153 protein-coding genes are annotated in these 203,191 nt (G+C 54.9%); 66 read left to right on the forward strand and 87 right to left on the reverse strand.

Going from position 1 to position 203,191, the window contains the following annotated elements; all coding sequences use genetic code 11:
• The first annotated feature begins 18 nt into the window (after positions 1-18).
• Positions 19-2,361 (forward strand): Fe(2+) transporter permease subunit FeoB, encoded by a 2,343-nt coding sequence (gene feoB, locus ACVBEJ_RS02105; RefSeq protein WP_447127941.1) that lies wholly within the window; start codon positions 19-21, stop codon positions 2,359-2,361.
• Positions 2,362-2,567: 206 nt separating this feature from the next.
• Positions 2,568-3,398 (forward strand): hypothetical protein, encoded by an 831-nt coding sequence (locus ACVBEJ_RS02110; RefSeq protein ID WP_447127942.1) that lies wholly within the window; start codon positions 2,568-2,570, stop codon positions 3,396-3,398.
• 109 nt (positions 3,399-3,507) lie between these two features.
• Here ACVBEJ_RS02110 and ACVBEJ_RS02115 read toward each other — a convergent pair whose 3' ends face one another.
• The 3 genes from ACVBEJ_RS02115 to ACVBEJ_RS02125 all read right to left on the reverse strand — a co-directional run bounded on the left by ACVBEJ_RS02115 (position 3,508) and on the right by ACVBEJ_RS02125 (position 6,409).
• Positions 3,508-4,386 (reverse strand): class I SAM-dependent methyltransferase, encoded by an 879-nt coding sequence (locus tag ACVBEJ_RS02115; RefSeq protein ID WP_447127943.1) that lies wholly within the window; start codon positions 4,384-4,386, stop codon positions 3,508-3,510.
• On the reverse strand, positions 4,379-5,725 hold the full coding sequence (locus ACVBEJ_RS02120) for an HD-GYP domain-containing protein (protein WP_447127944.1): 1,347 nt from the start codon (positions 5,723-5,725) through the stop codon (positions 4,379-4,381). Before ACVBEJ_RS02120 ends, ACVBEJ_RS02115 begins: the two co-directional genes overlap by 8 nt.
• A gap of 72 nt (positions 5,726-5,797) precedes the next feature.
• The gene (locus tag ACVBEJ_RS02125) at positions 5,798-6,409 is read right to left on the reverse strand and encodes a uracil-DNA glycosylase family protein (RefSeq protein WP_447127945.1); all 612 of its coding nucleotides are present in this window, start codon (positions 6,407-6,409) and stop codon (positions 5,798-5,800) included.
• A gap of 88 nt (positions 6,410-6,497) precedes the next feature.
• Between ACVBEJ_RS02125 and gcvP the strand changes: the two genes are divergently transcribed.
• Positions 6,498-9,356 carry an aminomethyl-transferring glycine dehydrogenase gene (gcvP, locus tag ACVBEJ_RS02130; RefSeq protein WP_447127946.1) on the forward strand — a complete coding sequence of 953 codons (2,859 nt, stop codon included), beginning with the start codon at positions 6,498-6,500 and terminating at the stop codon, positions 9,354-9,356.
• Positions 9,357-9,571: 215 nt separating this feature from the next.
• Here gcvP and ACVBEJ_RS02135 read toward each other — a convergent pair whose 3' ends face one another.
• The 4 genes from ACVBEJ_RS02135 to ACVBEJ_RS02150 form a co-directional block, all read right to left on the reverse strand.
• A complete protein-coding gene (locus ACVBEJ_RS02135; RefSeq protein ID WP_447127947.1) occupies positions 9,572-12,631 on the reverse strand; it encodes a TonB-dependent receptor plug domain-containing protein in 3,060 nt (1,019 codons plus the stop codon).
• Between the two features lie 122 nt (positions 12,632-12,753).
• Positions 12,754-13,812 carry a FecR family protein gene (locus tag ACVBEJ_RS02140; protein WP_447127948.1) on the reverse strand — a complete coding sequence of 353 codons (1,059 nt, stop codon included), beginning with the start codon at positions 13,810-13,812 and terminating at the stop codon, positions 12,754-12,756.
• Positions 13,809-14,396 carry an RNA polymerase sigma factor gene (locus ACVBEJ_RS02145; RefSeq protein ID WP_447127949.1) on the reverse strand — a complete coding sequence of 196 codons (588 nt, stop codon included), beginning with the start codon at positions 14,394-14,396 and terminating at the stop codon, positions 13,809-13,811. The genes ACVBEJ_RS02140 and ACVBEJ_RS02145 overlap by 4 nt, the downstream gene beginning before the upstream one ends.
• Positions 14,397-14,855: 459 nt before the next feature.
• Positions 14,856-15,140 carry a polyhydroxyalkanoic acid system family protein gene (locus ACVBEJ_RS02150; protein ID WP_447127950.1) on the reverse strand — a complete coding sequence of 95 codons (285 nt, stop codon included), beginning with the start codon at positions 15,138-15,140 and terminating at the stop codon, positions 14,856-14,858.
• Positions 15,141-15,392: 252 nt separating this feature from the next.
• On the opposite strand from ACVBEJ_RS02150, the gene ACVBEJ_RS02155 reads away from it, so the two are divergent.
• Positions 15,393-15,893, forward strand: a complete 501-nt coding sequence (locus tag ACVBEJ_RS02155; protein WP_447127951.1) for a hypothetical protein — start codon at positions 15,393-15,395, stop codon at positions 15,891-15,893.
• A 61-nt stretch (positions 15,894-15,954) separates the two neighbouring features.
• Positions 15,955-16,422 carry an RDD family protein gene (locus ACVBEJ_RS02160; protein ID WP_447127952.1) on the forward strand — a complete coding sequence of 156 codons (468 nt, stop codon included), beginning with the start codon at positions 15,955-15,957 and terminating at the stop codon, positions 16,420-16,422.
• A gap of 100 nt (positions 16,423-16,522) precedes the next feature.
• Here ACVBEJ_RS02160 and lptG read toward each other — a convergent pair whose 3' ends face one another.
• Both lptG and lptF read right to left on the reverse strand, forming a co-directional pair.
• Positions 16,523-17,593, reverse strand: coding sequence for an LPS export ABC transporter permease LptG (gene lptG / locus ACVBEJ_RS02165; protein ID WP_447127953.1), 1,071 nt, complete (start codon positions 17,591-17,593; stop codon positions 16,523-16,525).
• A complete protein-coding gene (gene lptF, locus ACVBEJ_RS02170) occupies positions 17,593-18,705 on the reverse strand; it encodes an LPS export ABC transporter permease LptF (RefSeq protein ID WP_447127954.1) in 1,113 nt (370 codons plus the stop codon). The genes lptG and lptF overlap by 1 nt, the downstream gene beginning before the upstream one ends.
• An 82-nt stretch (positions 18,706-18,787) precedes the next feature.
• Between lptF and ACVBEJ_RS02175 the strand changes: the two genes are divergently transcribed.
• From ACVBEJ_RS02175 to ACVBEJ_RS02200, 6 genes are all read left to right on the forward strand, one after another.
• Positions 18,788-20,266: a leucyl aminopeptidase gene (locus ACVBEJ_RS02175; RefSeq protein ID WP_447127955.1), complete on the forward strand. Its 1,479-nt coding sequence runs from the start codon at positions 18,788-18,790 to the stop codon at positions 20,264-20,266.
• Between the two features lie 166 nt (positions 20,267-20,432).
• Positions 20,433-20,855, forward strand: coding sequence for a DNA polymerase III subunit chi (locus ACVBEJ_RS02180; protein WP_447127956.1), 423 nt, complete (start codon positions 20,433-20,435; stop codon positions 20,853-20,855).
• 11 nt (positions 20,856-20,866) lie between these two features.
• The gene (locus tag ACVBEJ_RS02185; protein WP_447127957.1) at positions 20,867-21,031 is read left to right on the forward strand and encodes a hypothetical protein; all 165 of its coding nucleotides are present in this window, start codon (positions 20,867-20,869) and stop codon (positions 21,029-21,031) included.
• 64 nt (positions 21,032-21,095) lie between these two features.
• Positions 21,096-23,975 (forward strand): valine--tRNA ligase, encoded by a 2,880-nt coding sequence (locus tag ACVBEJ_RS02190; protein WP_447127958.1) that lies wholly within the window; start codon positions 21,096-21,098, stop codon positions 23,973-23,975.
• 222 nt (positions 23,976-24,197) lie between these two features.
• Positions 24,198-25,043, forward strand: coding sequence for a hypothetical protein (locus tag ACVBEJ_RS02195; protein ID WP_447127959.1), 846 nt, complete (start codon positions 24,198-24,200; stop codon positions 25,041-25,043).
• Positions 25,044-25,059: 16 nt separating this feature from the next.
• Complete coding sequence (locus ACVBEJ_RS02200) at positions 25,060-25,746, forward strand: response regulator transcription factor (protein WP_447127960.1); 687 nt, start codon at positions 25,060-25,062, stop codon at positions 25,744-25,746.
• 159 nt (positions 25,747-25,905) lie between these two features.
• Here the strand turns inward: ACVBEJ_RS02200 and ACVBEJ_RS02205 are convergent, their stop codons facing one another.
• Positions 25,906-26,796 (reverse strand): TraB/GumN family protein, encoded by an 891-nt coding sequence (locus ACVBEJ_RS02205; protein WP_447127961.1) that lies wholly within the window; start codon positions 26,794-26,796, stop codon positions 25,906-25,908.
• Between the two features lie 155 nt (positions 26,797-26,951).
• Here ACVBEJ_RS02205 and ACVBEJ_RS02210 point away from each other — a divergent pair, with 155 nt between their 5' ends.
• Entirely contained in the window at positions 26,952-27,509 is a 558-nt protein-coding gene (locus tag ACVBEJ_RS02210; protein WP_447127962.1) for an NAD/FAD-utilizing enzyme, read from the forward strand.
• Between the two features lie 17 nt (positions 27,510-27,526).
• Here ACVBEJ_RS02210 and dinB read toward each other — a convergent pair whose 3' ends face one another.
• The 5 genes from dinB to ACVBEJ_RS02235 form a co-directional block, all read right to left on the reverse strand.
• A complete protein-coding gene (gene dinB / locus ACVBEJ_RS02215) occupies positions 27,527-28,594 on the reverse strand; it encodes a DNA polymerase IV (protein WP_447127963.1) in 1,068 nt (355 codons plus the stop codon).
• Between the two features lie 299 nt (positions 28,595-28,893).
• Positions 28,894-29,226, reverse strand: a complete 333-nt coding sequence (locus tag ACVBEJ_RS02220) for a hypothetical protein (protein WP_447127964.1) — start codon at positions 29,224-29,226, stop codon at positions 28,894-28,896.
• A gap of 27 nt (positions 29,227-29,253) precedes the next feature.
• A complete protein-coding gene (locus tag ACVBEJ_RS02225; protein ID WP_447127965.1) occupies positions 29,254-32,445 on the reverse strand; it encodes an efflux RND transporter permease subunit in 3,192 nt (1,063 codons plus the stop codon).
• A complete protein-coding gene (locus ACVBEJ_RS02230) occupies positions 32,442-33,539 on the reverse strand; it encodes an efflux RND transporter periplasmic adaptor subunit (RefSeq protein ID WP_447127966.1) in 1,098 nt (365 codons plus the stop codon). The genes ACVBEJ_RS02225 and ACVBEJ_RS02230 overlap by 4 nt, the downstream gene beginning before the upstream one ends.
• Before the next feature lie 127 nt (positions 33,540-33,666).
• Complete coding sequence (locus ACVBEJ_RS02235; protein WP_447127967.1) at positions 33,667-34,335, reverse strand: cyclic nucleotide-binding domain-containing protein; 669 nt, start codon at positions 34,333-34,335, stop codon at positions 33,667-33,669.
• A gap of 453 nt (positions 34,336-34,788) precedes the next feature.
• On the opposite strand from ACVBEJ_RS02235, the gene ACVBEJ_RS02240 reads away from it, so the two are divergent.
• Both ACVBEJ_RS02240 and ACVBEJ_RS02245 read left to right on the forward strand, forming a co-directional pair.
• Positions 34,789-36,048: a TonB family protein gene (locus tag ACVBEJ_RS02240; protein ID WP_447127968.1), complete on the forward strand. Its 1,260-nt coding sequence runs from the start codon at positions 34,789-34,791 to the stop codon at positions 36,046-36,048.
• Between the two features lie 296 nt (positions 36,049-36,344).
• Positions 36,345-37,805 (forward strand): protein adenylyltransferase SelO, encoded by a 1,461-nt coding sequence (locus ACVBEJ_RS02245; protein WP_447127969.1) that lies wholly within the window; start codon positions 36,345-36,347, stop codon positions 37,803-37,805.
• Between the two features lie 33 nt (positions 37,806-37,838).
• On the opposite strand, the gene ACVBEJ_RS02250 is transcribed toward ACVBEJ_RS02245, so the two are convergent.
• The 5 genes from ACVBEJ_RS02250 to ACVBEJ_RS02270 all read right to left on the reverse strand — a co-directional run bounded on the left by ACVBEJ_RS02250 (position 37,839) and on the right by ACVBEJ_RS02270 (position 41,843).
• Positions 37,839-38,903: an AI-2E family transporter gene (locus ACVBEJ_RS02250; RefSeq protein WP_447127970.1), complete on the reverse strand. Its 1,065-nt coding sequence runs from the start codon at positions 38,901-38,903 to the stop codon at positions 37,839-37,841.
• A gap of 130 nt (positions 38,904-39,033) precedes the next feature.
• Positions 39,034-39,369 (reverse strand): hypothetical protein, encoded by a 336-nt coding sequence (locus ACVBEJ_RS02255; protein ID WP_447127971.1) that lies wholly within the window; start codon positions 39,367-39,369, stop codon positions 39,034-39,036.
• A 150-nt stretch (positions 39,370-39,519) separates the two neighbouring features.
• Positions 39,520-40,632 (reverse strand): lipid A deacylase LpxR family protein, encoded by a 1,113-nt coding sequence (locus ACVBEJ_RS02260; RefSeq protein ID WP_447127972.1) that lies wholly within the window; start codon positions 40,630-40,632, stop codon positions 39,520-39,522.
• Positions 40,633-40,723: 91 nt separating this feature from the next.
• Positions 40,724-41,308 carry a TetR family transcriptional regulator C-terminal domain-containing protein gene (locus tag ACVBEJ_RS02265; protein WP_447127973.1) on the reverse strand — a complete coding sequence of 195 codons (585 nt, stop codon included), beginning with the start codon at positions 41,306-41,308 and terminating at the stop codon, positions 40,724-40,726.
• A gap of 43 nt (positions 41,309-41,351) precedes the next feature.
• Positions 41,352-41,843, reverse strand: a complete 492-nt coding sequence (locus ACVBEJ_RS02270) for an MOSC domain-containing protein (protein WP_447127974.1) — start codon at positions 41,841-41,843, stop codon at positions 41,352-41,354.
• Positions 41,844-41,918: 75 nt separating this feature from the next.
• Between ACVBEJ_RS02270 and ACVBEJ_RS02275 the strand changes: the two genes are divergently transcribed.
• From ACVBEJ_RS02275 to ACVBEJ_RS02285, 3 genes are all read left to right on the forward strand, one after another.
• Complete coding sequence (locus ACVBEJ_RS02275) at positions 41,919-42,356, forward strand: YHS domain-containing (seleno)protein (protein WP_447127975.1); 438 nt, start codon at positions 41,919-41,921, stop codon at positions 42,354-42,356.
• 339 nt (positions 42,357-42,695) lie between these two features.
• The gene (locus tag ACVBEJ_RS02280) at positions 42,696-43,088 is read left to right on the forward strand and encodes a hypothetical protein (protein ID WP_447127976.1); all 393 of its coding nucleotides are present in this window, start codon (positions 42,696-42,698) and stop codon (positions 43,086-43,088) included.
• Positions 43,085-43,978, forward strand: coding sequence for a DUF6279 family lipoprotein (locus tag ACVBEJ_RS02285; RefSeq protein WP_447127977.1), 894 nt, complete (start codon positions 43,085-43,087; stop codon positions 43,976-43,978). The genes ACVBEJ_RS02280 and ACVBEJ_RS02285 overlap by 4 nt, the downstream gene beginning before the upstream one ends.
• Here ACVBEJ_RS02285 and ACVBEJ_RS02290 read toward each other — a convergent pair.
• Positions 43,919-44,344, reverse strand: coding sequence for an HIT domain-containing protein (locus ACVBEJ_RS02290; protein WP_447127978.1), 426 nt, complete (start codon positions 44,342-44,344; stop codon positions 43,919-43,921). The two genes, ACVBEJ_RS02285 and ACVBEJ_RS02290, sit on opposite strands and share 60 nt — an antisense overlap.
• An 84-nt stretch (positions 44,345-44,428) precedes the next feature.
• Here ACVBEJ_RS02290 and ACVBEJ_RS02295 point away from each other — a divergent pair, with 84 nt between their 5' ends.
• Positions 44,429-46,156: a proline--tRNA ligase gene (locus ACVBEJ_RS02295; protein ID WP_447127979.1), complete on the forward strand. Its 1,728-nt coding sequence runs from the start codon at positions 44,429-44,431 to the stop codon at positions 46,154-46,156.
• The gene (locus tag ACVBEJ_RS02300; RefSeq protein WP_447127980.1) at positions 46,143-46,718 is read left to right on the forward strand and encodes a lytic transglycosylase domain-containing protein; all 576 of its coding nucleotides are present in this window, start codon (positions 46,143-46,145) and stop codon (positions 46,716-46,718) included. The genes ACVBEJ_RS02295 and ACVBEJ_RS02300 overlap by 14 nt, the downstream gene beginning before the upstream one ends.
• 157 nt (positions 46,719-46,875) lie before the next feature.
• Here the strand turns inward: ACVBEJ_RS02300 and ACVBEJ_RS02305 are convergent, their stop codons facing one another.
• The 7 genes from ACVBEJ_RS02305 to queA all read right to left on the reverse strand — a co-directional run bounded on the left by ACVBEJ_RS02305 (position 46,876) and on the right by queA (position 55,911).
• Positions 46,876-47,163 carry a GIY-YIG nuclease family protein gene (locus ACVBEJ_RS02305; RefSeq protein ID WP_447127981.1) on the reverse strand — a complete coding sequence of 96 codons (288 nt, stop codon included), beginning with the start codon at positions 47,161-47,163 and terminating at the stop codon, positions 46,876-46,878.
• 204 nt (positions 47,164-47,367) lie between these two features.
• Entirely contained in the window at positions 47,368-47,733 is a 366-nt protein-coding gene (locus tag ACVBEJ_RS02310; protein WP_447127982.1) for a VOC family protein, read from the reverse strand.
• A gap of 52 nt (positions 47,734-47,785) precedes the next feature.
• Complete coding sequence (locus ACVBEJ_RS02315) at positions 47,786-49,960, reverse strand: DUF748 domain-containing protein (RefSeq protein WP_447127983.1); 2,175 nt, start codon at positions 49,958-49,960, stop codon at positions 47,786-47,788.
• A gap of 600 nt (positions 49,961-50,560) precedes the next feature.
• On the reverse strand, positions 50,561-51,547 hold the full coding sequence (gene secF / locus ACVBEJ_RS02320; protein ID WP_447127984.1) for a protein translocase subunit SecF: 987 nt from the start codon (positions 51,545-51,547) through the stop codon (positions 50,561-50,563).
• 9 nt (positions 51,548-51,556) lie between these two features.
• A complete protein-coding gene (gene secD / locus ACVBEJ_RS02325) occupies positions 51,557-53,410 on the reverse strand; it encodes a protein translocase subunit SecD (protein ID WP_447127985.1) in 1,854 nt (617 codons plus the stop codon).
• Between the two features lie 179 nt (positions 53,411-53,589).
• Positions 53,590-54,729 carry a tRNA guanosine(34) transglycosylase Tgt gene (gene tgt, locus ACVBEJ_RS02330; RefSeq protein ID WP_447128089.1) on the reverse strand — a complete coding sequence of 380 codons (1,140 nt, stop codon included), beginning with the start codon at positions 54,727-54,729 and terminating at the stop codon, positions 53,590-53,592.
• Positions 54,730-54,861: 132 nt separating this feature from the next.
• Positions 54,862-55,911 (reverse strand): tRNA preQ1(34) S-adenosylmethionine ribosyltransferase-isomerase QueA, encoded by a 1,050-nt coding sequence (queA, locus tag ACVBEJ_RS02335; RefSeq protein ID WP_447128090.1) that lies wholly within the window; start codon positions 55,909-55,911, stop codon positions 54,862-54,864.
• 515 nt (positions 55,912-56,426) lie between these two features.
• Here queA and ACVBEJ_RS02340 point away from each other — a divergent pair.
• Entirely contained in the window at positions 56,427-56,906 is a 480-nt protein-coding gene (locus ACVBEJ_RS02340; protein WP_447127986.1) for a hypothetical protein, read from the forward strand.
• A 123-nt stretch (positions 56,907-57,029) separates the two neighbouring features.
• On the opposite strand, the gene ACVBEJ_RS02345 is transcribed toward ACVBEJ_RS02340, so the two are convergent.
• Entirely contained in the window at positions 57,030-57,737 is a 708-nt protein-coding gene (locus ACVBEJ_RS02345) for a DUF3299 domain-containing protein (RefSeq protein ID WP_447127987.1), read from the reverse strand.
• 189 nt (positions 57,738-57,926) lie between these two features.
• Here ACVBEJ_RS02345 and folE2 point away from each other — a divergent pair, with 189 nt between their 5' ends.
• The 4 genes from folE2 to ACVBEJ_RS02365 all read left to right on the forward strand — a co-directional run bounded on the left by folE2 (position 57,927) and on the right by ACVBEJ_RS02365 (position 61,153).
• The gene (gene folE2, locus ACVBEJ_RS02350; protein WP_447127988.1) at positions 57,927-58,895 is read left to right on the forward strand and encodes a GTP cyclohydrolase FolE2; all 969 of its coding nucleotides are present in this window, start codon (positions 57,927-57,929) and stop codon (positions 58,893-58,895) included.
• A 14-nt stretch (positions 58,896-58,909) separates the two neighbouring features.
• Positions 58,910-59,440 (forward strand): MerC domain-containing protein, encoded by a 531-nt coding sequence (locus ACVBEJ_RS02355; RefSeq protein ID WP_447127989.1) that lies wholly within the window; start codon positions 58,910-58,912, stop codon positions 59,438-59,440.
• 85 nt (positions 59,441-59,525) lie between these two features.
• On the forward strand, positions 59,526-59,861 hold the full coding sequence (locus ACVBEJ_RS02360) for a helix-turn-helix domain-containing protein (protein ID WP_447127990.1): 336 nt from the start codon (positions 59,526-59,528) through the stop codon (positions 59,859-59,861).
• Complete coding sequence (locus tag ACVBEJ_RS02365; RefSeq protein WP_447127991.1) at positions 59,858-61,153, forward strand: type II toxin-antitoxin system HipA family toxin; 1,296 nt, start codon at positions 59,858-59,860, stop codon at positions 61,151-61,153. The genes ACVBEJ_RS02360 and ACVBEJ_RS02365 overlap by 4 nt, the downstream gene beginning before the upstream one ends.
• A 338-nt stretch (positions 61,154-61,491) precedes the next feature.
• Here the strand turns inward: ACVBEJ_RS02365 and ACVBEJ_RS02370 are convergent, their stop codons facing one another.
• The 5 genes from ACVBEJ_RS02370 to hemH form a co-directional block, all read right to left on the reverse strand.
• Complete coding sequence (locus ACVBEJ_RS02370; protein ID WP_447127992.1) at positions 61,492-63,525, reverse strand: PhoX family protein; 2,034 nt, start codon at positions 63,523-63,525, stop codon at positions 61,492-61,494.
• Between the two features lie 71 nt (positions 63,526-63,596).
• Positions 63,597-64,994: a deoxyribodipyrimidine photo-lyase gene (gene phrB / locus ACVBEJ_RS02375; protein WP_447127993.1), complete on the reverse strand. Its 1,398-nt coding sequence runs from the start codon at positions 64,992-64,994 to the stop codon at positions 63,597-63,599.
• A gap of 10 nt (positions 64,995-65,004) precedes the next feature.
• Positions 65,005-65,964 (reverse strand): DUF523 and DUF1722 domain-containing protein, encoded by a 960-nt coding sequence (locus tag ACVBEJ_RS02380; RefSeq protein WP_447127994.1) that lies wholly within the window; start codon positions 65,962-65,964, stop codon positions 65,005-65,007.
• A 122-nt stretch (positions 65,965-66,086) separates the two neighbouring features.
• Positions 66,087-68,396, reverse strand: a complete 2,310-nt coding sequence (locus tag ACVBEJ_RS02385) for a nitric-oxide reductase large subunit (protein WP_447127995.1) — start codon at positions 68,394-68,396, stop codon at positions 66,087-66,089.
• A 353-nt stretch (positions 68,397-68,749) separates the two neighbouring features.
• Positions 68,750-69,778 (reverse strand): ferrochelatase, encoded by a 1,029-nt coding sequence (gene hemH / locus ACVBEJ_RS02390; RefSeq protein ID WP_447127996.1) that lies wholly within the window; start codon positions 69,776-69,778, stop codon positions 68,750-68,752.
• Between the two features lie 171 nt (positions 69,779-69,949).
• Between hemH and nhaA the strand changes: the two genes are divergently transcribed.
• The gene (nhaA, locus tag ACVBEJ_RS02395; protein WP_447127997.1) at positions 69,950-71,371 is read left to right on the forward strand and encodes a Na+/H+ antiporter NhaA; all 1,422 of its coding nucleotides are present in this window, start codon (positions 69,950-69,952) and stop codon (positions 71,369-71,371) included.
• 103 nt (positions 71,372-71,474) lie between these two features.
• Here the strand turns inward: nhaA and nfuA are convergent, their stop codons facing one another.
• The 3 genes from nfuA to ACVBEJ_RS02410 form a co-directional block, all read right to left on the reverse strand.
• Positions 71,475-72,071 (reverse strand): Fe-S biogenesis protein NfuA, encoded by a 597-nt coding sequence (gene nfuA / locus ACVBEJ_RS02400; RefSeq protein ID WP_447127998.1) that lies wholly within the window; start codon positions 72,069-72,071, stop codon positions 71,475-71,477.
• An 83-nt stretch (positions 72,072-72,154) separates the two neighbouring features.
• On the reverse strand, positions 72,155-72,541 hold the full coding sequence (locus ACVBEJ_RS02405; protein ID WP_447127999.1) for a type II toxin-antitoxin system VapC family toxin: 387 nt from the start codon (positions 72,539-72,541) through the stop codon (positions 72,155-72,157).
• On the reverse strand, positions 72,538-72,783 hold the full coding sequence (locus ACVBEJ_RS02410) for a type II toxin-antitoxin system Phd/YefM family antitoxin (RefSeq protein WP_447128000.1): 246 nt from the start codon (positions 72,781-72,783) through the stop codon (positions 72,538-72,540). Before ACVBEJ_RS02410 ends, ACVBEJ_RS02405 begins: the two co-directional genes overlap by 4 nt.
• 245 nt (positions 72,784-73,028) lie before the next feature.
• On the opposite strand from ACVBEJ_RS02410, the gene metH reads away from it, so the two are divergent.
• Positions 73,029-76,748: a methionine synthase gene (gene metH, locus ACVBEJ_RS02415; RefSeq protein ID WP_447128001.1), complete on the forward strand. Its 3,720-nt coding sequence runs from the start codon at positions 73,029-73,031 to the stop codon at positions 76,746-76,748.
• A 161-nt stretch (positions 76,749-76,909) separates the two neighbouring features.
• Positions 76,910-77,140: a DUF2970 domain-containing protein gene (locus ACVBEJ_RS02420; protein WP_447128002.1), complete on the forward strand. Its 231-nt coding sequence runs from the start codon at positions 76,910-76,912 to the stop codon at positions 77,138-77,140.
• An 89-nt stretch (positions 77,141-77,229) separates the two neighbouring features.
• Here ACVBEJ_RS02420 and ACVBEJ_RS02425 read toward each other — a convergent pair whose 3' ends face one another.
• On the reverse strand, positions 77,230-77,358 hold the full coding sequence (locus ACVBEJ_RS02425; RefSeq protein ID WP_447128003.1) for a hypothetical protein: 129 nt from the start codon (positions 77,356-77,358) through the stop codon (positions 77,230-77,232).
• Positions 77,359-77,482: 124 nt separating this feature from the next.
• Between ACVBEJ_RS02425 and ACVBEJ_RS02430 the strand changes: the two genes are divergently transcribed.
• The 5 genes from ACVBEJ_RS02430 to ACVBEJ_RS02450 are packed head-to-tail and all read left to right on the forward strand — an operon-like array spanning position 77,483 to position 82,047.
• Entirely contained in the window at positions 77,483-78,649 is a 1,167-nt protein-coding gene (locus ACVBEJ_RS02430; protein ID WP_447128004.1) for a cation:proton antiporter, read from the forward strand.
• The gene (locus ACVBEJ_RS02435) at positions 78,649-79,761 is read left to right on the forward strand and encodes an MlaE family ABC transporter permease (RefSeq protein WP_447128005.1); all 1,113 of its coding nucleotides are present in this window, start codon (positions 78,649-78,651) and stop codon (positions 79,759-79,761) included. The genes ACVBEJ_RS02430 and ACVBEJ_RS02435 overlap by 1 nt, the downstream gene beginning before the upstream one ends.
• Positions 79,758-80,564, forward strand: coding sequence for an ABC transporter ATP-binding protein (locus ACVBEJ_RS02440; RefSeq protein ID WP_447128006.1), 807 nt, complete (start codon positions 79,758-79,760; stop codon positions 80,562-80,564). Before ACVBEJ_RS02435 ends, ACVBEJ_RS02440 begins: the two co-directional genes overlap by 4 nt.
• Positions 80,561-81,517 (forward strand): MlaD family protein, encoded by a 957-nt coding sequence (locus ACVBEJ_RS02445; protein ID WP_447128007.1) that lies wholly within the window; start codon positions 80,561-80,563, stop codon positions 81,515-81,517. Before ACVBEJ_RS02440 ends, ACVBEJ_RS02445 begins: the two co-directional genes overlap by 4 nt.
• The gene (locus tag ACVBEJ_RS02450; RefSeq protein WP_447128008.1) at positions 81,514-82,047 is read left to right on the forward strand and encodes a PqiC family protein; all 534 of its coding nucleotides are present in this window, start codon (positions 81,514-81,516) and stop codon (positions 82,045-82,047) included. The genes ACVBEJ_RS02445 and ACVBEJ_RS02450 overlap by 4 nt, the downstream gene beginning before the upstream one ends.
• Before the next feature lie 423 nt (positions 82,048-82,470).
• Here the strand turns inward: ACVBEJ_RS02450 and ald are convergent, their stop codons facing one another.
• Positions 82,471-83,589, reverse strand: coding sequence for an alanine dehydrogenase (ald, locus tag ACVBEJ_RS02455; RefSeq protein WP_447128009.1), 1,119 nt, complete (start codon positions 83,587-83,589; stop codon positions 82,471-82,473).
• A 133-nt stretch (positions 83,590-83,722) separates the two neighbouring features.
• Here ald and ACVBEJ_RS02460 point away from each other — a divergent pair, with 133 nt between their 5' ends.
• Positions 83,723-84,208, forward strand: coding sequence for an Lrp/AsnC ligand binding domain-containing protein (locus tag ACVBEJ_RS02460; protein WP_289151378.1), 486 nt, complete (start codon positions 83,723-83,725; stop codon positions 84,206-84,208).
• A 562-nt stretch (positions 84,209-84,770) separates the two neighbouring features.
• Here ACVBEJ_RS02460 and ACVBEJ_RS02465 read toward each other — a convergent pair.
• The 7 genes from ACVBEJ_RS02465 to zwf all read right to left on the reverse strand — a co-directional run bounded on the left by ACVBEJ_RS02465 (position 84,771) and on the right by zwf (position 98,730).
• Positions 84,771-86,225, reverse strand: coding sequence for an FAD-dependent oxidoreductase (locus ACVBEJ_RS02465; RefSeq protein ID WP_447128010.1), 1,455 nt, complete (start codon positions 86,223-86,225; stop codon positions 84,771-84,773).
• Positions 86,226-86,228: 3 nt separating this feature from the next.
• Entirely contained in the window at positions 86,229-90,680 is a 4,452-nt protein-coding gene (gltB, locus tag ACVBEJ_RS02470; protein ID WP_447128011.1) for a glutamate synthase large subunit, read from the reverse strand.
• A gap of 497 nt (positions 90,681-91,177) precedes the next feature.
• Entirely contained in the window at positions 91,178-93,796 is a 2,619-nt protein-coding gene (gene ppc, locus ACVBEJ_RS02475) for a phosphoenolpyruvate carboxylase (RefSeq protein ID WP_447128012.1), read from the reverse strand.
• Between the two features lie 17 nt (positions 93,797-93,813).
• Positions 93,814-94,440 (reverse strand): bifunctional 4-hydroxy-2-oxoglutarate aldolase/2-dehydro-3-deoxy-phosphogluconate aldolase, encoded by a 627-nt coding sequence (eda, locus tag ACVBEJ_RS02480; RefSeq protein ID WP_447128013.1) that lies wholly within the window; start codon positions 94,438-94,440, stop codon positions 93,814-93,816.
• Between the two features lie 21 nt (positions 94,441-94,461).
• Positions 94,462-96,270, reverse strand: coding sequence for a phosphogluconate dehydratase (gene edd / locus ACVBEJ_RS02485; RefSeq protein WP_447128014.1), 1,809 nt, complete (start codon positions 96,268-96,270; stop codon positions 94,462-94,464).
• A 282-nt stretch (positions 96,271-96,552) separates the two neighbouring features.
• Positions 96,553-97,284, reverse strand: coding sequence for a 6-phosphogluconolactonase (gene pgl / locus ACVBEJ_RS02490; RefSeq protein WP_447128015.1), 732 nt, complete (start codon positions 97,282-97,284; stop codon positions 96,553-96,555).
• Positions 97,285-98,730 (reverse strand): glucose-6-phosphate dehydrogenase, encoded by a 1,446-nt coding sequence (gene zwf, locus ACVBEJ_RS02495; RefSeq protein WP_447128016.1) that lies wholly within the window; start codon positions 98,728-98,730, stop codon positions 97,285-97,287.
• A 167-nt stretch (positions 98,731-98,897) separates the two neighbouring features.
• Between zwf and hexR the strand changes: the two genes are divergently transcribed.
• The 3 genes from hexR to pgi all read left to right on the forward strand — a co-directional run bounded on the left by hexR (position 98,898) and on the right by pgi (position 102,577).
• Complete coding sequence (gene hexR / locus ACVBEJ_RS02500) at positions 98,898-99,749, forward strand: transcriptional regulator HexR (RefSeq protein ID WP_447128017.1); 852 nt, start codon at positions 98,898-98,900, stop codon at positions 99,747-99,749.
• 115 nt (positions 99,750-99,864) lie between these two features.
• Complete coding sequence (gene gap, locus ACVBEJ_RS02505) at positions 99,865-100,866, forward strand: type I glyceraldehyde-3-phosphate dehydrogenase (RefSeq protein ID WP_447128018.1); 1,002 nt, start codon at positions 99,865-99,867, stop codon at positions 100,864-100,866.
• A gap of 118 nt (positions 100,867-100,984) precedes the next feature.
• Complete coding sequence (pgi, locus tag ACVBEJ_RS02510) at positions 100,985-102,577, forward strand: glucose-6-phosphate isomerase (RefSeq protein ID WP_447128019.1); 1,593 nt, start codon at positions 100,985-100,987, stop codon at positions 102,575-102,577.
• Positions 102,578-102,673: 96 nt separating this feature from the next.
• Here pgi and ACVBEJ_RS02515 read toward each other — a convergent pair whose 3' ends face one another.
• From ACVBEJ_RS02515 to phnA, 4 genes are all read right to left on the reverse strand, one after another.
• Positions 102,674-103,840 carry a formylglycine-generating enzyme family protein gene (locus tag ACVBEJ_RS02515; protein WP_447128020.1) on the reverse strand — a complete coding sequence of 389 codons (1,167 nt, stop codon included), beginning with the start codon at positions 103,838-103,840 and terminating at the stop codon, positions 102,674-102,676.
• A gap of 298 nt (positions 103,841-104,138) precedes the next feature.
• A complete protein-coding gene (gene phnW, locus ACVBEJ_RS02520) occupies positions 104,139-105,284 on the reverse strand; it encodes a 2-aminoethylphosphonate--pyruvate transaminase (protein ID WP_447128021.1) in 1,146 nt (381 codons plus the stop codon).
• A gap of 18 nt (positions 105,285-105,302) precedes the next feature.
• Positions 105,303-106,745, reverse strand: coding sequence for a phosphonoacetaldehyde dehydrogenase (gene phnY / locus ACVBEJ_RS02525; protein ID WP_447128022.1), 1,443 nt, complete (start codon positions 106,743-106,745; stop codon positions 105,303-105,305).
• A gap of 4 nt (positions 106,746-106,749) precedes the next feature.
• A complete protein-coding gene (gene phnA, locus ACVBEJ_RS02530) occupies positions 106,750-108,000 on the reverse strand; it encodes a phosphonoacetate hydrolase (RefSeq protein WP_447128023.1) in 1,251 nt (416 codons plus the stop codon).
• Positions 108,001-108,099: 99 nt separating this feature from the next.
• Here phnA and ACVBEJ_RS02535 point away from each other — a divergent pair, with 99 nt between their 5' ends.
• Positions 108,100-108,966, forward strand: a complete 867-nt coding sequence (locus ACVBEJ_RS02535; protein ID WP_447128024.1) for a LysR substrate-binding domain-containing protein — start codon at positions 108,100-108,102, stop codon at positions 108,964-108,966.
• 379 nt (positions 108,967-109,345) lie between these two features.
• On the opposite strand, the gene ACVBEJ_RS02540 is transcribed toward ACVBEJ_RS02535, so the two are convergent.
• From ACVBEJ_RS02540 to fucP, 15 genes are all read right to left on the reverse strand, one after another.
• Positions 109,346-110,179: a glycoside hydrolase family 16 protein gene (locus ACVBEJ_RS02540; RefSeq protein ID WP_447128025.1), complete on the reverse strand. Its 834-nt coding sequence runs from the start codon at positions 110,177-110,179 to the stop codon at positions 109,346-109,348.
• A gap of 2 nt (positions 110,180-110,181) precedes the next feature.
• Positions 110,182-111,591 carry a sulfatase-like hydrolase/transferase gene (locus ACVBEJ_RS02545; RefSeq protein WP_447128026.1) on the reverse strand — a complete coding sequence of 470 codons (1,410 nt, stop codon included), beginning with the start codon at positions 111,589-111,591 and terminating at the stop codon, positions 110,182-110,184.
• A gap of 181 nt (positions 111,592-111,772) precedes the next feature.
• Complete coding sequence (locus tag ACVBEJ_RS02550; protein ID WP_447128027.1) at positions 111,773-113,185, reverse strand: sulfatase-like hydrolase/transferase; 1,413 nt, start codon at positions 113,183-113,185, stop codon at positions 111,773-111,775.
• A gap of 155 nt (positions 113,186-113,340) precedes the next feature.
• Entirely contained in the window at positions 113,341-116,559 is a 3,219-nt protein-coding gene (locus ACVBEJ_RS02555; protein ID WP_447128028.1) for a glycoside hydrolase family 2 TIM barrel-domain containing protein, read from the reverse strand.
• Between the two features lie 250 nt (positions 116,560-116,809).
• A complete protein-coding gene (locus ACVBEJ_RS02560; RefSeq protein WP_447128029.1) occupies positions 116,810-120,160 on the reverse strand; it encodes a TonB-dependent receptor in 3,351 nt (1,116 codons plus the stop codon).
• 431 nt (positions 120,161-120,591) lie between these two features.
• On the reverse strand, positions 120,592-121,695 hold the full coding sequence (locus ACVBEJ_RS02565; protein WP_447128030.1) for a FecR family protein: 1,104 nt from the start codon (positions 121,693-121,695) through the stop codon (positions 120,592-120,594).
• On the reverse strand, positions 121,692-122,273 hold the full coding sequence (locus ACVBEJ_RS02570; protein WP_447128031.1) for an RNA polymerase sigma factor: 582 nt from the start codon (positions 122,271-122,273) through the stop codon (positions 121,692-121,694). Before ACVBEJ_RS02570 ends, ACVBEJ_RS02565 begins: the two co-directional genes overlap by 4 nt.
• Positions 122,274-122,390: 117 nt before the next feature.
• Positions 122,391-123,197: a glucosamine-6-phosphate deaminase gene (gene nagB / locus ACVBEJ_RS02575; protein WP_447128032.1), complete on the reverse strand. Its 807-nt coding sequence runs from the start codon at positions 123,195-123,197 to the stop codon at positions 122,391-122,393.
• Positions 123,198-123,342: 145 nt separating this feature from the next.
• Positions 123,343-124,479, reverse strand: coding sequence for an N-acetylglucosamine-6-phosphate deacetylase (gene nagA / locus ACVBEJ_RS02580; RefSeq protein WP_447128033.1), 1,137 nt, complete (start codon positions 124,477-124,479; stop codon positions 123,343-123,345).
• 2 nt (positions 124,480-124,481) lie between these two features.
• Entirely contained in the window at positions 124,482-125,399 is a 918-nt protein-coding gene (locus ACVBEJ_RS02585; protein ID WP_447128034.1) for an ROK family protein, read from the reverse strand.
• Positions 125,400-125,412: 13 nt separating this feature from the next.
• Positions 125,413-126,534 carry an SIS domain-containing protein gene (locus tag ACVBEJ_RS02590; RefSeq protein WP_447128035.1) on the reverse strand — a complete coding sequence of 374 codons (1,122 nt, stop codon included), beginning with the start codon at positions 126,532-126,534 and terminating at the stop codon, positions 125,413-125,415.
• A 119-nt stretch (positions 126,535-126,653) separates the two neighbouring features.
• The gene (locus ACVBEJ_RS02595; protein ID WP_447128036.1) at positions 126,654-127,928 is read right to left on the reverse strand and encodes a D-tagatose-bisphosphate aldolase, class II, non-catalytic subunit; all 1,275 of its coding nucleotides are present in this window, start codon (positions 127,926-127,928) and stop codon (positions 126,654-126,656) included.
• Positions 127,929-127,940: 12 nt separating this feature from the next.
• Positions 127,941-129,278, reverse strand: a complete 1,338-nt coding sequence (locus ACVBEJ_RS02600; RefSeq protein WP_447128037.1) for a sugar MFS transporter — start codon at positions 129,276-129,278, stop codon at positions 127,941-127,943.
• A gap of 162 nt (positions 129,279-129,440) precedes the next feature.
• On the reverse strand, positions 129,441-130,205 hold the full coding sequence (gene agaR, locus ACVBEJ_RS02605; RefSeq protein WP_447128038.1) for a transcriptional repressor AgaR: 765 nt from the start codon (positions 130,203-130,205) through the stop codon (positions 129,441-129,443).
• A gap of 299 nt (positions 130,206-130,504) precedes the next feature.
• Positions 130,505-131,911 (reverse strand): L-fucose:H+ symporter permease, encoded by a 1,407-nt coding sequence (fucP, locus tag ACVBEJ_RS02610; protein ID WP_447128039.1) that lies wholly within the window; start codon positions 131,909-131,911, stop codon positions 130,505-130,507.
• Positions 131,912-132,061: 150 nt separating this feature from the next.
• Between fucP and ACVBEJ_RS02615 the strand changes: the two genes are divergently transcribed.
• Positions 132,062-133,318: an ATP-binding protein gene (locus tag ACVBEJ_RS02615; protein WP_447128040.1), complete on the forward strand. Its 1,257-nt coding sequence runs from the start codon at positions 132,062-132,064 to the stop codon at positions 133,316-133,318.
• Positions 133,319-133,324: 6 nt separating this feature from the next.
• Here the strand turns inward: ACVBEJ_RS02615 and ACVBEJ_RS02620 are convergent, their stop codons facing one another.
• The 3 genes from ACVBEJ_RS02620 to ACVBEJ_RS02630 all read right to left on the reverse strand — a co-directional run bounded on the left by ACVBEJ_RS02620 (position 133,325) and on the right by ACVBEJ_RS02630 (position 139,723).
• Positions 133,325-134,728, reverse strand: a complete 1,404-nt coding sequence (locus ACVBEJ_RS02620) for a sulfatase (RefSeq protein WP_447128041.1) — start codon at positions 134,726-134,728, stop codon at positions 133,325-133,327.
• Positions 134,729-134,740: 12 nt separating this feature from the next.
• On the reverse strand, positions 134,741-137,974 hold the full coding sequence (locus ACVBEJ_RS02625) for a glycoside hydrolase family 2 TIM barrel-domain containing protein (RefSeq protein ID WP_447128042.1): 3,234 nt from the start codon (positions 137,972-137,974) through the stop codon (positions 134,741-134,743).
• A gap of 222 nt (positions 137,975-138,196) precedes the next feature.
• Entirely contained in the window at positions 138,197-139,723 is a 1,527-nt protein-coding gene (locus ACVBEJ_RS02630) for a sulfatase family protein (RefSeq protein ID WP_447128043.1), read from the reverse strand.
• Positions 139,724-140,073: 350 nt separating this feature from the next.
• Between ACVBEJ_RS02630 and ACVBEJ_RS02635 the strand changes: the two genes are divergently transcribed.
• The 5 genes from ACVBEJ_RS02635 (at position 140,074) to ACVBEJ_RS02655 (ending at position 146,311) form a co-directional block, all read left to right on the forward strand.
• On the forward strand, positions 140,074-141,735 hold the full coding sequence (locus ACVBEJ_RS02635; RefSeq protein WP_447128044.1) for a hypothetical protein: 1,662 nt from the start codon (positions 140,074-140,076) through the stop codon (positions 141,733-141,735).
• Entirely contained in the window at positions 141,736-142,884 is a 1,149-nt protein-coding gene (locus ACVBEJ_RS02640) for a glycoside hydrolase family 43 protein (RefSeq protein ID WP_447128045.1), read from the forward strand.
• 72 nt (positions 142,885-142,956) lie between these two features.
• Positions 142,957-143,220 (forward strand): type II toxin-antitoxin system Phd/YefM family antitoxin, encoded by a 264-nt coding sequence (locus tag ACVBEJ_RS02645; RefSeq protein ID WP_447128046.1) that lies wholly within the window; start codon positions 142,957-142,959, stop codon positions 143,218-143,220.
• Entirely contained in the window at positions 143,217-143,606 is a 390-nt protein-coding gene (locus ACVBEJ_RS02650; RefSeq protein ID WP_447128047.1) for a type II toxin-antitoxin system VapC family toxin, read from the forward strand. Before ACVBEJ_RS02645 ends, ACVBEJ_RS02650 begins: the two co-directional genes overlap by 4 nt.
• A 32-nt stretch (positions 143,607-143,638) precedes the next feature.
• Positions 143,639-146,311 (forward strand): glycoside hydrolase domain-containing protein, encoded by a 2,673-nt coding sequence (locus tag ACVBEJ_RS02655; RefSeq protein ID WP_447128048.1) that lies wholly within the window; start codon positions 143,639-143,641, stop codon positions 146,309-146,311.
• A 35-nt stretch (positions 146,312-146,346) separates the two neighbouring features.
• On the opposite strand, the gene ACVBEJ_RS02660 is transcribed toward ACVBEJ_RS02655, so the two are convergent.
• Together ACVBEJ_RS02660 and ACVBEJ_RS02665 are read right to left on the reverse strand one after the other, a co-directional pair.
• Positions 146,347-147,795, reverse strand: coding sequence for a sulfatase (locus ACVBEJ_RS02660; RefSeq protein ID WP_447128049.1), 1,449 nt, complete (start codon positions 147,793-147,795; stop codon positions 146,347-146,349).
• 15 nt (positions 147,796-147,810) lie between these two features.
• On the reverse strand, positions 147,811-149,355 hold the full coding sequence (locus tag ACVBEJ_RS02665) for a sulfatase family protein (RefSeq protein ID WP_447128050.1): 1,545 nt from the start codon (positions 149,353-149,355) through the stop codon (positions 147,811-147,813).
• Between the two features lie 115 nt (positions 149,356-149,470).
• Here ACVBEJ_RS02665 and ACVBEJ_RS02670 point away from each other — a divergent pair, with 115 nt between their 5' ends.
• A complete protein-coding gene (locus ACVBEJ_RS02670; protein WP_447128051.1) occupies positions 149,471-151,408 on the forward strand; it encodes a glycoside hydrolase family 97 catalytic domain-containing protein in 1,938 nt (645 codons plus the stop codon).
• 13 nt (positions 151,409-151,421) lie between these two features.
• Positions 151,422-152,513 carry a glycoside hydrolase family protein gene (locus ACVBEJ_RS02675; RefSeq protein WP_447128052.1) on the forward strand — a complete coding sequence of 364 codons (1,092 nt, stop codon included), beginning with the start codon at positions 151,422-151,424 and terminating at the stop codon, positions 152,511-152,513.
• Between the two features lie 198 nt (positions 152,514-152,711).
• Here ACVBEJ_RS02675 and ACVBEJ_RS02680 read toward each other — a convergent pair whose 3' ends face one another.
• The 12 genes from ACVBEJ_RS02680 to ACVBEJ_RS02735 form a co-directional block, all read right to left on the reverse strand.
• Positions 152,712-154,019 (reverse strand): alpha-L-fucosidase, encoded by a 1,308-nt coding sequence (locus ACVBEJ_RS02680; protein WP_447128091.1) that lies wholly within the window; start codon positions 154,017-154,019, stop codon positions 152,712-152,714.
• A 329-nt stretch (positions 154,020-154,348) separates the two neighbouring features.
• Positions 154,349-154,495 carry an AAA family ATPase gene (locus ACVBEJ_RS02685; RefSeq protein ID WP_447128092.1) on the reverse strand — a complete coding sequence of 49 codons (147 nt, stop codon included), beginning with the start codon at positions 154,493-154,495 and terminating at the stop codon, positions 154,349-154,351.
• A 214-nt stretch (positions 154,496-154,709) separates the two neighbouring features.
• Positions 154,710-156,974, reverse strand: coding sequence for a molybdopterin cofactor-binding domain-containing protein (locus ACVBEJ_RS02690; RefSeq protein ID WP_447128053.1), 2,265 nt, complete (start codon positions 156,972-156,974; stop codon positions 154,710-154,712).
• Positions 156,974-157,438, reverse strand: coding sequence for a (2Fe-2S)-binding protein (locus ACVBEJ_RS02695; RefSeq protein ID WP_447128054.1), 465 nt, complete (start codon positions 157,436-157,438; stop codon positions 156,974-156,976). Before ACVBEJ_RS02695 ends, ACVBEJ_RS02690 begins: the two co-directional genes overlap by 1 nt.
• 210 nt (positions 157,439-157,648) lie before the next feature.
• Positions 157,649-158,719 (reverse strand): XdhC family protein, encoded by a 1,071-nt coding sequence (locus ACVBEJ_RS02700; RefSeq protein WP_447128055.1) that lies wholly within the window; start codon positions 158,717-158,719, stop codon positions 157,649-157,651.
• A 28-nt stretch (positions 158,720-158,747) separates the two neighbouring features.
• Positions 158,748-160,346: an arylsulfatase gene (locus ACVBEJ_RS02705; RefSeq protein WP_447128056.1), complete on the reverse strand. Its 1,599-nt coding sequence runs from the start codon at positions 160,344-160,346 to the stop codon at positions 158,748-158,750.
• A gap of 4 nt (positions 160,347-160,350) precedes the next feature.
• Entirely contained in the window at positions 160,351-161,853 is a 1,503-nt protein-coding gene (locus tag ACVBEJ_RS02710; RefSeq protein WP_447128057.1) for a sulfatase, read from the reverse strand.
• Between the two features lie 220 nt (positions 161,854-162,073).
• Positions 162,074-163,192: a glycoside hydrolase family protein gene (locus ACVBEJ_RS02715; protein ID WP_447128058.1), complete on the reverse strand. Its 1,119-nt coding sequence runs from the start codon at positions 163,190-163,192 to the stop codon at positions 162,074-162,076.
• Between the two features lie 249 nt (positions 163,193-163,441).
• Positions 163,442-166,834: a TonB-dependent receptor gene (locus tag ACVBEJ_RS02720; RefSeq protein WP_447128059.1), complete on the reverse strand. Its 3,393-nt coding sequence runs from the start codon at positions 166,832-166,834 to the stop codon at positions 163,442-163,444.
• Positions 166,835-167,532: 698 nt separating this feature from the next.
• Positions 167,533-168,639, reverse strand: a complete 1,107-nt coding sequence (locus ACVBEJ_RS02725; RefSeq protein WP_447128060.1) for a FecR family protein — start codon at positions 168,637-168,639, stop codon at positions 167,533-167,535.
• Positions 168,639-169,232 (reverse strand): RNA polymerase sigma factor, encoded by a 594-nt coding sequence (locus ACVBEJ_RS02730; RefSeq protein WP_447128061.1) that lies wholly within the window; start codon positions 169,230-169,232, stop codon positions 168,639-168,641. The genes ACVBEJ_RS02725 and ACVBEJ_RS02730 overlap by 1 nt, the downstream gene beginning before the upstream one ends.
• 159 nt (positions 169,233-169,391) lie before the next feature.
• Positions 169,392-170,234 (reverse strand): IclR family transcriptional regulator, encoded by an 843-nt coding sequence (locus ACVBEJ_RS02735; protein ID WP_447128062.1) that lies wholly within the window; start codon positions 170,232-170,234, stop codon positions 169,392-169,394.
• 98 nt (positions 170,235-170,332) lie between these two features.
• Between ACVBEJ_RS02735 and ACVBEJ_RS02740 the strand changes: the two genes are divergently transcribed.
• The 11 genes from ACVBEJ_RS02740 to ACVBEJ_RS02790 all read left to right on the forward strand — a co-directional run bounded on the left by ACVBEJ_RS02740 (position 170,333) and on the right by ACVBEJ_RS02790 (position 181,504).
• Positions 170,333-171,490, forward strand: a complete 1,158-nt coding sequence (locus tag ACVBEJ_RS02740; RefSeq protein ID WP_447128063.1) for an alpha-hydroxy acid oxidase — start codon at positions 170,333-170,335, stop codon at positions 171,488-171,490.
• A 12-nt stretch (positions 171,491-171,502) separates the two neighbouring features.
• Entirely contained in the window at positions 171,503-173,080 is a 1,578-nt protein-coding gene (locus ACVBEJ_RS02745; protein ID WP_447128064.1) for an aldehyde dehydrogenase (NADP(+)), read from the forward strand.
• A gap of 3 nt (positions 173,081-173,083) precedes the next feature.
• Complete coding sequence (locus tag ACVBEJ_RS02750) at positions 173,084-174,334, forward strand: fumarylacetoacetate hydrolase family protein (protein WP_447128065.1); 1,251 nt, start codon at positions 173,084-173,086, stop codon at positions 174,332-174,334.
• Between the two features lie 107 nt (positions 174,335-174,441).
• On the forward strand, positions 174,442-175,458 hold the full coding sequence (locus ACVBEJ_RS02755; RefSeq protein WP_447128066.1) for an aldo/keto reductase: 1,017 nt from the start codon (positions 174,442-174,444) through the stop codon (positions 175,456-175,458).
• The gene (locus tag ACVBEJ_RS02760) at positions 175,458-176,297 is read left to right on the forward strand and encodes an amidohydrolase family protein (protein ID WP_447128067.1); all 840 of its coding nucleotides are present in this window, start codon (positions 175,458-175,460) and stop codon (positions 176,295-176,297) included. Before ACVBEJ_RS02755 ends, ACVBEJ_RS02760 begins: the two co-directional genes overlap by 1 nt.
• A gap of 10 nt (positions 176,298-176,307) precedes the next feature.
• The gene (locus tag ACVBEJ_RS02765) at positions 176,308-176,610 is read left to right on the forward strand and encodes a UxaA family hydrolase (RefSeq protein WP_447128068.1); all 303 of its coding nucleotides are present in this window, start codon (positions 176,308-176,310) and stop codon (positions 176,608-176,610) included.
• A 13-nt stretch (positions 176,611-176,623) separates the two neighbouring features.
• The gene (locus ACVBEJ_RS02770; protein WP_447128069.1) at positions 176,624-177,829 is read left to right on the forward strand and encodes a UxaA family hydrolase; all 1,206 of its coding nucleotides are present in this window, start codon (positions 176,624-176,626) and stop codon (positions 177,827-177,829) included.
• A 121-nt stretch (positions 177,830-177,950) separates the two neighbouring features.
• Positions 177,951-178,727 carry an SDR family NAD(P)-dependent oxidoreductase gene (locus tag ACVBEJ_RS02775; RefSeq protein ID WP_447128070.1) on the forward strand — a complete coding sequence of 259 codons (777 nt, stop codon included), beginning with the start codon at positions 177,951-177,953 and terminating at the stop codon, positions 178,725-178,727.
• Between the two features lie 122 nt (positions 178,728-178,849).
• Entirely contained in the window at positions 178,850-179,695 is an 846-nt protein-coding gene (locus ACVBEJ_RS02780) for a fumarylacetoacetate hydrolase family protein (RefSeq protein ID WP_447128071.1), read from the forward strand.
• Between the two features lie 284 nt (positions 179,696-179,979).
• The gene (locus ACVBEJ_RS02785; RefSeq protein WP_447128072.1) at positions 179,980-180,261 is read left to right on the forward strand and encodes a helix-turn-helix domain-containing protein; all 282 of its coding nucleotides are present in this window, start codon (positions 179,980-179,982) and stop codon (positions 180,259-180,261) included.
• Positions 180,254-181,504 carry a HipA domain-containing protein gene (locus ACVBEJ_RS02790; protein WP_447128073.1) on the forward strand — a complete coding sequence of 417 codons (1,251 nt, stop codon included), beginning with the start codon at positions 180,254-180,256 and terminating at the stop codon, positions 181,502-181,504. Before ACVBEJ_RS02785 ends, ACVBEJ_RS02790 begins: the two co-directional genes overlap by 8 nt.
• A 157-nt stretch (positions 181,505-181,661) precedes the next feature.
• Here ACVBEJ_RS02790 and ACVBEJ_RS02795 read toward each other — a convergent pair whose 3' ends face one another.
• From ACVBEJ_RS02795 to ACVBEJ_RS02805, 3 genes are all read right to left on the reverse strand, one after another.
• Positions 181,662-182,561: an aldo/keto reductase gene (locus ACVBEJ_RS02795; protein ID WP_447128074.1), complete on the reverse strand. Its 900-nt coding sequence runs from the start codon at positions 182,559-182,561 to the stop codon at positions 181,662-181,664.
• A gap of 271 nt (positions 182,562-182,832) precedes the next feature.
• Positions 182,833-184,185, reverse strand: coding sequence for a glycoside-pentoside-hexuronide (GPH):cation symporter (locus tag ACVBEJ_RS02800; RefSeq protein WP_447128075.1), 1,353 nt, complete (start codon positions 184,183-184,185; stop codon positions 182,833-182,835).
• A gap of 116 nt (positions 184,186-184,301) precedes the next feature.
• On the reverse strand, positions 184,302-187,520 hold the full coding sequence (locus tag ACVBEJ_RS02805) for a TonB-dependent receptor (RefSeq protein ID WP_447128076.1): 3,219 nt from the start codon (positions 187,518-187,520) through the stop codon (positions 184,302-184,304).
• A 275-nt stretch (positions 187,521-187,795) separates the two neighbouring features.
• Between ACVBEJ_RS02805 and ACVBEJ_RS02810 the strand changes: the two genes are divergently transcribed.
• The 4 genes from ACVBEJ_RS02810 (at position 187,796) to ACVBEJ_RS02825 (ending at position 191,106) form a co-directional block, all read left to right on the forward strand.
• Positions 187,796-188,401, forward strand: a complete 606-nt coding sequence (locus tag ACVBEJ_RS02810; protein WP_447128077.1) for an RNA polymerase sigma factor — start codon at positions 187,796-187,798, stop codon at positions 188,399-188,401.
• Complete coding sequence (locus ACVBEJ_RS02815) at positions 188,401-189,489, forward strand: FecR family protein (protein ID WP_447128078.1); 1,089 nt, start codon at positions 188,401-188,403, stop codon at positions 189,487-189,489. Before ACVBEJ_RS02810 ends, ACVBEJ_RS02815 begins: the two co-directional genes overlap by 1 nt.
• A gap of 170 nt (positions 189,490-189,659) precedes the next feature.
• The gene (gene abiEi, locus ACVBEJ_RS02820; RefSeq protein ID WP_447128079.1) at positions 189,660-190,202 is read left to right on the forward strand and encodes a type IV toxin-antitoxin system AbiEi family antitoxin; all 543 of its coding nucleotides are present in this window, start codon (positions 189,660-189,662) and stop codon (positions 190,200-190,202) included.
• On the forward strand, positions 190,195-191,106 hold the full coding sequence (locus tag ACVBEJ_RS02825) for a nucleotidyl transferase AbiEii/AbiGii toxin family protein (protein ID WP_447128080.1): 912 nt from the start codon (positions 190,195-190,197) through the stop codon (positions 191,104-191,106). The genes abiEi and ACVBEJ_RS02825 overlap by 8 nt, the downstream gene beginning before the upstream one ends.
• 440 nt (positions 191,107-191,546) lie before the next feature.
• Here ACVBEJ_RS02825 and mgrA read toward each other — a convergent pair whose 3' ends face one another.
• Positions 191,547-192,539, reverse strand: a complete 993-nt coding sequence (mgrA, locus tag ACVBEJ_RS02830; protein ID WP_447128081.1) for an L-glyceraldehyde 3-phosphate reductase — start codon at positions 192,537-192,539, stop codon at positions 191,547-191,549.
• Between the two features lie 346 nt (positions 192,540-192,885).
• A complete protein-coding gene (locus tag ACVBEJ_RS02835; RefSeq protein WP_447128082.1) occupies positions 192,886-193,713 on the reverse strand; it encodes an IclR family transcriptional regulator in 828 nt (275 codons plus the stop codon).
• A 250-nt stretch (positions 193,714-193,963) separates the two neighbouring features.
• Between ACVBEJ_RS02835 and ACVBEJ_RS02840 the strand changes: the two genes are divergently transcribed.
• The 6 genes from ACVBEJ_RS02840 to ACVBEJ_RS02865 all read left to right on the forward strand — a co-directional run bounded on the left by ACVBEJ_RS02840 (position 193,964) and on the right by ACVBEJ_RS02865 (position 202,883).
• On the forward strand, positions 193,964-196,684 hold the full coding sequence (locus tag ACVBEJ_RS02840) for a TonB-dependent receptor (RefSeq protein WP_447128083.1): 2,721 nt from the start codon (positions 193,964-193,966) through the stop codon (positions 196,682-196,684).
• A 97-nt stretch (positions 196,685-196,781) separates the two neighbouring features.
• On the forward strand, positions 196,782-197,924 hold the full coding sequence (locus ACVBEJ_RS02845) for a Gfo/Idh/MocA family protein (RefSeq protein ID WP_447128084.1): 1,143 nt from the start codon (positions 196,782-196,784) through the stop codon (positions 197,922-197,924).
• Between the two features lie 589 nt (positions 197,925-198,513).
• A complete protein-coding gene (locus ACVBEJ_RS02850; protein ID WP_447128085.1) occupies positions 198,514-200,292 on the forward strand; it encodes a sodium:solute symporter family protein in 1,779 nt (592 codons plus the stop codon).
• 3 nt (positions 200,293-200,295) lie between these two features.
• Complete coding sequence (locus ACVBEJ_RS02855) at positions 200,296-201,108, forward strand: alpha/beta hydrolase (RefSeq protein ID WP_447128086.1); 813 nt, start codon at positions 200,296-200,298, stop codon at positions 201,106-201,108.
• Positions 201,109-201,238: 130 nt separating this feature from the next.
• Positions 201,239-202,369 carry a glycoside hydrolase family 172 protein gene (locus ACVBEJ_RS02860; protein ID WP_447128087.1) on the forward strand — a complete coding sequence of 377 codons (1,131 nt, stop codon included), beginning with the start codon at positions 201,239-201,241 and terminating at the stop codon, positions 202,367-202,369.
• A gap of 73 nt (positions 202,370-202,442) precedes the next feature.
• On the forward strand, positions 202,443-202,883 hold the full coding sequence (locus tag ACVBEJ_RS02865; RefSeq protein ID WP_447128088.1) for an RbsD/FucU family protein: 441 nt from the start codon (positions 202,443-202,445) through the stop codon (positions 202,881-202,883).
• Positions 202,884-203,191 lie beyond the last annotated feature (308 nt).

Consider the following 203,191-nt stretch of genomic DNA (forward strand, 5'->3'; position numbering starts at 1 on the left):
TTGCAACCGATAAAATCCATGAAACGCGCTTTTACCCTGGCCCTGGTTGGCAACCCCAACTGCGGCAAAACCACTCTTTTCAACGCCCTGACCGGCACCCACCAAAAAGTGGGCAACTGGCCCGGGGTAACCGTTGAACAAAAGTCCGGCAGTTTTGACCACGGCGATACCAGTTTTGAGGTAGTAGACCTGCCCGGCACCTATTCCCTGCACGTCACTCACGACAGCGACTCCATTGACCAACAAATTGCCCAGCAATATGTGCTCGACAGCAGCGCCGATTTGTTGGTGAACATTATCGATGCCTCCAGCCTGGAGCGGGGCCTTTATCTGCATACGCAATTGCGCGACGCCAATGTTCCCTGCGTAATTGCCCTGAACATGATCGACGTGGCAGACCAGCAAGGGGTGCATATCGACCCTTACGCTCTGGCAGAAAAGCTGGGTGTTCCAGTGGTACCCATTGTTGCCAGCAAGCAGGAAGGCATTGGCACCCTTGTGGATGTAATCATCAATAAGCTGCGTACTGTGGAGCAGGAAGAAAACGCGCATTCCAATGACAGCCACATCACCCTGGAAACCGGCCTGGAAGTCACCATTGCCGCCATCGGGCAATTGCTTGAACAGCGCCAGCACAACAGCAATCGACTGCACATTAACGCACTGTTGGAACGGGACGCCCAGGCAACCGCCGCACTGTCCGAAGACCTTGCCACAGCGGTAGAAAAAGAAATCAACCGCCTTGAACAACAGCACGGCACCAGCGCCGCCGACCTGTTGATTCAGGCGCGCTATCAGTGGATTGGCGAACAGGTGGAAGGCGCACAACACCGGGACGATGGCACCAAACTCACCTTCAGCGACCGCCTGGATAAAGTTCTGCTCAATCGGGTACTGGCATTTCCGATTTTCCTCGCGGTGATGTACCTGATGTTCCTGTTCACCATTCACCTGGGCAGCGCGTTTATCGACTTTTTTGACATCGCCGCCGGCGCCATATTCGTGGACTTGCCGCGACAGCTGCTCACTTTTTTGCACCTGCCCGAGTTTATGGTGGCTCTGGTGGCCGACGGTGCCGGCGGTGGCGTGCAACTGGTGATGAGTTTTGTGCCGGTGATTGGCACCCTGTTCCTGTTCCAGTCGTTTCTGGAAAGCAGCGGCTACATGGCCCGGGCCGCCTTTATCCTCGACCGCATGATGCGCTCTATCGGCCTGCCGGGTAAGTCTTTTGTTCCCCTGGTGGTGGGTTTTGGCTGCAACGTGCCATCGGTGATGTCCGCCCGCACTCTGGACTCCCAGCAGGACCGCCTGCTCACCGCGTTAATGGCGCCATTTATGTCCTGCGGGGCGCGGCTTACAGTGTACGTGCTGTTTGCCGCCGCGTTTTTCCCGGTTCAGGGGCAGAATATTGTTTTCGCGCTGTATCTGATCGGTTTGGTGTTGGCAGTGCTCACCGGATTTCTGGTGCGCAAGCGGTTGATGAGCCGGGATATGACGCCATTTATTATGGAGTTACCCAACTACCACGTTCCCACGTTGCGCGGCTTGCTGACAAGCACCTGGCACCGCCTCAAGGGGTTTGTATTGCGGGCGGGCAAGGCCATTGTCGCGGTGGTGATTGTACTTAACTTCCTCAATTCCATCGGCACCGACGGCAGCTTTGGCAACCAGGATTCGGAAAAATCCGTACTCTCTGCCATCGGCATGAAAATCACTCCGGCGTTCGCCCCCATGGGCGTGAAAGAAGACAACTGGCCCGCCACCGTGGGTATTTTCAGCGGTATTTTTGCCAAAGAAGTGGTGGTCGGCACCCTGGATTCCCTGTACACCAGCATGGCGGGCGCAGACAACAGTGAAGATGATGCCGGCACTTTTGGCGAGAAGCTGGGCGAAGCCGTGGCCACCATTCCCGCCAATCTGTCAGAGTTGGGCGGCGCCTTTGGCGATCCGCTGGGCATTCAGGTGGATGACATGAGCGACCAGGCAACAGCGGCCGCTGAACAGGAGGTGGAACTGGGCACCCTGGCTCTGATGAATCAGTTATTCGATGGCCGTATTGGGGCGTTCGCCTATATTCTGTTTGTACTGCTGTATATGCCCTGTGTAGCCACTCTGGGCGCTATTTACAAAGAGGCCGGCGGCTTCTGGGCCGGGTTCTCCGCCATCTGGAACACCGCCATTGCCTACACCGCAGCGGTGCTCTGTTACCAGTTGGGCACTTTCAGCGCCCACCCCACCAGCTCGTTGATATGGAGCGGCGGCGCGGCCCTGTTTATGGTGGCCAGCTACCTGGTGCTGATGCACTACGCCCAAAAACAAACCCAAAACAACAACCTGATTCCGGTGGTTAACATACGTTGATGGGCTTCCAATTCAGGGTACTTCTAAAAATAGTGATATTTTCGCGAGAGCAAGGCGGTGGCGCACGCAGACCCGCAGTGTATAAGGCATACATGAGGACTCGCCTTTCCATAAACAAACAGGGACACCAACGCAGCTATCGCGGAAATAGTGCATTTTTAGAAGTGCCCTTCATTCTGCTTTTCACCCTTGCGACCTGTGGGACATTGAACGCCCTGGCCGATACTCGGTGCGCCCCTTTCCAGTGGATTACCGACACCGACGGCAGCGAAAAAGCCGCCATGGTGGTACAGGCTTTAATCAACGGCAACTCCGTTGATATGCAGTTTGATACCGGCTCCGATGTAAGTGTATTTTACGGCCCGCAACCGGCACTGGACTCCGGCCTTGCCATTGCTGAAAAAGTTGGCGGCCAACCTGCCAGCGCAGCCAGGCTGTCCATTGGCGAGATGGATTTTGGTGAGCAGGAATTTCATATCAGCGACTATCCTTCCGCTCAGGTAGCGGGACGAATTGGCTTGCGCACACTGTTGGACAAAATTGTCCAAATCGACTATCCGGGCCAACAGATCTGCTTGTTGAGCAAAGCCCAGTACCACCTTTCCCGCAACCAGATTCGCCAGGTCCCCGCCCGGATTCGCAGCAGCAAACTGTTTTTAACCACCGAGCTGAATGGCCACAAAGAACAGCGCTTTTTTTTCGACACCGGCGCCAGCATGTTTGACCTGTTGCTGGACAAACCTCAATGGCAACAGCTGACCCAGCGCAGTGGCAGTGAAAACAACAACATCAGAATAGAGGGTTGGGCCAACGACCAGTTGGTAACCACCATTGGCGCACCGTTAACTGGCAGCTTGAAAATTGGTGATATCGACATCCACAGCGCGCAGGTTTACTTCACACGGGAGCGCCCCAACTACTTTGCCAACTTGCCCATTGATGCCGATGGCCTGTTGGGAAATTCGCTGTTTTTTGACAAAAAAGTGATTCTCGATTTGCGCAACAAACGCACCTGGTTTGGGGTGTTCAAGAAATAACACCGTCATTGCGAGGAGCCAGCGGGCGACGCGGCAATCTCCATCAAGTCACTGCCAAATTGAACGAGATTGCCACACCGCCTGCGGCGGTTCGCAATGACAATAATGTTTAAGCAGGCATCTGATAAACCAATACCTTCAACCCCCTACCCCTGTCCGCTTCCGGAAAATCCGGGTGCTCCGCCAAACGCTCTATAAATTTGGCCTGTGGCAATTGTTCGTCAAAGGCGTTTTTCAAGAATTGTTCATCGAGATTGGGGTCGTTAAGGCAGGCCAGAATTTTGCTGCCCGGCGACAGCACTTTCACCAAATGCCGCAGTAAACGAGGGTAATCTTTTTGCGCCACAAAGCTGCCTTTCTGAAAACTCGGCGGATCGAGAACTACCCAATCGTAGGGGCCGTTAACCGCGAGTTTTTTCCAGCTTTTGAACACATCCATTTTTAAAAAACGTGCGCCGCGAATGTGGTTGAGCTGATGATTGCGCTGGCCAATGGCCAGCGCTGCCCGGCTCATGTCCACGTTCACCACTTCGCTGGCACCATTGGCCAGGGCCACACAGGACAGTGCGCAGGTGTAGGCGAACAGATTGAGGCCGCGGCCGGAGGCGTGTTGTTCCAGCCACTGACGGCCCGGCTCCATATCCACAAAATAACCCAGGTTCTGACGCTCCCCCAGGTTCAATTCAAAACACAGCCCGCTGCGATGGGCATAGAACGGTGGTTCCGCCACAGGCCCCAGCCATTCGCTGTGCAATTGCTGGCGGTAGCGGTATTGCACAAATACCGGTACCTGCAACTCAATCAAATGCTGCCGCAGGGAATCCAGAAGATGTTGTGGGGGTTGTTGATAAACCGTGGCCACCAGTACCGGCGGGTGCCAGTCCAGGGTTAACCATTCAAAGTCGGGGTAGCAGTGGCCGCGCCCGTGAAACAGGCGGCGGCTGTCGCCGCCATGGGCGTCAAACTGCGCTGTGATCTGTTCAATCACTGTCTTCCACTTGCTGACGCAGCAGTACGCGCACCGGATAATCTTCCAGCTTGATGCCGCGATCGCCGTTTTTCAACACCCGGCGCACCAGATAACCGGCGCCCAGGTCGCCGGTTTCTGTTTCCAGAAGGCTCACTTTATAGGGTTCTACCACTTCTTCGTGGTCGCGGATGATCTGTACCACCGGCAAGTGGCGTTTGTTCTTTTTAGAGTGCAGCACAATACCCACCAGGCCATTGTGCAGTTCAACAATGGTGCCTGCCGGATAGGGCCCGATAAGGCTGATAAATTCCAGTGCCAGTTCCGGGTCGAACTGGCTGCCGCGGCAACGGTAGATTTCTTTCAGGGCATCCAGGGTGGACCTGGCTTCTGAATAGCAACGGTCGCTGGTCATGGCGTCGAAGGCATCGACAATGGCGATAATGCGTGAATACTCGGTGAGTTCGTGGGCCCGCACCCGGCGCGGGTAACCTTTGCCGTCCATTTGTTCGTGGTGGCTGAAGGCCACGTCGATCACAAATTCATCCACGTTTTCGCTCTGGCGTAACAGGTCGCGGCCAACGGTGGTGTGGCTTTTCATCACCTCAAATTCCTGAGGGGTGAGTTTGCCGGGTTTGTTGAGAATTTCGTCGGCAATTTTCATTTTGCCCACATCGTGCAGCAAACCGCACAGCCCCAGCTTTTCCAGCTCTCCTTCTGCCAGGCGCAAATGGCGGCCAAAGGCAATGGCCAGGATACACACATTGAGGCAATGCTCTGCGGTGTATTTGTTCATGTGCTTGATTTTGCTCATCCAGCCCAGCGCCGCCGGGTTGCGCAGGATACTGTCCACACACAAACGCACAGTGGAACGCGCCGCACGGGTATCCACCATATTTTTCAGGCGCACCTGATCGAGAATGGAAGTTACGCTGCCCGTCGCCTCTGCATACAACTCACGGGCGGTTTGGTGCTCTTGCTCCGGCTCCACAGTCGCTGTGTACGCAGTGCGGGTATTGAGGGTATTGATCAGGGATTTGGGGTCGCGCCGGTTGTAGCTCGATGACGTGGAACGAGTGGTACTGTCGATACCGGAGCGGCTTTTGCCTTTGCTCACCGGCGCCGCAGCAAAGGGAGTGGTTTTGCCGCCCCAGCTGCGACCCTCTTTTTCGATATAGACAAAATCGCAATACTCAGACAGCTTGCGAATTTCCGCCGGATGACGAATCACAAACCCTTGCAGCAAAAAGGGTGTTTCCAGCCAGGACCGGTCCAGCTCGGCAACAAACATGCCGATGGCCAGTTGGGAAACGGGAACTTGCACCAGATTTTCTTGTTGCAGGAACGGATTTACAGGCATGGGTTTGATCTACCGAACAATAGGTCTCAAGTATATAGGAATGGCGGAACAGTAATCAGGCCAACGGCTCACTCAATTGAGCAGTTGATCGACTCTGACTCTTAATTGCGGCAGTAATTCCGTTTCAAACCAGGGGTTGCGCGCCATCCAGCGTCGATTGCGGGGGGATGGATGCACCAGTGGCCAGTAGCCAGGATGCCCTTCAGATAACTGAGTTGCCAGCACCTGCTGCCAGTGCTGTACCCGTTCCGTCAGGTTGCGGTAACCATCTTTTCCGCAATAACGGGCCTGGGCGTAATTGCCAATCAACAAGGTCAGCTCCACCTCTGGCATCTGCTGCCACAGAGCCGGGTGCCACTGGGGTTCACACTCTTTGCGGGGTGGCAAATCGCCAGACTTGCCTTTGCCGGGATAGCAAAACCCCATGGGCATAATGGCAATGCGCGGGTCGTCGTAAAACTGCTGCCGATCCACCCCCAACCAACTGCGCAGGTTATCGCCGCTGGGGTCGTTCCAGGGGATGCCCGTGTGGTGCACGCGGGTTCCGGGGGCCTGACCGATAATCAGTATTTTCGCTGCGGGGGAAACCTTTACCACCGGCCTTGGCCCCAGTGGTAAATCCTGACAAAGAGTGCAGCTTTCCACCTGAGCCAAAAGGTCCGTCAAAGGTATGTTTTCTGGCATTTGGGAATCCCCACAAGCAGCAAATTAGTTTAAAATGCGCGGCTTTCCTGCCAGCCTCTGGCAATGAACCCAACACTGAGAAACAACCATGCACCACGATCACTTTGGCCGCCGTCATATCGGCCCGGACGCCGCACAAACCGAGGCTATGTTGAACACGCTGGGCGTTGCCTCCCTGGATGAACTGATTGACCAGACCGTACCGGCCAATATTCGCAAAGCGGAACCACTTGATCTGGATACTGGCCTCACCGAACAGGAAGCACTGGCAGAAATCAAAGCCATCGCCAGCAAGAACCAGGTATTCACCTCACTGATCGGCACCGGCTATTACGACACCATTGTGCCGCCGGTAGTTCTGCGCAACGTGCTGGAAAACCCCGGTTGGTACACCGCCTACACCCCCTACCAGCCGGAAATTTCCCAGGGCCGTCTGGAAGCATTGCTGAATTACCAGCAGATGGTGATGGATCTGACTGGCATGGAAATCGCCAACGCCTCGCTGCTGGACGAAGGTACCGCCGCCGCCGAAGCCATGGCCATGAGCAAGCGCCACCTGCGCAAAAACAAAAGCACCACCTATTTTATCGATGCCGACTGCCATCCCCAGACCATCGCCGTGGTGCAAACCCGCGCCGAGCACTTTGGCTGGGATGTGGTACTGGGCGATCCGCAAACCGATCTGGCGGAACTGGACATTTTCGGTGCGCTGCTGCAATACCCCACCAGCACCGGCAAGGTAATCGATATTGCCCCCATCATTGAGCAAGTACAGGGCAAAGGCGCGCTGGCCACTGTTGCCGGCGACCTGATGAGCATGGTGCTGATGAAGCCGGCGGGCGAGATGGGTGCGGATATTGTGGTGGGCTCCAACCAACGCTTTGGCGTACCCATGGGCTTTGGCGGCCCCCACGCGGGTTTTTTTGCCTTCCGCGACGAATTCAAACGGGCCTCTCCGGGCCGCATTATCGGTGTCTCCATCGACAGCCACGGCAAACCTGCCCTGCGCATGGCCATGCAAACCCGCGAGCAACACATCCGCCGGGAGAAAGCCAACTCCAACGTCTGCACCGCCCAGGCGCTACTGGCGATTATGTCTCAGTTCTACGCCGCCTATCATGGCCCGGAAGGGCTGAAAGCCATCTCCCGCGAGATTCACAATCTCACCAACACCCTGGCCGCCGCCCTGCAAAGCCAGGGTTTTACTCTGCGCCACAACACCTGGTTCGACACCATCACCGTGGAAGTGGGCGACCAGCAAAACGCCATTGTGGAGCGCGCCCTGAGCCAGCATATCAACCTGCGCAGGGTCGGCACTGATGCCATCGCCATGAGTCTGGATGAAACCAGCACCGAAGGCCTGGTTGCTGACTTGCTTGTTGCGTTCTCTGGAAACGAGAGCGATTGTGAACAGCCAGACCTGCCGGACACTGCCCCATCGGGAATTCCCGCAGAACTGGTGCGCAGCAGCGACTTCCTCACTCACGATGTGTTTAACAGCTACCACAGCGAAACCGAAATGATGCGTTACATGCATCGCCTGGAAGCCAAAGACATCGCCTTGAACCTGTCGATGATTCCGCTGGGCTCCTGCACCATGAAGCTCAATGCCGCCGCCGAGATGATTCCGGTCACCTGGCCGGAATTTGGCGACATGCACCCCTTTGCACCCATCGAGCAAGCCGCCGGTTACGCCGAACTGTTTGCCAGCCTGCAACAACAACTGCAAGCCTGCACCGGTTATGACGCGGTATCCCTGCAACCCAACGCCGGTTCCCAGGGGGAATACGCGGGCCTGGTGGCGATCAAGAAATACCATGAAAGTCGCGGCGACCATCAGCGCACTATCTGCCTGATACCCAGCTCCGCCCACGGCACCAACCCCGCGTCCGCGCAGATGGTGGGCTACAAAGTGGTGGTGGTGAAGTGTGACGACAACGGCAACGTGGACATGGCCGACCTGCAGGACAAGTGTGAAAAGCACAGCGACCAGGTTGCCGCCATTATGATTACCTACCCGTCCACCCACGGTGTGTTTGAAGAATCCGTTACCGACATCTGCGCACTGGTGCACCAACACGGCGGCCAGGTGTACGTAGACGGCGCCAATATGAATGCCCTTGTTGGCCTGGCCGGTCCAGGCAAATTCGGCGGTGACGTGTCTCACCTCAACCTGCACAAAACCTTCTGCATTCCCCACGGCGGCGGCGGCCCTGGCATGGGCCCCATCGGTGTGGGTGCGCACCTCAAACCGTTCCTGCCCGCTCACCCTTTGCAGCCAGTACCGGAAACCGATATGGCCAACGGCACCGTATCCGCCGCGCCCTGGGGTTCCGCCTCTATCCTGCCGATCAGTTGGATGTACATTCGCATGATGGGCCGCGAAGGTATGAAAAAGGCCACTGAAATGGCGATTTTGAATGCCAACTACCTTGCCAAAAAGCTCAGCGATCACTACCCGGTGCTGTACACCGGCAAAAACGGCTTTATCGCCCACGAATGCATTATCGACATTCGCCCGCTGAAAGATGCCACCGGCATCAGTGAAGAAGATATCGCCAAGCGCCTGATGGACTTCGGCTTCCACGCCCCCACCATGTCGTTCCCGGTGGCAGGCACCCTGATGATCGAGCCCACCGAATCGGAAAACAAAGCCGAACTGGATCGCTTCGCGGAAGCCATGATCACCATTCGCAACGAAATGACCAAGGTGCAAAACGGCGACTGGCCCCTGGACAATAACCCGCTAGTGAACGCGCCGCACACTATGGACGACGTACTCAATGCCGAATGGAACCGCCCCTACTGCCGCGAAACCGCCGTGCGCCCGGCCAGCTGGTTAAAGGGTCATAAGTACTGGCCGACAGTGAACCGGATCGACAATGTGCACGGGGACCGGAATTTGATTTGCTCTTGTCCGACCATGGAAAGTTATGTGGATGAGTAACTATTCAGCATCTTTTGAAGTCACAATGGCCCTGGCGCTATTTGTGGTTTTTTGTCGCAAAACGTAAATCTGGGGTAGCTTGCTGTGACACACAGCAAGCCACCCCAGATTCACGCCTTCAAGTTTTTCAGAACGTGGTGAATAGCTATCTATTTCAACAATAAATTGAATCTCCCGGCCAAGGCCGGGAGGGATATAGGTATCTACCGGAAATTTTAAAACTGCTTGGTGAGCCCGAAATAAAGCATCCGGCCGCGGGGATCACTAAACGCGAGATTATAAAACCGCTCATTGGTTACCGGATTACCTGTGTCCGGATCAACCACCCTGTTCTCCGTGATATCGTCCAACAGGTTCAAAATCCTGAACGACACACTGGTACCGGATAACCACTCCGGTGTGGAAAACAGATCACCCTCGTCCATGTTATAGGACATGCTCAAGTTGACGTTCAAGGGCGTATCCGTGATGCGCAGATAAGGGGACACACTTCGATAGGTTTTACTGGTGGTGTTTGCGGTCACCGCTATGGACATGCCACGATTATTCCAGCCAAAGTCCGCACTGTAACGGCGAGTTGGTATCACTCGTGAAACCGTGGAACGCTCCAACTCACTGACCCTTGGCTCTCCCGCATTCCGAATACGCTCGAAATTACTGGTGACCGCCACATTGGTACTGGCGTAAAATTCGCCGAACTCGGTATCGCGCGAGTAGTACAACTGGTAGTCCACGCCGGACTGGTACAACAAGGCCGAATTGATCGCCCGACTATCAATAACCAACAAGCCGTTTTCATCCCGGGACAGTGCCGGGTTTTCCGCCACATAATCAACACCTGCAAGCAATCGGGGCTGGGGGTTCGCAGAAATCCGGTTGATGTATTCCGTTTCGTGCCAGCTGGCAGACAGCCGCAAGCCCGGTAAAACCTCGGGTGTAATTTCGACAATCGCTGTGGAGGTAGTGGCGTTTTCCGCCTCAAGATCCGGGTTGCCACCAAACACCAGGAGACTTTGAAAATCAAACCCCACGGTATTGCCAGCGGCATCCCTTATACGAAGGGGCAGCCCCCCCGGGAAAATGGCCGAAAAATCAACTTGCTGCCTGGGAATCAGTTTTTCCCTTGGAGTTGGCGCCACAAAGGAAGTAGACCGCCTCAGCTTAAAAGAAATCTGCTCAACCGGTCTCCACACCATACCCAGCGACCAGGTGGAATCGCTCCCCAGGTTGCTATAGCTGTCGTAGCGCCCCGCCCCGGTCAAGGTCAACTGCTGCATGCCGACAAATGCATTGTCGCTACTGACCAGTGGCACCAATACCTCGGCGTACCCCGCGCGCTGAATAGAGCTGACCGGGGCATCCAGATCCGCCGTGTCAAAATCGGAAACAGGAACACTCAAATTGAATACTGCAAGATCACTGACCGCTGACTCGGTGCGGGATTCCAGGGTTTCCTGACGCCACTCTCCACCTATAGCAATATTGACTGAGCCACCTGGCAGCTCAAACAGCGCTCCATTGGCCCGGAAGTCAGCAGTGCTCTCTTTATTAACGGATACCGTGGTTGCAGGTGGCGCTATCAACCGGGAAAGCACTTCCGGTGAATTGTCGGCCAGGATATCACCAGTGTATAAATTCAGGCCTGTGGGAACAGCAGCGGCGGCAGTGGCCGGGTTGCCAGAGAAATTCACGCTCTGGTTAACGTGCAGGCTGTCAATCTTGTCGCGGGATTGCCCAATGCTTGTTTCCCACTGCCAGCTGTTACCCAGCTCGCCATCCACGTACAGGCTCCAGCGGGTCACTGTTTGCTCGGTTTCATTGTGCTGATCGGCAAACCCTGGCAGCCGAAAGCGAATACGATGCGCACTTTCAAAAGGGCTGCCACTGCCGTTGGTTAACGGATTGGTGGGCACATTTGCCGTAAACCCTCCTCGCGCGGAATAGGTATTGCGATCTGAATAGTAAAGGTTTGCCCCAAAATTGATCTTTTCAGACAACTCCTGCTCTAACCGCAATTGCAGGTTATTGCGTTGCTGAGCTGGAATCAGGCTGATACCTTCAGAGGCCTCGGGGCTGGTGTCATTGAGCGTGGCTTCTGTGCGAATATTGGTAATGCTGGACAGTGGCACCGTACTGCCCTGCCCATCGGGGAGTACAAAGAACTGTACCGCCTCAACACCTGGATCTGTTGTGGGTACGGGCAATTGCGAAGGCAAAAAGTTCTCACCGTTGTACCTGAAAAATACGGGATTGTTAAAATCACTCACCAGGCCAGTGCGCCAAAAAGTAATATCCCGAACAGCTTCAGGCCGTTCACCGCCATCCAGGTTACTGCGCTGAAAGCGCTCAAAATCCACTGACAGGCGGCCGCTGCCCCATCCGGTGGATCCGGATAGCGTCAATACGTGTTCTTCAAAACCACTGGCTTCGGGCCTGCCGTACTCGTATCTGGCCGTGGCACCTTCATAGTCTTTCTTGAGGATGATATTGATAACGCCACCCACGGCGTCTGAGCCATAAATTGCCGAGGCACCATCCAGTAAAACTTCCACTCTGGCAACCGACTGCAGTGGAATACCACTGATGTCAGAAGCACCCCCAAAGACACCGGATTTGCCAATACGCCGACCATCGATCAAAACCAGCGTAGATTCACTGCCAAGTCCGCGCAGGTTAATGTTGGAGCCGCCGGTAATATTCAGCGCACCATTGAACGAATTGCCCAGCAAAGTGGAGCCCACCTCACTGGCACTGAAGACATTTTGTGGGAGCCGGCGCAGGGCACCTTCCAGGGTGGCCTCGCCGCTGTTTCTCAGGGTATCTATATCGAGTGTTATAACATTGGCCGCCAATTCACTGGCATTTCGAGCAATCCGCGAACCGGTAACCACCACTTCTTCGTCCGCTTCTTCAGTTCTGTTTTTTTCTTCTGCTTCCCCGGTTTGATCTTCAGGTTTAATAACAACCGAGCTGTCCGAAATAAACTTATAACCCAGCTTCGTTCCCTCAAGCATAATGGATAGTGCTTCAGCGACGGTATAATTGCCTTTCACCTGACTCAGACGAGTTCCCTCTCCCATCTCTTTCGAGATAACGATCTGCACGCCAGAGCTTTGGCTCAATGCCATTAATGCCGAGCCGATGTTTTGGCTTTCAATATCAATATTGAATTTATCTGTTTCAGCCTGGGCCAAGGGTGCCAGGCTCAGCGCACAAACTGACGCCACCCCCAACACCAGATTTTTGACCCTGTGTTTTTTATCAATAATTATCATGTATTGCCCCCCGTATGGATTTTTCGTGCTCTGCAATCAGAAGCCCATCAGTTATTTTTTCTGGACTCTGTAGAAACCACGCACAGGAAGATCAAATACCCTACTTTTTAGAACCTGAATCGTTATTTTTGGCTTTCGGAATCTTCTCCGACAATCACCACACGATCAAAGTGGCGAACCACTCTGATCGGCAGCGACTCCTCCAGCAAAGTCAAAGCCATATTAGCCTGGTCAACCCGAATACCGGCGTAGACCTCCATATCCATCACCGAACTGTCTTCGACAAGAATTTTCTTCGCCGAATAACGGTTTAACTCCTGAATCACTTTGTGCAGCGGCACCGCGTCAAATCGAACCAGGCCTGTGCGCCAACTGTGCAGGCGATCAATGTGGGCATCCCGGTAAGCGACCAATTGTTGGCTGTTTTCACTGTATTCAGCAACGGTGCCTGCCAGTACCTTTCTCTGCACCGACCCCCGGTACTGTTTACGCTCGCCATCATCAACGTTTACAGCCGGTGCAGAATCAGAAGCCTGTTCTTCATTGCCATGAATCGCAACCACACCTTCAACAACGGCCAATACAAAGCTGTCCGGCGATTTGCGAATATTGAACTCGGTACCCAATACACTGATGGCACGGGAACCCAGCGCGACCGCAAATGGCCGCAAGGGGTCTCTGGCAACATCAAAATAGGCCTCACCCCGTTCCAGGATGATCCGGCGGGATTGATCCGACATCTCCACCAGTATCTGTGTGCCGGTATTCAGGGTAATAGCACTGCCATCGGCAAGATTGACGGTTTTCTGCTCTCCTATGCGGGTGACATAACGCTGCACATCGCCATCTTTTGTGACAAGTGGCGTCCAGCCGATATAACCGGCTGTTACTGCCAACAGCAAACCCGCCGCTACTGCCCAGCCCCTCCAGTTGCGAGAGGGTTGCAAGCGGGGGGGCGAATCTTCCGCCACAACCCCCAGAATATCCGGATCAGCTGCCAGATCTTCCATATCTGACAAAGTCTGCATGGTGTCGATAAAGCTGTTGCGATAGCTATCATCCGATGACTGTCGGGACAGCATCTCAACCTGCTCCCGGTCAGACAATTCCCCGGAAAGCAGGCGAGCAATTCCGCTGGCCGCCTGCCGATCCGTAAAATTCTGTTTTATTGCCCTGATCATTCTTCCATTCCCTTTAATTCTGCCGACAATTTGCGAACCTTCACCAATGCCTGCTGCATATACTTTTCCACTTGCTTTACCGAAAGCCCCATATCCACAGCAACCTCCCGATAGCTCTTGTCCAGAAACCGGTTTCTGACAAACACTTCACGGCATTTTGGCTTTAACGTCATCACCATTTGCTTAAGGCGATGCAACTGTTGATCAGCCTGAACCTGCCGTTCCAACGTCATATTAGACACTTCCGCATCTTCCCCCAGCTCAACCTGACGCTGTTGCAGGTAGCGATTGCGCACCGACTGGTGCCTGAACAGATCGCGTACATAGTTATTGGCTGCACGAAAGATGTAAGAGCGATTGCGAGAACCTCCCACTGGCAACCGCTCCGGCAGGTTGTCCAGGCGCGAGAGACGTGTGAACACTTCCTGCACAATATCATCGCGCTCCTGAAATACCCCCAATCGCACACTCAGGAATTTCTTCAACGCCGAATAGTGTTCGCGATACAGTCGCTCAAGCGCCTGCTCCCGAGTCTCTGTGCGGCGATCCGACAATTCGATAACGTTGTTTTTGTTGGGTTTCATAATATGAGAAAGCGGTTTTCGCAACTCCACATAGAGACCACGCACAGGCGGGATAAAAGCCCTACCATTATTTTCTGTTATTCGGCGGTTTCGGTATTGAGGCCTTCGGCAACAACCGCCACTCGCAGCCAAGCATAAGGAATGGTTAACAAAGGTAAAGTTATGTTTACCAAACATAACCATTTGTTTTTTATTGTTTTTTCAAAAATCCAAAATATTGCACAGAGCGCCCGATGGCATATACAGTGACCCTGAAGTCGGCAGTCACCCCCATGACGCTATCCGGCTTCAAGAGGAGGGAGATGCGGATAAGAGCATCTCTTATTCGCTGTTACAGGCTGCTCCCCCATTCAGCAGCTCTGTAACTGGAGATACCCCCGCTGGCAACAGCGGGGGTTCTTTATTGGGCACGCCTGAAAATGCGATCTTCCTGTAATATCACAACTTTAGACGCATTCTTTATTGTTCAGTGGTCAGGTATTTATCGAGTACCGACTCCACCTCAGTTTTCACCATCGGTGCAAAGGCGGACATCATTAACCCCAGCTCCACCGTGACAACCACAGTTGTATCTCCCAACACCGCATGGGCCTTGGCGCCACTTTGCTGGTAGTGCAATTCATTGCCCTGCCAATCGACGCTGCCACCCAACTTGTCCGTCAATTTGGCGGCCAGCTGATCGCCCAACTCCTTTAATTGACCACTATTCAATTGATGGTCACGCTCTACACAGACTTTCGCCATTATCACCTCCTAAATGCAAAATTTTTCCACTATTCCTTCATATTTGAATCAGCATGACGGTGTTAGCATAAATACCAGTACAGATTCTCAGATGAACTGAGATCGTAAAACAGAATTTACCCAACCAGACTGCACAAATAATCGCTGATGGGTATTATCACCGGTACGCGGTTCAACTGCATCACAGTTTGTTGATCCGGGTTTGAAACAGCGCCATGAAGTTATCTAGACTGAGGGAATAGGAGCTTTTATATGGCAGATACAAGAACAGCAGTACGCATTCTACGACAGGTTGTTTCGGGGCGGTTTATGGTTCCGGTAGCCATCTGCGCCGTATTCTCTTGCAACGCCAGTGCCGACCGTGGCCTGTTCCTGCCCAGCGAGATCAAAAGCAGCAAGAAAGACGCCTCCCTCGCTCACGCCGAACTGCGCTCGCTGTGCAATGAAAAGCTGGTCGAACGCTCTGAACAAATACGCTCCAACCGCATGTCCGCCACCCACCGCGCCCTCAATTACGACTGGCTGTCCTCCTATTCAGACCAGGGTCGTCAGTATCATGGCGGGCGGGCATTTGGCCGTATGGCGCAAACAATGCTCAAGGAATACTGGGAATACAAACGCCAGAAGCTGGGGGACGGCGCCCTGCTGGACGCAGACGGCAACCTCAAACAGCGCAAATTCCGCGGGGTTGACTACGGTTTGACCACCTCTGGCGGCGGCCTTAACTTTGGTTTCAACTATACCTTTGAGTAATCCCTTCTAAACAACCACCTGCTTCCGATAAAATCCCCGCTTCATTCCATGGAGCAACCCCGTGACCCCAGAAGAATTTAGCGCCCAGCCCAAGGCCGGTATTTTTCGGCGCCTGTCTGCACTTGTGTACGACTTTCTGTTGATGCTGGCCATCGTGTTTGTCTGCGGTGTTATTGCCGTGATTGTTCAATACCTGACCTACAGCCCCATCCCAGAAGGCGAACAAATGCCTCCCCTCCCCTGGGTACCGGTGGTAAGCCTGTTGTGGTTCGCCAACGCCTGGTACTTTGTGTATTGCTGGCAAAAACGCGGCCAGACCCTGGCCATGAAAGCCTGGCGTCTGCGCCTGCAACAGCCGGATGGCTCCCTGACCACCAACAAACAGCGCTGGCTGCGAGCCCTGATAGCGCCGCTGTCACTGGTCAGTGTGATCGGTTTGCTGTGGAAATTGTGGGATAAAAACGGCGATTGCCTGCACGACAAAATCACCGGCACCCAAGTGGTGCTGTTGCCGAAGGGGGTGAACTGAAGCTGCGAGCAGTCCGAGCGTAATTGTCATCCTTCGCTACGCTCAGGATGACAAAGGCCGACCGATCTGCTCGCAGCCAGCAACCCGGCGCCAGCAGCTGTTAAGCTGCCCGGCGCAGCAGCAACATACCGATCACCATAAACACCGCAATCGGCACCAGTACGGCAATCACGGGTGGAAACTCATACACCAGGCTGGAGGGCCCGAGCATTTTCTGGCTGATCCAGAAGGCCATGCCAAAAATCACTCCGGTAAAAATCCGAAAGCCCATAGTGACCTGGCGCAATGGTCCGAAGATAAAGGAAATAGCCACCAGCACCAGGCTCAGCACACTGAGTGGCTGCAATACCTTGCCCCAAAACTCCAACCACAATGGCTGCGAGTCCTGCCCCTGATCCTGCAAATAGCGGGCGTAACCGTGCAACCCACCAATGGAAAGTGATTCCTTGGGAATGGATATCAGGTTGAGCAGTTCGGGAGACAGGTCCGTTTGCCAGTGTCGTTGCACCTGCTGCTCTACACGGGTTCGGTAGGGCTCGATGTGGGTGATGGCGACGTTTTCCTCCACCCAGTGATCCCGGTGAAACACCGCGCTTTCAGAAAAGCTGGCCTGCTTGAGATTGCGTTCATCGTCAAACTGGTAGCGAGTCACGCCGTAGAGCAGCTGCCCTCCCGGAGCGACAATATTAAAGTGCATAAACTCGGTGCCTTCCTTGTTCCACAGGTTAGAGCGAAACTTTTGTTCCACCTGACCACTGCCACTGCGCTTCAAGGCTTTGTAAGTGGTGGCCGACTGATCCGCGTAAGGCACCAGATATTCCGCCAGCATCACTCCCACAAAAATCACCAGCAGGGTTGGTCGTATCACAAACCAGACAATACGCAGCAGCGACACGCCGGATGCGCGCATTATCACCAATTCACTGCTGCCGGCCAAGGTTCCAAGGCCGATCAAACAGCCAATCAATGAGGCAAAGGGAATAAATTCATAAATGCGCGATGGCACCGTCATGCCAATGTAGGTGAGCGCATTCACATAGGTGTAGTTGGCGTTGATGACTTTGGACTCGTTAATGAACGCCGACAAAGCATCAATGCCCACCAGAATAGCCAGTACCCCCAGCAGACTGGCCAGTACCGAACGGGCGACATAGGCAGAGAGTTGGCGCATCAGGACGCCCTCGCCATTGTTCGCCGGGTCAATTTGCAACGCAGGCGGTCCCAGTAAAAAATCGTCACCGCGATCAGCAAAAACAGCAGGTGTATTCCCCAGATACCGCCGTACACATTGAGCTCACCCTCAGACACTTTACTCACCCCGGCATCCACCGCCTGCCAGTAAATAACGTACAACAGTATGGCGGGCAGCAAGCGCATGTAGCGCCCTTGGCGGGGGTTGGTTTTGCTAAGTGGAATAGCGGCAATGGTTAAAATCAACACCATTACCGGCCAGGACAGGCGACGGTGCAGCAGTGCAACATGTTTGGGATTGTCGGAGGCGACCAGCTCACCAAAGCTGAGTGATTCTTCCTGCATTTTCTTGATACGCCAGTCATCTTCCTTGGTTTGCGCCAGGCGTTTGCCAAATTCATTAAAGTACGTGATACGAAACAGTGCCTCGCCGGGGGTGCCTTCAATGCGGTAACCGTCTTCCAGCACCAGAAAATTGTCTTTCAAATTTTCCGAACGCTTTTGGTAACCCTTGCGGGCAAGCACCAAAACCTGGCCACTGCCGTTTTCGGTATTGGCCACAGACTCGGTGTAAAAAACGTCCTGCAGCTCACCGCTGTTCACTTCCTCTGCATAGGCGACACCACTGCCCGCCTGCAGCTTCTGAAAGCGCTTTGCGGGCATGGCATCCAGCTCTGCCCGCTGTTGTTGGGCACGCTCAAGGGCGGTAGATTTGGCAATGCCGTTGGGGGCCATTTCAATACTCATCAGCCCCACAACAGCGGCCACCACCAGTGCACTCACCATGGTGTAACGCAGTATCTGATTGCGGCTGACACCACAACAGGACAGCACCGTCATTTCACTGTCCAGATACAGGCGGCCATACACCAACAGAATGGAAAGAAAGAACGACAGCGGCAGCAACAGCTCAAGAAATTCCGGCAGGCGATAGCCCATCAGGGCAAACAGCACATCCGCATCGTATTTGCCCAGTGCGGCATCTTGCAGATACTTTACAAAGCGGCTGCTCATAAATACCAGCAACAGCACAAAACACACCGCTACGGTGCTGCCGAGCAATTGACGCAACAGATAGCGAAAAATAATCACAGAATGATCGCTGCCCTTGGTAGCCGGTTTGAAATTAGAATAGACTAGCGGGCGATTCTAACCATTTGTTCCGGGAGACACCATGGAATTCTCACTACGTTCCGCCGACGCCCTGTCTGCGAAAACAGCTTGCCTGGTTATTGCGGTTGCCGAAGGCCCACTGTCCGGCATTGGCAAAGAGGCTGACAAGGCCACCGATGGCACCCTGACGGCACTGGCCAAAAGCGGCGACTTCAGCGGCAAAAAAGGCGAACAACTGTTACTGCCCGTTGCCAACGGTGTGGGCGCGCAGCGGGTTTTGCTGGTTGGTGCCGGCAAAGGCGCTGTCAATGACCAGGGTTTTGTAAAGCTGGCCACCGGCATCGCCAAAAAGTTGATTGCCCTGAAAGTCAAAGATGCCCTGATCTGCATTGAAGGTCTGGATGTCAACGGCCGTGATATGGCCTGGAAAACCAGGCAGGTAGCGCGTCTGTGCGGCGAAGCCGGTTATCAGTTCACCAAATTCAAATCCAACAAACCGCCCAAAACCGCCCTCAAAAAAGTCACCCTGCACAGCAGCAAAAGCAGCGCCGCCATCAAAAATGCCCTGGCAGCGGGCAGTGCCACCGCCAACGGTGTCAACCTGGCTCGCGAATTGGGCGACCTGCCCGGCAATGCCTGCGACCCTTCCCACATGGCGACCCGGGGCCGTGCCTTTGCCAAAAACAACCCCAAAGTCACCACCAAAGTGCTGGATGAAAAACAGATGAAGGCGCTGGGCATGAACTCCCTGCTGTCTGTTTCTGCCGGTTCCGACAACCCTGGCAAAACCGTTATCGTGGAATACAAGGGCGGCAAAAAATCCGACAAGCCCGTGGTACTGGTGGGTAAAGGTGTCACCTTCGACTCTGGCGGCATCAGCCTCAAGCCCGGCCAGGCCATGGACGAAATGAAATACGACATGGGCGGCGCGGCTACCGTGTTTGGCACCATGCAAGCGGTGATCGACATGGCGCTGCCAGTCAATGTAGTGGCCATTGTTGGCTGCGTGGAAAACATGCCCAGCGGCAAGGCCACCAAGCCCGGTGATATCGTCACCGCCATGAACGGCACTACCATCGAAGTGCTCAACACCGACGCCGAAGGCCGCCTGGTGCTGTGCGATTGCCTGACCTACGCCGAGCGCTACAAGCCCCAGGCAGTGATCGACGTAGCCACCTTGACTGGCGCTATTGTGATTGGCCTGGGCCACCACGCCAGCGCTATCTACTCCAACAGCGACGAGTTATCCGAGCAGCTGCTGGCCGCCGGTAAAGAATCCACCGACCGCGGCTGGCCCATGCCCCTGTGGGACGAGTACGACCAACAGCTGAAATCCAACTTTGCCGACATCCCCAACATTGGTGCAGGCCGCGATGCGGGCTCCATCACCGCCGCCTGCTTCCTGGCCCGCTTCGCCAAAAAATACAACTGGGCGCACCTGGATATCGCCGGCACCTTCTGGAACTCCGGTGCCAATAAAGGTGCTACCGGTCGACCGGTGCCAATGTTGACGGAATACCTGACCAAGCTGGCAAAGTGACAATGTGAAACATGTCATCCTGAGCGCAGCGAAGGATCCCTCTGCTGATGCTGGCAATAAGATCCTTCGCTGCACTCAGGATGACAACTGTTAACCTGGCACATCCTGTAGCCCGAGTAGAGCGTAGCGGCACCCGGGAAAATATTTCGATAAAAAATTCTCACCCATGACCGATATCCAGTTCTACAACACCTGCCAGCCCTTTGCAGACGCCCTGCTGTACTGCTGCCGTCTGATCGAAAAAGTCAGCGCCCGCGGCTTGCCGATTCTGGTGCATACACCGGACGAAGCCACTGCTGTGCAGTTGGATGAATTGCTCTGGTCATTTCAGGAAAGCAGCTTTGTCGGCCACACCACCGATAACGCCGATCACCAGCCGGTGAATATCAGCTGGCAGGACGACCCTGGCGAGCATCACCATGTTCTCATCAACCTTGGGACGCAAGTCCCATCCTGGCATGGCCGCTTTGAGAAAGTACTGGAGATTATTTACGATCAACCCGAAGTGATCGAAAGCAAACGCAACAGTTTTCGCTACTATAAAGAACGCGGTTACCCGCTGCGCTACCATGACTTGAGTAAAGACTGAGGATAACAGCCATGTACGGCACACCAGGTTCAAAGGAAAACACCGAAATCCCTGTTCTGGAAACCCCCTCCGCCGATATGCTGAACGAGCAATTGCTGGAAGAACTGGACATCCCCATACTTACCACTCCCGCCGACAACACAGACGCTCCCAAAGCCGACGACAAGTCGATATAATTCCCCGTTTTTCCCGCTATCACCCTGCCCGCTCAAAAAGCGGCGGCAGGCTATTGGATTTGTAATGGACAAAAACTACCGCCCCCAAGACATCGAACAAAACTGGTACCAGACCTGGGAACAGAACGGCTACTTTGCCCCCAGCGGCAACGGCCCATCATTTTCGCAAATGATCCCCCCCCCCAACGTTACCGGCAACCTGCATATGGGCCACGCCTTCCAGCATACCATTATGGATGCACTGACCCGTTACCAGCGCATGAACGGCAAAAACAGTCTGTGGCAAGTGGGTACCGATCACGCCGGTATCGCCACACAAATGGTGGTAGAACGCAAATTGGCCGCCGAAGGCAAAAGCCGCCTCGACCTGGGGCGCGATGCTTTTATCGACAAGATATGGGAGTGGAAAGAACAGTCCGGCGGCGCTATTACCCAGCAAATGCGCAGGCTCGGCAACTCGGTAGATTGGCACAGCGAACGCTTTACCATGGACCCGGGCTTTACCAAAGCGGTACAGGAAGTGTTTGTACGGCTGTACCAGGACGGCCTGCTGTATCGCGGCAAGCGCCTGGTGAACTGGGACCCGAAGCTGCACACCGCCATTTCTGACCTGGAGGTGGAAAACAAGGAAGTCAAAGGCAAAATGTGGCACCTGCGCTACGCCCTAGCCGACGGTGCCACCACTGCCGATGGCAAAAATTACCTGGTGGTTGCCACCACCCGCCCGGAAACCCTGCTCGGCGATACCGGCGTGGCAGTGAACCCGCAAGACCCCCGCTACAAAGACCTGATTGGCAAACAGGTTATTTTGCCATTGGTTGAGCGCCGCATCCCCATTGTGGGCGACGAACACGCGGACATGGAAAAAGGCACCGGTTGCGTAAAAATCACCCCGGCCCACGACTTTAACGATAACGAAGTGGGCAAGCGCCACGGCTTGCCGATGATCAACGTGCTCACCTTTAACGCCGACATTCGCGACAGCGCCCAGTGTTTTAATTCGGACGGAACAGTAAACCAGGATTTGTGCACCTCTTTGCCAAGTAAGTATCGAGGCATGGAACGCTTTGCCGCCCGCCGGGAAATCGTTGCCGACTTTGAATCAATGGGCCTGCTGGAAGCCGTCGAAGAAAACCCCATGACCGTGCCCTACGGTGACCGCGGTGGCGTAGTGATCGAACCCATGCTCACCGACCAGTGGTACGTGGACGCCAAAACCCTGGCCAAGCCCGCCATCGAAGCGGTGGAAGATGGCCGCATCCAATTTGTGCCGCAGAATTACGAAAACATGTACTTCGCCTGGATGCGCGACATCCAGGACTGGTGCGTGTCCCGCCAGCTGTGGTGGGGCCACCGCATTCCCGCCTGGTACGACGAACAGGGCAATGTGTACGTAGGCCGCGACGAGGCGGAAGTGCGCAGCAAACACAGCCTCGGTGATACCACCTTGAAACAGGACGACGACGTACTGGATACCTGGTTCAGCTCCGCCCTGTGGACATTCGGCACCCTCGGCTGGCCCGCCGATGACACCGCCACTCTTGAGCGCCTGAAAACATTCCATCCCACCGATGTACTGGTAACCGGCTTCGACATCATATTCTTCTGGGTGGCGCGCATGATCATGATGACCATGCACTTTATGAAGAACGACGATGGCAGCGCGCAAGTGCCGTTCAAAACCGTTTACGTCACTGGCCTGATTCGCGATGACCAGGGCCAGAAAATGTCCAAATCCAAGGGCAACGTGATCGACCCGCTGGATATGATCGACGGCATTGGCCTCGATGACCTGACAGCAAAGCGCACCGGCAACATGATGCAGCCGCAGCTGGCAGAGAAGATTGCAAAGCGCACTGAGAAGGAATTCCCGGAAGGCATTGCCGCCCACGGCACCGATGCCCTGCGCTTTACCCTGGCGGCGCTGGCCTCTACCGGTCGCGACATAAACTGGGACATGAAACGTCTGGAAGGCTACCGCAATTTTGCCAATAAAATCTGGAACGCCTCTCGCTATGTGCTGATGAACGCCGAAGGAGAAGATTGCGGCCAACTTTCTATAGATGGAAAGTGCAGTGAAGCGGTTGAACTGTCGCTGGCCGATCGCTGGATTGTCAGCAAACTGCAAACCGTGGAAGCGGAAGTCGCGCGCCACTTCGACCAGTACCGCTTCGACCTGGCAAGCCAAACGCTCTACGACTTTATCTGGAACGAATACTGCGATTGGTATCTGGAGCTCTCCAAACCCGTTCTTTGGGATGAAAATGCATCACCAGAAGCCAAGCGCGGTACCCGCCGCACCCTGGTACGTGTACTGGAAACCATCATGCGCCTGATGCACCCGTTGATGCCCTACCTCACGGAAGAAATCTGGCAGGCCATCAAAGTACTGGCGGGCAAAACCGGCGACACTATTATGTTGCAGCCCTACCCCAGCGCCGACGACAACAAGCGGGACGCAGCCGCCGAAGCGGATATCGAATGGCTGAAACAAGTGATTGAAGGCGTCAGAAGTATTCGCGGTGAAATGAACATTCCACCAGCGAAACTGCTGCCGGTGTGTTTCAATAACGGCAACAGCGATGACCAGCGCCGCCTGCAAGACAACCGCCAGTTCCTCACCAAACTGGCCAACCTGGAAACCATTACCTGGCTCACCCCCGGCGACCAAAAACCCATGTCCGCCACTGCCCTGGCCGGTGAACTGGAAATTCTGGTACCCATGGCCGGGCTGATCGACAAAGACGCGGAGCTGGCCCGCCTGCAAAAAGAAATCGATAAAATTGGCAAAGATTTCGCACGGGTGGAAGGCAAATTGAACAACCCCAATTTTGTCGATAAAGCCCCCGCTGCGGTGGTGGAAAAAGAAAAAGCTAAAATGGCGGATATGCAAACGGCTATTGGCAAGCTGGAACAACAGAAGGCGGAGATTGCCGCCTTATAAAATTACCTTTCATTGCGCAATATTAAACCGGCAACCTTATAGGTTGCGTTTAATAATGCGGCACAGGGATGTGCCGCCGCTGGCGCAGCCAGCGCGAGCTCAATAAAATCAAGCACTTCCGCGCAAGTGCGTCAGGTTTTATTGAGCGCACAATAGAAAAGGCAGGACGCCTTTTCTATTGCCGGGTTAATAGCAATCACACCTGAGTGGTATTTATGGGGATTGCCGCGTCGCCTTCGGCTCCTCGCAATGACAAAGAATACGTTGAAAAACGTTAAGGAGAATAATATGAGCACAAAGCATCGATGGATAATTTATCTGCTGTTCAGCGCAGTATTTGCATCCACTGCGTTTGCAAACAGCAGTGAAACAGCACAGGAAATAGATTCATATATCAAAGGACTGGAATCTGGGGACTCTCAAACGATTACCAGAACAGCGGATTTGATCAGCGCATCCGGCCTTAGCCATAAGCGGTTATTCGAGACGGTCGAGCGTGTTTTAAATGGCTACCACCTGAGACAAACAGAAACCCCGAATGACACTTCTCTGGTGCCCCCCACCATCTCTCTGATACGCGCACTGGGAGCATCCGGTGACAGCCGCTACTCCGGCTTCCTTTACCAAATTCAAACAGAAAGCCGCTCCCGTGCAGCCAGAAACCGCGCCAAACATGTGATCAGCAAAATATCCTGGTATCGATACCGCAACGATGTGATGCAGGATATGAGCAAACATAAACCTTCACAGTCCGCCATCAGCACTCGCTTTTTGAATCTGCTCACCAACCGAAGTGAAAAACTCAACCGCTATGGTGCTGAAGAACTGTATCGTGTAGGGAAGGCAGAGCCAGTTGTTTTAAATCACCTGATGAACAAACTCACCGAAGGTGCCTATGAACAGCGAGGCGGCCAACACGCGGACAAGATGGCCTGGTATTGCCGAGCCCTTATCAAAATTGATTACCAATCCTACAAAACTGAAATCGATACTCTGAGCAAAGATCGAAAAGTACCCCGTAAAATTCGCCGCCACTGTGCAAAAGAAATCAAAAGGCTGGGACGCTAATAATTTCCTATTGCTTATGACTTCTGCCACCATCCTTATCGTCGAAGACCACAGCGACCTGGCCGCCAATATTGGCGACTTTTTGGAAGCCGGCGGTTTTACCGTGGATTTTGCCGCCAATGGCCCATTGGCGGTGCAGTTGGCGGCCAGCAATCACTACGACGCGGTGGTGCTGGATATTATGCTGCCGGGCATCGACGGCTATGAGGTATGCCACCAATTGCGCAACCAGCTGGGGCTGGGCATGCCCATTATCATGCTCACTGCTCGCGATACCCTGGACGACAAACTCACCGGCTTTGATCGCGGCGCCGACGACTACCTGGTCAAACCCTTTGAATTAAAAGAGCTGGAAGCCCGTATTCAGGCACTGATTCGACGCCATCGGGGTGAGCTGGAAAGCAGTACCCTGATCATCGGAAATCTGGAATTTAACACTCAAACCATGCAGGTGAGTCGCTCGGGCGAAAACCTGAAACTCTCCCCCATCGGGCTAAAGATTCTGCGTTTGTTAATGCGCGAATCTCCCAAAGTGGTGACCCGCGAACAGATTGAAATGGAAGTATGGGGTGATGACGCCCCGGACAGTGATGCACTGCGCAGCCATCTTTATACCTTGAGAAAAACCATCGACAAGCCGTTTGACCAGCAGTTACTGCACACCATTCCCGGCGTGGGGTTCAAGCTGCATAACCAGCAGTAAAGGGCACTTCTAAAAATGCACTATTTCCGCGATAGCGGCGTTGGCGTTGTACTCGAGTCCTCATGTATGACTTATACACTGCGGGTCTCCGTGCGCCGCCGCCTTGCTCTCACGAAAATATCACTATTTTTAGAAGTGCCCTATAATTAAAAAATCAGTTCAGCGCCTTTCGAGGAAATAACCGGCTTTTTTCAGCAATTCAGGCACTCCCTTTTCGCCCACAAAATGAGCGGCCCCCGCCACCACAAAGTAAGTGCCGCCTTTTTTGACATAGCCTTTTATTTTCTCCGCCATTCCCCGATTACGCTCGTACAAAAAGGCATCCACAAGGGCTTTGGACTCTTTACTGCCAGTATCCATGCTGTCTACGGTAATTTTTTCCAGCGCCTTTTCATCCCCTTGTTTCCAGGCAGTGACCATGGGTGCCATCATTTCACTGGCCATGTCCAGCTGCTCGATGGTTTCCTGTACCAGAAAATCGGCAGGCCCCAGGGAGGCCAGCAACGCCATCAACTGCTCTGAACCTTCCAGTTCAATAATTTGTTTGCCCGTTTCTGTGGCCTGCCGGAGAAAATGCACATCCAGGCCATCGCCAGGGTTGAGGCCGGATTGCGCAGCCACCAGGTAGCCCAGGGTTACCATCAATGTTCCGGGGCGCATACGGGTGTACATAGCTTCCGGCAACGGCAAATTGTGCTTTAAAAGCGAGGATTTAAGGTCGTTGAATGTTTTTTCCGAAATATGCTCGGTGAGTTTCTCCCCCGCCGGGTACATGCCGTATTTGAACAACAGCCTTTGCTCTTGAACAGCATCGACATTGAGAATATCTGCCTCAACCGCCAGTGCATCAGCGCTGGCAAAAGCCTTTTCAATCTCCTCACGCAACGGATAAAAACTGCTGTTCGCCAGGTGAATAGAGCCAAACAGATAAACCGTGGCCTCCTCTGTTTGCAATTTCCAGAACAACGCTTTGTCGTTGGCACTCCATGCGGTTCCACAAAAAACCACTAATAAAAATAATGTCGCTACGGCGGTCAATTTCCCTTTCATCGAATTTTTTACCTTATTGGCAGTCAGAAAAATGGAGCCTACCACTCCAACAAGCAATTGCCTACACAGTTGCTATACTTGAAAAAGGCTTGCCGCTTTTTTCGATTCGGTTTTTCAATGGCTGGCATTGCCTATCAATGACTGAGGATTTACAGATGAAAAGACACTATTACATAAGCAGTGATCTGGATGATCTGGAAAATGTTGAACAGGAGCTTGAAGCGCAAGGGTTTACCACTCCGCAGATTCACGTGCTGAGCCTGAATGACGCCGACGTAGCAAAGCATGAACACCTCAATGAAGTAGAAGCTGTGCTGCGCAAAGACGTGGTTAATGGCACCATCATTGGCGCGGTGATCGGTCTGCTGGCCGCCACTGTGGTGTTGTTGCTGGCCCACAGTTCAAACCTGCCAGAGCAAACAACCTGGGTACCCTTTATTTTCCTGGCCATTATTGTGCTGGGTTTTTGTACCTGGGAAGGCGGCCTGTTTGGTATTCAGGAGCCCCACAAACAATTCAAGCGCTTCCAAAAGCAACTGCAAGACGGGCAACATGTGTTTTTTGTGGACACAAAACCTGAACAGGAAACCGTTCTTGATCAAGTTGTAAACCGCCACCCCAGATTGTGCGATGCCGGTATCGGCTCCTCCACACCGGCTCTGGTTATCTGGTGGCGCAACAAGTTCTCCTGGTTTATGAAGTCCATGCCTTAGGGGGTGTTAACAATCAGTTAGCCATCAAAAGGCAAGTCCAGCTGAATAAAATCCCGCTCCGGTTGCGTATCCACAAAGCGAACGCCAATGCCCAGCAATCGCACCGGGCGGTTGCCCCGTGCAAATGCTTCATGTAAAAGCACCGCAAAGCTGTCCAGTGTCAGCTTGGGGTCATTGGCTCGCTCCAGGGTGGTCACTGTAAAGTCGTTAAACTTCACTTTAACGAACTGGCGAACCACCTGATAACTGTCATCCACAGGGCGCAAGCGCCCTTTCAGCTCAACCAATAATTCCGGCAACTTGTTCACACAACTTTTAGTGTCTGGCAAATCCGCGGCGTAGGTATGCTCCACACTCAGGGACTTCCGGCGCCGATGGGGTTTTACCGGGCGTTCGTCTTCACCGCGACTGAGTTGGTGAAGTCGCTGGCCAAATACCCCGAAGGCCTCCACCAGAGTTGTCAAATCGTGCCGCTGAAGGTCAGCACAGGTCAAAATCCCCATACGTTCCAGCTTTTTCGCCGTCACCTTGCCAACCCCAAAAATTTTATTGACCGGCAGGCGATGGACAAAATCGGCCACCTCGTCCGGGGTAATCACCAATTGGCCATTGGGCTTGTGCCAGTCGCTGGCGATTTTGGCAAGAAACTTGTTGGGGGCAATACCTGCGGATGCCGTCACGCCCACTTCATCAACAATACGCTGGCGAATTTGTTGAGCGATCAAAGTGGCGCTGCCGCGACACTGCTGGCAATCGGACACATCCAAAAACGCCTCGTCCTGCGATAACGGTTCTACCAGCTCCGTATAGGAAAAAAATATCTTGCGAATCTGCTGGGCTGCCTGCCGATATTTATCCATGTGCGGTGGAATCAAAATCAAACCGGGGCACAGGCGGCGTGCATGAGCGGACGCCATGGCAGAGCGAACGCCGTATTCACGGGCCGGATAATTACAGGTCGCGATAACCCCACGGCGGTCAGACTGGCCACCAATAGCGATGGGCAGATCCCGCAAGGAAGGATCATCGCGCATTTCTACAGATGCGTAGAAACAGTCGCAGTCGATATGGATGATTTTGCGCATGAAAATAACTGTATGTAATTACAGCTATTGTCGGATGATTTACAGAAGGTGGCAAGGATTGCGGATTAACAGTCTTGGACAACCTCCCAAGCAGTCATTGCGAGGGGCGGAGCGACGCGGCAATCTCCATCCAGCCACCGCTTATTCTCCGAGCACTCTGCCACACTGGGTGAGATCGCCGCGCTGCGCTCGCGATGAGGGACTATTGTTGCTCCGTCATTGCGAGGAGCGAAGCGACAGTGCGTCAGGTTTTATTGAGCGCGCGATACAAAAGGCAGGACGTCTTTCGTGTTACCGGGTTAATAGCTTTCCCGCGCCCAATAGGTATCCAGTAAAAAGCCCCCCACACAACCCAGAGTCAGCCACAGCGCCAGACCCCGTTCGGGAACAGTCAGCAACACCAGTGCCACGCTGAGCATCACCAACAGCGACACTCTGGGTAATTTTACCTTGTGATGAGCAGAAATCTGTTTGTCGTAGGGGAACACCAGATTCACCATGGGTGCCAGCCCCGCCACCAGAGGGCCAAGCCAGTAGATGGCCGGCTGGGTAAACAGCAGATAAGCAGAGGCGCACACAGACAGCAGTGCCCAAAAGATAAAACTGGCTCTAAAAATAATTTTCAGGGGCATTGAATCGAATATCCTTACAAGCCAACGCTACGAAATACCGAGGCCAGGGTGGTTGCCGTCGGGCTTGCCGCTGTAGGGCTGCGGCTTGTTGTCGCCTTTGCAAAACCAGCGTTTCAGCTGGTATGGCATCACAATCAACGCCGGAGTCACCAACAGGGTCAGCAGGGTGGAAAACACCAGGCCGTCGACAATGGCACTGGCCAGAGGCGTCCACCAGGACGTTACCGCGCCACCAAACCCGGCGCTGCGCTGCAAAAAGTCCACACTGAAGCCATTGGCCAGGGGCATCAAACCCACCACCGTAGTCACTGTGGTAAGCAGCACTGGCCGCAGGCGCAGTACCGCAGACAGATGCGCCGCCTCAAAAGGGCTCATATCCGGGCGGTCGCGGCGCAGGTGGTTATAGGTGTCGATCAAAACAATATTGTTGTTCACCACAATCCCCGCCAGGGCAATAATGCCCACGCCGGTCATAATAATGCTGAACGGCTGCTGGCTGAATACCAGCCCCAACAACACACCGGCGGTAGACATGATCACCGCCGAGAGAATCAGGAACGCCTGATAAAAGCTGTTGAACTGCATCACCATCATAATCAGCATCAGGAACAGCGCCAGCATACCCGCAGTAGCAAGAAACTGGAGCGATTCTGCCTGTTCTTCATTGGCACCGCGAAAGCTGATTCCCACAGCGGGGTCGATATCCACTGTTTTCAGCCACTGTTGTAGCTCTTTTACCTTAGTGTCTGCCAACACCCCTTCCAGCGTATTGGCGCGCACAAAAGCCACCTGCTCCAGGTCGATACGTTGAATACTGTCGACCTTTTGCTGAGGCACCAGTTTGACAAAACTGGCCACCGGAACCGCACCCTGCGAAGTGGTAACGCGTATATTGTCTAACGCCGACAGGTTGCGATCACTGCTGGGGTAACGCACCCGGATATCCACTTCGTCCTCGGCGTCATCCGGGCGGTATTTGCCCAGCAGCACGCCATTGGTGATCATCTGCACCATCTGCCCAACCAGGGCAACATTCACCCCGTGCATGGCTGCCTGGGCACGGTCCAGGGTGATTTCCCACTCGATACCGGGTTGTGGGGTGGTGTCTTCTATATCTCGCAAACCTTCGACATTTTCTTCAAGATGGCGGCGGATCATCCGCGCTGTGGCGAACAGTTTATCCTGGTCCGCAGAGGCCAATTGCAGCTGCAGGTCACGACCGGTTGGAGGGCCCCCTTCTATCGGGTCAGCGGTAAAATACAGTCCGGGCATATTAGCGGTGGCCTGGCGGATGGAAGCAAAGACCTCGCGGCTACTGCGCTCTCGCTCAGTGGCGTCCACCAACTCAATCAATATCTCAGCCACCTCGTCCCGATAACGGGCGCTGCCGTTATCCCCTACCCCAATGCCACTGCTGCCGGAGTACACTGCTTTTATCTCGGGGATAGATAACAGAATCCGCTCTACTTGAGCCGTTAATCCCTCACGCTCTGCCACCGACAAATTGCCCTTGGCCCGAACCGAACCCATACCGTAGTTGTTTTCCGTTTCGGTAAAAAATATGGCGCCACGCCCCAATTGCCCATAAATGATAAACACCAGGAACAACAGGGCTATGGCCGACACAAACACCGCAACCGGCTGGCGAACAAAGGCTCCCACCAGGCTGGCGTAACCCTGGCCAAAACGGGTCAGTTTTTGCGGCCAGGCGCTGTCGGACTGTGGCGCCTCAACGATACGGTGGGTTTTCTGGGCACGGCCGATCAGGGTACCCAGTACCGGTGAAAAGAACAGTGCATAAATCAGCGACCAAACCAGCACCGCAAACACGGTCACCGGCAAGTAGCCCATAAACTCTCCGGTTGTACCGGGCCACAGCATCAGCGGCAAAAACACCAGCAAGGTGGTGATGGTGGACGACATTACCGGCAGACGCATACGCCCCACCGCAACCAGGTAAGACTCTTTCATGGACTTGCCCAGACTGCGCTGACGGTCGGCGTATTCCACGACCACAATGGCGCCGTCAATCAACATACCCAGCGCCAGCAGCAAACCAAAAGCCACCATAAAATTGAAGGAATAGCCAATCAATTGCAGGATGATGGCACTGCCCAGCAGAGAGAACGGGATGCCAAAGCCCACCAACAGCCCGGAGCGCACCCCCAGGGCAGCAACCACAATAATCAATACCAGTGCCATGGCGGTAAGGATATTGCCGGACAATTCAGCGATCATCTGATAGCTGAATTCAGAGCGATCAAACATGTAGATAATATCCACGCTGGCGGGCAGCGCGTCACGACCTTCGTCGATCACCGCCTTGATTGCCTCGGCGGTATCGATTTCGTTGAATTTGTCCCGCTTGGATACCACCAGACCTATAGTGGATTTGCCATTGATATGGCTAAACCCCGAGGCGTCTTTAAAAGTACGACGCACCTCCGCGATATCTCCCAGGGTGACCACCCCCTGCTCATCAAAACGCAGTGGCAGGTTGTGAACATCCTGCCGGGTTTCAATCAAGGCGGGCACTTTTACCCCAAAACGACCCTTGGCGGTGTCGTATTCACCGGCGGGAATCAGGCGATTGTTATCCACCACCGTCTGGTAAAGTTCTTCCGCCCGCAGGTTGTAGCGCTCCAACCGCGACTGGTCGATCACCGCCTCTACCACTTCTTCCCGGCTGCCGCTGAGATTCGCTTCCAGCACGCTGGGCAGGGCTTCAATTTTATCCTGATAGCGACGGGCTATCTGAAACAGATCTCGCTCCATCACTCCATCGCCGGAAAAGGTGATCACCAGAGTGGGCTCTTTGGACGCAGACGCCTCCTGCACAAAGGGTTCTTCGGTGTCCGTGGGAAATTTCGCCTGCGCGCGATCCACTGCCACCCGCACATCCTGAATGGCGGCGTCGGAATCCCGTTCGATCTCAAACTCAATAACTGCAGTGGCTCGGCTCTCATTGCCGTAAGTTTTGATTTCCTTTATCCCTTCCACGGCTTTGAGCTCGGTTTCCATGGGCTTGATCAACAGGCGCACGGCATCTTCCGGGGATATGCCATCGTGAAACACCGAGACAATCACAAAGGGCGCATTGACGTTGGGGGCCACTTCCAGGGTCATCATCTTCTGTGAGGCAAGCCCGGCGATCAAAATAAACGCCAGTATGGACAGGGTCGCCCGGGAATGGCTGATGGCTTTGTCGAGCAGTTTCATAACACCGGCGACTCCGCAGTAAGCACCTCATCAGCAGCACCGCTGCCAACCACTTTTGCCTCCACCTGTTCACCGTTGGCGACGTACTCCTGGCCCACGGTCACCAGCAAAGCGCTGTCGGGCAAGCCCAGCACCCAAACACCGTCACTGTCGTCACCGACAATCTGAACTTCCTGGAATTGCACCCGATAACTGTCATCCAGCAGGCGCACACCGATTTCGCCACTGTCTCCCAAGCCAAGCACGCTGGAGGGAATACGCTGGGCCAATAATTCCCTGGTCGAGACATTGAATTGCGCGGTCAGTCCAGCCCGCAAACGGCTGTTAGCGTTATTGATGGTGGCTTCAATGCGATAAGTGCGAGTCGCAGCAGACGCCTGTTGCCCCAGATAGGTAATCGCCCCACTAGCCCGGCTGCCATCTACCAGCTCTACCTCCGCAGGACTGCCCAGTGAAATCTTCTGAACCTGCTGTTCAGACACCTGAGCCACCACTTTCAGAGGGGAGATTTCCAACAATTGACCGCAGTTGTCGCCGCGATTCATAAAATCACCGATTTCCACCGGGCGAGTTTCCACAATACCGGCAAAAGGCGCGCGAATATCAATGTTCTGCAAGTCCAGTTGGCGTCTTTTCAAATCAGCGCGGGCGCGCTCCAGGCCACTTTTGGCCTCGGCAATGGCGAGCTCCGATTGCAGCCCCTGTTGTTTGAGTTTGGCAACTCCCTGGTGGCGCAATTGCGCCTCTTTAAGAGCGGCACTGGCTTCGTCCAGGCGCTGCTGGCGATCTTCCACCGCCAGGCGACACACCACATCGCCAGCCGCCACCTGCTGACCGCGTTCTGCTGGCACCGCCACCACCCGACCCGACACCTCTGCCCGCAAGTCCACTACCCGATTGGGTTCGGTACGCCCCCGGGCGCTGAAGCGGCTGGCATAGGGTTGGGTCTGAAACCATTGTGCGGTAACCAGAGTGCGCTGATTATTTGCAGTATCGGCCTTCTCCTCCACCTGCGGCGCCTTCCACATACCTGTTACAAACCACAACAGAGTCGCCAGAAACACCAGCAGCGCAATACGAACATTCTTGCTCACCGAACAACCCTCGACAATAAATCCCTAAAGAAAAGGCCAGCCACCAAGCCAGCACTGCGAGGGTATACTAAACCAATAGCGGCAATTACGGAATAGGTATTCTGGAATAACTGTTCTGGAATAAAAATCAGCCGAGCGCCATATCCAATGGCTTGTCCTCAACCGTCAGAGCGCCCAGTTCATAGTTCAGATAAATCAAACGCTCCGCCAGTTTCGCCGCCTGAGCTGCCAGGCCATGGAGGTGTTCAATAGAACCCTCGCGCCCCAGGTTGGGTGCGCTGTCGTAGGGTTTGGTGGCCAGTTGGTTGTCGGGGAATTTGTGGCGGTAGCAGTCGTTGCGCCAACGCAACACATGCACCAACTGTTTGTAGAGGCAGATCTTGGTGGGAATATGAATTTCCTGGTGATAATCCAGGTCCCCCAGCTGATCAAAGTCCACCGCAAACACGGTGACTGATCGGCCATTTGCAGGGACGCGTACGTAATTTCCGCGAGGCTTGCGGGTCAGTTGGCCGATATCGCCAAAAATTTCTCCGGCGTGCAGTTCGGTCAGCAATGTGGACTCATCGCGAGCCAATACCTCCAGCTCACCGCGCACCAGAAAATAGAGCCAACAATCCAGCCCACCGGGGCTGAGGACAATATCACCGGGCTCGAACAACAGTACCCTGGAATGCTTCAGCAGGCCTTGATACTGGTCCTCGTTCTGTTCACGAATTTCCCGAAACAGATGCAAAGAGGCAATTCGGCGTTGCAGCTCAGTGTCCTCAACATCGGACGCGTTAAAAATTTTCATACTTCTCCTGCAAGAGGAAATAATTGTTGTTATTAACCTGAATCCGTGACTTCAGAGTGGATGCAGAGCGTAAGATATTGGTTTCACAGTGGAATTGAAAAATCTTAGCTTCACCCGTCGGTTAAGTGGGTACATTCTCAGCTAAGAAAGTCAAACCGCTGTGGAATCAAGAGCTTGTGCTATGCGCCGCTCTGGAGTTACGGATTCAGGATTAAATATGACGCCACTGTCACCCGCATACTAACTGCCCCTGCCAATGACGCCAAGACTCTCTTTGGCAGTACAAATTGTTAGCGCGTCTTGCATCCCCTGGGTTTGTGACCCAAGTCACAGACCAAACAAACGCAGATCGCTTTTTGAAGATAACTTGTTCTGCAAATCCCTGCGAAAGTGGTAATTTTGTATTAAATAAAAACAACATCCAATACTTTATAACTATTTGGGCAGGGTAAAATGAGCACTTCACGTTTACTGACGCTGTTGGCAGCCGGTGTTATCTCGCTGTGCAGCAGTATCAGCCTGGCAAACACCGATAACTTGATTCTCAACGGGGCCTCCAGTTATCGCGACCTGGGCAATGATAAATTCCTGGCAGCGCTGTATCTGGAACTGCCCAGTAATAATTACGAAAGCATTATTTCCACCACCACCGCCAAGCGCATGGAAATGCGCCTGACCAGCCGTTATTCCAAGCGCCGCTGGGTCAACCTGTGGATGCAAAGCATTGCCATCAGCAACAGCAACAAAACTTTCAACGCTCTGGCAGAACCTCTGGTGGAGGTATTCAACCAACAAAAAGGCGACCTTGAGCCCGGTGATATTGTCGCCATAGAAATGAAGGGCGACCGCTGTTTTTACCAAGTGAACGGAGTCACTCTGACAGGCGACCTGCCCGGCGAACTGTTCAACCTGTTCGCCAACGCCTGGATCGGCAAGGCTCCCCCCAGCGCCGACTTCCGCGATGCCATACTGGGCGTAGATGTGGACACCATTGCCCTGCAAGACCAACTGGCGCAAATTCAGCCACCAGAGGCCCGTGTTCAGGCAATCCAGGAATGGATTGCCCCGCCTGAGCCCGAGATCGACGAGGCCCAGCTGCTGGCAGAACAAAAAGCCAAAGAGCAAGCGGCCGCAAAAGCCGCTGCACTGGCAGCAGCAGAAGCTGAAAAAGAGCGCACCCTGGAAAACGATGCCCTGCCCACACACGCCACAGTGGTACCAGGCGCAGAACCAGACACCGCCGCTATCGCCCTGGCCGCCGCCAAACAGTTTGTTGATCAACAGGCGGTTTTGCCACCTGCTGAACCTGATACCGGGCTTGCGGGAACCGAACTTGAGGGAACCGCGCCAGAAGCCGTCGAGTCTGAAGTGGCCACAGCAGATGGGGCTCCCGAGGAGGTATTCTCGGTATCTTCCGCATTGGCGGTGAAAGACTATGTCCGCAGTGCCAAACAACAGATATACAAATCCCTGAAATATCCCGTCAGCGCCCTGGATCGGGGCTATCAGGGGCAGGTGCGACTGAATATTGAGGTAGATCGCAACGGCAAACTACTCAACGTAGCCGCAGCGCAAAAAAGCCCTTACAAAACCCTCGACCGCGCCGCCATCCGCGCGGTAAAGAAAGCGGCCCCTTACAAACCATTGCCACAAGAAATCGCCGACGAAACTCTTAGTCTGTCAATTCCGTTCAAATTCGCCTTGGTTGACTGAACCCTAGGGTCTGTTAACGTTTCATATCCGCCTCTGTTGGGACTGAAAAGGCGTCCATCTAGGCGCGAGGAGAGTGATTTGGTCATTCCAAATGAGCGACGAGCAACAACGAGGGGCGCCTTTTCAGACCCAACCCGAAGGGCTGAGGCTATTTTTGCGCTCCACTGCGTTGTAAATCGCTTATGTAGAATGACTACACGGCACTCTTTACGCCTTGTTGAGCACAAAAATCGCTCTCAGCAGTGGTGGATATGAAACGTTAACAGACCCTAGACTCATGGGGCTACAATGCCCCCATGAGTCTTTTTGCCGCCGCCAATATTTCTCAACCCCTGAACCAGTTGGGGGAGCCCTTTTATTCTCAAGTCAGGCCCCAGGGGTTACACAACCCGGTGTTGGTGCACCAGTCGCACAGCGCGGCCGAACTGCTGCAACTGTCCCCGCAACAATTATCCAGCGAAGAATTTCTCCATCTGGCCAGTGGCAACAGCTACTTCGAGCCCTGCCCACCGCTGGCCACTGTCTACAGCGGCCACCAGTTCGGGGTTTACGTACCGCAACTGGGGGATGGCCGAGCCCTGTCACTGGGCACCGTAAAAGGGCCGCAGGGTGAATGGGAAATGCAACTCAAGGGAGCAGGCCAAACCCCCTACTCCCGCTTTGGTGATGGCCGCGCGGTGATGCGCTCCACAGTGCGCGAATACCTGTGCAGCGAAGCCATGTACGGGCTGGGCATTGACACCACTCGCGGGCTGTCTATCACCACCGGCAGCGATAAAGTACAACGGGAAACCGTGGAACCGGCGGCAGTTTTGATCCGCCTGGCCCGCAGCCATGTGCGCTTTGGCTCGTTTGAATATTTCCACTACACCGGCCAACACCAACAGGTAAAACAGCTGACCGATTACGTGATCTCACGCCACCACCCGGACCTGCAAGAAAGCAAAGACGGCTATTACCGTTTTCTGCAACGCAGCGTCAGCGCCACCGCCAAAATGATCGCCCACTGGCAGGCGGTGGGTTTTACCCACGGGGTAATGAATACCGACAACATGTCCATACTCGGAGACACCATCGACTACGGCCCCTTTGGTTTTATGGACGACTACCAGCCGGATTTTGTCTGCAACCACTCCGACGAACACGGCCGCTACGCCTTTAACCGCCAGCCCGCTATCGGCCTGTGGAACTGCAACGCTCTGACCCACGCCCTTTCCAGCCTGCTGGATTCCGAACAGCTGACCGAAGCGCTGCAACAGTACCAACCAACTTTTTTGAATACGCTGGCAGAACTGATGGCTACCAAGCTGGGGCTGGCAGAACAGCTAGCCGATGACGGCCAGTTAATTGATAGCCTGCTCGATATTATGGCGAACAACCGCGTTGACTACACACTGCTGTTTCGGCGTCTGTGCAATTTTGACAACGATGGCAAAAACGAAAAAATCGCCGAGCTGTTCCACAACCCCGGTGACTTTTACTGCTGGGCGCAAAGTTACCGCGAACGGCTGCAACAACAAGCGCTGCCGCAACCGCAGCGCTGTGCCGCCATGAAAAGGGCCAACCCGAAATACATATTGCGAAACCATATGGCGGAAGTGGCCATACGCAAGGCGGAAGATCAGCAGGACTATTCGGAGATTGACCGATTGATCACCCTGCTGGCGTCACCATTTGACGAACATCCGGGTATGGAACAGTACGCCGAACTGCCGCCAGAGTGGGCAAAAGGACTTAGTTTAAGCTGCTCGTCTTAAAGCAAGTGGTATTTCGGTGGATTACGCCTACGGCTAATCCCCCCTACTTTTTACTTCGGCTTCGGCCTCATCCCCCGCCCCCAGCATCAGGCCAATCCAGCGGGTAGATTCATTATTTTCCAAGGCAATCTTCACCATAATGGTAAGCGGTATCGACAGCAGCATGCCCACCATTCCCAACGCCCAGCCCCAGAACACCAATGACAGAAACACCACCAGGGCCGACAGGTTCAACCCCTTGCCCATCACTCTGGGCTCAATTCCATTGCCCACAATGGTGTTAATAGCCAGATATCCCACCGCCGTCCACAGCGCCGAGAAGGGCCCCAACTGCACCAGAGCCAGCAAAGTCGGCGGCAGCGCCGCCAGAATGGAACCCACCGTGGGCACAAAGTTAAGCAGAAACGCCAACATCGCCCACATAACCGCGTAATCCACACCAATAATCAGCAACAGGATATAAGCCAGCAAACCGGTGCCCAGGCTGATCAGGGTTTTCAGACCCATGTAGTTATTGACCACCTTGCTAAAACGCTCCAGCGCTTCCAAAGCACCGGTACTGCCACCCCTGGCATGCACCAGTTTGGCGGCAAAGCCCGCTTCTTCGGCGAGGATAAAAATCACCGTCAGCAAAATCATAAAGGCGTTGGCCATGGTGTCGCTAAAGCCCGCCACCACATTGCCCGCCATTTTCATGGCCACGGCGGGATTAATCACCTCTTTTAACTGCTGGGGATCGGCGTTCACCCCCATTCCCACCAGCCACTCCACCAGCCCGGAAGACATTTCCTGCAAACGCAACTGATACTGGGGCAAGTCGTTGTTAAAGTCCCTGACTGCACCACCCACCACAGCACCCACGGCAATACCCGCCAGTACCACCGAGAGAATAATCAACGAAATGGCAACGCCGGAAGGCACCCTGCGCGCTCGCAACCAGCTGAGCAATGGCGAGCACAACATGGCGATAAAAACCGACAGCAAAAATGGCACCAGCAGCGAAGCTGCCTGTTTCATCCCCGCCACCACAATCACAAAGGCAGCGGTCAGCAACAAAAAGCGCGCCACTGGCGAGAGAGGTTCACCTTGAACAACCATAACTATTCCCTGAGACAAAAAATTCAGGGCAGTGTAAACCAGCTTTTGGTCAAGAGTAAGCGGGGGGCATCAAAAGCCTGCTGTCATCCCGAGCGCAGCGAAGGGTCTCTTGCCTGGGTAAAGGTAGGGTTCAGGGTTTATTCCGGCTGCGCAATTTTTCCAGCATTTCTGCAATCTCCGTCATGCCCTGTTCCGTCAACAACCTCCCTTCACCACCCACATATTCCCTCTCTGATATTTCCGCACACCGCTGCCGCAGCGCTTCCAGTTCGCTATCGTACTGAATGGGTATGCCGATAAACACATCCCAGTCGCTTTCACTGGCGCTGCCGTCTACCACCATTTGCAACAGGGTAACGACGTTGCTGTGATCAATGCGATACACCGGCGTACCGAGGCGAACAAATACCCACAGGGTAATTGCCAGCACCGCCAGGGTCAGAATCAAGGTAACCAGGTAGCCCACAGCTGCTCCGGGGGGATAAACAGCTTGAGTGTAAACGCTATACGTTACTGCGTCATTGCGAGAAGCCGCAGGCGACGCGGCAATCTCCATCAACACACTGCCAAATTCAGGAGGTTGCCGCGGCCTTCGGCCTCGCAATGACGGAGGTTTTTAGAAAGTCTTGGTAAAGGTCACCCCGCCCCACAGCAGATTGCGATCACCCTCCCCCTGCTTTAATTCCGACGATTGCCCGCGCACCATGTAGCTGACGCGATAGCCGCCATCGAATGTCAGGGTGTAACCGGCCCAGGCTTCCAGCAGCAGGTGCTCCACCTCGCCGCTGCCGTAACTGACCGCACTGTCCCGAAACTGCCCCTGTAACAGCGCATTGTAGGCCCGGGCTTTGGCGGAAAATCCCGCCCAGAAATAACGCTCCGGCTGGGAAACAACCGCAATTTCACTGCTCTGCTGACCGTAACTGGCCAGTTGCGGATTAAATGACCACCAGGGGCTGTGAATATCGCCAGCGCGCAGGTTAATGCTCCAGCTCGCCTCCGACAGATACCCCAAAGAGCCCTGTACGGTGGTTTTTACTTCCAGGTTATTGCTGTTGAGATTCCAGTTTTTCTGTTTGGCCACGGCGTAGCGGGCAGTCAACTCGCCGCCATCGGATATCTGATTGTTCCAGCCATTGGCCCGGTCGCCACCCAGCACATCGTGAAGCTGATTTTGCAGACTGCCCACCAGAGGCAAGCCGAGAAGCCCAACCGTAAAGCTGCTGTTCCAGGCGGTGTTATTCTCCACATCCACCTGCTGACGCACACTGCTCAGGTACACCAGGCTGCTGTAAGGGCGCTCACCCTCAAGAGCCTGGGACGTCTCGATATTGTCCGGGGTAAAAGCGAGCACACCGGTTTCCAGTGATACCCGCTCGATACTGTCGTCCGGCTCGCCAGCCACACCAAAACCACGGTCCAGCCAAGTGAGTGCGCGATAGGGGGAATACCAACTGTCTCTGGCCCCTCTGCCGGAAAGTGCCAGGCTGATACCGTAGGTGTAATCCCGGTCGCGGCTGCCGGGCAGCAGAATGTCGTTGTCAAAAGACAGTGCCCAATTGTCCCACTTGGGGCCTTTGGGCGTTTCTGCATCGGCGCTGTACACCGCCGTATCGTCAATAAAATGGTTCAGCTCCTGGTTCTGGTCACCATTGGCAAAGGCGGGAGCAGCAATCAAAGGGGCGGCGAGTAATGGAGTACGTAACAAAGACGACAGCTTGTAAGTCATGGCCAGTTATCCATATTGATGATTATTTGAAAGATTCAATCAATATGACCGGTCGTCTTATTTTTGGTTCAACAATACAACAGATTGATGATCAGGCGCGTAACAATTGGGGAAAGTGAGCGAGAAAACAGTCCAGCGGCTCGCTGTTTTTGGTGGCTTTCATGCGCAATAGCGCCCCCTGCCAAGCGTTGAACAGAAAATCCGCCAGCGGGCCAATCTCCACCTGCGGGCCAATATCACCTCGGCGCTGAGCGTCTTTCAACACCACCGCAATCTGCTGCGTATTGCTTTTGAGTACCGTTTTTACCGCCAGGCGAATGGCCATACTGCTGTCGGCCATCTCCTGACACATATTGCCCAGGAAGCAACCAACCTGAAATTCGTGGTCGCACACCTCCTGAGCGTGATGCACAAAATAGGTACGCAGCCGATCCAGTGGTTCCTGCTGCGGGTTACTGAGCAGTTTTTCGTTGGCCTGGTACCCCTCAGCTGCGGCACTTTGCAGGGCCTCCACCGCGAAGGCCTCCTTGCTGTCAAAATAATTGTAAAAAGAGCCCTTGGGTACCCCGGCTGCCTCCACGATATCGCGGACACTGGTGCCGTTGTAGCCCCGGGTTTTCATCACCTCAATACCGGAATAGAGAATGTGCTCTTTCTTGGATAGCCGTTTATTCATGTATCTGGTCCCTTTAAGCGACTGATCAGTTTACCCCAATCGGTTACAACAGCCGCACTGTATCCCCCAGAGCAATCTCGCCACTGCGTATTACCTTGGCACAGAGCCCGCCGTGACCGTACATGGCGGCAAAACCGCCGGGGCCCAGTGCTTCCTCCATACGGCTGCACGGGTGGCAGAGAGCGGTTGCCTCAAATTCGGCCTCACCAATGACAAAGTGGCGGTGGCGCAGAGCCAGCACATTAATACCGGACACCACCAGATTGCGGCGCAAGGTATTCGGGTCAATGGCCTCGCGGCCCAATATGGCGGCAACAGCGGCGATATGCTCCTGGCTGATCAGTGTCACCTGGCGGCCGGAACCGGGGGTTTTCAGGCAGCGATGGTCGCCTTCCAGCCCCAGATTTTCCAGAGCACGCACCCACTCCACTTCCAGCAATGTCGCACGGCGCTCTGGCCGCAGGCCAATCCAGCGCAATGTGCCGGGGGCCATTTGCTCCGTATAACGCTTCAATAAACCGTGGGGAGTGCTCATACTTACCATTATCCTCTGGAACTTCTACATCGACGCGCAGCCCAAGTGCCATCGCTAATTCAACAGGAAAAAACCATGAAAACAAAGGTTTTGTTTCTGGCGCTGATTTTGGTGGCGCCATTCAGCTACGCGGTTGATGAAATCAACACCGGATTCTGGGGCAATACCGCCATCAAGGGCTACGACACCGTGGCTTACTTTACCGAAAACCGCGCGGTTAAAGGCAGTAAAAAATTCCAACATTCCTGGAAAGGCGCCAACTGGCGTTTCAGCAGTCGGGAAAACCTGGAACTGTTCAAAGCCAACCCGGACACGTACGCCCCTCAATACGGCGGCTACTGCGCCTGGGCGGTGGCACAAAACGACACTGCCGGTATCGACCCGGATCAATTCACTGTCCTCAATGGCAAGCTGTACCTGAACTACAACAAATCCATCAACGACAAATGGACAAAAGACCGCGACCAGTACATCATCGACGCCGACAAATACTGGCCCGAATTGATAGATTAGCTGATAGATTATTAAACCGGCAACCTTATAGGTTGCGTTTAATAATGCGGCACAGGGATGTGCCGCTGCTGGCGCAGCCAGCGCGAGCTCAATAAAATCAAGCACTTCCGCGCAAGTGCGTCAGGTTTTATTGAGCGCGCAATAGAAAAGGCAGGACGCCTTTTCTATTCCCGGGTTAATAGATTCCTGCATCATTCAGGAGATTGCCACGCTACGCTCGCAATGACGGGGTGGGTATATTTCGTCATCGCGAGCGCAGCGTGGCGATCTCCATCCGGGTACTTCGGTGTCGGGAGATTGAGGCGCTACACACGCAATGACCGGTTGTTTATAAACTTTATGACAAAACTCTCCCCCACTGCCCGCATACTGCTTTCCGCCGTTGCCGCCTTTCTTGGTTACGGCGCCTGGACGCTGTTGGTCAACAGCGATGGCGACTTGATATCGGCCATGAGCTACGCCCTCTGCTACGGCAGTTACAGCTTTGCCATGACCCTGGCCACCAGCGGCCTGCTGGAGTTTCTCTACCGCCATTTTGCCCACCATTATAAAGGCACGATAGTGGCAGGCATTGTTACCTGCCTGCTGCTTTATGCTGGTGCCTGGTGCGTCAACTACGCCGCCGGCACACCCAACATTTTGCTCACTATTTTACCGGGGGCCGGCTTCAGCACCCTGTTTGTGATCTCCTACCTGATGACCCTCAGCAAAACCGTAAAGGTACATCGATGAGGCGTGCACGGGCCGGCTTTGTCCTCTTGCTGCTGATACTGCTGTCCAGCGCCGGTTGCACCACCAAAATTGCCTACAATTACGCCCACTGGTGGGCCAACTGGACAGTGGATGATTACATCGACCTCAACCGCGAACAAAAAGCCTTTTTCAAAAGCGAATTTCGCCAGTTACACCAATGGCACCGGCAAACCCAGTTGCCGCTGTATGTCAGCTTTCTGAAACAAACCCAGGCTCAGTTATCCGCCCCCAGCGTAAGTGCCGAAACCCTGCACCAACAGATTCTGGCCACCCAAAGTCTGCTGGAAAACAGCAAACAACAAGCCACCGCTCCGCTGGCGGAATTACTGGAATCACTGTCGGCAAAACAGCGGGACAAACTGCTGGCAACCCTGCAAAAAGAAACAGCGAAATATCGTAAAAAGAACACCTACAAAAATGACGATAAGCGCCACAAAGTCCAACAAAAATCCATGGGGCGTTTTGTCAAAAAATGGCTTGGGCCGCTGTCCAAACAACAAAAACAACGCATCCAGGAATGGTCTGTGCAAACCCGGCCAATGGCGGAACTGGATGCCGGGCAGCAACAACTCTGGCAGGAAAAATTTTCCTCAGCTATTGCCAGTGAGCAAGCGGACGCCATCAAACTGTTTCTGGATGACTACCTGCTGGACGACGAAAGTTTGTGGACGGCGGAATATCGCCAAAACGTGGAATACAACCGATCATTGATCAGGGAATTATTGATCGACCTGCTCAACAACCGCAGTGACAAACAACGCCGCCACCTGGACAAAAAGCTGCAACGCCTGATCGAAGATTTTCAGCAGTTAGGAAACAAAGTCAGTATGCGACAGCCCACCCCGAATGGCCGCCAGGCGCTCGGCTAGTTCATCTTTCTGGTACGGCACCGCCGACACCTCCCCCCAAACAGGCGCGGGCCAGGCCGGGTCACCGCGATAGCGCACAATATGGTGGCAATGCAATTGCGGCACCATATTGCCAAGGGCCGCCAAGTTTAATTTATCCGCCTCAAACACCTTCTCCAACACCTCAGACAACACACAGGATTCGGCCATCAAGCGGGTGCGATCCTCGCCGTTGAGCTGGTGTACTTCCGTTACATCCGCCCGTTGCGGCACCAGAATAAACCAGGGGTAGTTGGCGTCTTTGTGCAGCAGCAACAAGGACAGGGGAAAACGGCCCACCACAATGGTGTCCTTTTGCAGTTGCGGATGGAGTGTAAATTCCTTCATGGCTGTACCCTTTGCGGTTGGATACGTAGAATACGCCTTTTTTGCGACAATTTTTAGACTAATCACTTTTAGGACAAGCACCACATGCGCGCCACCCGCTTTCTGATTGCCACCCAAAAAGAAACCCCTGCCGACGCCGAAATTATCAGCCACCAGCTGATGCTGCGCGCCGGCATGATCCGCAAACTCGCCTCTGGCCTGTATAACTGGCTGCCCCTGGGCCTGCGGGTTCTGCGCAAAGTGGAAAATGCCGTGCGCGAAGAAATGAACAACGCCGGTGCCCAGGAGCTGCTGATGCCGGTGGTGCAACCGGCGGAGCTGTGGCAGGAATCCGGCCGCTGGCAGCAATACGGGCCAGAATTATTGCGCATCAACGACCGCCACCAACGGGATTTCTGCCTGGGCCCCACCCACGAAGAAGTGATCACCGACCTGATTCGCCACGAAATTCACAGCTACAAGCAACTGCCCACGAATTTCTATCAGATTCAAACCAAATTCCGCGACGAAATCCGCCCCCGTTTCGGCGTGATGCGGGCGCGGGAATTTCTGATGAAAGACGCCTACTCCTTCCACACCAGCCAGGAGTCCCTGCAGCAAACCTACGACGACATGCACACCGCCTACTGCAAAGTGTTTGAGCGTCTGGGGCTGGACTACCGCCCGGTGTTAGCGGATACCGGCGCCATCGGCGGCAGCTTCTCCCACGAATTTCACGTACTGGCGGAATCCGGCGAAGACGCCATCGCCTTCAGCAGCGGCAGCGACTATGCCGCCAATGTGGAAAAGGCCGAGGCTCTGGCACCCCAGGGGCAGCGCCCTGCCCCATCTGCGGAACTGGCCAAGGTACACACCCCCGGCGCTCGCACCATTGCGGCGGTAAGTGAACTTCTCGGTACGGAACAACAGCAGAGCATCAAAACCCTGATAGTGCTCGGCCAGCAAGACGACAACGGCCAGCAACCCCTGGTAGCCCTGGTGCTACGCGGCGACCACGAACTCAACGAATTGAAAGCCGAAAAACTGCCCGCTATCGCCTCCCCCCTCAGCTTCGCCCCGGAAGAACGCATCAAGGCAGAACTGAGCTGCAATGTGGGCTCCCTGGGGCCAGTGAATATCGGTATCGACGTGATTGTGGATCGCGACGCCGCGCAATTGGCAGATTTTGTCTGCGGCGCCAACGAAGACGACTACCACCTCACCGGCGTCAACTGGCAGCGGGACTGCCCCCTCAACGAAGTGGCCGATATCCGCAACGTGGTAGCCGGTGACGCCAGCCCGGACGGTAACGGCGTACTGGAAATCAAGCGCGGTATCGAAGTTGGCCATATATTCCAACTGGGCACAAAATACTCCGAAGCCATGAACGCCAAAGTTCTGGACGAAAACGGCAAGGAAACCCTGATGACCATGGGCTGCTATGGCATTGGCGTCAGCCGCATTGTCGCTTCTGCCATCGAGCAGAATCACGACGACAACGGCATTATCTGGCCCGATGCCCTGGCGCCCTTCCAGATCGCCCTGGTGCCCATCAATATGGGCAAGTCGGAACAGGTGAAGGAAACCTGTGAACGGCTTTACAGCGAACTCAGCGCCGCCGGGTATGATGTACTCTTTATGGACGAACCCAAAGCCCGCCTGGGTGCAATGCTGGCAGATACCGAATTAATGGGCCTGCCCCACCGCCTTGTGGTGGGCGACCGCGGCCTGGCCAACGGCACCGTGGAATACAAAAACCGCCGCGCCAGTGATAACCAGGATATTGCCGTGAACGACGTTATCGATTTCATTAAGAGTAATGTGGCGCACTAAACTTTTACAAACCACTGTGCTGTTGTTGCTGGCCTGCCCCCTGTGGGCAGAGCCAGGCAATGAGCCGCAACAACCGGAAAAAGAACTGGTAGACCTGCTGCGCCAGGCCGCCACAGACAGCACCGGATTTGAAGACAAATACGACGCCCACGTATGGCTGGCCAGTAAAAACGGCCCGTTAAAGCGATTTGTCAAAGACGAAAAGAAACGCCTGGAACTGCTGAAAAAAATTCACCGGGAAGCCAACCGCGCCGGAGTTCATGCGGAAATTGTGCTGGCGGTGATCGAAATTGAAAGCGGCTTCGACCGCTACGCCATCTCCCACGCAGGCGCCCGCGGCATGATGCAGATAATGCCCTTCTGGAAAAAAGAGATCGGCCGGGAAGACGACAACCTGTTCAACACCGACACCAACCTGCGCTACGGCTGCACCATTCTCAAATACTACCTGGACAAAGAAAACGGCAAAGTCGCCGACGCCCTGGCCCGCTACAACGGCAGCTACGGGACCTATAAATACGCGGGGAAGGTGTTGGATGCGTGGTCCAAATACTGGAAATAATCACTCCCTGTCATTGCGAGGAGCGAAGCGACGCGGCAACCTCCTGAATATGACAGTAAACTGAACGAGATTGCCGCGGTCGCTTCGCTCCCTCGCAATGACGGGTTATAGCCAGCCTCGTCATGGCGAACTCAGCGAACCAATCTCCATCAAACCACTACAAAATTTCATCATACAAATCCCGCCATTCAGGACTACCGGATTCGATAAGATTTATCTTCTTCATCCTCGAACCACCTTTGAGCTGCTTTTCACGGGTAATGGCCGATTCCATACTTTCACAAATTTCGTAGTAAACCAGTAAATCCAGGTTGTACTTTTTACTGAAACTTTTAACCAAATGCTGCTTATGTTGCCAAACGCGTTGAATCAAGTTGCTGGTGACGCCGACATATAGAACACCGTCAGGGCGGTTTGAAAGGATATAGACAGCGGGCTTCTTCATAGTTGTTCTTCCTTGAATTCAGGTTTCACTGTCATTGCGAGGAACCGCAGGCGACGTGGCAATCTCCATCAGAGTGGCAGAGGTGTCAAGAGATTGCTTCGTCGCCTGCGGCTCCTCGCAATGACAAGGTTAAACATGGCACGTCATCGAGCAAATACCCACGTCATTGCGAGCGCAGCGAAGCAATCTCCCGCTTATTCCACCTCACTCCACCTCGTGACAAACCACCTCAATATTATGCCCGGAAGGGCCGATCACAAAGGCGGAGTAATAATTGGGGTGGTAGTGTTCACGAATACCGGGGGCGCCATTGTCCAGCCCACCGGCAGCCAGGGCAGCCTGATAAAACTCATCAACCTGGGCGCGATTTTCCGCTCGTAAGGCAATATGCATGGGCCTTTGTGGTAACTCATGCTGACCAACCCACAGCTCCGGTTTACCCTCCGGGCCGTAGCCAGCCCAACCGTCCACCTCCAGTACCAAGGCAACCCCCAAAGGCTGCAATGCCTGGTCCAGAAACGCTTTGCTGCCAGCCAGGTCGCTTACACTCAGGCTAATATGGTCGATCATTTCACACACCTTTTGTTATTGGTTTGAAATCCTAAATGTATCAACCAACGTATCAAATATCGAGTACCACCTGAGCACCTTTGGCAGACTTTTTGGTGGACTGTTTAAGACTCGCCCGATCTGCCGCCACGCCCAGCGCCAACAGCTGCTCCAACACCGCCTGCGCACGACTTTCTGCCAACATCAACAACGCCGCCGGGTCGATGGCCTGGTGGCCGAGCAACTCATCGTAAAGGGCGCTGGCCGGGCGTTCGGCCATATCGCGGTCGGGAAGAACACGGCGGTAAAGTTGAACCACGGCTTTCGACCAGCGCTCATCGCGCTCTGTGCGGGATTGTTCGTCTATTCCCGCCTTTTGCAAGCGCTTGTCCAGTTGCCGCTGCTGCAATAAAGCACCGTCTTTTTCCGGGTCGTACTGCCCCTGCAGGGTCAGCTTCAGGCTGGGGCGTTTGGCCAATGCCAGGGCCAGCATTGCCACCTTTTCCCGGGAGCGCTCGCTCAAGGTCACCGCGCCGGGGGCAAAGGGCACCCGCTGTAAATCGTCTTCAGCCCCTACCAGGCTACCCAGCAACTTGAAGGGCGACGCCACGGTTTTGACAATCAGGTTCTGAAAGGCCGACCACACCACAGAACTGACGATAAACGAAGGGTCTGCCAGATCACCACTGACCGGCACATTCATATTAATTACACCGCTCACATCCTTGAGCAGTGCCACCGCCGCCCCCAGCGGCAAACTGACCGCGTTCGGGCTGTCCACTTTTTTACCCAGCGACAGCTGTTCGATGCGCACCTTGTTTTGGCCCTTCAAACGGTTATCTTTTACCTGATAACCCAGAGTCAACTGCAACTGCCCCTGGTCAATGGCGCGCCCCACGTAAGTGCCACTGTAGGGGCTGAGGCTGGGTACCTCCAACGCGTCCAGCTCGAATGCCAGGTCGAGATTCAGGCTCGGCGCGGTTGGCCCCAGGGTGCCGCTCAGGGCGATGGGCGCGTATTCATCCACCAACCCCTTGAAGCTGACTACTGCCGCTTGATCACCACTGGAGTGAAAGCCGGTAACCGTGCCAGAAAGCTGTTCCAGGCTGGCGGCAAAAGGCTGCGCTAGGCTGGCATCGGAAAAAGCCAACTGGCCATTGTCGATGGCCACTTCTTTGATGGCCAACTGCCAGGGCGAGCCAGAGCCGCTGTTGTCTGCCTCCGCTTCCCCGGTACTGCCCTGCCCTACTAAACCCTGCCCTACTAAACCCTGCCCCATAAAACCCTGCAGGTTGGTATTGCCATCGGCGTCAATGGCAAAGCGGGCATGGGGCTTTTTCAAAGCCAGCCGTTCCACAGAAGCACGTTGCTGTACAGCATCCAGTTGCAAGTCATCAATGGCCAACTGTTGCCAGACCAACAAGGGTTCGCCGCTGTCAGCTTCCACCGACAGGTTGTCAATCTGGCTGCTGCCACTGATTTTGGCCAGGGATTGATTGTTAAACTCCAAGGCCAAATCCGTACTCAACAAGCCTCGCAGCCTGCCATTAATCTGCCCTGCCAAAAAGCCGTTAATGTCGGCCAATGGCAGTTGCAGCCCCAGCTGTAATTGCCCGTTCAATGACTGGAGAGCCAATTTACCCGCCAGGGTAAAGCGACCGGATTCCTGAATACGCCCACTGACATCAATATCCAATGGCCCCTTTTCCGGCAGGCGAACATTGGCGATGTCCACAGACAGGGAAACGCGACTGCTCACCGGCTCCGGCCCCGACATATCGGTATAGGCCAGTTGCCGGGCGTCGATGGAAAGGCTGTCGATATAAATTACCGGGGGCTCGCCTGGCTCGGTATTCTCAGACGGGGGCAATGCCTGTTGGTGGCGAAGGATATCCGCAAAACTGTATTCGCCGTCTCCCAACACCCGCAGGTGACCGTAAAACCCGGTCAGGGTAATGTCGCGCAGATAAAAACCCTCTGACGACAAAGTGCGCCAGATGGCCGGCACAATAACCAACTCGTCGAAACTCGCCAGCGACTTGCCGTCCGGGTCGTGAATGGCTAACCCCTCCAGCCCCACTTCCAGACTCAACGGGTTTAACCAACTGCCCGCCAACACCAGCTGCCTGCCGGTTTGTTGCTGGAATATTTCCTTTAACTGCCAATTGAGAATGGGCGGCACGGCGAAAGTGGCCAGTAGCAAATAAACCAGAGCGCTATAGAGAAAAATTCGAAAGGCTTTGCGCACGGAAACGTCCTTGGCCAGAGAAAAGAATGGTAATCATAGCACCATCCGGCACTCCTTCATTGCGAGGGAGCAAAGCGACCACGGCAATCTCCTTCCAAGGATCCTTATTCACACTTCGGAGCCGCCTTGGTGTTTAAGCGTGCAGTACCTCCAGGGCATACTCAGGGTCAGACGCAACAATCCGCTTCTACGCGAGCAAAGCAATCTCCATCCAGTTACCGCCATCCCCAAGTCCTCTGCCATTCTGGGCGAGATTGCCGTGTCGCCTACGGCTCCTCGCAATGACGGGGGGAACGGGCGGCCTCGCAATGACGTAGTGGGTATATTTCGTCATCGCGAGCGCAGCGCGGCGATCTCCATCCGGTTACCTCCACACTCCCCAAGTCCCCTGCCACTCTGGTCGAGATTGCCGCGTCGCCTACGACTCCTCGCAATGACGGGGGGAACGGGCGGCCTCGCAATGACGTAATGGGTATATGTCGTCATCGCGAGCGCAGCGCGGCGATCTCCATCCGGTTACCTCTACACTCCCCAAGTCCCCTGCCACTCTGGTCGAGATTGCCGCGTCGCCTACGGCTCCTCGCAATGACGGGGAAATTGTTACGGCAGGTCGTCCACTAATTCGCCTTCCTTCACGGTGGGTACCAGATCTTCCCGGTCGATGTGCATGGCCAGCAGGATATTGGCGGCCACGTAGATGGAGGAGTAGGTTCCTACCAGCACGCCGACGATCAAGGCGATAGAGAAGTTGTGGATCATTTCACCGCCCACAAAAAACAGCGCCAACAGCACCAGCAAGGTAGTTAACGAGGTGATCAAGGTGCGACCCAGGGTTTGGGTGAGGGATTCGTTGATCACATCGCTGGGGGATGCCTTGCGCAGCAGGCGGAAGTTTTCCCGTATGCGGTCGGACACCACAATGGTGTCGTTCAGGGAGTAGCCGATTACCGCCAGTACCGCCGCCAGTACGGTGAGGTCAAATTCCAATCTGAATACAGAGAAAAAGCCCAGCACGATCACCACGTCGTGAATCAATGCCGCCACTGCGCCCAGGGAGAATTTCAGCTGGAAGCGAATGGCCACGTATATCATTACTATGGCCAGTGCCGCCAGCATGCCAATGCCGCCGTCGTCGCGCAGTTCTTCGCCAATGACGGAGCCGATCACCTGAAACTGCTTGATTTCCAGGGCATCACCATCAGAGCGCAGGGTTTGTTCCACGTAGTCGTTAACGGTTGTGGGTTTGTCGGTTACCGGGTCGATGGGCAGCGCTGCCGCATTTTCCTGCATGCGGATAATCACTTCGGTTTCTGCCCCATAGTGCTGCACCACCGGGCTGAAGCCGGCATCGCTTAACTGGCTGCGGATTTTTTCCAGGTCGGCGGTTTGTTCGTAGCCCACTTCCACCTGCACACCGCCGGTAAAGTCCAGCCCCGCCTGAATGCCGTTTATGGTCAGGGATACGATGGAGCCAATCACCAGCAATACCGACAAAATGGCCGCCTTGTAGCGCTGCCCCATAAAGTTGATGATTTTCACGGCGGTGGCCCTGATTTCGTTACTTTCTACTTTGTTTTCTTCACTCATGGCCGCCTCCTATATCCACAGCTTCTGCAGTTTTTTGCCGCCTATGGTGGCGTTCACCAAGGCGCGGGTACCCATGATGGAAGTAAACATGGAGGTGACAATGCCAATAGAGAGCGTAACCGCAAAGCCTTTCACCGGCCCGGAGCCGATCATAAACAGGATTAACGCCACAATCAGGGTGGTGATGTTGGCATCAAAGATGGATACAAAAGCCCGGTCGTAACCGGCGGAAATCGCCTGTTGCGGCGACAGGCCGTTTTTCAGTTCTTCTTTGATGCGCGAGAAAATCAGCACATTGGCGTCTACCGCCATACCCACGGTCAACACGATACCGGCAATACCCGGCAAGGTGAGGATGGCCCCAAACAGTGACATGGCGGCCACCAGAATAATCAGGTTCATGGCCAGGGCAACGTTGGCGACAATGCCAAATGCCTTGTAGTACACCAACATAAACAGCAGCACCAGCACCATACCCAGCTGTACGGAGGTAACCCCCAGTTCGATATTTTCCGCCCCCAGGGATGGGCCGATGGTGCGGCTTTCGACAATCACCATGGGCGCGGCCAGGGCACCGGCGCGCAGCAGCAGGGCCAGTTCGCGGGCTTCCTGAACGCTGTCCAGGCCGGTGATCTGGAAGCTGGCGCCAAACACACCGCGAATGGTGGCCAGGCTGATAATTTCTTTGGTTTCGGTGGTTTTGATTACGTCGATTTCGTTGCCATCCGCATCCCGGCCCTTGACGATTTTGGAGTTTTTCTCCACAAACAAGATCGCCATGGGGTGACCGACGTTTTTCAGGGTGGTGGAACCCATTTGGTTGCCGCCTTCTGTATTGAGGCGAATGCTGACCATGGGGCCGCCGTGTTCATCCAGCCCGGAAGACGCGTCAATCACCGCCTCGCCGGTGGTAATGGCTTTGCGTTCCAGGGTGGCGGTTCTGCCGGGCTCGCTTTTAAAGGGGTAAGTCTGGCCGCTGCCGCGAGCTTCCAGGCGAAATTCCAGGGTAGCGGTTTTGTTGATAATGCGCTGAGCTTCGGCGGTATCCTGAATGCCCGGCAGTTGCACCATAATGCGGTCTTTGCCTTGACGCTGAACGATGGGTTCGGAAACCCCCAGCTCGTTCACCCGCTTGCGCAGGGATTGCAGGTTTTGTTTTACCCAGCTGTCTACCCGTTCTTTGACCCAGCTGTCGCTGGCTTGCAGGCGCAGTTCGTACAGGCCGTCCTGTTCGGATTCCACCTTGTTTTCCGGGAAGGACAGCGCGCGAAATTCGCTGGAGCGCACCAATTGTTTGAGCTTGTCGCGGGATTCTTGGTCGCGGCTGACGGCAGTAATGTTGTGCGGGTCTTCCAGGGTTATGCGCACGCCGCGAATCTGTTCCTCGCGCATTTTTTCCTTCAGGTTGGAAATCTGGGTTTCCACTTCCTGTTGCAGCCGGTCACTGGTGTCCACTTGCAGCAAAAAGTGAATACCACCGCTCAGGTCCAGGCCCAGTTTCATGGGCTCACCACCCAGGCCTGCCAACCATTCCGGGGTATTGGAGGCTTTGTTCAGGGCGGCGATATACTCGTCGCCCAGGGCGTTTTTAATCACATCCCTGGCTGCCAGCTGTTCATCATCCCGCTCCAGGCGCACCAGTACATTGCGCTCGTTCAGCTCGCTGCCCACGGTGGCGATGCCCGCCTCGCTCAGTGCCGCTTCTGCGCGATCGAGAATGGACTGGTCCATGGTCATGTTGCTGCGCTGGCCGGATATCTGTACCGCCGGGTCCGGCGGGTACAGGTTGGGCAGTGAGTAGAGAATACCGAGCCCGGCAATCAGCAGGATCAGCAGGTATTTCCAGAGTGGGTAGCGGTTCATTATTTTTCCATGGAATCAATTATTAACGTCATCGCGAAGGAGCGTAGCGACTGCGGCGATCTCCAAGCGCGCACTCCGATTTACGGAGATTGCCGCGTCGCTTCGCTCCTCGCAATGACGGTGTTATAAAAAGCAAAGCCGCCGAATTATAGAGCAACGTGCGGGCTATTGTTGGCTTTTCAAGTGCTCTTGTTCTGTTCTGGCCGCAAATAGCCGGTGGCGGTGTAAAAATCATCCACAAACGCTTCCAGCTCCCCAGCCGCGATAGCATCCCGCAATCCCTGCATCAATGTCTGGTAGTAATGAATATTGTGGATGGTGGCCAGCTGCGGGCCGAGAATTTCACCGCATTTGTCCAGGTGGTGCATATAGCTGCGGCTGAAGTTCTGGCAGGTGTAGCAGTTACAATTTGGGTCGATGGGGCCAGTGTCGGTTTTGTTTTTGGCGTTGCGGATTTTCAGCACGCCCTGGCTGGTAAAATAGTGGCCGTTGCGGGCGTTGCGGGTGGGCATAACGCAGTCGAACATATCCACTCCCCGGCGCACTGCCTCGACAATATCCTGGGGCTTGCCCACCCCCATCAGGTAACGGGGTTTATCGTCGGCCATATGCGGTGTCAGGCCGTCCAACACCTTGAGCATTTCATCTTTGGGCTCGCCCACGGACAAGCCGCCAATGGCGTAGCCGTCGAAGCCAATCTGCGTCAAACCGTTCAGGGATTCCTGGCGCAAGCCGGTGTACATGCCACCCTGGATAATGCCAAACAATGCGGACGGGCTATCGCCGTGGGCGTCTTTGCTGCGCTGCGCCCAACGCAGGGACAGCTCCATGGAGTCGCGCGCCTCTTGCTCGGTAGCCGGGTACGGGGTGCACTCGTCGAAGATCATTACAATGTCCGAGCCCAGCTCCCGCTGCACCTGAATGGACTTTTCCGGGTCGAGAAATATCCTGTCGCCGTTCACCGGCGACTGAAAGGTCACCCCCTCCTCGGTGATCTTGCGCAGCTTGCCCAGGCTGAATACCTGAAAGCCACCGGAATCGGTAAGGATGGGCTTATCCCACTGCATAAAGTCATGCAACGTTCCATTACCAGAAAGCCCATGTTGCTGCACCACTTCGGTGCCTGGGCGCAGCATCAGGTGAAAGGTATTGCCGAGCACAATCTGCGCGCCGGTGGCCACGATGTCTCGCGGCAACATACCTTTGACGGTGCCGTAAGTGCCCACTGGCATAAAGGCGGGAGTTTCCACCGTGCCACGGGGGAACACCATACGCCCCCGGCGGGCGCTGCCGTCGGTGGTGTCCAGTTCAAAATTCATAAAGCATTGGCGGGTCAAAATTGTTTCCTCTCGGCATTGTCATTGCGAGGGAGCGCAGCGATTGCGGCAATCTCCCGCAGAACGCAGAGGGCTTCACGAGATCGCCGCGCTGCGCTCGCGATGACGGGGTATCTATATATCTTCTTCCGGCGCCACCGGATTGCGACTAATCAACATCGCATCACCATAACTGAAAAAGCGGTATTGCTGTTCCACCGCCTGCCGATAGGCATTCATGGTATGGCCATACCCGGCAAAGGCACTCACCAGCATAATCAGGGTGGATTCCGGCAGGTGGAAGTTGGTCAGCAACACATCCACCACCCGGTATTCATAACCGGGGTAAATAAAAATATCCGTATCGCCGCTGTACGGCTCAATGGCACCATTGCGGGCCGCCGATTCCAGACAGCGCACACTGGTAGTGCCCACCGCAATCACTCGTTTGCCGCGTGCTTTGGTGTCCTGCACCTGCTGGCAAACCTCGGCCGTAACCTCCACCACTTCCGCGTGCATATGGTGGTCACGAATATCTTCCGCCCGCACTGGCTGAAAGGTGCCCGCCCCCACATGCAGGGTGACAAACGCCATATCAACACCTTTGGCCTTTAGCTGAGCGAGCAAGTCATCATCAAAGTGCAAACCCGCTGTGGGCGCCGCCACTGCACCGGGGTTTTGTGCGTACACAGTTTGGTAGCGCTCGCGGTCGTCGCTGTTGTCTTCCCGGTCAATATAGGGCGGCAGCGGCATATGGCCAATGGCTTCCAGCACCTCCAAGGCGCTGGCAGTTCCGGCAAACTCCAGCTCGAACAACTCCCCCTGGCGTCCCACCATCACAGCGCTGGCATCACCCTCAAACACAAGCCTGGTGCCGGGTTTGGGAGATTTACTGGCACGCACATGGGCCAGCAAGCGGCGGTCGTCCAGCAGGCGTTCTACCAGCACCTCTACCTTGCCACCGCTGTCCTTGCGGCCAAACAAGCGCGCCGGAATAACCTTGGTGTTGTTAAACACCAGCAAGTCACCGGGGTTTAGCTGATCAACGATATCCGGGAAGTGCCGATGAGCCAGCTCACCACTGGGCCCATCCAGGCACAGCAAACGGCTGCCCCGGCGCTCAATGGCGGGCTGGCGGGCGATGAGTTCATCCGGCAGGTGATAGTAAAACTGGTCTCGGCGCATGGGCGGCAACGGGTTGCAAAAAGGTCGCAAGGGTAGCGGAAAGCCATGCTTTTTTCCATTGACGAAGGAGCGCCCGCTGATATAATCCCCCGCCTGTGCCAGAGTGGTGAAATTGGTAGACACGACGGATTACATACCAGTGTCTTAAAAAAATGAGTCCGCCCCGTTAGTAATAGCGGGTGAAAAAATCGGGTGAATTGCTGGAAGGCTAAATCTAACTCACCGTTAGACAGGCTAATCAGCAGCCGAGCCAACAGAGTTGGAAGGTTCAGAGACTACCTGGGCGATTGCGAAATCGCTTAATAACAGGAAGTAGCTTGGCGTAGAAACCAAGTGAAACAGCGCCCGACATCCTCAACGCAATACTCGAGGATGATGATATAGTCCAGCCGCATCGAAAGATGTAGGGTAATTGTCAAAATCCGTTGCCTTCACGGGCGTGCCGGTTCAAGTCCGGCCTCTGGTACCATTTACAGCCCGCTACGCGGGCTTTATTTTCCACAAAAATGGTAGTCTTGATAAAAATGGTATCTGATGAAGAGCTTATTGATGCCTGTACAAAAGAGCTGACAATGGCGAAAGCCGCAGCTTCTCTGGACATGGCATTTATGACCTTCAAGCGCAGGGCGATCAAATTAAATTGCTACAAACCCAATCAGGGTGGCCGAGGAATAACCTCACCAAAACGTGGCAAAAACAATGGGAGGCGCATTCCATTGCAGGAGATACTCGCAGGCAAACACCCTCACTATCAAACCTTCAAACTCAAGAAACGTTTAATTGCAGAAGGAATTCTGGAGTGTCAGTGTGCCATTTGTGGCATTACCGAGTGGAATAAAAAATCAGGGCTTGAGCTGCCTACAATGTTAGATCACATTGATGGCAACAATCTCAATCACAAGTTAGAAAATCTTCGTATTGTCTGCGCCAATTGTGGGTTTCAATTAGAAACCCATGGCGGAAAAAACCAATTGCGGGCAAAAACCTCTCGATGACCCGCAAATTTCTATGCGCATATACCACCAACATGAAAAATGAACCGGCTAATAAGACTACACTGCATAAATCACCGTCATCACCGAACGAAATAATTTATATTTGCACGAATTCAAGCAACCCTACCTATCCACCTCTGGCGCGTCGCTGTACAGGCTAATCTGCGCCTCGGACATTGAGTAGGCAGAATTGACACCGCTTTTGCTCAGGTTGGTTGTGTGAGCGGTACCGGCCACCCACACAGGGGTAAACAGGTCATCCAGGTGAAAGCCCTGAGGGTGTTTTACGTGAATGATCTGATTGGGCGGTGGCGGCGGTTCGTGGATGCAGGCACCGAAATACGGCACCAGAAAGAACTCGGTCACGTTCTTGGGGCCATCCAGTTCAATGGGTACCATGAACCCCGGAACACGGATTAGCTGGCCATCGAGCTCTGGCCGTATTTTGCTGGACACCAGCGCTTGCTGAAACGCGCGACTGGCCTCGTCCAGTTTGCTGTTTTCATCGAGCTTAGAGTCATCCTGGGATAATCCCTGCAAAGGCAAGCTGTAATACTCCTCCTCACCGTCGTGGGTCACTTCCGGCGCATTGAGAATGGCCTGAAGATCGCTGTCGGGCATCAAATCCGTCCAGCTCAGGGTACGAAACAGCAGCCCTTCCGCCTCGGAAGGGCTGGCTGTTGACAGTGTTGAATCCGGTGTTGATCCGGCTATTGGCGCTGAATCTGTAGTTGGGGCTGGCGACGGCCACAGCAGGTATACAGCTATCGCCATCAGGCAAACGCCAGAGACAACACCCCAGCGCAATTTATTGATTGGTTCAGCAGACATCAGTGCAGTTTCCCAAGCCGGCAAAGCGGCGCAAATTAACAGATGGTTTCACTCTCGCCAACCTTGGTATGCGAATCCAACGCTTTTGTTCCCTCAATAAAAAAGAACCTATCGTTAGAGTGTTTTAACGTATACGACCTTTTAATTATGTTATAACATATCTTTTATTACTCATCAGTCCAATCACCCATGAACCAACCCATTCGCTCCCCGCTGCCCGATGTCGCGGCATTAGAACTTCCCGACGAGAACCAGGACAGCCTGGACTGGGTGGGCATGAAGCAAATCAGCCTGCCACTGATCGTAAACGACCGGGATATAGGCTGTTTTTCCGCATCGGCACAAGTGCAAACTTACGTCGATCTGAGTCAGAGCAAGTCAAAAGGCATTCATATGTCGCGCCTTTACCTGGCGCTGATGAAATTTGCGGAATCCGGTGCGTTGACGTTCAGTCGGCTCCATAAGCTGATGGAACAATTCCTGGACAGCCATCAGTCACTCAGCAGCCAAACGGTGCTCCATTTCAGCTTTGACAGCCTGATCAAGCGCCCTGCCCTGCTGAGTGGCAATAACGGCTGGAAGTCCTATGCCACACAAATTCGGACATCACTGAATACACAGGGGGCGGTTTTTGAGCTGGGTCTCAGCATCCCCTATTCCAGCACCTGCCCCTGTTCAGCTGCTTTGTCACGGCAAGTGCTGCGGCAGGCATTTGAAGAAGATTTCGCCCAGAGCACCCACATCGACAAACACCAGGTCGGCGAGTGGCTGCAATCCGAGCGCGGCAGCGTGGCCACACCTCACAGCCAACGGAGTTACGCCAACATTTGGGTAAAACTCGCTGCCGACACAGACCTGCTGCCCATCACTCAGCTGATCGGTGCGGTGGAAGAAGCCCTTCAAACCCCGGTCCAGACGGCGGTAAAACGGGAAGACGAGCAAGAGTTTGCACGCCGCAATGGTGCCAATCTGATGTTCTGCGAAGACGCCGCCCGCCGCCTGAAACAAGCGTTAAACCAGCAAGCTGACATCGTGGATTTCTGGGTGCAGGTAGACCACCGGGAAAGCCTGCATGCCCACGACGCCAGCGCCTATGCCAGCAAAGGCATCGACAGCGGCTACCGGCCAATCCCACAACCCGTTTTCAATTTTTCCTGACTACTGACGACAACATGACCACCATGCATTCTGCCTCTCTGCCTACCCTCAAAACCTCGGAAACACGCGACCGCATTGGTATCTGGGCTTCCAGCCTTTGCGCCATCCATTGCCTGCTTACCCCGGTTATTTTAATTGTGGCTGCGGATTTTGCCGGCATCTGGGCGCACCCGTCAGCCCATTGGGTATTGGCGGCCATCACCATTCCCCTGGCCGCCGGGGTTATCTTGAAAGGCTATAAACACCACAACAAAAAATGGGTAGCAACCTGTGCTGGCCTGGGCATTGTATTTATCTTTTCCAGCCTGTTGGCACCGATATTGAGCCCGGCAGAAGCGGCCGCCGCGCCAACCTGTGAAAACGGCTGCTGCCCTTCCCTTCGCCACAGCGCCGAAGGCAACAGCGTTTTCAACTTCCCCCTGCCAAGTATTCTGAGCACTCTTGGTGGGCTATTACTGGTTGCCGCACACATCGGAAATATTTTCTTCAACCGCTGCCACCTGAATGGCAGCCACGAATGCCCCTGTGAACCAAACCCTGGATAGATCGTCCCATAGAAAACTCACATAAATAAATCATTTATGATTTATAAAATGGATATTACGCCATTTATATATCATAATTGATCACATGGATATAGATAACTTCACACCAGAAGCTAGCGCTCTACAAGAGCTGGGCACTCGCCTGGCCCGCATCCGCAAGCAACGCGGCTACAGCCAACAACGGCTCGCTGACGAAGCTGGCATTGGCGTGGCCACTCTGCGGCGCATTGAAGATGGCCGCGACAGTCAGCTGAGCTCCTGGATCAAGCTGCTAAAAGCCTTGCAGATGACCAGCGCCATCGACACCCTGTTGCCAGAGTTCTTCCAATCCCCAATGGCGGAAGTAAAAGCACAGAGTAAGAAACACCGCCATCAGGTATCAGAACCCGGCAGCAGCCCATGGCTGGATGAACAGCCATGACCACCGCCACGGTCAAACTCTGGGGCACCGTCATCGGTTATGTTTCCATGAACCAGGGCGAAACCTTTGCCCGCTTTGAATACGACCCATTATTCGCCAGCCACGGCATTGAACTGGCACCCCTGGCCATGCCCGCAAACGCCGGGCATATTTACCAGTTCACTGATTTGCATCCCCGCTCGTTCCACGGCTTGCCAGGGCTGTTGGCTGATAGCCTGCCGGACAGGTACGGCAACAAGTTGATTGATGTATGGCTGGCGCAAACCGGCCGCAGCAGCCAGCATTTCAACGCTGTGGACCGGCTTTGCTACACCGGCACCCGCGGCATGGGGGCCTTGGAATTTGAGCCCGCTACCGGTCTGCAACAAAACGCCGACAAAGCACTGGATGTTCAGCAGTTGGTGGAGTTGGCATCCATGGCATTTGCCAATCGGCAAACGCTGGACACCCACCTGTCAGAGGGCAGCGATCAAGGTTTGCTGGATATCCTCAGCGTTGGCACCTCCGCCGGTGGCGCCCGCGCCAAGGCAGTGATTGCCTTTAATCCGCAAACAGGGCAGGTTCGCAGTGGTCAGCTGCAACTGCCCGCCGACTTTGAACACTGGCTGATCAAGTTCGACGGTGTGGAGTTTAATGGCGATTGGGGAGTGGCTGACCCTGCGGGTTATGGCCTATTGGAGTACAGCTATTACCAAATAGCCAAAGCCTGTGGTGTCGATATGATGGAAAGCCGCCTGTTCCGGGAGAACGGCCGCAGCCACTTTATGACCCGCCGTTTTGACCGCAGCAATAACAGCCAGAAATTATTTGTGCAAACCCTGGGAGCACTTGCACACTTTGATTATTGGGAGAGCGGGCATTACTCCTATGAGCAACTGTTTATGGTGATGAAACAGCTACAGATACCCCTGGCCAGTATCGAGCAGCAATTCCGTCGCGCAATGTTCAACCTGGTGGGCTGCAACCAGGACGACCACGTCAAAAACTTTTCCTTCACCATGAATCGCAGCGGCCAGTGGAACATCGCTCCCGCTTACGACCTGTGCCACGCACAAGGCAGTCATTTTACCCGCAACCACCAGCTCAGCATCAACGGTAAAACCAACAATTTTGAGATGGCGGACTTAAAACACCTGGCAGCCTACGCAGGCCTGCCGCGGGGCCGGGAAAAGCGCATTCTGGATGAAGTGCTGGAAGGTTTTTCACGCTGGCCACAGTTGGCGTCAGAGCTGGAGATACCTCAACGTCTGCAAGAGCATGTGCTGCGAACGCTAAGAATGCATTGGTATTAAACCGGCAACCTTACAGGTTGCGTCACTGCTGTCCCATAAACTTTAAGTTTTTATCCCTGAATCACAGGAAAAATAAAGCCGTCAAAGAGTTTGGGTTCGCGGCAGACATGAATTGGGTATTGCTTGCTGTGACGCGCCGTAAACCCATCCATGGGGGCTCGAAGTCAGCATCCTTGCTGACCACGGTCACATCAAGCAATACCCAATTCATGTTGTTCGAGTTTGTGGGACAGCAATGAGGTTGTGTTAAATAATGCGACACAGGTATGTGCCGCCGCTGGCGCAGCCAGCGCGGGGTTAATAGTAATGAGCACAGCGCGTCCTGTCACCCGCCCGGTTTATCCTCCGATCTTGCCACCACCCTTTTTGGTAATCGCCACCACCGATGGCCGTGGTGGGTTATTGGGGTCAAAATCCGGCCAGCGGGTGCCGGGGTTGCCGTAGTTGGAATCGGGGGTATCGCCGGGGTGTTGCACCGCCACAAAAAACGTTTCCCCGTCGGGAGAAAAACAGGGGCCGCAGGCTTCCGCCCCTCTCGGGCAACCGAAAAAATGGCGTGTCAGGGCGCGTTGTTCGCCAGTGGTTTCACAGGCCCAGACACCATCGTGCACCGGGGCTTGCTGTCCATCAGTGGTGCGGTTTTTCGGGAAGCCATCCGTACTGATCCACATACGCCCTGACGGGTCAAAGGCCACATTATCCGGGTTGGCAAACCAGCCATCGCGACTCACGCCGTGGTGGTAACGGCCACGCTTGGAGCTGTCCGGGTGGTCCGGGTCACCGGCCAGGATAAACATGTCCCATTCAAAATGGCTGGCCAGATGGTCGCGACTGCCATCAATGCCCGGTGGCAAAATTTCCACAATCTGCCCCCAGCGATTGTCCGCACGGGGGTTGGCCGGGTCGGTTTTTTCCGCAGTGCGCTCGCTGTTATTGGTGAGCATTACATAGGTGCGGCCGGTAACCGGGTTGGTTTCAATATCTTCCGGTCGGTCCATGGGCGTAGCGCCCAGCAATCGGGCAACAAGGCGGGCTTCAATCAACGCCTCTTGCGGATCATTGAGTTTGGTAAACGCCGGTGACGCCCAGCCGCTTTCCTGCAACTCAACGCTAATCCACTCCCCGACACCATTGGGGTGAAATTTGGCAGCGTACAAATCTCCCTCTGCCAGCAGCTCCATATTTGCCTGGCGATTGTTTTTGTCGTAATGGCCTTTGGACACAAATTTGTAAATAAACTGGTGTTTACCGTCATCACCGGAATAAGCCACTACCGGCTTGCCGTGCTCCGCAACGATGGTGGCCCCTTCGTGAGAAAAGCGCCCCAGGGCTGTGCGTTTTTTGGGAACGGAGTTGGGGTCGTAAGGGTCCAGCTCCACCATCCAGCCGAAGCGGTTAAATTCTCTGGGCTCTTTTTCGATATTGAAGCGATCGTAAAAATCCGCCCAGCGATAAAAAGAACGGCGACCTTTTATTTCAGGTATCTGGTTGGCGCGTTCTTCTTCGCTCAGATCCGGGTCGTTATCTACGTACTGGTAGTAGCCTGCACCAAAAGCGCCGTAGTTGCGGCGCTCGCCGGGTGCCTTGTTGTCGGCAATCACCTGATCGCCGTCGAAGTAACTCTGAAAATTTTCCTCGGCAATAAGAACCGTGCCCCAGGGGGTAACGCCACCGGCACAGTTGCCGAGAGTACCAAAAACCTTGCGCCCGGTAGGGTCTGCGTTGGTTTGCAAGCGGCGATGGCCCGCCGCAGGGCCGGTCAACTCCATTTCCGTATGAGCACTGATACGGCGGTTGTAGGGGCTGTCTTTGATGGACTGCCACTGGCCATCCACTTTTTTGATTTCAATCACCGAATGGCCGTGGGCGGCCATTTCAACATCCACCTGCTCACGGCTGGCGTGGCGCTGAGGGTCGTTCTTTTTAACGCCGGGAAACATCAGGTGAGAAGACGTAAATTCATGGTTCACACACAGCAGTCCGTGGTCGCTGTTAGCGGAGCCCAATGGCAACGGCAGAAAGCCGATAAAGTCGTTGTTGTAACCAAACTGCTGGAGCTGGCTGTGGGCATCGCGCACCCCGCCACTGAAATTATCCGGCGCGTCAGGCAACACAGGGTCGCCCCAGCGAATCAACACATCGGCGCTGTAACCGTCCGCCACATGGTGAGAGGCATCGTAACCGTGAGGCAGTTCTTTAAACTCCAGGGCAGCGGGTTTTCCTTTGTCGCCGTTGCAACCACTCAAAGCCAGTGTGACGGAACCACCGGCAACTGCGGCAGTGGTCGCCCCCAGCCCTTTCAGGGCAGAGCGGCGGGACAGGCGGCGCTGAAGAATCTGATCGAATGTTTCAGAAATGACATCAGTAGACATAGGTATATGGCTCTATGAAAAACACACAGAGTCTAAGGGCACAATGTTTCCATAAAATGAATCGGAATCGGTTATTTGAAAAAATCCAAAGCCCGTTGTCGTGCCAGCCTATAGTCCAATAACGGCTGAGGATAACCCAGCCGGTCGCGAACCGCAGCGTCCGGGTTATGAATCTGCCTGCTGTCCAGAGACGCCAACTCCGGCACAAACTTGCGAATAAAAGCCCCCTCCGAATCAAATTTTTGCGATTGCTTTTCCGGGTTAAAAATCCGAAACCAGGGGGAGGCATCGCAGCCAGTAGATGAACTCCACTGCCAGCCGCCGTTGTTGGAGGCGAAATCCCCGTCCAGCAAAGTCGCCATAAAAAACTGCTCGCCGACTCGCCAATCGTGAAGCATCAGTTTGCAGAAAAAGCTGGCACTGAGCATACGCAGGCGATTGTGCATCCAGCCGGTTTGCTGCAACTGGCGCATGGCGGCGTCGATGATTGGAAAACCGGTTTGACCCTGCTGCCAAGCGGCTATTTGCTGTGGGTCATGGAGCCATTGCACCTGGGCCATAGCGGTGCGAAACGGCTGATTTTTCCCCAAATACGGGAAACACACCATCAGGTAACGGTAGAATTCCCGCCAGCACAGCTCCCGCAACCAAACGCTTTCCCGCCAATCCCAACCTTGCTCAAATGCGTTTTGCTGAATCCATTGCAGGCAGCGGCGAACGCCAAGCAAACCCGAGGCCAGGTACGGTGACAAGGTACTTGTGCCATTCATTGCCGGGTAATCGCGAGCATCACTGTACGTTGGCAAACGATGGCAAAAAGCCGCCAGTTTCTGACGTGCGGCAGCTTCGCTGCCTGGCCATAGATCATCCCGATAGTTTGGCGCTGCGCCGGGCAGTGGCTTTACCGGTTCGGGGATTGGTAACGGCTCAGCAACCACTTCTGGCACCGCCAATGGTTCTGTAAATTGTCGCTGCAATTGCATCAGCCACGCCTTGTACCAGGGGGTAAATACCCGGTAGTACCCTCCCTGCCCATTGACAATGGGTTCAGGCAACAACAGTTCGTTGCAAAAACTCTGGCAGGGAATCCCTGCGCTTTTCAGGGTTTGCACAACCGCCTGGTCGCGCTGTTGTTCGTTAATAAACAACTCCCGGTTAAACCACAACTCACATATGCTGTGTTGCCCGCAATAGTTGGCGATAGCGCTGGGCAGGTCGCCGAATAGTGGCACCTGTAATGTATCAAGGGCTATGCCCAGGCTCGCCAGTTGCCGCTGCAAATTCTGCAAGGCATCGCTGCGCAGGGCCAGTTTTGCCGGGGCTTCGCTGTGAATGTGCCACTGTTCCGGGGTGGCGCAGTAAATGGCCCGCACCGGTTTGCCCTCGCTGCGGGCATGGTGACAGGCGTGGTACAAGGCGGGGTTGTCGTCGAGCCGCAGGTCGTTGCGAAACCAAACCAGATGAGTCATGGCAATCTGTTCAAACCTGATTTCTCAAAGCCAGCTTATCTGGGTAGGGCTGTAAATAGCGCTGGCTGCGAATGTAATCACTGCCGTATTGCTCAAGGTGGTGACGCAGCAGTGTAACAGGTGCAATCAGAGGCACCTGACCGCTCCGGTAACTGTTCACCACATCGACAATATCCTGGCGCAATGGCCCTGGCACACTGTCTTTCAGGTAACCCAGCATATGCAACAGTGTATTGGCGTGCCCCTTGCGCCGGGCGGGTTTGTCGATAGCGGCAAAAAGCCGGGTGGCGTAGTCGTCTATTACCTGCTGCAGGGGCTGGCTGTGGCCGTTGGCGAGCATGCGGCCAATATCCCGGTAGGCACTGTAGCTGTGGGCCATAACCAGGTATTTGTAGCGACTGTGGAATTGCAGCAGGTTGTGGTAGCTGGGCTGCGCGCGAACCTGATGCCGAAAGTCGCTGTGAGTGTAGACCCGCAGAATAAAGTTCTCCCGCAGCTGAGGGTCGTTGAGGCGCCCCTCCTCCTCCATCGGCAACAATGGCCATTGCTCCAGAACCGCTTTGGTAAATAGCCCCGGGCTTTTTTGCTCGTTGGGATGGCCATTTTCCCGATAGACTTTAATCCGCTCCAGCCCGCAACTGGGGGAATTTTTCATCAGGATATAGCCATCCATCTGCGCCATATTCGGCAATTGATTTTGAAAGCCGGCAATCAGCTGCGGAGCCAGATTTTCAGAGCCTTCAGACAGCTGCAATTGCGGATTTTCCGGTTCTCCCACCAGGCGCATGGTGGGCCTTGGAGTGCCAAAACCAGCGGCCACTTCCGGGCAAAAGGGGCGGAACTCAAAATATTGATTAAGGGTTTGCAGGCACAACTTTGACTGACTGTGGCCACCGTTGTAACGCACCGGTTGTCCCACCAGACAGGCACTGACACCAACGAATATGGGGTTGAGTTGCGGCATAGCCATAAGCGGACAATCTGAATCGGGTTATTGTTGCCGCAATTATTGTCTGCTCGTTGTGATAAATGTGTGAAGGGGTTTGGGGGAATTTAAAAGTACGCCCACCGCAGTGGTGGGCGTTGAGAAAGTCAATCACTGCATGAACCGCAACAGTAATCTACCCCGTGCTGGGGCTTTTTCGCTGCCTGGGCATCGGCTTTGGGCTGATTGAGGTTAAACACCCCTTTCACCACCTGCCAGGTCACCGCCAGGGCGCCGACAATAAATACCACATCGCCAATGGTTCTCACCCAGCGAAGGGTAACAAGCACATCGCTTTGCATCAGCGCCTCACTGCGGGCGTACCACAAGCCCTGGGAAGCACTGGCGACAAACTGGATGATTCCCACCGGCAACAGACTGGTAAACAGCATCAAACCCAGGCCGATATTGAGCCACCAGAACGCCGTCTTCATGGTTTTTTCGTCGAATTCCAACTGCGGGCGAATATACCGCAGCACCAGCAGTACAAAGCCGAGCGCAAGGAAGCCGTACACACCAAACAGCGCGCCATGAGCATGGGTGGCCGTGGTGTTCAAACCCTGAATGTAATACAGCGAAATGGGCGGATTAATGGTAAAGCCCAATACACCGGCACCCAGCATGTTCCAGAAGGCCACGGCTACAAAAAACATCAGCGGCCATTTGACGCGACTCATCCAGGGTGCGCGCTCTTTCAACCGGTAGTGCTCCCAGGCCTCGTAACCCAGCACAATCAGCGGCACCACTTCAAGCGCGCTGAAGGTGGCCCCTACCGCCATCACCGGCGTTGTGGTGCCGGAAAAATACAGGTGGTGAAAGGTACCGGGCACACCGCCCAACAAAAACAGCGATGCAGATGCCAGCGATGCAACTGTCGCCATGCGCTTTGATACCAGGCCCATACTGCAAAATATAAACGCCAGTGCAGTGGTGGCAAACACTTCAAAAAAGCCTTCTACCCACAGGTGCACAATCCACCAGCGCCAGTATTCCATCACCGAGATGTGGGTGCGTTCACCGTAGAAAAACCCGGCACCGTAAAACAGCCCAATGGCAATAACAGACGCGGCAAACAGCGCCAACAGATTTTTATCACCCTTCTGTTGCAGGGCGGGAACAATGCAGCGCAACATCAGCACCAGCCACAGCAGGATTCCCACAAATTTGCCGATTTGCCAGATTCGCCCCAGATCAACAAATTCATAGCCTTGGTGCCCCAGCCAGAAGTTCAGGTTTGCCGGCAATAACTGGGCAATGGCCAGATAGTTGCCGATAAAAGAACCGGCCACCACAACAATCAACGCCCAGAACAACACATCAACACCCAGTTTTTGATACCTGGGGTCTTTGCCACCGTTAATCACCGGGGCCAGGAATAGCCCCGCCGCCAAAAAGCCGGTGGCAATCCAGAACAGCGCGGCCTGAATGTGCCAGGTGCGCACCAGGCTGTAGGGGAACCACTCTGAGGTTTGAATGCCGTAGAAGCCCTGCCCTTCCACCGTATAGTGAGCGGTAAAGCCCCCTAAAAATACCTGGAAGGTAAACAGCGCCACCACCACGAACAGGTATTTGCCCAGCGCTTTCTGGGAGGCGGTGAGCACGAACCCGGCAATGGGGTCAGACGCCGGAGCCGGCGGGTGGTCTTCTTCCTTGCGCAAAAACGACCAGGCCCACACCAGGGCGCCAATTCCCGCCACCAGCAACACCACACTGATCACCGACCAGACCACGTTTTCTGCGCTGGGGCGGTTGTCGATCAGCGGCTCGTGTGGCCAGTTATTGGTATAGGTTGCACCACCATCAGTGCGCTCGGTGGCAGCGGCCCAGGCGGTCCAGAAGAAAAACCGGGTCATTTGCTGACGGCGCTCGGCGCTGGGCAAAGTGACCTCTTTCATGGCGTAATGGTCGCGAGTTTGCTGCAACTCTGGCGCACCACCAAACAGCGCATCATAGTAAGCAGCGGTCTTGTCGAGCGCCTGAACACGGCGGTCAGACAAGGTGGCAATCTGCTGCTCAGGGTCGTAACTGTTGGTGCGATAGTCCTGCTTCAGGTCGAAGCGAAGCGCCAGTTGCTGTTTTTCCGCCAGCGCGTCATAGGGCTTTCCAAACTGCTGCTGAGAAGCAATTTCCAGCCAGTGAAGCAGCTCCCGGTGAAGCCAGTCCGCCGTCCAGTCCGGTGCCTGATACGCCCCGTGCCCCCAAATGGAACCCAGCTGCATACCGCCCACAGACTGCCAGGCAGTCTGGCCATCGAGAATATCGCTGTCGCCAAACAGCACCCTGCCCGAGTCACTTTTAAACTGTTTCGGAATGGGCGGCGCCTCCCGGTAAACCTCGGCACCAAAGTAACCCAGCAGTGCAAACGTGACCGCGAGCACCCCGATCAACGTCCACCACAGCTTTTTATAGCCATTCATAATCTTCTCCAAAAGGTTTTATCCGGCCAGCCAAATTGCACCGACACTTAAGATGCATTCAAAATACAACTTAAAGGGATTTTAAACGGTTTATAAAAAGATGCAATAAAAATACATGTTTTATGAGGCTAGACCCCCGTCATTGCGAGGAAGCAGTGCGACCGCGGCAATCTCGTTGGTGTTGCAGAGGGTTTGAACCTGGCAGTTACCGGCAGGAGATCGCCGCGCTGCGCTCGCGATGACGGAATGAATGGCGACACCCCGTCATTGCGAGGGAGCGCAGCGACCGCGGCAATCTCGTCCAGTGTGGCAGAGGGTTTGAATGTGGCAGTTACCGGCAGGGGATCGCCGCGTTACGGTGACGGAGCCGAGTACTCCTCAACCAACCGGGCCATCATGTCGATGTGCTGCGGCGAGTCGTTCAGGCAAGGAATATAGTGGAATTGCTCACCACCGGCGGCGATAAATGCATGCTGGTTTTCACCCTGAATTTCTTCCAGGGTTTCCAGGCAGTCGGCGGAAAAACCAGGGCAGATTACCGCCACATGCGTAACCCCCTGCTCCGGCAAGGCTTGCAGGGTTTTGTCCGTATAGGGCTGCAACCAGGGGGCTTTGCCAAAGCGGGATTGAAAGGTGGTTAACACCTGCCCGTCATCCAGCTCCAAACGCTCGCGCACCAGGCGGGTGGTCTGCACACAGTAGCAATAGTAGGGGTCGCCCTGCTCCAGATAGCGCTGGGGCGTACCGTGGTAAGAAAACACCCAGCGCTGGGGCGTGCCCTGCTGCTGTATATGCTGCTGCACTGATGCACAAAGCGCATCGATATAAGCCGGGTGATTCTGGTACCCATTGATAAAGTTGAGCTGCGGCAGCCAACGATAGCCGCTCAAAACCCGGCTCAATTCGTCGAAGGTGGAACCCGTGGTACTGCCACTGTATTGAGGGTAAAGAGGCAACACAATCAGCTGGCGAACTCCCTGTTGCGCCAGCTCATCCAGGGCGGCACTGATGGACGGGTTTCCGTAGCGCATGCCCAGCACCACCTTCAGCTTGCCTTCCCCTTGTCGGTGATCCAGCCGTGCTTGCAATTCAGCGGCTTGACGACGGGAAATAGCCAGCAACGGCGAGCCTTGTTCCGTCCATATCTGCCGATACAAGCTGGCGGAGGCGCGCGGACGCAGGGGCAAAATAAACAGGTGCAGGATAAGCCACCATAGTAACCTGGGGATTTCCACCACACGCGGGTCGCTTAAGAACTGCCGCAAATAACGGCGCAACGCTTTGGGCGTGGGCGCATCCGGCGTGCCCAGATTGGTCAGCAAAACCCCTGCCGGCGGTGGCGGCTGGTCGTGTGGTGGTGTGGTCTGGCCTGTATAGCCCATAATCTGACTCGCTTATTATTGACCTGGCAGGGTAACGGCTTTATTGCAGAGTGCAAGTGAAGGTTGTGTCAAGAAAGAACCTGCCCTTTACACATACCTTCACGGTATTGACCACAGAACCCTTTTTTGTGTTTGATAGGCGGCCATTGGTCATCGATCCTCGGAGAATTTATGGACGAACACCAGATTGTCACCCCCAAACCGCGCAAGGGCAGGGTTTACAACGCCCCTTGGGAGAAAGCGTTTGACCGCATACTGACGCCCTTTGAGGAGTTTATTCACCGCCAGACCACCAGTGGCGTATTGCTGATGATCTGCGCCATTATCGCCCTGATTATCGCCAACAGCCCCTGGTTTGAACCCTACAGCGCATTTCTGGCCACCAAAACCGGCTTTGCCTTTGGTGACAGCGGCATGAAGATGACCGTACACCACTGGGTGAATGACGGCCTGATGGCGTTCTTCTTCTTCCACGTTGGTCTGGAGCTGAAGCGGGGCTTTCTGGTAGGCGAACTGTCCAGCGTCAAGCAGGCATCGCTGCCCATTATGGCCGCCATTGGCGGCATGTTGGTACCCGCCTCCATCTATTTTGCCCTCAACCCAAGCGGCCCCGCCGCCGCTGGCTGGGGCATCCCCATGGCTACCGACATCGCCTTTGCCGTGGGCACCTGCGCCCTGCTGGGCGGGCGGGTACCCAAAAGCCTGATCGCCTTCCTGGTGGCCCTGGCTATTGTCGACGACTTGGGCGCCATCGCTGTTATCGCCATTTTCTACACAGAAACCATCAACCATTCATCCCTGCTGCTGTCGCTGTTGTGTATCGCCCTGTTGTGGTTCCTGAACTGGTGGGGTATTCGCCGCTCTTTACCTTACCTGTTAGTAGGTGCCGCCCTGTGGTTTGAGCTGCATGCGGCGGGTATTCACGCCACCCTTGCAGGAGTGATTACCGCCTTTGCGGTACCGGCAAAACCCAAGTACAACCCGGTGGCGTTCAGCTCTCAGGTAAAAGACATTATCAAGCGCTTTGACAGCAGTTATCGCCCTGGGGAAAACACCATGCGCAACGAAAAAATGCGCGCCTACGTTCACGCCCTCGCAGACGGCGCAAACCTGGCAGAAGCGCCGTTGCAACGCCTTGAAACCTCACTGCACTTGCCAGTGACCTACATCGTCATTCCTATTTTTGCCCTCGCCAATGCAGGCATTCCCCTGTCCGGTTTTGTTGATGGTGATACCAATATTCTCAACAATATCACTCTGGGTATTGCCCTGGGCCTGGTGGTGGGCAAACTGATCGGCGTAACCGGCGCCACCTGGGTGGGCTGGAAACTCGGCCTGGGCGAACTTCCCAGCGGCTGCAACTTTATGCACATAATCGGCGTTGGCTTCCTGGCTGGCATCGGCTTTACCATGTCTATTTTTATTGCCGAACTCGCGTTTAAAGGCAGTACGGACGGACTGGTACTGGCCAAGGCAGGAGTCATCATCGCCTCACTGCTGGCGGGAATTGCCGGGTTTATCTGCTTGAAGAAGGCTTCTCCGAAGCCAGAGGAAGATGAAGGGGAAAAGGATTCTAAAGAGGCAACTGACTAATCGATTTACGTCATCCTGAGCGCAGCGAAGGATCTCAATGCTTGATTGACAATGAGATCCTTCGCTGCGCTCAGGATGACAGGAAAGAGTATTGACGCTTAAATCACTGATAATACGCCGACGACTTGTCGCTGTGGTCGGTAATATCCCGCACTCCTTCCAGCTCGGGAATTTGATCCATCAGGGATTTTTCCACGCCATCTTTCAACGTCAAATCCACCGCACTGCACCCCTGGCAACCGCCACCGAAACGCAGTACGGCAATATTGCCGTCCATCATTTCCAGCGACACATTGCCGCCGTGGGCCGCCAGGCCAGGGTTTACTTCGCTGTACAGCACATAATTGATTTTGTCTTCAATGGGGCTGTCGTCCGAGACTTTTGGCATGCGTGAATTGGGGGCGCGAATGGTGAGTTGGCCGCCCATTTTGTCTGGCGAGTAATCCACTTTCGCCTCATCCAGAAAAGGAATGCTGCGCTCCTCGAACCAGGCGTCAAAACCATTGAGGGGCATTTTGCTGTCACCGTCTTTTTCTTCGCCAGGGCGACAATAGGCAATGCAGGTTTCCGCCTTGGGCGTACCGGGGTCGGAAACAAACATGCGAATGCCAATGCCCTCGGCATCCTGTTTGGCCAACAAGCCGGCAAGATATTCCTGGGCAGATTCAGTGATGGTGATATTGGGTAGTGATGAGGTCATTACAGGCAAACCTGACATATCCGAGTAAATTAGTCATGTATTCTAACCGCGACTTTTTTCAGGGACAAGGATCAGGGGGCGTTTTATACGACCTGAATGGGCCCTGGATAGAGAGCAACCTTTGCATCGGCAGTGAGAAGCGTAACTCCCTCAACCAACGACTGAGCAACCAGAATTCGGTCAAACGGGTCTTTGTGGATAGCGGGCAAGCCGCCTGTAGCTAAAGCGTGCCCACTGGTTATGGGTAGTTCGCTGTAGCCATTATCCAGCAAGCCACGGCGCAATACATGCACATCCACCTGAAAATCCGCTCTGCCCAAGCCATGTTTAATAGTGATTTCCCACAGGCTTGCAGCACTAAAAAAAAGCTCGTTATTGCTGTCGTCCAATAGCGGCAATACCTTTGCCGATAGTCTTTCCGGGTTTCCCGCAGCCCACAGCAGCACATGAGTATCCAGCAACAACTTCACTGGAAATCACCAAATAATTGCTCAATCTGTTCAGCGCCCATTTCGTCAAAGTCTTCGGGAACTTGAATTTGCTCAGCCATAAAGCCCAATCGCTGTGCTTTATCACCATCCTGCACAGATAGCGACACAACCTTGACCAGCGGCTTACCTGCCTTGGCGATAACAAACGGCTCTCCGTTAACAGCCTGCTCAATCAAACGGGAAAGGTGGGTTTTGGCTTCGTGAATATTAACGGTTTGCATAACAACTCCAACTAAACTAAGTTTGATTAGTTTAGTCCACAAAAAACAAAGTAACAAATAAACTTTTGACGATGTTATCAAGGGATCTCACTGTTAACCCGAATACGAGCGCCTGCCCTGCGATGTAAATCCACAGCAAAACTGCAACCGCAAAATAACTTGTGTTGAACGGCAAATATTCTCAACTTGCCGTTTCGGTAATTTGATAAAATGCCCCGTTTTAACCCAACACCATCGAGCACCCCGTGACTGACACCGCCACCCACACAAGAGCCACCCGCACCGCCGCCCTGCACGCCGCCGCCAAAGAGCGCATCCTGATTCTCGACGGCGCCATGGGCACCATGATTCAGCAGCACAAATTACAAGAGGCGGATTACCGGGGCGAACGCTTTGCGGATTGGGGACAAGACCTGGGGGGCAACAACGATCTGCTCACCCTCACCCAGCCAGACATCATTCGCGGCATTCACGATGCTTACCTGGCAGCGGGCAGTGATATTCTGGAAACCAACACCTTTAACTCCAACCGGGTGTCTCAGGCGGATTACGGCATGGAGCATTTGAGCGCCGAACTGAACCGGGAAGGCGCACGTCTGGCTCGTCAGGCCGCCGATGCCTGGACCGAAAAAGAACCCCACAAACCCCGCTTTGTGGCCGGCGTGTTAGGCCCCACCAGTCGCACCGCGTCCATCTCGCCAGACGTGAACGACCCGGCAGCGCGCAACACCAGTTTTGACGAATTGGTGGCAAACTACACCGAGGCCACCGCCGCCCTGATTGACGGCGGAGCCGATATTATCCTGATCGAAACCGTGTTCGACACCCTCAACGCCAAGGCCGCCGTATACGCGGTGCAGGAAGTGTTCGAACAACAGGGTATCGAACTGCCTATTATGATTTCCGGCACCATCACCGACGCCAGTGGCCGCACCCTGTCCGGGCAAACCACCGAGGCCTTCTGGAATTCCCTGGCCCACGCCAAACCGTTTTCCATCGGCCTCAACTGCGCTCTGGGGGCAGCGGAATTGCGCCCCTACGTGGAAGAAATGTCGCGGGTGGCAGACACCCTGACCAGTGCCCACCCCAACGCCGGGCTGCCCAACGAGTTTGGCGAATACGACCAGACCGCCGGGGAAATGGCAGAGATAGTCGGCGAATTTGCAGACAGCGGCCTGCTCAATATTATCGGCGGCTGCTGCGGCACCGCGCCGGAACACATTCGCGCCATTGCCGAGCGGGTAGCCCAGTGCCAACCGCGCACGGTACCAGAGCTGGAACCCGCCTGCCGACTGTCCGGCCTGGAACCGTTCAATATCACCGCCGACTCGCTGTTTGTGAACGTGGGCGAACGCTGCAACGTCACCGGCTCGGCGCGCTTCAAGCGGCTGATTCTGGAAGACGACTACGACACCGCCCTGGATGTGGCTCGCACCCAGGTGGAGGACGGCGCGCAAATTATCGACATCAACATGGACGAGGGCATGTTGGATGCCCACAAAGCCATGACCACCTTCCTCAATCTGGTGGCGTCGGAACCGGATATTTCCCGCATCCCCATTATGGTGGATTCCTCCAAGTGGGACGTGATCGAAGCGGGCCTGAAATGCATCCAGGGCAAGCCAGTGGTGAACTCCATCAGCCTCAAGGAAGGGGAAGACGAATTTCTGCAAGTGGCCCGGCTGTGCAAACGCTACGGCGCCGCCGTGGTGGTGATGGCGTTCGACACCGACGGCCAGGCCGACAACCTGCAACGGCGCATCGACATCTGCTCGCGCAGCTACGAATTGCTGGTCAATACCGTGGGTTTTAACCCCAACGACATTATTTTCGACCCCAATATTTTTGCTGTCGCCACCGGCATTGAGGAACACAACAACTACGCGGTGGACTTTATCGAAGGCACCCGCTGGATCAAACAAAACCTGCCGGGGGCGATGATTTCCGGCGGCGTGTCCAACGTATCGTTCTCGTTCCGGGGCAACAACCCGGTGCGCGAAGCCATTCATTCCGTATTCCTGTACCACGCCATCAAAGCCGGTATGAATATGGGCATTGTCAACGCCGGGCAACTGGCGGTGTACGACGACCTGCCGGCAGAACTGCGGGATAAAGTCGAAGACGTTATTCTCAATCGCCACGAAAACGGCACCGAAGCGCTGCTGGATATTGCCGAAAAATACCGTGGCGATGGCAGCACCGGCGAGAAAAAAGAAGACCTGGAATGGCGCGACTGGCCGGTGGAGAAACGCCTGGAACACGCCCTGGTAAAAGGCATTAACACCTACATTGAAGAAGACACCGAAGCCGCTCGCCAAAATGCTGAGCGCCCGCTGCACGTTATTGAAGGCCCGCTGATGGACGGCATGAATGTGGTGGGCGACTTGTTTGGCTCCGGCAAAATGTTTCTGCCGCAAGTGGTGAAATCCGCCCGGGTGATGAAACAGTCGGTGGCCTATTTGCAACCGTATATTGAAGCGGAAAAAGACGGTGCCGCCCAATCCAACGGCAAAGTCATTATGGCCACCGTAAAAGGCGATGTGCACGACATTGGCAAAAACATTGTCGGTGTGGTGTTGCAGTGCAACAATTTCGAGGTGGTGGACCTGGGGGTAATGGTGCCCGCAGAAAAAATCCTTGAAACCGCACAAAAAGAGAACGCAGACATTATCGGCCTGTCCGGTTTGATTACCCCATCCCTGGACGAAATGGTGCACGTGGCCAGTGAAATGGAGCGGCTGGACATAAACCTGCCCCTGCTGATCGGCGGCGCCACCACCTCCAAAGCTCACACCGCGGTAAAAATTGACCCGAAATTTAACCTGAATCAGACCGTGTACGTGGCAGACGCCTCCCGCGCCGTAGGCGTAGCCACCACCCTGATGAGCGAAGAACTGCGCACACCGTTCTATGCGGGCCTGGCGGAAGAATACGAAAAAGTGCGGGTGCGCACTGCCAACCGCAAACCCCGTGGCAGCACCCTGCCCTATACCCAGGCGATCGAAGCGGGCTTTCAGTGGGACTGGCACAACTACCAACCGCCAGTGCCCAGCTTTACCGGCACCAAAGTGTTTGATGACTACCCACTGGAAAAACTGATCGACACCCTGGACTGGACGCCGTTTTTTATCTCCTGGGACCTGGTGGGCAAATTCCCCCGCATTCTGCAAGACGAGATAGTGGGCGAAGCTGCTACCAGTCTGTACAACGACGCGCAAATCATGCTCAAGGATATTGTCGACAAAAAGCTGCTAACAGCCAAAGCGGTAATTGGCCTGTGGCCCGCAGACCGCATCAATGGTGATGATATTGCCGTATACAGTGACGCCGAGCGCTCGACAGAACTGGCGCAACTGCACCACATTCGCCAGCAAACCATCAAACCCGGCGCCAAAAACATCAATCACAGCCTGGCGGATTTTATCGCCCCCAAAGACAGTGGCGCCGAAGACTATATCGGCGGTTTTGTGGTAACCGCCGGTATCGGTGCCGAAGAAATTGCCAAACAATACGAAGCCAACGGCGACGACTACAGCGCCATTATGATCAAAGCCCTGGCGGATCGCCTGGCGGAATCCTTTGCAGAGCATATGCACCGCCGCATTCGCACGGAATTCTGGGGCTATGTGCCGGACGAAAGCCTGGACAACGAAGCACTGATCAAAGAAAAATACACCGGCATCCGCCCGGCACCGGGCTACCCCGCCTGCCCGGACCACACGGAAAAAGCCACCCTGTTCAAACTGCTGGAAGTGGAACAGAATATTGGCGTATCGTTAACCGACAGCTACGCCATGTTCCCCGCTGCGGCGGTGAGCGGCTGGTACTTCTCCCACCCGGAATCCCGCTATTTCAATACCGGCAAGATTCAGAAAGATCAGGTGGAAAGCATGGCCCAGCGCAAAGGCATGGCGCTAAACGAACTGGAACGCTGGCTGACGCCGGTGTTGGGGTATGAGCCCTGACGGTTCAATACCCTATTAACCCGGCTGGCTACGCCGGCGGCGGCACATCCCTGCGCCGCATGATTAAACGCAACCTATAAGGTTGCCGGTTTAATACCGTCATTCTGAGCGCAGCGAAGAATCTGCTTAGCGAGATCCTTCACTACACTCAGGATGACAGCATGAGTGGAAACAGCAAAATGAATGAAAGTGAATCACCGAAAAACGAAAAACCCACCGTCAAAGAGCTGATTGGCAGCACCCTGGCGGCGGGTATTGGTGTGCAAAGTGACAAAAACCGCGAACGGGATTTCAAAACCGGCAGTTTCAAAACCTTTCTGCTGTGCGGAATTATCTTTACCGTTGTTTTTGTGCTCGGGCTGATTGCCATTGTGAAGGTGGTATTGCCCTGAGCTTTTGTCATCCTGAACGCAGTGAAGGATCTCAATGCCAGTATCAACAAAGAGATCCTTCACTGCGTTCAGGATGATATGCAGCGTTATTACTGCTGAGACACCCAGTAAATCATTCCCGCCACCACCAGAAGTACAGCAAACAGCGCTGCCATGGCGTCGGTTTTGCCGTTATCATCATTGCTTACAGACTCTACCGGTTGCTCCTGATCAGACATAATATGCCCTCCTGTCATTGTAATTGTGGGCAGATTCTATCCCGTAAGCCCCGCCAATGCACCCTTCTTGCATCGTCCCACAGAACAAGGGATAGTTAGCTAAAATCAACAACACGGACACAATATGACCGAAACGGTCTTCCAGTCGTTTTTCCTGATTTTTACCGGTGCCGCCATTATCGCTTCGCTGGCGCTCTACGGGCGGCAGCCGTTGCTGGTTGTCTATATTGTGCTGGGCGCATTGATCGGACCCTACGGCATGGGCTGGGTGTCCGACATCGGTCTGCTGACGGAAATTTCCCACATCGGCATTATCTTCCTGCTGTTTTTGCTGGGCCTGGATATGCAGCCGCAATCCCTGCTCAATGTGTTCCGCAAGGTCACCCTGATTACCCTGATCAGCTCAGCCCTGTTTGCCGCGGTGGGCTATGTGATCGGACTGGCTTTTGGTTTCAGCCAGTTGGAAAGCACCATCATCGGCCTGGCAATGATGTTCTCCAGCACCATTATCGGCATCAAACTGCTGCCCACCACCATCCTTCACCACCGCCATGTGGGTGACATGATGGTGGGCATGTTGCTGGTGCAGGACTTTATCGCCATCTTTGTATTGCTGGTGCTGCTTAGTGGCTCCGGCGGAGAAATCGACCCGCTGCAAATCGGCAAAACCCTGCTGGCACTGCCGGTGCTTGTTGGTATTGCCGTGGTTACCGTGCGCTTTGGCCTAGTGAAACTGTTCGCCCGCTTCGACCGGGTAAGCGAGTACGTATTCCTGCTGGCACTGGGCTGGTGCCTAGGCATGGCAGAGCTGGCAGAAGTGGTTGGCCTGTCGCGGGAAATCGGCGCATTTTTGGCGGGCATTACTATCGCCACCAACCCCATCTCCCAATACATCGCCCTGAGCCTGAAACCCCTGCGGGATTTCTTTCTGATTCTGTTTTTTGTCTCACTGGGTGCCGGCTTTAACCTCGGCCTGCTGTCAGATATCCTGCTGCCCGCACTGGTGCTGGGCGGGGTTATGCTGATACTGAAACCGGCCACCTTTCGCTTTTTGCTCAAATACCAACGGGAAAAACGCCCCCTGGCCTGGGACCTGGGCTTTCGCCTCGGCCAGATCAGTGAATTCTCCCTGCTGATTGCCTATGTCGCGTTTAACGCTTCACTGATTGGCACCCTGGCGTCCCACGCAATCCAGGCGGCGGCAATTCTGACCTTTCTGATTTCCAGCTACATCGTCACCTTCAACTTCCCCAACCCCATTGCCGTCAATGAACGGCTGAGGCGCGACTGATGAGCGAGCCACAGTTCCAGTTGACAGTAGCAGACGGCAACGGCGAACTGCTGTTTAGCGGCCCCTGGCAAATAGCCAGTGAGGGCGCAGCGCCTTTTTCTGCCATTGCCAAACAACTGGCTGGCCACCACCTCAAACAATTGCGGGTCACCCTGGCGGACAACTGCCAATGGGACTCCCGCCTCAATGCCATACTGCTCAGCTGCCACAATTATTGCGCAGAACGCGATATCACCTTTGACAGCAGTGCCCTGCCCCAAGGGGCGCAGGCATTGCTCAAGCTGGCAACGGCAGTGCCCGAGCGTCAGCAGGGCACACCCAAACAAGCGGGTTTTAACCCTTGGCAGGCACTGACCGGCAGCGTGCAAAAAACATTGGCTGTGCTGAGTTTTGTGGGGGAATGCACCGAAGCCACCGGCAAGCTGCTGCTGGGGCGCGCCAATATGCGCTTTACCGACCTGGGGCAATTCCTGTTTTTGGCGGGCCCTCAGGCACTGGGCATCATTACCCTGCTGAGCGTACTGGTGGGCATGATTCTCGCCTACCTGGGTGCGGTGCAACTGCGCCTGTTGGGTGCCGAGCTGTACGTGGCCGACCTGGTGGCCATCGGCATGGTACGTGAAATGGGCGCGCTGATGACCGCCATTATCATGGCCGGGCGCACCGGCGCCGCCTACGCCGCACAACTGGGCACCATGCAGGTCAATGACGAGATCGACGCAGTGCGCACCCTGGGCATCTCCCCCATGGAATTTCTGGTGCTGCCGCGCATGCTGGCGCTGATTCTGATTATGCCGCTACTGGTGATTTACTCGAATATCCTCGGCATTATCGGCGGCGCCATTGTCGGCCTGGGCATGGACATCAGTTTTCTGCAATACGTGGAACAATCCCGACAGGCGCTGGATATGATCCAGGTGCTCAGCGGCCTGGTGAAAGCGGTGGTCTTCGCCCTACTGATTGCCATGGCTGGCTGTCGGGCGGGCATGGCCTGCGGCCGGGACTCTGCCGCCGTGGGCAACGCCACCACCAAAGCCGTGGTTACCGCCATTGTCTACCTGGTGGTCAGCGATGCGCTGCTGAACATAATTTACAGCGAGATGGGCATATGAATGACGCTCATATTCAGGTAAACAATCTGACCATGGCCTATGGCGATACGCTGATTCAGCGCGACCTGACCTTTACCATCAATCGCGGCGATATTTTTATCGTTATGGGTGGCAGCGGTTGCGGCAAAAGTACCCTGCTGAAACACCTGATTGGCCTGCTGCAACCAGCCAGCGGGGAAATCTGCTACAACGGCGTCAGCTATTTCGACGCCAGCCCCCGGCAGCAGGCCAACATGCGCCGCAGCTGGGGCACCACCTTCCAAACCGGCGGCCTGTTCAGCGCCATGACTCTGGCAGAAAACGTCGCCCTGCCCTTGCAACAACACGCTCGCCTGCAAAACGCCAGTCTCAGCAAAGCGGAAATCGCCGACCTGGTGCACTATAAACTGGCCCTTGTGGGCTTGGCGGGCTTTCAGGATTATTACCCCTCGCAAATCAGCGGCGGCATGCAAAAGCGCGCAGGGCTGGCGCGGGCCATTGCCCTGGACCCGGAAGTGCTGTTTTTCGACGAACCCAGCGCCGGGCTCGACCCCCTTAGCAGCAAACTGCTGGACGAATTAATTGTGCAGATACAACAAACCACCGGTGCTACCATTGTGGTGGTAACTCACGAACTGGCGAGCATTTTTGCCATTGGCAACAACAGCGTGTTTCTGGACCCGGAAAGCAAAGCCATGCTCGATAGCGGCCACCCGCAACACTTGAAAACCGACAGCCCGCACCACCAAGTGAGGCGCTTTCTTTCCAGGGGAACGCTTTCCCAAGGGCAAATCGACCGCAACCACAGGGAGACAACCCCATGAATTCCCGCAGCAGGCATATAGCCATTGGCGGCTTTGTGGTGGGCGCACTGGTGCTCGCCGGGCTGTTGGCGATTTTTATCAACAACGGCCTGTTTGGTGCCGAGCGCAAACACTACACACTGGTGTACGAAAGTTCGGTAGACGGCCTGAGTATCGGCGCGCCAGTAGCCCTGAAAGGGGTCACCATTGGTGAAGTCACCGACATCACCGTGAATATCGAAACCGCCACCTTCAAGGTACTCAACTTTATTACCATCGCTATCAACGAAAATCGCGTAAACCAAGTGGGCACACCGGGGGAAATTCGCGGCCTGGAGAGCTGTGGCCTGGCGGCGCAATTCCGCCTGCAAAGCCTGCTCACCGGTTTGATCTATGTGCAAATGGATTACTACCCGGACAGCCCTCCCCGACTGGTAGACATTGAAACCGAATACACCCAGTTCCCCACCGTACCCAGCGACCTGGAAGCGATCTCGCAAAACCTGCAACAAATCGACCTGAAGGGCATCAGCGCGCGCATTACCACCACCCTCAACGGCCTGGACCAGATCGTCAACGACCGCAACACCCAGGAGCTCACCAAAAACATCAGCAGCACCCTGGCCGCCTATCGGGGCCTGGCCAGTTACTTGAAAGTAGAAGTGGGTGAACTGACCGACGACATAAAACCGACCCTACGAGCGCTGGACACCACCCTGGCCGGCATCAACAAAGAACTGCCCACCATGTCTGCCTCGCTGCAACAAAGCCTGGACACCTTCGCCACCAGCATGAGCAACATCGACCAGGCCTCTGCCAACGCCGCCTATGTGCTGTCGGAAGACTCCCCCATGCTGCAACAAATGACCCGCGCCGCCGCCGAACTGGAACGCACCGCCCGCGCCATGCGGCTACTGGCAGAAACTCTGGAACGGGAACCGGAATCGCTTATTCAAGGGAAAAATCAGCAATGAAATACTGGATAGTTTTTATGACCCTGCTGGCCGCCGGTTGCAGCAGCACCCCGCAGAGCCACTATTACCTGCTCAGCAGCAAAGCAACCAGCGCCAGCGCACCCTGCGACTGCTCCATTGGCATTGGCCCGGTCACTGTGGCGGAATACCTCAACCGGCCACAAATCACCACCCGCGGCGAACCGGGGCGTTTGCAAGTGGAACAATTCCACCGCTGGGGCGAGCCCCTGCGTCACAACATCGAACGCGCCCTGCTGGAAAACCTCGCCACCCTCACCGGCTCCAGCCAGGTGGTCGTGCACCCCTGGCGGCAAAACCAACGCCCGGAGCACCGGGTGGCGATCAACATACTCAGCATGGACCGCAGCGCCAGCCGAGCCACCATCAAAGTACAATGGCAAATCGCCAACCGCCCGGCAAAAATCAGCAGCTTTTCCAGCGAACTGGCCGACAGCGGCTACAATAGCCTTGCGGAGGGGCTGAGCGAAGCCCTGTTACAACTCAGCCAGGAAATTGCTGCCGCCTTGTGACATACCAATCCCGGGTGCCGCTGCGCTTCCTTACAATGAAGGGACGGGCTACGCTACTGTAGTCCGCAGCCGTCATTGCGAGCAAAGCGAAGCAATCTCCATCCGGTTACCGCCACACTTCCCAACCCCTCTGCCACACCGGTCAAGATTGCCGCGTCGCTACGCTCCTCGCAATGACAAGGGGTATTCCTGTCACACTGAGCCCCCTCACTCCTCACACTGAGCCCTCCCCTTCGTCATCCTGAGCCCCCTTCCCTTCGTCATCCCGAGCCCTTCCCTTCGTCATCCTGAGCGCAGCGAAGGATCTCTTGGCCTCGCCAACCGGAGATTCTTCGCTGCGCTCAGAATGACAGAACTCCCATATTTGAAGCACAAAAAAACCGGCGCCTTTCAACGCCGGTTTTTCGTGCCGAAAACCGTTATTTAACCATTCAACGCTTCGCGGGCATCCACATAAGGCATATCGTGAGCCACGCCCACTGCATCGTAAGTGATCTGGCCTTTATGCACATTCAAACCGTTCAGCAAGTGCTGATCTTCCAGCATGGCTTCTTTGGCGCCCTTGTTGGCCAGGGCAATGGCGTACGGCAAAGTCACATTGTTCAGCGCCATGGTTGACGTGCGCGCCACACCGCCGGGCATATTGGCCACGCAGTAGTGAACCACACCGTCTACCACGTAAGTGGGCTCTTCGTGGGTGGTGGCCTTGGAGGTTTCAAAACAACCGCCCTGATCAATGGCCACATCCACCAATACAGAACCGTCTTTCATGCGGGAAATAATATCCCGGGTCAACAAACGCGGAGCCGCAGCGCCGGGAATCAGTACCGCACCCACCACCAGGTCCGCATCCAGAGCGTATTGTTCAACCGCAGCGGCCGTGGAGTAAACGCAGTTGATACGGCCACCAAACTCTTTGTCCAACTCACGCAGGCGCGGTACAGAACGGTCCAGAATGGTCACATCCGCACCCATACCTTCCGCCATATAAGCGGCATTGGTACCCACCACACCACCGCCAATAACCAGTACCTTGCCGGGGGCAACACCGGGCACGCCGCCCAGCAGAACACCCTGGCCACCCTGAGCTTTTTCCAGGTGGTGAGCACCCGCCTGAATAGACATACGGCCAGCCACTTCAGACATGGGGGCCAACAGCGGCAGCGCACCGGCGTTGTCAGTCACGGTTTCGTAGGCGATACAGGTAGCGCCGGATTTCACCAACAATTCGGTCTGGCGCAGGTCCGGAGCCAGGTGCAGGTAAGTAAACAACACCTGGCCTTCACGCAACATCTCGCACTCGTTGGGCTGGGGTTCCTTCACCTTGACGATCATCTCGGCGCGCTGGAAGATTTCCTGCGGGGTGTCCACAATTTCTGCGCCAGCGACCTGGTATTGGCCGTTATCAAAACCAATTGAGGCTCCGCCGTTGTTTTCAACCATCACCTGATGGCCGTTGCGTACCAGCTCTTTCACAGAGTCCGGGGTCAGGCCAATGCGGTACTCGTGGTTTTTGATTTCTTTGGGTACACCGATCAACATGGTTCGCTCCTATCGCGTTTATTCGACTAAATTGTGTTTTTCAGAATTATAGGAATAAATCACAAAAATATTTGCTTATTTTCAGCATTAAACAGAAAATCATCTGGATAAAAGAAAATAAACAGGATATTCCATGAAAAAGCGCGCCAAAGAACTCAGCAAAATTGACCGCAACATTCTTAAACTGCTGCAAAAGGATGGCCGCATCAGCTACACGGAATTGTCGCGCCGGGTGGGTTTATCGGTCACGCCCTGCATCGACCGCATCAAGCGCCTGGAAAAAGAAGGGGTTATCAACGGCTATACCGCGCTGATCAACCCGGAATTTCTGGACGCCGCCCTGGTGGTATTTGTGCAAATCCGCCTGTATCGCACATCCCAGGAGAAGTTTGCCGAATTTCGCGAAGCCGCCGTCGCCCTGCCAGAAGTACAGGAATGCTACCTGGTCACCGGCAACTTCGACTACTTGATCAAAGCCCGAGTCGCCGACATGAGCGCCTACCGGGTATTTTTGGGGGAAACCCTGCTGCAACTGCCCGGCGTGCAAGAATCCACCAGTTATGTGGTGATGGAGCAGTTAAAGGAAACGCTGGAAGTGCCGGTGCACGGCAATCGTTAGGGGGACTACTCTTATCATTACCTGAAACCCGTCATTGCGAGAGAGCGGAGCGACGCGGCAATCTCCATCCTGCCACAGCCGCGCTTTACCAAACCCTCTGCCACACCGGTCGAGATTGCCACGGCCTGCGGCCTCGCAATGACGGGATACCTTTACCCACGTCATTGCGAGGGAGCGGAGCGACGCGGCAATCTCCATCCTGCCACAGCCGCGCTTTACCAACTCCTCTGCCACACCGGTCGAGATTGCCACGGCCTGCGGCCTCGCAATGACGGGATACCTTTACCCACGTCATTGCGAGGGAGCGGAGCGACCGCGGCAATCTCCATCCTGTTACAGCCGCGCTTTACCAAACCCTCTGCCACACCGGTCGAGATTGCCACGGCCTGCGGCCTCGCAATGACGGGATACCTTTACCCACGTCATTGCGAGGGAGCGTAGCGACGCGGCAATCTCCATCCTGCTACAGCCGCGCTTTACCAAACCCTCTGCCACACCGGTCGAGATTGCCGCGGCCTGCGGCCTCGCAATGACGGGGTGAGGGAGGCTCACACCTCAAGACTCACACCTCCAGGTAATCCATAATCCCCCGCGCGGCCTGGCGGCCTTCCCAGATGGCGGTAACTACCAGGTCGGAGCCGCGCACCATATCGCCACCGGCGAAAATTTTGGGGTTGGCGGTTTGGAAGGGTCGCTCCTGTTGTTCCGGGGCGATCACCCGGTCGCCATCGTCCAAACCGATGTCGAAGTCGGCGAACCAGGGGGCCGGGCTGGGGCGGAAGCCGAAGGCCACCAGTATCACATCGGCGCGCACCACGGTTTCGCTGCCGGGTACGGTTTCCGGGCGGCGGCGGCCGCTGGCGTCTGGTTCGCCCATGCGGGTTTCCACCAGTTTGATGCCTTCCACTTTGCCATCGCCGACAATTTCCACCGGCTGGCGGTTGAACAGGAAGTGCACCCCTTCTTCCAAAGCGTTTTCCACTTCTTTGCGGGAGCCGGGCATATTGTCGCGGTCGCGGCGGTAGGCACAGGTGACTTTGTCGGCGCCCTGACGCACGGAGGTGCGGTTGCAGTCCATGGCGGTGTCGCCACCACCCAGTACCACCACGCGTTTGCCTTCCAGGTTTATAAACGGCGTGTCGCCGGGTTCCATGCCCAGGTTATTTTTCACGTTGCCCACCAGAAACGGCAATGCCGGGTACACGCCGGGCAGGTCTTCACCGGGCAGGCCACTCTGCATGGAGGTGTAGGTGCCCATACCCAGGAATACCGCGTCGTAGTCGTCCATCAATGTCTGGAACGGCACGTCTTTGCCGATTTCAGTGTTCAATTGGAACTCGATTCCCATGCCTTCAAACAATTCCCGGCGTTTGACCATCACCGATTTTTCCAGTTTGAATTCCGGGATGCCAAAGGTCAGCAGGCCGCCGATTTCCGGGTAGCGGTCAAACACCACGGCTTTGATGCCGTTGCGCGCCAGCACGTCGGCACAGGCAAGCCCGGCGGGGCCGGCACCGACAATGGCGACTTTTTTGTCGATGGCTTTTACCTGAGACAGATCCGGCGTCCAGCCCAGTTCCAGGGCGGTATCGGTAATGTACTTTTCCACATTGCCGATGGTCACCGCGCCAAAGCCGTCGTTGAGGGTACAGGCACCTTCACAGAGGCGGTCTTGCGGGCACACCCGGCCACAGATTTCCGGCAGGGAGTTGGTCTGGTGGCACAGCTCCACCGCCTCGGCAATGTTGCCGTCACTCACCAGCTGCAGCCAGTTGGGAATGTAATTGTGTACCGGGCACTTCCACTCGCAGTAGGGGTTGCCGCAATCCAGGCAGCGATGCGCCTGCTGAGCCGCCTGCTCCGATTCAAACACGTTGTAGATTTCCACGTATTGTTCACGGCGCACTTCGATGGGCTTTTTCACCGGGTCTTCCCGGGGCACTTCAACAAACTGGAAATCGTTGTTATCGAACGATGGTTTTTGCACGGGAATCATCTTGTTTACTGGTTTGTTCATGAATTATTCCCCCCGCTTCTGATAACTGGACAACAGCCCTTCCAGGTTGGCCGCCTTGGGCTTCACCAACCAGAATTTGGAGCGGTAGTCCTCGAAGTTTTCCACGATTTCCCGGGCGTAGGCGCTGTCGGTTTCGTCCACGTGCTCACGGATCAGCTCCTTGAGCAAGCTGCGATAGGCCTGGGCACCTTCGTTGGAGATGCGATTGATGTCTACCGAATCCATATTGATGCGGTCCATCATGTTGCGCTCCATATCCAGCACAAAGGCAAAGCCGCCGGTCATACCGGCACCAAAGTTGTGGCCCACTTTGCCCAGCACCACCACAATGCCGCCGGTCATGTATTCGCAACAGTGGTCCCCTGCTCCTTCAATCACCGCCACGGTGCCAGAGTTGCGCACCCCGAAGCGTTCCCCGGCGGTACCGGAAGCGTACAGGCGGCCGCCGGTAGAACCATACAGGCAGGTGTTGCCCATAATGGGCGCTAACTGGGTGGAGAATTGGCTGCCATCCGCCGGGCGCAACACAATCTTGCCACCGGCCATGCCTTTGCCCACGTAGTCGTTGGCGTCGCCTTTCAGGTACAACTCCAGACCGGGCGCGTTCCACACCCCCAGTGACAAACCAGCCACCCCTTCCAGGTGCAGTTTCAGCGGCTTGGGCAGGCCATCCACCCCGAAGGTACGGGCGATTTCTCCGGACAGGCGAGCACCGATGGAACGGTCGCAGTTGTTCACCGGGTAGTGGAATTCACCCCCTTCGCCGCTGTGAATCACCTCGCGGGTATCACCGAGAATGCGCTCCGCCAGCTCCGCCTTGTCGAAGGGCTGGTTGCGTTCCAGCATGCAGAAGCGCGGTTTGCCTTCCAAAAGATCGTCGGTGTGGACAATGGGCGCCAGTTGCAGGTGGCGCTGCTTGTCGGTATCGCCGGGCAGAATATCCAGCAGATCGACGCGGCCAATCAGGTCTTTAAGGCTGCTGACACCCAGCGAGGCCATAATCTGACGGGCCTCCTCCGCCACCCCGAGGAAGAAGTTCATCACCATTTCCACGGTGCCTTCAAAGTGTTTGTCGCGCAGTTGTTGGTCTTGTGTGGCGACACCTGTGGCGCAGTTGTTGAGGTGGCAGATGCGCAGGTATTTGCACCCCAGGGCCACCATGGGCGCGGTGCCAAAACCAAAGCTCTCGGCCCCCAGAATGGCCGCCTTTATCACATCCAGGCCGGTTTTCAGGCCGCCGTCGGTTTGCAGTCGCACCTTGTCCCGCAGGTTGTTCACCTGCAAGGTCTGGTGGGCTTCTGCCAGCCCCAACTCCCAGGGAGAACCGGCGTAGCGGATAGAGGTAATGGGGCTGGCACCGGTGCCGCCATCGTGACCGGAAATGGTAATCAGGTCTGCGTAGGTTTTTGCCACACCTGCCGCGATGGTGCCCACGCCGGGGCGGGACACCAGTTTTACCGATACCAGAGCATCCGGGTTGACCTGTTTGAGGTCAAAGATCAGCTGGGCCAAATCCTCAATGGAATAAATATCGTGGTGCGGTGGCGGCGAAATCAGGGTGACGCCGGGCACCGAAAAGCGCAGCCGGGCAATCAGGTCATTGACCTTGTGGCCGGGCAGCTGACCGCCCTCGCCGGGCTTGGCGCCCTGGGCGATTTTGATTTGCAGCACATCCGCATTCACCAGGTAGTGCGGCGTAACCCCGAAACGGCCAGAGGCAATCTGCTTGATGCGGGACACCTTTTCGGTGTTAAAGCGCACCGGGTCTTCGCCGCCCTCACCGGAATTGGAGCGCCCGCCCAGGCGGTTCATGGCCACCGCCAGAGCTTCGTGGGCCTCTGGCGACAATGCCCCCAGGGACATGGCAGCGGAGTCGAAGCAGCGGACAATATTTTCCACCGGCTCCACAGCGTCAAGGGAGATAGCCTGTTGATCGGTGTTCAGCTGCAACATATCCCGCAACGCCAGGGTTGGCCGGTTGTTGATCAGCGCCGCGTAGGGCTGCCAGTTGTCCTGACCGCCATTGCGCACGGCGTTTTGCAGGGCCTTGACCACATCCGGATCAAAGGCGTGTTGTTCCTGACCGTAGACAAATTTGTGCAGGCCGCCGGGCTCCAGGTTGCGGGTAATCTGCCAGGCGCGGGTGGCGTGCACATTCTGGTCGGTTTCCAGATCGGCAAAGGTGGCACCTTCAATGCGACTGGTGGTTTGCGGAAAGCACAGTTCAGTGACCTGTTTGGACAAACCAATCACCTCGAATAACTGAGCACCGCGATAAGACGTCAGAGTGGAAATGCCCATCTTGGAGATGATTTTCAGCAATCCCAGGTTGATACCCTTGCGGTACTGCTTGAACGCCTTGTTGACGCTGCAGGACAGCTCGTTACTGCAACTGAGGTCGTACAAGGTGTGGTAGCTCAGGTACGGATACACCAGTGACGCGCCAACACCAATCAGGGTGGCGATCTGGTGGGCATCCCGGGCCTGACCGGTACTGGCGACGATATTGGAGTCGCAGCGCAGGCCGGTATTGATCAGGTGGTTGTGCACCGCACCCACCGCCAGCAGGATGTGAATGGGCTGGCAACCGGGGCGAATACTGTGGTCCGAGAGGATGCAGGTCAGCACCCCTTCGCGCACCTTCTGTTCCACGTCCAGGCACAGGTTTTTCAGGGCCTGCTCCAGATTCGTCTGCGACGGGTCGTAGTTGAGATCGAATTTTTGTGCCTGAAAATCCGGGTGTTCGCTATGTTTCAGGGCATAGTACTTGCGCGGTGATAACAGCGGGCTGTTGAGGTTGATACGCACGCCGTGGCGCGGGGTTTCCTCAAACAAATTGTGCTCGCGACCGGCCACGGTACCCAGTGACATCACCGTTACTTCCCGCAGGGAGTCGATGGGCGGGTTGGTGACCTGGGCAAATTGCTGGCGAAAGTAGTCAAACAGGTTGCGCTGTTTGCGCGACAGCACCGCGATGGGCGTATCGTCGCCCATGGAGCCCACCGCCTCTTTGCCTCCTTCCGCCAGCGGCAGGATGATCTGCTGGCGCTCCTCCATGGAGAGGTTAAACATTTTCATGTAGGTGCGAATCTGGTCTGGCTCCAGAGTACCTTCCAGTTCGATACTCTCGTCTTCCATGGTGGAATCCAGGCGCGTCACCCCTTCCCGCAGCCACTTTTTGTAGGGGTGGCGGCTGGCCAGGGAATGCTCTACATCGTCCCGATGGAAAATGCGGCCGGTGTGGGTATCCACGGAGAGAATATCCCCCGGCCCAAGGCGACCCTTGGCGACGATATCCTGGGGTTGCAGGTCGCAAACGCCCATTTCCGAGGCCACGATAATGTGGTCGTCACGGGTCAGGGTCCAGCGGGAGGGTCGCAGGCCGTTGCGATCCAGGGTACAGATGGCGTAACGACCATCGGTGAGCACCAACCCGGCGGGGCCGTCCCAGGGCTCCATGTGCATGGAGCTGTATTCGTAGTAGGCGCGCACTTCCGGGTCGCGATCTTCCACGTTGTGCCAGGCGGGGGGCACCAGCAGGCGCACTGCCCGGTGCATGTCCATACCGCCGATCACCAGCAGTTCCAGCATGTTGTCCAGGCTGAACGAGTCGGAGCCAGAGCTGCTCACCAGTTCCCCCGCTTCCAGCAAATCCGGCAACAGCGGCGAGGCAAATTTGCTGCGCCGGGCACGGGCCCAGGCGCGGTTGCCTTCGATGGTATTGATCTCGCCGTTGTGGGCCAGCATACGGAACGGCTGCGCCAGTGACCAGCGCGGCAGGGTATTGGTGGAGAAGCGTTGGTGGAACACACAGATACCGGTTTCCAGGCGGCTGTCCGCCAGGTCCAGATAAAACTTCGACAGGTCTACCGGCATCATCAGGCCTTTATAGCCCAGCACACCACTGGACAGGCTCACCACATGAAAGTCTTCGTCGCTTTCCAGGCGTTGCTCGGCGCGGCGGCGACCGATCAACAGGCGGGCTTCAAAGTTGGCTTTGTCCAGCTCATCGGTGGTCACAAAAACTTGCTCGATGGCGGGCAGGCATTCTTTGGCGATCTCCCCCAGGCAACTGTCGTCCACCGGCACATGGCGCCAGCCCACCACCTGCAAGCCCTGGGTGCTGAGCTCTTGGGCCAGAATGTCTTTGGCGGCGTCTCGCAGGGAGTCGTCCTGGCTGAGCATAATGGCGCCGACCGCGTACAGCGATGGCAGCTCCACAGCAAAATGGCTGCGGGCGATATTGCGCAAAAAGCTGTCGGGCTTTTGCATCAGCAGGCCACAGCCGTCGCCGGTTTTTCCGTCCGGGGCAATGCCGCCGCGGTGGGTCATGCAGGTCAGTGCACCGATGGCGTTTTGCAACAACCCGTGGCTGGGTTTGCCGCGCAGGTGCGCAATCAGCCCAAAACCGCAGCTGTCCTTGAATTCATCCAGAGAATATAAACCTTGTGACATGTTTCCCCCAGGTTACTGCCCGACGCAACCGGCGCCCCAGGAGCCAGTCGGATTTAGGATTAATCTACTGTGGAAAAGCCGGATTTGGCCATATTTTCCGATTATTCTCGTTAAATAGCGGGCTATTCGCCTCAAATAATCGAAAAATCTGACTCAAACCGGTCTTTCCCTCGTGACGATCACCTAAACCCGACAGGCTCCTGGTGCCTGGTGGTTTGCGGGCTACAAAATCAAATATAAAATATTATTTCGCTAGCAAAATATTGCATCTTACTAAAAATCAGCCGCTTCGTCATTAAAGATGGCTGGTGGATTACGCCGCTTTGCGGCTAATCCACCCTACGCAATGTTGCTCAAGATATAATTCGCAGTATGCATTGATTTACCAGTACCTTTAACACCCCAGGCTTACGAACCCGACACTTCTGGCAAAAAAAGTCCACTATAGCGCCAAAGCAACACCAACTATAGCGGACATTGGTATAACTTATTGACTCTTAACCGGTATTGCGCATGCCCGCAGCAATTCCTGAAATGGTCACCATCAGGGCCTGTTCCAGGGTGTCGTCGCTGGCATGGCGGTTGCGGCGCAGCAATTCGGCCTGAATAAAATTCAGCGGGTCAGTATAAGTGTTGCGGGATATCACCGACTGTTTGTTTTCCGGCGCATCGTCCATCAGGTCGCTGTCGTTGGAGATGGCCAGTACTGTGCCGATGTCCGCCTGCAACTGCTTGCGCAACTGCTCACCCAGAGAATGCAGGCATGGGTCGACCAGCAGCGAATCGTAGTAAGCGGAAATTTTGCTGTCGGTTTTCGCGTACACCATCTCCAGCAGTGACAAACGGGTGGAAAAGAACGGCCACTGTTTGCACATGGCTTCCAGCAGGCCCCGCTGACCTTCGTCCACCAGTTTTTGCAGTGCCTGCCCAGCGCCGAGCCAGGCGGGTAACATCAGACGATTCTGACTCCAGGCAAATATCCAGGGAATCGCCCGCAGGGTTTCGATACCACCCCCTTGGCGGCGCTTCGCCGGGCGCGAGCCGAGGGGCAGTTTGGCCAGTTCCTGTTCCGGAGTGGCGCTGCGGAAATAATCGATAAAGTCGCTGTCTTCCTGCACCAGCTGGCGGTAAGCCGCACAAGAGCGCTGCGACAGAAATTCCATCACATCACGCCACTGTTGGCTCGGCACCGGCGGGCGTTCCAGGTCTGCGCTGAGTATTGCGCTGCTGTACAGCGCCAGGGTTTTGGTGGCCAGTGACGCCAGTCCCAGCTGCGCCTGGATCATTTCTCCCTGAATGGTAACCCGCAAACCATTGCGCAGTGAGCCGGGAGGCTGCGACAACAGGGCCGCATGAGTGGGCGCACCACCGCGCCCCACAGTGCCACCGCGACCATGAAACAGTTTCAGCGCCACCTCCGCTTTGCCGCAAACGTCCAGCAATTGCTCCTGGGCTTTGTATTGCGCCCAGCCCGCCGCCATCATGCCGGCGTCTTTGGCGGAGTCGGAGTAGCCGATCATCACCATTTGCTGACCCTGAATATGCTGCCGATACCAGGCATTTTCCAGCAGCCGTTCTATGGTGCTGGCGGCATTAACCAGGTCGTCCAGGGTTTCAAACAACGGCGCCACCGGCAAGGGTTCGCTGACACCGGAAATTTTCAGCAACAGCTTTACCGCCAGCACATCGGAGGGCTGGCGGGCCATGGAAATCACGTATGACGTGATGGTACCCCTGGGCTGGCGGGCAATTTCCGCACAGGTATCCAGCACTTCTTTAACCGCCGCCGAGGGTTGCCATTGGGCAGGCACCAGCGGGCGTTTGTTTTGCAGCTCCGCCACCAGAAATGCCTGCTTCTGCTCCTCGCTCCACTGATGGTAATCCCCCAGCTCAAGATACTGGGTGAGTTCCGAAAACACATCGCTGTGTCGGGTGCTTTCCTGGCGAACGTCCAGTTGCAATAAGTTGAGGCCAAAACAGGCGACACGACGCAAGGTATCCAGCAGTTTGTTGTCGGCGATAGAGCCCATGTTACAGGCGTGCAACGAGCGGTAACACAGGTGCAGTGGCTGCCACAATTGATCTGCTGTTTCCAGGCCATCACCATCACTGGCCGGCTTGCCATTAAGCTCCGCATCAATAGTGCGCAGGGTGTTTCTCAGGCGGGTGCGCAGGTCGCGCAGCACCACCCGGTAGGGCTCTGTTGCACCATTGGCGTATTCCGCCAGTTCGCTGTTGCAGGCCGACATGGATAGCTCATCAATCAGCTCGCCAATGTCTTTTAAATAGAGGTCGATGGCTTTCCAGCGATTGAGCAAAATCACTTCGCGGGTAACGCTGGCGGTAACATTGGGGTTGCCATCCCGGTCGCCGCCAATCCAGGAGACAAAAGACACAGGCCTGGCATCCAGCGGCAGCTCTTTGCCTGTGGCTTGCTGCAGAGTGCAGGAAAGGCGCCGCAAAAATTCCGGCAGCGCCCGCCACAGTGATTTTTCCACCACCGCCAGCGCCCACTTTGCCTCGTCCACCGGGGTTGGCCGGGCGGCGCGAAATTCATTGGTGTGCCAAATGTGCGCCACCAGTTCCTGCAAGCGTTTTTGCAGGGCATCGCGCTCGGCTTCCGCCAGACCATCCAGCTCCAACTGCCCCAGGCAGCGCTGGATTTCCACGTGCTTGTTAATCAGACTGCGGCGGGTAATTTCTGTGGGGTGAGCGGTAATTACCAATTCCATATGCAGGTTGGCCACCGCTTCTGCAATGTGCTGCTCGCCGACACCGCTGTTGGACAGTTCGGAAAATACATTGGCCAGGGTGCCGCTGGCGGAGTAAACGGATTCGCTCCAGCGCGACAGACCATTGTGCTGCTCGGCAATATTGGCCAGCTTGAGAAAGTGGCTGAAGGCACGCACCACCGGCAGAAATTCTTCTTTCTTCAGGCCCGACAGCAGGTTCAGTAACTCCTGCTGTTTTACCGGATCACCGGCCCTGCCCTGTTTGGCGAGTTGGCGGATGGTCTCCACTTTGGCAAAGACACCTTCACCCTCGGCAGCCTTGACGGTATTGCCGAGCATGGTGCCCAGCAATTGCACATTGCTGTGTAGGGATTGAGCGGACATAGCGAGTTCTCTGCAACCTATTGGCCGATACGGGCAACCGTATCCCTGGCAATATCTTCGATGCGCTGCCAATCCCTGTCTGCGACAGTGCCTTTACTGGCCATCCACGAACCGCCCACGCAAACCACATTGGGCAGCGCCAGAAAATCGGTAAAGTTATCCAGGCTCAAACCACCGGTTGGGCAGAAAGACACATTGGGCAGCGGCGAAGCCAGTGATTTAAGCAATTCCATACCGCCCACGGCCACCGCCGGGAACAGTTTGAAGCACGTCAGCCCCATGTCGGTGCCGCGCATTACTTCAGAGGCGGTGGCTACACCGGGCAACAGTGGCAAGCTCAAAGCCTCGGCTTTTTTCACCAGGGCCTCGGTCATTCCCGGGCTCACCAGAAAATCCACACCGGCATCGGCGGCGAGTAACGCATGGTCGCCATTGAGTACGGTGCCCGCAGAGACACTCAATTCCGGCAGCGCCTGTTTGACACGGGCAATGGCAGCGGCGGCCTGAGGGGTGCGCAGGGTAATTTCCACCGCCTTGATACCGCCATTGAGCAGGGCCCGGCAAAGGTCTACAGCAGTGCCCTCGTCTTCAATGGTGAGAACGGGCAGCACTTTGATTTCGGCAAGTTGTGTGGCAAGAGCCATGGGTTATGTACCTCTAACAGGTCAGGAGTTGATGGCGGAAGCACCACGGCTGGCACCCCCTACCACTTGACGGAAGTTGGCGAACAGATTGCGGCCAAGGTTTTGGGTTTCGCTGGGGCCGGTGACGGGCTCTCTTGCCGCCAGCTCAGCATCGCTCAAGTCCACTGTAAGAATGCCTTTGTCGGCATCCAGAGTGACCAGATCGCCATCTCGCAAGCGAGAAATGGGACCCTGATCCACCGCCTCCGGCGACAGGTGAATGGCCGCCGGCACCTTGCCGGAAGCACCGGACATACGGCCATCGGTGACCAGCGCCACCTGATAACCGCGATCCTGCAGCAGCCCCAGGTAAGGGGTCAGTTTGTGCAATTCCGGCATACCGTTGGCTTTGGGGCCCTGAAAGCGAACCACGGCAATCAGGTCGCCATCCAGCTCACCGGCTTCAAAGGCGGTTTTGATGTCGTCCTGGGCGTGGAAAATTCGACAGGGGGCAGACACCACCCGGTGCTCCGGTTTTACCGCGGAGACTTTGATCACCGATTCCCCCAGGTTGCCTTTCAATACCCGCAGACCGCCCTCTTTGTCGAACGGCTCGGCAACGCCGGTAAGCACATCCGGCAAACGGGATTCCAGCACTTTGTTTTGCCAGACAATGCGGCCATCGTCGGCCAGTTGCGGCGCCAGTTCGAAGCTGTCCAGGCCTTCCCCCATCAGGGAGTGTACATTCTCGTTCAGCAATCCGGCGGAGCGCAGTTCACGCACCAGAAAGGCCATGCCGCCGGCTCTCTGGAAGGCGTTGATATCCGCTTCGCCATTGGGGTACACGCGGGCCAGCAATGGCACCACCCGGGACAGCTCATCAAAGTCCTGCCAGTGCAGTTCAATGCCCGCAGCGGCGGCAATGGCCACCAGGTGTAAGGTGTGGTTGGTGGAACCGCCGGTGGCCAGCAGAGCAACCACGGCGTTGACCAGAGATTCTTCGGTAACGGTTTCGCACAGGGGCTTGATGCCACTGGCGGGGTCGGCGGCGGCGATGACTTTAAGTACCGACTCGGTGGTCAGCGCCGGGCGCATGGGGTCTTCCGGGTTGACAAAGGAACTGCCCGGCAGCTGTACGCCGAGCATTTCCATCAACACCTGGTTGCTGTTGGCGGTGCCGTAAAAGGTGCAGGTGCCGGGGCTGTGATAGGAGGCGGATTCCGCTTCCAGCAATTCTTCTTTGGAGGCTTTGCCCTCGGCAAAACGCTGGCGCACAGCGGCTTTTTCTTTGTTGGGAATACCCGACGGCATGGGCCCGGCGGCCACGAAAGCGGTTGGCAAATGGCCAAACTGCAAAGCACCAATAATCATGCCGGGAACAATTTTGTCGCACACACCCAGACACAGCACACCGTCGAACAGGTTGTGGCTGAGGCCTACCGCTGTGGCCATGGCCACCACATCGCGGCTGAACAGACTCAACTCCATGCCCGGCTGACCCTGGGTCACCCCGTCACACATGGCGGGAACGCCACCTGCCACCTGAGCGCTGCTGCCCACTTCGCGGGCAACTTTTTTGATCTGCTCCGGGTAATCCAGCAATGGCTGGTGAGCGGACAGCATGTCGTTGTAAGAGGTAACAATGCCCAGGTTGGCACTGTTCATCAGGCGAATGGTTTGCTTGTCCTGCTCGCCACAGGCCGCATAACCGTGGGCCAGATTGCCACAGGAAAGGCGCTTTTTGGGGGGATTTTCGTCTCGCGTTTGCGCCATGGCCGCCAGATAATCTGCACGGCTTTGGCGGCTGCGTTCGCGAATACGGGCTGTTACCTGCTCTACAACCGGGTTCATACTAGTGCTCCATCAAGGTAATAATTACGGATTCAGTTGGTCTGTCAGCGTTCATGGCAAGGCGCACCTTGCAGGGAATGGATACTCCCTTGCCGAGAGGTGCAACGCAGTCCATGGGCGCTGACAGACCAACCCTATCCCATGAAATAAAGAGGGCGTTGCTGTGGTGTCCCGCCACGGTGTTGCAGCCTTTGCAAAGGGAACGACCCTTCGCGGCAGACTGCGCCTTGTGGCGAAACACCACAGCAGCGCTGAACTCGCAATTACTACCTTGATGGAGCACTACTCACCTGCGTAAAAGAGGTTGACGGGGACTTTGTTCTGGCGCAGTACGGCAGACACCGGGTAAGACGCCTGGCTTGCCATGCCCAGGGCTTTTTGGAAAACCCGCCATTTGTTGTTGCCTTCAAAGTGCAGTACCAGAAAGCGACTGTTGAGAACCGCGGGCAGCGACAGGGTCATTCTGTCGTGGGGAGCCACCGGGGGCGTGGTCGCCAGGCAAAGGCGTTCGCCCTCCATATCCAGAGCTTCTTCCAGGTTGTCCGCCTGGGGAAAGAAAGAGGCGGTATGGCCATCGTCACCCATGCCCAGCACCACCACATCAAATGGCAGCGGCAGTTCGCGCAGACTCTGCTCGATCTGGTCAGCGCCATCGAAAGGAGTTTCACTGCTGTTCTTGAGCGGCATAAAGCGGGCCTTGCGAGCCCGGTTTTTCAGCAGCTGTTCCGCCACCAGACGGGCGTTGGATGCCGGGTGGTCCGGGTCGACCCAGCGTTCATCCACCAGGGTGACGATAACATGCTGCCAGGGCAGCTCCCGGCGAGAAAGTGCCTGGAAAAACGCCTTCGGGGTGCTGCCACCGGAAACCGCCAGGGTCGCCACACCGCGCTCGTCAATACCGCGGCGAAGCTGACGAGCCACCGCTGCTGCCAGCTGTTCTGCCAACTGATCGGAACAGCGATAAGAAGCAATCGAGACGGTATCCGTCAGAACTTTGCGTATGCCGTTGACCATTTAAATATCCTCGTACCATTGACGATCGTCTTTTGCCAGCAACGCGATGGCTGCGGTTGGCCCCCAGCTGCCCGCTGTGTACTGGGCGATTTTTTGGCCAACTTCCTGCCAGGCAGAGCGGATGCCATCCACCCAGCACCAGGCTGCATCCACTTCGTCGGAGCGCACGAACAGGGTTGGGTTTGCGTTGATCACATCCAGCAGCAAACGCTCGTAGGCGCTCACGCCCTGTTCACCACCGGAGACATCGGAGAAGAACAGGTCCAGCGCCACCGGTTGCAGGGGCATGCCCTTCTTCAACCCGGGCACTTTGCTCATCAGACTCAGCTGAATGCCATCGTTGGGCTGCAGGCGAATGGTCAGGCGGTTGGGTTCGCTGGCGGAATCACTGAAGATGGAGTGAGGAATCTCTTTGAATTGGATAACAATCTCCGAGTAGCGTACCGGCAGACGCTTGCCGGTGCGCAGATAGAATGGCACGCCGGCCCAACGCCAGTTATCTACCTCTGCTTTCAGGGCGACAAAAGTCTCGGTATCGGATTTCTGGGCCGCGCCCTCCTCCTCCCGGTAACCAGGCACCGGCTCACCGGCCACGGCACCGGCCACATACTGGCCGCGAACCACGGATTCTTTCAGGTTGCTGGCGTCGATGGGCTTGAGGCAGCGCAGCACTTTCAGTTTTTCATCACGCACCGCATCTGCCGCCAGGTCTGCGGGGGGCTCCATGGCGGTAAGGCACAACAGCTGTAACAGGTGGTTCTGCACCATGTCCCGCATGGCACCGGCTTCGTCGTAAAAACCCCAGCGCCCTTCCACACCCACGGTCTCGGCTACCGTAATCTGAATGTGATCGATGTAGTTGTTGTTCCACAGAGGCTCGAACAGGGCATTGGCAAAACGCAGTGCCAGCAGGTTCTGTACCGCCTCTTTCCCCAGGTAATGGTCGATGCGGTACACCTGGTCTTCGTCAAAAATTTCGGTCAGGTGGCTGTTGATTTCCTGGAAGGACTCGCGGTCATCTCCCAGCGGTTTTTCAACCACGATGCGGGTGCTGGGGCGGTTCAGACCCACCGCCGCCATGGACTGACAAATGGGCGCGAAAATATTGGGCGGGGTCGCCAGGTACACCATCAGCTCGCGGCTGTCGTCGGAAAAATACTGCTCTTTCACCGGGCGCAGATCGTCAGCCACGGTAGCGTCGGCAAACACCAGCTCAAGACGGTTGACAAAACTCTGCCAGGCATCACCGTCAATATCTTCGTTGCGGGAAATACCCTCGCGAATATCTTCCAGAAATTCCTCCTGGGGAATCTCCCGCCGGGAAACGCCAAAAATCCGCAGACCTTCCGGCAGGCTGCCGTTCTTGTCCAGCTTGTATAAGGATGGGTACAACTTGCGAAAAGCCAGATCGCCCACACCGCCAAAAATCAACACATCACAGGCCACAACAACACCTCAAAGATATAAGTGGATTACAAACTACCGTTACAAGTCATAAAAAACAATACTTTTTTGTAATTTATTTTCATTTTTGTTAGTTTGACTTTCACCCCGACACCAACAGACGTATTATGACCGCATCTATCCAACCCCCAAACACCAGGCACATGCCCATGAATCTGCTGCCATTGTTGAAGAGCCCAAACCTTCACCTGAGCAAATCGGAGCGCAAAGTCTGCGAGACGGTACTGGCTGCCCCTGAGGACGCGGTACACACCCCTATTGCGGTTATCGCCAAACAAGCCGGTGTCAGTGAGCCCACGGTAAACCGCTTTTGCCGCCGTCTTGGGTGCAAGGGCTATCCGGACTTCAAGGTCAAGCTGGCCCGGGAGCTGTCCAACGGACAACCGCTGATGACCCGGGATGTCACACCTTCCGACAGCCTTGCCACACTGACTGAGAAGATCTTCGAATCCACCCGCGCCACCTTGCACACCACCCAGTCGTCTATCGACACTCCCTCGCTGGAAATGGCCGTGGATGCCTTGGCCCAGGCCAAATGCATTGTGTTTTTCGGGCTCGGCGCCTCCGGGTCTGTAGCCCTGGATGCACAACACAAGTTCTTCCGTTTTAACACACCGGTTATCGCCCACACCGACATCCTTAACCAGCGCATGTGCTGTGCCGCCATGGGCCAGCAGGACGTGGCGGTATTTATTTCCTACACAGGCCGCACCAAGGCGATTATCGAGAATGCCCAAATTGCCAGAGAGGTTGGCGCAACGGTGATTGGCATTACCGGCGCACACTCCCTGCTGGCAAAGCAGTGCAGCATCGTGTTGCCGGTGGACATTCCGGAAGACACAGACCTCTACACCCCCATGACATCCCGTATCAACCACCTGGTACTTGTCGATGTGCTGGCCACCGCTGTGGCGGTAAAACGGGGCCCGCAGTTTTCCAACCACCTGAAAAGACTGAAAGATTCTCTCCTTAACACCCGGGAAATGAAACAATCCACCTAAAGTAATATTAATTAAGTTTCAGTTTTTCCTTATTTTTCCAATTTCTTTATTGATTTCGTAATTTAATTACGGAATACTGACTCCTCCAAATTTGAGCAATTTGAGGTGGTTTCAGATGATTAGGGTTGCTATTAACGGCTTCGGCCGCATTGGTCGAAATATACTGCGTGCCTGCTACGAAGGCGGCTACAACGACCGTATCCAGATTGTTGCCATTAACGATCTGGGCTCCCCGGAAATCAATGCACACCTGTTGCGGCATGACACAGTGCACGGTCACTTTGGCCGCACTGTTGCAGTAACCGAGCATGGGCTGCTGGTGGATGGCGAAACCATTCAGGTATTTGCCGAACGCAACCCGGCGGAACTGCCCTGGGAAAGCCTGGAAATTGACCTGGTGATGGAGTGTACCGGCCTGTTTACCAAACGTCCTGACGCCAGCAAGCACCTGGAAGCCGGTGCCAAACGTGTGCTGGTTTCCGCCCCCGGCACCGATATGGACGCCACCGTGGTTCACGGCGTCAACCACCAAATTCTTTCCCCGGAGCACAGCGTTATTTCCAACGCCTCCTGCACCACCAACTGCCTGGCACCCATTGCCAAGGCCCTGCACGACAGCGTTGGCATTATCTCCGGGCTGGCCAATACGGTGCACGCCTACACCAATGACCAGGTGTTGAGCGACATTTATCACACCGATTTGCGCCGTGCCCGCTCTGCCACCCAATCCATGATTCCGGCCAAAACCGGTGCCGCCGCTGCTATCGGCGATGTGATTCCGGAGCTGCGCGGCAAACTGGACGGTCTTGCGGTGCGCGTGCCGGTTATCAATACCTCGCTGCTGGATTTGACCTTCAAGGCCGGCCGCGACACCACCGTGGAAGAAATCAACCACGCGATTGAAGAGGCGGCTCGCGGTGACATGGGCTCTGTGCTGGCGGTTAACGATCTGCCGCTGGTATCCACAGACTTCAACCACAATCCGGCTTCATCGATTTTTGACAAAACCCAAACCAAGGTAATTGGCGATCAGGTGAAAATTCTTGCCTGGTACGACAACGAGTGGGGCTTCTCCAACCGTATGCTCGACAACACCCTGGTTATCGGAGCCTTGTAACGACGCAAGAAACTCCATTTCCACTTTCCGGACTTATGCCATGCTGTAACAGAACTCCTACCCCTCGACAGGTAGTCATGTGGCATAAGTCCTTTTTATTTTCTGATACAGTGCGGGTATGATGAATACCAATACCGACTTTAATCCCTCCGCCGCCGTGCAGTGGCAACTGCTTGACGCCCAAGCCAACGACATCGGCAACCTCAATATCGCCAACCTGCTAAAAACTGACCCCGACCGCGCCCAACAAATGAGCGTTGCCTGGCAAGGCTTTTTTTTCGACTACTCAAAAAGCCTGATTGACCGCACAGCCCTGAGCACCCTGTTCAGCCTGGCGCAAGCATCACCACTGGCCAGCAGCATTGGCGCCATGGTGAGCGGCGAGCCCATCAACCGCTCAGAGGGCCGCCCGGTACTACACACCGCGTTGCGCAACCCGGCACAGTTCGATTTTTCCGTAGATGGCGGCAATGTGGCCGAACTGGTGCAGAAAGGCCGGGAGCAAATAAAAGCGGTCAGCGAGCGCATTCGCAGTGGTCAGTGGCTTGGCAGCACTGGCAAGCCGATTACCGATGTCATCAACATTGGCATTGGCGGCTCCGACCTGGGGCCGAAAATGGCCTGCCGCGCCTTGCAACAGTACGCCTGCGCCGATATTCGCTGCCACTTTATATCCAACGTCGATGGCGCAGAAATCAACACCCTGCTGAAAGGCCTCAATGCAGAAACCACTCTGGTGGTGATTGTCAGCAAAACCTTCACCACCCAGGAAACCCTGCTCAACGCCAAAACCGCCCTCGCCTGGCTCAGTGAGCAATTGGGGCTGTCCAATCCTGAATCCAGCACTCAGGTTCTGGGCATTACCGCCAACCTGGATAATGCGCAGAAATACGGTATTCCCGCCGCACAGATTATTGAATTTGGCAACTGGGTGGGCGGGCGTTATTCACTGTGGAGCGGTGTCGGCCTGTCTATTGCCATTGCTGTGGGCTACGAGGCTTTTGTGGCGTTTCTGGATGGCGCCAAAGCCATGGACGAGCACTTTTTTAACGCCGAATTCAGCGAAAATATGCCCGTAATACTGGCGCTGTTGAATATCTGGTACAACAATTTTCTCGGCGCAACCTCCACGGCGGTTATCCCCTACTGCGAACGCCTGAACTTCCTGCCCCCTTATCTGCAACAGCTGGAAATGGAAAGTAACGGCAAGTCCGTTACCCAGAATGGCGAACCTGTCAGTTACAACACCGGCGGTTTGATCTGGGGAGAACCAGGCACCAACGGCCAGCACGCGTTTTTCCAGCTGCTTCACCAGGGCACTCAGCTCATACCGGTGCAGTTTATCGGTGCCGTGAAAGACTCGCTGAGCAGCGAAGAACACCACAGCATATTGTTGCAAAACATGCTGGCCCAGGGAGCCGCCCTGATGAATGGCCAACAATCCGACAACGGCCACGCCCACTACCCGGGCAACCGCCCTTCCACCACGTTGCTGATGGATGAGCTAACCCCTTTTAACCTGGGTGCCCTGATCGCTCTTTATGAGCACAAGGTATTTGCCGAAGGTGTAATTTGGGGCATCAACTCCTTTGACCAATGGGGTGTGGAACTGGGCAAGAAAATTGCCAGGCAGCTAGCCGAACAAGGCGGCGACAGCAACTGGGATGCCTCCACAGCGCAATTGTTGAAGCGGGTGACAGGTGACAGGTGACAGGTGACAGGTGACAGGTGACAGGTGACAGGTGACAGGTGACAGGTGACAGGTGACAGGTGACAGTATCGTCGCAAGCCACTGCCATATCGCCACCTATTCTTTTTTCATTCTGATACAACGAAATCCGGTATGGCCAAGACCGGTGTAGGCATCGGACCCCGCGCTGTGGGCGGGACGGAAGGCGGCGCAGTATATATCGCTGCACAGATAGGAACCGCCGCGCTGGGTTCGGTAACCAGATTCCACCGGGTAGCCAGCGGCCAGGTCGTCCACCCATTCCCAGACATTTCCAGCCATGTCGTAAACCCCAAAACCATTGGCCGCAAAACTGCCCACCGGAGCGGTGCCCACAAAACCGTCGGCTTTATTGTTGGCATGGGGAAAAGCCCCTTGCCAAATGTTTGCCTGGTAGTCGCGGCCAGTCTGTCCGCCTTTGCCAATTTGCGAATCCCCCCAGACAAACTCCTTGCCCACCAAGCCACCGCGGGCGGCAATTTCCCACTGGTGAGTATTGGGCAACTGTTTGCCCGCCCATTGCGCATAGGCCTGGGCATCGTACCAGGACACATTCACCACCGGGTGATCCATCCTGTCGGCAATATCACTGTCCGGGCCCTGGGGGTGCTTCCAGCTGGCGCCGGGCACGTAAGACCACCACTGCAAAAACTGATTGAGGGTATCCAGCGCAACCGCATGGTCTGGCGGTGTAAACACCACCGCACCGGGTTGGAAGGTGGCCTCCAGCTCTTTTAACTGCGCCGGGGGCACGCCGGGAAAGTCCTGTGGATCAAAGGGCTTTTCGGCGGTGGTCACATAGCCGGTTTCATCAACAAACTGTTTGAACTCTGCGTTGGTGACCTCATGGGCATCAATCCAGAAAGCCTCCGTTTCGTAGCGGTAGACCGGCGGGCGATTAAAGCCGCGCTGGGCCAGAGGGCTCATGGTGGTGTGTGCAACGGAGTCGCTCAGGCTGTAGGTACCCGCAGGTATCAACACCATTCCCTCAGGAGCATCACCATGCACTGTCGACTGTGAAACTGCTGCTTGTTTTGCCTGGTGAATCGCCCGCTGCCGGGGGGACAACTTGCCCAAATCACCACAGGATGTGCATACCACCGGCTGAGTAGCGCCTGCCTGTTCAACCTTTTCAGATATGGGTGCAGCGGACTTCTCACCCGGCTCACAGCCCGTCAGCAATAAGCTGACAAATAGCACTGACAAACTGGTTAGCAAACACTGTTCTCGTTTCGCAACACTCATGAATAGGCTCTTGGATACAAAAAGGCAGGTAAGGGCAGGCTACGGATTTTGGCAAATATTATGTGATAAATATGCTGGTCTAGCCAGGGATATTCCCTGGAAAAATCAAGCAGCTTCTTTTTCACGTAATTTCTGCAGCTGATACGTATTTTCCGCAACAACCTTATTGGTCAGTTTTATTCGACTGATCGCCAGACCAGCCACGGCATATATCAACGCAGGTGCCAGAGAAAAAGTAAATAAGATACCTTCAATAGTGTCAACTGATTGTTCAGCTCCTGCTAATAGTGCTTTTGAGTTACCAGGATTTGGTACTTTCTACCGCCTTGAGCAAACGCTCAATATCTTCCGGGTATACTTCACCAATATTACCGATACGGAAGGTATCCAGATTGGTCACTTTACCGGGATAAATGACAAAGCCTTCCACTTTCAGTGCTTTGTAAAAGCTCTCAAAAGTGTAAGTATCGGATTTGGGGCTGTAGAACGCGGTAATGATGGGAGACTGTTTCTCGTCTGACAGTAACGTTTCAAAACCCAACTTGCGCATACCAGCCACCAAGGTTTTCTGGTTGGTACTGTAACGCTTATAACGGGCCTTTACGCCGCCTTCGCTCAAGGTTTCCGACAGAGCCTGGCGGAACGCGCGCACCACGTGGGTAGGCGAAGTAAAGCGCCATTTGCCATTGCCTTTTTCCATAGCTTGCCACTGGTCGTACAAATCCAAACTGAGCGAACGGGCTCGCCCCTTCAGGGTATCCATTTCCGATTTTTTGGCAATCACAAAACCAAACCCGGGTACGCCCTGAATGCACTTGTTGGCACTACTCACCATAAAGTCCGCTTGTACATCTTCCATTTTGAATGGAATGCCGCCAAAGGAACTCATAGCATCCACAATGTAGGTACGCCCCGCCTCTTTTACAATGGCACCAATTTCGGTAATCGGGTTGAGCATACCGGTGGTGGTTTCGCAGTGCACAGTGGCAACGTGAGTGATTAGCGAATCGCTTGCCAAACTGACACGCAGCTTATTGAGGTCCGGCCCTTGTAGCTCGCCGCTATCATGAACCACAACATCAATGTTCAGGTACTCAGCAATTTGTCCAATGCGATCGCCGTAGGCACCGTTGGCCAATACCAGCAATTTGCCATCACGAGGCAGCGCAGTACCAATCACCGATTCCACTGCAAAGGTGCCGCTACCCTGCATCAACCCCGTCGTGTACTGGCTGGGATCGTGGGAGGCCATATCCACCAGGTCGGCACGAATGGATTGCACGATACTGTTATAGTCGGTATCCCAGGTGCACCAGTCCCGCAGCATGGTGGCTTTGACAGTTTTGCTGGTACTCAACGGACCCGGGGTAAGCAGAATGTAGGGGTTGTCTGGTACGAATTCGCACAGGCCCACTTGTTCTTTGGCTTCACAGATTGCTTCCATAATATTCTCCTAACCGCCTTACCAGGGCAGTGAAAAAGTCTTTACATTGGTGTAGCTTTTCATGGCCTCGAGTACGCCTTCTTTGTAACCTTGACCGGAATCTTTAATGCCGCCAAAGGGAGACATTTCGATGCGATAACCGGGCACTTCCCAGATGTTGACTGTGCCGGTTTCGATTTCATTAATAAAACGGGTGATGTAATCCAAGCGGTTGGTGCACACACCAGACGACAAACCAAACGCCGTGGAGTTGGCCACGCGGATAGCGTCATCGATGTCTTTCACACGCACGATGGGGATGGGTGGGCCGAATGTTTCTTCGCGCACCAGTTCACAATCGTAAGGCACTTTGTCCAATACGGTGGGCGAGTACAACGCGCCATTACGCTCGTTGCCGTACAGTAACTCTGCGCCTTTTTCGATAGCGTCGTTGACACGATTCTGAAACAATGCAGCAGATTCTTCATTAATAACGGTACCCAAATCGGTATTCATATCCATGGGATCGCCGTAGTTAATTTGGCGTGCGCGGGCAACCACCAGTGCGGCAAATTCGTCGGCAATTGTTTCTACACAGAGGATACGTTTTACCGCAGTACAGCGTTGGCCAGAGTTTTTGGTGGCACCAGTTACTGCCAGGTCAGCGGCTTTTTCCAGGTCCGCATCTTCCATCACAATCAACGGTGCGTTGCCGCCCAACTCCAGTACAGTACGGCGGTAACCAGCATTGTTCGCAATGTATTTACCGAAGGGCACGCCGCCAGTGAAAGTAATTAATTCAATGTTGTCGTTGGTGAGCATTTCGTCGCCCATATCTTCGGGCAATGCGGTAACCATGGACAACATTTCAGGGGGCAAACCGGCTTCGTACAAAATGTCTGCCAACACCAATGCGGTCATGGGTGTGAGCTCGCTTGGTTTACACACCATGCAGTTGTTGGTGGCAATAGCCGGAGCAATTTTGTGCGCCACCATATTCAACGGATGGTTGAACGGTGTGATCGCAGAAATAGCCTTCAACGGGTGACGCTGAGTAAATATTTTGCGCTGTTTACCATGGGGTGTTAAATCGCAGGAAAAAATTTCGCCATCGTCTTTCAGACACATAGCTCCCGTCAAAGTAAACACATCGTAAGCGCGGCCCACTTCGTAAAGGGAGTCTTTTTTGCTCAAGCCGGTTTCCAGAGTAATCAAATCGGAAATTTCGTCTTTACGGCTGGTAATAACTTCAGCGGTTCTCAGCAGTATTTGTTGGCGCTCATAGCGGGTGAGCACGGGCTTGTAGGCACCGGCGATATGGAATGCTTTTGCCACTTGCTCGCGACTGGCACGGGGAACCGTGCCAATCACTTCGTTGGTAAATGGATAGCGCACTTCAATGTATTTGCCAGTGGCACCATCGACTTTTTCGCCAGCAATGCGCAGCAACTCTTTGCGCAAAGTTTTGGTTTCTGCGGTCATGGCATTATCCCTGAGCATGGTTCAGCGCAATGTCGTAAATATCGAAGTTACGCAGACGGCGTGCAGGGTCCACCCTGGCAACTGGCTGACTCACCATCAAGGGAACCACTTGCTCGGTAACACCACCGTGGGAGCGCAGTGGCACATCCAGGCCGGACAGATCATGGCGGTCCTCGCTGGTACCCAATGCCTTGGTCTTTTCCGACACCAGAATCAGGTCGCCCATGCGGTCCTGCGCCAGGCCGTATTCGGCACAACCTTCGGCGTTGGTGTATACCGCTTCAACGCCAGCGGTTTCTTCCAAAATGGTTTTGGCGGGAGCGATGTCAGCATCGTCCAGGTAAACAGTGGCAAAGGAACCCAGAGCACCGTGATGGACTACGTATGGGTCGGTAATGGGCAGGATCACTCGGGCTTTACCTGCTGCACCCAGCTTTTCGTCCAGCAGGGTTTGCAGGTAGATTACATCTGGCTCACCGGCGTTGTCGTGTTTGGCGTTCATACCATGGTCCGCAGTCAAAGCAACGATTGCGCCCAACTCGTCCAACTGCGCCCAGTATTTATCCATCATGGCGTAGAACCTATTGGCGCCTTCACTACCGGGAGCGTATTTGTGCTGGATGTAGTCAGTGGTAGACAGGTACATGATGTCCGGGCGCACGGTTTTCATCAGTTCCACACCAGCAGCGAAAATAAATTCAGACAACTCACCGCTGTACACAGACGGCACCGGCATACCCACCATATCTACCACACCTTCAATGCCATTTTCTTCAAGGTTGGCTTGGTCAGCTTTTTCCGATGAAAAGCAAATAGCGCCGTTTTTACCGTAGTGCAAACCTTTACCCAACAAGCGGCGCAGTTTGTCTTTGGCAGTAATCACCGCCACTTTGGCACCAGCTTCTTGAAATGCAGCAAAGATAGTGGGAATCCGCAGCAGGTGTGGTTCGTTCATCATGACTTCGCGGTCGTTTTCGCGGTCGTAGTAGAAATTGCCGCAAATACCATGCACAGATGGCTCCACGCCAGTGGCGATAGACATATTGTTGGGGTTGGTGAAGCTGGGTACCACGCAATCTACCCGCAAGTCCGCACCTTGGCTGGCAACCACTTTTTCTGCCCAAGGCATTACACCGGCCTTGATGGCTTCTTCAATGTAATCCGGCTCCGAACCATCAACACAAACGGCAACCACCGGGCGGGAGGGCCAGCGATAATTGCGACCATTAACACTGACTGACTTCTGCTGAGACATTTTCTGCTCCTATGGACAGGTTGAAATTTGGTGACTTTGTACCAACAGCCCAACCTTAGTACAATTCGATAATTTCAATAAAATTTATTGGTTTTTACGATGAATAAAAATCAACTGAAGGCGTTTCATGCAGTGGCTGGCTGTAGCAGTTATTCCAAAGCCGCGGAGGTGTTGCATCTGAGCCAACCTACCCTGTCTGACCATGTCCGGCGACTGGAAGAACGCTACGGCATCAAGCTGTTCAAGCGCCAGGGACGCGGGGTTGCGCTCACCAGCCTGGGCCACGCCCTACAAGACGTCACTCGCCGTTACTTCAATCTGGAACAAGAAGCAGAGCAGTTATTGGCCAGTAGTAGCGGCTCCATTAGCGGCTCACTGCGGCTGGTGGTGGACAGCCCATTTTTGCTCACTCCGGTACTGGCCAACTTCTGCCGACATTACCCTCGTATTCATCTGTCCATCAATATTGGCAACTCAGAACAAGTTGCCCAGGCATTGCTGGACCTGGAGGCGGATATTGGCATTCTGTCTAACCTGGAAGAAGACACTCGCTTCACCAAACTGGCCTTCCACCAGGACAGATTGGTGGCCTTTATCGACCGCGACCACCCCTGGTCACGACGGCGCAGCGTCAAATTGGAAGAACTGGGTGGACAGCCGTTAATCATGCGTGAAAAAGGCTCAAAAACCCGCAAAATTTTTGAGCAGGAAATGGCATTAAAAGACCTCCCTTTGAACTACAATCTGGAAATCAGCAGCCGGGAAGGTATCCGCGAAGCGGTCGCCTGCGGGCTGGGAATTGGCGTTGTACTGGAAAGTGAGTTTGGGCACGACAGGAGGTTGCATGCCCTACGGATTCGCAATGCGTCATTAAAGGTAACGGAATTTATTACTTGTTTGAAAGAGGCACGTAGTACACCGACGGTAGCGGCGTTTTTTGAGCTGTTTGAGGGGCAGTTGGGGTAAACAACTGAGTTCCACTACCCGTGTCAGCAGCACCCAACTTCAAACCTCCAGGTTCCGACTAAGGACTCAACCCAACTCGTAGAAATTCCCGCATTTCTCCACCAACGGTTCATTTTCAGAATGTACCCACTGGTAATAATTTAAGTGTTGTGGTTTGGGCGCTGCAGCCTTCTCCATAATAAAGGTGGCTCGTTCGTGCAATTGCAACGCAGAAGCCGGGCACATCGCCGACATTTGAAATAGCCCAGCTCTTTGTCCAACCCAATGGCCTGTGCCGGGTAAAGAGGCGCCACCCTGTTGCTTGGCTGCCAATTCTGACCCACGATTGGTGGCTTACGCCGCTTCGCGGCTTATCCACCCTACAACTTGCCCACCCGGTTCATTTACGGCGATAAACCCTGACATAATCAATTTCATAACGACTGGGGAACCCTGTTTTGCCCGGGTCACCGCCCTGGCCGCCAATTGCCAGGTTCAACAGGATATACATGGGTTGCTGGAAAGGCTCCCGGGGAACCGTGCCCGGTGGGTTTTTTACATGGCGAATATCGGTGGTATTCAGCAGCTGATCATCCAGATACAGCTTGATGTGGTTTTTATCCCAGTCCATGCGCCAGGTGTGAAAATCCTGATCCCAGTTGCTATCGCCCAGCAACTCCACGGGCATTCTGGTGCTGTCCCAGACGGTTCGAATGGGGTTGTTCGGACCCCAGGCGACATTGGCCAAAATGGTATTGCGGTAATACTCCATCAAATCCACTTCGCCATTGCTGGGCCAGCCGCCCTCCACCCCCAGAAACCAGATAGCCGGCCACAGCCCGGCCTCGGCGCGAATTCTCGCGCGTATTTCAAAACGCCCGTAACGCCAGGCGTGTTTGCCCCGTGTATTGACAGACGCGGAGGTGTAATTCGCCTGTTTGCGGTTGCGACGCCAGTCCTTGCTGTCTTTCTGGTAGTGGGTGTTGACGACCTGTTCCCGGCGCCCCTCAATGACCAGCAAGCCGTTTTCGCAGTAGGCGTTATCTCGTTGATACCATTGCAGCTCCTGATTGCGTACAAAGCCCTGTTCGTAGCCCCATTTCGAATCATCCAAGCGTTCCTGGCAATCGAACTCATCCTGCCAGACCAGTTGATAGTCGGCGGTTTCGGCGGCCAGCGGCATGCCGACACAGAAAAACAACGCAGCACACAGAAAACACCTCTTGCCCAACATAGCTATTGCTCCCTCTGCTGCCGGGGGTTATCAAAGCCCTGTAACGGGCGGAAAGGCGGATCAACCATCTCGCTGTGCCAGGCTTCCATTTCTTTCACCATTTTCCGGTATTTGCTGTTTTTCTTTTTGCGCAGGTTGTTGTTTTCGCCAATATCCTTTTCCAGGTTATAGAGGATGTGGTACTGGTTGCGACTATCGAGAATGGACTTATAGTGCCCTTCGCGCATAAACACCGATTGGCCATCGTATTTGCGCCAGAACAGCCTGTGGTGCGGTTTGCCCTTTTTGTCGCCGTTGAGATAGGGCATCAGGTTGACACCATCCAGGGGACGTTCCGGGGAAGTTTTTGCGCCAGTCAGCGCCGCCATGGTGCCGAGAATATCCAGGGAAATAACCGGATGATGGTAGTCCACTCCGGCGGGAATCTTGCCGGGCCAGCGCGCCGCGAAAGGTACCCGGATGCCACCTTCAAAATAACTGCCCTTGCCCCCTTTTAACGGCGCGTTGCTGGCTGCGCCATCTTTAACCGGGCCGCCATTGTCGGAGAGGAAAAAGATCAGGGTATTGTCGTCAATGCCCAGTTGTTCGAGTTTGTCGAGGATGCGGCCAACCCCATCGTCCACCGCCGTAATCATACCGGCGTAGGTACGGCGTTTGAGGTTGTTAATGTGCTGGTTGCGTTGCAGATATTGCTCAGTCGCCTGCAAAGGGCCGTGGGGGGCGTTGTAGGCCAGGTAGAGGAAAAACGGTTTGTCTTTTTCCCGTTCAATAAATTCCAGCGCTTTGTGGGACAGTTCGTCCGTCAGGTATTCATCAATATCCACCCTGGTTTCGTTTTCCAGCAGGCGTGTCCGGTACCAGTCCCAGTGGTTTTGTTTAACTGCATCCTCGATGCTTTCAATGGTAATTTCTTCAGGCAAGTAACGGTGGCCGCCAGAAAGGAAGCCATAGAAATAGTCGAAGCCACGCTGGTTGGGGCGAAACTGCTTGTGGGTGCCCATATGCCACTTGCCGACAATACCGGAGATGTAGCCCCGGGGTTGCAGCACCTCGGAAATCATTTGTTCCTGCAGGGGCAGCCCGGCGGTCCGGTCGCTGGGGTCAACCACCGGGTTGCGGCTAAAGCCGAAGCGGTCCTGATAGCGGCCCGTTAGCAACCCGGCCCGGCTGGGGCCACACACGGAGTAGCTGACGTAGCCATTGGTAAAGCGCACGCCTTCGTTGGCGATGCGATCAATGTGTGGCGTCTTGATGTCTTTACTGCCGTTAAAGCCCACATCTTCGTAGCCCTGATCATCGGTTAGAATCACAATCAGATTGGGCTTTTCGGCGGCAGTGCCGAGGGCGGAAAACAGACTTGTTGCGGCGATTGCTACGCCGCAGAGCAGTTTCTCAATAAAGGCTCTATTCACTGTAATAGTCTTTCAATTTAATATTGTTGAGTGTACTGGTGAAGTGCCCGCAGGCCTTTTCAGACCGTTGGCCGCAGGGATAGCGGCCACCGAGCGTACAAGGATGCTTACTTAATAACGAAAGCACAGCGTGTCTGAAAAGGCCTGTGGGCACTGCACCCGGCAGAATTAACTTGCAGCACTAGTAGTAGTCTTCGCGCAGTTGTTTTCTAGCCTTCTGGTTAGCCTGGTGCACATGTTCGTCATCGTAACGGCGCACATCTTCCTGGGACCAGAAGGTGCCAGTATTCCAGCGGGCGTGAATCATCTGCCCTTCCCAGGCGTGCAATACCTGCATCAGTTCCAGCACCTTGTCCGGCTCGGCGGCGGCCAGGTCGTTTGCTTCACCAATATCCTTGGCCAGATTATAGAGTTGCGCCGGGCGATCCGGGAAACGCAGTAATTTCCAGTCACCATCGCGCACCGCGGCCATATTGTCGTAGCGCCAGAACAACGGGCGCGGTTTTTTGGTGTCGTTGAATAAAGAAATACCATCGATATTGGCGGGTACTTCCGCCCCGGCAGCAGACAGGGCGCTGGGCAGAATATCCAGCAGGGAAACGGTTTGTGAGGATTGCGAACCGGCTTCGATAACGCCGGGCCAGCGCATGGCAAAGGGCACCCGCACACCGCCTTCCAGTAGAGTGCCTTTCACGCCCCGCAGAGGCGTATTGTCGGCCCATAAACCCACCCGGTCGCCGCCGTTGTCATTGGTGAAAATCACCAGGGTGTCGTCGGCGATGCCCTGCTCTTTCAGGCTGTCTAGCACGGTGCCGACCGCACGATCCAGCGACCAGGTCATGGCCGCCAAACGCTGGCGCTGGAAGTCTTGGATATGGGCAAAACGCTGCATATCTTTTTCCAGCACATCCATAGGGGTGTGCACGGCGTTAAAGGCCAGGTACATAAAGAAGGGCTGGTCTTTGAGTTGTTCGATATAACTAGCCGCTTCCCGGGCGAAATCGTCAGTGAGGTAGCTCTGGGGTTTGACCGGCTCGCCATCTCGTTCCATCCTGATTTGGCGCTTGGGATTATCCGGGTGGTAGGTGCTACCGCCGCCGAGGAAGCCATAGAAGTGGTCAAAACCGCGCTTGTTGGGGTGAAACTGTGGCAGCTCGCCCACATGCCATTTGCCCACTGCTACGGTGGCATAGCCCCGGGCCTTCATCAGATCGGCGATGGTTTTTTCTTCCACCGCCAGCCCCATGTAGTTGCCGTCCACCCCGGCGGGGGGCTGGTGGGTCAAATTGAATTCGTAGCCAAAGCGCTGGGTGTACCGCCCGGTCAGCAAGCCGGCTCGGGATGGGCTGCAAAAAGGCGTGCTGACGTAGGCATCGGTGTAGCTCACCCCGGCTTTGGCAATGCTGTCGATGCGCGGGGTTTTAAATTCCTCGCTGCCCTGGAAGCCAAAATCCTGGTAGCCGGCATCGTCCACCAGAATCACCAGTACGTTGGGTTGTTGAGCCGCTTTATCGGTGGGGGGTTTTTGTTCTGCGCAGGCGGACAAGCTAAGGGTCAGCGTCAATGCGGCAATAAGTAACTTGCTGGTTGTCATGTTGTTTCCTGTTAAATCACTCAAATGAAAAGCTTGGGTGCCCCACCTTCCGTCATTGCGAGGCCGCAGGCCGTGGCAATCTCCTGGGCTCGGAGTGCCTGGCTTGAGATCGCCGCGCTTCGCTCGCGATGACGACGTCTTCGCGGGGCAAGTGTTTATCGATAAGCCCTGTTACTCATCGCTTCGGCTTTTTGTACTGCCGCATCAAAAGGGCTTAAACGAAAGGAAAACTGATAATCCCTGGCTGGCACCCGGTATTTCTGCAATGGCCGCGCACCCCAGGAATCGGTACCTCCCAGGCCCATCAGCTGGCCATCCAGATTGACGCTGACCAGATCGCGAAATTCCAGATCTCCGCTGTGCAAATTCGGCTGGCCCTTGCTGCGGTCGTGGTCCAGGTCGTTTTGCAGCAGTGGCAAGGCTGAAAAATTGATGCCGTTAGCCGCGCTGATCAACACGCCTTTGCCAGCACCGTCAATCAACGATACCCAGTGCACATCGGTTTTATTGCCGGTTTCCTGAGGGCGGGAATAATCGTGGAATTGCTCTGCCACCGTGGAGGTATAACGCCCAATGGCGTAACCGGTTTTGCGATCCGGGTAGTTTTCATGGGGGCCACGGCCAAACCAGTCCAGCTGTTTCAAACTGCCGTCCAGTATCAGATTGACACCCACACGTGGCAAATCGGGGGCGCTATCCGTCACCATCTGGAAGTGGTTATCCACCAGAATATCGCCGTTGCCCAGCACCCGAAAATCCATCTGGAAGGTGGCCAGATCTCCCAACTGGTATTGACTGGACACCCGAATTTCTCCGGCGTGACGGCTGTAGCTGAACGCCATCAATGACTGTTCGTCGGTGAGGGTTTTCCAAATTCCCAGCTCGCTGAGCATTGACATACCGGAATCGTTATCGGTGGGAGCGCGCCAGAAATTGCCGCGAAGCCCCTGTTGCAATAGCTCTTTGCCCTGATGCTGCCAACTCACCAGCTCGCCGCTGATTTTGTCAAAAGTGAGGCTGTAGTGAGTGCCGGATATGTGCAGTTGCCGGGCGTCTTCTTCTGCTGTTGGCGTTGCCAGTTGCGCCACGGTTTGCGCCGTCACTTCGGGCTGTTCAGCCAAAGCGATTTGATCCCAGGCCAGCACATGGCCTTCATCCAGCAGGGCTACCGTACCGGCTTTGGCTGTGGCCTCGAAGGTCAGGTAATCACGGGCACCGGCTTGCTGCGATAGTTCTGGCAACGCCAGGGTAAAGGCTTCGCCGCTGCGGGGGCCGGTGGTGAAACCGGGCAGATCGCCACGCTTGATGACGTCGCCATTGCGCTCTATTTTCCAGCGAAAATCGAAGCCGGACAGGTCGATAAAATCGTGGCGATTGATCACTTCAAATTTGCCTTTGGCCATATCCAGCGCGCGAAAACGAATGGGTTGGTAAACCTTTTTCACTTCCCAGGCGTGGGGATTAAAGGTGCGATCCGGCTGGATAAGACCGTTGGCCAGAAAGTTATCATCGTCGCCTCTGGGACTGGGGCCGAACTTTTCATCAAAGTCACCGCCATAGGCCCAGATAGCCCTGCCCTGCTTGTTGGTTTCCAACAGGGTCTGGTCCACCCAGTCCCAGATAAAACCACCTTGCAACTGCTCGTGCTGGTCAATCACATCCCAATAGTCCTGAAAGTTGCCCAGGCTATTACCCATGGCGTGAGCGTATTCCGCCATGATCAATGGTTTTTCCCTGGGCTGTGATGCGTAGTCTGTCAGCTCGGCAATGGAGTCGTACATGGGGGTATAAATATCCACATAGTCCACCACGCTGTGGCCATTGACCGTGCCCCAGCCGCCGTAGGTGACCGGGCGTTTGGACGGGCCGTTCTGGTGCACCCAATCGGTGGCTTTTTCGAAGGCGGTACCCAACCCTGCCTCGTTGCCCAGTGACCAAAGCACGATAGACGCGTGGTTTTTATCCCGCTCCACCATACGGCTCACACGGGCCAGATGCGCCTTTTCCCACTCCGGCTGATAACCCAGTTGATGCAGGGCACGGTCGGCTTCGTTGTTACTTTTCTTGACCGCGTTATTGCCGATATTCATGTACTCATGGGATTCGATATTGGCTTCGTCGAGCACATAAAACCCGTATTTGTCCGCCAGCTCATAGAAGTAAGGCTGATTGGGGTAATGGGCGGTGCGCACGGCGTTGATGTTGAGAAATTTCATCAGCGCCATATCTTTTTCGATACTTTCCCGGGTAATGGTGCGCCCGCCGGTTGGATGGTGTTCCGTGCGATTGACGCCACGAATGGAAACCGGCACACCATTCACCAGAAACTGCCCACCGGCCACTTTCGCATTGCGAAAACCGATGGGCCGCTGAATAACGCGCTGTTCCCCATTGTCGCTATTGGTAACAGCAATTTTCAGATCATACAGATTGGGAGCTTCGGCGCTCCAGGACTTCACGCCTTGCAATACGTCAGAAACTTTGATGTTGCTGGCACCCACCGCAAGAGTTTTTTCCAACTGCTTATTGAGAACGACTTTGTCACCATCCATCACCCTGACATCGATCGCAATATTGGCCGGATTTGCGGTTTTGTTTTGCAGGGCAATATCGACCGAGAAAATGCCATTTTTATAGCTGTCATCCAGATCGGAAACCACCGCAAAATCCTGCACATGGACTGGCGGAACCGCGTAGGCGTAAACGTCCCGTTCTATGCCACTGAGACTCCAGGCGTCCTGGTCTTCCAGATAACTGCCATCGTTCCAGCGGTACACTTCCGCGGCAATGCGATTGCTGCCAGGCTTTACGAGTTCGGTAATATTAAATTCCGCAGGCAGTTTGGAGTCCTGGCTGTACCCCACCATCTGGCCGTTAACCCACAAATAGAAGGCGGAATTCACCGCGCCGAAATGGATAAACACCTGCTGCCCCTGCCAGCTTTCCGGCAGTTGCAACTCCCGCACATAAGACCCCACCGGGTTGTAGTCGTGGGGGATTTTTGGCTGGTTGGCGGGGAACACGGTTTGGTGGTTGATGTAGTGAGGTACGCCGTAACCCTGTAGCTCCCAGTTGCCGGGCACCTGAATGGTATCCCAGTCACTGGCGTCGAAATCCGCCTTCCAGAAATCCATCGGGCGGTCGGCGGGTTTGCGTACCCAGTGAAACTTCCAGTCACCGTTTAACAACTGATAATTACCCGACGCCTGCGGTTTGCCAGCGGCGGCAAGGGCAGGACTTTCGTAGGCAAAAAACGTCGCCCTTGCCGGCTCGCGGTTGCGTTCGATCACTTGAGGGTTTTCCCAATCCAGCAATGCCTGCTCCTCTGCTATTTGAGACTCCTGATCACTGTAACCACAGCCGGACAGTAACAAGCTAACACCTGCAACCACCCAAAATTTGAACAATGGTATCGTGAGCGCAGCCTGGCAACCCAACAGCTTTGACTGATAGTCACCGAATTTCCCTGTCGCTTGATTCCTCGCGAAGACGGTTTGGGAGCCCGTAAAATTGAAACGATTACGAATTGGTCACTCCTTGCATATTTCCGAGCACCCGTTATCAACCCGGCGGTAGCGCCGGACTGATAACGGGTTGGCCTATTGGTTACCTGATAAAACCAGATTAGAAGCGGTAGATAACGCCGAGGGTATAACGGCGTCCTGGCTGTGACAGGAAGTTGGTCAACTGCTCGTACTTGAGAAAACGCTCAGTTTCTGAGTCGTTCAAATTCACAGCTGAGAAGTTGATTTTGAGATTGTCTGTCACATTGTAGTTGGCCGAAAAGTCCAGTTGCCCGCGGGCAGCTTCTACTTCCGGCAACACTTCTATGCGGCCAAAACCGAGCTGGACATTTTCGCGGCGAACAAATTCATCTCGCCAGTTGTAGGCAAAGCGGGCACTGAAAATGCCGTCGTCGTAGAACCACTGGGCATTGGCGCTGTTTTCTGACAGGCCGCGGCGGGTGATCTGATCACCTTCCTGGTCCACCAGGTCACTGTCCTCGTCCGTGTAGGTGTAGTTGAGCACCACGCCGGTGTTGGACCAAAACCCATCCAGGTTATCAAAGGTGTTTTGCAGGCTGATCTCCAGGCCCTGAATTTGCGTGCCTCCGAGGTTTTCAAAGGTACGGGTCAGGAAAGTCTGATTACCGCGTTCCCGTTCTTCCTGGTCTGCACCAAGGGCAATGGTGGAATCAATATCCTTGTAGAACAAGGCCACTGAAAACAGGTCGCCATCGCCGTAGTACCATTCGTAGGAAAGGTCTACATTATTGGCGCGAACCGGGTCCAGATTTGGATTGCCCGCCGTCGCTGTACCATTAATACCCGCAGGCAAACCGGCTCCGAAAAGTTCGGTGGCATCCAGCCCCGGGGTCAGTTGCCCCAGACTGGGCCGCCCCAGTGCGCGAGAAACACCAAGGCGCAACAGCATGTCTTCATTCAGTTGCAGGTTGGCGTTCAGGCTGGGCAGGAAATCGTTGTAGTCCCTTCTGATTTCTACCGCTTCCAGGGCACCGTCCTGGTCAGGCGCAAAGCCGGCGGAAACGGTTTCGGTATCCACATAACGAACACCGACATTACCAAACAGGGGCAGCCCGGCCAGTTCGCCTTCAAAATTACCGGATACGTAGAAAGCCAGCGTGTCTTCCTCAACATTGAAGCCTTCACCGGCGTTTTCAAACACGCCCGCACCGGTGTTGGGGTCGATTTCACGAATGGGAATCAGGCCAAAAGCGGCGGATATTTCGTCTGCTGTACAGTTGGTGCCGGTAAAGGTTCTCGGCAGGCTGCTCGGGTCGCTTTCGAAGAAGTCTGAACCACCAGCACTGGCCTGGCAATTCGCCAGAAATTCGGCAGCGGCGCGAATATCCGGGTCGGTTTCAGCAGCAGGGTTTACCGCAATTGCCTGGATATTGATTTGAGCGCGAGGGTCTTCACCAGCCCCAATCAAGGTTGACGGGAAATTACCGCGCTGATTGCCACGCTCAAAGAAGCGACGAGAAAAAGCCCGCTCACCGTAGCGCACACCCACTTTCAACTCTGTAAAAGCACCATCCAGCTCCCACTTGCCATCCAACCGGAAAGAGTCAGTGGTGTTTTCAATATCACTGGCCACACGGTTGAACTGGAAGTAAGACAGGCGTTCGTAATCCGGGTCACTGGGGTCAATCGCCACCAGGTCAGCGGGATCAACTACGGAATCCACACCAAAAGCAGTGGCGACAAAAGGCGCTTCGTACAGTGTGACATCGGGAATGCGGCTGCCACTGTTCAGGTCAAATTCAAACAGCTGGGCGAAGTCGATACCGGTGAGCGCATTGTTGCCGTTAAAGTCGATACCGTAGACCAGGGCACCCTGCTGTACAGTGGATGAAGTGCCTTCCGAGGTACCTGCCTCAAAAGACAGTTCAAAGGTTTCAGAAGACTTCCAGCTACCGCCAAATGTCAACTGATCGGACTCGCGCTCAATGGCGTTAATAGAGGGGGACGCACCGGCACGAATAGTGGCATTGCCGACGATACCGGATGTCTGCACAAACACATCACCAAATTCACTGGTGGTACCGAGGCGCTCAAACTGGTTGTCACCCAGTTCCAACACCGCAGAGCGGGCGGCATTGGTATTGATGGAATAACGCGCCCCGCTGGAGACTTCATCCACTTCGCTGCGGCTGGCGTCCAGGTAAAAATCCAACCCCTCTGAGGGTTGCCATTGCAGGGAAACATTGACCGAATCGCGGTCCGATTCACGCACCGATTCCAGAAAACCAAACTGGCCTGGAATGTAATACACATCATCGCTGTTGGATTCGCCATCGCCGTTGACATCCACATTGGCGTCGAACTGATAAACACCGGCGCCACGGGCGGGAGCAAACAGGTTGGTGCCGTTTGGATTGCCCAGAGGAGGACCATTTGGCGGGGTAAAGTCGCCAGTGCGACGCAGCCAGATACCTGTTGCATCGGAGAAATCACCGCCACCATAGGTTTGTGCAAGAGAGCTGACGTTGCTGGTGGCAACATTCACCACCACACCAAAATCACCAGCATCCGTATCGCGCCACTGCTTTTTGACAAACGCGTTTATGTCCGGATCGTACTCGCTATTATTTTCGGCGTACTTGGCTTTGGTGTTGATGGAGGCGGTAAATTCTTTACCGGACAGCGGGCGGCGGGTCTTCAGATTAACCGTACCCCCCAGTGAGCCTTCCACTTTATCAGCAGTGGGCGCCTTCAGAACCTCAATACCTGCGAACAACTCAGATGGCAAATCCTGAAAGTTAATGGAGCGGTTATCCGCTGTACCGGAAACCAGGCGACCATTGATTTCAACATTGTCGGCGACGAAGCCCCGTACCTGTACAGAAGTCCCTTCGCCATCTGTACTGCGCTCCAGCTGAATACCGGTGACCCGCTGAAGGGCTTCGGCAATGTTGGCATCGGGCAGCTGACCGATATCTTCCGCTGTAATCGAGTCTTTTATTGCAGCACTGTTGCGCTTGTCGTTCACAGAGCTGATCAAGCCACCCTTAATACCGCGAACCACAATTTCTTCAGATATTTCTTTGCCTGAAGCGTTTTCTTTTACTTGAGATTCTTCAGCCGAAGCACCGACAGAAAACAATGATGCCAGTGCAGCCAGAATACCTTGGGATAGTTTGGTTTTGTTCACACCCCTCTCCTCATGTTGCTTTTGGTTGTGCGCAATGGAAACCACAATTACGCGTCTATCGGTCACAATGGCTCGGACAGAGGTACCATCAAGCAACGAAGCGAGTGCGTCTGGCAGGGTATAGATTCCACTTAATGCTCGGGCGTGGATATCCTTGAGGTCATTATTGGAATAGAGCAGAGAGTGGTCGAAACGGTCTGCAATCACATTCAGTGAAACAGACACTTTTTGTTCCGGCAGTTTCAACTCCAGCTCCGGGCTATCACCATCTGATGCGGTGCAATATCCCGCGACCATCATCAGCCAGCTAACGCCCAAAGCGCCAAAAACAACTTTCTTTATAGAGGGCGTTTCTAAAAATAGTGATATTTTCGCGAGAGCAAGGCGGTGGCGCACAGAGACCCGCAGTGTATAAGACATACATGAGGACTCGAGTACGGCACCAACGCCGCTATCGCGGAAATAGTGCATTTTTAGAAGTGCCCTGGAAATAATATTATTCACCTACCAGTCACCATGGGGTCCTTTCCACTGCAACCATACTAAAGAGCATCGAGGACCGTTTTTAAGTAACATAAATATTATTTTTTTAAAAAAATATTTGATTGGAGATAACAACAGGATTGAAAAGACCTGGCTAACAGGATAAAACCGTTGAATTTTCGGCTTGGTAGTGACGCCGTACAACGGCGAACTGCACCAAAAGGTGCAGCGATTACAAGCCAAAAAAATCAAGGAAATGATTGAGATAACGACTCCAGATATATCGTATTGCCATTATCAGGTTTGGTAATTTTAATATTCTGAGCGGAAATTTCTATGGCTTCGAGCAGTGCTTCGGTATCACCCACCTGAAAGCGGCCACTGAGTCGTATATTTTTCAAACCGGGATCAACCAACACCACATCGGTGTTTGTATAGCGATTCACTTCCGCAATAATGGTTTCCAGGCTTTCGTCCTCAAAAATAAACCGCCCCTTTACCCAGGCGAGATCTTTTTCAAGTTTACCCTGATCAACCTCTACCAGAACGGGAGTATGGGTTTCACCCTGCTTGGTAACTTCTGCCCGCTGCCCCTGCACCAGAAGCACAGCTTCCTGTTCACCCGATACATCGAGAGCCCGGCTAACAGCTACGGGCAATGAGTTATTTTCCTGAAGTTTTGCCGCCAGTTTGACTTTGCCTTCGGTCACGGTGACGCGAATTTTGTCCGAAGTCAGACGCACCACAAAACGGGTACCGATGGCCGTAACCACCTGACCATCCGCATAGACAACAAACGGTCGCTCAGGCTCATGGGCCACATCAAAGATGGCCTCACCGCGAACCAGCGTCACCGCCCTCTGGGTATCACTGAATTCAACTTTGATCAGACTGTTGGTGTTCATATGCACACTGGAACCATCGGACAAGAGTTCAATACGGTTATCACCCACTTGCGTCGCATAAAGGTTGTCCTGCACATCCACGCCATCGGCAATCGGATAAAAGACAGATATGGCTACCGCAACCAGCAATACACAGGCAAAAGCAACACCTCTCTGGAAGAATCGGGTTCTGCTGAAAACATCCCAGAAACCCCGAGTGGACTGCACATCGATTTCCCGGGCAAGAAAATCCATATCACTCCACATCTCCGCCTGCCGTTTCAAAACCTGGCCGTGGAGAGGGCTTATTGACAACCAGCATTTAAAATCACGCCATTCAGACTCTGACAGGCCGCCATTGTCCAGCGTGTTATCCAGCTTAACAAACCAGTCCGCCGCCTCTTGCCCTACCACATCCATGGTACGCAGTTCAGCCACTTTGGTATTTTGGGAGTATTTTTTAGTCACGAACGATCCTTGCGCAGGGCCTTGCCCAAACGGTTCTCGGCTTCACCCGGCTGGCCAAAACGATAGCCCCGGGAATTTAACCGCGATTCACATTCCTTGATTCCGCCAGCGATATATTTATCCACTGAGCTTTTGGATACCGACAGTTTTTTGGCAATTTCAGTGGAGGAAAAACCGTATACCTTACGAAGCAATATCGCCTGCCTCTTGTTATCCGGCAGAGATGCCAATACATCGACCATGGCCTCGCATTTGAGCTGCTCATGGATTTCCATATCCAGGTTGGAATCCGGAATCTCCATTAGCGCATCGTCAATAACGGTACTGATTTCGCGACTCCGGCGGCGACTGCTCCTGTACACCAGGTTGCGGGAAACCACAAAAAGATAATCTTCCGGCGAGCGTATTTGTCGTTTGCTGTTGGCGGTGTAGGTTTTTATAAAAGTCTCGTGGAGAATGTCATCCACATCTTCGGGGCGTACCGACATCTTGACAATGGATCGAATCAACGCGTCACGACAGCGATGAAAGGCTTTCACCACCGGATTTTCGCTGTCATTTTCCGAGCTTTTTGCCACTTGATTTGCACCCCACAGGTGTCAGATACGCACAATATACGATATGTAATTATTATAAAGAGCGCTTGAAGTGCAATATGCGTAACTCCATCAAGAAATTTTTATTCCACCACCTCACTACAGTTCGTAAAAATTACCGTACTGCTCCACCAGCGGCTCATTTTCACTGTGCACCCACTGGTAATAGTCCATATGCTGCAGCTGCGATGCGGCGGCCCTGTCGATAATAAAGGTGGCCCGTTCGTGCAGCTGCAGCGCCGAGGCGGGGCACATGGCTGACAGTGGGCCTTCTACCGCCTGCTGTACCGCACCGGCTTTGGCTTCACCTGTTGCCAGCAGTATCACCCGTCGACTATTGAGGATGGTGCCAATACCCATGGTCATGGCCAGGTGGGGCTGAAACTCGCCTTCCGCGAACAACCGGCTGTTGTCCTGCACCGTGGACTGGGTAAGGGTTTTAACCCGGGTACGGGAGGCGAAGCTGGAGGTGGGTTCGTTAAAACCGATATGGCCATTGCTGCCAATACCGAGAATCTGCAGGTCGATGCCACCGGCATCGGCAATGCTTTGTTCGTATTCGGCACCCACCTTGCGCGGATTTTGGTGGCTGTCACAGGTGGGCAGGCGGGTGCGGGTCTGGTCGATGTTTACCGCGTCGAACAGCTGCTCTTTCATAAACGAGCGGTAGCTTTGCGGGTTTTCCGGGCTAATGCCTATGTATTCGTCCAGGTTAAAACTGGACACTTGCTCAAAGCTGACCTTGCCCTGCTGATACAGCGCAATCAATTGCTGATACATGGCAATCGGCGTGCTGCCCGTGGCAAGCCCTAATACCGCATCCGGCTTTTTAGTGACCAGCTCGCAAATGCGCCGGGCACCGAGTTCGGCGACGGCATCGCTGTTGTTGAGAATGATGACTTCCATGGGTTGATACCTGTTTCAAGATGTTGCCGTCATTGCGAGCGCAGCGAAGCAATCTCCATCCGCTTATCGCAATGCTTTTGTAGCCCTCAGCATGCTGGCCGAGATTGCCGCGTCGCGTCGCTCCTCGCAATGACGGGGTCAGCTTTTAACAGACCCCATCCACCCAGGTATTTACCACCTGGCGTTTGTCATTAATCAGGGTAAAACTGGCCCGGTAGCCGGGTTTGATATAGCCCAGTTCGTTGTCCAACCCGATAGCCTGTGCCGGGTAAAGAGACGCCATACGCACCGCTTCAAACCAGTCGATATGGGCAAATTCAGCGGCGTTGTTGACCGCCGACATCATGTTCAGATCTGAACCCGCCAGACTGCCTGCGGCGTTGACGCAGCGGCCATCCACCGAGTGAATGGTTTCGCCGTCCAGCACAAAGGATTTTTCTTCCGCGCCCACCGTGGACATGGCATCGGTCACCAGTATGGCGCCGCCTTTTTGCTTGGCTGCCACGGCTACGGAGAATGCCGCCGGGTGCATGTGGTAGCCGTCGGCGATAATGCCAAACCAGCTGTTGCGGTCTTCCAGCGCAGCGCCCACCATGCCCGGTTCGCGGCTTTGCAGTGGCGTCATGGCGTTGTACAGGTGGGTGAAGCCGTGGATACCGGCATCCAGCGCCTGCCGTGTTTGATCGTAATCGGCGTTGGTGTGTCCGGCACAAATGGTCAAACCACGGGACTTGAGTTCGCCAATCATTTCCGCAGAACTGAGCTCCGGCGCAATGGTAACGATGGTTTTGCCATGCTTCAGGGAGCTAACCAGACCCACTCCCTGATGATCCAGCAGGCAGAACTTGTTGGCATCGTGGGCACCCTTTTTTTCGGCATTGAGAAACGGGCCCTCCAGGTGAATGCCCAACACCCCCGGCACGCCTTCCGCCAAGGCCTGTTCTACAGCAGTAATGGCTTGTTCCATCACTTCAAAACTGGTGGTGATCAGGGTGGGCAGCAGGCCGGTGGTGCCGTACTTGCGGTGGCCAGCCACGATGGTGCGAATGGTGTCTACCGTAGGCGCACTGTTAAACATGATGCCGCCACCGCCATTCACTTGCAGGTCGATAAAGCCGGGCACCAGACAGTGCCCCTGCAGGTCGACGCGACTGCTAATGTCCGCCGGGACGTCTGCCTGGGGAATCACCGAGTCAATACAGTTGCCATCGATGATGACCGCACAATCGCTGTGCAATTGCTCACCGTCAAAAATTGAGCCGTTAAGCAGTGCGGTTTTCATCACTACTGCGCCTCCGCCATGGCCTGCCGACCCATAATGGCCGCACCGCGCACACCACTGGAATCCCCAAACCGGGGCGGCAGTACGGCGGGGGGGGTGGCGCTGCGGAACAGGTAACGCTGTATGTGGGCACCAACCGCCGGATAAATTTCGTCGATATTGGAAAGTCCGCCGCCCAGTACAATGGCATCCGGGTCGTACATCAGGGTCAGTTGAGCGAGGAAGCTGCCCAGGCAGTCCAGCCAGGCATCAAACACCTGCAACGCTTTTGGCTCGCCCTGCTTGACGCCCTGCACCATCGCCTCCACGGTGTTGTAGCCGGACTCGAAGTGGCCGCACAGCCAGGTCAGGCCAGTGCCAGACAGGTAGGTTTCCACGCAACCCTGCAGGCCGCAGCCACAAAAGCGCAGCGGCAGGTCGTACTTTTGCTGCAACGCCGCAGGCAGGGGGATATGGCCGAACTCACAGGCAATATTCTGCCTGCCGTGCAGGTGGTGGCCGTGGGTGACAAAACCACCGGCAAGGCCGGTGCCCAGCACCACACCCAGCCCGGTGTCGCAGTTGTTCAAAGAGCCACTGTTCACCTCTGACAACACAAAGGCCTTGACGTCATTTTCAAAGCCCACCGGTCGCGCCAATCGGGTTGTCAGGTCATCCCGCAGCGTCCGGCCATTGATGCCGGGCACATTGGCGGACACCACTTTGTCGTCGGCGTCAAAAAAACCCGGCAGACCAATGCCCACAGAGCCCTCACCTTCGCTCAGGCGATCTGCTCTGGAGACCATGCTGGAAATCGCGTCCAGAAATTCCACATAACTTTGCGTGGGAGTAGACACTCGCCAGGAATCCACCAACTGCAATTGTTTGTCAAATATGGCCAGCTCAATTTTGGTGCCGCCCACATCCAGCCCATAGTGCATGGCTGCCTCCAGATTACGGGGCGGTAAAGGGGTAAATTTCCACCCCCCTTACAACGCGATTGACTTCACCGGTGGGACAGGGATTGTCGGCACCGATACCCATATGCCAGGCGCGGTAGAACGCGTATGTTTGGCACCAGGCGATATACAACAGAGATAAGCCCAGATCCGTCAGACCCTGTGCTGCAAGCGTTGACGGCGACAGCTCAATAACATGATCCGTTTTTTTGTCCCGCAGCAGTTCGTTGTGCAGGTCGCGGTCGTAGCGGCCAACGTAGGCTTCGCTGGAGTGCATCACCACAATCAGGCTTTTTTCGTTGACCATGGACTTGGGGCCGTGACGGAAGCCCAGCGGCGAGTCGAAAGCCACCATCATTTTACCCGCGGTCAGCTCCAGGCATTTCAGAGACGCTTCCCGGGCAATACCCAGCAGATTGCCAGCCCCCAGAACCACCAGGCGGTCGATGTCTTTTCGCGCCAGCTCCGAAATGGCCCCCTGTTGTTGTTCCAGCAAGGCTTCTGTGGCCTCGGCAGCCGCTTGCAGTTGGCTGTGGTCGGGTACAAATACTGTGGCGCAGGAAAACAGCATGGAAGTGAAGCTGCTGGTCATGGCAAAACTTTTGTCGTTAGTGCCTTCCGGCATTAACAGGCAGAAAATGCGCTCGTCATTTTGCGATGCTTTCGCCAGGTAACCGTCCGGGTTACAGGTAATGACCAGGTGGTAGCAGTTTTCCACCAGTTGAGTGGCCAGCTTGACCGCCGCCACACTTTCCGGGCTGTCACCGGAGCGGGCAAAAGACACCAACAAAGTAGGCACATGTGCCTGCAGGTATTGATCCGGCGCCGCCACAATATCGGTGGTGGCAATGGCCTCTACCCGCTGGTTGGTGTGCTTGCGCAACCAGGGGGCCAAAGAGTCACCCACAAACGCAGAAGTGCCTGCGCCAGTGAGAATAATGCGCAGCCCGGCGGTGGCCAGCAACGGCTGAATAAAGCTATCGATTTGCTCTCGGCGAGCGGCAATATTGCCACTGGCTTCGCGCCATTTTTGCGGCTGCTGGGTGATTTCCCGGGCCGTCCAGTAGCTATTTTTGTTTTTCAGAGTTTCGGCTTCTAGGCCTAGATAGGTTTCCATGGTTTCACTCTCGTAAAATTTGAGCCCGTCATTGCGAGGCCGAAGGCCGCGGCAATCTCCATTGCCCCGCTGCCAGCTTGACGAGATCGCCACGCTGCGCTCGCGATGACGCGGTTTGGTCAAACACAAGCCGCCGCATACACCCCGGTAACCTGCATCACATGATGAATCACCAATTCTTTGGGGCTGATTGGCAAGCCGGCATTGCGTACCGCCTGGTATTGCTGCGGCATATACTGGCCCAGCAAGGGCTCGGGAATATCCACCGCCTCCAGGTTGCCAAACAAACGCGCCACCGCTGCCTGAATCGGTTGTTGTGGCCAGTAGTAACGAATGCGGTCACTGTAGCTGTAGCGGCGATACAAGCACCCCTGGGGTTCTTCGCCGGGGTAGTATTTTTGCCAGTTGCTCGGCTGCTCCAGCATTACCTGCTCGCACACTGCCCGCAGGTTGGAGCGCTGTTGCGCATCCACCAGTTCGTCTTCAATATGGCTGAGTGCAAACAGGGCTTCGCGCAGTGCGTAGGTGAGCTGGGGACCCACTTTTAAAATCGCAAAGTGGTCTTCCACCAACTTGGCGTAAGCACTGTCGGGTTGATAATCGGTGGAATGTGCTTCAAACACCAGGGTGGGAATTTCGCTGATCAGGCCACTGAGTTCGCGGGCTTCCTCAGGGCGATAGTCGTGTACAGAGGTGTGGTCAAATTCCACACCGGGCTGTACCACCAGGCCGATAACGCGCTGCCAGGCAGCCTCCAAACCCTGTGCTTCAAAGGCGGCTTTGTGCACCGCTACGGTTTGTCGCACTTCGTTCACCGGCGTTACCTGCAAGCCGTCGATTTCTTCTGTGGCGCCACCGGGGGGCGGTACTTCGGTGCCTACTACATACACCAGCTCGGCCTTGCCGAAGGCTTCCAGTGCGGTTTTTTCCGCAACAGCGCATAACCGGGCAGCGCGCTCGGCAACGACTTCGTCACTGAGGGGTTCCAGGTCGTCGGCACAACCCATACTGGTATCCAGATGGATTTTCTTGAAACCGGCGGCCACGTAAGCGGCAATCAATTCATCGGCTTTTGCCATGGCCTGTTCTGCCGGTTCGTCACACCAGCACACCGGGCCAAGGTGATCGCCACCGAGAATCAGTTGCTCAGGGTCAAATCCCACCTTGTCGGCAATGGCGGCGATATAAGGCATAAAATCAGCGGGTTTCATGCCGGTATAACCGCCAAACTGGTTTACCTGATTGGCGGTGGCCTCAATCAGTACCGGGGTGCCGTCTTGCTTGCCCTGGCGCAAGGCCGCTTCCAGCACAATGGGATGAGCGGTGCAAATGGCGTAAATACCGCGCCTGGCCCCTGAGCGGTTGGCGGCCACTATATCGAGTAGTTGTTGCATGGAAATGTCCGTTTAGTCTGTGGTGAACGATGCAGTTTGAGATTTACCACCCCAGGTACGCCACTTGTGGCCAATCAGGGCGTAGAACACGATAAAGCCGTAGCAGGGAATCATCAGCCAGTAGGCGCTTTGAGGATTGCGACTGGCATCGGCCAGTGCACCATACAGCGGTGGCAACAATGCACCGCCGGCAATCCCCATAATCAACAGCGCTGAACCGGTAGCTGTATTTTTAGGCCCCAGCCCCTGCAAAGCCATTGGCCATATTGCGGGCCACACCAATGCATTGGCCAGGCCAAACAGTGCCACGTACAACACCGCATCCGGCACCGCACCGACACCGGTCCAGGCAAACAACGCAGACCAGATGCCTGTCGAGTCAGGGCTGGCACCGAGCAATAAAATGGCAAACAACACACCCAGGCCGGAAGAAATCAGCAGCGCCGTTGACTGGCTGATCACCCTGGGAATCAGCACCATGCCGAGCACATAACCGGTCACCATAAACGCCATGGTGTAAGAAGTGAGCTGGCCAAAATTGGCAACCCCCAGTTCCTTGCCAAACAGACCGATGGTGTCACCGGCAATCACCTCTGCACCCACATAGAAGAACAGCGTAATCGCACCCAGCACCAGCTGTGGTTGTTGCAGAATACTGCCTTCATCCTGACCCTCGGCCACTTCTTCCTGCTCCGGCTCGGGCAGTGGCGAGAATTTCACAAACAGCCCCAGCAGCAGCAAAAGCCCCGCCATAATCAGGTAGGGGTTGACCAACCGGGACGACAACTCTGCCAGCTCTACGGCCTTCTGAGTGGCATCCAGTGCCGCCAGGCGCTCCTCGGAGAACTGATCCATGCCGGTAAACACCAGCGCCGTAAATACCGCCGGAGCCACAATACCGGCCCCTTTGTTCAATATACCCATAATACTGATACGCACCGCGGCGGTTTCCCGTGGGCCGATCAACACAATGTAAGGGTTCGAGGCGGTTTGCAAAATGGTGAGGCCAGTACCCAGTACAAACAGGCCGAGCAGGAAAATGCTGTACATGCGCAATTGCGCCGCGGGAATAAAGATCAGCGCCCCCACCACCATCATAAACAGCCCCAGCACCATGCCGTTTTTGTAGCCGGTGCGCCGCAAAATCAGCGACATGGGCAGCGCCATCACAAAATAGGAAATATAAAACGCCAGTGTGACCAGGTAGGCTTCCAGATGGGTGAGCTCACAGGCGATCTGCAAAAACGGAATCAATGACCCGTTCAACCAGGTCACAAAGCCAAACATAAAAAACAGGATGCCGATAATGGTGATAGGCACCAGAGACGATTGCCGGGTGGTAGTATTCATTTCTTCTCCTCCTAAACTTCAACCGCCAGCAAAAGGCTCGCCCGCAGTTTAAGAATCACAGGCTATCACTTGAAAAAAACTTTCGCAAACTTTCGTTTATAAAGTGAAAGTTTTCAGATTAAGTTTGATTGAACAACTTACGAAGCGGGATAAGACAGGCTCTCAGACCTGGCAGAGAGTCAGGGGTAATACCTCAAAAGCATCAAGGTATTCCTGGGGGATACTGCGGTCAGTCACCACGGTATCTACCTGTTCGACAGACGCAATAACGTGAAAGCCTCTGCGATCAAATTTGGAAGAATCAGTAACCGCCACGATTTCACTGGCCGCCTCGCACATCAAACGATTGAGAGAGGCCTCCGGTTCAAAGTAGGTGGTGATACCGGTTTTCAGGTCGAAACCATCCACCCCCAGAATGACTTTATCGAAATGCAGGTGCTTGAGGCTCTGTTCCGCCTGGCGGCCAAAAAATGACATGCTCTTTTTGCGTAACCGGCCGCCGGTGACAATAACGCCAATGGCCTCAAACTGAGACAGCGCGTTGGCAATATTGAGGCCGTTGGTCATTACGGTGAGATCTTTGTGCCCACCAAGACACTGAGCCACCTCCTCGGTGGTGGTGCCGGAATCCAGAAAGATAAACTCACCGTCGTTGATCAGCTCCGCCGCCGTGCGCCCCAGGTTGCGTTTTTCTGCGGGGTGCTCCTCATAACGTTCCTGTACTGACAGCTCTTTGGCCAACTTGCTGTTGGCCAGCGCGCCACCGTGACAGCGGATCACAAAACCCTTTTCACCGAGGTGGTTGAGGTCGCTGCGAATGGTGACGCTGGACACCCCAAAACGTTCCGCCAGGTTTTCCACCACCACCCTGCCGTGCTTCTGGGTAAGAAGAACAATTTGCTGGCGCCGCTCCAGGGTATTGCGCATGGCGAGTCTCGTTTAAAGTGAAAACTCGCCCACCTTAACAACTTTCACTTTCTTTCACAATGACCATCATCTCCAATATTGAGGCCACTTCACCCAAAAAATGAAAAATTCAATGAGTTGCGGATATCGCCGGTCCAGGCAAAACCGTAGGGTGGATTAGCTGAAAGCGTAATCCACCGGATGGTGAAGATAGATGCCAGTTTTAATCCCTGATTGGTGGATTACGCCGCTTCGCGGCTAATCCATCCTACGGCATCTTGGGTGGCCATCCCGTACACGTCTAACGAGGTAGCCAGTTGCTACCGATTGTGCACGTTGTGAGCGCGATAGCCGTAGATGGCAACCACCACAAAGCAGATCAGCGGCAGCAGGAAGGAGGTTTTAACCGATGGAATGGTGCCAATAATTGAGCCGCCATCGATCATCGCGCCCTGCAAGGGCGGCATCAGAGCACCGCCGACAATGGCCATCACCAGGCCAGCAGAGGCCAGGCTCGCATCGTCGCCCATGTCTTTAAGGGCAATGCCGTAGATGGTTGGAAACATCAGTGACATACAGGCGGAAATGGCAATCAGGCTGTAAAGGCCAGCCATACCATCGAGGAAAATCGCCCCCAGGACACAAGCCATACCACCAAGCGCAAGGAAAAACAGCAACTGCCCGGGTTTGATGTAACCCAGTAAAAAGGTACAGATAAAACGGCTGCTCAAAAAGGTGATCATGGCAATCAGGTTATACCCCTGAGCTTCGGCGGCGGTCAGCCCGATACTGGTCATGCCGTAGTGAATAATAAAGGTCCAGCACATGATCTGCGCGCCCACATAAAACGCCTGCGCCACCACCCCTTCCAGGTAGCATTTGTTGCGGAACAAGCGTCCGAAGGTTTCCTTCAGCTCGCGCCTGGTCAAAGGGTGATCGTGAGTCATGGTTTTGGGCAACTTGCTGAACAGGAACACCAAAAACAAAACCGCCACCACAATGGCAATAGTGATGTAAGGCCCGCGAACCGTAATCAGGTCCGCAGCCTGCATAGCCTGGTGAGCCACCGGATCGGTGACTGAGAACTGATGCAGTGCCTCGGTTAACTTGCCGTCCACCACAGAAGGCAACAGGTTGTCGTAGTCCGGGTTGGCCGCCTTTTCTGCCTGACGAAATTTTTCCACTTCCAGTTGGTTGAGGATTACCGTTGACGCCACAAAGATACCCGTCAGCGATCCTATGGGATTAAAAGCCTGGGCCAGATTCAAACGCCGGGTGGCGGTATCCGGGTGCCCCATGGAAAGAATATAGGGGTTTGCTGTTGTTTCCAGCAACGCCAGCCCGCAGGTAAGTACGCATAATGCAATCAGGAAAAAGTTGAACTCCTGATAAAGACTGGCGGGAATAAACAGGGAGGCACCGATCGCATACAACCCCAATCCCAGCAGAATACCGGCCTTGTAGGAGTAGCTGCGAATAAAAATCGCCGCTGGGATGGCCATAATGCCGTAGCCCAGATAGAAGGCGAACTGCACCATACTGCTCTGGGCATTGGAGATCAGGAAAATGTCTTTAAAAGCCCGTACCAAAGGATTGGTAACATCGTTGGCAAACCCCCAAAGCGGGAACAGCAGTGTCACCAAAATAAAGGGGGCGATCATGTCGCCGGTGAGGATTTTAGGGCGAGTCGCACTTTGCGCAGAGCTTGTGGTTGACGTATCAGCCATGCTTTTTTCCTGGATAGTTATTATCGAAGGGAGCCGCCATTATACCCCTTGCTTTTACATATAAATAATAATTTTAAATGTATTTGGCAAAATTACCGCAGGACAAATTAAACCTTGCAATACTAAAGTTAAACTTTTAAATTACACGGTATGAAAAGACAATACCAAGCCCTTATCCAGGAGTATCTCAGCTACTTTCCCTGCGTTGTGCTTATCGGAGCACGTCAAAGTGGCAAAAGCACATTAATGCGAATGGTTCCTGGGGATTACGATTTCTTCGACCTGGAATCACAAGCGGATTACACACAAATTGCCCACGATCCCGACCTGTTTCTGCGACTGAACAATTCACCTTTGGCCATTGACGAAGCCCAACTGCTACCGGAGCTTTTCCCTGCCCTAAGAGTCGCCATTGACAGAGACAGGCAAGCCTATGGCAAATATTTACTGTCTGGATCCAGTTCACCTGAATTAATCAGCTCGATCTCGGAGTCTCTTGCAGGTCGCGTTGGTATTATCGAAGTAGCGCCTTTCAGCCTTTCCGAGACGCTTGACGTTTCTTCTCCGAACCTGCTCAAGTTGTTCCAGCCAGGCATCAAAGCCGAAGAAATTCCTTCGCTGATACCTTCGGCAAATATCAAAGAAGCATCTACCACCATAGATGACTATTGGGAACAAGGTGGCTACCCAGAGCCCTGGCTTCGGAAACGTGGAAAATTTCAGTCGGTGTGGCGGGAGCAGTACATAAAAACCTATATTGAAAGAGATATTGGCAGGCTCTTTCCTGCTCTCAACAAAGTGCGCTTCCGGCGATTTATCGAACTGCTGGCGGGCTATTCCGGGTCAATAATAAACTATTCCAATGTCGCCAACCTCCTTGACGTTTCCCAACCTACCGCCAAAGACTACTTCAGAATAGCCGAGGGGACGTTCATCTGGCGGAACCTGCCCGCTTACAATAAAAGCCTGAGCAAACGCGTTTCCAAACACCCTAAAGGCTACCTGCGGGACACGGGGTTAATGCACCACATATTGCAAATCCCCTCGACCAAACGGCTGATCTCTCACCCACAAATGGGGCATAGCTGGGAGGCTTTGGTTATCGAAGAAATTTTACGAACCCTTAACAGCGCAGGCATTCAGTATGCGTCTTACTATTACCGCACATCTGGCGGAGCCGAGGTCGACCTGATACTGGAAGGTAATTTCGGTCTTATTCCTGTCGAGATCAAGTATGGCCAACAAATACCACTCAAGAAACTGCGCCCAATAAGGGATTTTGTTAACGAGTTTAACTGTCCTTTCGGCATCATCGTAAATAATGACGAAAAAATTCGTTTGTACGAGGAAAAGCTGATTGGCATTCCCCTGCTGTCTCTGATAGCAGATGAACAACAGGGGAGTTGAAGAAGCCTACCTGATCTGCCCACCAATAGGCTTGCGCGCCTTCTTATTCCTGGCTTTAACATGCTCGGCGGAATAACGGCGCACATCCTCCTGAGACCAGTAGGGCCCGGTATTCCAGCGCGGGTGGATCATTTGCCCTTCCCAGGCAAACAGGTCTTTCATCAGCGCCCGCAGGGTCTCTTGCTGTTCGCTGGCCAGATCGCGGGTTTCCCCCGGGTCGGTGGCCAGGTTGTACAACTGCGCCGGACGGTCCGGGAAGCGCAGCAGTTTCCAGGGGCCGGAGCGCGCGGCGGCCATATTGTCGTAGCGCCAGAACAGCGCGCGCTGTTGTTCGGTTTCCGCCAGCAGTGACTGGCCGTCCAGCGCTTGCGGCAACTTTTTAACACCCGCCGCATCCAGGGCGGTAGGCAGAATATCAAACAGGGAGATAACCTGCTCCGAAGCAGAACCCGGCTCAATCACCCCCGGCCAGCTGGCCACAAAGGGTACGCGAATGCCCCCTTCCAGCAGGGTGCCTTTGGTCCCTCTCAGAGGGGCGTTGTCTGCCGCCAGGCCCACTTTGTCGCCGCCGTTGTCGTTGGTAAATATGACCAGAGTGTTGTCGTCAATGCCGTTGTCTTTGAGCGCCGCCATCACCTGGCCGACGCCACGGTCCAGCGCCCAGGTCATACCCGCCAGGCGCTGCCGCTGCGGGTCTTTGATATGGGCAAAGCGGTCCATATCCGCCTGCAGTACGTCCATGGGGGTGTGCACTGCGTTATAGGCGAGGTAGAGGAAAAACGGCTGGTCTTTGTTTTGTGCGATATAGTCCACCGCCACCCGGCTAAAGTCGTCGGTCAGGTAGGCTTTGGGGGTGAGCAGTTTGCCGTTGTGTTCGATGGCGGATTTGCCCTGCTTTTTGCTGTCTTGCGGGTGGTAAGGTGCCTGCCCGCCGACAAAGCCGTAAAACTCGTCGAAGCCGCGCACATTGGGGTGAAACTGCGCATAGTCCCCCACGTGCCACTTGCCCACGGCAATGGTTTGGTAGCCCTGCTGCCGCATCCGGTCGCCGATGGTTTTCTCCTCCACATCCAGCCCCATATAGGTGTCGTCCACCCCTTTCGGTGGCCGGTGGGTGAGGTTGAATTCATAACCAAAGCGCTGGGTGTAGCGGCCAGCCAGCAAACCGGCCCGGGACGGGCTGCAAAAGGGCGTGGTGACATAGGCCTGGTTGTAGATGCGCCCGCTGGCGGCCAGCCGGTCGATATTGGGGGTCTGCATGTCCCGGCTGCCCTGAAAACCGAAGTCCGCGTAGCCCGCATCATCGGCGAGAATCACAATCACGTTGGGTTGGCGGACGCTACTTTCCGGCGGCGCGGCGCAGGCATTCAGGCCAATAAGCGACAGGGTTAACAGCAGCAGCTTTTTCATGGGCGATTCCTGTTAGTTAATAGAGCGCAGTACAAACTCAAGTTGATAGGTTTTTGTTTCCAGCAAGTGATGGGGCAGCTGGCGCGCACCCCAGGAGTTTTCACCCCCTACCCCTTTCTGGGCGGCGTCGATATTGAGTTCGATGTAGTTCTGGAATTCGACCGTGGAACCGTGACGGTTGGGGGCGCCCCGGGAGCGGTCGTGGTCCAGGTCTTCGATAGCCAGCGGCAGAGCCGAGAAACCGAAGGGCTTCTGCACCGTCACCACCTCAATGCCCCGGCCACTGCCATCACTCAGGGTCAGCCAGCGCACATCTTCCTTGTTGCCGGTTTCCTGGGGGCGCGAATAGTCGTGGTATTGCTGCTCCACGGTGGACTGGTAGCGGCCTACCGGCGCACTGTCTTTGCGGTCGAGGTAGTTTTCGTGGGGGCCGCGACCAAACCATTCCAGGTTGGCAAAGGTGCGATCGAATTGCACACTCATGCCTACCCTGGGCAGTTCCGGCAGTTCGTCTTTCAGCGGCTCAAATGTGCCCTGTACCGCGATGGAGCCATCGCCATAAACACGGTATTGAGTGGTAAAACGAGCGCCGCCATCCGCCAGCAAATGCTCAGTGGTCACTTGCAGGTGATCGCCAATAACGTCGGCGGAAAGTTGTACCAGTTCCCGCTGCGGGGAAACCAGTTGCGACGACTGCTTCCATACCTGAATCAATGGCATCAGCTTTTTGGTGCCCGCGTCATTGTCGGTGGGCACCCGCCAGAAGTTGGGGTGCAGTGGCGATACCAGCAGCTCGCGGCCGTCGACTGTCCAGCCGCTCAGCAGCCCAGAGTTTTTGTCAAAACTGACGGCGAAGCCATCTCCTGTGGCGGTAATGGCGGCGTCTGATTCCTGCTTCTGCGGCGCGGCCAGGCCTTTGGGTGTCTCTGCGTAACTGGCGGCGGTGGCCAGCGAAAACTGTTCCCAGGCCACCACTTCATCGGCATCAATCAATGGAATGGCACCAGCCCTGGCCTTTGCCTGCACGGTTAGCAGCACATCTCCACCCTGTTTGGTGTAAGCGCTAAAATCCGGTAGCGAGACAGATTCGCTGGACTGCCCCACAGTGGCAAAATCCGGCAACGCACCCTCGGCCACCTTTTCGCCGTTGCGCTCGATAAACCAGGAGAAGACAAAGCGCGACAGGTCGGCAAAATCCTGGCGATTAATCAGGGTCAGCGTTTTGTCCTGCAAGCTGAAGTCCACCGGCTGATACACCTTTTTCACTTCCCAGGCGTGGGGGTTCAGGGTGCGGTCTGCCTGAATCACGCCGTTGGCCAGAAAGTTGTCGTCATCCGGGCGCGGGCTGGGGCCAAAATCATCGCCATAGGCAAAGTACTGGCGGCCCTGGTCGTCGGTGCGAATCAATGTCTGATCCACCCAGTCCCAGATAAAGCCGCCCTGCAATCTGGGCTCGGCGTAAATCAGGTTCCAGTAGTCCCGCAGGCCACCCATGCTGTTGCCCATGGCGTGGGAGTATTCCGCCATAATCAGCGGCTGCCCTGGGTTGATTGCCTTAGCTACATATTCTTCCAGCTCGTCGATACCGTCGTACATGGGGGTGTAGATATCGACAAAATCCAGCGGCACATGGCGGGATACTTCTGTACCCCAGCCGCCGTAGGTGACCGGGCGGGTGGGGTCGTTGGTGCGAATCCAGTCTGCGGCTTTTTCAAAGGAGGTACCCAGCCCCGCTTCGTTACCCAGGGACCAGAAGATAATGGCGGCGTGGTTTTTGTCCCGTTCCACCATGCGAGCCACACGATCAATATGGGCTGCTTCCCATTCCGGTTTAAAGCCCAGCTGATTCTTTTCCAGCGCATCGCCTTTGAAATTTGCTTCGGCAAACGCCATGCGCCCAATACGCATGTATTCGTGGGATTCGATATTGGCTTCGTCCATTACGTACAGGCCGTAGCGGTCCGCCAGTTCGTAGAAGTAGGGGTCGTTGGGGTAGTGAGCGGTGCGCACGGCGTTGACGTTCAGTGACTTCAGCAACTGCACGTCTTTTTCCATCAATTCCCGGCTGACCACGCGCCCGGCATGGGCATCGTGTTCGTGGCGATTGACGCCGCGAATTTCAACCGCCACACCGTTGACCAGAAACAGGCCGTCTTTCATTTGCATATTGCGAAAGCCGATGGGCCGGGTAATAAATTCCTGCTCGCCGGTGGCGGTGTTTTTCAGTGACAGGGAAAGTTGGTACAGGTTGGGAGTTTCGGCGCTCCAGGGTTTTACGTTGGCGATTTCACCGGAAAACTGCACCCTGGTATCCGCTGTGGTTCGCGTGCCTTGCAGCAGGGTTTGCCCATCGTGGTTGATTTGGTAGGCCAGTTCGACCTCACCTTTCCCTTGGCCTTTACCCTGTGCGGAGATATCGAGATCAACAACCAGCGCAAACAATCCGCTACCGTTCGCCAAATCCAGATCGGAAATCACGGTAAAGTCTTCCACCAGTGCTTGTGGGCGGGCGTAGAGGTTTACGTCACGCTCGATACCGGACAGGCTCCAGGCGTCCTGGTCTTCCAGGTAGCTGCCGTCGGACCAGCGATACACTTCCACCGCCATGCGGTTTTCGCCCGCTTGCACAAAGTCGGTGAGTTCAAATTCTGCCGGCAATTTGGAGCCCTGGCTGTACCCCACTTTTTTGCCATTAACCCAGATATAAAACGCGGAGTTGACGGCGCCAAATTCCACAAACACCCGGCGGCCTTGCCAGTTTTCCGGTATTTCGAAGGTGCGCACGTAGGAGCTGACCGGGTTGTAGTGGTCGGGAATATGCGGTTGATTGGCGGGGAATACGTAGTCGATATTGACGTAGTGCGGAATGCCGTAACCTTGCAGTTCCACATTGGCGGGCACGGGAATGTCGTCCCAATCGCTGACATCGAAGTTCGTATGCCAGAAATTTTTTGCCCGGTCAGCGGGGCGCTCGGTCCAGCTGAATTTCCAGGTGCCGTTGAGGGATTGTCGATAGGTGGAATTTTCACCGGTGGCGGCCCGTTCTGCACTTTCGTAGGGCACAAAGCTGGCGCGGGCGGCGCGTTTGCCAATGGCGAATACTTGCGGGTTTTCCCAGTCGTTTTGGCTTGAAGCGGATGGGCTTTCCACTTTCTGCTCGCTGCACCCGGCGAGGGTGATCAGCAATGCGCTTAAGCAGAGCGTTGCTCCAGCGTGGGCGAATCTTGACCGGTTAATTATCGACATGGGCCTGCTCCGTTAACAGAATATTTTTCAAGTTTTATTGCTGCCATGCAGAACCGATATAGTTGCATCGCAGGACATGAATCCGGTGTGGCTTGCTGTGACACGCTGCAAGTACATCCATGTAAGCTCGTCGCCAGCATCCCTGCTGGCCACGGTCACAGCAAGCCACTCCGGATTCACGTCTTCAGGTTTTGTGGTACAGCCGTATTCAAATTCACAAAATCAGGGCCGGCTGCGGCCGCCGTCCCGTATCCGATCAAGCGCCTTGACCAGTCGCTCAACAACGTCCGGGTGTTCGGCCGCAAGGTTGTTTTGTTCCGATGGGTCCTGAGCCAGGTTATAGAGCTGGTAAGGCGCCTCACCCTCTCCCGGCTCGACGGTGCGCGGCTGGGTGAAACCTCCGGAACCCAGGCCTTCAACCAGTTTCCAGTCGCCTTCACGAATGGCAAACAAGCCGTTCAGGGCGTGGTGAATCATCGGGCCCCGTTCAACCTGTTCAGCGGTTCCCAGAAACACATTGGCAAGATCAAAGCTGTCGGCACCGGCCTCCTGTTCCAGGGGCTGCCCGGTAATGCGGGCAAAGGTCGCCATCAAATCCGCCAGGGTCAGGGGTTGGTGACTGACTGTTTCAGCAGGTATTCGGCTGTGCCAGCGGGCAATAAAGGGCACGCGGTGGCCGCCTTCGTGGATGTCTGCTTTCTGGCCGCGCAGGTCGCCGTTGGCCAGATGGCCGTACTGTTTAATATCTGACGGCAGCCAGTGGGCACCGTTGTCGGAGGTAAAAATCACCAGGGTATTGTCATCAATGCCCGCCTGTTCAAGGGCGCGCATTAACTGCCCTACGGTGTCATCCACCTGGGCGGCAAAATCGCCGTAGTGTCCTGCTCCACTGACGCCCTGGAATGGCTGTGTGGGCAACCAGGGGGTATGGGGTGCGGGCAGGGGGAAGTAGAGGAAAAACGGGCTGTCATTCGTGTCACTGCTTCGGCTGTGCACGTATTCAACGGCTTTTTCCGTCAGTACGGGCAGTACTTCCTGATGCACAAAATCGTCGCCAATCTCCCCGGCGCGCCAAAAACCCTTGCCACCACGCCGGCGCTGTTGTTCAGCGTCGATGGTGTTTCCAGTAAGGGGCGACGAGGTGGATCCGTTTTCAATATATACGTAAGGGGGCATATCCAGAGAGGCAGAAATGCCGAAAAAGTAGTCAAAGCCCACTTCATTGACACCGGGCCGCAGGCCGTCAGGGTTTTTGTAATCCGGTTTTGGATCGCCCAGTCCAATATGCCATTTGCCGATGGTGGCGGTGTGATAACCAGCGTCTTTTAGCAGGCTTGCCAGGGTTTCCCGCTGGGGATCGATCAACAACCGCGAGCTGCCATTCAATACGCCCTTTTTAAGCCGGGTGCGCCAGGCGTAACGGCCGGTCAGCAGTGAGTAGCGGGTGGGTGTGCACACCGAAGACGGGCTGTGGGCATCGGTAAAGCGCATGCCCTCGGCGGCCAGCTTGTTCAGGTTGGGGGTAGGTACCTTGCTGGCCGGGTTGTAGGCGGCAATATCGCCGTAACCCATATCGTCCGCCAGAATCACGATGATATTTGGCCGTTGAGAGGTTTTATCGTTGTTTGCCTTTACGCTGCTTTTTTCTTCAAGGCCTTCTTCTCTGGCACAGCCAGCGGCCAGCAGCACCAGTACAAAAGCCAGCAATATCCGGATAAAGCAGCGAATTTTTAATACAGGTAAAAACATACGAACAAGCCCCAAAGCAGCAAGATCACGCCGTCAAATATAAAATGTGATTTATAATATGAAATGAGATAGTATCAAGTTCATATCAGTATGTGAACCCATTGCTGTTCCACAAACTCGAACAACATGAATTGGGTATTGCTTGATGTGACCGAGGTCAGCATGGATGCTGACCTCGAGCCCCATGGATGGGTTTACGGCGCGTCACAGCAAGCAATATCCAATTCATGTCTGCCGCGAACCTAAACTCTTTGACGGCCTTATTTTTCCTGTGATTCAGGGGTAAAAACTCAAAGTTTATGGGACAGTAGTGATGTGAACCCAAAAAACTACCAGAGACACTTAGCACCATGCTCAAACTCCCTGTTATCGCCGCACTGCTGTGTTGCTCTGCCCTGACCACAGCGCAGCCTATCGACGACAGCATTTACAGCACTCACCGACCCCATATTCCCGCCTGGTACGACCTGGCCCGCTACCAGGTACATGGCCGTCTGTGGATCAGTGCCGACAATGATGACTGGTACAAAAAACCGATTTTTCTCGACGCCGCCAAAGAGCTGGCCCGCATGGGCGTCAAAGCTCACACCCGCCACACCAAAAGCGGCGACGAGGGCGTAATCTGGAAATCGTCCGTGGGCAAGTCGCACCCCGCTGTTGCCAAACACGGCAATATTGCCCAACAGATTATCGACGCCAGCCACGACGCCGGCCTGCACATCATCGCCTACCAGCGGCACATGGAAGACCTGGCCTATCAACAGACGCACCCGGACGAAGTGGCCAGGGACATCAATGGCAAGCCCGAGGAGCGGCGCGGCGCCATGATCAGTTTTGCCGGTGGTTACGGTGATTACCTGATCACCCATCTAAAAGAGTTAACGGCCATGGGTGCCGACGGTTTTTATCTGGATGAAATGCACGTGCCGTTAAAGGGAGATTTCAGCGAGGTATCGGTGAGGGAATACAAAAAGCGCTACGGCAAAAACCTGTTCAAGGCCAGCGCGGAAGAGGTGGAGGCCTGGCGCCAGACCATCATGGCGGAGTTTTTCGGCAAACTTCACCGGGAATTAACCGCCATCAACAAAGACATCATTCTGCTGCTTTCCGCCAACGGTACCGAATACCGCCTGCTGAAAGATTTTTTCCCCAAATACGAAGCCACTTTTTTTAACAGCGACCAATTCGAGCGCATGCACTCCCTGCCCCTGGCCGCCACCCTGTTCCGGGATTTGTCGGCGGGCCGCCCTCCCCATATCTGGCTGTCGCCCAAAGATACGGATCAAGACATTAATTTTGTCGCACGCCTTCTGGCTCACGGCTCCATCTACAACCGCGACATCCGCCAGGAACACCTGCGCAGCACACCGGACACCAGCTTCCCTCACTACGCCGAGCAAATTGCCCTGGGCAATAAAGTCAGCCCCTTTCTCGCCAACACCGTGCCGCAAAGCGAGGTGTTGGTGTATATCGATGAAACAGACCTGGGTAAAAGAGCGCCCATCCCCCACCCGGTGCGGGACAGTTTTAACCAACTCAAAAGCCAGGGCGTTGCTGTGGGTATGACCTCGGCATCCATGCTGGAGCTGGGCATTCCCTACGGCACCAAAAGCATTGTGTTGCCGGAGAAAGACTTGCCTGTGTCGAAGCGCACCAAAGCCATACTCGAGCGCTTCAAAAAAGCCGGCGGCAAGGTGCTGTATACCCGGGGCGAACTCGAACCACTGGCGCGCTTGTTTAACGCCGACTTCCAGCCCGGCTTTCAGATTTCAAGCGAGCAAAGCAACCTGGATATCAATGTCTACCGACGCAACAAACAGACCTACCACCTCGCACTGACCAATGGCGCTGAACAAAATATCGAACTGTTTATCGCGCAGACAATGCAGCCGAAAAAAGTGACTGACGCCTTTAGCGGCCAGAACATTCCACTGGTTAAAACCAAAGGTGGCTACAAGGTGAACATTGATTCACTGACTATCTTCGCCGGATTAATTATCGAGACTGAATAAATGACAAAGCCCAACTATCTATCATCTTTCCTTGGCATCCTGCTGCTGGCAATCCTCAGCGCCTGCGCAGTGAACGACCAACACATCAACACCACCTTTAAACCCGGCGAAGTCTGGCTGGATACCGACGGCGAGCCCATCAACGCCCACGGCGGCGGCATTCTGTACCAGGACGGCACCTACTATTGGTACGGCGAATACAAAACCGGCGTCACTCAAAAAGTGGGCACTGATTCCTGGCGTGTGAACTTCGTTGGCATCAGCTGTTACTCGTCCAAAGACCTGCTCAACTGGAAAAACCACGGCCTGGTGCTGACCGCATCGGACGACCCCGACAGTGACTTCCACCCCAGTCAGGCAGTGGAACGCCCCAAAGTTTTGTTCAACAAAAAAACCGGCAAATACGTGATGTGGATGCACGTTGACGGCCCCCAGGATGGCATGCTGTACGGCAAGGCCGCTTCCGCCGTTGCGGTGGCCGACTCCCCCACCGGACCGTTTGAATACCACTACACCGTCAGGCCAAACGCTGGCGTGTGGCCGGAAAATTTTGACCCCAACGCGCCCAACCTTATTGAAGGCACCGACAAACTGGCCAGAAAACAGCGCCAGGCCATTGGTTTTATCAAAGCGCATTTTGAAGGCGGCCAATACGCCCGGGACATGACCCTGTTTCAGGACGATGACGGCACCGCCTACCATGTGTATTCATCGGAACAAAACCGCACCCTGCATATCTCCCAACTGAGCGACGACTACCTGCAACACTCCGGCAAATACCAACGCTTTTTCCCCGGCCGCCACATGGAAGCGCCCGCCATTTTCAAACGCAATGGCAAGTACTACCTGATGGCCTCCGGCACCTCCGGCTGGAACCCCAACCCGGCGCGCTCCGCCGTGGCCGATTCCATCTGGGGTCCCTGGAAAGAACTGGGCAACCCGGCTGTCGGCGAAGGTGCTGACGTGACCTTCCGCAGCCAAAGCACCTTTGTGCTGCCGGTAGCGGGCAAAAAAGACGCTTTTATTTACATGGGTGATCGTTGGGTAAAACAGGATTTGCAGGATTCCCGATACATCTGGCTGCCGGTGGAATTTACGGATGAGGGCTATCAGATCAAATGGAAGGATAAGTGGGGTTTGGATAATTAGTCGAGCCAACAATATATTTTGACCAACAAAGTTGGTCATATTACTGTTTTGCCACTATAGAAGGAGTAAAACATGGCCACTGAACTGATTAACATCGCTGAACTGAAGGCTCACATTTCCGGGCTTTTGGAAAAAGTCAGCTCCACCGGCAAATCGGTAATAATCGGCAAGTACGGAAAACCTGTCGCCAAACTTGTCCCCTACCAACCCGAAACAGATAACCAGCCTCGCAAGGCCGGGTTTGGCAAGCACCTGGCTCTGGCCAGCATCACCACAATACAAGAGCAAGTTGATGCACCCCATGATGATGAAACACTGCAAGGGTTTTATCAGTGAAGATTCTCCTGGATAGTTGTGCCCTGGTTGATCTTGCCACTGGTGCCGCCACGCTTAACAAAGAGGCGCTGCAGCATTTTAGCCGCCGAACAAATGAAGTATATGTCAGCGCCGCATCATTCTGGGAGCTGGGCATCAAAAGGTCTCTTGGCAAGCTCGATTTTGATATTCGCGGGGCGGTGGCGCTTTTGCCGGAAAACCATATCCATGTTTTGAATATCGATATTGACGCCTCACTGCTGGCCAGCGAACTGCCCTACCACCACAAAGATCCCTGTGACCGGATTATTATCGCAACGGCAAAGCTGCAAGACCTGGCAGTGATGACCTCTGATAGCATTTTCGAAAAGTACGAGATCGACATTATCAGGACACGATCGCAATAACCAAACCGGGATGAAAAGCAAAGGCACTACCCATGAAAACACTGATCCCCACCCTCTGCCTGTCACTGTGCTGTACTGCCTTCGCGGTGGACGACGGCCATTACAACATGCCGGATTCCAACAACGAGCAGGTCACCTACGACCCCCGCGCCGACAGCATTATGAATCGACTGGCCACGGAAGAAGACCGGGCCCGCTTTGTCCGCGACAACCCCAGCGCCAGCGGCTACTACCTGTTCGGGGAAGACCGCAGCAACTCCATTCGCTTTCGCCACGCCCTGCCCGCCCACTGGCTGCAATCACAAGCGCACCAGAACCGGTTTCGCGGCACCGCGCAGCCCGGCGAATACTATGTATTCCAGCTCGGGGTATTTGCCGCCGAAGACGACCTGGCTTTCAGTGGCTTTCAGGCCAGCGACAGCCTTGCCAAGTTGGGGAAAGTGGAGCTGCTCAGTGACAATAAAATCGATCCAATCCGGGTAAAAAAAGGCACCCTGAAGCCACTGTGGTTTGGCATCGAGATCGACCAAAAAGCTGAGGGGATTTACCAGGGCGGCATCAGATTATCGTTCAATGGCAAACCATCCAGCACCGCACAGGTGGGCATCAAGGTGGCCGGTGAGGTGCTTGACGATTTTGGCGACAAGGATTCCTGGCGTCTGTCCCGGCTGCGTTGGCTGAACTCCACCATTGCCGACAACGACGATGTACTGGTAGCCCCCTTCACAGCCATTCAGCAACAAGGTAAAACCCTGGGTATTCTGGGCCGGGATTTGCAACTGAACGACAACGGCCTGCCCGCCCAAATCGTCTCCCGGTTTAATGCCAGCAATACCCGCATTATCGACAAGGGCACCGATGTGCTCACCGAGCCCTTTGCCTTTGTGGTGGAAACAGCGGCCGGGGCCGTGCAATGGACAAGCACCAACTTTCGTTTTACCCGCGCACAAAAAGGCGCGGTGGCGTGGCAGTCGGTAAACACATCCAAAGATTTTGAACTTCGGGTCAGCGGCACTCTGGAAATGGACGGCTTTGTGCAATACCGCTGCACACTGACCTCAAAAACAGCAGTTGAGGTGAAAGACATCCGCCTGGAAACCCACTACAGCAAACAGGCCACAAGCTATTTTATGGGCCTTAATCATGCGGGCGGCCTGCGCCCGCATACCATCAACTGGCAGTGGGATTCACAATTCCATCAAGACGGCTACTGGATAGGTGCCGTCAACGCCGGCCTGAAACTGAAATTCAAAGGGGCCAACTTCCAGACCCCGCCCATCAATGCCTACTACCATTTTCGCCCACTCAGCCTGCCCCGCTCCTGGAGCAACGAAGGCAAGGGCGGCATTCGCCTGACAGAAAACGACGACCGCTCCGTTGCCGTTCGCACCTACAGCGGAACCCGCAACATGCCCGCAGGCACCGAACTGGCGTTTGATTTTGATATGCACATCACCCCCTTCAAACCGCTGGATACTGACGGCCAGTGGAAATATCGCTACTTTCACCCGCACCAAGGGGTGAATGACGCCGACCTCGCCGACATGTCACGCATCAAGGCCAAAGGCGCCAATGTGGTGGAAATCCACCACAACAAGGACCAGAACCCCACCATCAACTACCCCTATTTTGACCAGTCCTTTCCCGTACTAAAAAGCGCCGTGGAAGATGGTCACAACAACGGCCTGATGGTGAATATCTATTACACCACCCGCGAAATCACCAACAACCTGCCGGAGCTGTTCGCCTTTAAAAGTCTCGATGGCGAAATCATCAGTGGCGGACCGGGTAAAGACGCAAAACCGGTCACCAACCCCAAAGGGCCGCACCCCTGGCTGATTGAACATTTGCGCGACGACTTTATCCCCGCCTGGCGGGAAGTACTGAAAGGCCGCTACAACGGGCTGCTGGACCTGGCGGTACTCACCAATCCCGATTCCACCAGAATGACCAATTTCTACCTGGAAGGGCTGGACTACACCATCAAGGGCGCGGGCATTGACGGCCTGTACATCGACGGCACCGCCCTCGACCGCGAAGGCTTCCAGCGCGCCCGCCGCATTCTCGACCGCAACAACCCCAACGCCCAGATCAGCATGCACTCCTGGAGCAACTTCAACGAACTGGGCGGCATGGCCTCCTCCGCCTACGTGTATATGCAGAACTTCCCCTACTACAACCGCCTCTGGTTTGGCGAACACTTCGCCCACCGCTACCGCAAAATGAGCAAGGACGAATGGCTGGTGGAAGTCTCCGGCATCCCCTTCGGCCTGATGAGCGAAATGATGTACAAGGGAATGCCCCACCGCGGCATGGTATTCGGCATGACCGGGCGGCTGGGCTGGAAAGGCCAGCCGCAGTCCATGTGGAAACTCTGGGACCACTTCGGCATGTCCGGCTCCACCATGATCAGCCACTGGGACCCGGCCACCCCCGTATCCACAGGGGTGGCGGATATTCCGGTAACGGTGTATCAGAAAAACGACAAAGCGCTGCTGGCCCTGGCCAGCTGGTCGGACAAAACCGAACAGGTAACATTGAAGATCGACTGGCAGGCACTGGGTATCAAACCGGAACAGGCAACGCTCTACGCCCCAGAGATTTCAGGCGTTCAGCAGGCCCGACAATTTGCTGTGGATGAGACCATTACTGTGGAACCGGGCAAGGGCTGGGTTTTTTCCCTTGAGGCTTCAGATAGTAAGTAAGAACGAATCCACCGGCTACAAGCCGGTGGATTCCGTTAGGGCCGATACTCCGGATTCACCACCACAGGCACCGGCGCATTAACCCGTTCGCGCCAGCTACGCATTTGTGCCAGCAGGCTTGCCGTCACATCCGGCATCGAGGTAGAGATATTTTGGCTTTCACCAATATCCGCTTCCAGATCGTAAAGCTCGACTTCGCCGCTTTCAAACCATTCAATCATCTTGTAACGGCCCATCCGGATGGCGCCAGCGGGGGTAGTTCGCCATATATTTCCTCCATCACCCTTTCCTTTGTAGGCCTGCAAGTACGCCGGGAAATGCCAGTACAGCGGTCTGTCTGCCGGAAAAACTTCCGGTTCCCCATTCAATAACGGCAACAGCGACACCCCATCCAAAGGCTGTGTGCTGTCAATATCGCCTGTGGCCAGTTCCAGGAAGGTGGTGTACAGGTCCGTGCCGATCACCGGGGTATCCGAACGGGTATTTGCCGCGACGACACCGGGCCAGCGGGCTATCAGTGGCACGCGGATACCGCCTTCGTAAAGCATGCCCTTGGCCCCCTTCAGAGGGGTCATATCCGTATAGTCGCCGTGGCCGCCGTTGTCGGAAAAGAACACCACCAGAGTGTTGTCCGTCAGTTTCATGCGCTCCAGTGTGGCCAGTATCCGGCCCACACTGTCGTCCAGGCTGGCGACCATGGCGGCGTAGTCCAGGTTGTTGTGGCCGCCATCAATGGGGCGCGCCGCAAACTCCGCCACCCGTTCGGGTTTGGCCTCAATGGGTGTGTGTACGGCGTAATGGGGCAGGTAGAGAAAAAACGGGCGCTGGCCGTCGTGGTCTTCAATAAAATCCACCGCCAGCTGACTGATGCGGTCGGTGAGGTAATCGCCCTCCTCGCAGTTATCCGACAGGTCGGGAATAACAATCCGCTGGCTGCGAAACGGGCAATGGTAGCTGCCGGGCTGCCCAAAGTGACCGGCGGCCAGGGCAACGTCAAAGCCGTGCCGCCGGGGGTCGTTATCCAGGTGCCATTTGCCCACCATGCCGGTTCGGTACCCGGCATCGCGCAGCCTTTCTGCAATGGTGACGCTCGCCCCATCCAGGGTGGTGCTGTTGGCAACGGGTATCAGCTTGCGGTGTTTTGACTGGCCCCGTTCCGACGAACCAACGGTATAAATACCGTGCCTGGGCGTGTATTGCCCGGTCATCAGGCTGGCGCGGCTGGGCGCGCAGTTGGGCGCATTGGCATAAGCCTGGGTAAAACGCAGGCCCTCACGGGCAAGGCGGTTCAAATGGGGCGTTCGGTAATAACCACTGTAGGGCTCAATATCCCGCCAGCCCAGATCGTCGGCATAAATCAGTACGATATTCGGCGCGCCGGACTGCGCGCCCGGCGGCCCATTCTGGTTTTGGGGGGTACAGCTGCACAGGCTGACAAGCAGCAGCAAAAAGCCAAGTCGATTTGCAGTAGAGTTTACCTCCACAGCACCGCACCTCTGTCAGGGACGACTGCGTCCACCGTCTCGAATCGCCGCCAGTGCAGAGGACATTTTCTTGACAACTTCCGGGTGCTTTTTGGCAACATTGTTTTTTTCCAGCGGATCACTGGCCAGATTGTAGAGCTGGTAAGCACTGGCACCGGCGGCGGGTTGCTCTCTGGTCGGCTCAGTAAAACCACCGGAACCCAGCCCCTCGATCAGCTTCCAGTCACCATCGCGGATGGCAAACATGCCGTCCAGGGCGTGGTGCACCATGGGCGCGTTGCGAACGTCGGCGACTTTGCCATCGAGCAGTGACGCAGATATATCAAAGCTGTCGGGGCCAGCGTCTCCCTCAAGGGCAACATCGGCAATGGTGGCAAAGGTGGCCATCAGGTCCGCCAGGGTCATGGGCTGCTCGCTGACACTGGCGCTGGCGATCCGCCCCGGCCAGCGAGCGATAAAGGGCACCCGGTGCCCGCCTTCGTGAATATCCGCTTTCTGGCCGCGCAATTGGCCATTGGCCAGGTGGCCGTACTGCTCGATGTCGGTGTCGAGCCAGTGAGCACCGTTATCCGAGGTGAAGATAATCAGGGTATTATCGGCAATGCCTTCCTCTTTCAACGCCTTGAACAACTGCCCCATGGTGGCGTCCACCTGGGCGGAGAAGTCACCGTAGTGGCCAGCGCCGCTGACGCCCTGAAACTCTTTGGTGGGCAACCAGGGAGTATGGGGGGCGGTGAGGGCAAAGTAGAGGAAGAACGGCTGTCCGCTGCTGGCCTGCTGACGCACGTAGCCAACCGCCTTGTCGGTGAGTACCGGCATCACTTCTTCGTGCACAAAGCCCTCGCCGATCTGTCCTTTGCGCCAGAAGCCGCCGCCACCGAAGCGGCGCTGACCACTGGCTTCAATTAGGCGGCCGGTCAGGGGGGATGCGGGCGCGCCATTCTCTACATAGACGTAGGGCTTCATATCCAGAGAGGCGGGAATGCCAAAGAAATAGTCGAAGCCCACTTCGTTGGGGCCGGGGCTCAAGCGGCCAAAATCGTCGCCGGAATTTTTCCCGCTGGTGGCGCTGGCGCCGTAGTAATCCGCCTCCGAATCACCCATACCCAGATGCCACTTGCCGATACCGGCGGTGGCGTAGCCCGCTTTTTTTAACAGCGAGGGTACGGTTTCCCGATCCGTCTCGATCAGCAGCGGCGAATAACCCCACAGCACCCCGGACTTCAGCCGCGAGCGCCAGGCATAGCGCCCGGTGAGCAGTGAATAGCGGGTGGGAGTACACACGGAAGAAGGCGTATGAGCATCGGTAAAGCGCATGCCCTCAGCGGCCATCTGGTCCAGATGCGGGGTGGGAATTTTGCTGTCGGCGTTATAGGCGCCGATATCGCCAAAACCCATATCGTCCGCCAGCACCACAATGATATTGGGCTTTTCTGCCGCTTTGCCGGTACCGTCGGAATCGGCGGCGGAGCAGGCCATACTGGAAAGGCTCAGGGTAGCGATAGCCAGCCACCGCACACCCCTGATCAGATAACCGGTTTTCGTAATCTGTTTGAACATATCTACCCCTTTTATCTAATTATGAGTTACGGCTTTTTTTCTTTCCGTAGTTTATATATGATAAATATTCTTATTAATGAAATGCAAGGCTGTCCAGAAAAAAAGGTAATATCTGATGCAAACGAAATTGATTGCCACACTCCTGTGCCTGCTGGCATTGCCCAGCGCGGTTCTGGCCGGAACAAGCGCCCCCAACAAAACCACCGATATCGTTACCCTCAGCTCACCGGACAAGCGCAATGTGCTGACCGCACAGGTCAGCGACGGTGTGGCCTGGTTCAGTGTGCGCCGGGACGACAAACCCCTGCTGCTGAAATCCCGCCTGGGCCTGGAACTGGCGGATGCGCCCTTTACCGCCTTTGCACTGCACAAGGTCAGCCATTCGCAACAGGACAACACCCGCAAACAACTCTGGGGCCAGCACGCCCGGGTGCGCAACCACTTTAACGGCGCGCGCATGGTGTTGCGGGAAACCGGCAGCGAACAGCCACGCAAATTGATGGTTGAATTTCGCGCCTACAACGACGGCATCGCCCTGCGCTACCGGCTGCCACCCCAGGATCACATCAACTCGAGCCGGGTGATTGGCGAGCAGACGGTGTTTTCCTTTGCCGACGACTACCAGGTCAGCAGTTACCGCCCGGAAGAAACCCCGGCTACCGCGAAGTCCATCGCCAGGGTCAACCGTATACGGCCCCCGGTGGTGTTGAGCAGCAAGGGGGGCGAGCGCCTGGCCATTCACGAAGCCGGGCTGCTGGACAGCGCCCAGTTGCAGGTGCAAGGGGATAGCAGCCTGCCCAATGGCCTGCGCCTGACCAGTACCGACAACCAGTTCAAGCTGCCCTACCAGAGTGCCTGGCGCGTGCTGATGATTGAAAACAAACCCGGCGACCTGTTGGTATCCAACCTGCTCACCAACCTCAGCCCGCCGTCACGCATTGCCGACACCTCCTGGATCAAACCCGGCAAAGCCCTGTGGGACTGGCGGGTGCGTGGCGAGCGCTACGGCGACTTTACCTACAGCATCGACAACCCCTCCCTGCGCCGCTATATCGATTTCGCCGCGGACAACAACGTCCAGCACGTGATGATCGACGCCAACTGGTACGGCCCGGAGCACGAAGCCACCACCAACCCCTTCACTCCCGCCAAGGGCCTGCGCATCAAAGAGCTGATCGATTACGCCAACAAAAAAGGCGTGGGTTTTATCCTTTATATGAACGACAAGGCCGACCTGCATTTCGACCTGGACAAACTGTTCCAGGCCTACAGCCAGTGGGGTGCGGCGGGCATCAAATACGGTTTTATGAAGGTCAAAGGCCAGGAAAAAGTGCGCAAAACCCTGCGCATTGTGGAACTGGCGGCCAAGCACAAACTGCTGGTCAACTTCCACGACGGCCCCATCGCCCCCACCGGCCTGCGCCGTACCTGGCCCAACTGGTTGACCCGTGAATTTGTGCACGGCCAGGGGGACTCCCGGCGTTCGTTCACCCCTTCCGGCTTTCTGGAAATGGTGCACCTGAACATGATTGCCGGGCCGCTGGACATGTCCAACGGCTTTTTCAAACTGGCCGGGCTGGAAGAAAACCGCAACTACGTGTTCGAGCCGGTGCATTCCACCGTGGCCGCCGAAACCGCGCGGGTGCTGATTGTGTTCTCCGGTCTGGTGATTCTGCCGGACGCGCCGGAGGAATACCTGAAAAAGCCCGACCTGTACGAATTTATCCGCCAAATGCCCGCCAGCTGGGACGAAAGCCGGGTACTGCACAGCGATCCGCAAAGCCGAATCACCATGGCGCGACGCTCTGGCAACAACTGGTTTGTGGGCACCGCCGGTAACGAACAGGGTGGCGATATTGACATCACACTGGACTTTCTCGAACCCGGTGCCAGCTACCGGGTAACCCTGTACGAAGACGCGGCTGACACCCACTTCAAAACCAACCCCGAGGCCTACCGGATTCGCGAAAAAACCGTGGCCCGTGGCGACATCATTCGCGCCAACATCGCCCCTGGCGGCGGGCATGCCATGACACTGAAGAAGCTACCCTGAATCGGAGACACCCATGCACATACAGCGCTTGCTCGTTGCCTTTATGGTCGCCCTGCTCCTGCCATCCATCAGCCTGGCCGGGGCCAGCACCGACACCCTCAACCTGGCGGCCATGCTCCAGCCCACCGGGGATGACAACATCTTCCACGACGACAACTACTACAACTGGGGCTCGTCCATCATCAAAGGCGAAGACGGCAAGTACCACCTGTTCTACGCCCAGATGTCGAAAGCGGAGGAACTGGGTTTTTATACCTGGCTCACCGATGGCGTTATTTCCCACGCCGTGGCAGACAACCCCGCCGGGCCTTATACCCACAAAAAGATTGTGCTGGCCGGTCGCGGCCCCGGCCACTGGGACGCCCACACCGCCCATAACCCCAGAATCAAATACTTTGACGGCAAGTATTACCTTTACTACATGTCCACCAACCTCGGCGGCCAGACATTGAGCGAAGACGAATTCCAACAGGCGCGGCACGAAAACTACCGCACCAACCGCTTTCGCCGCCTGGTGCGGGAAAATCAGCGCGTGGGCGTGGCGGTGGCCGACAGTCTGGACGGCCCCTGGCAGCGTTTCGACCACCCCATTGTCGAACCCGCCGGCCCCATTACCCAGATCACCTGCAACCCGGCCATCGCCCAGCGACCGGACAGCACCTACGTTATGCTGGTGCGGGGCGACAAACCCAATCAGGAAAAACTGGTGAGAAGCCAGGCAGTAGCTACCGCCCCCAGCCCCACCGGGCCCTGGACCATTCAGGACAAAGCCGCCGTGGGCGAATTGAATTCAGAAGACCCGGCCATCTGGTACGACGAAAAACGAGGCCGCTTTTACGGCATCTACCACGCCTTTGGTTATATGGGGTTGATTACCTCGGAAGACGGGCTGTCATGGGAAAACGCCCGCCACTACAAAGTCATCGGCAAATCCCACCGACACAAAGACGGCGTACGCACAGTGTCCCGCTTCGAGCGCCCTTTTATCTACGTTGAAAACGGCGAACCGAAAGTGATGACCGCCGCGGTGCGGGAAAAAAGTGGGGATACCTACTCGCTGTTTATTCCCTTGAAAGCTCCGGCAAACGCGTCAGACAGTGAATAGCTGTACCAGGGAGTTCACAAAATAATCGTAGGGTGGATTAGCCGCGAAGCGGCGTAATCCACCAAACAGGAATTAACGTTAGCAGCCAAACCAAAACATAATCATCACCTGGTGGATTACGCTTTCAGCTAATCCACCCTACGGCTGACCATCCTCATCGAACGAGAAAATGCAGGCACGTCGCTACATTTTTTAGGTTTATTCTATTACCAGAGTGGTGACATACTTATCAAAACGGATCCCGCTCAGATCCAGCGTCAAAGAAGTTTCACTGGCAGACACAGGCACTTTCTGACCATTGGCGAGCACGCTGGCGGATGCGTTTGTTGCCTGTAGTGACAACACCAGTGGCAATACTACCCGGTCTTGCTGAAAAGGGCTGAACAAATGCACGTAGAGTTTGCCGTCTTTGGCAGTAAGCCGTGTGTTTTCTGGCGCAGAAATCGCAGCCGCCTGTGTACCGTAGATGCTTTCGCCATTGCTTTGCATCCACGAACCGATGGCACTTAAACGTTGATAGGCTTGCTCCTGAATAACGCCGTCACCGGTGGGCCCCACATTCAACAATAAATTGCCGCCTTTGGAGGCAATATCCACCAGTTTTTGAATCAACACCCGATCGGATTTCCAGCCGTCATCAAATTTCGAATAGCCCCAGGTGTTGTTTATCGTCCAGCAGGCTTCCCAGAAGTGATCCAGCTGTTCACCGGGGGTTTCATTTTCTGGCGTACCGAAATCAAATTTGAATTCTGTGCGTTTTGAAACACGGTTATTGATGATAATCGACGGCTTCAGGTCGCGGATAAAGTGATACAGGTCGTCACCATCTTCCGTGGTCCACCAACCCGCCCAGTCGCCATCAAACCACAAAATATCCGCATCGTAGTTATCGATCAGCTCCTTGATTTGCGCCTTCATATAAGCCACATAGTGCGGCTTTTGCCCCTCTTTCATGAGAGTATGGCCCCACTTCCGCCAAACGTTCTCGCCCGCCGCATTGGGTTCCTGACTGGGGTGATGCCAGTCTATGATGGAATAATAGGCACCAAATTTAATGCCATGTTTTTTCGCCGCACGGGAAAGCTCTGCCAGAATATCCCGGTCGAATGGGCTTGCACCGCCAACATCGTAGTCCGACACCGCACTCGGCCACAGGCCAAAACCTTCGTGATGTTTGGTGGTAATCACCAGGTATTTCATACCGGCATTTTTGGCGGCCACAACCCATTTTTCCGGATCAAAGTGCACAGGGTTAAACTGCTCAGCCAGTGGAGCATATTGGTGACCGGGAATATCCGCCCTTGCCTGAATCCATTCTGCGTAGCCATCAACCGGCTTGCCTTGCCATTCCCCGCCAAGGTTGGAATAAGTTCCCCAGTGAATAAACATGCCGAATCTGGCGTCATTAAACCACGCCATGCGTTGCTCCAGATCCGCTTTGGCGCGATCGCTTGCTGATTCCTTGGCTATTGCTGTCACCACTGCGTTAGGCTGTTGATCCGGCATGGTGCTTGAACAGGATACCAATGCTATGGAAACGAGCACTGGCAACAGGGTATTTTTTATCGAACAATCAACCACAATAGTTCCTCATAAACTCGAACACTTTGTCTGTCATAAACTTTAAGGCCTTAGAGAGACGCACTAAGGAGTTCACAAGATAGGCGACATGGGCTTTTCAAGACCGTCAGCGGCAGGGATGCCGCTGCCGAGCGTACAGGGAGGCTTACTTTAAAGCGAAAGGCACAGCATGTCTTGAAAAGCCCATGTCGCCTATCCAACGTACGGTTTGGCAAGTCATCGGACTCCTCCCTTGCAAAACACCAGCAGGCACATCAAACAGCGGGACGGGACTTGTGAATAAAGCGGGATATCCCTGCAATCTGATCATCCAGGGTGATATATCTCATACCCGCCTGATTGGAAATACCTCGCGCCAAAGTCGTTTTCCCGGCCTGCCGAGGCCCGGTGAGGTAAAGCACACGAAACTCACCAAGTAGTTCTTCAATCAATGGTTGCAAGTTACGATAATAGATAAGTCACCTGCCGATGCTTTGCGAAATACAAGGCAAGAACAGGCAATTAACGCGAGAAAAACCACCTCTTATTGAGAAAAATACAACCCACTAATGCGAAAAAAACAGCCCGGCAAGTTCCCCTGCCGGACTGTTTTCCTTTTAACCTTCCCCCATCCCATCAAACAGTGAATTGCTTATTCACCGGCAAATCCCGCACCCGTTTGCCGCAGGCGTGGAAGATGGCGTTGGTGAGGCTGGCGGCCACCGGGGGAACGCCGGGTTCGCCAACGCCGGAGGGCGGCGCGGTGGACTCGACGATGTGGGTTTTGATGGTCGGGCTCTGGCTCATGCGCAATACCGGGTAGTCGTGGAAGTTGGACTGCATTACCGCGCCGTCTTTCACGTCTATTTCTCCCATCAGCGCCAGTGACAGGCCAAACACGATGGAACCTTCCAGTTGCGCGTGCACCCGGTCCGGGTTGATGACGGTACCGGCGTCCATCACTGCATGGGATTCAAGCACCGTGACTTTGTTGCCCTCAACCTTGACCTTGGTGGCCACCGCCACGTAAGCCACAAAGCTGCGCTGCACGCTGATACCCCAGCCTTCGCCGTCTGCGGTGTTGGCGTCTGCTCCGGATTTTTCCACCACCGTATCGAGCACGTTTTTCAGGCGCTTGGTGTCGATGGGGAAGGTGTCCAGGGATTCACCGTAGTTCGGGTATTTAACCCCCAAGTCTACCTTGCGGTCTTTGCCAATCAGTTGGTGCCACATTTTGTGGGTGGGCTTGCCGGCGGCATGGGCCAGTTCATCCACAAACGAGCCCTGGGCAAAGGCGTGCTGGATATTGCACACCGAGCGCAGCCAGCCAATGCGCACATGGGCGCTGGCCTTGTGGTTTTCACAGGAAAAGTTATCCAGGGCAAAGGGAATATCGATAAAGTTCATGCCCAGCTCGCCCCGTTGCGCCTGGTCCACCCCCTCTTTGAAGGTAGAACTGATGCTGGGGAAGGCATTGCGCTGTACCCAGCCGGAAATGCCGCCATTGGTATCCAGCCCGGCCACATAGTGCTGGGTGCTGATGGCGTGGTAATAGCTGTTGCGAATATCGTCTTCGCGACTCCACACCACCTTTACCGGTCTGCCGGTTTGTTTTGACAGCAGTGCCGCTTCCACCGAAAAGTCCGGTTTCGATTTGCGCCCAAAGCCGCCGCCCAGCAGGGTCACGTTCACCTTCACCTGCCCTTGCTTGAGGCCAAGGGCTTTGGCGACATTTTGTTGCGTGCTCTGTGCGGTTTGTGTGCAGGCCCAGATTTCGCAACGGCCATCTTCAAAATGCGCGGTGGCCGCCGGTGGCTCCATGGGAGCGTGGGCCAGGTAGGGCACCCGATAGGTGGCCTCGACCTTGCGACTGGCTTTGTCGAGGGCAGCGTAGGCATCGCCTCCAGAGCGCACCACCTTGCCTTTGGTGACAATGTTTTTGGCCAGTTGCTGTTGAAAGTCTGCGGAGCTGTGGTTTTTGTTTTCCCCCAGGTCCCACTGTACATTCAGGGCCCGCCGCCCCTGCAGCGCCGCCCAGGTATTGTCCGCCAGCACCGCCACGCCATTGAGGGGATGAAACACAACCGGTCTTGGCTGTTTGGGCATCTCGATAACCTGCTGGACGTTGGCCACTGCCAGCGCCGCCTTGCGGTCAAAGCCTTTAACCGTTGCCCCCACCACCGGGCAGCGTTCGATGCTGGCATACAGCATGTTGTCCAGATGCACGTCCTGGCCGTAGGTGGTGTCGCCGGTCAACATCACATCCATATCCACAATGGGCACGGACTTGCCGATCAATTCAAACTGGCCCCGGGACTTGAAGGTCAGCTCGCCTTTGGCGGGTGTGGGCTGGCTGGCAGCCAGTTCCGCCAGCTCACCAAAGGACAGGGATTTGTTGCTGCCTTTCAGGTGCACTGCGTTGTCTTTGGCATAGGTTTTTGCCGGGTCCACTTTCCACACCTGTGCGGCGGCCTGTTCCAGCATGGTGCGAGCGGTGGCACCCACTTCCCGCAGTTTGGTGTAGAACTTGCGAATGGAGGTGGAGCCATCGGTGTTCTGGCTGCCGTAGGCTTTGTTGGCAAGCCCCTGCACCACTTCCACCTTGGCCCAGTCCGCACAGAGTTCGTCGGCAATAATCTGGGTGGTGCCGGTGCGAACGCCCTGCCCCATTTCACTGCGATGGCAGACAATATGCACCCGGTCGTCGCTGCCGATACTGACAAACAAATTGAGCGGGTGATCACCGCCCTGATCATCGGCCCAGGCGAAAACCGGCAATACGGAGGACAGGGGTACCGCCGTTCCCAGCAACAGGCCGCCACCGGTTATACCGGTTTTTTTCAGGAATTCCCGCCGGCCAAGACAGATAACTTCAGCAGTGTTTTCAAGTACCTTGCTCATCACTGACCTCCCACATTTTTGGCTGCGGATTTGATGGCTTCTTTGATCCTGGGGTAAGTACCACAGCGGCAGATATTGCCCTGCATATGACGATCAATGGCCTCGTCATCCGGGTTGGGGTTGGTTTCCAGCAGCGCCGCCGCACTCATCATCTGCCCGGACTGGCAGTAGCCGCACTGGGGCACATTGTGCTCCTTCCAGGCCTGCTGAACCGGGTGCAGGCCCACGTCCGTAGCCAGGCCCTCAATGGTGGTAATGTTCTTGCCCGCCACCGCCGACAACGGCATCACACAAGAGCGGATAGCCTGGCCATCCATATGCACGGTACAGGCGCCGCACTGGGCCAGGCCGCAGCCAAATTTGGTGCCGGTCATGTGCAGCATATCCCGCAATGCCCATAACAGCGGCATATTGGGGTCCGCATCCAGCTCGACCGGTTTGCTATTTACGGTAAATGTCACCATTGTTGCTTACCTCCAAAGGGTATTAATGTATTTTTGAGCTACTGTTCTGTTAAGTTCCCAGACCTGTCATTCCCGCGAAGGCGCACTGCTGTCCGGGATAATCACCCAACCCGTCATTGCGAGCGCAGCGTGGCAATCCAGTGTCTTTAACTCAGTGACTTAAAAGCTAAGTCGCTGGATCGCCGCGCTGCGCTCGCGATGACGATTTTTTTAAGTTTCTCTGCCACCCATGTAACTGCAAGCCTTACCTGGTAAAACTTGTCGGCCAGCCCCGGACGGCAGTGAGTTATTCAGCCAACCGCTAATGGATTGGCCGTCACCACCTTCCAGCACGGCATGAACCTCTGCCACCATCGCCAGGGCGATGGATTCTGGCAATTCGCCGCCCAGGTTCAGACCCACCGGGTTGGCCAACGGCAATGCCAATTCATTTTCTGCCAGGCCCGCTGCCGCCAGCACCCGTTCAGTGCGGTGCTTCGGGCCCAGCAGCCCGAGGTATTTCAATGAACACGGTTGCAGCAGCTGGATAGCCTGGGCGTCCAGCTCAACGTTGTGGTGCATGACCACAGCGGCATCCATAGCTGCGTCCAGGCAGTGCTTCGACAATTCTTTATAGGGCCGATCAATAATATTCTGGGCACCGGGGAAGTAAGCGGCGCGGGCATAAGCGGTGCGGGGGTCAAACAGGGATACATGCCAGCCCAGGGTGGCCGCCAGCGCCACCACCGGAGCGGCATCCACCCCACCGCCAAATACCGCCAGATGGGGTGTGGGCAGAATATATTGATCCAGCGTCTTGCTGTCTGTATCCAGCGTTAACTTGTTGCACGGCGCGTCTAGCACTTCCAGCACCGTGTTTTCAGGGACTTGCTCCGCAACATTTTGCCGGTAGATACAGGGCTGGCGCTGTTGCAAACGGCGTTGCAGTTCCGGCAGTTGCAAATAGCCATTGGCGACACTCACCGGTTGCAGCAGAATGCGCACCATGCCGCCACAGCCAATGCCCAGCTGCCAGGACAGGTCTTCTTCCTCGCGCATGTCGTATTCGATAATGCGACTGCAACCAGTCTGCCAGCAGCGCCTTGCCTGGCGCATGATGTCGGATTCCAGGCAGCCGCCGCTCAGCAGGCCATGGTATTTGCCCAGGCTGTTAATCAGCATCATGGCGCCCGCCTTGCGGTATGACGAGCCATCGGTGGCGACAATGGTCGCAAGCACCCATTGCAGCGAATCCCGCTGCTCGCTCCATAGGCTGAGTATTTGATCAAGGCGATTTGACATAAAAATCCGGCTTTTACGTTATATCAGGTCATTGCGAGCGCAGCGACGCGGCAATCTCGTCCAGCCCGGTAGTGACCTGATGGAGATCGCCGCGCTTCGCTCGCGATGACGAGAGGCGGGGGCTAAGCTGAACATGCGCGCCCGGAAAGTTCCAACTGGCCACCGCCGATGGCTGATGCGCAGCAGCCATATAAGCCGCTGCCCGGGCCACAATGTCCGGGTGCTGATCCGCCACATTACGGGTTTCGCCAATATCCGCGGCCAAGTTGTAGAGTTCGATGGGGGCATGCGGGTTGCTGCGGGCGTTCAGCTTGACCGCTTTCCAGTCGCCCATGCGCACCGCCTGCTTGCCGCCCTGCATGGCAAATTCCCAGTACAGGTACGGGTGTTGTTTTTGCTCACCCTCATTGAACAGGGAGGGCAAGAAAGATAAGCCCTGAACCCCTTCGGGCACGGGTGCACCGGTGAGTTGCGCCAGGGTGGGCAGTACGTCCCAGAAGGCGGAGATATGTTCGCTGCGGACGCCGGCAGCAATCTTTCCCGGCCAGTTGGCGATCATGGGTACGCGAATGCCGCCCTCGTACAGGTCGCGCTTGATACCCCGCAATGGGCCGGACGCTTGAAAAAACGCCACATCACTGCCCCCTTCCGGGGCGGGGCCGTTGTCGCTGCTAAAGATCACCAGAGTGTCTTTTTCCAGACCGAGCTGGCGCAGCTTGGCCATCACCTCGCCGATGTCCTCATCCATATGGGAAATCATGCCGGCGCGGGCGGCCCGGGGTTTTGGGTGAGGGGTATAGCTGTTGCTGTCCGATGGGGTTTCCTGCCACTGGCCGTCGTAGGCATCCATATAGCTGTCGGGCACTTGCAGCGCCGCGTGCGGGGACGGGTAAGCCAGGTAAAGGAAGAAGGGCCGGTCGGCGTTATCGCCCATAAATTCCAGCGCCTCGGCGGTGATCAAATCCGGCGCGTAGTCCTGGCCAATATAGTCCCGATAATCGGCACTGGTCACCTGGCGATTGGTGGCGCCGGGATGAGGGTGCCGGTATTCATTGTTCAACGCCACCCGGTCCCGGTTGCGCCACAGGTGTGTGGGGTAATAACTGTGGGCCTGCTTCTGATCCAGGTAGCCAAAGAAGTGATCAAAACCCTGGGTATTGGGGCCGGTATCCGGCTGATCCACAGGGGTCGGGCCGCCCAGCCCCCATTTACCAATCGCCGCAGTGGTGTAGCCCTGCTGCTGCAACAGGCTGCCGAGGGTTTGTGTGCCGGGCCGCAGAGGTCGCTGGCCCCGTTCTTCATGGTCCAGAAAACCGCCCAGTTCGTAGTTGCCGCGAATCTGGGCGCTGCCCATATGACGCCCGGTGAGCAATGCCGCACGGGACGGCGCGCAAACGGTGCTGCCGGAGTAGTGCTGGGTAAAGACCATACCGCCCCGCGCCAGGGCATCGAGATGAGGCGTGCGGGTGCGGGTCTGGCCATAGGCGCCGATATCCCCATAACCCAGATCGTCCGCAAGGATATAAATAATATTGGGTTTGCGCGGTGGCTCGGCGGGAGCCGCACCCGGCCTGTTATCACTACAAGCGGTCAGCACCACGGCCAAAACAACAATCCACCCCTTCACCGGGCTAAACCCCTTTGCGCATTTTCTTGCTGGTGAACTGCGCGCCGCTCTGCTCCAGCGCCTGATTCATTTCCTTGAGGATGGCCTGCAGTTTTTCCGGGTTTGCGCTGGCCTGATCGTGGTTTTCGTAGGGATCGTCCTTGAGATTAAACAGCTCAAATTCTGGCGATGCATCGGGGTTGCGATGCTGGATCACCTTCCAGTCGCCGGAGCGGAAAACGCTGAAGTTGTTGCTGCGGTGGCCGTGGGGGAAGTGCATCAGAAACTGCTGGGAATGCTCCCCCTGGTGGCTGGCCAGATAGCTGCTGAGGTCCTGGCCGTCGATGTGATGCTGCTCCGGTGCTTCCAGGCCCGCCAGTTTCAGCAAGGTAGGCACGATGTCCACGATGGAGACAAAATCCTGGTACACAATGCCCGGCTTGATGGCAAAGCGTTGCTGAACAGGGGATCGGGGATTGGGCTTGGCCCAGCTCACCATAAAGGGCGCGCGCATGCCACCGTCGTAGTGAGTGGCTTTTTTACCCCGATAGGGAGCGGACGAGCTGTGGTCGTGCTCACCGCCTAAAGGTGCATCGGAACCGTTGTCGCCGAGAAACACAATCAGGGTGTTGTCGGCAATGCCTTTGGCGTCCAGGTGGTTGATCAGATCACCCAGGGATTTGTCCATGCCTTCCACCAGAGTGGCAAAGGCCTGGGTCTTGTCGGATTTTCCAGAATCCTTGTAATGGTCGGCAAAACGCGGGTCCGCCTCGAAGGGGGTGTGCAGGGCGTAGTGGCTCATCTGCATGAAGAAGGGCTTCTGGGCGGAGATAAACTGGTCGATGGTTTTTGTGGCTTCCCGGGTCAGCGCTTCGGACAAAAAGATGTCCTGACCGTGGTAGGCGTCCAGATGGGGGACAAAACGCCGCTTCCCCTTGCCAAAATCTTTCAACCCGTAATAGCTGCCGGGCTGACCGGCGGAAGAACCGCCAATATTGATATCGAAGTGCAGATTCAGCGGGTCGCTGCCTTCGTGAGCATCCGGGCCAAGGTGGGCCTTGCCGATATGGGCGGTGGCGTAGTCGGCGGATTTAAGTGCAGATACCAGGGTCCAGTCGTCTTTGGACAGGCCGGCCCATTTCCACCCTTCCGGGCCCGGGTTGGTGCGCTCCGCATAGATCCACTGGGTGACTTTGTGGCGCGCGGAATACTGGCCGTTAAGCAGGGAAACCCGGGACGGGGAACACACGCTGTTGGCGTAAAAGTGGGCAAAGCGAACGCCCTGTTCTGCCAGTTTCTCCATGTTGGGAGTGCGATAAAAATCGTTGAGCGGCTGCGGTGCCGCCTCGCCGTTTTCGTTCACCACGAAGGGAACGGAGGTATCCATGGGGCCCATATCGTCCACCAGAAAGAGGATGATATTGGGCTGTTGTGGTGAAGCCTCAGTATTCTTTTCAGCAGAGCAGCTTGCCAGCACACACAGTGCCGGTAGGAGAAGGCTTAAAAATAGACTGCGTTTGTGTTTCATGGTGTGTCGATCTCTTTGCGTGGTTAATTTGCCGCCGTCATTGCGAGGGACATTCCCATCACTGCAGACGCTATTGCCCGTCATTGCGAGCGCTATTTCCCGTCATTGCGAGCGCAGCGAAGCAATCTCCATCCGGTTACTGCCGCACTATCAAAGCCCTCTGCCACTCTGGTCGAGATTGCCGCGTCGCTCCGCTCCTCGCAATGACAGAGGGGTACCGCTAATCATCCTGCAGCGGAACCGCAATATTACCGCTAATGCCCTTGTCGAGCACAGCCACATACAACCATTCCGCACGCCCCTGTTTATCGGTCAGCACAAAGGGGCGCTCGAAGCGTTTGGGTGTCCAGGTGGTGCCATCGGATAGCTCGAAGGTTTTGTGCAGGTAGGTGAAGGGGGTGCCTTCCCGCCAGTTGACACCATCGTCGGACACCAGATGCGCCAGCTCCGGTTTGCCCATTACATGTACCAGGCTGTTAAAGCGTTGCTCGGTCCGGTCGTACCAGATGCTGGCATCTTCGGTTTGTGCCTTGTCGTAAATGGGCTGCTGCTGGAACACATAGGGGCCCTCGGCCCGATCCGCGTGGCCCACCAATTGAATCCGGAAAATCCCTTCTTTGCGTTGATCATCGCCCTTGGCAATCATCACAAACTGGCCATTTTGGTAGGTAACCGCTGGATTGACGGCGATGTTTTTAAAATTGCCGTGGGGCACCACCACAGGCTCTCGCGTGCGTACAAAGGGCCCTTCCGGGGAGTCAGCACTGGCCAGGCCGATGCGCTGGCGGTTGCGCACAATGTCGCGGCGGTTGTCCAGCAGCCACTGGTCGCTGGGGAAGGGGTTGCCCTCTTGCGGTTCAAAATCTCCGCGCAGCTGGTTGGAGATGTAGTAAAGATGAATCTTGCCATCCACCACCGTCACCGCCGGGTTGTGGGCGTTGACGATATCCCAGCCCTCAAGATGACGGCTTTCAATCACCGTACCAGTGGTGGCAAAGGGCCCGGCGGGGCTGTCCGCCACCGCGTGAGCAATTTCGCAGTGGGTCATCCAGCCATTAAAGCCGGTGGCGCGGGGCCAGCGGGAATAATAGGCGTGCACCTTGCCGTCATTCCAGCGAAAGGCGGTCAGACCCCAGACGTAGTAATCCTTGTCCACAAGAACCTGGTTTGCCGGTGCGCCGTTGAAAAAGTCGTCCCGTGCGGACGCTGGAATAAGAGCTTTTTTCTGTACTGGTTGCGCTGCGGTGTCTGGTTTTTCACTGCAGCCGGTAACGGCAAGCAGCGCACAAACTGCAGCTATTTTTAAAAATATCCCGTTCCATTTTTTTATTACTGACATAAACAAGCCTGTTTCAAGAAGATCGTCATCCCCGCGCAGACGCACTGCCATCCGGGATAACCACACAAGCCGTCATTGCGAGCGCAGCGAAGCAATCCAGTGTCTTTAACACTTTGGCCTTTAAGCAAAGTCACTGGATCGCCGCGCTCTGCTCGCGATGACGGTTTTTTTAAACCTCGTTATCAACACGAAAAAACCTGCCCCGGAAACTTCTCCGAAGCAGGTTTTATTCAGCTAGAGATCGAATGATCAGAAGCTATAACGAACACCAAAGATGGCCTGTTTGGGGCGCGTTACATACGCCTGGAAGTTACTGTTAACCCCGCGGAAGTCACGGCGGTCTTCTCCAGTCAGGTTGATCAGCGCCAGGCTCAGGCTCAGGCCTTTGACCGGGCGGTAGCTGAAGTTCAGGTTTAACTGCTCCTGGGCTTCAGTAAAGATCGCCGCATCCATCCGGTCGCCAACGCCTGCCAGGTTGCGCAGGTACTCACCGCGATAGGTGTAAGCCAGACGGGTGGAGAAGTTATCCACTTCGTAGTACGCCACAAGGTTCACGTTGTCTTCCGAAGAACCGGGGAAGCCAAGGCCGGCATCGCCCACATCTTCACCAAACGAGCTGTCGATATAGGTGTAGTTGGCATTAACACCAAAGTTATGGAAAAACTCTGGCAGGAAGGTCAGCGGCTGGTTAAAGCCCACTTCAAAGCCTTTAACCTTACCATCAGAAACATTCACCGGAGTAGTGGCAGATACTGTTTCAAACAGCCCGGACTGCCCCGCAGGAATGGGGTTGTCTACGCCGAGTTGAATATCATTGGCGATGGCTGCGCCATTGACGGGGTCAAATGGCAGGGCGACCAACGCACCTTCTCTGGGCTGGCGAATGATAAAATCCTCAACCTCTTTATAGAAGGCACTCAGGTATACCGCACCACCGTTAGGGGTGTAGTGCTCCAGAACCACATCCAGTGCCTCGGCGGTATAAGGGCTGAGTTCACCGTTACCACCAGAAGCTGTCACCGTTTCTTCTGTCAGATCAATAACAATGTTGTTATTAGGCACCTGGTCACGGTAAGTGGGACGGGTGAGCACTTTGGATAATCCCACTCTCAGCTTGGTTTCTTCGCTCAGGGAAAAGTTGATATTAAAGCTGGGCAGCACTTCCCAGTCGTCAGACTCGGCCACTGTGGGTACAAAAGAGGCATTGACTGCGGGGAGAGGCTCGGTGGTATTACCATCGCCGTCAATATCGTCAACATCCTGGCCACGGCCTGCAATACGCACGCCACTGAATGCGGTGGTGGTGACTTTGGTCTGCACGGCACGAACACCAAAATTGGCGGTAAACGGCACAGCATCGCCCAGGTTACCTTCCCAGTCCACCTGCGCATAAGCAGCAAAAGTATCTTCTTCGGTATTAAAGAAGTTGGCTGCATTTGGAGAGATACTCGTTCCCTCCGCACTGCCTGCTGCAGCGACGATATCATCAATTTCAAAAACCGATGTACCAAATACTCTCTGATTCAAGTCCGGGATCAAAGCCGCAACCGCTTCACCGTCCACTACCGGGAAAGTATCAAAGGAGCCAGCCGGAAAAATTCCCGACAGGAAAGTGTCTTGCGCTCCACCGGTCAGACCCGCAGCACGAATATCCGCTTCGGTGACACCATCCGGAGTGGACACAGCGGCACCGGCCTGGCGAAAGTCAATTTCGGTTTGTTCATAACGCAGACCGAACTGGAGCTTGGTGGAACCTTCAAGCTGGCGCTCCACATCCAGGCGGAAAGCGGTGCGATCACTTTCATTTTGCGTATTGTTAACAACACCGGCCAAAGCGCGATAGCTGGCCGGATCGAGAGCGCCTGCAGCCGCTTCGTCGCTGAAGATAAAGCCAGCGGCATCGGCAGTCAGGTCATCAAACACAAAGTCTCCCAAACCCGTTACTGGTTGCCCACTGCCAAAACCACCTTCCCTGGCCTGGAAGTTGCCCAGCACACGCAGTACGTTTTCAAAGGTCAGCTCAGAGTAAGAAACATCACCGGCAATACGCCAGTCATCGTTGGACCAGGCCACGTTCAGGCCACCAATCAGGTTTTCGGTTTTGTTATCAAAATCCAGGTGCTGAGTCTGCAGTTGCAGGCTGTCGCCATCATCCGCATTCTGGCGACCATCGAAAAATTGCAGCTGACCGTCTTCAATTGTCACACTGCCCGGTGCTGAAACACCGTCAAAGATACCCCGTTGCGCTGTGGTCACAATACGAAACAGATTCCGCACCGAAGGCAAATCGTACTCGGCGTACAGCAGGTCGCCGTTGATTTCCAGGCCGGAGTCATTGCGGAATTGCACGGTAGTGGCGATGGCCGTGCGTTTTTGTTCCGACTCAATGGGGTTATTGGTAATGGACTGGGGAATAACAACGCCCCCTTCCTGCACATCACCATCAATATTGATGGTTCTGTTTGTGGTATTGGTGGTCAAAGTACGATAGAAAGTTTCGTCAACAGAGTTTTCAAATTCGGACGACAATACCGCCAGGGACGCACCAAAGTTGCGCTCGTCATTTTTAAAAATACCCACGGCGCTGATACGGGGGCCAAAATCTTCAGACTCGTCGTTGTAAGTGGTGCGCAGGTTTACGCTGCCCCGGAAGTTTTGTCCTCTGGGCATGCCGGTATCCAGTGGGCGCAGGGTCTGCACATCCACAGAACCACCCAGGCCGCTCTCCACCAGGTCCGCTTCCGGTGATTTGTACACCACCAGGCCACTGATCACTTCTGTGGGCAGGGTATCAAAGTTGTATTCACGCAGGTTGTTACCGCCACCGGAACCTGCGGACAGGGGTGTACGGCCATTGATGGTGGTTTGTACAAACTGGGGGCCAAGGCCACGAATGGACACCCGGTCACCGCCGTCGGTAGCGCCATTGTCGTTGCGCTGAATCTGTACGCCGGGCACCCGCTGCAGGGCGTCTGCCAGGTTGGTATCCGGGAATTTACCCAGGTCTTCCAGGGTTACCGCTTCAATAATGGAGTCGGCATCTCTTTTCAGGTCCTGAGCGTGTTTCAGGCTGCCCCGGATACCGGTAATAACAACTTCTTCGGCAATTTCTGTTTTTGCATCTTTGGCGTTTTCCCCTTCCGCCGCTTGAGCCTGAACGCTGTTGCCGGAACCTACCAATACCGCTGCGATAGCAGCCCAGAGTGATCTTCTTTTAAACGTCACTGGTTTATCCTCTCTCGTATTTTGATCGCCATCGGATAGAAATATCCGTATGGACCCTCTTTTGGAGAGGCCACTGGTGAGCCCAGTGTTTGCCAGCAGTTGATTCAGAGCATCCAGTACCCGGTAGCGCCCAACAACCTCGTTGGCCTGTTGGCCTGCCGCTACGTCGTACAGATAAAGAAAAGTCGCGCCTGTTTGTTCCGCCAGCCTGTTCAGGGCATCAGCGGCGTTCTGGGACGGTATGTTGATCTGGTAAACCGTTTGATCAGTGCCATCGCCAGAACCATTGGCTTCAGATGCGAGTGCAGGTAAACAGCTGCTTGCCCAAAATAAAAAGCCCGCCAGCAACCCTGCAGATTTTTTCTTACTCCAGTTAACCTCTGGTTTAAATAGAGTCTTTGTGACCCCTCCAACCATGTAACCAGCGAGAAAGAAAAAACCACACTTAATAATATAAATATTTTTTATATGTGTTTTTGAGGTGTACGTAACTCACCCTCCTCTAAGGCCTGAGCTGGCCTATTGTGTACTTCTTTTTTCGTCAACAACGAGGGTATCTCCCGCCATTGGGAGTGACATTCTCTGTTATTGCGAGCGGCATACTCTGTCATTGCGAGCGCAGCGAAGCAATCTCCATCCATTTACCGCCGCACTATCCAAGCCCTCTGCTACTCTGATCGAGATTGCCGCGTCGCTCCGCTCCTCGCAATGACAGAGGGGTGGTGATACTTCCCGTCATTGCGAGCGCAGCGAAGCAATCTTCATTCGGCTACCGCCGCACTATCCAAGCCCTCTGCTACTCTGGTCGAGATTGCCGCGTCGCTCCGCTCCTCGCAATGACGGAGGGGTGGTGATACTTCCCGTCATTGCGAGCGCAGCGAAGCAATCTCCATCCATTTACCGCCGCACTATCCAAGCCCTCTGCTACTCTGATCAAGATTGCCGCATCGCTCCGCTGCAGACTCGCACCATCCTTGGTGCTCGGCTCTACGAGCCGTATTCGACGCCCAAATTGGCTTTCCTGCCAATTTGTCGCAATGACGGAGGGGAGCAGAGTGCGCCTTCGGGGTGGCGAGTGTAACCTTTAGGCAGCGTTATACAACACAATAACCCAGCTACTCTCTGGGTATCGAAATCCGTACCTGGTTATACCCCAAACGTTGTACTTCAAGACCCATATTGGTCTCGAACGAGTCCAGCATGTCGTCGGTATCACCCACCCGGAACTGGCCGCCTATTTTTAGTGCGCGCACTTCCGGGTCTGCAATTTCTATCGACAGGTTTGTATAACGGCTGATTTCGGCAACCACCTGTTCCAGCGGTTCGCCCGAGAACATCAGCAACCCTTTGCGCCAGGCCAGTTGCCGGTCTATGTCTTCTTCGTTAATTTCCTGGGCCAGTTCCAGGCTCAGGTCCGCATCGAGCTGACCGAACACAATGTTTTTAATGGTTGCCGACTGCCCCGCCTCCAGGCGACCCAGGTCATTTTGAAAGACTTCAGGCGCCGTTTTACCAACCGGTGACCGGCCCGAGTCGACAGTGGGGTTATCCGGCTTGATGGCGGTCAAACCCACTTTGCCATCGGTTACCGTTACGCGGGCATCGGTGTTGGTCAAATACACCGAAAACGCCGTACCCAGCGCCTGCACCCTGCTCTTGCCAGCGTAAACCCTGAACGGCCAGCCTTTGTTGTGGGCCACGGTAAAATGCGCCTCACCCTGCAGCAGCCGGATATCCCGGTGTTCGCCGGAATAGGCAATTTCCACCTGGCTGTTGGTGTTGAGCTGCACAACGGATTGGTCGTGCAAAACAATGGTTTTCTGCTGGCCAACGGCGGTCACATACAAACCATTGTCCTGCCCCACGTTGTGGGACGGCCACACCAGCAGGGCCAAAAATACGATGGAAGCGGCGGATGCTGCCCAGGCCAGGCCACGAGGGAACAACCCCCAGCCTTTGGGCTTCGACAGAGAGCCGGCAGCCCCCATATCGCCGCTAACCAGAACCAGTTCGGTGAGGATATTCATTTTCCCCCACAATGTAGCGATGTCTTTAAGCGCCTCGCGCTGCACGTCGCCCTGCTTCATCCAGTCGACCAGCTCGCTGCGCTCGTTGGCCGACAATGGGGTTTCGCTGTCCAGCCTGATCAGCCATTCCGCCGCCTCCTGCTTGATGGCCGGGGACGCTGTAGTCGCTGATGTATCCTTGGTTATCCTGTCCATTATCCTCTCCCACTCAGTGGAATGACTTTGGGCTGTTCTTTTAACTCGTTGCTTTGCTCATGCTGATCGACGTAGGTTTGGCAAAAAAGCACACCCTTGAGCAAATGCTTCTCAACCGCACTGACCGATATGCCCTCTCGCCGGGCGATTTCACGGTGGCTCAAACCATGCACCTTGCGCAGCAAATATATCTTTCTGCGGCGCTCCGGCAGTGCCGCCACCGCCGCACAAAACAGGTCCAGATGCTGGCGGGCTTCTTGTTCTTCCTCCAGGGAAGCCGTGTTTTCATTCTGGATGGCGGAATCGATTTCTTCGATATAGTCGGTAATCTGGCGCGACTTTCGGGACAACTCAGTTAAAGCAACGTTCTTGGCAACCTCAAACAAAAACGCCTTGGGGCGCTCAATGTCTTTGCCTTTTTCCGCCTGGTAAGCCCGCAGGTAGGCTTCCTGCATTACATCTTCAATGTCCTGACGATTACACAGAAACTTGGTCAGGAATCTGCGCAGAAAACTGCTGTGCTCGATAAAACTGCTAGACACCGCAGACAGGCGACCCGCCTTTTTGGATGTTGCTGTATTTTTTTCAGCCATACCGTGAAAAACCCCAAAAATATGGAATGGGAGTAGCCGCTTTTTAAAAGCCCCTGTGTATGTAATGGTTTACGGGGGCAAATCCACACTACAAGAGGCAAAAAAACCGGGATTGCCCGTCATTCAAAAGATCTGCTGCAACGGCTTTAGGGGAAGTTGTCAATCCGCCTGATACCCCAGCGCCGCAGAAATATCCGCCGCCGCCCGCTGAACCTGCAGTTTTGCCTTGTCCGGGCTGTTCGGGTGGGAGCCATCCATATAGGAGAAAAACGGCATCACCAACGCGGCGGCAATATGGCCGTTGTGATCGAAGACCGGGTAACCAATATCCTCCACACCCTGAGCCTGGGCGCTTTTGATGCTTTCATAACCCTGCTCACAAATACGATCAACCAGTTCTTTGATCAACTTTTTGGTGGGCTTTTTGTGCCCCTGAGGCACATTGGCCACCATCGCCTGGCGCTGGGTATCGTCTGCATAGGCGAGCAGAATATGGCCGGAACAGGTATCCACCAGTGATGCCTCCGCCCCCAGGCGCACACTGAAAATCCGCGCCGAAGGCGCATCCTGCTGCACCACCACATGCCCCTTGCCCTCGTAGTAAATCACCAGGTGGCAGGACTGTTCGATGTCGTAGGCCAGGCGCTTCATCACCGTTGTCGCCGCCGTTGTCAACAGCTTCACCGGGGGAAACTGGTGAGACAGTTCAAACAGTTTCAGCGACAGCTGGTAACGGTCACTGCCGGGGGGCAGGGTCAGATAGCCCCTCTGCTCCAGCACCACCAACATGCGAAACAGCTCGCCCACCGTGCGCTTCAGGCGCTTGGCGATATCACTCAGACTCAGGCCTTCCGACTCCCTGGCCAACAGCTCCAGAATGTCCAGCCCCTTTTCCAGAGCCGGAGCGGAGTAGGTTTTTTTGCGTGTAGCTTTTGAATCCAGTGTCGGGGCGGTGTGCTGTACCATAGTGTCCTTGCCATCTGTTTTACGGGTAAAAGCCATTTTGACTCAAATAGGTGCCGGACGAAAGGGACACACCTTGACTTTACCCCTCAAAAATCATTTAATTTTCGCAATTGAAAACATGTTTTAAAAATAAAATGCACAATACATTCTTTAACCCCAGCTACCCCGGCACACCAGACCTGAAAAAACGCGCAAAGCAGCGCATGCCCCGCTTTGCCTTTGAATATATTGAAGGTGGCTGCCATGAGGAAATTGGCCTGCTGCGCAACCGCCAGGACATACAGGCCGTGCAACTGCGCAGCGAGCTGCTCAAGCCCTTTGACAGCAGCAGTTTGGAAGTGGAGTTGTTTGGCCACACCTACTCGGCCCCCTTTGGGGTGGCCCCTGTTGGCCTGCAAGGGCTGATGTGGCCCAAAGCGCCAGAAATACTGGCCAAGGCAGCCGCCGAAAAGAATGTACCCTTTATATTGAGCACCGTATCTTCCGCCAAACTGGAAGATATTGCGGAAATTTCCGAAGGCAAGGCCTGGTATCAACTGTACAACCCCACGGACCCGGATATTCGCCAGGACCTGTTAAACCGCGTTACCGCCGCCCAGTACCCGGTACTGGTGGTCACCGTGGATGTACCCACCTTTGGCTACCGCCCCCGGGATATGCGTAACGGCCTGGCGATGCCGCCGAAAATGAGCCTCTCCAACATTCTGCAAATGCTGGCCCGTCCCGCCTGGCTGATGGCCACCGCCCAGGCCGGCAAGCCGGAAATGCAGACATTAAAACCCTATATGCCGAAAAACCTGCCCACCGACCAACTGGCCGCATTTATGAACAAAACCGTCATGGGCCGGGTGGATATGGAGGGTTTAAAACCCATACGGGACTTTTGGAAAGGCCCGCTGGTAGTTAAAGGCCTGATTAACGAAAAAGACGTGGCCACGGCCGTGACTCTTGGCGCCGATGCGGTGGTGATGTCCAACCACGGCGCGCGCCAGCTGGACCAGGGCGAAAGCCCGGTCGCCACTCTCAAGAAGGTGGCGGATAGCTACGGCGACAAAATCAAAATCTTTATGGATTCCGGGCTGAGTTCCGGCACCAATATTGCCAGCGCAATGGCACTGGGAGCGGATTTCACCTTCCTGGGCCGCACCTTTGTTTACGGCGTCGGTGCGCTGGGTAACAAAGGTGGCATTCATACCATCAATATGCTGGCTACCCAGCTGACTCAGGTGATGAATCAGCTGGGTTGCAACACGGTAGCGGATTTGCCGGGCTGTCTGGTAGAACAACAATAACGGAGCACTGACATGTCACACCAACCACAATCCTACATCGCCGGCCAGTGGCTTTCTGCCCCGGGCAAAACCTTTACCTCTTGGGACCCGGTTGCCGATAAAGCCCTGCAGGAATGCGGCACTTGTGGCGAGGCAGAAATTACCGCTGCCTGCGCTGCAGCGGCACTAGCCATGCCCGAACTGTCGCAAAAAACAACTGCTGAAAACGCCGCTTTTTTACGCCAAATCGCCACCGAAATCGAGGCCCTTGGCGATGAGCTGATTACCACCGGCATGCAAGAGACTGGCTTGCCCGAAGTGCGACTGCAAGGGGAGCGCGGCCGCACCTGTGGCCAGATTCGTGCCTTTGCCGACATGGTAGAAGAAGGCTCCTGGAAGCAGGCCAGCATTGATACCGCCCAGCCAGACCGCGCACCGCTGCCCAAGCCGGACATACGCGCCATGCTCAACCCCATCGGCCCCGTGGCCGTATTTGGTGCGTCAAACTTCCCATTTGCCTTCGGCACTCTGGGGGGCGACAGCGCTTCAGCACTGGCAGCGGGCAACCCCATTGTGGTGAAAGGACACCCCAGCCACCCAATGACCTCTACACTGTTCGCCAAAGCCGTGGACAAGGCCATCGCTGCGTGCAACTACCCCGCTGGCACCTTTTCCCTGTTACAAGGCGTTGGCAACGAATTGGGCGGTCAGTTGGTGCAACAGCCCGCTATTCAAGCAGTAGGCTTTACCGGCTCGGTGGCCGGTGGCCGAGCGTTGATGGACCTGGCGGCACAGCGCCCCGTTCCCATTCCGGTATTTGCCGAAATGGGCAGCATTAACCCTGTTTTTATCCTGCCGGATGCACTGGAAACCAATATGGAGGGAGTGGCCAGTGGCCTGGCCGCCTCCATCGCCATGGGTGTTGGCCAGTTTTGCACCTCGCCGGGATTAATTGTCACCCTGAAAGGTGAACTGGCGGACAAGCTGGCCACTGAAGTCTCTGCCCAGGCGACCGGTTCCATGCTCAACCCCGGTATTGCCAGCGCCCTGCAAAATGCCTTGCAAGAGCGCGCTGACATCGCTGGCGTGGATGTACTCAGCGGCGGCGCCACCGCTGGCAATCCGCTGCAACCCAACAATACCCTGATGCGCGTCAGTGCCAGTGACTTTCTGGCAACCCCGGCATTGCTGCATGAAGTCTTTGGCCCCGCATCCCTGTTGGTGGAGTGCGACTCTGTTGCACAAATGCAACAGGTTGCCGATGCCATGCAAGGCAACCTCACCGCCACCCTTCACACGCAAGATTACGACAACCCGGCGGTAAAAAAACTGCTGCAACAGCTCACCCGCGTTGCGGGCCGCGTTCTGTTTAACGGCTACCCAACCGGTGTGGAGGTGTGCCCATCCATGCAACACGGCGGCCCCTACCCTGCTTCATCCCTAGCCGCCGCCACCAGTGTTGGCACGCCGGCTGCGGTGCGTTTCTGCATGCGTAATGCTTACCAAAACTGTCCGGACAGCTTGCTACCTCCAGAACTGCAAAACGCCAACCCGCTGAACCTGTGGCGTTTGCTGGATAGCCAATACACCCAGGCCAAGGTAGAGGAGTAAGCCGTGTCATTAGCAAACTACGCCACCGTAAAAAGCATCGAACTCACCAACAGCCTGCCCAAAAACGGCAACGAAGGCACCTGGGTCGGTCGTGCCTGGTTGCCCGCTAGCCACAGCCCCACAGGGTTTGCCGGTCCCCACGTGATTACCGTGCGCAACGAGCAAATTGTTGAATTATCAGGCACCTTTGAAACCATGGCAGCTGTGGTTGCCAGCAGCAATCCGGTAAACGCGGTACGTCAGGCCGAAGGCAACACCGTTTGTTCACTGGCAGAACTGCTGGCCAACAGTTTGTTCCATCGGCTGCCGGAAGACGCCACACAAGCGGACAAACCCCACCTGCTGGCACCCTCTGACATGCAGGCCATCAAAGCCTGTGGCGTCACCTTTGCGGTGAGCATGCTGGAGCGGGTGATCGAAGAACGGGCCGGCGGCGACCCCAACAAAGCTGCGGAAATCCGCGCGGTGATTCAAGCCAGCATTGGCGATGACCTGCACAGCCTGGTGCCCGGCAGTGACGCTGCCATGGCACTAAAAGAGGAACTGATCAAAGCCGGCCTCTGGTCACAATACCTGGAGGTAGGCATCGGCCCGGACGTGGAGGTATTCACCAAGTCCCAGGCCATGTCTGCCATCACCTCCGGTGCACAACTGGGGGTTCTGGAAACCAGCCAGTGGAACAACCCGGAACCGGAAGTCGCCCTGTTGGTCACCTCCGATGGCCGCATGATTGGCGCCACCCTGGGCAACGATGTCAACCTGCGGGATTACGAAGGCCGCAGTGCCCTGCTGCTGGGCAAAGCCAAGGACCAAAACGGCACCTGCTGCCTTGGCCCCATGTTTCGTTTGTTCGACGACACCTTCTGCCTGGACGATGTAAAAACCGCCGAAGTGGAACTCACCCTGGTTGGCGAAGACGGCTTCCACTCTTCCGGTGCCAACAAAATGAACCAGATCAGTCGCACCCCGGAAAGCATTATTGAGCAAGTGTGTAATCGCTCCCACCAGTACCCGGACGGCCTGGTGCTGTTCCTGGGCACCATGTTCGCCCCCACCGAAGACCGTGGCGAGCCCGGTTTGGGCTTTACTCACCAGGTGGGCGACCGGGTGGAAATTTCCTCCACCAAACTTGGCAAGCTGGTGAACTGGGTAAATTACTGCCACAAAATCCCAGAATGGAAATACGGTTTGTCGCAGTTGATGGACTTTATTTGTAAACAAAAGTTTTGTGAGCAACGGGCGGCGAAGTCGTAAACCCTCGTCATCGCGAGCGAAGCGCGGCGATCCAGCGACTTTGCCTTTAAGACACTGGATTGCCACGTCGCTTCGCGACTCGCAATGACGGATCAGGAAAACACTCTATGAGTTTTGAAAAACGCAAAGTCGGCAATACCGATTTACACATCGATACCTTTGGCTTTGGCTGCGCGCCGCTGGGCAACCTGTATAACCCGGTGGCCGACGACGATGCCAAAAACACCTTAAACACCGCCTGGGACGGTGGTTACCGGTATTTCGATACCGCCCCTCACTACGGCCAGGGTTTGTCGGAACGCCGCACGGGAGATGTGCTGCGTGGCCGCGACGATTACGTGCTGTCCACCAAGGTGGGGCGTTTATTAAAGCCAGCAGGTTATGCGGAAGAACGTCACTGCTATCGCTCACCCATGCCTTTTGACATTCACTACGACTACAGCTACGACGCCATTATGCGCTCGTTTGAAGATAGCCTGCAGCGCACCGGCCTGGACCGCATCGACATTCTGTACATGCACGACATCGGCCGGGTCACTCACGGCGATGCCAACGACCACCATATGCCCATTGCCATGGACGGTGGTTACAAAGCCATGGACAGCCTGCGCAGCCAGGGGCTGGTAAAAGCCATTGGCCTGGGAGTCAACGAATATCAGGTGTGTGAAGAATCCCTGGAACACGGCGACTGGGATTGCTTCCTGCTGGCTGGGCGCTACACCCTGCTGGAGCAGGAATCCCTAAGCACATTCTTGCCCAAGTGCGAGCAGCGCAACTGCTCCATTGTTATCGGCGGTGCCTACAATTCAGGTATTCTGGCCACCGGCACCAAAAAAGGCGGCACCCTGTATTACGACTACGGCCCGGCACCGCAGCACGTCATCGACAAAGTGCGCCAACTGGAAGAACTGTGCGAACAACACGGCATTCCACTGGCGGCAGCGGCACTGCAATTCCCGCTGGCACACCCATCGGTGGTCAGTGTTATCCCCGGCATGAGCAATCCGCGCCGCATCGCTCAGACGCAAGCGCTGATCGATACCCGGATCCCTGCCGAATTCTGGCAGGCAATTCGCGATAAAAACCTTGTTGACGAAGCGGCACCGTTACCAGGGGGTCTGTAATGATCGTCGACAGCCATCAACACTTCTGGAAAATCGCGCGCGGTGATTACCGCTGGCTCACCGCAGATCTTGGCCCGCTGTACCGGGATTTTTTGCCTGTGAACCTCAGCGACTGTCTGGCCGATGCCGGTATTGAAAAAACCGTGCTGGTACAAGCGGCGGACAGTGAAGCCGAAACCCGCTACATGTTGGAACTGGCTGCACAAAACGACTTTATCGCCGGTGTGGTCGGCTGGGTGGATATGGCCGCCAGCAATGCCGCACAACGCATTGGCGAACTGGCAAAAAATCCCTACCTGAAAGGCTTTCGGCCAATGATTCAGGATATTGCCGACGACAACTGGATGTTGCAGCCAGAACTGGACAACGCCTTTAACGCCATTCAGAACAACGGCCTGAGCTTCGATGCCCTGGTATTGCCCAGGCACCTGCCCAACCTGCTGACCCTGCTGCAACGCTACCCCGGTTTAAACACCGTGGTAGACCACGCCGCCAAACCGGATATCGCCAGTGGCGACCCCGAACACTTGTCCATAAAGCAATGGCGCGATGATATTGCCGCCATTGCCGAACAAACCACAGCCATGTGCAAAGTATCCGGCCTGGTGACCGAGGCCGGTGAACGCACCGGCCAAAAAGATATCCAGCCCTACTTCGACCACCTGTACAACTGCTTTGGCGCCAATCGCCTGATGTGGGGCAGCGACTGGCCGGTGGTGAACTTGAGCATGGACTACGGCCAGTGGCGCAGCCTCAGCCTGGCGCTGATTGAACATTTGACCGACACCGAAAAACAACAACTTCTGGGCGGCAGCGCCGAGAGTTTTTACCGACTATAGGAGACGCCACATGGCACAATCCGTGGACGACATCATTCGCCTGCACAGCAGCGACAACATTGGCGTGAGCCGCCGCAACATTTCTGTGGACGAAACCATCACCATCAACGGCACCCCTGTGCGCGTGGCGGAAGACATTCCCGTCGGCCACAAAGTGGCGCTGAACAACATTGCCAACGGTGACAAAATTCTCAAATACGGCGCAGCCATCGGCTCCAGTACCACCGACATTGGTATTGGCCGCCATGTGCATATGCACAACATGAAAAGTGACTACATCGCCAGCCACACCCGCGAAGGGTTAAGCAAGTAAGAGGTTAATACGCATGAAAGGTTATTTACGACAAGACGGTCGCAAAGGCATTCGCAACGTGATAGCGGTTGCCTATCTGGTGGAGTGCGCGCACCACGTATCGCGCCAGGTGGTGATGCAAAGCCAGTTGCAAAACGACACCGATCAGGTACACCTGATTGGCTTCCCCGGTTGCTACCCCAACGACTACGCCAAAGACATGATGGACAAGCTCTGTACTCACCCCAACGTGGGTGGTGTACTGCTTATTTCACTGGGTTGCGAAGGCTTTAACCGCGAATCGTTGCAGCAGGCCATCGAAGCCAGTGGCCGCCCTGTAGCCACACTGGTGATTCAAAACGAAGGCGGCACCCGCAAAACCATTGACGCGGGCGTGGCCAAAGTGAAACAACTTCTGGAGCAAACCCGCGATGTCGAACAAGTGCCAATGACCGTGGACGAACTGGTGGTAGGCACCATTTGCGGCGGCTCCGACGGCACCAGTGGCATTACCGCCAACCCCGCTGTTGGCCGCTGTTTTGACAAACTGGTGGAACAAAATGCCACCTGTATTTTTGAAGAAACCGGCGAACTGATCGGCTGCGAAGACACCATGTACGAACGCGCCGCCACCCCGGAGCTGGCCAAAGAAATTGAATCTGCCATGATCAAGGCCTCCGATTACTACACCGCCATGGGCTACGGCAGCTTTGCACCGGGCAACGCCGAAGGCGGCCTGACCACCCAGGAAGAAAAATCCATGGGTGCCTACTGCAAATCCGGCGATTCGCAGATTCACGGTCTGATCAAACCCGGCGATATTCCACCCACCGGCGGTTTGTATTTGATGGATGTGGTGCCCGATGGCGACCCCAAATTTGGCTTCCCGAACATTTCTGACAACGCAGAAATTGTTGAACTGATCGCCTCTGGCAGCCACGTGGTGCTGTTCACCACCGGTCGCGGCTCTGTTGTAGGCTCTGCCATCTCGCCGGTGATTAAAATTTGCGCCAACCCGGAAACCTACGCGCGCATGTCGGAAGACATGGACGTCAATGCAGGTAAAATCATGCAGGGCGAAGGCAATGTAGATACCGTTGGCGACGAAATTTACCAACAGGTGATTTCCGTGGCGGAAGGCAACCCCAGCAAATCCGAAGAAATGGGCCACCAGGAATTTATTTTGACCTACAAACAATTTGAACCCATTGGCCCAAGCTGTTTGCCACTGTCGGCATGAACGAAATTGACCTGTAGGGTGGATTAGCGCAGCGTAATCCACCACTGCGCCACACCATTGGTGGATTACGCTACGCTAATCCACCCTACGGGATGACTCAACTTTATTAGCAGGAAAAACCATGACCCAACGATTCACCAACAAAACCGCCCTGGTTACCGGCGGTGCCAGCGGTATTGGCCAAAGTGTGTGCCTGCGCCTGGCGCAAGAAGGTGCAAACGTATTAATTTTGGATTTAAACCAGGCAGCCGCACAGCAAACAGTGGAGCAAATCCAGACCGCAGGTGGCACTGCCAGCGCCCACGGTTGCGACATTTCCAACACCGAAGATACCAAAAAACTGTTGGCAGAGCTGGATGGCAATACCCCCATCGACATATTGGTCAACAGCGCAGGCATTGCCCACATTGGCAGTATTGAACAGTGCGCGGAAGAAGACCTGGACCGTTTGTACAACGTCAATATAAAAGGCACTTACAACACCATGGCGGGATTAATTACGGCCATGAAAGCGCGCAAGCACGGCGTCATTTTGAACCTGGCATCGGTAGCCTCCTCGGTGGGCATTGTCGACCGTTTCGCCTACTCCATGACCAAAGGCGCGGTACTGACCATGACCCTGTCTGTGGCCAAAGACTTTATTAAAGACGGCATACGCTGTAACTGCATTGCCCCGGGGCGTGTTCACACGCCATTTGTAGACAACTTTCTGGCCGCCAACTACCCGGACAATCAACAGGAAATGTTCGAAAAACTGTCCAACACACAACCCATTGGGCGCATGGGAAAACCGGAAGAAATGGCCGGTATTATTGCCTACCTGTGCTCCGACGAAGCCAGCTTTATTACCGGGTGCAACTTCCCCATTGATGGCGGATTTGTGACGTTGAATAACTGACCCCCTCGTCATTGCGAGCACAGCGAAGCAATCTCCAGAATCCAGCAGAGGAATCACGAGATTGCCACAGTCGCTACGCTCCTTCGCAATGACGAATAATTAACTCATTTCGAGGAACCACCATGAAACTACTCCGCTACGGCACACCGGGCAACGAACAACCGGGCATTCTGGACAGCGACGGCAATATCCGCAGTTTGACCGGCCACATCGCCGACATCGACGGCGCGGCATTCACCGCTGAAGGCCTGGCCAAACTGCAAGCCATCGACGTCAACAGCCTGCCCCTGGTGGAAGGCGATGTACGCATTGGCGCTTGCGTTGGCAATATCGGCAAGTTTATTTGCATCGGCCTGAACTACGCCGACCACGCCGCCGAAACTGGCGCTCCCATTCCCGAAGAACCAGTGGTATTTATGAAAGCCACCAGCTCCGTCATGGGCCCCAACGACACGGTAGTCATTCCCCGCAACAGTGAAAAAACCGACTGGGAAGTGGAACTGGCCATGGTTATTGGCAAGGAAACTGCGTACGTCAGCGAAGAAGAAGCCGCCGACTGCATTGCGGGTTACTTTGTCTGTAACGATGTATCTGAGCGGGAATTCCAACTGGAGCGCAGCGGCCAATGGGATTTGGGCAAAGGCTGCGACACCTTTGGCCCCATCGGTCCTTACGTGGCCACCAAAGACGAAATTGACGACATCGCCAACCTGGGCATGTGGCTGGATGTGAATGGCAAGCGCTACCAGAACGGCAACACCTCCACCATGATTTTTAACCCGGCGTTTATTGTCAGCTTCCTGAGCCAGTACATGAGCCTGCAACCGGGTGACGTGATCTCAACCGGTACACCTCCAGGTGTTGGCCTCGGCCAGAAGCCGCCTATTTACCTGAAGCCGGGTGACGTGATTGAGCTGGGTATTGAGGGCTTGGGGTCGCAGAAGCAAACCGTAGAAGCCAGTCAATAAACAGCATCACTCACCGCCACCCAAACCGTCATTGCGAGCGAAGCGCGGCAATCCAGTTTCTTTACACTCTGCGTTAAAAGCAAAGCCGCTGGATCGCCACGCTGCGGTGACTCACACCATCCATGGTGCTCGGCCTGCGACCACTTTGTGGCTTTATCGTACGTGACAAAATGTTCACCAAAGAGCTAAATATGCACGTAATTATCACGTACGGTACATATTTGTTGCCCTGGTATCATTTGCATGCTATTTTTTACCGTACGGTAATTTTTTGCAGGTGAAATATGAGCAACGATCAGGTGCAATACGGTGCGGTTCGGTCGACCGAGGAGCTCGGCAAGCTTGTGCGTGCTCACCGAAAACAACGGAAGCTGACACTGGAAACGATTTCCGGATTGGGTAATCTGAGCACCCGCTTTCTTTCTGAATTTGAGCGCGGCAAGGAAACCGCAGAGCTCGGCAAAGTGTTACAAGCACTACGCACATTGGGGTTGGAAGTGGTGGTTCAGCCCCGTAGGGGCACGCCATTCAGACCGCCATCAAAACAGGATGGACGCCATGCTTGACCCCGATGGCCTTAATGTCTGGAGCGATCAACGGCTCGTCGGCTACCTGTGGCGAAACACCCAGGGGCTGATCGGTTTTCGTTACGAAGATGAATGGCTGGCGCAAGGTAAATTTGCCATCTCCCACGCCTTGCCTTTGCAGGCAGAAGGTTTTTCACCGGAAGAAGGTCTTGCTCATCGTTTTTTCGCCAACCTGTTACCGGAAGGTGGTGTCCGCGACCAGATAGTTCGCGACCTCAAAATCGCCAATACCGACTTTGATTTGCTTCGCGCCATTGGTGGCGAATGCGCGGGCGTGCTTTCCATATTGCAAGCAGAGCATCAACCCTCAACAGAGCACGCGTACCACAAAGTCTCGGACGAAGAGCTCGCCAACCTGGTTGCCCGCCGAGGTCAGGTGTACACCTGGACTGCCAATGAACGCCCCCGGCTGTCTTTGGCCGGAGCCCAGGACAAATGCCCTGTTCTGTTGAAAGACGACGATTACTGGCTACCCAAGAAGGAGTCTCCCTCCAGCCACATCCTGAAATTCGAACTATCAGATTATCGTCATCTACCCGCCTACGAGACATTTACCACCCTGCTGGCAGAATCCATCGGCCTGCCAGTTGTTGACATCCAGCTGCGCTCAATAGCTGACACACACTATGCGTTGATTGAGCGTTATGATCGACACCCGCTTGAAAACGGCCAGATTGGGAGGCTGCATCAGGAAGATTTTTGTCAAGCGCTGGGCTTCGGGCACGAACGCAAGTATCAGGAGGATGGTGGACCGACATTTGCGGACTGTTATCAGCTGGTGCAGGATGTTTCCACCGACCCTGCCAACGACGTGCAGCACTTACTTCGCTGGCAAGCCTTCAACGTCCTGGCGGGAAACTCAGATGGCCATGCCAAAAACCTTTCTCTGCTGCACCAGGCCAATGGTGAAATCCGCTTAGCACCTTTTTATGACCTGGTTTGCACCCGCGCCATAGAACGCATTGATTACCATCTGGCTTTTTCCGTTGGCGATGAAAGAAATCCGGGGATTGTAAGCCTGAAGCATTGGGATACGCTGGCAAACCAGTGTGGCTTGCGTCCCCAGTTCCTCTGGGATCAAGTCCTGAATGTTGCTAGCGGGCTGCTGGAGAACCTGCAGCACGTAAGGGAAAACTTCGAAAACCTTTATGGCAAATATGCGGCACTGCAACGGGTTGAACAGATTGTCACCAAACAGTGTCAGCGCACGATCAACGAATAAAAGGAGGTGCCACTTTATCCCAAGTAGCCAGGACAAGGAGCCGATATTTGTCGGCGGTATTATTAACCCGGCAATACATGAGGACTCGCCTTCCCATAAACAAATAGGGACGCCAACGCCGCTATCGCGGAAATGGTGCATTTTTTAGAAGTGCCCTTTATGGTATTCGATGTCCTTTCGATGCCTCCCAAACCCGATACCACTGCTCCCTGTTCATATTCAGGTTAACGGCTTCTACTGCCGCAGCGGTACGCTCAATACTACGGCTGCCCAATACCGGCACGGCGCCACAGGGCAAACGCAGCACCCAGGCAATAATCACCTGATCAAGGGACTTTGCTGCCAATTCTTCCTGCAATTCTGTCAATACCTTGCGCAGCCTTTTCTCTTGATCACTGTCGCCGGTAAAAATGGCACCCCCGGCCAGGCAAGACCAGGCCATAGGGCGCACGCGCAATTGCTGTAGCTGATCGAGAGTACCATCTTCCGTGACAGCAAAACGCAGGGGATTGATCTCTACTTGATTGGTGACCAGAGGGGCGTCCAGGCGAGACTGCAACAACGCAAATTGTCCAGGCGTAAAATTCGACACCCCGAAATGCTTTACCTTGCCAGCCGCTTTCAGCCGCTCAAATGTGGCGGCCACTTCGTCCGCATCGAGCAAATAGTCTGGCCGGTGAATCAGCAGCACATCCAATTGCTCAATCCCGAGGCGGTTCAGTGACAGATTTACGGAGGCTTCCATGGCTTTGCTACCGGTATCATAGTGGGCGGCCTTGCCAGGGTTTTCGGGATAAATCCCGCACTTGGAAACAATCTCAAGTCGGTCACGCAACGAGGGCTCCAGCCGTAAAGCATCACCAAAAAGCTGTTCGCAGTTTGTTTGTGTATAGCCGTAAATATGGGCGTGATCGACCGTACTTATGCCCAGCTCCAGGTGCTGCTTGATATAATCCAGGCACTCCCTGGCACTCAAGCCCCACTCAGACAACCGCCAGTAGCCCTGTACCAGCCGGGAAAACAGCGGCCCTTCCGGGCACATGGGTATTTTATTCATTGCCGCCATACCTGTCTTTTTGGCTCTTTGATTTGCAAGGTATCTTAGGAGCGCAACCAGGGCAATCGGGCTTAAAACCTCCTAACCCGTCATTCCCGCGCAGGCGGGAATCCAGAAACCACCGTATTGCAAAGTTTTGGTGCCATACCCCATATGGATCCCCGCCTGCGCGGGGATGACGCTCCTTTTGATGCTATCGTCAGTAAATAATTTTTCAAAACCTTAGAAAGAGGTTGGCTTTCAGTCTCAAAATTGACTTTTGTTGAAAAAATTAAGCGCGATTGCCCTCGGAGCGCAATTGTTCGAGCTGCCTGGCATTTTCACTGACCACCGCAGATGTCAGCCTCATACGCTGCAAAACTAACGCAGTCAAGACAAAGCCAACCGCAGGGATCACGGTAAATATAAACAAAATCCCGGAAATAGCCTCGTCCGCCTGCTCCACTCCGCCACTTTGATAACCGTAAGTGGCCAACAGATAAGTCGCCAGGGCACCGCCGATGGCCAGGCCGATTTTCAGGGAAAAGATGGTAAACGAAGAAATCAAACCATCCAGGCGGCGCTTGTATTTCAGCTCGCCGTAATCGGTCACATCCGCCATGGAGGAGAAAATCAGCGGCGCCATCATTTGGTTAAAAAACCCCACAAAAAACTGCACCACCAGAATAGCGATCATGGCGCTGCCGGAAACAAAGTAGGTGAGCACCGACAATACTGCGCTAATAAAGCACAGCATCACCCAGGCGTTGCGCTTACAGATGACTTTTGTCACCGAATTAGACAGCGCACTGCCAAGAATGCCCCCCACCATCCACACCGACAAAAATACAGACAGAGTAATGCCCGCATCGGCGGCGTAGTAATTAATGTAATAGGCAAACATGGTGCCTTTCAGAGTTTGCGACACCACGACCAGCAATACCGCCAAACCCAGTAGACGCCACTGGTCATTGGCAAAAACCTGTTTACAATCATTGGCAAAATTTTTCTTGCCACTGCTGGCAGGTACTACTCGCTCTCTGGTGCTTGCAAAGCAGATCAGAAATAACACTACCGACAAAGCAGCCATAACCATCATTGCCTGACGGTAGCCCACCGCCTTGTCACCGCCCCCCAGAATATCCGTCAGAGGTAATACACAGGCAGCGATAATCAGCCCCCCTGCGGTGGCTGCAGCAAAACGATAAGAGTTCAGCGACACCCGTTCGGCGGGGTCGGCAGTCATTACGCTGCCCAGAGAGAAATAAGGAATATTGGTTGCGGTAAATAACAACATCAGCAACGCGTAGGTGGCGTAGGCGTAAATGGTTTTCCCCTGCTGCTCTAAATCCGGAACAGTAAACACAAGCACAGATGCCACAGCATAAGGAACGCAAAGCCACAATAAGAATGGACGGTATTTACCCCAGCGTGTCTGAGTTCTATCCACCAGAGCACCCATCAAAGGGTCTGTTACCGCATCAAAAATGCGTACAAACAGAAAAATTGCCGTTACTGTGGTGGCATCCAGGCCAAATACATCGGTGTAGTAATACGCCAGTAGCAAAACAACTGACTGATACACAAAATTGCCTGCCATATCACCCAGGCTAAAGCCCACTTTTTCTTTTACGCTTAATTTCATAGCAATTCACTGTGTAGAAAAAAAGGCCGGAAACACAAGTTACCGGCCAATATAGAGGGAATAGTAAATATCAAGGTATGGGCAAAAAGCTCCCGCGCCCATACCTTGAATCAGGGTTAGAAAGTACCACGAACACCAAAGGCGAAACGTGTACCCACATGAGACAACGACTCAAATCTGTCGCCAGCACCTGGGATTCTTTCAAACAGCTCTTGTTCTTCGTCCGTGAGGTTAACCACGTTGGCAAACAGAGTAACGCTGTCGTTCAGGCTGTAGCTGATAGAACCATCCAGCTGACCGAAGGACTCAGCGAAAATCTGACTGCCCAAGCCGCCAACACCATCGGGAACCAGCAGGTAATCGCTGCGATAGCTGTACGACAGACGTGCTTCGAAATTATCTTTTTCGTAGAAGGCTGTCAGGTTGTAGCTGAGGTCGGAAACGCCGGGGAACGCGATGTCGGCTCCGGTTTCCAGAAACTCAGCGGAGTTTTCAGCCAAAGTCACATTAAAGTTATAACCAAAACCGGACTCAAAGGCGTGCAAGTAACCAAACTCCAGGCCCGTTACCTGAGCTTCACCCTGGTTATCTGGCTGGCTCAATTGGTCCAGAGCGATGGGGGCGGAGGAGCCGTCCTGTTCGATACCAATAGCGCGGATATTTGCACTACCCAGATTACTTACGTTGTTGTTGGTAACAACTGCGATGTAATCTTCCAGAACCTTGTCGAACACACCCACGTAAAGGGCGCTACTTTCGGCAAAATACCATTCAACGCCAACATCAAAGTTGGTAGATTCGTAAGGAGACAGCCCAGGATTACCCGCGGTAGCAGCAACGGCAAAGTTATCGCCGTTATTGTCACAAGAACAGTTGGGGTTTAAAGACAGACCCGGTGAAAGGTCGTTAAATGTCGGACGAGTCAATGTTTTCGACGCAGCCACACGCAGGAACAGATTTTCACTCAGTTCAAACCGCAGATTCAGGCTAGGCAGCACGTTGCTGTATGTTTCGCTGGAGCTGAAGGGAGTTGCATCGCCTGAGGTAAAGCCGTCAAATACAGTTGTATCCTGACCGCCGTTATCCTGAACCCGAAGTTCAGCATCAAACCCATTTACATCCTGTTGTGTGGATACTACGCGGAAACCAACATCACCAGCATAGGGAATACCACCAATGGTTCCATCCAGATTCACCTGAAAGTAAGCAGCAAAAGTGCTTTCTTCTACGTCGAAGGTGCCAAATGGGTCATTCGGGATTACATTCACAATACCCAAAGCTGCACGCTGTGCGGCGTTATCGGGAAATGCCAAGCTGTCATAGGCAAACGTTGAATTGAAGCCTCCATCCAGAAAGTCGCTGGCACCGCGAATAAATCCGGCAGCTCCGGCTGTTACACCCTGATTCACAACACTACCATCAACTATCGAAGAACGAGTGTTCTCTTTTTCACGGGTTCTGTAGCGCGCACCAATTTCAAATGAAGAAATAAAATTACTCTCTACGTCTTTCTTGGCATCAAACTGGAATGCCAATTCTTCATCATCGTTATTGGCAATGCGATCTTCAAATACAGAAACAACAAAGTTATCAGCGTTGCCGAGATCCGTATTTGCACCACCTCCAGCATTGGTCTGAACGATGTTGAAACCACCATCAGTTACCGTAGTTTCAAACAGGAAAGTGCCGTTATTACCATCGTGGCGAACTCGGTCAAAGCGATTAATACCCTCTGCTTTCGAATAGCTCAGATCACCAACCAGTGTCCATGAACCAACTTCACGAGTGACATTCAGGCCAAAAGCAATATTTTCATCTTCCGCATCTTGCAAGTCAGTGGTCAACTCAGGACGCAAAGAAGAAGGAATAACGGTAAATGCACCGCCGCTAACCAGATCACCTACCTGAATACTGCCGTCGGGGTTTACAGTCTGTCCAGACAAGTCGCCGGGAAAGGGAATTGGCAGGAAGATCAAGTTGGAACCAGATGAACTAATTTCGCGGTTGGTATAAAAAATATCCGCCACAATGTCGGTGTTACCATCATCCAGTGACCACTCGAGAGTACTGGTTACGGTATAGCGATCACGGCTTTCGCTGATGGATTCCAGGTTGTTGGACAGTGGGAACGGGATGCTTGTAACAGCGTCACTGGTACCATCGTTATCGATATCGAAAGGACCAACGGTACCTACAGCAGCAGACGGGAAATAACCAAAGGTACGAGACAGGTCTTCACGAATAGAACGCTCTGAGTAGGAAACAGAAGTCAAAATACCAAAAGTTTCTGAGTCATTCGCCCAGCTGTACAAGCCAGAAACAGACGGGTCTGTATCTTCATTAAAGTCTCGATAAACGCCCTGAATAGTACCAGCCAGTTTGTGACCAAGTGTCAACGGTCTGGCAGTTTTCAAGTTAACCACACCACCAATACCACCTTCTACATGCTTGGCCGATGAGGTTTTAATTACTTCAAGAGTATTGATAATTTCTGATGGCAGAATATCGAAGTTGGACGCACGACCAGTACTGGTATTAATGCCACCGTTAATATTCGGGTCTACAAATTCTGTAGCACTTAACAATGTGCGGCCATTTACTGTGCCGCGAACAAACTCCGGCCCCAGACCGCGAATAGATACAAAGTCACCTTCGCCGCGATTTCTCTGAATCGCAACACCAGGAACTCGCTGTAGCGCCTCAGCCACATTCTGGTCAGGCAGCTTACCCACATCCTCTGCACTGATAGCGTCAACGAAACCGGTAGAGTTCTCTTTAATACTCAAAGAACGTTCCAGCGAGCCTCTAATCCCTTTAATAACAATTTCTTCCTGAATATCCCCTGCGCCTTCCTGAGCCAATACTCCAGCGGACGCACCGGCACCTGTAATTGCTGCAATAAACGCGGCCAGACCAGTTTTCTTTTTAAAAGGCATATCTTTACCCCCTTCTCGGGCTTTTACCATAGCAATGGTTAAAACCCCATTTTGATTAAATTCCCCGGCAAGCCGGGAACCTTTAAGCAAAATAGCCAGTGCTTCGCGAACCGAATACTGCCCTTTAAGAGGCTGGCTTCGGGTATCACCAATATCACTGTGGGAGAAAAGTAGTGGCGTATTGGACTGCTGTGCCATCAGGCGCAGCGCCATTGCCAAATCAGTAGCGGGAATGTCGAACTGATACTGCTGTTCCGCAGCCTGCAATCCGGATGGAACACAAACCACCAACAGAAGATACAACAGCCCTGCTGACACTTTTCTCATACTATTTCGCATGAGCGCAGCAATGGCGGTTGATATAAAGCCTGATGAACCAGGGTGGATCGTTGCGCTCATGAAGAAGACATTCCCATTTGAGCAAACCCTCTATATACCGGTAAAAAAAATGTAAAAATAATGGCGCACCAGCCAAAACAATCCACCAAACCGGTTATTAACAATATTATTTAGCTATAAATACAAAGACTTACAAAACCTTCTTGCACCACACTGGAGCAGTGCCATTCACCCACAAAACGGCCTGTTGCGCAAGGTGTTTTCATAAGACACCAACAGTGCTACCATTTCTCATATAAAAATACATTTCATAAGCGTACTCACAGGTCATATATATGCCCAACAAGTCGCAACACAACCAACGGTCGGGGATTCTGGGCAGTTTTCTGGGGTTGGAAAACGAGCTCAAACACTATCTGTTAAAGATACTGGTACGGCGTGAAGATGTGGAAGATATCTTACAGGACACCTTTATCAGGGTATCCAACGCCGAGAAAAAGACCGAAATAAAGGCCCACCGTCCATTCCTGTTCAAGGTTGCCAAAAACCTGGCACTGAACCGAATCACTCAAAATCAGCGAAAAGTTGCCCGCTATATAGAGGATTTTGAGATTTCCGAGGTCATAGACAGTAAGTCTTCTGTGGAAAGCTGCGAAATGGCCCGGCAAGAGCTGAATAAATTTTATACAATGCTGACGGAAGCCCTGCCCACCCAATGCCGCAAAGTATTTATTTTGCGCAAGGTGTACGGCTTCAGCCACAAAGAAATAGCCCACAAACTGGGTATTTCCGTGAGCACCGTTGAGAAACACGTGATTAATGGCATGAGGCGCTGTGACCAGTTTATGGCCGCCAATGCCAATAGTAGTTCGCAAGAAAATCCGGGTGAGGTGGCTCCCACTATAAATAACCTGGTTTCGTTTATAGAGCATCGTTCCTGATGAATATTGTTGACATCAACAAGTCCGGCAAGCGGGATACGCCCGATGTTACGGAACAAGCTTACTTCTGGGCCGCCAAACTGGATGGCGAACCCAGTGAGTCTCTGCTGGCTGAGTTCCGGGAGTGGCTGTTGGAAGACAAAGCGCACCAAAAAGAATTCAAGCGGGTTGCCGCCATGTGGGACGGGCTGGACGGCTACCTCACTGACTTGCTGGCTCAAACCGAAAGGCGTTCTCTCCAATCTGAAAGACACTCACCCCTGGCCGCCAGTCAACAGCCCCGCCATCGCAGCCCATTCAGGTTTGCCCTGGCTGCCTGTGCTTTTGCAGCAATATCCATTGTTGCCGTGCTGATTGCAAAACCGTTGCTGTTTGGTGACTACCAGCAAACCCACAGCACTCTTGTCGGCGAAATCAAGAAAGTGGATTTGCCAGACGGTTCCGACCTGCAGCTGAACACCAATACCAAAGCGCAAATTGACTACCAAAGCGATGCCCGCCTGGTTCACCTGGTCAGTGGCGAGGCACACTTTAACGTCGCCCATCAGCCGGACAAGCCGTTTATTGTTTACGCCGGAGACGTTGCCGTAAAAGCTATTGGTACCGCCTTTTCTGTGTATATCAAAGACGACAATAGCGTAGAGGTCATTGTGTCTGAGGGCACCATAGAACTCGCGGCTATTGAGGCTACAGCCTCACAAAAACGGAGCCAGCTGAATCAGCTGACCCCGCAAAAAACCCTGGGCAGATTCAGCAAAGGGCAGCGCACATTGCTGGCAGACAGCATACAAAGTGTCGAGAAAAAATCCGAACAAGAGCTGACCAAAGAGCTTTCCTGGCGCAGTGGCATGCTGATTTTTGATAATCAGCCGCTGGGTGAAGTGGTTGATGAAGTCAGTCGCTACACCAACACTGACATTGTGGTGGAAGAATCGATTCGCGATATGGCCATCGGCGGCTACTTTCCAGCGGGTAAAACCGACATTTTGTTATCTACCCTGGAAGAATCCTTCGACATTGAAGTGCATCGCGTGAGCACTTCGCGGGTTGAGCTTTTCCCCAAATCCGCCAACCTCGATACGCAGTGAATCAATCGTCGCGAGGACACTTCCGTCATTGCGAGGCCGAAGGCCGTGGCAATCTCCAGCAGATTTGCAGCGTACATCATAAGATTGCTATAACTTTCATTTTTTGCAGATTATGTGTACATTTAAACCACATATGTGTGGTTTAAATGTACACTAAATGGGTTTGCACGATGAAAACACTCGATATTGTCATGGGCCTGAATGAACTGGATAAAGCCGGCCAGTACGTATTTACCAAGTCGGGTTTGAAAAACTGCTTTTACCCCAACGTGAAAAAACCGACTTTTGAGAGAAGCCTTGAACGCTTGGTGGAAAAGGGCGTGCTGAAACGTGCAGCCAGGGGAGTATACGTTAACCCACACACACGTAATGATAAGGGTTACACCATTGAACTGGTGGCCAAAGCCCTGCGGGAAGGTGAATACAGCTACGTGAGCCTTGAGTCTGCGCTGTCTGAATATGGGGTTATTTCACAAATTCCGGTTGACCGTCTGACCCTAATGACCACCGGGCGCAAGGGCGTTATCAAAACACCCTACGGCATCATCGAATTTACCCATACCGCCAAATCCCGGCTCAAAATTCTACAGAACATAGTCACGATCCCTGATAGGCCGCTGAGAGTGGCACGAGTAGAACAGGCGTATTCGGACCTTAAACGAGTGGGTCGCAATGTGGATATGGTGGATGCAATGGAGCTATCAAATGACTGACAGGGCAAACTTTAAAGAACTGGTGGCTATGGCCATGACCAATGGCAAACACCGCCACATGCGCCCCGTGGTGGAGAAAGAGCTTTTGCACTACGACATCCTGTTTGCACTGAAACAACAATCCATCCTCGGAGATATTACATTTCAGGGCGGAACAAGTTTGCGGCTGTGCTATGGGTCAAACCGCTACAGTGAAGACCTGGACTTCGCCGGAGGCACTCATTTCTCCACCAATAAACTGATGGAAATCAAAGATGTGGTAGAAAGATACGTGGCTGATCGCTATGGCTTACTGGTCACCGTCAAAGAACCTGCAGAGATGAAACAGGATCCTTCCTATGGCAATGTGAGCGTGAACAAATGGCAAATTAGCGTTGAAACCTCACCGGGCCAACGGGACATTCCCAGGCAACGGATTAAACTGGAGATCGCCTCCGTACCCGCCTACACACGGGAATTAAAGATTCTCCATCAAAACTACGACTTCTTACCCGATGGCTACGATTCCCTGGCAGTACCCGTGGAATCCACCCAGGAAATTCTCGCAGACAAACTGGTTTCCCTACCGACATGCACCCGCTATATCCGACACCGAGATATTTGGGACATTGCCTGGCTATCCCAAAAAGGCGCGACACTCGACTGTGAACTGATTGAGCGCAAGCTGGGCGACTACGGAGTCGATGATTACCAGAGCTTGGTGCAAAATTGTCTGAAAAAACTACCTGGTATTGTTAAAGGAAAGGCCTTCCTTGATCAGATGCAGCGATTTTTACCCATAGATGTAGTTGAGCGCACACTACATCAGGAGGCGTTTTATAAGCACCTGGTATCCGTAAATTCTGAATTGCTGGCTAAGTCAGCAGGCCTTAGCAGCAGCTCGTCGCCATCATTCCCTATGTAGGGCGGGCCATCTCATCCAAATCAATGTTATTTCAGCGAATTCCATGCCTTTACAAAGTTGCCGCAGGGTACATTCGCGCAGCGTAATCCACCAATTCATGTCATCGCGAGAAGCATATCTTTACTACCGTCATTGCGAGTGCTATTCCCCGTCATTGCGAGCGCAGCGAAGCAATCTCCATCCGGTTGGTGCCATATTACCCAAACCCTCTGCCACTCTGGTCGAGATTGCCGCGTCGCTTCGCTCCTCGCAATGACGGAGGGGTGGTGGTATTCCCCATCATCGCGAGTGCTATTCCCCGTCATTGCGAGCGCAGCGAAGCAATCTCCATCCGGTTGGTGCCATATTATCCAAGCCCTCTACCACTCTAGTCGAGATTGCCGCGGTCGCTTCGCTCCCTCGCAATGACGGCTTCGGTGGCAGCAGACTTGTAGAGTGCTTCAGGCAACGGTCAAGCGATCAATCTGCTCCAACTCCTGTTGGCAAAACGCCAGATTATCCAGGGCCTTGACCGAATCCTCCAACTGCCCTACCCGGCTGGCGCCCACCAGGGCAGAGGTAACCCGCGCATCTTTTAACACCCAGGCCAACGCCATTTGCGCCAGCGATTGCCCACGTTGCGCTGCCATATCATTGAGCGCTCTCAGATTATCCATATTCATTTTCTGCAACATTTCCGGGGTTAAAAAATGCCCCAGTGCAGCGCGGCTGTCTTCGGGGATGCCGTTTAAATATTTATTGCTCAGCACACCCTGCGCCAGTGGCGAAAACACTATACAGCCCATGCCTTCCTGTTCCAGGGTATCCAACAGGTTGTCGTTTTCTATCCAGCGGTCCAGCATGGAATAACGGGGTTGGTGAATCAGCAGGCGGGTGCCAAATTCACGAATCAGCGCATTGGCTTCGGCGGTGGCAAGGCTCTTGTAAGAAGACACCCCCACATACAGCGCCTTGCCGGAATCCAGCGCCCGCTGCAATGCGCCCATGGTTTCATCCAGTGGGGTATCGGGATCAAAACGGTGGGAATAAAAAATATCCACGTATTCCAGGCCCATGCGTTTCAGGCTCTGATCCAGACTTGCCAGCAAATTTTTACGGCTGCCCCACTCACCATAGGGCCCGGGCCACATGTAATAGCCGGCTTTGGTGGAGATAATCAGCTCGTCCCGATAGCCTGCAAAATCTGTCGCCAGCAACTGGCCGAAGTTTTCTTCCGCCGACCCTGGCGGCGGGCCGTAGTTGTTCGCCAAGTCAAAATGGGTAATGCCCAGGTCGAAGGCCTTGCGGCACAGCACCTGACACTGCGTAAACGGTTCACTGTGGCTAAAGTTATGCCACAGCCCCAAGGAGATAGCGGGCAGCTTTAAACCGCTGTTACCACAGCGGCGGTATTGCATGGTGTCGTAGCGATTCGGGTTTGCGGAATAAATCATTAGCCGTGTCCTTAGGGTAGAGAAAATTTCCCGGGCAATATTTTATAACCAACCTGCGGCCGCGCAATAACGGTTTGACTGGCCATCGTGAGCAGCCGTAGGGGGGATTAGCCGCGAAGCGGCGTAATCCACCAATCAGGGGTCAATATTGGCAACCAAACAAATATATTAAACCGGCAACTTTATAGGTTGCGTTTAATAATGCGGCACAGGGATGTGCCGCCGCTGGCGCAGCCAGCGCAAGCTCAATAAAATCAAGCACTTTCGCGCAAGTGCGTTACTTTCTTTTATGTGAAAGTTATTGAGCGCGCAATACAAAAGGCAGGACGCCTTTTGTATTGCCGGGTTAATAGTCAAGCGGCTCTGGCTCATACCCCAGGGCAGAAGAAATATCTGCCGCTGCGTTACCAATGCTCTCCAACAACTCATCTGTAACCAAACCGGCAGACGGGTCTTTTAGCTTCAAGCTGGACACAGCCAATGTGCCCGCCAATTGTCCAAACTGATTAAACACCGGAAAGCCAATTTCGATAACCCCCTCAAACTGTGCACTGGGCAGTACTTCGTAGCCCTGTTCGGCAACTCTGGCGATCATCTTTTTGAGGGTGGCATTTATCTTGATCACATCTCCTCTGATCAATTTCGCCGCCGCGATCATTTCTTCACGTTCCTCCTCGGAAGCAAACGTCAATATAATGTGGCCAGCGGCGCCTGCCATCAGCGAGTCTGTACTCCCTACTTTCACCAGCAATACATTATTCAAGCGCTCCGCTTCCTGGCGCGCCATCACCAATGTGCCTCCCTGAGAGAAAAACGCCAGGTAACAACTTTCACCGATACGGTCAGACAAGGTTCGCATAATCGGCGCAGAAACGGACGTGACTCTGTCCACCGACACGTCCTGGTGGGAAATCTTGAACATTTTGTGGGATAACCGGTACAGGCGGTACTTTGTCGAGTATTCCGCGTAGCCCACCCGCCTCAGCACCGCCAGTATGCGGAAAACACTGGTGCGGGATTTGTCTACGCGCTTGGCGATCTCGGTCAAGCTAAAGCCCGAGCCGGTTGCCAGCACCTCAAGTATTTCCAGGCCTCCTTCCAGCGCCGGAGCCGTGTACTTGTGAATATTTTCCGATGAATCGATTGATTCCACCGCGGGTTTTTTCGGGCTCACAATTCTATCTTCCTGTAATTACTGGCAATTTCATAAGGCTCAGAGAGAAATAGCATTATGTTTCCGCAGCCGTTGCTGTCAACCTGAAAACCAAAATAAGCCATAAAACTTTTCTTGCAAACTTGTTTTCTATGTAAAACATTTTGTTGACAAAACATATTTTCAATAATAGTCTCAGGCTCTGACTAGCAAATAGTCAGCAATATTCAACACATTCCAGTAATAAATTCCATTTAAGAGGGGATAGGTAATGAATGTTTTACGTTTAAAACCACTGGCAGCGGCACTCAGTGGCGTAATCGCCGCCAGTTTCGCACCAGGTGTTCTGGCCGCTGACAATGCAGCCAGTACAGAGATCAACGAAGAAATTGTTGTTCGCGGTATTCGCGGCAGTTTGAAACAGGCTCTGAGCCTGAAAAAAGAAGCCACCAACTTTGTGGATGCCATTTCCGCAGAAGACGCTGGCAAGCTGCCTGACCAGAACATCGCCGAAGCACTGCAACGGGTGACCGGTGTTGCCATTCAGCGCAGCCGTGGTGAAGGTGACTTTGTATCCATTCGTGGTCTGGGGCCGGATTTTGTACGCGGTACCATCAATGGCCGGAGTATCACCAGTGGTACTGAGACGTTTGACTCTACTCTCAGCGGCGGCACAGCAACCAGTACCGGTCGTGCTACCAACTTCGACCTGCTGCCCTCTGAAATTATCGACACCCTGGAAGTGATCAAGTCCACCTCTGCCAAACACGTAGAAGGCGGCATCGGCGGTGTGGTGAATGTAAAAACCGCGCGTCCGCTGGATACTGAAAACCGCACCGCGTTCAATATTAAAGGCACTTACCGTGATTTCGCCGAAGAAACCGATCCCAACGTATCGGGCATGATCAACTGGTCCAACGACAGTGACACCTTCGGCATACTGGCCTCTATTGCCTACTCCGAGCGCAATATTCGCGAAGATATTTCTGGCAGCTTTGGTTACCTGCCTTTTGGTACGTACGATACCGATGGAGACGGACTGGAAGATCGCTCTGACGTTATCGTTCCCCTGTCCAGCAACCAGGACAGCTTTGAAGAAGGCCGCGACCGCACCACCTTTAACAGCACCCTGCAATGGGCATTTGGCGAAGATTCCCAATTGACACTGGATCTGCTCTACAGTGACCGGGATATCGAACAGCGTCAACAAGGGGTTATTTTTGTTTCCCTGCCGACCGTGGGTGCCAACGACGATGGCAGCGTTACGGTTTCTCCCAACGACATTGTTGGCGGTGCATTGCGCTCCATTACCAGCAACATCCCCCCTGAACTGGTAAACGATGAACAGGTCGCCAACGACGAGCAATTAAACCTGGCTCTGAACTACACCACCAAGGTAGGCGACTGGACTTTGAGTACCGACATCAGCAGTGCCGACGCCGAAGGCACCCTGGCCTTTGACCGTGCGGTAACTGTCGGCGATGGCGGTGGCACTTATCTGATTGATTACACCGTTGACGAAAGCGGCTTTACCGTTGTTAGCAACGGCACAGCCGACCTGTCCAATCCCGCTAACTACTTTTTACGCAATGGCCGCGTAACCCGCACCATCAACGAAGATGAAGAATCTGCATTCCAGTTCGATGCAACCCGTGAAATCGACAGCAACTTCCTGTCTTCTGTTGAAATTGGCGCCCGTTACCGCACCAGAGAAAAGTCCGTTACTCGTTCTGATTTCGACGGCGGTTTTGGATTGGGTACTACATTGCGTCTGTCCGATATCTCAGGCGGCGCTACCGCTCCCGCCAGCAACTTCCTGGACGGTGGTACAGTGACGGCTTTTGGCGATCTGGTATTTGCCAATACTCAACCCGCTCTGGACGCTGTTAGAGCCGCTGCGGGCGCGGTAGATATCACACCACAGCTGGACCCACTGGGTACATTTGATGTGGAAGAAGATACCTACGCCTTTTACACCCAATTAAACCTGGACGGCGAAATTGGCGGTATCGGCTATGTGGGTGATGTGGGCTTCCGCGTGGTGCTGACGGAGCAGGAAATTACCGGTTTAAGTCAGCCATTCACCATTGATGGCACCACTACTCCAGGCTCTATTGTATTTACCGGCCCGGTGGCACCCATTACATTTGACGACAGCTACGTCAACGTATTGCCCAGCCTGAACCTGCGCTTTGAACTGGACGAAGGTCTGTTCCTGCGATTGGCGGCGTCTAAAACGGTCACCCGGCCTACCTTTGTTCAGCTGTCCCCGCGCGTTGCCATCAACCCCAGCGCCACAGCTGACTTGAACGGTGACGGCATTGCGGCCACGGCCAACCTTGGCAACACCAGCCTGTCGCCTTACGAGTCCACCAACTACGACCTGGGTGTTGAGTACTACTTTGGTGATGCCAGCGCGTTGTACGCCGGTGTTTACTACAAGGAAATCGAAGATTTTATCGCCAACGTAACCAACCTGGATGTTACCTTCAGCGGCACTGTTTTCGACTCGGTTTCCCAGCCTGACAACCAGGGTGTTGCCCAGTTGATAGGCCTGGAAGCGGGGTACCAGCAGTCTTTTGAAAATGGCTTTGGTTATATCATCAACGCCTCAATTTCAGAGAACGATGCCGAATTTGAAGATGGTGGCGATATCAGCTTCCCCGGTGTATCCGACCTGAGCTACAACATCACTGGTTACTACGACAATGGGCCACTGCAGGCACGGTTGGCATACAGCTACCGCGATGACTTCCTGCTGAACCCCAGTGACGTTTTCACCAACCAGATTTTTGTTGAAGAGTTTGGCCAGCTGGATGCGTCTGTAAGTTTTGATATTACTGACAACTTCACCTTGTCACTGGAATTCCTCAACCTGACTGATGAAAACCTGGAAAGAACCACATCCAATACAAGTGGTCTGGGTAGCCAATTCCTGTCTGACGGGGTTGTTGGCCGCCGCGTAGCCTTCGGCTTCCGCGGACGTTTCTAAACCACCCGCAACACAGGCACCTGACAGCCGTCAGGTGCCTGTTTTTTCTCCAAAATTCTGTTTTTTCTGCACTCCTTAATTGTGTAAGGTTATTACCATGAAAATAGGTTTATGCGGACTGGGTGACCGGCTGAGCTACGTGGCGCATGTCATGAGTGAGCTGATACCGGAATTCGACCTGGTGGCGTACGCAGACCCATCACCTGCCAAGCTGGACTACATGCAGGAGCACGGGTACAACCTGAACGGTTACGCCGACCTGCAAACCATGCTCGATAAAGAGTCCATCGACTTTCTGATGATTGGCTCCCCCAACCACCTGCACCTGGAACACATTCGCATTGGCCTGAAGGCTGGCGTCAAGCTGTTTACCGAAAAGCCGGTGGTAACTACAGAACAAGAAACCTTCGAGCTGCTGGATTTGATCAAAGAGCACGATGCCGCCGACAGTATTATGGTGGGCATGGTGTTGCGCTACTCTCTGCTCTATAAAGATTTAAAGAAAGCCATTAGCGAAGGCACCTTGGGCGAGCTGACCAGTATTGAAGCCTCCGAACACATCGCCCCGGAGCACGGCGCCTTTTTCATGCGTGACTGGCGTCGCAACCAGGAAATGTCTGGCGGCTTTATGCTGGAAAAATGCTGTCACGATCTGGATATCTACCAGGGCGTCATCGGCAATCGCGCGTCCAGGCTGGTGAGTTTTGGCAGCCGTAAAACCTTTGTCCCCGACAATAAAGACCTGGAAAAAAACGAGGTGTACCACGAGCGCAAATCCCGCTGGGGTGGCACCAACAAAGTGTTTGGCGACGACTCCGAACTGATCGACAACCAGACCGCGTTAATTGAATACGAAGACGGCACCAACCTGTGCTTCCACACCAACCTCAATGTACCGGATGAATACCGCCACTTTTGCGTAGTGGGCACCCACGGCATGGCGGAAGGGGATTTTGTGCGCAATTTTTATCGCGTGCACGACGCGGTGAGCGGTGAAAAACTGATCGACAAAAGCTACGAGCACGACGACAGTATTTCCAAACACTACGGCGCCGAGGAGCAAATGGCCGCCGACTGGATTGCCCACTTCCGCGATGGCGCACCACTGCCGGTTTCCATTCTGGATGCGCTGGAAGCGGGTTTGACTGCCATTAAACTGGATGAATCCCGGGTATCTGGCAAGATTATTGATATGACGGAAACCTGGCAGCGGTTTGACAGTTATGGGTTGCGGGGGTAGATCGCGCACCACCTGGGAAAATATATTCACCAAAACCTAGGGGGCGTTCTCAATTAGTGAGTTATTGCTGTTGTGCCTGAAATGGCGCCAGACAAGGCATGAGGAGAGTAGTTTGGTTGCTCCAAATGAACGACGAATAACACAGTATGGCGCCATTTCAGGCGCAACCCGAAGGGCTGGACCCATTTTGTCCCTCAGCGGTGTTGCCATTCGCTCATGTAGAATGACTACACAGCACTCATGGCGCCTTGCTGAGAGCCAAAATGGGCTCCAGCAGCAACAGCTCACTAATTGAGAACACCCCCTAACCCCGGGTGCCGCTGCGCTTTACCCGGGCTACGAGTCTGAGCTCCTCGCAATGACGGGAATGTAAACTTTCTCCCCACCGTCATTCTGAGCGAAGCGAAAAATCTCGACTCAGATACTACGCAGGAGATTGCCACGTCGCTTTGCTCCTCGCAATGACGGGAATGTGAGCTTTCTCCCCACCGTCATTCTGAGCGCAGCGAAGAATCTCATGCGTTGTTTCTGGCCATAGATCCTTCGCTGCGCTCAGGATGACAGATAATCACAATAAACAGAGAACAACATGGCTTTTCTTGATTGGGTAATTGTCGGCCTTTACGTGGCATTTGCCATTGGCATTGGTATGTACTTCACCAAAAAGGCCAGCGAAAGTACCACCGACTTTTTTGTCGCCGGGCGCTCCCTGCCCTGGTATATCGCCGGCACCTCCATGGTGGCCACCACATTTTCTGCCGATACGCCGCTGTTTGTTTCCGGCCTGGTGCGGGAAGAAGGCATTTACGCCAACTGGATATGGTGGACCACCATTATCGGTATTCTGGTGTCTGTGTTTTTCTTTGCCAGCCTGTGGCGGCGGTCAAAAGTTCTCACCGAAATTGAACTGATTTCCCTGCGCTACGACAGTGGCCCGGCAGCCAGTTTTTTGCGGGTGTTCAAAGCGCTGCTGGACGGCGTATTTATCAACTGCATTATTATTGCCTCGGTCACTCTGGCCATGTCGAAAATTGTAGTGGTTATTCTGGGGCTGTCTTCCGACCCGTTATTTACCCTGCCGCTGTTTGGTGACGTGACCTCCGGCACCCTGATTCTGCTGTTGCTGGCCATATCCGCCGTGGCCTATACCGCACTGTCCGGCCTGTACGGAGTGGTGTACACGGACCTGATTCAGTTTGTACTGGCCATTGTCGGCGCTATTGCCCTGGCGGTGATTGTGTATCTGGACCTGGACGACAAAGGCGGCGTAATGACCGCGTTGCAGGCCGCGCCGGGCTTTACCGAAAATACCCTGCGCATGTTCCCGGAATTTGAGTGGAACCTGGAAACCGCCACCTTTTTGATTCTGGTCACTATTGGCTGGCTCAACTACGCGCCGGGTTTTGGCTTTTTTCTGCAACGCACACTGGCCGCCCGCACCGAAAAAGATGCGGTGCTGGGGCTGTACTGGTTTGCCTTCTGCCATTTAATTCTGCGCAGCTGGCCGTGGATTATTGTTGGCGTGGCATCGCTGGTGTACTTCCCCAATCTGGTGGATGGCGAGCAGGCCTACCCGCAAATGATCGACAGCTTCCTGCCCATTGGCCTTAAAGGGGTGATGGTTGCCGCTCTGCTGGCGGCCTTTATGAGCACGCTGGACACTCACCTGAACTGGGGCTCATCTTACCTGGTGAACGATATTTACCAACCCTTTATCGCCAAAGGCCGCAGCAAGGAGCACTACGTAAAAGTCGCCCGCATCAGCATGTTGCTGCTGTCGCTGGTTGCCCTGATTGTGACCACGCAACTGACCAGTATTGTCTCCGCCTACGAATACATTGGCGTGATTATTATTCCTGTTTCGGTGGTGCTGATTGCTCGCTGGTACTGGTGGCGCATCAATGTGTGGTCGGAAATTGCCGCGCTACTTACCGCCGCCATTGTCGGCAACGCGCTGGCCGTTCTGATGCCGGACAGCGACGGCGAACGCTGGTTTGCGGTGCGCTGGCTGTACACCACGCTGGCCACCCTGGGCGTGTGCCTGGTAGTCACGCTGGTTACCTCCCGTAATGGCCCCACCAAACAGGCCACAGCCTTTTACGAGCGCCTGCGCATTCACGGCAAGGGCTGGCAACGGGTGCGGGAGCAATCCGGCGTTACCCCTGTGTCTGTGGGCCTGAAAGACAACACCATCGCCTGTATTGCCAGTATTGTGCTGATCTACTCACTGCTGTTTGCTATCGGCTACGCGCTGTTTGATCAGTGGGCGAACGCTGGCTGGTTTTTGCTCGCCAGTGTCGTCTCCGGTTACATTGTGGTAAAAAAGATTCCCACCGTGATCCGCAAACTGAGAGAAGACGTTTCCTGACCCATGCCCGACTTTACCTGGCCCCACCGCCTGCATGTGCAATCCAGCATTTGCTATGGCAGCGACGACCCGCAGCAGCAACAACTGGACATTTACTCCCAGAACATTGATGCCAGCGAACAGGACGGCAAGCTGGTTTTCGCCAGCACCAACAAAACCCTGGTGTTTATTCACGGTGGCGGCTGGGTAGAACACGACCGCATCAACCATTCGCCCTGGCTGTTCAGCTTTCTGGAAGCGGGCTGGAATGTGGTGAACCTGGAATATCGTCTGGGGCCGAATACCGCCCCGCAAGCGGTGGAGGATGTGCTGTTGGCCCTGCAATGGCTGGCCGACAACGGTCGCGACTACGGCATTGACTGCCACAAGCTGGTGGTGGGTGGCTGTTCGGCCGGTGGCCATCTGGCACTGATTGGCTCTTACCTGACCGACGCCAACCTCAATATTACCTGCGTGATGAATTGGTGTGGCATTACCGATATTGCCGCGCTTGAGCACTTCCTGCAGGGCCAAAACCAGATCAGGAATTACGCGCTGCAATGGGCTGGCGACAACAACCGCTTGTTGGCAGTCAGCGAACAATACTCGCCCATTCGCCATGTCAATTCACAAACGCCCCCCACAGTGACAGTTCACGGCGATGCGGATATCGTTGTACCCTTTCAGCAGGCGGAAAAACTGCACGAATTGCTGGAACAACAAGGGGTAGACCACCACCTGGTCACATTGACTGATGGCGGGCATGGCGGTTTTACCCCGGAGCAGTGGTCTTATGGGTACCGCGAAGTTTTTGCTTTTATTAACCGGCATATTTAGGGATAACCACCCAAACCGTCATTGCGAGCGCAGCGCGGCAATCTCGTGAAGCCCTTTGCGCTCTGCGGGAGATTGCCGCGGTCGCTGCGCGCCCTCGCAATGACGGCCCAATATCAAAAAGGTACACAACATGACAACATTTAACGGCCTGGGCATGAACCTGGGCAACCTCTCTCGCCTTTCCAACGCCAAAAGCCGTTCCATCTCCGCCGAAAATTTTACCGGTGAAGCGGGCAAAGGCGGCATGGCCACCGAAGGTACCGGAGCATCCCCTGGCCGTGATTTGGGTCAGGGCTGGAAAATCTCCCCCAGCATTGAAATTGAGCCGGGGCAAACCTTTACCCTGGCCGACATAAAAACCGGCGGAGCCATTCAGCAAATATGGATGGCCACCATTGGCCCGAAAAAACGCGATCTGATTTTGCGCATGTACTGGGACGATCAGCAGCAGCCCTCCGTCGAAGTTCCACTGGGTGACTTTTTCTGTAACGGCCTGGAAGATTACGCCCACGTGCAATCCCTGCCGGTATGCGTCAACCCCGGCCAGGCGTTTAACTGCTTCTGGGAAATGCCCTACCGCAAGAATGCTCGCATCACTCTGGAAAACCGCGACCCACTGCGCAAAGCCGGGGTGTACTATCAGATCAACTACACCGAAACCGACGTGCCGGAAGACTGCGCTTACTTCCACGCCCAGTTCCGCCGTACCAACCCTGTGCCGTTCAAAGAAGTGCACTGCATTCTGGATGGTGTTTCCGGGCGCGGCCAATACGTAGGTACCTACATGGCCTGGGGTTGCAACAATAACGGTTGGTGGGGCGAAGGGGAAATCAAGTTCTACATGGACGGCGACAGCGACTTCCCCACCATTTGCGGCACCGGCACCGAAGATTATTTTCTGGGCTCCCACAATTACGACATTGGCACCGCCATTCCGGAGCGCCCCAACGCCTACAGCGAATACAACGGCCCCTATGCCGGTGTGCCGGAAGTACAGCGCCCGGACGGGGTATACCGCGCGCAACTGCGCTTTGGCATGTACCGCTGGCACATCCCCGACCCGGTGCGCTTTGACAGCGACCTGAAAGTGACCATTCAAGCCCTGGGCTGGCGCGACTTTCACAATTGGGGGGGCGATGTAAACCAGCGCCGTTACTTGCCCCTGCAAGACGACCTTGCATCCGTGGCGTTCTGGTATCAGACTTTGCCCACAGCGCCCTTCCCGGAGCTGCCGCACCGGGATTATATGGAAGTGAATTGATACAATCGTCTCTGTAGGGTGGATTAGCGCAGCGTAATCCACCAATGGACAAACACCACAATCGAGAACAACCATGCTGAAAAACATAAACCCCTTACTGAGCCCGGAGCTGCTCAAACTGTTACGCGCCATGGGTCATGGGGACGAAATTGCCATTGTCGATGCCAACTACCCCGCCGACAGCAACGCACAACGCCTTGTACGGCTGGATGGTTGCAGTGCCACCGAGGTACTGGACGCTGTGCTTTCCGTTCTGCCGCTGGATAGCTACGTAGACCACCCGGTACACAGCATGCAGGTAGTGGGCGACCCGGACGCGGTACCGGAAATCGTCAGCGAATTTCACGCCATTGTCAGCCAGCAGGAAAGCAACCCTGTGCAACCCGCCGCGCTGGAGCGCTTTGCCTTTTACGATCGGGTAAAAAGTGCCTACGCCATTGTCAGCACCGGAGAAACCCGGCTGTATGGCAATGTGTTACTGACCAAGGGCGTTATCGATCCTGACGCGCAGTAAAGCTCAAAAGAGTGTCATCCCCGCGCAGTCGCACTGTTGCCTGGAGTAACCACCCAAACCGTCATTGCGAGCGCAGCGAAGCAATCTCCATCCACCTACCGCCGCACTCCCAAAGTCCTCTGCCAATTGGGTCGAGATTGCCGCGTCACCCTGCGGGTTCCTCGCAATGACGGGATGTTGTTACCCTCGTCATTGCGAGCGCAGCGAAGCAATCTCCATCCACCTACCGCCGCACTCCCAAAGTCCTCTGCCAATTGGGTCGAGATTGCCGCGTCACCCTGCGGGTTCCTCGCAATGACGGGATGTTG

This window comes from Porticoccus sp. GXU_MW_L64 (assembly GCF_052983295.1).

Excerpts from the sequence above, each read along its gene's own strand:
- feoB (WP_447127941.1), top strand. The coding sequence starts at position 19 with ATGAAACGCGCTTTTACCCTGGCCCTGGTTGGCAACCCCAACTGCGGC.
- ACVBEJ_RS02120 (WP_447127944.1), bottom strand. The coding sequence starts at position 5,725 with ATGCCTGTAAATCCGTTCCTGCAACAAGAAAATCTGGTGCAAGTTCCC.
- ACVBEJ_RS02125 (WP_447127945.1), bottom strand. The coding sequence starts at position 6,409 with ATGCCAGAAAACATACCTTTGACGGACCTTTTGGCTCAGGTGGAAAGC.
- gcvP (WP_447127946.1), top strand. The coding sequence starts at position 6,498 with ATGCACCACGATCACTTTGGCCGCCGTCATATCGGCCCGGACGCCGCA.
- ACVBEJ_RS02135 (WP_447127947.1), bottom strand. The coding sequence starts at position 12,631 with ATGATAATTATTGATAAAAAACACAGGGTCAAAAATCTGGTGTTGGGG.
- ACVBEJ_RS02140 (WP_447127948.1), bottom strand. The coding sequence starts at position 13,812 with ATGATCAGGGCAATAAAACAGAATTTTACGGATCGGCAGGCGGCCAGC.
- ACVBEJ_RS02145 (WP_447127949.1), bottom strand. The coding sequence starts at position 14,396 with ATGAAACCCAACAAAAACAACGTTATCGAATTGTCGGATCGCCGCACA.
- ACVBEJ_RS02150 (WP_447127950.1), bottom strand. The coding sequence starts at position 15,140 with ATGGCGAAAGTCTGTGTAGAGCGTGACCATCAATTGAATAGTGGTCAA.
- ACVBEJ_RS02155 (WP_447127951.1), top strand. The coding sequence starts at position 15,393 with ATGGCAGATACAAGAACAGCAGTACGCATTCTACGACAGGTTGTTTCG.
- lptG (WP_447127953.1), bottom strand. The coding sequence starts at position 17,593 with ATGCGCCAACTCTCTGCCTATGTCGCCCGTTCGGTACTGGCCAGTCTG.
- ACVBEJ_RS02175 (WP_447127955.1), top strand. The coding sequence starts at position 18,788 with ATGGAATTCTCACTACGTTCCGCCGACGCCCTGTCTGCGAAAACAGCT.
- ACVBEJ_RS02180 (WP_447127956.1), top strand. The coding sequence starts at position 20,433 with ATGACCGATATCCAGTTCTACAACACCTGCCAGCCCTTTGCAGACGCC.
- ACVBEJ_RS02185 (WP_447127957.1), top strand. The coding sequence starts at position 20,867 with ATGTACGGCACACCAGGTTCAAAGGAAAACACCGAAATCCCTGTTCTG.
- ACVBEJ_RS02190 (WP_447127958.1), top strand. The coding sequence starts at position 21,096 with ATGGACAAAAACTACCGCCCCCAAGACATCGAACAAAACTGGTACCAG.
- ACVBEJ_RS02200 (WP_447127960.1), top strand. The coding sequence starts at position 25,060 with ATGACTTCTGCCACCATCCTTATCGTCGAAGACCACAGCGACCTGGCC.
- ACVBEJ_RS02205 (WP_447127961.1), bottom strand. The coding sequence starts at position 26,796 with ATGAAAGGGAAATTGACCGCCGTAGCGACATTATTTTTATTAGTGGTT.
- ACVBEJ_RS02210 (WP_447127962.1), top strand. The coding sequence starts at position 26,952 with ATGAAAAGACACTATTACATAAGCAGTGATCTGGATGATCTGGAAAAT.
- dinB (WP_447127963.1), bottom strand. The coding sequence starts at position 28,594 with ATGCGCAAAATCATCCATATCGACTGCGACTGTTTCTACGCATCTGTA.
- ACVBEJ_RS02220 (WP_447127964.1), bottom strand. The coding sequence starts at position 29,226 with ATGCCCCTGAAAATTATTTTTAGAGCCAGTTTTATCTTTTGGGCACTG.
- ACVBEJ_RS02225 (WP_447127965.1), bottom strand. The coding sequence starts at position 32,445 with ATGAAACTGCTCGACAAAGCCATCAGCCATTCCCGGGCGACCCTGTCC.
- ACVBEJ_RS02235 (WP_447127967.1), bottom strand. The coding sequence starts at position 34,335 with ATGAAAATTTTTAACGCGTCCGATGTTGAGGACACTGAGCTGCAACGC.
- ACVBEJ_RS02240 (WP_447127968.1), top strand. The coding sequence starts at position 34,789 with ATGAGCACTTCACGTTTACTGACGCTGTTGGCAGCCGGTGTTATCTCG.
- ACVBEJ_RS02245 (WP_447127969.1), top strand. The coding sequence starts at position 36,345 with ATGAGTCTTTTTGCCGCCGCCAATATTTCTCAACCCCTGAACCAGTTG.
- ACVBEJ_RS02250 (WP_447127970.1), bottom strand. The coding sequence starts at position 38,903 with ATGGTTGTTCAAGGTGAACCTCTCTCGCCAGTGGCGCGCTTTTTGTTG.
- ACVBEJ_RS02260 (WP_447127972.1), bottom strand. The coding sequence starts at position 40,632 with ATGACTTACAAGCTGTCGTCTTTGTTACGTACTCCATTACTCGCCGCC.
- ACVBEJ_RS02265 (WP_447127973.1), bottom strand. The coding sequence starts at position 41,308 with ATGAATAAACGGCTATCCAAGAAAGAGCACATTCTCTATTCCGGTATT.
- ACVBEJ_RS02270 (WP_447127974.1), bottom strand. The coding sequence starts at position 41,843 with ATGAGCACTCCCCACGGTTTATTGAAGCGTTATACGGAGCAAATGGCC.
- ACVBEJ_RS02275 (WP_447127975.1), top strand. The coding sequence starts at position 41,919 with ATGAAAACAAAGGTTTTGTTTCTGGCGCTGATTTTGGTGGCGCCATTC.
- ACVBEJ_RS02280 (WP_447127976.1), top strand. The coding sequence starts at position 42,696 with ATGACAAAACTCTCCCCCACTGCCCGCATACTGCTTTCCGCCGTTGCC.
- ACVBEJ_RS02285 (WP_447127977.1), top strand. The coding sequence starts at position 43,085 with ATGAGGCGTGCACGGGCCGGCTTTGTCCTCTTGCTGCTGATACTGCTG.
- ACVBEJ_RS02290 (WP_447127978.1), bottom strand. The coding sequence starts at position 44,344 with ATGAAGGAATTTACACTCCATCCGCAACTGCAAAAGGACACCATTGTG.
- ACVBEJ_RS02295 (WP_447127979.1), top strand. The coding sequence starts at position 44,429 with ATGCGCGCCACCCGCTTTCTGATTGCCACCCAAAAAGAAACCCCTGCC.
- ACVBEJ_RS02300 (WP_447127980.1), top strand. The coding sequence starts at position 46,143 with ATGTGGCGCACTAAACTTTTACAAACCACTGTGCTGTTGTTGCTGGCC.
- ACVBEJ_RS02305 (WP_447127981.1), bottom strand. The coding sequence starts at position 47,163 with ATGAAGAAGCCCGCTGTCTATATCCTTTCAAACCGCCCTGACGGTGTT.
- ACVBEJ_RS02310 (WP_447127982.1), bottom strand. The coding sequence starts at position 47,733 with ATGATCGACCATATTAGCCTGAGTGTAAGCGACCTGGCTGGCAGCAAA.
- secF (WP_447127984.1), bottom strand. The coding sequence starts at position 51,547 with ATGAGTGAAGAAAACAAAGTAGAAAGTAACGAAATCAGGGCCACCGCC.
- secD (WP_447127985.1), bottom strand. The coding sequence starts at position 53,410 with ATGAACCGCTACCCACTCTGGAAATACCTGCTGATCCTGCTGATTGCC.
- tgt (WP_447128089.1), bottom strand. The coding sequence starts at position 54,729 with ATGAATTTTGAACTGGACACCACCGACGGCAGCGCCCGCCGGGGGCGT.
- queA (WP_447128090.1), bottom strand. The coding sequence starts at position 55,911 with ATGCGCCGAGACCAGTTTTACTATCACCTGCCGGATGAACTCATCGCC.
- ACVBEJ_RS02345 (WP_447127987.1), bottom strand. The coding sequence starts at position 57,737 with ATGTCTGCTGAACCAATCAATAAATTGCGCTGGGGTGTTGTCTCTGGC.
- folE2 (WP_447127988.1), top strand. The coding sequence starts at position 57,927 with ATGAACCAACCCATTCGCTCCCCGCTGCCCGATGTCGCGGCATTAGAA.
- ACVBEJ_RS02355 (WP_447127989.1), top strand. The coding sequence starts at position 58,910 with ATGACCACCATGCATTCTGCCTCTCTGCCTACCCTCAAAACCTCGGAA.
- ACVBEJ_RS02360 (WP_447127990.1), top strand. The coding sequence starts at position 59,526 with ATGGATATAGATAACTTCACACCAGAAGCTAGCGCTCTACAAGAGCTG.
- ACVBEJ_RS02365 (WP_447127991.1), top strand. The coding sequence starts at position 59,858 with ATGACCACCGCCACGGTCAAACTCTGGGGCACCGTCATCGGTTATGTT.
- ACVBEJ_RS02370 (WP_447127992.1), bottom strand. The coding sequence starts at position 63,525 with ATGTCTACTGATGTCATTTCTGAAACATTCGATCAGATTCTTCAGCGC.
- phrB (WP_447127993.1), bottom strand. The coding sequence starts at position 64,994 with ATGACTCATCTGGTTTGGTTTCGCAACGACCTGCGGCTCGACGACAAC.
- ACVBEJ_RS02380 (WP_447127994.1), bottom strand. The coding sequence starts at position 65,964 with ATGGCTATGCCGCAACTCAACCCCATATTCGTTGGTGTCAGTGCCTGT.
- ACVBEJ_RS02385 (WP_447127995.1), bottom strand. The coding sequence starts at position 68,396 with ATGAATGGCTATAAAAAGCTGTGGTGGACGTTGATCGGGGTGCTCGCG.
- hemH (WP_447127996.1), bottom strand. The coding sequence starts at position 69,778 with ATGGGCTATACAGGCCAGACCACACCACCACACGACCAGCCGCCACCG.
- nhaA (WP_447127997.1), top strand. The coding sequence starts at position 69,950 with ATGGACGAACACCAGATTGTCACCCCCAAACCGCGCAAGGGCAGGGTT.
- nfuA (WP_447127998.1), bottom strand. The coding sequence starts at position 72,071 with ATGACCTCATCACTACCCAATATCACCATCACTGAATCTGCCCAGGAA.
- ACVBEJ_RS02410 (WP_447128000.1), bottom strand. The coding sequence starts at position 72,783 with ATGCAAACCGTTAATATTCACGAAGCCAAAACCCACCTTTCCCGTTTG.
- ACVBEJ_RS02420 (WP_447128002.1), top strand. The coding sequence starts at position 76,910 with ATGAGTGGAAACAGCAAAATGAATGAAAGTGAATCACCGAAAAACGAA.
- ACVBEJ_RS02425 (WP_447128003.1), bottom strand. The coding sequence starts at position 77,358 with ATGTCTGATCAGGAGCAACCGGTAGAGTCTGTAAGCAATGATGATAAC.
- ACVBEJ_RS02430 (WP_447128004.1), top strand. The coding sequence starts at position 77,483 with ATGACCGAAACGGTCTTCCAGTCGTTTTTCCTGATTTTTACCGGTGCC.
- ACVBEJ_RS02435 (WP_447128005.1), top strand. The coding sequence starts at position 78,649 with ATGAGCGAGCCACAGTTCCAGTTGACAGTAGCAGACGGCAACGGCGAA.
- ACVBEJ_RS02440 (WP_447128006.1), top strand. The coding sequence starts at position 79,758 with ATGAATGACGCTCATATTCAGGTAAACAATCTGACCATGGCCTATGGC.
- ACVBEJ_RS02445 (WP_447128007.1), top strand. The coding sequence starts at position 80,561 with ATGAATTCCCGCAGCAGGCATATAGCCATTGGCGGCTTTGTGGTGGGC.
- ACVBEJ_RS02450 (WP_447128008.1), top strand. The coding sequence starts at position 81,514 with ATGAAATACTGGATAGTTTTTATGACCCTGCTGGCCGCCGGTTGCAGC.
- ald (WP_447128009.1), bottom strand. The coding sequence starts at position 83,589 with ATGTTGATCGGTGTACCCAAAGAAATCAAAAACCACGAGTACCGCATT.
- ACVBEJ_RS02460 (WP_289151378.1), top strand. The coding sequence starts at position 83,723 with ATGAAAAAGCGCGCCAAAGAACTCAGCAAAATTGACCGCAACATTCTT.
- ACVBEJ_RS02465 (WP_447128010.1), bottom strand. The coding sequence starts at position 86,225 with ATGAACAAACCAGTAAACAAGATGATTCCCGTGCAAAAACCATCGTTC.
- gltB (WP_447128011.1), bottom strand. The coding sequence starts at position 90,680 with ATGTCACAAGGTTTATATTCTCTGGATGAATTCAAGGACAGCTGCGGT.
- ppc (WP_447128012.1), bottom strand. The coding sequence starts at position 93,796 with ATGTCCGCTCAATCCCTACACAGCAATGTGCAATTGCTGGGCACCATG.
- eda (WP_447128013.1), bottom strand. The coding sequence starts at position 94,440 with ATGGCTCTTGCCACACAACTTGCCGAAATCAAAGTGCTGCCCGTTCTC.
- edd (WP_447128014.1), bottom strand. The coding sequence starts at position 96,270 with ATGAACCCGGTTGTAGAGCAGGTAACAGCCCGTATTCGCGAACGCAGC.
- pgl (WP_447128015.1), bottom strand. The coding sequence starts at position 97,284 with ATGGTCAACGGCATACGCAAAGTTCTGACGGATACCGTCTCGATTGCT.
- hexR (WP_447128017.1), top strand. The coding sequence starts at position 98,898 with ATGAATCTGCTGCCATTGTTGAAGAGCCCAAACCTTCACCTGAGCAAA.
- gap (WP_447128018.1), top strand. The coding sequence starts at position 99,865 with ATGATTAGGGTTGCTATTAACGGCTTCGGCCGCATTGGTCGAAATATA.
- pgi (WP_447128019.1), top strand. The coding sequence starts at position 100,985 with ATGATGAATACCAATACCGACTTTAATCCCTCCGCCGCCGTGCAGTGG.
- ACVBEJ_RS02515 (WP_447128020.1), bottom strand. The coding sequence starts at position 103,840 with ATGAGTGTTGCGAAACGAGAACAGTGTTTGCTAACCAGTTTGTCAGTG.
- phnW (WP_447128021.1), bottom strand. The coding sequence starts at position 105,284 with ATGGAAGCAATCTGTGAAGCCAAAGAACAAGTGGGCCTGTGCGAATTC.
- phnY (WP_447128022.1), bottom strand. The coding sequence starts at position 106,745 with ATGACCGCAGAAACCAAAACTTTGCGCAAAGAGTTGCTGCGCATTGCT.
- phnA (WP_447128023.1), bottom strand. The coding sequence starts at position 108,000 with ATGTCTCAGCAGAAGTCAGTCAGTGTTAATGGTCGCAATTATCGCTGG.
- ACVBEJ_RS02535 (WP_447128024.1), top strand. The coding sequence starts at position 108,100 with ATGAATAAAAATCAACTGAAGGCGTTTCATGCAGTGGCTGGCTGTAGC.
- ACVBEJ_RS02540 (WP_447128025.1), bottom strand. The coding sequence starts at position 110,179 with ATGTTGGGCAAGAGGTGTTTTCTGTGTGCTGCGTTGTTTTTCTGTGTC.
- ACVBEJ_RS02550 (WP_447128027.1), bottom strand. The coding sequence starts at position 113,185 with ATGACAACCAGCAAGTTACTTATTGCCGCATTGACGCTGACCCTTAGC.
- ACVBEJ_RS02560 (WP_447128029.1), bottom strand. The coding sequence starts at position 120,160 with ATGATGGTCGCGGGATATTGCACCGCATCAGATGGTGATAGCCCGGAG.
- nagB (WP_447128032.1), bottom strand. The coding sequence starts at position 123,197 with ATGGAAGTCATCATTCTCAACAACAGCGATGCCGTCGCCGAACTCGGT.
- nagA (WP_447128033.1), bottom strand. The coding sequence starts at position 124,479 with ATGAAAACCGCACTGCTTAACGGCTCAATTTTTGACGGTGAGCAATTG.
- ACVBEJ_RS02585 (WP_447128034.1), bottom strand. The coding sequence starts at position 125,399 with ATGCACTATGGGCTGGATGTGGGCGGCACCAAAATTGAGCTGGCCATA.
- ACVBEJ_RS02590 (WP_447128035.1), bottom strand. The coding sequence starts at position 126,534 with ATGGAAACCTATCTAGGCCTAGAAGCCGAAACTCTGAAAAACAAAAAT.
- ACVBEJ_RS02595 (WP_447128036.1), bottom strand. The coding sequence starts at position 127,928 with ATGCAACAACTACTCGATATAGTGGCCGCCAACCGCTCAGGGGCCAGG.
- ACVBEJ_RS02600 (WP_447128037.1), bottom strand. The coding sequence starts at position 129,278 with ATGAATACTACCACCCGGCAATCGTCTCTGGTGCCTATCACCATTATC.
- agaR (WP_447128038.1), bottom strand. The coding sequence starts at position 130,205 with ATGCGCAATACCCTGGAGCGGCGCCAGCAAATTGTTCTTCTTACCCAG.
- fucP (WP_447128039.1), bottom strand. The coding sequence starts at position 131,911 with ATGGCTGATACGTCAACCACAAGCTCTGCGCAAAGTGCGACTCGCCCT.
- ACVBEJ_RS02615 (WP_447128040.1), top strand. The coding sequence starts at position 132,062 with ATGAAAAGACAATACCAAGCCCTTATCCAGGAGTATCTCAGCTACTTT.
- ACVBEJ_RS02620 (WP_447128041.1), bottom strand. The coding sequence starts at position 134,728 with ATGAAAAAGCTGCTGCTGTTAACCCTGTCGCTTATTGGCCTGAATGCC.
- ACVBEJ_RS02625 (WP_447128042.1), bottom strand. The coding sequence starts at position 137,974 with ATGTCGATAATTAACCGGTCAAGATTCGCCCACGCTGGAGCAACGCTC.
- ACVBEJ_RS02630 (WP_447128043.1), bottom strand. The coding sequence starts at position 139,723 with ATGTTTTTACCTGTATTAAAAATTCGCTGCTTTATCCGGATATTGCTG.
- ACVBEJ_RS02635 (WP_447128044.1), top strand. The coding sequence starts at position 140,074 with ATGCTCAAACTCCCTGTTATCGCCGCACTGCTGTGTTGCTCTGCCCTG.
- ACVBEJ_RS02640 (WP_447128045.1), top strand. The coding sequence starts at position 141,736 with ATGACAAAGCCCAACTATCTATCATCTTTCCTTGGCATCCTGCTGCTG.
- ACVBEJ_RS02645 (WP_447128046.1), top strand. The coding sequence starts at position 142,957 with ATGGCCACTGAACTGATTAACATCGCTGAACTGAAGGCTCACATTTCC.
- ACVBEJ_RS02655 (WP_447128048.1), top strand. The coding sequence starts at position 143,639 with ATGAAAACACTGATCCCCACCCTCTGCCTGTCACTGTGCTGTACTGCC.
- ACVBEJ_RS02665 (WP_447128050.1), bottom strand. The coding sequence starts at position 149,355 with ATGTTCAAACAGATTACGAAAACCGGTTATCTGATCAGGGGTGTGCGG.
- ACVBEJ_RS02670 (WP_447128051.1), top strand. The coding sequence starts at position 149,471 with ATGCAAACGAAATTGATTGCCACACTCCTGTGCCTGCTGGCATTGCCC.
- ACVBEJ_RS02675 (WP_447128052.1), top strand. The coding sequence starts at position 151,422 with ATGCACATACAGCGCTTGCTCGTTGCCTTTATGGTCGCCCTGCTCCTG.
- ACVBEJ_RS02680 (WP_447128091.1), bottom strand. The coding sequence starts at position 154,019 with ATGCCGGATCAACAGCCTAACGCAGTGGTGACAGCAATAGCCAAGGAA.
- ACVBEJ_RS02690 (WP_447128053.1), bottom strand. The coding sequence starts at position 156,974 with ATGAGCAAGGTACTTGAAAACACTGCTGAAGTTATCTGTCTTGGCCGG.
- ACVBEJ_RS02695 (WP_447128054.1), bottom strand. The coding sequence starts at position 157,438 with ATGGTGACATTTACCGTAAATAGCAAACCGGTCGAGCTGGATGCGGAC.
- ACVBEJ_RS02700 (WP_447128055.1), bottom strand. The coding sequence starts at position 158,719 with ATGTCAAATCGCCTTGATCAAATACTCAGCCTATGGAGCGAGCAGCGG.
- ACVBEJ_RS02710 (WP_447128057.1), bottom strand. The coding sequence starts at position 161,853 with ATGAAACACAAACGCAGTCTATTTTTAAGCCTTCTCCTACCGGCACTG.
- ACVBEJ_RS02715 (WP_447128058.1), bottom strand. The coding sequence starts at position 163,192 with ATGTCAGTAATAAAAAAATGGAACGGGATATTTTTAAAAATAGCTGCA.
- ACVBEJ_RS02720 (WP_447128059.1), bottom strand. The coding sequence starts at position 166,834 with ATGGTTGGAGGGGTCACAAAGACTCTATTTAAACCAGAGGTTAACTGG.
- ACVBEJ_RS02725 (WP_447128060.1), bottom strand. The coding sequence starts at position 168,639 with ATGGACAGGATAACCAAGGATACATCAGCGACTACAGCGTCCCCGGCC.
- ACVBEJ_RS02730 (WP_447128061.1), bottom strand. The coding sequence starts at position 169,232 with ATGGCTGAAAAAAATACAGCAACATCCAAAAAGGCGGGTCGCCTGTCT.
- ACVBEJ_RS02735 (WP_447128062.1), bottom strand. The coding sequence starts at position 170,234 with ATGGCTTTTACCCGTAAAACAGATGGCAAGGACACTATGGTACAGCAC.
- ACVBEJ_RS02740 (WP_447128063.1), top strand. The coding sequence starts at position 170,333 with ATGCACAATACATTCTTTAACCCCAGCTACCCCGGCACACCAGACCTG.
- ACVBEJ_RS02745 (WP_447128064.1), top strand. The coding sequence starts at position 171,503 with ATGTCACACCAACCACAATCCTACATCGCCGGCCAGTGGCTTTCTGCC.
- ACVBEJ_RS02755 (WP_447128066.1), top strand. The coding sequence starts at position 174,442 with ATGAGTTTTGAAAAACGCAAAGTCGGCAATACCGATTTACACATCGAT.
- ACVBEJ_RS02760 (WP_447128067.1), top strand. The coding sequence starts at position 175,458 with ATGATCGTCGACAGCCATCAACACTTCTGGAAAATCGCGCGCGGTGAT.
- ACVBEJ_RS02765 (WP_447128068.1), top strand. The coding sequence starts at position 176,308 with ATGGCACAATCCGTGGACGACATCATTCGCCTGCACAGCAGCGACAAC.
- ACVBEJ_RS02770 (WP_447128069.1), top strand. The coding sequence starts at position 176,624 with ATGAAAGGTTATTTACGACAAGACGGTCGCAAAGGCATTCGCAACGTG.
- ACVBEJ_RS02775 (WP_447128070.1), top strand. The coding sequence starts at position 177,951 with ATGACCCAACGATTCACCAACAAAACCGCCCTGGTTACCGGCGGTGCC.
- ACVBEJ_RS02780 (WP_447128071.1), top strand. The coding sequence starts at position 178,850 with ATGAAACTACTCCGCTACGGCACACCGGGCAACGAACAACCGGGCATT.
- ACVBEJ_RS02785 (WP_447128072.1), top strand. The coding sequence starts at position 179,980 with ATGAGCAACGATCAGGTGCAATACGGTGCGGTTCGGTCGACCGAGGAG.
- ACVBEJ_RS02790 (WP_447128073.1), top strand. The coding sequence starts at position 180,254 with ATGCTTGACCCCGATGGCCTTAATGTCTGGAGCGATCAACGGCTCGTC.
- ACVBEJ_RS02795 (WP_447128074.1), bottom strand. The coding sequence starts at position 182,561 with ATGAATAAAATACCCATGTGCCCGGAAGGGCCGCTGTTTTCCCGGCTG.
- ACVBEJ_RS02800 (WP_447128075.1), bottom strand. The coding sequence starts at position 184,185 with ATGAAATTAAGCGTAAAAGAAAAAGTGGGCTTTAGCCTGGGTGATATG.
- ACVBEJ_RS02805 (WP_447128076.1), bottom strand. The coding sequence starts at position 187,520 with ATGAGCGCAACGATCCACCCTGGTTCATCAGGCTTTATATCAACCGCC.
- ACVBEJ_RS02810 (WP_447128077.1), top strand. The coding sequence starts at position 187,796 with ATGCCCAACAAGTCGCAACACAACCAACGGTCGGGGATTCTGGGCAGT.
- ACVBEJ_RS02815 (WP_447128078.1), top strand. The coding sequence starts at position 188,401 with ATGAATATTGTTGACATCAACAAGTCCGGCAAGCGGGATACGCCCGAT.
- abiEi (WP_447128079.1), top strand. The coding sequence starts at position 189,660 with ATGAAAACACTCGATATTGTCATGGGCCTGAATGAACTGGATAAAGCC.
- ACVBEJ_RS02825 (WP_447128080.1), top strand. The coding sequence starts at position 190,195 with ATGACTGACAGGGCAAACTTTAAAGAACTGGTGGCTATGGCCATGACC.
- mgrA (WP_447128081.1), bottom strand. The coding sequence starts at position 192,539 with ATGATTTATTCCGCAAACCCGAATCGCTACGACACCATGCAATACCGC.
- ACVBEJ_RS02840 (WP_447128083.1), top strand. The coding sequence starts at position 193,964 with ATGAATGTTTTACGTTTAAAACCACTGGCAGCGGCACTCAGTGGCGTA.
- ACVBEJ_RS02845 (WP_447128084.1), top strand. The coding sequence starts at position 196,782 with ATGAAAATAGGTTTATGCGGACTGGGTGACCGGCTGAGCTACGTGGCG.
- ACVBEJ_RS02850 (WP_447128085.1), top strand. The coding sequence starts at position 198,514 with ATGGCTTTTCTTGATTGGGTAATTGTCGGCCTTTACGTGGCATTTGCC.
- ACVBEJ_RS02855 (WP_447128086.1), top strand. The coding sequence starts at position 200,296 with ATGCCCGACTTTACCTGGCCCCACCGCCTGCATGTGCAATCCAGCATT.
- ACVBEJ_RS02860 (WP_447128087.1), top strand. The coding sequence starts at position 201,239 with ATGACAACATTTAACGGCCTGGGCATGAACCTGGGCAACCTCTCTCGC.
- ACVBEJ_RS02865 (WP_447128088.1), top strand. The coding sequence starts at position 202,443 with ATGCTGAAAAACATAAACCCCTTACTGAGCCCGGAGCTGCTCAAACTG.